The following is a 230,686-nucleotide window of genomic DNA, read 5'->3' on the forward strand; positions in this document are numbered from 1 at the left end:
ATTCTGGGTCATTTTCCAGTGCGTCCCATTTAGCATCGAGTTCTTCCATTGATAACTCAGGCTCTTCGGATGTGTTAGACGTTGAATGATTGTTTAAGTTAGTCATGATTAAAGGTTCCTCAAGTTCTTTGATTAAATCGTCTGATTCTACAGTTGAGTGAGGGTTTTGTGTGTCCATGATTGATAAGAAGTGATAGTTTACTTTTATTATAGCATTTTTGAGTTGGAGCGAGGTACGGAGATCATCGAGGGGAATTAACCACAGAGACACAAAGAACACAGAGATTATTCACCGATGTTATAATTTATACTGATGATGGCAAGAGAGCCGAATGTTTAACTGAAAGTTTGACATTATTTTATGTATAGACTATATTATAGTTATGGAATGGAATATTATATTTGATCCAGATTTTAGGTTCTGGTTTTATCAACAAGAACAGGGACTTCAAAATGAAGTATTTGCTGTTTTAACTGTATTGATGAAACTTGGACCAGCACTGGGGAGACCGCGAGTTGATACCATGGAAGGATCTTCTTTTAAGAATATGAAAGAGCTTCGTATTCAGTATAAAGGTGAACCTTGGCGTGTTTTATTTGCCTTTGATCCTCATCGATAAGCAATTTTACTTGTTGGGGGGAACAAGTCAGGTAACAAAAGATGGTACAAAGAAAATATTCCTATAGCAGATCAACGTTATCAAAAATATCTGGAAAAACTTAAGGAAGAAAAGTCATGAAAGAATATACTAACTTCTCGGAAGAATTTAATAAACTTGGTAAAGAACGACAAGCAAGTATTAAAGAAAGAGCTTCTCAAATTTATTTAGAGGAACTTACGCTTAAGTATTTGCAAGAAAAACTAGGTTTATCTTCATCAGAATTGGCAAAGTATCTTGAAGTACAGCAATCAATAGTACCTAAACTTAAACAAGAGCAAAATCTAGAGCTAAATACACTGCGCGAAGTAGTTAACGCCTTAGGTGGAACTGTCGAAATTATTGTCAAAATTCCCAACAAAGAACCTATAATTATTGGTGACTATTCAGAGTCTAAGAATGTATAGTTTATCCACTTAAGGCTTTAAAAATGCGTATTTTAGATGAAATCTTTACATTGAAAAAAACCAAACTAGGGTATATTCTCATGCAATCTTCCGCCAAAAATCACGAACAGACTGATCAAACTAAACACCCCGACATTGATAAAAAAATCATGCACCACGTCGTCCTATTTGGCAGGTAATTGTTGAAATAGGGGAAGAAATTCCTGATGAATAATGGGAAAAAGTTCCTCCTGATGCTTCAATAAATTATAAACAATATCTCTATGGAATTGACGGGAATGCTCCATGAGATTACTTTTCGATAAACCTGTTCTCTGGTTAACCAAGAATCATATAATCTAGACAAGAAAACGGGTTTTTTCAAAAAACCCGTTTTCTGAAATGTTTGAAAAAATTAAAGCCAAACCTCAATTGATTCTAGTTATGAATAAATTTCTCAAACTCTTTACCCCCATTTCCCTGATATTAATTACGGTAGGATTTCCGGTGGCGACTTTCAGTAACACTGTTGGAGTTAACACGATTTTTGAGGTAAAAGGGAAAGTTACTGTCAAGAAACCACAATGGAAAAAACCGCTTCCTGCTTCTGTCGGACTTACCCTCAGTTTTGAGGATAAGTTAGAAGTAGCAGCTAACGCTTCGGTTAAGGTTTATTGTAGTAATCTCAAGAAGTGGACGGTTAAACCTGGAAGGTATATTGTTTCTAGTGGCTGTCCTCGGGGAAATCCTGTGATTCCACTTCCCAATAGTAATAATACAACCCTCCGTCCAACGGGAAAAACAGAGAAAGCTTTAGCAAAATTACCTTATCTAATTACTCCTCGTCAAACGAATATTCTTACCAATCGTCCTCCCCTGCGGTGGAATGCTGTTCTGGGTGCAACTAATTATACTGTCAAAATAGATGGGGTTAATTGGGAAACGCAGACAAACAAAACTGAAATAGTCTATCCTGGTGAACCTCCTCTGGAAGCAGGAGAGCGATATCGAGTAACCATAGAAGCTGATAATGGTGCGTCTTCTAGAAGTGATGATGAAAAAGTCGGGTTTACAATATTAGATGAACAGACGAAAACAACGGTTTTAGATGCTGTTAAAACTGTTCAACAGCAGCAATTATCACCAGAGGAAGCAGGGTTAGTTTTAGCGCATCTTTATCGAGGTTATGGGTTGTATGGGGATACGGTTGAGGTATTGGAAGGATTGGTTAAGCAAGGTAGTCAGGTTGCTACGGTTTATCAACTATTGGGTGATACTTACCTTAAGATTGGTTTACCTCAGTTGGCAAAAAAACCTTATGAAAAAGCGTTAAAACTGGCAACAAATACCGAGAATTTGTCAGTGCAAGCGGAGATACAAGCGGGGTTAGGAATAGCTTATCGTCTCTTGGGGAATACAGATGAGGCGATACAGTGGTTAACTAAGGCGAAGGGGACTTATAATCAGTTGGGGGATACTTCCCAGGTTCAGAAATTAGATGAAACAATTAATGACATTTTAAGGAGGGAGTAAGGATGAAAGTTAAATTATGGATGATGGCGGCTGCGGTTGCGGGAGTGATGGGATTATCGGGAGTCATCTTAACCCCAACGGTGGGACAAAGAACTTTAGCACAGCAATCAGAGTCTAGTGTAGCTAATAGTTCCTCAATTGAAGGAAAGTTAGACAGCAATAGCCAAACCCTGAAAGATGGTAGTTATTTCAATGTCCATACTTTTCCAGGAAAAGCAGGAGAACCGTTAATTATTGATTTGACTAGCAAAGATTTTGATGCTTATCTGATTTTGCTTGACCCCAATAATAACAAGATTGCCGAGAATGATAATGGGGGAGATGAGAATAATGCCAGAATTGTCTTGACTCTACCTGTAACGGGAACTTACACCCTTATTGTCAATTCAGCTAAAGCAAAAGAATCCGGTAGTTACGTCTTGAGTTGGCGGGAAGCAACAGAAAATGATATTACTTTAGCAGAAGCAGAGAAGCTAACTCAGCAAGTTATTCAATTGTATCAGCAGGGGAAATATAACGAGGCGATTCCCCTAGCACAACAAGCTTTAGCTATCATCAAACAACAATTAGGAGACAACCATCCCCTAACTGCACAAAGTCTCAATAATTTGGCATTACTTTACTATTCTCAGGGAAGATACAGCGAAGCCGAACCCCTCTACAAAGAAGCCTTAGCTATCAGCAAACAACAATTAGGAGACAACCATCCCGATACCGCCATTAGTCTCAACAATTTGGCAGAACTTTACAGAGTTCAAGGAAGATACAGCGAAGCCGAACCCCTCTACAAACAAGCCTTGACTATCATTAAACAACAATTAGGAGACAACCATCCCGCCACCGCCATCAGTCTCAACAATTTGGCAGGACTTTACAAGTCTCAAGGAAGATACAGTGAAGCTGAACCCCTCTACAAAGAAGCCTTAGCTATCAGGAAACAACAATTAGGAGACAACCATCCCCTAACTGCACAAAGTCTCAACAATTTGGCAGAACTTTACAGAGTTCAAGGAAGACATAGCGAAGCTGAACTCCTCTACAAACAAACCTTGACTATCATCAAAAAACAATTAGGAGACAACCATCTCCTAACTGCCACCATTCTCAACAATTTAGCAGGACTTTATAGAGTTCAAGGAAGATACAGCGAAGCTGAACCCCTCTACAACAGGTCCTTAGCTATCATTAAACAACAATTAGGAGACAACCATCCCGATACCGCCACCAGTCTCAACAATTTGGCAGAACTTTATGGAGTTCAAGGAAAATACAGCGAAGCCGAACCCCTCTACACACAAGCCTTGACTATCATTAAACAACAATTAGGAGACGACCATCCCGCCACAGCCACCATTCTCAACAATTTGGCATTAATTTACCAGTCTCAAGGAAGATACAGCGAAGCCGAACCCCTTTTAAAACAAGCCTTAGCTATCAGGAAACAACAATTAGGAGACAACCATTCTGATACCGCTATCAGTCTCAACAATTTGGCATTACTTTATGGGGTTCAAGCAAGATATAGCGAAGCCGAACCCCTTTACAAACAAGCCTTGACTATCATTAAACAACAATTAGGAGACAACCATCCCCTAACCGCTTCCAGTCTCGATAATTTGGCATCACTTTACGATTCTCAAGGAAGATATAGCGAAGCCGAACTCCTCTACAACAGGTCCTTAGCTATCAGGAAACAACAATTAGGAGACAACCATCCCGATACCGCTGCTAGTCTCAACAATTTGGCATTACTTTACCAGTCTCAAGGAAGATATAGCAAAGCCGAACCCCTCTACCAACAAGCTTTAGCTATCTTCAAAAAACAATTAGGAGACAACCATCCCCTAACCGCTTCCAGTCTCGATAATTTGGCATCACTTTACGATTCTCAAGGAAGATATAGCGAAGCCGAACCCCTCTACAAACAGGCTTTAGCTATCAGGAAACAACAATTAGGAGACAACCATCCCGATACCGCCATCAGTCTCAACAATTTGGCAGGACTTTACACAGTTCAAGGAAGATACAGTGAAGCTGAACCCCTCTACAAAGAAGCCTTAGCTATCAGGAAACAACAATTAGGAGACAACCATCCCGATACCGCCATCAGTCTCAACAATTTGGCAGGACTTTACTGGTCTCAAGATGATATTCCTCAAGCAATTAATTATCTCAGCCAAGGACTTGCAGTAGAAGAAGACAACCTCTCAGAAAATCTAAAAATGGGGGATGACAAGCAAAAACAAGATTATATGGCAAAGGTTTTAGGGACGACTAATGGGGTGATTTCCCTCAATCTTCAAGCTGTACCCAATAACCCACAAGCAACCCGTCTCGCCTTGAAAACCATCTTAGAACGTAAAGGACGAATTTTAGATGTTTCAACCAATAGCTTACAAATTCTCCGACAACGTACTGATGACCTCGAAAGTCAACAATTATTAACTCAACTGATTGAAGTTCGGACGCAAGTATCTAACCTGACTTTTAAAAAGCCTGAAGATTTTCCCTCACCAGAAATTTACCGTCAACAACTTGACGAAGTTACCGCAAAAGCAAAAGAAATAGAAGATAAAATCGGTCGTCGTAGTGCCGAATTTCGTAGCCTATCCCAACCCATTACCCTCGAAGGCATTCAAAAGTTAATTCCTGCTGATGCTGCTTTAGTTGAAATAGTCCGCTATCAACCTTTTAATCCTAAAGCACCTGAAAATCAACGCTTTGGCAATCCTCGTTATGCTGTTTATATTCTCTATCCCAATGGTGACATCAAAGCCAAGGATTTAGGGGAGGCTAAACCGATTGACGACAAATTAATTTACTTCCGTGACAATCTTGCAGACGCAGAAACTCGTCTCCCCCAACTGCAAAAATCAGCGCGTCAACTTGATGAGACATTGATGCAGCCTATCCGTCAATTATTAGGCGATACTAAAACAATTCTGCTTTCTCCTGATGCTGGACTTAATTTAATTCCCTTTGAAGCATTAGTGGATGAAAATAATCAATACTTAGTGGAAAATTATCATATTACCTATCTCACTTCTGGACGAGATTTACTGCGTCTAAAAGATAAATTTGCCAGTCAACAATCTCCCCTCATTGTAGCTGATCCTTTCTACGGTAAAGCAGGGGAAAAAGTCGCTCTCACTCGTTCCATCGACCTGTCTGAGTTTACTTTTTCTGGTCTTCCGGGTACAGAACAAGAAGCTAAAGCGATTAAAAATATCTTACCTCAAGCCACTGTTTTAACTGGTTCTCAAGCCACAGAAAACGCCGTCAAACAAGCGAAAAAACCGAATATTCTCCACATCGCCACTCATGGTTTTTTTAAACCGGAACGCAATTTGAGTGAACGCAATCCGGGCGAACGCAATTCGCCCCTACAGGGTGAACGCAATGTGATTGAGAATCCTTTATTGCGTTCTGGGTTAGTTTTAGCCGGAGTAAAAATCGGTCAAAGTGCAGGAGATGATGGTGTTTTAACTGCTTGAGAAACTACCAATTTAAACTTAGTCGGAACCAAATTAGTTGTTCTTTCCGCTTGCGATACGGGGAAAGGAGATATTAATATCGGCCAGGGAGTTTATGGATTGCGCCGCGCTTTAGTTATTGCAGGTAGTGAAAGCCAATTAATTAGCCTTTGGAAAGTCTCTGATGATGCAACTAAAGATTTAATGGTCGCCTATTATGGACGCTTACAAAAAGGTGAAAGACGCAGTGAAGCTTTACGACAAATTCAATTAGGAATGCTCAAGGGTGAAAAGCAAAAACATCCTTTTTATTGGGCCAGTTTTATTCCTTCTGGTGATGCAACTTCGATGAAATTTGACTGATGAAGGGTTAGGAGTTAAACTTAGTGGTAAGATTATTGGTATCACAAACAATTACTAGCCATAGCTTCCACGAAAGAATAGGAGTTTCAGACTACGGTAGCATCAGGGTTTTAGCTTATCCCGAACTCAGGTTAGGTAGAGGAGGAACAAGAGAGAGAGCAATTGACGAATTAGAGAGATTATCCCCGAATGCTCCTCTAAAATCGGCTTCTTTAAACTTATTGTATAATCTGAGTAGAAATCTAGAAGCGTTATCGAAAAAAACACAGGAGGATAGGCAGTTTATTATGCGTTTAGCTCCACTTTACCAACAGGATAGAGAACAAGCGGTTCAAGAGGGGGTTCAGCAAGGTATTCAACAAGGTCTTGAACAGGGTAGAATTCAGGAAGCCAATCTTGTTATTAGACTTCTTCAACGACGTTTCGGTGAAATACCCCAGAATCTAGAAGAAACCATCCGTAACCTTCCTGTGGAGCGATTAGAAGACTTAGGACTCGCTTTATTAGACTTTGACACTTTGACGGATTTAGATAACTGGTTGCATCCGTGACTCGCTTTATTTGGGATAAATTTAGCAAAGACTTCTTAGAAACCCTTCTTTCTCCCTACGGTACAGTAGTTGTCAGCAAAGAAGTCACCTCAGAAATTAAAGAAATTGATGTGTATTTTAGTCCTAATACCGCGGAAATTCCCCCTCAGCTAGGATTATTAGGCAGATTATGCCAAACTCCCTGTTTATTGGAACCCTATCGCAATCCTATCACCCTTGATAGTCTTAATGATTGTCTGTCCAAGCGCTTTGCTATCCGTGAAATCTTTCAAAGAGAAGCAAAGAGAAATAAACAGAGAATATCAGAGGAGGAGATACCTAAGTTATGGATTCTCACTCCCACAGCTAGTGAGCGCATTTTATCCCTGTTTACGGCTCAATTACAACCCAATTGGCCAAAAGGGGTTTATTTTCTCCCAGAAGGTTTAGGTACAGCGATAATAGTGATTCATCAATTACCCGAAACCTCAGAGACATTATGGCTAAGATTATTGGGTAGAGGAGGAACAAGAGAGAGAGCTATCGATGAATTAGAGAGATTATCACCGAATAATCCCCTAAAATCGGCTTCCTTAAACTTATTGTATAATTTGAGTAGAAATTTAGAAGCGTTATCGAAAAAAACACAGGAGGATAGGCAGTTTATTATGCGTTTAGCTCCACTTTACCAACAGGATAGAGAACAAGCGGTTCAAGAGGGGGTACAGCAAGGAAGACAACAGGGAGAAGCGGATTTGCTCATTCGCCTTATTCAACGACGTTTCGGTGAAATACCGCAGAATCTAGAAGAAACCATCCGTAACCTTCCTGTGGAGCGATTAGAAGACTTAGGACTCGCTTTATTAGACTTTGACACTTTGACGGATTTAGACAACTGGTTGCACCCGTGACTCGCTTTATTTGGGATAAATTTAGCAAAGACTTCCTAGAAACCCTTCTTTCTCCCTACGGTACAGTAGTTGTCAGCAAAGAAGTCACCTCAGAAATTAAAGAAATTGATGTGTATTTTAATCCTAATACCGCTAAAATTCCCCCTCAGCTAGGATTATTAGGCAAATTATGCCAAAATCCCTGTTTATTGGAACCCTATCGCCATGGGATTACCCTTGACGGTATCAATGATTGTCTATCCAAGCGCTTTGCTATTCGTGAAATCTTTCAAAGAGAAGCAAAGAGAAATAAACAGAGAATATCAGAGGAGGAGATACCTAAGTTGTGGATTCTCACTCCTACAGCTAGTGAGCGCATTTTATCCCTGTTTACGGCTCAATTACAACCCAATTGGGGAGAGGGGGTTTATTTTCTCCCGCAAGGGTTAGGTACAGCGATAATAGTGATTCATCAATTACCCGAAACCTCAGAGACATTATGGTTAAGATTATTAGGTAGAGGAGGAACAAGAGAGAGAGCAATTGACGAATTAGAGAGATTATCCCCGAATGCTCCTCTAAAATCGGCTTCTTTAAACTTATTGTATAATCTGAGTAGAAATCTAGAAGCGTTATCGAAAAAAACACAGGAGGATAGGCAGTTTATTATGCGTTTAGCTCCACTTTACCAACAGGATAGAGAACAAGCGGTTCAAGAGGGGGTTCAGCAAGGTATTCAACAAGGAAGACAACAGGGAGAAGCGGATTTGCTCCTCCGTCAACTTCAACGACGTTTCGGCGAAATACCTCATAATCTTGAGGAAATCATCCGTAACCTTCCTGTGGAGCGGTTAGAAGACTTAGGACTCGCTTTATTAGACTTTGACAATCTGGCAGATTTAGGTAACTGGTTGCATCCGTGACTCGCTTTATTTGGGATAAATTTAGCAAAGACTTCTTAGAAACCCTTCTTTCTCCCTACGGTACAGTAGTTGTCAGCAAAGAAGTCACCTCATACTAAATCCGTTGAGTATAGGCTACTTATGAGGTTATGAGGACAGGCACTCATGCAAGAGGCACTCATGCAAAAGGGTGAATAAATAATCAGTTTTTAATAAACGGATTTAGTATCAGTTGGCAAAAAAACCTGATGAAAAGGCGTTAAAACTGGCAACAAATACCGAGAATTTGTCAGTACAAGCGGAGATACAAGCGGGGTTGGGAATAGCTTATCGTCTCTCCCCTGACTCCCACAAAGCTCCAAAAATAAGGTTTTAAAAAAACCAGAATTCAAAATAGGAAATAGCGTTGGGCCATGGGTAAAACCGTAGCCGGTTCACAGATTAATAATTCCCCGTCAGCGCGCACTTCGTAGGTTTCGGGATTAACTTCTATGCGCGGTAAAGCGTCATTCAGCTTCATACTAGCCTTACTGATATTGCGCGTGTTCGACACTGCCACGGCGGTTTTTTTCAGCTTTAACTTCTCAGGAATGCCCGCTTTCATAGCATATTTAGAAACAAATGTCAAGGAAGTTTTTGCGATCGCACCACCAAAAGAGGCAAACATGGGACGCATATAAACCGGTTGGGGTGTGGGAATACTGGCATTAGCATCGCCCATTTGCGCCCAGGCGATTAAACCGCCTTTCAGGACAATTTCCGGTTTTACGCCAAAAAATGCCGGTTTCCAGAGAACTAAATCGGCTAATTTGCCCACCTCGATGGAACCGACATAATCGGAGACACCATGGGTAATAGCAGGATTAATCGTATATTTAGCAATATATCGTCTTGCCCGCAGATTATCATTCTCTCCCGTTTCCCCGGTCAGTCTGCCCCGTTGTACCCGCATTTTGTGGGCAGTTTGCCAAGTGCGGATAATTACTTCTCCCACCCGTCCCATAGCTTGAGAATCGGAGGAAATTATACTAAAAGCCCCTAAATCGTGGAGAATATCCTCGGCGGCAATAGTCTCTCGGCGGATGCGGGATTCAGCAAAGGCCACATCTTCGGGAATACTCCGGTCTAGATGATGACAAACCATCAACATATCAAGGTGTTCCTCTAAGGTATTCGTCGTATAGGGACGGGTGGGATTGGTAGAGGAGGGTAAAACGTTCATTTCCCCGCAAACCCTGATAATATCGGGAGCATGACCACCGCCGGCCCCTTCCGTGTGGTAGGTGTGAATGACGCGATTTTTAAAAGCGGCGATAGTGGCCTCGACAAAACCGGCTTCATTGAGAGTATCGGTATGAATCGCCACCTGCACATCGTACTTATCGGCCACGCTTAAACAGGTATCAATGGCTGCCGGAGTGGTTCCCCAATCTTCATGGAGTTTTAAGCCAATTACCCCCGCTTTTACCTGTTCCGCTAGTCCTTCCGGCTGACTGCTATTGCCTTTGCCCAAAAAACCTAAATTCATCGGGAAAGCTTCGGCGGCCTCTAGCATTCGATAGATGTTCCATTCTCCCGGGGTGCAGGTGGTGGCATTAGTTCCCGTCGCCGGCCCGGTCCCGCCACCAATCATCGTGGTAATCCCCGACGCAATCGCGGTCTCAATTTGTTGGGGACAGATAAAATGAATATGGGCATCAATCCCCCCTGCTGTCAAAATCATCCCCTCCCCGGCTAATGCCTCGGTGGCAGGACCGATAATAATATCGACATTATCTTGAATGTGGGGATTGCCCGCTTTACCGATTTGATAAATTTTGCCGTCTTTAATGCCCACATCGGCTTTAACGATGCCCCACCAGTCGAGAATTAGGGCATTAGTAATCACCAAATCCACCGCCCCATCTTCCCTAGAAATGGGGGATTGGCCCATACCATCGCGAATTACTTTACCGCCGCCGAATTTTACCTCATCGCCGTAGGTGGTGAAATCTTTTTCGACTTCGATAAATAATTCCGTGTCTGCTAGGCGAACTTTATCTCCGACGGTGGGGCCGTAGGTTTCAGCATAGGTGCGGCGATCGATGCGATAATTCATAGGGGGAATTCTTGAAAATCGAGATTGATTATACGATCGATTTTCCGGCAATTATCGCTTTTTGGGGATTTTCTTCCATTTTTAATCCGGCTCGTTTTCGAGGATTTCTTTGGCTTTCAGTAAAGCTTGGCGATGTTCTTCGGTGACGGTGGGATATTTTAAACCAAGGGATTCTAGGGTGTGATAAATAACCGCCCCCACAGCTAAACGGGTAAACCATTTGCGATCAGCCGGGATAATATACCAAGGAGCCCATTCGGTACTGGTATGATTGAATACCTCCTCGTAGGCTTTCATGTAATCATCCCAAAAAGCTCTTTCTTTGACATCATTTTCGGAAAACTTCCAGTTTTTTTCGGGGCGATCAATTCTTTCTAAAAATCGTTTTTTCTGTTCTCCTTTAGAAACATTGAGAAAGAATTTCAGGACAATAACCCCATTATTAACCAGATATTTTTCAAAATTATTAATCTCTTCAAAACGCCGCTGCCAAACTTTCTTAGTTCTGTCTTCCAGGGGGAGTTTTTGCCGTTCCAATAAATCTTGATGGACGCGCACGACTAATAATTCTTCGTAGTAGGAACGATTAAAAATACCGATACGACCCCGCTCCGGTAAAGCTTTATAATATCGCCAGAGATAATCGTGATCTAGTTCTTCGGCCGAGGGAACTTTAAAGCTAAATACCTGACAGCCTTGGGGATTTAAACCCGACATAACGTGCCTAATCGTACCATCTTTACCCGCCGCATCCATGGCTTGCAGATTAATTAACAGAGCATAGGTATCCTGGGCATAAAGTTTATCTTGAAACTCGGCCATTTTTTCGATCCCCTGTTGCAGCAGCAGCGTGGCATCTTCTTTGGTAATGTAGTCTGGCTTAAACCCGGGATCGTAGTCTTTGTGCAGAGAAATTTCTTTACCCGGTGGCACGATTAAGGATTGTAAAAATGCTTGGCGATCAATTTTGCTGACCATGCTCTTCTCCTTGATTGTTTTGACCCCTAAGATTACATTGTAGCACTTTTGCTCGGAAAATATCTAACCCTTGAACCGGCGAGTCAAGGATGAAGTGGCAGAAATGACCTAGAAACAAGTATATTTAAATAATCGATTTTAGCGACTCCTCATCTGACGAGAAAACAATTGATAATTTTTTAGGCGATCGCAAATTCGGTAAACTGTCGCACTTCGGGAGGTTGAAAAGCTAAAACTATCTCACTGCTGGGAATTCCTAAGCGCATTAATTCCGTGGCGATACCTGCTTCTGTCCAATTCATAAATAGCTAAAGACATTTAAATGTATTTTTACTGTAAAAAAAGGTTGATTGCATCAATAAGCTGCTTGAGTTGTTTGATCTTTTCAACTAGATGCAAATACATAAACTCATAATTTAGGAGACTAGCTATTTCTTCCACAGTCCTTTCGCTTTTATCATAGCTTCGTTGTATTAATTGATAAATACTGTCCAACACTTGACTAGGATGTGGTATTTGTTCTACATCTAGGGCATTTAGATCGAAACCTAAGTTGTGTAGAATAAAATTTGATGTTAAACAACTATCTATTTTAGTTAAAAAACTGTATTCACCTAAAAACCAAGCTTCGATTTCCATAATCACTAAAATTATCGAAATGGGAATTCCCTTGTTCTGAAGTAAAGTTTTTAAAAATCCCTTAATGCCATTTTCTACCTTAGTTCTATTTTCTAGAGGTTCGGGATATAGATCCCGTAAACCCAAAATTTTTTCATAACCATTATTAGTTAAACTATTATGTTGTTTTTTTATATCGGAAAGTACATGAGAATCACATCCGCAATCGTACAAAAGAATAAAAAAAGGAGCAACTTCGATGAGATTTGATTTTAGCGGTTGAATTTTGCGATTAGCTTTATCTCCCCGCACTTGATAAACTTCCACAGAAACTTTTTTGTATCCTGCAATTTCTTGAAGTAACCTGGTTATCAATATCCTTTCGGTCTGTCCTTCCACAAAAATCGCTAGTTTTTTCTGTAACATCAATCTATCACTTCCTCTGAATTAGGTTCCTGCAAGTAGTATTCACTAGCAAAAAAATCAAAGTTATTCAGTCCAATATGTTTAAACTGTTCAAATTGTTCGGGAGAATTAGCATAGTTATGCAATTTAGCGACTCCCGGTTGTCGTTCGATAACTGACCAATACTCAAGAGGAACACCATTCATGATATTCTCATCGTTAGTGGTCATGATAAGTTGCACTAAGCCTGTTTTCGCCTTCTCAATTAAAAGTTTAATTATAGCTGAAGATCGTTGAAAATCCAAACCCTCCCCGATATCATCAATAAGTATACAACTAGGTTTGCTTGATAAGAGAGAATAATTAATCTGAATTAGAAGTGATAAAACTCTAAACATTCCCTGGGACATTTCTGATTGTTCTGTAATAGCTCTTAGTCCTTTCTCCTTAATACACAAAAAATGGCTTAAAGTATCTTGATTATCAAGTTCGACAAAATCAATAGAGGATGGAATTTGTGTTCCTATTGTCTCAATATAGTAATTAATTTTTTTCATATCTTCTATGATTTTATCTATAAATTTCTTTCCTATTTCTCGCTTTCCAAGCATAAATACAGTAATAACCGATTCATAATTTTTTAAATCTATATTACTTCTGTCTAATTTTGTTTTCTTGGGAATACGAGCGATAGTGTCTTTGCCCAATTGCGTGCCAAATTCATAAAATCGAAGCGAGCTTGCCCATTGATAGATAGATTCTAGAAAAGGATGCTGGATAGTATCTCTACGTTTCACTACTGCTAATTCTGTGGTAGGAGTTTGAAAGCGAATATCTTTATTTAGTTCTTTTGCATAAATTGTCCCTTCTCCTGTTTTATCTCTTTGTAAAAAAATTTTTTTTCCTATTTCTAACTTTTCTTGAGTAATATATCCATTTTTTATCGTTAGAAAATATCCTGTTTGATGCTCGGAGTCTTTATCGAACAACAGATGCCATTCATATTTTCTCGGTCGATTACCGAGCTTACCACCATCGCATAGTAGTTCTGATAAAAGGTAGATTACTCGTACAATCCTTGATTTTCCAGTAGCATTTTTACCAACAATTAAATTGATATTGCCTAGCTGACATCCATCAATTCGCCATTCATTAGGTTCGCCTCGATTATAAATATATTCAAATTGGTCTAATTTCATAATTTTAATCTACTTGGTTACAAAAATCGTCAATAAGGTGAGCTTTTCATAGCTCACCCTCAACTTCATACTAACTCAAAACCCCTGAAGGAATCCCTAAGATATCCTCAATCTTAGGTAAATCTTCCAAAGGAATCACCCGGCCTTCATCCTCAAAACCGGCGATTTCAATTAAGATTGAGAATATTAATACTAGACAGGATAAGAGTTTCATATATCTAGAATGTATCAAACTAATCGGTCATGACTATAAAAACAAATCAGGGGGTAGATAACCCCCTTGCGTACAAACGATCTGGTAAATACATAAGAACTAATTAGCTGATGGTCTGAGTTTTTGTTGTATTTTAGCCTTTATTCGAGCAATGAAGCTGGATTTGTTCTTTTTTTCGGGATCTTCGTAGATAAAAGTTTTGGCACTACCATCTTCTAATATTTCAATTAACTTTAAACTAGGTGCTTGTCTCTGTTGTTTTAGTGACTCAGACATAATAGTTTCCTCTGTGGTTTAGGTCTTACTCCTACTGTTATCATGAGTCAATTGCTTAACCTAGTCAATACCCTAGACATTATTCTTCATTCTCCAGAGTAATTTAACAACGTTATTGTATTGTGTCATCCAGTCTAAAATACTACTATGCAGATTTCTATCATTCATTGAGCTTAAATCTGCACTATCATCGGTATCAACAGCTAATAGTCCCAGAATAGAACTTTTTTGCAGTGCAGCTACAGCTAACACAATTTTTATATGAGGATTAATTAAGAGTTCATTGTCTCTTTGGAGAGGGACATAAGAAGACGGTAATTGCTGGGAATTAGAAATATCAATAAACTCCAACGCATACTTTCTTTTAGTCTTCAGGTATGTGTAACCAATTACCCCTTCATCTAATTCAAAAAGTGCCTCTAGTTCCCTATCAGATACATTGCTAGTTTTACATACCATTTGGAGATTCCAAGTAAATAACTTTTGTCTCACTGGTATCCACAAGGATACTCGGATATTGCCTTGTAGATTAAATTTTTGTTTTATATCAACAGATAATTCTTCTAAAGAACTACTGATTGCTGGCACAATGTTTAAGCGAATTGTTTCTAAAAGTTCAACAGTATCTTGTCCAGTCTGTGTTTGAGAGAGTAGAACAGGAATTGCTAAGATAATAATAGATATAATCGTAACTATTTGAGGGCTTTTTAATAATTTCCATTCCCTGGGTATAGGACTATTCTCTCCCGTAAAAAATGAACTTGCATCCCCTAAACCTGTCACAATCGCTACTATTAAGTATAACAAAAATATGAGTTTTTCCCAAGGCTTGAATTTTCTGAGAAAATAATCAAATTCATACTTAATAACTCTTGCAATAATTATTCGTTGTTGATCCTTCATCTAATTTCAAGTTTCTTTGACAATAAAAGGGACTGGATAAATCCTATCAATTCTAAATAAAACTGTTGTTTGACGATTTTCCCAAACTAATTTTTCAATGATAACATCTGCGTAGGCAACCCAATGTTCATTTACCAAAGGAATGGGAACATCAACAGGAATAATTCTATAATCTTCTTTGATCCCTTGATACTGTTTAGATAATTCCAAACTTTCTGGATAACCTTGAGATGGTTTTAACTTTAAAATACTATTCACGACACAGGGCATCCCCATAAATTTTACCTCTTTATTTTCTGAGCAGAGGGTGAGCTTTTTTATAGCCCACCCTAAACCTCACACTAACTCAAAACCCCTGAAGGAATCCCTAAGATATCCTCAATCTTAGGTAAATCTTCCAAAGGAATCACCCGGCCTTCATCCTCAAAACCAGCGATTTCATTAAAGTTCAAATAGCGGTATAAATCGCCAGCAAAAGGATTAATTTTCTCAGTGACAATTGCCAGGTATTCCTCAACGGTGGGAATGCGTCCCAGCAGCGCACAAACTGCCGCTAATTCGGCGGAACCGAGATAGACTCGCGCATCTTTTCCCATGCGATTATTGAAGTTACGAGTCGAGGTAGAAAATACCGTCGCTCTGTCTTCAACCCGCGCTTGATTACCCATACAAAGGGAACATCCCGGCATCTCGGTACGCGCCCCAGAAGCGGCAAAAATGCCATACATTCCCTCATCGCGCAATTGTTTTTCATCCATGCGGGTGGGGGGACAAATCCACAGTTTAGCCTTAGCAACTCCTGCTCCTTCTAATATCTTAGCAGCGGCGCGATAATGACCAATATTAGTCATACAAGAACCGATGAACACCTCATCAATTTTATCCCCAGCGCATTCCGACATTAACTTGATATTATCCGGGTCATTGGGTGCGGCGACAATGGGTTCTTTAATCTCGTTTAAGTTGACGGTGATAATATCCGCATATTCGGCATCCTTATCCGCCTCCATCAGCACAGGATTAGCTAACCATTGTTCCATTTTTGCGACCCGACGTAGGATAGTTTTGGCATCACTATAACCCCGGGCTGCCATATTTTTTAACAGAGCCACATTAGAGCGTAAATATTCCGCCACTGTTTCCGGACTTAACTTAATCGTACAACCAGCACAGGAACGTTCCGCCGTGGCATCGGTTAACTCAAAAGCCTGTTCTAATTTCAAATCCGGCAGCCCTTCCATCTCCATAATACGACCGTTAAAAACATTTTTTTTGTTCTGTTTTTCCACGGTTAATTTGCCTTCTTGCATGGCGACGTAGGGAATGGCATTAACAATATCCCGCAGAGTCACACCGGGTTGTAATTCCCCCGTAAAACGGACTAAAACCGATTCCGGCATATCCAAAGGCATTACTCCCAAAGCGGCGGCAAATGCCACTAAACCCGACCCCGCAGGAAAGGAAATTCCCAAAGGAAAACGAGTATGAGAATCGCCTCCAGTCCCCACCGTATCCGGCAATAACATCCGATTTAACCAAGAGTGAATAATGCCATCTCCCGGACGTAAAGCGACCCCACCCCGGGTAGAGAAAAAGTCGGGTAATTGGTGATGAGTTTGAATATCAACCGGTTTCGGATAGGCTGCCGTGTGACAGAAACTCTGCATGACTAAATCGGCGCTAAAACCTAAACAGGCTAACTCTTTTAACTCGTCCCTGGTCATCGGGCCAGTGGTATCCTGAGACCCTACCGTAGTCATAATCGGGTCACAGGAAGTACCCGGCCGCACCCCGGGTAAACCGCAAGCTTTGCCGACCATTTTTTGCGCTAGGGTGTAACCTTTGCCTGTGTCACTAGGCATAGTGGGACGGGTAAATAGGGTACTAGATTCAAGTCCCAAGGCGTGACGGGTTTTATCGGTGAGACTGCGACCGATTAATAGGGGAATACGACCGCCGGCCCGCACTTCATCCAGAATTGTGTCGGGTTTGAGGCTAAAAGTGCTAATAGTTGCGCCCGCTTCGTTGGTGATTTTGCCTTCGTAGGGATAAATTTTAATCACATCCCCCGTGTTCATTTGGCTAACATCGCATTCAATCGGTAAAGCGCCGGAATCCTCAGCAGTATTAAAGAAGATAGGGGCGATTTTACTGCCTAAAATATAGCCACCAGCACGTTTATTAGGCACAAAGGGAATATCATCGCCAATATGCCAGAGAACCGAGTTAATTGCCGATTTTCGGCTGGAACCAGTCCCAACCACATCCCCCACATAGGCGACCGGATGGCCTAATTTTTTCAATTCGGCAATGGTTTCTAAAGACCCCGGTTGACGGGTTTCTAACATTACCAAAGCATGGAGGGGAATATCGGGCCGGGTGGTGGCATGGGGAGCGGGAGATAGGTCATCTGTATTGGTTTCTCCTGGGACTTTGAAGACGGTGACGGTAATTTCTTTAGCAAGTTTCGGTTTAGCGATAAACCAAGCGCCATTGGCCCAAGCATCGATAACCTGTTTAGCATAGGGATTGGTGTCGGATAATTCCAAAACCTCGTTAAATGCGTCGAATACCAGCAGGGTTTTACTTAAAGCGCTGGCAGCAGCAGCGGCGATATTAATATCTCTGGATTTCAGCAGTTCAATCAGAGAATGAACGTTATAACCACCGACCATGGTTCCCAGTAAGCTAACCGCACCTTGGGGGGAGATAACGTTAGATTTTATTTCACCTTTAGCAATTCCTGTTAAAAATCCCGCTTTAACGTAGGCGGCTTCATCAACTCCGGGGGGAACACGGTCACGCAGCAGGGTCAGCAATTCTCCCCTGAGTTCTTCGGGCGTATTTTTGAGTATTTCGCATAATTCCGCCGTTTGTTGAGCGTTGAGGGGAAGGGGAGGGATACCTAATTTCGCTCGGTCGGCAACGTGCTGATGATACGCTTCTAACATAGGTCTATTTTCTCCTAGTCTTCACTTGTGACGGTTTCTTCCTAGGTTACTGGATTTTTGCTGGTCTCGGAATTTCTAGGTTAGCGAGACATGACTTTGCTGTGTGACTTCCATAAAATGAGAAAATAGCGATCGATTGACTATATTGAGGCGTAGATAATGGCTATCACCGATTCTGATCTAGATTTAGCACAATATATCGACCATTCTCTCCTCATCCCCACCGCCACCAGGGAACAATTAGAGGCTTACTGTCAACAGGCTGATCAATATCGGTTTCCCACCGTCTGCGTTTATCCCGCTGCCGTTAAGCAAGCTGTGCAGTTACTCCACGGCAAAAAAACTTTAGTTTCTACCGTGATTGCTTTTCCCGCAGGGGCCACTACCTCCGCAGTTAAACGTTATGAGGCTTTAGAAGCCGTAGATAATGGTGCTAAGGAGTTAGATGTGGTTATTAATCTCGGTTGGCTAAAAGATGGGAAATCCGAGGAATTATTCCAAGAAATTGCTAGTATTTGTCAGGAAACCGGCCAGACGGTAAAAGCGATTCTGGAAACCTCGCAACTGACGGACACCGAGAAACGTTTAGCAGCAGAAATTTGCATGGATGCAGGAGTGAGTTATCTAAAAACCAGTACCGGCTGGTTTGGAGGAGCAACGGTTAGCGATGTGAAGTTTCTCAAGGAAATTAGCAAAGGCCGGGTAGGAATTAAAGCATCCGGCGGAATTCGCACCCTAGAACAAGCGATCGCTTTTATCCATGCCGGGGCCACTCGTCTGGGAACTTCTCGCGGTGTCGATTTAGTCCGTCAGCAAAAAGCCGCCTTTGAGGAGTAATACTAAATCCTGTTTAAAAGGTATAGGAAAGTAGGGTGTGGGGTGTGGGGAAGTGGGGAAGTAGGGTGTGGGGTGTGGGGTAGTGGGGTGTGGGGTAGTGGGGTAGTGGGGTAGTGGGGAGAATAAATAAAAATAATCTCCTGTCTCCTGAATCCTGTCTCCTGTCTCCTGTCTCCTGTCTCCTGAATCCTGAATCCTGTCTCCTGTCTCCTGTCTCCTGAGAGCTAAAATGATGACTGACAATATAGATAAAAATAAGGAGGTTTATTTGCCGATAATTCGCTGTGGTAATCGAGAATTTAGAGATATTCAAGGGATTGTTTTTGATAAGGACGGTACGCTAGAGGATTCGCGGGCTTTCTGGTATGATCGAGCTATAGCCCGGGTAGAAGCCATTGAATCGCAAATCCCTGGTTTAGAGTCTTTATTAACCAAAACTTTCGGTATTGGGGCAAATAGTCTCAATCCTGCTGGTTTAATGGCAGTGGGCAGCCGCAGAGATAATCATATCGTCGCTGCCGGTTGTATTGCTTCCACCGGCCGGGATTGGTTAACGGCCATTGCGATCGCAAAAGCGGCCTTCCAAGCGGCCGATGAAAAGGTTCCCCCCCGCTTAAATCCCCTCTATCCCCAATGTTTAGAAGTAATTCGTTATCTGCACGCGGCCGGTTTACAATTGGCGATTCTTTCCTCCGATACCACAGCACGAGTTGAGCAATTTGTCAAGGAAAATGACCTATTAAATTATATTAAAATTGTTCGGGGCTGCGATCGAGGTTTAAGTAAACCCGATCCCTTATTATTACAAGAAACCTGTCAAGCTTTGGGGACCGCCGTGGACAAAACCCTGATGATAGGCGATACTAGGGCCGATTGGGAAATGGCTAAACAGGCAAAATCAGCAGCTGCGATCGCAATTAGTTGGCAACCGGAAAACCATCAAGATTTACAATTAGCTGATGTGGTCATTAGAGAACTGACTGCCATCTCAGTTATCAGAGGCGAATTTTCAGTTCACTGATTACTGTTTACTGTTCACTGTTCACTGTTCACTGAAAAACCCCACACCCCAATTCATAATTTCCTCTATGCTAACAATTGCCTTACCGAAGGGTGCTTTACTAAACGAAAGTATCCAAATATTTCAGAAAATTGGCTTAGATTTTAGTGACTTTCTTGACTCAAAAAATCGCCAATTACAGATTACCGACCCCACTAACCAAGCGAAAGCCTTATTAGTAAGAGCCACAGATGTCCCCGTTTATGTAGAATACGGTCAGGCACAATTAGGCATCGCCGGTTATGATATTTTATTGGAAAAATCTCCCGATGTGGCTAATTTAATTGACCTAAAATTTGGTTACTGTCGGATGTCGGTAGCTGTCCCTGCTGATAGTCCCTATCAAAGTCCTCTAGACATTCCCCATCACGGTAAAGTTGCCTCAAAATTTGTCAATTGTGCTAAGGATTATTTTCGTCGTTTAGATATTCCCGTCGAGATTATACCTCTCTATGGTTCCGTAGAATTAGGCCCGATTACGGGGATGTCAGAAGCAATAGTTGACCTAGTTTCCACCGGTCGAACTTTACGGGAAAATGGTTTAGTAGAAATTGCCGAATTATTTGCTAGTAGCGCTCGATTAATCGCTCATCCCCTCAGCTATAGACTAAATCGCGATCAGATTTATAACTGGGTAGAAAAGCTCAGAGAAGCAACTACATCAATGGCAAAAGTTTAAGAAAAATATAGGTTAGTTTGGGGCAGTATTTCCCCCTAACCTAATTGTTTTAAGAGCCAACCAATGAGCGCACCAGCCAGAATTAACCAAGTAGAATTAACCTGAAAACGTAGTAAAAGAATACCAGAGACAAGAGATAGAATGATAGCCAATAAATTAAAAGATAAATTACCGTAGGGTTGTAACCAAGTAGCTAGAGCTAAATTAAAAATTACTGCTACCATTAAAGCCACGGCACTAGCATTAATTGCGTCTAAAAAAGCACCCGCCCAAGCCGATTGTCTCAGTTTAGGAATGAGAGGATTAAGTAATAAAACAAAGATAAAAGAAGGAAAGAAAATCGCCAGAGTTGCCACAATTGCCCCCGATACTCCTAATATTTGATAACCGATAAAAGTGGCTGTGGATAACACTGGTCCGGGGGTAAATTGACCGATAGCAATAGCATCTAATAATTGTTGTCGGGTTAACCATCCTTTCCCCTGCACTAAATCCGCTTCTAAAAAGGCAACTAACACATAACCACTACCAAATAAAACACTACCCACCTTGAGAAAAAATAGCCCTAATCCTGTTAATGTCGGTGGAATGTTGCTAGGAGTAGCAACCGCCGTCGCACCGCCTATTCCTGCCACAATCAGGGGGAAAGTAGCGAATTTTTTTAGGATAAACATCCCGATAATTCCACCTAACAGTAAAGCGATAATTTCATTTAAACCTAAAATTAATAATCCGATAACTCCCAATCCGATGAACAGTAATTGACGGGTTTTTAGTGCCTTTTTGCCTAAGCGCCAGAGTGCCTGAAAAATCACCGCAATTACTACCGGTTTAATCCCAGCAAAAATCGGAGCTACATCCGGTAAAGTCCCGTAGGTAGTATAAATCCAAGCTAGAAAACCCGTAATTAACACCGCAGGAGTAATAAAACAAACCCCCGTGATTATTAAACCCGCTAAACCACCAAAAATATAACCAATATGAATGGCCATTTCCGTGGAATTAGGACCAGGAATCAGATTAGTTGCCCCCACCAAATCGAGAAATCCTTCCTTAGTCATCCAACCGCGACGCTTAACCACTTCTTCCTCCATTAAAGCGATATGGGCAGCCGGACCACCAAAACCGATAATGCCGATTTTGAGAAATAAAAGGGCAAGTTGCGAGAGATTGGGAGGCGATGAAGTCAGCATTTTCTGATTACCAATAGTTTTTCTAGAATCAAGTTTATATCCAAAAAGATAAGCTTAAGCTAAATTCTTGGCTAGAACTCGTCAATCCTAAAATCCCATAATTGCAAAAGTGTTTTACACAAACTAAATTATAAGTATTTAATACTACCGTTCAAGTAAATTTGATACAAAAAAAATTAAGAAAACTTTATAAATAATATTGATTAATTTGTTTATAATGAACCCCATTAATGCCAACTGAAACCATAAGTAGGTAGGTGGAATTAAATATAAGATGAACGTAGGTTGGGTTGAAGCATGAAACCCAACGCCCGCTCATGTTACGAAGTGCGCTAACCCATCCTACAAATAATTGTGCCTCCCCACTTAAACCATAAACAATAATCAATTATTAAAATCGATTCTAATCTATACCAGAGCAACTCTATGGACAGCTTGCCGCCTAACACTACCCAGTTTTCAGATACTCAAGAGCCAGCGGCGAGTCCATCTCAGCGCCAAGCAGTGCCAGTCAATTATGAGTACAGCCTCAACCTGCCGGAATTACTCAACCAGCTTGACCTCTCGGTGTTGATTTCCACCTACCAAGCGGGACGGGTGGCCAGCATTGGCACTTATCAAGGACAAATACGGGTGAGTTTCGCTCATTTTGACCAAGCGATGGGTTTAACCCGAACCGCTACCGGAATTGCTGTGGGCGCTCGTCAGGCAATTTGGAATTTACCCGCTAATCGAGAGATTGCCCCCCAGATTAAACCAGAAGGAGAACAGGACATTGCTTTTTTAGCTCGTTCTTCTCACCTCACCGGCCCGATTATGGGTCATGATTTGGCCTTTGGCAGTAATCGCCTTTGGGTGGTCAATACCCTATTTAACTGTCTGGCAACCATCGAAGGAAATTGGAGTTTTCTCCCCCAGTGGAAACCGCCCTTTATTACTGAATTAGCCCCGGGAGATAGATGTCACCTCAATGGCTTGGCTATGGCTGAAAATAGCGGCACTCCCGCCTATGTGACGGCATTGGGGGAAACCAACGAGGAAAGCCTCTGGCGAGAGAATAAAGCCCAGGGAGGGTGCTTAATTGATGTGCCGAGGGGAGAGGTGATTCTGCGGGGTTTAGCTATGCCCCATTCTCCCCGCCTTTACCAGGGTAATCTCTATTTCCTCAATTCCGGTTATGGAACCTTGAACCGTTGGCATCCCCAAACTGGCAGTACAGAAATCATCGCCGAATTGCCCGGTTTTACCCGGGGTTTGGACTGTTGGGAAGGTCACGCCTTTGTCGGGTTGTCCCAAATTCGGGAAACGGCGATTTTTGGCGGTTTACCCCTGGATGAGCGACGCAATCAATTGCGGTGCGGGTTGGCTATTGTTAATCTAGCTACCAGTCAACTGGTGGCAACTTTTTGGTTTAATAGCGGCGTGGAGGAGGTTTTCGCCGTCTCCGTGCTGCCGGGCTACCGCAACCCAGTGCTAATTGGACCGGATACCGACCTCGACGGCACTCAATCGGTGTGGATGGTGCCTTCTTTGCCAGCTTAATTGTTTAATTTTCACCCTTTATTCAGGAAAAAATCATGTCAACTCCTTTTTTAGTTAAGGATATCTTCCCCGGTTTAGGTAACTCCTCCCCCGGCAATCTGACGGCATTATATAGTTTGACCAATAAATGTTAGAACAAAGATGTAGATGTAGGTTGCTCTAATGGGAATTGTTGTGACGACAAGTAGCATTTCTGATATTTATGGGGAATAATAGATTTAGATGAGCACCTAACTTTCCAATTGGTAGCGACTTGCCATGAACCCAACAACCGCCAATTATGATGAACCCTGGAAAGAAGCATTAACCGAGTATTTTGAAGCATTTTTACATTTCTTCTTTCCCGAAGTTCACCAACTAATTGATTGGACAAAAATTCCCGAATCCCTAGAAAAAGAACTCAAACGGATTACCGCTTCAGCAAAGACAAAAAAACGTTTTGCTGACAAACTCTATAAAGTTTGGTTACTCAGGGGTGAAGAAGTCTGGATTTTGATTCATATTGAAATTCAAAGTCAATACGAAGAAAATTTCCCTCAGAGGATGTATATTTATAACTATCGGGCCTTTGATTTGTATCAGAAACCGGTTATCAGTCTCGCTATATTAGGAGATGAACGAGTAAATTGGCGACCAGACTCCTATAATTATACTATCGCCGGCTGTGAATTGACTCTGAAATTCCCAACAGTCAAATTACTGGAATATGAGGAAAAATGGTCAGAACTAGAAGCAAGTAGCAATCCCTTGGCTATAATCGTCATGGCACACCTGAAAACAAAAGCGACTACTGGGAAGCTGCCAGAACGGGAACAGTGGAAGTGGAGGTTAATCAGGGGATTATATGAAAAGGAGTTCGAGAGGGAACAGATAATTAAACTGTTTGAAATCATCGACAATATGATGACTTTATCCCCTGAATTACAGTCAAGTTTAGAGAGTAAAATCAAACAATTTGAGGAGGAAAGAATGATGCCTTTAGTAAGTAATATGGAGTTACGAGGGATAGAACAGGGTAAGGAAATTGGGAAGGAAATTGGGAAGGAAATTGGGAAGGAAATTGGAGCGTTAGAAAATGCTCGTAACTATGTTAAAACGGTGCTGAAAACGCGATTGGGTGACATTCCAATAGAAATTGAGCAAGCTGTTGATAAAATTTCTGTATTATCGATTTTAGACGAGTTACTGAAATCGGCATTAACCGTTAATTCTTTTGATGAGTTGCCTCAACTTTTAGAACAATAGTCTCATAGTCTCAGTAATTTTCTTCTCCAATGAACCCAACAACCGCCAATTATGATGAACCCTGGAAAGAAGCATTAACCGAGTATTTTTCACCTAGAAAACGGGTTTCTCGGAGAAACCCGTTTTCTGGAAAAAAACGTTTTGCTGACAAACTCTATTCAGTTATCAGTTACCAGTTATCAGTTATCAGTGACTAATTGGAAGCAAGTAGCAATCCCTTTGCTATAATCGTCATGGCACACCTGAAAACAAAAGCGACTACTGGGAAGCTGCCAGAACGGGAACAGTGGAAGTGGAGGTTAATCAGGGGATTATATGAAAAGGAGTTCGAGAGGGAACAGATAATTAAACTGTTTGAAATCATCGACAATATGATGACTTTATCCCCTGAATTACAGTCAAGTTTAGAGAGTAAAATCAAACAATTTGAGGAGGAAAAAACCATGCCTTTAGTAAGTAATATGGAGTTACGAGGAATCGAACGCGGTAAAGAAATTGGCAAGGAAATTGGGAAGGAAATTGGGAAGGAAATTGGGAAGGAAATTGGAGCGTTAGAAAATGCTCGTAACTATGTTAAAACGGTGCTGAAAACGCGATTGGGTGACATTCCAATAGAAATTGAGCAAGCTGTTGATAAAATTTCTGTATTATCGATTTTAGACGAGTTACTGAAATCGGCATTAACCGTTAATTCTTTTGATGAGTTGCCTCAACTTTTAGAACAATAGTCTCAGTAATTTTCTTCTCCAATGAAACAACCAACCGCCAATTATGATGAACCCTGGAAAGAAGCATTAACCGAGTATTTTGAAGCATTTTTACATTTCTTCTTTCCCGAAGTTCACCAATTGATTGATTGGAAAAAAATTCCCGAATCCCTAGAAAAAGAACTCAAACGGATTACCGCTTCAGCAAAGACAAAAAAACGTTTCGCTGACAAACTCTATAAAATTTGGTTACTCAGGGGTGAAGAAGTCTGGATTTTGATTCATATTGAAATTCAAAGTCAATACGAAGAAAATTTCCCTCAGAGGATGTATATTTATAACTATCGGGCCTTTGATTTATATCAGAAACCGGTTATCAGTCTCGCTATATTAGGAGATGAACGAGTAAATTGGCGACCAGATTCCTATAATTATACTATCGCTGGTTGTGAAGTCAGCCTCAAATTCCCAACAGTCAAATTACTGGAATATGAGGAAAAATGGTCAGAACTAGAAGCAAGTAGCAATCCCTTGGCTATAATCGTCATGGCACACCTGAAAACAAAAGCGACTACTGGGAAGCTGCCAGAACGGGAACAGTGGAAGTGGAGGTTAATCAGGGGATTATATGAAAAGGAGTTCGAGAGGGAACAGATAATTAAACTGTTTGAAATCATCGACAATATGATGACTTTATCCCCTGAATTACAGTCAAGTTTAGAGAGTAAAATCAAACAATTTGAGGAGGGAAAAACCATGCCTTTAATGAGTAATATGGAGTTACGAGGAATAGAACAGGGTAAGGAAATTGGTAAGGAAATTGGGAAGGAAATTGGCAAGGAAATTGGGAAGGAAATTGGGAAGGAAATTGGGGCGTTAGAAAATGCTCGTAACTATGTTAAAACGGTGCTGAAAACGCGATTGGGTGACATTCCAATAGAAATTGAGCAAGCTGTTGATAAAATTTCTGTATTATCGATTTTAGACGAGTTACTGAAATCGGCATTAACCGTTAATTCTTTTGATGAGTTGCCTCAACTTTTAGAACAATAGTCTCAGTAATTTTCTTCTCCAATGAACCCAACAACCGCCAATTATGATGAACCCTGGAAAGAAGCATTAACCGAGTATTTTTCACCTAGAAAACGGGTTTCTCCGAGAAACCCGTTTTCTGGAAAAAAACGTTTCGCTGACAAACTCTATTCAGTTATCAGTTACCAGTTATCAGTTATCAGTGACTAATTGGAAGCAAGTAGCAATCCCTTTGCTATAATCGTCATGGCACACCTGAAAACAAAAGCGACTACTGGGAAGCTGCCAGAACGGGAACAGTGGAAGTGGAGGTTAATCAGGGGATTATATGAAAAGGAGTTCGAGAGGGAACAGATAATTAAACTGTTTGAAATCATCGACAATATGATGACTTTATCCCCTGAATTACAGTCAAGTTTAGAGAGTAAAATCAAACAATTTGAGGAGGGAAGAACCATGCCTTTAATGAGTAATATGGAGTTACGAGGAATAGAACGCGGTAAAGAAATTGGCAAGGAAATTGGTAAGGAAATTGGCAAGGAAATTGGGAAGGAAATTGGGAAGGAAATTGGGGCGTTAGAAAATGCTCGTGATTTTGTCAAAACAGTTTTGCAAGCTCGCTTAGGTGAAGTTCCTTTAGATGTGGAACAATACCTGAATAAAGTTTCGGTACTATCTACATTACAAGAGATTGTTAAATTAGCAGCTACCGCTAATTCTCTCGCAGAATTTAAGCAGTCTTTGGCAAAAATCCAATCCTAGAACTTCTTTAGAAAACGGGTTTCTATTTAGAAAACGGGTTTCTATTTAGAAAACGGGTTTCTTTGAGAAACCCGTTTTCTTGCAATATTAATTTCTGTTACAGGGGTCTTGAAAAATTGGCGATTGTTTGCATAAAATAGCCCCAGTAAACCTTTGCGGTCAATATCATGAATCCTTCCCTGTTGCCGATTATTCCTGCTGTTGACGATGTTTTGTTTAATTTTGCTCAATCTGATGGTTTTTGGGCTAATTGGTCAACAGCTTTTGGCACAAGTTATGATGTGGTTAAGGCAACAGAATTACAACAGCAGTGTCTCAACTGAGAAAACGGGTTTCTCAAAGAAACCCGGTTTCTTGTCTTTGAGAAACCCGTTTTCTAGCAATATTAATTTCTGCTACAGGGATCTTGACAAATTCAGGATTCTTTGCATAAAATAGCCGCAGTAATCTTTCTAGGTCAGCGTCATGACTTCTGCCCTTTTGTCGATTTTTCCTACTATTGACGATATTACGAGGAAGTTGGGAGTTAGAGGTGAGTTTTCTGGCGATAAAGGGAGAGAATCAAACCTTTGTTGAAACCTTAGATTTGTCGGATTTGCAGACATCTGGGGTTTTTCAGCCAGATATACCCTTCTTTGCCAGCTTAAGTACCTAAGCAAAATTAATTACACAAATCTAACCCCCCCTTGCCTCTTGCCCCTTACCTCTTGCCTTTCTTCACTAGGAAATTTATTTTGCACGACTACTTAATTGTTTAATTTTCACCCTTTATTCAGGAAAAAATCATGTCAAGTCCTTTTTTAGTTAAGGATATCTTCCTCGGTTTCTCTAGCTCCCCTGGTGGGCTGACGGTGGTGGGCAACACCCTGTTCTTCTGGGCCAATGACGGCGTGAACGGTGTGGAATTGTGGAAGAGCGACGGCACGGCGGCGGGTACGGTTCTGGTCAAAGATATTGAACCAGGTTCCTCTGGCTCCAACCCCAGCTATATGGTACCTCATATTTTCAATAATTGCTATAATTAATTTGCAAGAGTTCTATTGATTTAATGTCCACTTTCTGGGGAGAGTTTTGCAAAGAATTTTTACAATTTGCATTTTAGACTTGATCCCCTAAAGGAGTTAATGTACCGTCGAATGTTAATGAGCCAAGTAGCAGCGCAAAATATCATTGGTTCTTCGTTACTTGGTATGGTTCGATCAGGGGGCAGAAATCGGCTAAATCCTTATCTGGCAAGGGACTTAATTGATTAGCTCGTTCTAGATTGAAAACAATTGGCAAAAATCGAAGCAATGTCTTTCTATATAAGGGTTTCACCCCTTATAACTCCCGTCCATTGCATAACACAAACCGAAGAACCATATCATTCTACCTTTTATAAACAAAAGCTAAGATTAGTTAGATTTTGTTGCAATCTAGTTTCTGCCTGAAGATTTAGGCTAGACTTTAAATATGGATCAGGTTATTGAATTCGCCCAATCGCGTCAGACAAAGAGGTGAAGGCCATGATGGAATCTGATGATAGACACGAACACAACGTCTTAGTCTTTCCCACTTTAGAGGCAGCCATTGCCCAGGCACAGGGGTTACTAGCGAATTTTGTCAGCGATATCAGTCTCAGTAGTAAGATTGACTTAGTGTTCGGTACTCAAGTAGATAGCAGCGCCGCGAAGTCCTTAATTACTGAGTTAGCGGCGGAGGATTCGACGGCGTTACCGAAGATTGAGGTTCGCTCTGCTTCGGAGATTAATGGAGCAAATGCTGCTTTTGCTGGGGCGAGTTATACCATTTATCTGTCCTGGGAGTTTCTGACAGAAAATGCTGGGAATGTATCGGCAATTACGGCTGTCTTGCTGGAGGAAATTGGCCATGTGATCGATTTTCGGTTGAATGCTTCTGATACCCTGGGGGATGAAGGGGAATTGTTTTCTGCTTTGGTGCGGGGAGTTGTTTTAAATGAGGGGGAATTGCAACGGATTAAGGGGGAGGATGATAGTGCTGTTGTTACGATTGATGGCGAAACAGTACAAATTGAACAAGCTACTACTAATCTAGGTTTGAGAGAAGGATATGGCTATCGAGATGACTCGATAGATATTTATGATTATTCGGATATCTGGATATTTGAAACTTCTGCAATAGGAGGAGTAGATGACTATGTCAAGGTGTATTCAAATTTTACTAACGTTGACTTGGTTTTAGGTCTTGTCGATTATAACAACAACTTAATTCGGAGTTCTGATGATAACGGTTCTAATTATAACTACGAAAAAGTATCACTGGCTAATTTACCGCAAGGAACATATAAAGCTGTTGTTGGTAACTATTATACAAACTCAATTCCTTATCCTTACTATGCTAACTACAGACTAGAAATTGATGCCCCTACTGCTCCCTTAATTCTTCAAGATAATTACGAACCTAATAACAGTTTAGCTCAAGCAGAACCTGTTAGCAGTGGCACTCCATACGACATTAATAATAATCAGATTTATATCTTTGATAATTTGTCTATTCACTCAGCAACAGATACTGATTTCTTTAAGTTTACCATCAATAACTATGCCACAGCAGACAATCGAATTGTAGCCCAAGTTAATATTACAACAGGGGACATTGATCTGAATTTGTATAATAGCTCAGGAAGTATTATTTATAGTACCTATTCGACAGCTAGTGGGGCTGGTTATAACTATATTTCTTTAGAGGGATTATCACCAGGTACATATTATCTGCAAGCAGTAAGTTTTGAGTATAATTTGACAGCTAACTATAGTTTAGGGTTTAGTCTTCCTAAGTCTCTAAGTCCAGATATTTATGAACCTAATGATACTTTTGCTACCTCCACAAATTTAGGAGCAATTAGTGGATTTCTACGAAAAGATAATTTATCAATTCACAATGGTACGGATCTTGATGGATTTAAATTTACCATTGCTGGACAAACTAATGCCCAAAATTATGTCAAAATTGATTTTGAAAATAATCGAGGTAATTTAGATTTATTGTTGGTAAATGATCAATATAAATTAATTGATTATTCTACGACTAATTCTGATGGTGAAGCTATTTCTTTACAAGGTTTACCCGCAGGAACTTATTATGTTGTAGTAGCCAGTCTCGCAAGAGAAACAAATCAATATAGTTTATCTATTAATGCACCAGGAAATACAACTAGCATCGGTAATGATGTCTTTGAAAGCAACAATAGTAAGTCAGCAGCTAAAAATTTACACGATCCCAATTATGGTTGGACAACAGAAACAGGATTTCATGCTTGGCAAAATTTATCTATTAGTCAAAGTGATGAAGATTGGTTTAAGTTTGACCTAAAACAACTAGGTAAATTAGGAAATTATGTTGCTATTGCCTTAGATAATAGTCAAGGTGATCTTGATTTAGAACTGTATAACTCTGCTGGAACTAAGCTTAAAGAAGCTAAAGGTTCTCGTGATGTTGAATTAATTAGTCTGGATAAAGATAGTAATGGAAATACTTTGGCTGTCGGCACTTATTATGTCCGGGTTTTAGGATATAACGGAGCAATTAATCCTAATTATACCTTGGCAATTAATACTCCCGGAGGAGATCAGTTTGAAGAAAACGACACCAAAGAACAGGCTAAAGTTTTAACCACATTCCGAACTACTTATCAAAAATCTTGGAAAAATCTTTCTATTGATTCTATTGATGATGAGGACTGGTTTAAGTTCAATTTACCTAGTAAGGGGATGGGGAATGATTACATCAGTATTAGTTTTGATGATTCTCTGGGAGATTTAGATTTAGAACTTTATAACAGTAGTGATACTACTAAAATTAAATCTTCGGCAGGAGTAAGTAATACAGAACAAATTTCCTTACAAGGTTTGGTAACGGGAGATTATTTTATCAAAGTTTTTGGTTATAGTGGGGATACAAATCCTAATTATACCTTAACTATTAACGCGCCAATTTCTAATCCTGCTGATAGCTTTGAATCTAATAATACTCAAGTGACTGCGTCTGATTTGAATAAACAATTACATCTGGGACAATCGGGACAGCAAACTATCACCATCGGGAATAATCCAGAAAAGCCCTTATCTATTCATAGTAAGGATGATGTTGACTGGTTTAAATTTACGATTGCTACTAAAGGTAAAGATGGAGATTATGCTGCGATCGCTCTTGATCACACTCTTGGGGATTTAGATTTTCAACTGTATAATTCATCTGGAGAATTATTAGACACTTCTGAGGGGGTTGCTAATGTTCATAAGATTGACTTAAAAGGTAAAGCAGCAGACACTTATTACGTCAAAGTATATGGATATAATGGAGCAACTAACCCTAGTTATATCCTGACAGTAAATGCGCCTTTTAATGCGGTTACGGGAGATTGGTCTGAGACGAATAGTTCTGAACCAGATACCTATCAACAAGCTAAAGATTTAGGCAAGATCAACCGCACTTTCAATCAAGGAAATCTGTCTATTACTCAAGGTGATATTGATTGGTTTAAGTTTGAAATTGATGCTGATGGTAGTAAAGATAATCAAGTTGGCATTAATTTTAATCATCAACAGGGAGACTTAGATATTGAACTCTATAAAGCTGATGGTACAACTCTTGTAGATTCATCACAAGGAGTCAGTAATGTTGAGTCAATTTCTCTAGCAGGACGTACTAAAGGGGTTTATTATCTCAAGGTTTATCGATATGATGAAGAAACAACTAATCCTAGTGGTGAAAAAACAACTAATCCTAGTTATGAACTCTTTATTAATGCTCCTCAAAATAGTACAGGTGATTGGGCTGAAGGAACAAATGGAAATAATAGCAATACCACCGCCCATAATTTACGCGATATAGAGGGATTACAAACTTGGGATCCTCTTTCATTACACAATAAAACTGATGTAGATTGGTTTAAATTCAACGTTTTGAATACTGCTGATGTTAATAATTATATTAGTATTCAGTTTGATAATACTCAAGGAGATTTAGATTTATATCTCTATGATGCAACAGGAAATACACTGTTAGGTAAATCTGAAACTGCCGATGGTCTTGAAAAAGTTAAATTGACTAATACTACTGGAAATTATCTAGGAGTAGGTACTTATCTTGTGAAAGTAGCAAGACACAGCCAAAACTCAGATGCAGTAGATTATCAATTATATATTGATGCGCCTAGCCGTGATCAAACAGACTGGGCTGAACCTAATAATAGTAAAACAGAGGCAAAAGATTTACAAGAAGTTCAAGGAACAAAGAGTTGGTCGGGGCTTTCTATTGATAAGGGAGGAGATCAAGACTGGTTTAAGTTTAAAACTATTGGTACTGGAGTAACAGGCCATTCTATTAGCATCGAGTTTGATAATGATAATGGCAAGGGAGATTTACAAATTGAACTCTATGACAACAATGGTAATTTAATTCAGAATCGTACCTCAAATTCTAATAGTAATCGGGAACGCATTTCTTTAGAAGGTTTGACTGCTAATACTTACTATGTCAAAGTTATTGGCAAGGATAATACTGTCACAAATCCGAATTATTCCCTGATTATTGATGCGCCACAAGTTGCGGAATCTGATTGGATTGATCAGCAACAGCAAAATCCTAATAATAGCCGAACCACTGCTTATGATTTGCGTAATGTTGACAATACATTGGCATTAAGTGGGTTATCAATTCATCCGAATACAGATCAAGATTGGTTTAAATTTACCTTAGATAAAGCTGCTGTATTGGGTCAGGTTGCAAGAATTGATTTTAATCATTTTGAAGGGAATCTACAACTAGAACTATTTGATAGTAATGGTATTTCTTTAGGACAGTCAAATACTGATCAAAACTTTGAGGAGATTTCCTTAGCGGGTAAAGGTGCAGGAACTTATTATGTTAAGGTTTCAGGAGTTAGTGGTGCCACTAATCCTGAGTATAGTTTAACGGTAATGGGGACACCAGAAGCGCAACCCGATCAGCTTGAACCGAATGATAGTCCTATTAGTGCTTATGAGTTGCGGGATTTAGAACAAACGACTTCCGATCGTGGTCTCGGTTCAAGTTCTGGTTTTAATTTCGGTCATAGCGGCTCAATTACAAGTTGGTATACAAACAATGTAGCTATTCCTCAACTTTTCCAACAGGCCAACCCGTTAAGTTATTTGGGCAATAATCTTGGTCTTGGTTCAAGTTCTGGGTTTAATTTCGGTTATAACGGAAACTCTCTTAGTTATAATCCCTTCAACTCCTCAACTTTGCAACAGGCCAACCAGTTAATTTCTTTTGGCAATAGTCTTGGTCTCGGTTCAAGTTCTGGGTTTAATTTCGGTTATAACGGAAACTCTCTTAGTTATAATCCCTTCAACTCCTCAACTTTGCAACAGGCCAACCAGTTAATTTCTTTTGGCAATAGTCTTGGTCTCGGTTCAAGTTCTGGGTTTAATTTCGGTTATAACGGAAACTCTCTTAATTATAATCCCTTCAACTCCTCAACTTTGCAACAGGCCAACCAGTTAATTTCTTTTGGCAATAGTCTTGGTCTTCTTTCATCCACTCAACAAGCTTCATTAAGCGCCGATTTAAGCTCGATTTATTCTAATTATTTATATAATCATTACACTAATAATAAAAATAGCAATAATTCTCAGCTTTTATCTTCACTCTCTAACCTCTCCATCCACAACGCCAACGACAAAGACTGGTTTAAATTTGACCTGAGTAAAGATGGAGAAATAGGACAATTTATTGCTATTAACTTCGACAACAACCAAGGTGATCTAAAATTAGAACTGTTTGAAGGGTTTGACCCTGCTACCAATACCACCGAAACCCAATATCAAACACACCTTGTCGAACTTGCTAACGGTACTGGTGACACCGAACAAATTAGCCTCGAAGGGTTAGCCAAAGGTAGTTATTATATCCGGGTTAGTGGAGTAAAAGGAGTTAGTGGAGTAAACGCAACTAACCCCAATTACAGCTTATCTCTCAGCGCGCCTCCTCCTATTAACGACACAGGAACAGGAGACTTTGCCGAACCCAACAACACCAGTGATAAAGCTTATGATCTGCGAGAAGTAGAAGGCAGTAAAGTCCTTACAGGTCTTTCAATTCACAATACAACTGATATCGACTGGTTCCAATTTACCACTAAAGCCACAGGTAAAGAAGGAAACATTGTCCGTATTGATTTTAGTGACTCTCAGGGTGATTTAGACCTAGTTCTTTATAATCAAAGTGGCACAGAAATCAAACGTTCACAAACCACAGAAAACTTTGAAGAAATTAGTCTGAAAGATTTAACAGCAGGAACTTATAAAGTTCAAGTCTTAGGTTACGACGGTGCAACCAATCCTAACTATAGTCTATCTATCGTTGCACCTGATACCACTGTTAACCCTGATAATCTTGAACCGAATAATGATTTTGCTAATGCTACCCTTTTAGGTCAAAACGGTAATGTAAGCAACCTATCGGGTTTAACCATTCATTCTGGTGATACCGATTTCTTTAAATTTACTACCAAAGCAACCGGAACCGCAGGAAATTCAGTCAGTATTCAATTTGAAAATGCTCAAGGTGACTTACAACTTGAACTGTACGACAAAGACAACCTCACAACTCCCCTTAAATTCTCCAGAGGAACCAGCAATAACGAAACCATTTCCCTTAGTGGTCTTCCGGTTGACACCTACTATGTCAAAGTCTTAGGTAATGGAACTAACGTCACCAACAATTATCAACTCTACCTTGATGCACCCATTCAAGCCACTTTACCTGGACAAGATGACTGGACAATTATGGTCTATATGACCGCCAGCACTCTTGCTGAGGCTGCTTTTGATGATATTAATGAGATGGAATGGGCCACTTCTCGGTTGCCAAGTACAGTTAACTTTGCTGTACTTTGGGATCAAAGTGCTGCCGGACAAACTTACCCTAGTGGTGGAAGTACCACTTGGGGAGATACGGGACGGGCAATCATCCAAGCTGACACCAATCAGAATACTGTTGCCACTAACTTTGAACGAATTGGTGAGAAGAATACTGGCGATCCTCAAACTCTCGTTGACTTTGTTGAATGGGCAAAAACGGCGGCGGCTGCCAAAAACTATGCTCTTGTTATGTGGGATCACGGTGGCGGTGATTTTGGATTTAACGTTGACGATTCGGATAATCAAACTGCTGACAGGATGTATAGCAATGAGCTAGTATCGGCTCTTAGGACTCTCAAAAATGATGGGGTTAACTTCAATTTAGTCGCCTTTGATGCTTGCGTCATGGCAATGGCTGAAGTTTGCTATGCAGTGCGGGACTATAGTGATGTTTTTGTTGCTTCTGAAGAAAATATAGCTGGTTCAGGCTATAACTATACCACTGCTTTCTCTAGCTTAGTGAACAATCCTAGCCAAGTTACGACTGAAGCTCTAGCTTCGGGGATTGTAGAGAGTTTCGGGCAGCAATATGTCGGGAAAGTTGAAAAAACTGATACCCTTTCAGCTTCCGATACAGATAAGTTTAATGGCTTAACTTCGGCACTCAAGGCTTTTACTGATGCTGTTAAAAATGCCACTACTTCTGATTGGAATGCAATTCTCGCTGCTCGACAAGGAGCAACACCTTTTAATAATATTCTGGGGAATCAAGGCACTTTCTATGCCAATCGAGATTTAGGTAAGTTTGTACAGGCAATTGCCAATGATAGCAGTGTCATCAATAGTATTCGTCAAGCTGCTTCTGGTGTCTCTACAGCACTACAAAACCTTGTCTTTGATCGAACAGCAGATCGGCGTAGTACAAAAGGACTGACTATTTTACTCCCTGATTCAATTTCAAGGCTTAAAAATACTACGTTGTGGACTGAATATTCCCAAAGAAATCAGGCTTTTTTAACCGCTTCTGGCTGGTCTAATTTCCTTGATACTTTTGCAACAAAAGAAGGAACAAATCGCAGTATTTCTTTACTGGATTGGGCAGAAGCTAACGACGTATCCGCACGCGCCTACAACTTCAACACTCTCATTGGTGACGGTCATCAATTTACAGGATTAAGCTTACATGATCTTTCCGATGAAGACTGGTATCGCTTCACCACCAACGGAACTGCCGTTACAGGCGATAAAGTTGCCATTACCTACGACAAAACCAAGAATTTATCCTTCCTGCTACGAGATGTCAACGGCAACGAACAAACAGCCACAAATACCAGTACAGGGCAAGAAATTAGTCTAGCAGGATTGCCTCAAGGGGAATATCGCATCCTCGTAAAAGCTAATGGTTCTATCATCCCTGAATATTCCCTCACCATCAACGCACCAGGAACACCTAGTGATGGTAAAGATTGGGTGCGAGGCAATAACCAATCTTACAAAGCCGAAGATTTAGGCGTAATTACAGCTAAAACCCAATTTGCGGGATTGCAGGTTGACACATTACAGCCAGATTGGTTTGAATTTGAATTGCCCAAAGTCAATACCGACCAAATTACTCCTGTTAAAGTTACCATTAACCTCATTGGTAATCAAACTATCAAAACCGAACTCTTCAATTTTGAGAATTTGACGACTTCTGTTGCTGTAAAAACTGGTACCGGTAAATTAGAATTAACCACTCCTAAGCCGCAACCAGGGCAAAAATATCAGCTAAAAATCAGTCAACCGAATGGTCAAAATGCAGTGGCTTATTCCCTTTTATTTGATCCTACTTTTGAACCTAATTACACCCCAATCGAAGCTTTCGGTAACACCAAATTAGTCAAAGACACCACCAATAACCTCTATGCTCAAATTGATAATAATAATCCCATCGCCATCAAAAATGGGGGGACTCAGATTACCACAAATATCTATTCAGGTTGGCAAACTCTAGCAGCAGAAACCGTCAATGGAGTCAATCAAGTTTTATGGAAATATAACGATGGTAATTATCTCCACCTGTGGACTTTAGATAGTAACTGGAATTGGCAATCTTCAACCGGATGGTGGGGATTAAACTCCCCGGAAGCTTTCACCCAAGAAACCAACTTCCAACAAGATTTTAACGGTGATAATCAGATTGGTAATCCCTACACCCCAATCGAAGCTTTCGGTAACACCAAATTAGTCAAAGACACCACCAACAAACTTTACGCTCAAATTGGCAATAATCATCCAATCGCCATCAAAAATGGGGGGACTCAGATTACCACAAATATCTATTCAGGTTGGCAAACTTTAGCCGCTGAAACCGTCAATGGAGTCAATCAAGTTTTATGGAAATATAACGACGGTAATTATCTCCACCTGTGGACTTTAGATAGTAACTGGAATTGGCAATCTTCCACTGGATGGTGGGGATTAAACTCCCCAGAAGCTTTCACCCAAGAAACCAATTTCCAACAAGATTTTAACGGTGATAATCAGATTGGTAATCCCTACACCCCAATCGAAGCTTTCGGTAACACCAAATTAGTCAAAGACACCACCAACAAACTTTACGCTCAAATTGGCAATAATCATCCAATCGCCATCAAAAATGGGGGGACTCAGATTACCACAAATATCTATTCAGGTTGGCAAACTTTAGCCGCTGAAACCGTCAATGGAGTCAATCAAGTTTTATGGAAATATAACGACGGTAATTATCTCCACCTGTGGACTTTAGATAGTAACTGGAATTGGCAATCTTCCACTGGATGGTGGGGATTAAACTCCCCAGAAGCTTTCACCCAAGAAACCAATTTCCAACAAGATTTTAACGGTGATAATCAGATTGGTAATCCCTACACCCCAATCGAAGCTTTCGGTAACACCAAATTAGTCAAAGACACCACCAACAAACTTTACGCTCAAATTGGCAATAACAATCCCATTGCCATCAAAAATGGGGGGACTCAGATTACCACAAATATCTATTCAGGTTGGCAAACCTTAGCAGCAGAAACCGTCAACGGAGTCAATCAAGTCCTCTGGAAATATAACGACGGTAATTATCTCCACCTGTGGACTTTAGATAGTAACTGGAATTGGCAATCTTCAACCGGATGGTGGGAATTAAACTCCCTGGAAGCATTCACCCAAGAAACCAACTTCCAACAAGATTTCAATGGTGATAATCAGATTGGTAATCTCTCCCTAGGTATTCTAGCGGTTTCTGCTAACGTCTCAGAACCCATTATCGGGTCATCAAACGATGATATTATCACCGGTACTGCGGACAATGATACCCTAATCGGTGGCGCTGGCAACGATACCCTCAATGGTGCTGCTGGAATCGATACTTTAACCGGTGGGGTGGGGACAGACATCTTCATCTTCCAATTTGGTCAGTCCACCTCGGCAGCCCTAGACCGAGTTACGGATTTTGCTATTGGTACTGATAAAATTGACCTGCTTAGTCAAGCTGGTGCGGCAATTAATGCTCCTGTCGCTTTTACCCGGGCGGCAAATAGCACTGTAACCAACATTAACACCATTGTTACTAACGTCTTCACCGATGCTAATGGGGCAACAGCCGGAAATCAAGCTCTCGGAATTAACAGTGCTGTTTTAGTGCGGGACAATACTGCTTCTACTTACCTAATTATCAACGACGGTACGGCGGGTTTCCAAAGTGCTAATGATTTGGTGATTAATCTCACCGGGTTAACGGGTACTTTACCGGCGCTCGGTGCTATTGCGGTCAATAGTTTCTTTGTCTAAATTGATGGGGGGATTAATTCTCCCCTTTTAATTGTCTTTGATGATGAAAGTGAGGTAATCGTGCAATGGATACCCGATTAAAATATCAAGGTATTATTAAGACTGTTCTCCAGAATCATGCTAACTATCGTGCTACTTTACCTGATGGCTACACTTCTCAGGTTATATAGTTATTTCAAATAAGAACGAGACACTAGGCGACACAATAAGTACGAATAATTTCATCAAGGGGTGTCCCCACAGGAGCATACATTCTGGCTCTCTTTAATGCACTAAAATCATGTTCGATATCATTTAAATCAGGAGAGTATTTTGGCAAAAACACTACCTGATGACCTGCTTCCTCTACCAGTTGTCTAATCACTGTCTTCCGATGAATTGGTGCATTATCCATAATTAATACTGATGTTATGGCTAGAGAGGGCAATAAATATAAAGATAACCACCCTTCAAAACCTTCGGCATTCAGGCTTCTTGTAAATACCATCGGGGCAATAAAGTCTTTTTTTCCCTTTCTTCTCCCGGCCACAAGGTTCTCTCTTTTTCCTCGTTTTCCTTGTCTATCTCCCAAGACTTTCTTACCTTTTTTTGACCAGGCATAAAGGCAGGCTTGAAATTCTTCAAACCCTGACTCATCAATGAATACAAGGCTTTCACTTCCATATGTTTTAATCAATTCTCTCAGCACTCTGTAGTATTTCATTCTTTCTTCTCGGTTTCTTTCTCTATAACGAAGTTCCTTCTTTTTTCTGGTAATTTTCATTTTTTTTAAGGCATAGCAAATGGCACTTGGTCTCACTCCAAACTTCTCGGCTCTGTCTCTTAATCTTGCCTCGGGATTTTCTTGGACATCTTTTGACAGTGCTTTCCAGTCCAGCTTTCTCTGACGGTGTTTTACCTTTGTTGCTTCCAGTTTTTCCCTACCTAGCCATCTATATATCGTCGCTCTTCCTATATTAAATAGAGCGGCGGCTTTGGTTATGCTTCCCCCATTCTCTACATAATCGATTACTTTTTTTCTCAAGTCTAGGCTATAAGACATTTTTCTATATGGGTTGCTCGTTTCTCTTTATTTTACCTTATTTTTCCCTCGTCTCACACTTATTTGAAATGACTATATTTGATGATGAACGAGGACATTATCTAGTTTTAGATTTCGGTTGGAGTGGTAATAAGTATCTCCATGCAACACCAATTCACCTTAGCTTGGTTGTCGATAAAGTCTGGATTCAATGTGATGAAACGGAGGAAGGTATAGCTACTGATTTGATGGAGGCAGGTATTCCCAAAGAAGATATAGTACTCGGCTTTCGTTATCCTAAAGTACGCAAATATACAGGATTTGCTGTAGCTTAGTCACCAGAAATGTTGAATCTGTACATAAAACTTTATGCACAAGCTGAAATTGCAAAAGTGTTTTAGACAAACTCAATTATAAACAAAGTAATGCAATGGAGAATTTAATTTAAATTGTCGTACTTTTAGCCCTGAAATATATGATAGCGATGATAGTTTAAAAAATCCCAATCCGGTGAGAAGCGAGCGGGAACATTTAAAGTTTTACCGCGATAGTTGATAAAATTTAGTTCTAACGTCTCAATACCTTGATCCTGAGCCTTTTTTATTTTAATCCATCTATTTGAAAAAATCTCTAACAAAGTCCAATAATTCTGATAGAGGACTAATAAAATCTTGCAATTCTTTATTAATGTTTTTTGCCAAAAATGCTTTATCAAAAAATTTTAACATTCCTCGTTGTTGAGGATTGTTAATTTCGTTGTAAAAATTAACTGTAACAAAACAGATAAGAGGAATTTCTGGAACATTATAGTTAATGCCGTATTTTTCCTTAATTTTAGAGCCATGGTCATTAGCTATTTCTAGCAAAAGTTTCCATTTATAGGTTTGTGCCGCTCTTTCTCGCAAAGAAGTTTTTAACGATAAAATTATACATTTAGGATAGGGTATTTCTTGATTATTACCATCACTTATCTTTGCAGAATTATTATAAGAATAAATAATCAAATCACAATCTGGTTTTTGTTGTTCTCCATCACCCAATTTAATAGTCGATATATTTTCAAATCCTCGAACAGCAGATTTTTTATTAGTTATATAAATATGTTGATCAATATTCTTGATTTCCTTATTTTTGAGAAAAATATAGATAACCGCATAGGGAAATATGTTTCCTACCACAGCTTTGGCAGTTTGTTTTTCATCTTTAATCAATCCCTGAAGCTTTCTTTGTTTAATAATTGTTTCTACTTCCTCTTGCGAACCTTGAATAACTTCATAGAGATAATTGAAAGCATTTTGATATATCTCCACATCTTGAATTTCTAAAATAGCATCTATTTTCGAGATGACAGGTTGCATATAATAAGCATTCTTAATTGTCTCGATCAATTTATTTTCCTGAGAATTAAAACTATAGATATCACTCATAAATCTTTAGGACTAAAAAACTAGGGCAAGTTCTAATTGTTTGATAATTGGATTTTTGCGGGATGAATCAAGGGAATTTTTCTGATCTAAAATAGGATTATTCAGACTTAGCAATATCTCCCTTCCTATTGCCTCCACCACAGGGGGTACAACCGCATTACCAAACTGTTTATAAGCTTGATTATCAGAGACAGGAATAATGAATTTTTCAGGAAATCCCATCAATCTTGCACATTCTCTTGGTGTTAAACGACGGGGATTTTTTCCCTGTTGAGGTATCAAAATTTCGGAACCATCTTTATAATATCTAGCACTCAAAGTTCTGGCAATCCCCTCTAAGTTAACTAATCCATAACCGAAACCATTCCCTTTTTCTTTATGTTTATCAGCATACTTCTGTAAGTAATCCCAGAGATGATCTGTTAAAGTATATTTACTATTAACTTCCCCTTCAAGAATATCTTTAATTTTAGGATGAATATCTGGTATTTCTGGAAACATAAATCGGCTAGGTTTCTCAAACCCAACAATAAAAATTCTTTTTCTGTTCTGGGGAACAAGAGAACGAGCATCTATTACCTGATAATAAATATGATAATTTAAATCCTCTGCTAGGGTATTTTTAATCACTTCAAATGTTTTACCCTTGTCATGACTCTGTAAATTTTTGACATTTTCCAAAATAAATGCTTTCGGTCTTTTTTCTCGAATAATTCTGACAACCTCGAAAAAAAGTGTTCCTTGAGTGGGATGATCAAACCCATGACGAGTACCTAACGCATTGTGTTTAGTTACTCCAGCTATGCTAAAAGGCTGACAGGGAAACCCAGCCGTCAATATATCATGATCTGGTATTGTTAAAGCGGGAATTAAAGTAATATCTCCGTCGGGACTATCGTTAAAATTAGCTTCGTAGGTTTTTCGAGAAAATTTATTCCACTCCGATGAAAAAACACACTGACAACCCAGATTTTCAAAAGCTATTCTAAAGCCCCCAATGCCAGCAAATAAATCAATAAATTTGACCATTTTACCTTAATATTTTCCTAGAAATGATCTTCCCTGATTATAACCAACAAGATAGCTAAAGTACAAGTGAATTAACCACCTTAATCCTGTTTTAATTGTTAAGAGAGATACGACTGATTTTCCTCGTAGATCAAAAGAATTCAGTCGCACCTTTTTGACATTCAAATCAAATCGGGAAAAACTTCGCGCACAGCAGGATGAATTAACCGATGATTGGCGACATTTAACCCCTTAGCGAGGGAAACATCTTGCTCCAAGGCTTTTACCCCATGGTCGGCTAATTTAATAACGTAGGGTAGGGTACTATTATTTAAAGCTTGAGTTGCCGTCCAGGGTACTGCCCCAGGCATATTAGGCACTCCATAATGTACTACTCCCGACTCCAGGTAAGTCGGTTGACTGTGGGAAGTGGCCCGCAGGGTTTCCACGCAGCCGCCTTGGTCCACTGCCACATCGACAATTACGGAACCAGGGCGCATTTTGGCGACTAACGAGCGAGAAACCAGAGTCGGCGCTCGTTTTCCTAAGACTAGCACTGCCCCAATCAATAAATCGGCCCTAGGAACCACATCTTCTACTTGTGCTAGGCTACTATAAAGCAATTCCACCCGGGAACCGAATAAAGTTTCTAAATAGGCCAAGCGCTCGACGTTAATATCTAAAATAGTTACTTTTGCCCCCATACCGACGGCAATTCTGGCCGCTTCCGTACCCACCACACCCCCACCAAGGATAACCACTTGTCCAGGACTCACCCCGGGGAAACCCCCCAGTAAAACTCCCCTACCTCCCTGTTGTTTTTCCAGATAGCGGGCCCCAAATTGTACCGAAAGACGACCAGCAATAACACTCATGGGAGTTAAGAGAGGCAAGCGACCATCGGCAAGCTCGACAGTTTCGTAGGCGATCGCAGTTGTTCCCGACTCAATTAATGCTTCCGTTAAAGAGCGCTCGGCCGCTAGGTGTAAATAGGTGAATAGGAGAGCTTCCTTATTTAAAAAGCCGTATTCTGCCTTAAGCGGCTCTTTTACCTTGACAACTAGCGGTTTATCCCAAACTTGCGCTGCTTTTTCCACAATTTTGGCCCCGGCTTTTTGGTAATCCTCATCGCTGAATCCGGCACCCAATCCGGCGGCCGTTTCCACAAATACCCTGTGACCGCGATCATTGAGTACACGCAAACTACTGGGACTCAAACCGACGCGAAACTCTTGATCTTTAATCTCTTTGGGAACACCTATTTCCATGGTTTGCTTCTGGGGGACTATTTCTCACTAGGGTATGCTGAAAAAGTTTTTCGGTGGGGGTAGGGTGTGGGGTGTGGGGTGTGGGGTGTAGGGTTTTAGCCATTTTCAGGGGAAAAGTCCCTGAATTTTCCCCCGGATCACTCCAAGGGCTAGTACTTATCGAACAATGTTTTTAGATTTATTCAGCCAACCCTATAGTTGCGAGTTATCAGGCATACTATTTGGGAATTTTAGCGACTTTTTTGGTATTCTTCGAGCAAATCGATTAAATCTATCTGACATTTGCTGGGTAACAAATCCGCTAGAGAAACTTGCAGATGACCACCTCCGAGGGTGACTTTTATCTCCCGCAGGATAGACATGACTGCATTCTCGCTTAAACTGTCGTTTTCGAGCAAAGGGAAGACTTTTTCGGCAACGACGCTGTGTAAATGTGCTTCCCGGAGATACAGATGCCATTTAGCCACGTCAATGTAGATATTGTCGCCGATTTGGGCCGCCAGATTTTCGATGTCCTGAGTTGTGTTAGCCATGGGATGTTACCGAGTAGTTAGCGATCGCCGCTAGATAAATCAAATGTCCCACCAATAGGATAGCCCAAATTCCCGTGAACAGATTCAACCAAGTCCAATCGGAAAATTTAATGATATGAAAAAACCACAACCCTGAATTAATCGCTAAAAAACCCGCCACATGAACAGCGAAATTCATGCGATCATCTAAACGTCGGAAAGCGGGATCGTTTTTGCGATCGGGTTGACGTGGCCAACGAGGAGGCATAAGCAGTTATTAGTTATCAACTATCAGTTATCAGTGTACCGGTTTTTTAGCTATCAGCTGATCGCTTTGACTGAAGCTATCTACTCGTAGCGATTTCCACTTCGGGTAAAATTTCTAAAGATAAACGGGTTCTGACAGTGCCAGAAAGACGTTTAAGCAGTTGTGGGCGTAAATCGCGCAGAATATAGATTAATTCGTCTCCGGTGCGCCATTCTTCCCTTTCTGTGACTACCTGTAGGGAATTATCGCGACGCAATAGTAGGGGGAGCAGTTCGCCATTTTCGATTAATTTAGTCAATCTGGTTTGTTGTTCGCTCAAATCATTGCCTTTAAAGATAGTTTTACCCAATTTAATCTGATTATCGTCTAAATACTGATTCCATTCCTTGACCGAAAAACTAGGCAGAAAAACCTGATTAACCTTATTTTTATCTGGGTTGGGGGTTCCCGCAAAGGCAGCCAACACCCGGGGAGGATGAAATTCCTCCCTAGCTCTTTGGGCTAAAACCAGATTAACCTCGCTATTATTAGTCAAAACCAGAAAAGTCCCCATGGATTCGATGCCGGCTTCTTGCAGTATTTTTGTATCAAGTGCGCTACTCTGCAGCACCGTCAAACCCTCTTCTTTTGCTTGCTGACAGGCTGCGGCATCCGTATCGATTAAAACCACGGTTTCCCCTTGTTCTTGGAATAAAGAACCGATTAAGCGACCTAGGGGATTACAACCGACGATTACTGCCCCTGTTGCCGCAGAAGAAGTGATTTTTAGTCCTTTTGCCACCCAACGCGCCGTTAATCCCTGAATAAAAACCGTCATTAAAATTGTTAAAAAGACTAAAGCTTTGATCGCTTCACCGCCATTAATACCGGCACGAGTCAGTAAAATGGCAAATAAAGAAGCTACAGAAGCGGAAACGATTCCCCTAGGGGCAACCCAAGCGATAAATAACTTATGTCGCCAATTTAGGTCACTTTTTAGGGTACACAGAGCCACACTCAGGGGACGCACCACCAGCATCAAGACTAACACCGTCAGGACACTACCCCAACCCAAAGCGATCACACTGGCGATCGAAAGATCCGCCGCTAGTAAAATAAACAGTACCGACACGCAAAGAGTCGTTAATTGACCCTTAAAACGCCTTAATAACCGCTCATCGGGAACTGCCGCCGCTTTTAGCACAATTCCCGCCATTACCACCGCCATTAACCCCGATTCACTGCGACTAAATTGTGATAAACCAAATAATCCCCAGACTCCCGCTAAAACCACGAGATTCTTTAACTCAAAAGTCAGAAAATTGCAAGTTTTTATAATAAAACTTAACAATCCGCCTCCAGCAATGCCGATCGCCGCCCCGATACCTAAACGCAGGGTTAAACCGGTGATAATTTCCATGGGGCGGGAATGACTATCAATAATCGTATTTAGCACCACTACGGCTAAAATTGCGCCCACAGGGTCGATTAATACCCCTTCCCCTTCCAAAAGCGTCGCCACCCGTCGATCTACGGCTACTTGCTTCAGCAAAGGCCCGATCACCGTCGGACCAGTTACCACCACTAAAGAAGCGTAAAGAAATGCGATCGGCCAGGGAAATTCCCCCAACCAGTGGGCTGCCATACCGCCACCCATAAGAGTGATGGAAGTACCGAGGGTGACAAGATTGCGTAAACTGCCAGAAACTCGCCCTAATTCCCGTCCGCTTAAGCTTAAACCGCCTTCAAATAGGATAATCGCCACGGAGAGGGCAACAAGGACTTCTAAGCCAATTCCCAGACTTTGGGGCTGTAAAATTTCCCAACCATCGGACCCTAAAGCAATCCCAAAAATGAGCAGGAAGACAATACTGGGAACTTTCAGGTATTCAGCGATGACTTGGGCTGTAATCCCCGCCACCACAGTGATGACAATTTGCAGGGTAAGGGCGAAAGATGGATCCATGTTTAGCGATCGGTTATCGGCTATCGGTAGTCGAGGCGGGTTTATGATCATCACCCTGCCTTAGTTGTTCCATTCCTAGCTCGATGTCACGTTTTAATACCTCCCGTTGGCGTTGAATTTCCTCAGAGGCTAGTGCTGGATGCTGGATTTTTTGTAGCAGAAACTGTTGTTCTTCGTCAGTTAAGGAAAGGATAATTTGAGCAAGGGAATCAATTAGTTTAGTATTGATTGCAGCAGCTTGACTCATATAGCGTTTACATTTTTTAATAGTCTATTTTTGAATTGGCGATTTATGAGCGGTTGTTTCGACTCTGGCGACTCAAGCTAAAGGAGAGTTTTAAACTCTGCCACTGTCAATCCCGCTTGACGAATGATAGCTCTCAGTGTTCCCTTAGCCACTTCTCGATGGTCAGGGATGGTGATGCGTCGATAGGGATAGGCTTTTTGTCTGAGTATGATATGACTTCCTCGCTGCCGATCTAATTCGTAGCCAATCTTGCCCAGTGCTTTAACCACTTGGCGACCAGCGATAGGAGGAAGTTCACTCATAATTCAACCTCTACCAGTTCCTCAGAAATTGGTGGTGGAATCGGTTCATTGTGCGCTTCTAGGCTTTCTAGATATAAAGCAATTGCTTCCTGAATGTTGGCGAGTAACTCTTCCCGGGTATTGCCTTGAGAAATACAGCCGGGTAGGGAGGGAACTTCAGCCACATAAATGCCATCTTCATCTTGCTCAATTAAGACGCGATATTTCATGGGTTTGTCCTTGCTTTGAATTGATTGGAAGTCAATTATCTTGATCTAGTTTAGCGCGAGTTAGCAATCCCTAGGGATCGCCTCTTATTCCAGAAAACGGGTTTCTTCAAGAAACCCTTTTTCTCTGGCAATTAAGCCTTATCACTGTCTGGCTTTGGCTTTAAGAACCAATGCACCCAAGCCTAACAGTCCCAATCCTAGAACGGCACTAGGATCGGGAACTTTCTGTCCTGTTACGGTTAAGGGAAGAGAAACCCCTTGAGCCGGATCACCAGTGCTGATGGTAATCCAAGCATTTGGGGCAGCCATGGTGTTAAACTGCCGTGCATTTCCAGTTAGAGTTACGGGATTGCCTCCTGAAGTTGTCATTAGATAAGGAGTAAAAGCAGTTGTACCGCCTGTCGGTGACAGCCCCGTTAGTTGGTAGTCTGCCCAGTAAGTTCCTGGCGCGAGAGTAAGACCAGAACCACTGAAATTGGCGGCAATGTTCATCACCGGGCGTTGGGCATTGTTTAACACGCCATTGAAAGTGCGGTAAACGCCAGTCCAGTTGGTAGAGAGCAAAGTGGTGGACGAACCCAGTATATTACTCCCAGCAAGACCGGGGGCATTGTCCCAAATATTAACTGAGATGCCAGTAAAAGGTGAAGTGGGGGGAAACCCATAAGTTGATGTCATGTAAGCCATCACCGATACCGTATCGATCGCCCACAGTCCTGCATTAGAAATGGTAAAGCTTTGTGCCAAGCGGAAACTACCGGTTGCAGTCTGCCCCGCTGTATCCACAGTAGCAGAGGCTTGACTGACATCTGAGCCGTTGAATCCTGCGCCGGGGTTGGTGACGATATCCGTCTGGCTAAATAGAGTGGTTGCCTGTGCGGGCAAGCTAATTACTGTCCCGAGAGTGACAGCAGTGGCCATGCCGATTGTTGTACCAAGAAAATCCGGAAAGGCTTTAAGGGACGGTAGCGGACGGGTAGAGCGGTAAGTCTGGCGATTGCGCCAACTGTACCAGCGAAGACAACACCGATACCAGAGAGGGATTTGAAGGTAGTTGTGGTATTCATTGACAATTTTGGACAAATTATAGCGAAAAGCCTATCACCCCCCCCGATTTTGTCAAGTATCGCTGTTTTCATCGATTTTATCGGGTTTTAAGTCTAGAAAACGGGTTTCTGGAAGAAACCCGTTTTCTAATGTAATCGCGGTGCTATATCATAGACTTATCAAACTTGACAAGTCTTGTCTATGCTTTCAATAGAATACCTAACTGACCAAAACGGACAAACCAAAGCCGTTGTTATTCCGATTGAACTATGGAGACAAGTATTTCCCCAAGAAGATATGTCTTGTGAAGAGTTCACTGAAGCAATAGAAGACTACTGCCTTAACCAAGCCATGGATGAGGCACTAAGGCTTCAGACTTAATCGGGAAACTCCTGAGTCTTGTCAGTAAATCGTCACGCTGCCCGCCCAGATCGGGAAACTAGGATAACAGGATGAGTGATGCACTGTTGAGATTACGGTTCTTCGGTACTTGTTATGCAATCACCAATACCTGACTTGACGCCTAAGGTTTTCAGGATAAGCAAAGAGTCCCCAGTATACTACCTACCGAAGAACCCTGGTTTACTTTAGTTGTGCGCGACTACATTGTCGACAATCTTAGCAATGCCTGTGCTGCTTAACCCACATGGATGAGTTTTTTTGTCAATGCCTAACTCCTATAATTTACGTTCCTCAATTATTGAAGTAATTACCTGACAAAAAAGAGCCGAACCACAGTACAACCAAGCATAAGCTGAGGTTTTAAAGATGAGTCTCTGGCAGAAGAAGCTAATATAAAGAAAAAACATCCCCCATCTTTTGCGGGTAAAGTGGCGAGCAACTGTCATTGATCGCCCCTAACTTGAATTTTCACTCGTTTAAGGGTTTGGTTTATCTGGATCAGAAAGTCGGTGTTTGTTGGCTTCTTCAATGGCTCTCCTTACTTTTTCTCCTCTTATTTCCGATTCTCTTATTCTTTGCCCTAGTTCCTCTGATCCTGGGTAGCTATTCTGAGAAATACTGATAACATTTCGACCTGCTTCTACGGCTAAAAATCCCAGTCCCAAAATCAAGGCAATTCGGACGATAATGCTGTCAATTTTTCGTTTTTCGTGGTCTTTCATAGTTTTAGACCAATTCTAAATTACTGACCAGAAATTTAATCAAGGCGAGCTTCTCTGGAGCGAGCAGTTGAGCAGCGATCGGAATAATATCCGCTGCTTTTGCCTTCTCTAATTCTAAAACCGATTCTACATCTTCTAATTGGGCGGTTAATTCTGCGAGGCTAATATGCAAAAATTTGGCAATTTTGCCAAGATTCTGGCGTTCTGGAGTCGGTAGAACCCTCCCTGTGGCTAATTCCCCCTAGGAAATTAATTTTGCACGACTACTTAGATGCAGAATTAGAAGAATTGCGATCGAAGTTAAAAGAACTGTAAAACTTTGAGATTGTCGAGACCTATTACAGCCTTTCTCATAAAGATGAAGTATAATCTAACTGGGTATCAACGAGCGAAGACTGACTAATGTTAACCGTTTCGGCATTCCATAAAACGAACAACTTGTACCTCATTACTAGGTAAAAATCCCCAAACAATGGCGCTCAAAACCCTTTAATTCTGAAGATAATCCTAAGATTTAGCCCGAAAAAGAGCCAGAAAGGTGAGGATAGCTAGGATGGAAGTGAAAAGCAATTTTGACTCGAAATTATCCCAAGGGATCGATCGCATTTAACGAAACCCTTACCCTAACAGCATAAGACAAGAGAAGGACTTATTAAGGAGAAACCCAGCCATGAAAATCGGCGTAATCAAAGAAAGTGACCAAGGCGAAGCGCGGGTGGCTCTAGTGCCAGATACCGTCGCCCGTTTAGTCAAGGCGGGATTTGAGGTAATTGTCCAAAATACGGCGGGAATTAGTGCCAACTTTGCCGATAGTGCCTATAGTGCCGTGGGAGCCGCCCTGAGCGAAAACAGCGAATATATCTATGAAACTGCCGATATTATGCTCAAAGTCGTCCCTCCTAGCGATAGCGAGATCGATCGCCTCAAAAATGGTGGTATCCTCATCGGCTTTCTCGATCCCCTGCGTCAACCCCGGCGCATTGCCAAATTAGCCGAGCGCGGGATTACAGCTTTGAGCATGGAATTAATTCCCCGCAGTAGTCGCGCCCAGAGCATGGATGCCCTCTCCTCTCAGGCTAACCTCGCCGGTTACAAAGCGGTACTCCTCGCCGCCGTGCAGCTGCCGAAAATGTTCCCGATGATGACTACCGCCGCCGGTACGATCGCCCCAGCCAAAGTGCTGGTATTGGGGGCAGGAGTTGCCGGATTGCAAGCTTGCGCCACCGCCCGCCGTTTGGGGGCAGTGGTGGAGGCTTTTGATATTCGTCCCCAAGTCAAAGAAGAAGTGCAGAGTGTCGGGGCGAAATTTATTGAAATGCCCCTAGAAGAAGATACCGTCGCCGATAACGGTTACGCCAAAGAGGTTTCTCTTAGCACACAGGAGCGCATTTGTCAAGCCCTAGCCGAACCCATTAAGCGGGCTGATGTGGTGATCACCACCGCCCAAGTACCGGGGAAACAGGCCCCGCTGCTAGTCACCAAAGAAATGATCGCCACCATGAAAGCGGGGTCGGTAATCGTTGATTTAGCGGCGGAACAGGGCGGAAATTGCGCCTACACCCAACCGGGACGAGAAATCATCGAAAATGGGGTAAAAATCGTCGGAGCCGTTAATCTTCCTGCCACAGTGGCCACCAATGCCAGCCAGATGTACGCCAAAAACCTGCAAATGCTGCTACAGCTTTTAGTCAGCAAAGACGGCAGTTTAAACCTCGATTTTGCCGATGACATCATTGATAGTGCCTGTGTCACCCACGCCGGCGAAATCCGCAACCAACGCATTAAATCCGCCCTCAGTGAACAGTTATCCGCTTTTTAGCTATCAGGAGTCGGTCGTCAGGAGGCAGAAGGCACTTTATTCTCCCCACACCCCACACCCCACACCCCACACCCCACACCCCACACCCCACACCCCACTTCCCCAATCCCCCATCCCCCCACTTCCCTATCCCCTATTTCTTTAACCAATGACTGCCCAACTTTTAACCGCTTTAGTGGTATTTGTCCTCGCTTCCTTTGTCGGTTTCGAGGTGATCAATAAAGTCCCTCCCACTCTCCATACACCCCTGATGTCGGGAGCGAATGCAATTTCCGGTATCGCCGTTGTCGGTGCGCTCCTCATCGCCGGAGGCACGGATTGGCACGAATTAACCGTAATTTTAGGGTTAATTGCCGTTATTTTGGCGATGGTTAACGTGGTCGGTGGTTTTGTCGTTACCGATCGAATGCTGCAAATGTTCAAGAAAAAAGAGGCTAAATCATGAATAATGCCCTGATCACAGGGATCGAGTTATCCTATCTACTCGCCGCCATTTTATTTATCATCGGTCTTAAACAATTATCTTCCCCCGCTACCGCCCGTCAAGGCAATTTTCTGGCTGCCATCGGGATGCTAATCGCCATTATTGCCACCTTAATCAATCAAGAAATCCTCAGCTATGGTTTAATCGCCGTGGCGTTGGTGATTGGCTCAATTATCGGCTTAGTTTCGGCGCAAAAAGTCCCGATGACAGCTATGCCCCAAATGGTGGGGATTTTTAACGGTTTAGGCGGTGCTGCCAGCGCTTTAATTGCCATTGGCGAATACTGGCGTTTACTGCAAAGTGGTGAAAATATTGCCTTTGACTCGATACTGATCGCTATTTTGGGTGTATTGATCGGTGGTGTCACTTTTACCGGCAGTGTCCTCGCTTTTGCCAAATTACAGGAATTAATCAGTGGCGCACCCGTAACTTTTCCTTTCCAGCAACCCTTTAACATTCTCTTGCTACTCACCTTTTTAGGGGGTAGTGTCTATCTCTTTTTCGATCCTACCTCGATCGATGTTTTCCTGACCTTGGTGGCACTTTCCCTAATTTTCGGGGCTTTATTCGTGCTTCCCATCGGCGGCGGCGATATGCCCGTGGTTATCTCCCTTTTAAACTCTTTTTCGGGACTTGCCGCCAGCGTAGTCGGTTTTATCCTGATGAATAGTATGTTGATCATCGCCGGTGCTTTGGTGGGTGCGTCGGGGATTATCCTGACTCAGATTATGTGTAAAGCCATGAATCGATCGCTGGCCAGTGTACTATTTGGGGCATTTGGTACGGGTGCTAGTGCCGGAGGCGAAGCGAGCGCCACTTCTAGCCTTGATAAATCGGTTCATGCGATCGATTCAGAAGAAGGGGCCATGATGCTCGGTTATGCGCGTTCTGTGGTGATTGTACCCGGTTACGGCATGGCAGTGGCCCAAGCACAACACGCAGTGCGAGAATTGGCTGAACAGTTGGAAAAAAATGGCGTTGAGGTGAAATATGCTATTCACCCCGTGGCGGGAAGAATGCCCGGCCACATGAATGTATTATTGGCCGAAGCTAATGTTCCCTATCCGCAACTCTACGATATGGATGATATTAATCCTGAGTTTGAGCGCGTCGATGTGGCGTTAATTATTGGGGCGAATGATGTGGTTAATCCCGCTGCCCGTCACGATAAGGCTAGTCCAATTTATGGAATGCCGATTCTCGACGTGGATAAGGCACAGCACACGATCGTGATTAAGCGGAGTATGCGATCGGGTTTTGCCGGGGTAGAAAACGAATTATTCTACAATCCCAAAACCTTTATGCTCTTTGGTAGCGCTCAAGATGTGGTAGCACAATTAGTATCACAAGTCAAGGATTTGTCATAATTCTTAACAAATAGGACGGGGTGAAAACCCCGTCTTTTTTTTGTGTGATTTTTCAGAGTGTGAATTTAATTTTGTACAACTAACTAGGGTATGCAGCAAAAAGTTTCTCGTGGGGGTAGGGTGTGGGGTGTGGGGTGTAGGGTGTAGGGTTTTACCAATTTTCATCTGGTCAATTACCTAATTTTCAGAGAAAAAGTCCCTGAATTTTCCCCCCGATCCCCGCAATGGCTGGCACTTTTTGAGGGTAAAAAAGTCTAAAAGTCCTATCCAACAAGGTTTTTAGATTTATTCAGCAGACCCTAACTAGGGTTTGCAGCAAAAAGTACGGGCGAAGCATTCGGTTAGAAAATCTACGATTTCACCGATAGGTTATTGCCCGAATGCTTCGCCCCTACAGGACGCGGGCCGATGAAGACGCAAGGGTTTGAACGACGATTGTCTCAAAATCTTGCACCTGTTTCGCGAGAAAAGACCCAAAACCCTTACCTTGCCTACATTTCACATTTATTCAGCCAGCCCTACCTACTTAAAGATAATCCAGAACTAATTCCCCTTTGGCGACTTTTTCGGTAATTAAAGTTCTGACTAACTCTAATTCTTCCAGGGTCACTTTACCATCAGACCTCATAGCTAGGGTGATTCTTTCCCTTTCCCCTTGAGTGATCACGCCATCAACACTAGCCTGTTCGATAATAGCTCGCAACTTTTCTAGTTCCTGTTGTTCTTCGGCGCTTAATTCTGCTTGATTAGGACGAGATATTTCCATAAAAATTTCTCCTTGAGTGATCAACACAAATTTTCGATAATTTTTTTCTAAAGTATTAGAACCCCTGGCAGTTATCCCCGGTCAGCATCAGCAATCAGGGACAATGATTTTAGCAAGAGCTAGAACTTGATTCTTGACAGGGAGCCACTAAACCTGAATAGATGATAACTGATAGAGCTTACAGTATAGTGATTAATAGAAGCAATTTGCAAAGAATTATCGAGATAAAGAATGGATATTCGATCGACTGACACCTCGCTCCTTACTTGGACAGGAGATACTTTAGCCCTAGGGTTACCAGAAGGAGCCATCGAGATTGCAGGAGAATTGGCAGAATTAAACGATAAATTGGGGGGAAACCTAGGGGATCTCATCTCCGAGACGGAATTCGAGGGAAAATTAGGCAGCAGTGCGGCGACTCGTCTAGGTGGTGGTGGTCCGATTCGCAAATTAATCCTGGTGGGATTAGGAAAAACTACTGATTTCGACCTGCAAACCCTGCGTCTAGCGGCCGCTGCCATCGCTCGTCTGGCCAAACAACAAAAAAGCCAAGCTCTGGCCATCAGTTTACCGGTAGTTGGCGATCGATCCGCTACTGCGGTCGCAATCACGGAAGGGCTGCTGCTGGCCACTCATCAGGATACCCGCTTCAAGTCCACTAAGGAGGAAAAAGGAGCCAAATTAGAAACCGTCGAGTTATTGGGTTTAGGAGAGCAAGCATCAGCGATCGCCAAAGCCGAGCAAATCTGTTCTGGAGTGATTCTGGCCAGAGAATTAGTCAATGCTCCCGCTAACACCGTCACCCCCCTAACCATGGCAGCAACTGCCGAGCAAATTGCCGCCGAATACGGATTAAGTCTCAAAATTCTAGAACAGGAAGAATGCGAAAGCTTGGGAATGGGAGCCTTCTTAGGAGTGGCCAAAGCCTCGGATATTCCCCCAAAATTCCTTCATTTAATCTATAAACCCCAAGGAACCCCGAAACGTAAACTAGCAATCGTCGGCAAAAGTTTAACCTTTGATTCCGGCGGTTTGAATATTAAAGGGGCCGGCAGCGGCATCGAAACCATGAAAATGGATATGGGAGGTGGTGCCGCCACCCTAGGCGCAGCCAAGGCGATCGCCCAATTACGTCCAGAAGTGGAAGTACATTTTATCTGTCCGGCTACAGAAAATATGATTAGTGGTCGCGCTATGCACCCCGGGGACATTTTAACCGCTTCTAATGGCAAAACTATTGAAGTCAATAACACCGATGCCGAGGGACGATTAACCCTAGCTGATGGCTTGGTTTTTGCGGAAAAATTAGAGGTGGATGCGATCGTGGATCTAGCCACTTTAACCGGGGCCTGTGTCGTCGCTTTGGGGGACGATATCGCCGGTTTATGGAGCAGCGATGAGAGTCTCGCTGATCAAATCCAAGAGGCCGCTAAATTGGCTGGCGAAAAATTCTGGCCAATGCCTCTAGAAGAAAAATATTTCGAGGGGATGAAGTCTCAAATTGCCGATATGAAAAACACCGGCCCGCGCCCCGGCGGTTCCATTACAGCCGCTTTATTTTTGAAGCAATTCATTAATAATACTCCCTGGCTCCACCTAGATATCGCAGGACCCGTCTGGTCAGATAAGGAAAATGGAGTGAATAATTCTGGGGCCACCGGTTTTCCCGTCCGCACTCTAGTTAATTGGGTAATGGCCAATAATTAGGGTTTGCGGCAAAAAGTTTTTCGGTGGGGGTAGGGTGTGGGGTGTGGGGTGTGGGGTGTGGGGTTTTACCAGTTTTGAGGTGGCCAATTACCTAATTTTCAGGGAAAAAGTGCCTAAATTTCCCCCCGATCACTGCCATATCCAGTACTTTTTAAGTTCCAAAAGGTCTAAAAGTCTTACCCAACAAGGTTTTTAGCTTTATTCAGCAAACCCTAATTAAGTTATCGGTGAGCGGTAAGCGGTATTAGATGAGGAGTATTTTCACTGATTACTGTTTACTGTTTACTGATCACTGAAAAAGCTCCCCAATCCCTGACCCCTATTCCCCGATAACTGATAACTGCTAGACTAATTGGGTGATGCTTGCAAGATTAATAAAACCAGTGTCGAGATTAGAATGCAGGGACTTTTAGGAAAACTTTGGCGCGCGATCAAAAACTTTTTTACCCGACTTTTGGGGGGACAAGGGGGGAAGGGGAGAGTACAAGCGATCGAATCTGTTCCCCTAACCGATACAGATTACGAGTTTCTCTATATGCAGTTACTCGATGGAGTGGCCCACGGTTGGCACGAAGGCAGAATTCTGAAATTTTTTGAGAAATTGGGCGATCGAGGTCGGCAAAAAGATTGGGTAGAATGGTTAGAGCGTTTTGGAACCCGTCTGCAATCCTCCCCTTCCCTTAATCAACTTCTCGCCACCAGAATGATTCGTTTAGGAGAATTAGCTCGCGCTTTCCCCGGGATTGAACGTATTGGTGAAGCTTCCTACGAGATCGGTTATCAACTCTACACCAAAGAAACTGTCACTTTAATCTGGGAATACGCCGGCGACGATGAGGCCCCGGGTAGTTATTCCCTGCCGCAACCCCCAGAAAATCTCTTATATTCGGGTGAAACTAGCGATTTTAACGGTAATGACCCGGAAAATCCCCAATTAGAAACCCTCACCCTCGAGGAATTATTTAACCGTCTGCAAAACGATCCTACCCTAGCGGGCCAAATGGCCGAACAATTCGGCATCGAAAATAAGGACGCAGAAAGCATTATTGATAGTCTCATCGCTCAATTTTCCTCACAGGAAGGCAAAATCCCTGAAACTGCCGAAGATTGGTTTAATCAGGGCTTAGAACAGGCAAATTTAGGCAATTGGTCAAATGCGATCGCTGATTGGGAACAGGCCTTGAAGATCGATCCCCAATTAGCCTCGGCCTGGCATAATCGGGGTAGTGCCTTAGCCATGGTCGGTAACTACGAAGAAGCTTTAAATAGTTATGATCGCGCCCTAGAAATCACCCCCAACGATCACCAAATCATTAACGCTAGAGGCAGCGCCCTATACGGACTGCAACGTTGGCAAGAGGCTTTAGAATGTTGGCAACAGGTGCTAGAAGCGGAAGATAATTTTTATCAAGCTTGGTACAATCGCGGCAGTACCCTAGAAAATTTAGGCGAAAAAGAAGAAGCGATCGCCTGTTATCAAAAAGCTTTAGGGATTGCGCCGGATTTTGAGCTTGCCCAAACCCGTCTAGAGGCTTTACTAGGGCAAAAACCGCCCGAAGACGACGGTAATCCCCCCGACTGATTCAATCTGAACTTGAGCAGTCAACAGCCTATAATGAGGGGAGGATAGAGAATAATTTTAATCAATCAGGCCCAGCAATGAGTATAAAAAGCAAACCTCCTTCACAATCTCGCCTGATCGGTAATGTTTTATTAGCCGTAGGCGGCTTATTTCTGATTGTTAACCTTCTTTTCCCGCAATTATTTGGTCCTAGCGTCCCCAAAGTTCCCTATAGTCTTTTTATCGACCAAGTGGAAGATGGTAACGTCGCTAGGGTATCCGTGGGACAGAATGAGATTCGTTATCAGCTTAAAAACGACCAAGAGGGCAACTACGGACGAATTTTCAGCACTACACCGATTTTTGACCTAGAATTGCCCAAACGTCTAGAAGCCAAGGGCGTAGAATTCGCCGCCGCACCACCGCCAAAAAATGGCTGGATTGGTAGTGTTCTTAGTTGGGTGATTCCTCCCCTGATTTTTGTTGGTATTTGGCAATTTTTCCTCGCTCGCAGCGGTGGCGGTGGTCCAGCCGGGGCTTTATCGATTACCAAAAGTCGCGCTAAAGTCTATGTGGAAGGAGATACCACCAAAACCACTTTTAAAGATGTGGCCGGTGTGGAAGAAGCGAAAACCGAATTGGCCGAAATCGTCGAATTTCTCAAATATCCCCAACGTTACATTCAAATCGGGGCGCGGATTCCCAAGGGTGTCCTCTTAGTCGGTCCGCCGGGGACAGGAAAAACCCTGCTGGCAAAAGCAGTAGCGGGAGAAGCGGGAGTTTCTTTTTTTAGTATCTCGGGTTCGGAATTCGTGGAACTCTTTGTCGGTGCAGGTGCAGCCCGAGTGCGAGATCTGTTTGAACAGGCCAAGAAAAAAGCCCCCTGTATTATTTTTATCGATGAATTAGACGCGATCGGTAAATCTCGCGCTAACGGTAATTTTATGGGGGGTAACGATGAACGGGAACAGACTTTAAACCAATTATTGACGGAAATGGACGGTTTTAACGCTGGCGATGCGACGGTGATCGTTCTAGCCGCTACTAATCGCCCCGAAACTCTTGATACCGCCCTTTTACGCCCCGGCCGTTTTGATCGTCAAGTGTTAGTTGATCGCCCCGATCTGGCTGGACGCTTAAAAATCCTCGAAATCTACGCAGGTAAGGTAAAATTAGGATCGGGTGTGGATTTAAAACAGATTGCTACCCGTACCCCCGGTTTTGCTGGTGCTGACTTAGCTAATCTAGTCAATGAGGCGGCTTTATTGGCAGCGCGCAATCAACGCAGCACCGTCGCCCAAGAGGACTTTAATGAGGCAATCGAGCGGGTAGTGGCCGGTTTAGAGAAGAAAAGCCGGGTTCTCTCGGAAAAAGAGAAGAAAATCGTCGCTTATCACGAAGTTGGTCACGCTCTCGTCGGTGCAGTTATGCCGGGGGGTGGTAAAGTTGCCAAGATTTCGATCGTGCCTCGCGGCATGGCAGCCCTCGGTTATACCCTGCAAATGCCCACGGAAGACCGTTTCCTTATGGATGATACGGAATTACGCGACCAAATTGCTACTCTTTTAGGTGGTCGGGCTGCCGAAGAAATTGTCTTTGGTAGTATTACTACTGGGGCCGCTAATGACCTGCAGCGGGCGACGGATTTGGCCGAACGCATGGTGACGACCTATGGTATGAGTAAGACCCTCGGTCCCCTGGCCTACGAAAAAGGTCAACAGAATAGTTTTCTGGGAGATGGCATGATCAATCCCCGGCGCTTGGTGAGCGATGATACGGCCAAGGCGATCGATAATGAAGTGAAAGAGATTGTCGAAAATGGTCATCAGCAGGCCCTGGATATTCTCGCTCAAAATCGCGATTTACTCGAAGAAATTGCCCAAGAAATCCTCAGTAAAGAGGTGATCGAAGGGGAACAATTGCAGGCCCTGCTCGATCGCGTTAAACCCCTTGATCGAGAACCTGTTACTGTTTAGATTGATTTGATTTTTACCTGACCCCATCTTTGTTGAAGATGGGGTTTCTCATCTAGAAATTTTGACCTTTAAGAGGGATTGGGGCTGAATATTGAGGAGATAATCCAGAAAAGTCTTGGCGATCACCGATAGTTTTTTATCCTTGGGATAAACCACATACCAATGGCGTTGGATGGGAAAATCTTGCACGTCAAGGATGGTAAATTCCCCATTGGGATGATCTAAATTTAAGACGTGCTGAGACAGAACTGAAATTCCTAAACCACCAGCGATCGCTTGTTTAATGGCTTCATTATTGCCGATTTCCAAACGCAGAGATACGGTGATGCCATGGTCGAGAAAAATTTGCTGTACTGCCCGTCTAATTCCCGATCCCATTTCCCGCATAATAAAAGGTTCCCCTTGCAGTCGTTTAATCGGAATTTTTTTCTGTCCTGCTAGGGGGTGATCTTTGCGGGCAATAACCACGAGGGGATTTTCCAGAAACGGTTGAATCTCCAGGTTTAGCTCTTGGGGGGGTTCGCTTAAAATATATAGGTCATCAACATTATTGATCATCCTTGTTTCTAGGTCTTGGTGATTGGTCAATTCTAGGGACACATCTACCCCTTGGTACTGTTGACAAAAAGGACCTAGGATCTGAGGGATTAAATATTGGGCTGTGGATACCGCCGCTAAACGCAGTTTACCCTGTTTAATGCCCTTGATATCGGCGATCGCCATCTCAAAGTTATCAAGATCCTTGAGGACTGCCTGACAGGTTACTAATAAACTGCGTCCGGCCTCGGTTAAATACAAACGTTTGCCTATCTGTTCAAATAAGGGTAAACCCACTGATTTAGTCAGTTGTTTCATCTGGGTGGAAACGGTGGGTTGGGTGATCGATAGTTCTTCAGCAGCCCTGGTGAAACTGCCATGACGAGCGGTTGCTTCAAAGACGATCAGTTGATGTAAAGTGGCGTGAATCAAGAGAGGCCTCTAGAGAGCTACACTTCTGTTACTGCCTTGAGGAGCTTTGCTAAACAGAAGCAGGAATGGAGGGGAACGAGTGAAAACCTCCCCACCCCGCTTATATCATAGGTTTAAATCAATACTTTTGTAAAGATATATCGATTTAAACTCAATTTACAAAAATTTGCTTGTCAAGATATCCGTTCTAGTATAGATTTATAACAATCGATCTTTAAAAACCATAAAGTTTTGTCTATCAAGGCTGGTCTGTCAACCGCCAGCTTTGTTATGGCCACAAATCCTTTGCTCAGTTGGATTATCATGGAAATAACCAATCGTATTCATTTTGACAATTTGCGGGGCGATATCTTCGGTGGTCTCACAGCTGCCGTCGTTTCTCTCCCTCTAGCTCTCGCTTTCGGGGTAGCTTCTGGGGCTGGGGCGATCGCTGGCTTGTACGGTGCTGTCTGCGTGGGTTTTTTTGCTGCCCTTTTTGGTGGCACCCCCACGTTAATTTCGGAACCAACGGGGCCGATGACGGTGGTAATGACGGCGGTTGTGGCCAGTTTAACCGCTAAAAATCCCGAATTAGGCCTACCCATGGCCTTTACGGTAGTCATGTTAGCGGGCATTTTCCAGATTCTGTTCGGTATCTTCAAAATGGGTAAATACATTACCCTGATGCCCTACAGCGTTATTTCTGGCTTTATGTCCGGGATCGGGGTAATCCTGATTATTCTGCAAATTCCGCCGTTTTTAGGGCAAGCCGCTCCCAAAGGAGGGGTTTTAGGCACAGTGCAGAAAATCCCGGAACTACTCTCTAATATCAATCCCCCTGAAGCCATTCTGGGGGCGATCACCTTGGCGATCATCTTCCTGATGCCCTCGAAATTCAAGCGTTTTGTCCCCCCTCAGTTATTAGCTTTGGTGATAGGAACTCTTATTTCGCTGTTTTTCTTCCAAGGTGCTGAAATTCGCCGGATTGGGGATATTCCCGTGGGTTTACCCACTCTGCAAATGCCCACCTTTAGTGCTGCCCAAATGATCACGATGTTGGTGGATGGGGCAGTTTTAGGGATGTTGGGTTGTATTGATACCCTATTAACGGCGGTAATTGCCGATAGTTTGACCCGTACCGAACACAAATCGAATAAAGAATTGATCGGTCAAGGTATTGGTAACTTAGTATCAGGAATCTGTGGCGGTTTACCCGGTGCAGGGGCCACGATGGGAACTGTCGTCAATATTCAAACCGGTGCGACCACTGCCCTTTCTGGCATTACTCGCGCTTTAATTTTATTAGTCGTCGTTCTCTGGGCTGCTGGTTTAACTAAGAGTATCCCCATGGCGGTATTAGCGGGGATTGCCCTAAAAGTGGGGATCGATATTCTCGACTGGAGTTTCCTGAAACGCTCCCACAAGATTTCTCTGAAAGGGACGCTAATCATGTACGGTGTACTGTTATTAACAGTATTCGTCGATCTGATCGTTGCTGTGGGTGTGGGGGTCTTTATTGCTAATATTCTCACCATTGATCGCCTCAGTGAACTGCAAGCGCAGGAAGTGAAAACGATCACCGATAACGATGACGAGATTCTCCTAAGTCCAGAAGAAAAACGGTTGCTCAACCAAGCTAACGGTCGCATCATCCTATTTTATCTCAGTGGTCCGATGATCTTTGGAGTCTCGAAAGCGATCGCCAGGGAACACACAGCCATGAAGGAAGCGGATGTTTTAATCGTGGACTTGAGTGATGTGCCTTTGTTAGGGGTGACAGCTTCTTTAGCGATCGAAAATGCTATTAAAGATGCGATCGATAAAGGTTTACAAGTCTTTATCGTTGGTGCCACCAGCAAAATCCAGCATCGTTTGGAACGTCTCGGCATTTTAGCCCAACTCCCCCCCGATCATGTGCTAATGGACAGAACCATCGCCCTACAACAAGCGGTAACTTTTGTCAAGACCCATCCTCACCAAGAACCAGAGGATTTTGAGGTTAATCAAGGGGTTTACCCGACATAAATTTAACCTCATTGGCAATACGCCTGCTGTTGGGGTGAAGCACCTGACCCTTATTTTCTTTAACTCTTGAAAGTTCATTTATATTCAATACTCCTCATCAGGGGAGGCCCAAGGAGGTATTCATGGATTTTTTCTCATTGTTTGTCATGGACTTTGTTAAGCAGTTGCAGTCCCCAACACTGGCCTTTTTGATTGGTGGGATGATCATTGCTGCTCTCGGAAGTGAATTGGTCATTCCCGAGTCGATTTGTACGATCATTGTCTTCATGCTGCTGACCAAAATCGGTCTGACTGGGGGAATTGCCATCCGCAATTCCAACCTGACGGAGATGGTGTTACCCATGATTTTTGCCGTAATAGTAGGGATTGTTGTGGTCTTCATCGCCCGCTATACCTTGGCCAATCTGCCCAAGGTGAAAGTCGTAGATGCGATCGCGACTGGGGGATTGTTTGGAGCCGTGAGTGGCTCAACTATGGCCGCCGGTCTGACGGTACTGGAAGAACAAAAGATCCCCTACGAGGCCTGGGCCGGCGCACTCTATCCCTTCATGGATATCCCGGCACTGGTAACGGCGATCGTGGTGGCTAACATTTATCTTAACAAGAAGAAGCAGAAAGAAGCAGCCTACGACCAGGAGTCTTTTAGCAAGCAGCCGGTGGCGGCCGGGAATTATTCCGATCAGCAGGATTATCCGGGCAGTCGGCAGGAATATCTCAGCCTACAGCAGCCTACGGATAATCGGGTCAAGATTTGGCCGATCATTGAGGAAAGCCTGCGGGGACCTGCCCTATCGGCCATGTTATTAGGTCTGGCTTTGGGCATATTCACCCAGCCGGAAACTGTCTATAAAAGCTTCTACGATCCCCTCTTTCGCGGCTTGCTTTCCATCTTGATGCTAGTCATGGGGATGGAGGCTTGGTCAAGGGTTGGTGAACTGCGTAAGGTGGCCCAGTGGTATGTGGTCTATAGCGTCCTAGCACCCTTTGTGCATGGGCTAATCGCCTTCGGTTTCGGCATGATTGCCCACTACGCCACCGGGTTCAGTTGGGGCGGTGTCGTGGTTCTGGCCGTCATCGCTTCCTCTAGTTCCGACATCTCTGGGCCGCCCACGTTGCGGGCCGGTATCCCCTCGGCTAATCCCTCCGCCTATATAGGCGCGTCCACGGCCATCGGTACGCCCGTAGCGATCGGCTTGTGTATCCCGTTCTTCCTTGGTCTGGCCCAGGCCCTCAGCGGCGGCTAGGATTGTGGTCGGTGGGCGCTCCCTTGACGGGGCCTACCAAACAAATAAATGTACATATTTAAGGAGATAATCAACATGGCCAAACCAGCCAAAAAGCTCGTCATCGTCACAGAAAAGATTTTGCTGAAAAAAGTCGCCAAGATCATCGAAGAAGCCGGGGCGAGTGGTTATACGGTGATGGATACTGGCGGTAAAGGCAGTCGCAACGTGCGCTCGTCGGGACAACCCCACGTTTCCGAAACCGACACGAATGTCAAGTTCGAGGTGCTTACCCCCGATCGAATTATGGCCCAGAATATTGCCAAGCAGGTTGCCGATCAGTTTTTCCTCAATTTTGCGGGCATGATCTATCTCTGTGATGCGGAGGTTCTGTACGGACAGAGTTTCTGTGGACCAGAGGGCTGTGACATCTAGATGACACAAGCAGCACAAGCCGGTTCATGACTCCGGCACTCTAGGGCCACCGCATCCCCAGCTTGACTGTCCCTGAGCGGTGGCCCTTTTTCATATCCCCCCAGTTTTTTGACTATCTGAAACCTTTAACCCTCATCCCTTTAAACTGATGATTTTGTCCCATATTCTGCCTCCTTTGATTGGGGAGATAGCGGCTCCCATGACTCCGATCCCCTTGCTCGCCACCGTTGTGGCCGAGGATTCACCGATTATTCTCTCGGGCGTATTGCTGACGCTGGTGGTGATTTATCTGGCCAGCAAGCTCGGCGCAGAGGCCGCCAGACGATTGGATTTTCCGCCCGTACTGGGAGAACTGGTCGCCGGTGTGATCGTCGGCGTTTCGGCACTGCATCTGCTCATCTTTCCCGAAGGGGGACTATCGGCCTCGGACTCGCTGATTATGACGGTACTGCAAGGTTTGAATCAATTGGCCCCGGCTGCCGTGGAGCGAATCTTTGAGTCCCAAAGTGAAGTGATTTCGGTTCTAGCTGAAATCGGTGTGATTATTCTGCTGTTTGAAATTGGCCTAGAATCCGACCTGCGACAACTCAAGGAAGTGGGAATTCAAGCCACGGTTGTGGCCTGTGTGGGGGTAGCTGTCCCCTTCGCGGCGGGTACGGCCGGGTTAATGCTCGTTTTTCATGTGGCGGCCATCCCGGCGATTTTTGCGGGGGCTGCCTTGACGGCAACCAGTATCGGTATTACCTCGAAAGTTTTATCAGAGTTAGGTCAACTCAAATCCAAAGAAGGGCAAATTATTGTCGGTGCGGCGGTGATCGATGATGTCCTTGGTATTATTGTTCTGGCTGTGGTCGCTAGTTTAGCCAAAACTGGTGAGATTGATGTGACCAATGTTATTTATCTGATTGTCAGCGCTACGGCCTTTTTGATCGGATCAATTTTGTTGGGAGGTATTTTTAACAAAAGTTTTGTGGCGATCGTGGAGCGGCTGAAAACCAGGGGAAATATTGTTATTCCCGCATTTGTCTTCGCTTTCTTTATGGCATTTTTGGGCAATGCTATTCATCTTGAAGCGATTTTAGGGGCCTTTGCCGCCGGTTTGGTGCTTGATGAAACCGATACCCGCAACGAGTTGGATGAGTTAATTAAACCGATCGCCGATTTGCTTGTGCCGATTTTCTTTGTGACGGTGGGAGCGCGTGCCGATCTCGGTGTTTTAAACCCAACCGTACCGGAGAATCGGGCTGGACTTTTGATCGCTGTCTTTTTGATGGTTGTGGCGATTATCGGTAAACTGGTGACGGGCTGGGCAGTTTTTGGCATATCCGGCATCAATCGTCTCGCCATCGGTGTGGGTATGATTCCCCGGGGTGAGGTGGGTCTAGTTTTTGCCGGGATTGGTTCGGCCAGCGGAATTTTGGATAAGCCTTTAGAGGTGTCGATTATTATTATGGTAATCTTGACGACTTTCCTGGCCCCTCCCTTCCTGCGAATCGCTTTTGGTAAGACGGAAGCTGTTCCCGAAACCCTGGAAGGCAAGGAGCCGGCTAATCCTATTCCTTAATTTTGATGGTAAAATCTGATTTTTTAGACGAGGCTGAAGCATTTTCAGCCTTTTTACAAATCTATGCTCAGGATAAGGGAGCGATCGAGTTAATCTTTGAGAGTATCTAGGGCTGGCTGAATAAATCTAAAAACCTTGTTGGGTAAGACTTTTAGACTTTTTTTCCTCAAAAAGTGCCAACCATTGGAGTGATCGGGGGGAAATTTAGGCACTTTTTCCCTGAAAATTAGGTAATTGGCCACCTCAAAACTGGTAAAACCCCACACCCCACACCCTGCCACCACCGAAAAACTTTTTGCCGCAAACCCTATCTAATCTTTTTCCTATGTTCGAGCAGACATTTAAGAATATCGACGATATTCTCCGAAAAGAGGCGGGATGCGCGACGGAGTTGGATTACGAGGAACAGATCTCCTGGATTCTCTTTTTGAAATATCTCGACGCTCTGGAGGTCGATCGCCAGAATCGGGCGTTATTGACAGGAGAAGACTACGATCCGTTACTAGACGAACCCTATCGCTGGTCGAATTGGGCCTACCCCAAGGACGGAAGGGGTGAACTGCTGAAAACCGCCCGGGTGGGGGACGATCTGATCGAGTTCGTCAATACCGAGTTATTTCCCTACTTTCAGGGATTCAAGGAATACGCAGAACCGGGGACGTTCGGGGCCAAGATCGGGGAAATTTTTGCGGGAGTGCGGAATATTTCAGAGCGGGTACAACCTGCGGGAAGTTCTCGAAAGTATCGACCGGCTTCAGTTTCGCACGCAACAGCAGAAACACGAGCTTTCGGATCTCTACGAAACCTGGATCAAAAATATGGGCAACGCAGGGCGAAACGGGGGCGAGTACTACACCCCGCGGCCCCTGATCCGGGCGATGATTCAAGTGATTAAACCGCAATTAGGGGAGACGATTTACGACGGGGCCTGCGGTTCGGCGGGGTTTCTCTGCGAGGCCTACGAGTATTTACGCCACAGTAAGGCCGATCTGAGTACGAAAGAGCTAGAAACGCTACAGACGAGGACTTTTTTCGGCAAGGAGAAAAAGGCTTTAGCCTATATTATCGGGGTGATGAATATGATCCTGCACGGGATCGAGGCTCCCAATATTATTCAGACCAACACCCTGGCCGAAGCTCTTCAAGCGATTCAAGAGAAGAATCGTTATGACATCGTTTTAGCTAATCCCCCCTTCGGAGGCAGCGAACGCAAGGAGATCCGCGGCAATTTCACGATCAATACCGGAGAGACAGCCTTTCTTTTTCTCCAGCATTTTATCAAGAGTTTGAAAACCGGGGGACGGGGAGCGATCGTTATTAAGAATACCTTTCTGTCGAACGCGGACAACGCCTCTAGAGAGTTACGGAGGGAGTTAACCTCCTCCTGTAATCTCCATACGGTTTTGGATTGTCCCGCTAAGACGTTTTTAGGTGCGGGGGTGAAGACGGTGGTTTTATTTTTCACCAAAGGTTCGCCGACGCAGAAAATCTGGTTTGATCAACTCGATCCGGGGCGAAGTCTCGGAAAAACAAACGCGCTGAATGATGATGATTTGCAAGAGTTCATCGAGTTTCAATCGACTTTTAAGCTATCGGAGCGCTCTTGGTTTTTAGACTTAGAGGAGGTCGATCCGGGTTCCTTCGATCTGTCGGTGAAAAATCCCAACGCGCCGGAGGGCGATCCTTTACGGGAGCCGGAGGAAATTTTAGGGGAGATTGCGGAATTAGACCGGGAAAGTGGGTCGATTTTAGGGGCGATTTCCGATTTATTGGGGTCTTCTCCTAGCTGACGGGAAGGGATAATCAGGGCGATTTTAGTGATCTGCCAGATAAAATAGATAAAGGTAATGGAGAGAAATGAATATAGCGTTTTTCAGTCTGCTGAGGTACAAAAGTTATGGGTTTTAGGCAAAAGGCAAAAGGGAAGAAAAATAGGTGTACCTCACTAGCTTAGGAAACGCTATATTCAAGAACAGTTAATCCAAGAAATCGATCGAATCCCCGAAGCTTTGTTATCGGAAGTATTAGACTTTACCTAAAATGTCGGATGAATGCCCCCGCTAGATTTTTCGACAAGATACTCACCACATTGCTGTTAGAAATTCCTTGTTCAACGAGACAGCTTTTGACATCCTCACCGCCGTAAACGGACGGTGATTCCCAAACCTCACGATTTAGGTTTCTGCTTCTTTCCCTTGCGGGGTTCCGCACCTGCCTTAACAGATTTACTCTGTTCTGGTCTTATGGTCGCGAACCGGACTGACACCGCAAGTCCTGCGGCCAAAATGTTTTTACTAGCGTTAATATCTCGGTCATGGTGAGTCCCGCAGTCTGGACAGTCCCATTCTCGAATATTTAACGGCATCTTCTCAGCAATATACCCGCAATTACTACACCTTTTAGAGCTAGGAAACCATCTATCTACTTCGAGGTAATTTCTCCCATACCAACGGCATTTATAAGCTAATTGTCGGGTAATTTCTCCCCAACTAACGTCAGATATTGCCTGAGATAATTTCGGGTTTTTGACCAGATTCTTGACGGCTAAATTCTCAACCACAATCGTTTGGTTTTCACGAACTAATTGAGTGGTTAGCTTGTGTAAATGGTCTTTTCTACTATCGGTGATTTGAGCGTGAATCCTGGCTACTTTGATTCTCGCTTTTTCTCGATTCTTTGACCCTTTCTGTTTTCTAGAAAGATTTTTTGGGTCCTTTCGCAGTCTCTGATAATGCTTTTTAAAATGCTTAGGATTAGATACTTTATCACCATTGCTGGTAATCACAAGGCTACTAATTCCTAAGTCAATTCCGATGGCTTTATCTGTTACTGGTAATGGCTTAATCGTTGGGTCATCAAATCTTATTGAGATATGCCAACGTCCTGAGGGATGTAATCTGACTGTTACTGTGCTTGGTTCACAGCTTTCTGGTATTTGTCTTGACCATCGAATAGGTAAAGGTTCTGTGCATTTGGCTAAATAGATTTGTCTGTCTTTAAATTTAAAAGCTGACTTAGTAAATTCGGCACTTCCTCCCTGATGTTTTTTCTTAAAGTTAGGATACTTAGTACGACCAGCAAAGAAGTTAGTGAAAGCTGTTTGTAGGTGTCTTAACCCTTGTGGTAAAGGTACACAACTAACTTCGTTTAAAAAGTCTAATTCTTCTTGCTTTTTCCAATCGGTTAGCATTGAAGAAGTTTGAGCGTAGCCTACTCTTTCTTGCTTTTCGTACCAAGCTTGTGTTCTGAGATGGAGAGCTTTATTGTAAACTAATCTTACACAGCCCAAAGTGCGCCGCAATAGCGACTCTTGTTCTGGTGTGGGGTAAAATCGAAACGAATAGGCTTTTTCCATGCCTCACATTTTAGCATATATTTCGTAAATGTGTTAATATTTAACAGTAAAGCCGTCGTAGAACGACGGGGTTTCAGACCCAAATTTTCGATGATCAACAGATTAAGAAATTGTTAAAAACCCGTAGGGGATACGGGTCAAGGATTTTAGGGGATTTTAGGGGTTAGAGGTTAGGTGTTAGGGGTTGATCGAGTTGCGAGCAAACCGACCGAGGATCGCACCCAATACCAAAAAAGCGATCGAGCGCCAGTTTTTCAGTTCTCCTACTTTTTCGGCAAGATCGGCCGTTTTGTCGATCGAGGGTTTCCATGCTTCTAGACGGGCTTCGATCGAGGTGAGTCGCTTGTCGATATTTTCCGTCTTTGCATTCAGGGACTTTATATCTGACTTGATTTCTGATTGTCCATTTTCTAGGCTAGTTAATCGGGACTCGATCACCCTCATACTACTAATGATTAAATCTTCTAGCCTTTTTAGATCATTTTCGGTAACTGCTGTCATGAGGTAATCTCCTAGCTAATCTGTTTCAATGCCTGACTTAGTGCATTAGGTGATCGATCTAATCTTCTCTCTGGGCGATCGCATATAAGGGAGCTAATTCAGTCCGAAGCGAAGCGATCGCCGCTTCTATCTTTTTATCTACCGTCTCCATATCGTCTAGGGTTGCCCGCCCTAGTGCTGATTCAATAAATCGGATAAGCTCACCGCTCGCACTATTGCCGCGCTTTTCAGCCCACTGCTTAAAGGCTTCCCAATCATCTTCATCGACTCTAAAAGTTGCCAGAATTTTGTTTTTAGCCATATTTTATACTGCTGTCTATACTGTATAGATTATAGACTTTAATCTATTGTCCTGTATATAAAAAAAACTGTTGATAGCGGTTCTCGTAGCTGTGCGGCACAGTTAAAGCTTTACTGATTAAGCTTTTTAAGGTCGAGAATGTACCTTTTGTGAATGGGAAACGCTATAATAAAGTCACTATTTATGAGGATATGTATAGGATTCGTGTGGGCAGCTATCGCGTAATTTATCTCTACCGGTCAGACGTGGCCTAATCTCCCCTTCCACCCCATAGGGGATACAGCACAGGTTATGGTCTTTTGTCAACGGGAAAGTCCAGTAAAGAGCGAGTGAAATCTAAAATTTTTTGTTGTTTTTCCTTGGGTAATTTATCAATTAAAGCTGTTAGCTTTTCTGTTAAAGATAACCACGTTTTGCTGTTAGCTTTCCAGATGATAATAAATTGCTGTATTTGGAGAGGACAAAGGGCTATAGTTTCCCCTCGATCATTACTAAATTCAATTTCGTAACAACCATCATTGTAGTCTTCAACGATTATCCCTTGTTCTCCCATTCTTAAGTTATATTCAGGCAAGTCAACTAATAATTCAACAAGGTCAAATAATTCGGGTTTAATCATGGTCTTTTTCTCACATATAAAGTTACTAATCTAGCGGTATCACTATCAGGCTCAACAATCCATCCAGTCCTGACTATTTCTTTTTGTCCCGGTTCAATTCCTGTAATTTCTAGATCGACTTGATAACGTTGTCCATGGGTATCTGTACTTTGATAAACAGCGTTTGCTTCAAGGGCTTTATTGGCAATTTGTACTAGGAGTGGCTCATAATTATCTTGAGTATATCCTAAGTGGCGTTGAAACATGAGGGCTTTATTTAATCCTTTTGGATTGTCTAAATTAAGAGCATATTGAGTTAATTTCCTAGAATCTATTTTGACTTTGTTGACAATATCTTTTAATTTCATTTATAATCACTGCTACCGCTATTAAAGCTTAAAATTCCTTTCCTTGTCATTCAATTGCTGCCATTTTTAATCTGCTCTTAAATCGGGGTTAAGCTGTTGACTATCTAAATTACTCGTTAAGATTGCAGGGGAGCGCCAGAGTTGGGAGCAGGGAGAAGCAGTTCGAGCATTTGTACTAAAATTTCCCCTAACCAGTTTAAATTCAGTATAGCTTATCAGGTTTCAAGGATTGTCTTTGTCAATAAGGCTCCCTTGTTGCGGTGAATAATTACGAGAGATATTGTACAGTATTGAAAAATACCCTAGAGAATATCAATGCTTAAAAAATCTAAGATTACAATTGTTATTTTGTTAACCCTTACCTTTTTAGCTTTGAGAGTTACATCAGCAATGGCGATGCAAATTTTTGTCAAAACGATAACTGGCAAAACCATAACTTTAGACGTTGAGCAATCTGATACAATTGAGAATGGAAAAGATAAGATTCAAGACAAAGAAGGTATTCTCCCAGAGCAGCAAACTTTGATATTTGCTGGTAAGGTTTTAGAAGAGGGGCGAACTTTAGCTGATTATAATATCCAAAAAGAAAGCACATTACATCTAATCCAAAATTCACCTGTAACTGTTTTTGAAACTTCGGTAACAACCGCTCTAATTTTTCTAGGCTTAGGGGCTATAATAGTAAAATCGACGAATCTTGATCAACAGCGGAAAAAAACAGACCAAAATGCTTTAAAATCGGGTAAAATAGTTCATAAATGAACTTTCGCTAAATATGGTGGCTGGGGCGATAAGTAGTTGAGTATTAGTGAAAACTTGGAATGGTCATGATGATGATGAAATTATTAGGATGTCTAGTCATTTTTGCAAGTTTAGTCAATGTTACACCAGGGATAGCAAATCATACCCCCCGACAAGTTGCTCAAGCGTCTAGTGCTTCTTCGATTCAAGGTTATTGTTTTTCGGTCGCTACTAATGATGGTCTGGATGCTACCGCGAGGATTTATATTCAGGGAAATCAAGTCACGGGTCGGGTACAAGCTACGATTCAGAATGAACAAGAATCCTATTATACTTCCTATACTCAAACCTTAGGAGGAACAAGAAAGGGGAATCAGTTAAACTTAAATATCACGACAAAAATTGAGTTAGACACCCAAAAAACTCAAGAAATCTGGACATTAACCGCAGATTCTTTGAATACGGGACGAGAAGTTTATCAAAGACAACCTTGTTTAGTGTCTCAAATCCGGTTTGCACCAGGAACTAATAGCGCCACCGTTAATCAATCGGTTGTGCGAGGGAGTCGAAATATTTATCTCTTAAGAGCAAATCGAGGACAGAGAATGGATGTTAAAATTACATCGTTAGAAAATAATGCCGTATTTGATGTGATTGCACCGAATGGGGAAATATTGACAGGAGAAGCTACCCAATCTAGTCTAAAATTACCTGCTACTGGAAATTATGAAATAATTGTAGGGGGAACTCGCGGCAATGCCACCTATAAATTAAATGTTAAAATTCAATAAATAGGGTTGGCTAAAAAAGTTTGTTGGTGGGGTTAGGCTTCGGCAGATTATTTTACTTATTCTCCCTTTTCCCCACTTCATAATTCATAATTCATAATTGATAATTCCCCCAACCCCAATGAATAACCCCCCCGATAGTCCATTCAATTACACAGAGGCTTTTATTGCCCTAGGCACGAGTAATTTCGAGCGCTCGGTGCAGTTTTATCGTCAATTGTTGCAACAGGAACCAAAACGCTACCTTGCCGCCGTTTATGCGGAATTTAGGCTGATTAACCTTAAATTAGGTCTTTTTTGCCCTAAAGAGTCCCACAGAGAGGAATTTAGCGATTCTAGGGGCAGTGGCATGAGCATTTGTTTCGAGGTGGAGAGTCTCGAAAAAGCCCTTGAGCATTGGAGCGAAATCGGCTATGGTGCTAGGGGAGAAATTAGCCAGGCTTCCCACGGTCCGGAAATCTACATCTATGATCCGGATGGTAATCGTTTAATTTTCCATCAATCCACCGCTAAAACCAATCCTTTCAGGTAGGAACCTTCCGAGTGATAGATACTGGTGGGATGGTCGGCCGGTTGGTTTAAACGTGCTAAAATTCGCACTGGGCGAGCCGATTCAATGGCTGCCGCCATGACAGCCCCCTGAAAATGTTCTTCGTTAACCACTTGGGAACAGGAAAAGGTGAAAATAAGACCTTGGGGGCGAATTTTCTGGAAAGCTTGGTAATTTAATCTTTTATAAGCCATAACCGCCTGATGACGGGATTGGATACTTTTGGCAAAAGCGGGGGGATCGAGAACAATCAGATCGTAATCCTCCTGACAGTCGCGCAGGAAGTTAAAAACATCGGTGCTGTAGGATTGATGGGGAACTTCACCGAGATTATTCAGGGCGATATTTTTTTCGGTAAGATCGATCGCACCGTGGGAACTATCAACGGAATGGACTAGGGCAGCCCCCGCTTGCATAGCATAGACGGAAAAGCCGCCAGAATAAGAAAAAGTGTTTAAAACCCGTTTATTCTGGCAATATTGAGCTAATAAAGCTCTATTTTCCCTTTGATCGAGGAAAAATCCCGTTTTTTGTCCCTTTTCCCAATCAATAATAAAGCGATGGCCGGATTCTAACACCTCATCGCCGGTTTTTTGACCAAATAAGTATTTATTCTCGGAGATATGGGTGCTTTTAGCTAAAACAGTGGCACTTTTATCATAGACTGCCCGTAAATTGTCGCCGTAGATAGTTTTCAGGCAATCGACAATCAGATCAAGACGTTGGTATAAAGCTAAGGAATAAGCTTGAATAACCGCCGTGCCATTGTACCAATCGACGATTAAACTGGGTAAACCGTCTCCTTCAGCGTTAATTAAACGATAACAGTTAGTTTTCGGGTTATCCACTAAACCGATTTGTTGCCGCAGCTGATAGGCATTCTGGAATTTTTCGCGAAATAATTGAGCAATATCGCTGACTTTTGGGAAAGAAAGAATTTTAACGGCAATATTGCTAGGATTATACAGTCCAGTGGCTAGATATTCGCCTCGATCGCTATAAACCTCCACGATAGCACCCTCTTTGACTTCCCCCTCCATCTCTTTAATCGCCCCGGAAAATATCCAAGGATGGAATCGTTTAACAGCATCAATTTTATGGTTTCTCAGGATAATTTTCGCTAAATCTGGCATGGATAAAGAATCAGGGTTGATAGCTGACGGCTACTAGATAATTCTATTATCCCCTGCCAACAGTGCAAAACCATAGTTTCTTATCCCTCGATCGAGTGGCATCAAACCAAGTCCCAACAATCGAGGGATAATCAGAGGGAATTCTCGCCTATAATAAGTTAGATTTTAGCGATAGTCCCTCGACAAATGCCAAGAAAAAGTGATGCTGCCGGTGGTTTAAGTTTATGGTTCCAACGTTTGGGGGCTGCCGGTTTATTAGCGGGACAAACTTTTTTACATATTCTTAATGGCAAAATCCACCGGCGTAATACTCTTGAACAAATGAGTATTGTTGGGCCAGAATCCTTGACAATTGCCCTAATTACGGCTGCTTTTGTGGGTATGGTTTTCACTATTCAGGTAGCCAGAGAATTTATTTTTTTTGGGGCGGGTAGTTTTGTTGGGGGAGTCCTTTCCTTGGCTCTAACCAGGGAATTAGCCCCGGTTTTAACGGCGGTGGTGGTGGCGGGGAGAGTTGGCTCGGCTTTTGCCGCCGAAATTGGTACAATGCGAGTAACAGAACAAATTGACGCTTTATATATTTTAAAAACCGATCCGATCGATTATTTGGTCATTCCCCGGGTGATTGCCTGTAGTTTAATGTTACCCCTGCTCACTATTATCTCTTTAGTCACGGGGCTACTCGGTGGTTTATTTATTTCCGATAGTCTTTACGGTATTTCCTATTCCCTATTTTTACAATCAGCCCAAAATTTTCTGGAGACATGGGATTTAATTAGTTCTATGTTAAAGTCCCTAATTTTTGGGATTTTAATTGCCATTATCGGCTGCAGTTGGGGTTTAACCACCACTGGCGGTGCTAAAGGAGTTGGTCAATCTACTACCACGGCTGTGGTAACTTCTTTATTAGCGATTTTTGTGGCTAATTTTTTCCTCTCTTGGCTGATGTTTCAAGGTACAGGCAATGCGGACATCGGCTAAGACAGTAAACAGTAAGGCGCAATAATATTATTGTAGGGGCGAATTGCATTCGCCCTCTTTTAATAACTTTTACTGCTCACCTATAGGTGAGAGAAAGTCACAGATAGGAGATGCACCCCATCTGATCACCGATAATTGTCTATACTTAGGGTCTGCTGAAAAAGTTTTTCCTAGGGGCAGGGTGTAGGGTGTAGGGTGTAGGGTGTGGGGTTTTACCGATTTTGAGGGGGTCAATTACCTAATTTTCAGGGAAAAAGTACCTGAATTTCCCCCTGATCACTCCCATATCTGGTACTTTTGGATTTCAAAAAAGTCTAAAAGTCTTATCCAGCAAGGTTTTTAGATTTATTCAGCCAGCCCTACTTAAGAGTAGGATTTGTTTAAGGGATTGAGAGTAAGACAAGTTTTAATTAATTCCTCCACTCCTAGGACTGAATAAATAGGGACTCCTAACTGATTAATAACAGTTTCTAGGGTGAGATCATCTAAAAATACCGCTTCCCCATGCTTGAGCATGAGGGAGGGTAATAAAACCCCATCCCCAAGATTTTTACCTTGTAATCCTTTGAGAAGATCTTGCCCGGTTAATAAACCCGTAACCGTGATTTCCTGTCCCCAATAATCACTATTTAAAGCCACTAATTCCACAGTTAAACCCCGCACCTTATTTAACTGTTTAACTAGGGGTTGAAAAGCTTGTTCTACCGCATTGCCCACTACCCATATCAACCGTCTAGAGGGAGTAATTTGAGCAGGTAATAACTTCTTAGCTGTCTTCTGGAAATCCCTAATAAATTGACGAATCGAGCCAACTCCGTTACCGATTTGGGGATAGTCTTCGTAGTGAGATTGAGGGGGTAAATCGACTCGGGCAATTAAAAACCATTCATCGGCTAACCACACCACATTACTGCCAAATTCTTGACGAAATTGTTTCTGTAAAGTTTGGATTTGTTCAATAACTTCTCGCGCTTTTTCTTGGCTAACGGGAATTAATTCATCTTCTTGGGGACGAAAGCGGGTTAATCCCACGGGAACTACGGCAATCGACTCCACACAGGGAATATCACCCCGATGAAAAGAAACCAGATCTAACAGGGTTCTTTCGAGATGAATTCCATCATTAATATTGGGACAAACTACCACTTGGGCATGAATTTGTAATTGTCTGGCTTGTAGCCATTTTAAATGGTCTAAAATTTGACCAGCGCGGGGATTTTTTAAGAGACGAATTCTCAGATCGGGTTCCGTGGCATGAACGGACACAAAAAGCGGTGAGATGTGCATCTTTTCGATCCGCTGCCATTCTTTTGAGGTGAGATTAGTTAAGGTTAAATAACTGCCATAGAGAAAACTTAAGCGATAGTCATCATCTTTATCGTATAAAGTTTCTCTTTTGCCCTCTGGTTGTTGATCGATAAAGCAAAAAGGACATTTATTATTACACTGAATTAGTCCATCAAAAAGGGCAGTTTCAAACTCTAAACCTAAGTCTTCATGATAATCTTTTTCGATTTTTACTTGGTGAGTTTTGCCCTGACTATCAAGCACTTCTAGGGTTAAAAATTCATCGGCACATAAAAATTGATAATCGATTAAGTCCCGGGGACGATTACCATTGATAGAGACGAGCGCATCCCCGATTTCAAAACCCACCTCGGCGGCGATCGAATCCGGGATGACACCACTAATTTTAGCTGGACGAATAGTTAATTCACTCATATTTTTAGGTCGCCATCCAATTATTTAACTGCATTTCCCAGAGAGTCTTTGGCTGCGTTTTAATATTTGTTAAGTTAATTCTACAGCAGCTTAGGGCGATCGCTGTTAGGGATTGGGAAAAAAACCAAAAAGTTTAGCAGCCCCCCTAAAATGGCCACAACCAGAGCGATTAGAATCCCCCGATTGGTAAATTCCTGATAAGCGACTCTTGCAGTTAACCCTTTAATTTCTGTGGTTAGTCGCTCATCTAAGACTTTAATGTCCCCTTTGAGTTCGGCCTGTCCTATTTCTACTTTGGTCAACCGGTCTTCTATCTTGTCAAATCTTTCATCTACCTTGTCAAATCTCTCATCGATCCGTTTTTCAAGGGAGTCGATTTTCCCCTCGATTCTTGTCAGAACAGCTTCTGGGGAATAAGTGACGGTTTCGTTAGCCATTTTCTATCTCCTTTATCTCTTCTGGATTCACCATCTTGATCTCAATATCAGTATCGCTGATTGTTGCCTCCAAGTTTCAATCCCTCATCGGGAATTCAATCGATTGGAAGCTTCGTTCACTGTTGCCTCTTCAAAAATTAAAATTTAATAACTCTATTGGATAAACTCCTTCTATTATCAAATCCCCCTTTGAAACGCCTAAATACTCTAATTCTTTTAAGGCAAAATAGAAATCTTGTCCGGCGGCATTTAATCCGAGAGCCTGTTTACCAGGAGTAATATAGCGGTATTCGCTTGAGTGAGATACAGACCATCGTCTTGCCTAGACTGACTTATAGCTTGTTGCAGTATACCTCATTCGACTGCATACCGCTATAGGTGTCGATAGCCTTGAATAGAGATTCCTTTTTGGGTATTAGATCAAATCTTAACTCTATTGTCTATCTTTTGATATTGAACCGTTTGTGGCTCAAGTCGCTCCCTGTATGAATTTCAGCCACTTTTAGGTTTATGATCTCTCATCGAATTTTATTTTAAATTAATTATTCGCATAACAAGTCCCGAAGAGCCATATTTAATTCCAACCACCTACTTATTACTTAGTGCTATAGTTCTACCTCCTCTGGGTTTATTGATGAAATTTTGCCTTTTTCTTGACAAATTAGTGAGATTGTGGTATGAGAGAGGTGTAAACTCGATCACCTGATCAAGGGAAAAACAAAAACTATCTTAAGGTCGCCAGAGGCTCCCGTTAAACCGCACAGGGGTCAGCGGCAGATCAATTGCCACCAAAAGCGAACCAGACCGTAGATAGTCAACTTATCTCGATCGAAGATACTGGAAAGGGTAAGTGTGGGGAGAATAGGGAAAAACCACTAGGAAAAACCTGAGTAAAATCTTAAGATACAGAGTGCCTAGTAGCCATAACGATTGCGCTCACTGTCTTTGTAAATTCTATGGCAGAGATTAACCCAGAGATCAACCTGATGCAGATAGCGACCATACTCAACCAATATCGATTTGAAATGAGAGGATATAAAGCGCAAGAATTAATCGAGCGCTGGTTGCCCACCTATTCGCTAAATTGGATTCGCATGGCGATTTTAGAGGCGCTCTATCAGGGACGTTACAAAGTCATTTCGGTGGAGGAAATTCTCAAAATTTGGCACCGTCGCGGCCATCCTACCTTTCATTTTACGGGGGAATTCGAGCGCTTGGTTTGTAAAAACTGGCTAGATTCCCAGTTAAATGACAAAAAACCAGCAGTTATCCCTAAACAGGAAAAGGTCAATATCCTTTCTCCCACCCTTGAGCAGCCTTGTCCAGAGCCACAAGCGGGAAAAACCGATAATAATCGCACAGTAGCCACGAGTAAAGATTCTTTACTCGACTTAGAAACTTCTCTTTTTGATGATCCTCGCAAAGGGATGAGCAATGTGGAGGAATTATTCTCACAGTTAACCACGGAAACGCCTAAATTCCCCGAATTAGAATCAGTGCCTAAATCGCCCAACGGTCATGGAACCAGGGAGAATTTTCCAGCTAATTTTAAACCAGTAATCGATGAGTTTATCCCTTTGTTAGACCCTTCAGAATTGTATCCCAAATTAAAAGCTGTGGCTCGCTCGCAGTATAAGTAGTTGGACAAAATTAAATTCACACTCTCAAAAGAGGGAACTCCGGAAGGGAAAATTATCGGTTCTTCGGGACTTGTTATGCGGATAATTAATTAAGAGGCTGCCTCCCACATTTGCAGAAATACCGACAATCAGCAATTATCAGTTCTTAAATTGGTACAAAAATCTGAACAATCGCCTGTAAGCATCTCGCGCTCTGGGTTTGGGGGTGGCACTTCCACACATTTCGACAGGCTCAATGTAAAAGCTCAGTGGCCGCGCCACGACCCCAAAGGGGGGTTTGGGGGGTAGAACCCCCCAAAAGCTGGGATTGAGTGATAAAATCGAAAGTAACGCCCGATTTTAGCCGAGAGTTTTCCTTTTAAAAATCCCAACTTAGTAGATTTACAAAAATGAGATGCACCCGTTTAATTTTACCCCCAAAACAATTAGAGTTTGGAGAGTTTGGCAGTAATAAAATTACCGCCTTGCCAGAATTAATTAAAGACTTAGCCTTAAAAGGAGTAGTTTTTGCCTTTGATTCTATGAATACCCCAAAAAAAACGATTGAGACAATTGTCGCTACAGGGAATCACTACCTAGCAGCAGTCCCGGGCAATCAACCAACTCTTGACGATAAGATTCAAGCTCAATTTTTAGCAATTGAAACTTTCACACAGGTGAATAAAGGACAGGTAAGAACTGAAAAGCGAAGAGTAGAAATTGCCAAAATTTTGCCGTCAATTGCTGTTGATTGGACAAATATCAGGACAATTATTAGAGTTCAAAGAGGAAGAAAACTGCGCCATAAAATAGAAAAAGAAACTTGTTATTATATTTCAGATTTAAGTGGGTGGGTGGAATTAAATATAAGATGAACGTAGGTTGGGTTGAAGCATGAAACCCAACGCCAGCATGGGTTACGAAGTGCGCCAACCCATCCTACAAATAATTGTGCCTCCCTGTGGTTATTTAGCGTGAAATAGCCCTGTAACTGATAACTGGTAACTGATAACTGAAATGACTATCTTACAAGACGAAAAACTCCTCTTTACTCCCGCAATACCCCACAGTGATGCCCTGAGAACTATTTTGGCTTTTCCTAATCAGTATTCTGTGGGTATAACCAGTTTAGGTTATCAAATTGTTTGGGCAACTTTAGCTCTGCGATCAGATATACAAGTTAGTCGTTTATTTACGGATTTTCAAGAATCTTTACCCCGTGATCCCGAATTAGTCGGCTTTTCCTTTTCCTGGGAATTGGACTATGTTAATATCCTCTCACTGTTAGAATCTTTAGAAATTCCCTGTCACAGTCATCAACGGCAAGATCGGCAAGCGATAATTTTCGGAGGTGGTCCGGTTTTAACCGCTAATCCCGAACCTTTTGCCGCTTTTTTTGATGTAATTTTATTGGGAGATGGTGAAAATTTAATTGCCGATTTTATTAATGCCTATCAAGAAGTGAGAAACGCCGATCGCCCTACAAAACTCCGTCATTTGGCCCAGGTTCCGGGGGTGTATGTTCCTAGTTTATATACCGTTAATTATGATAGTCATGAGGGCGAAATTACGGCAATTCTACCCATAGATAATAATGTTCCCGCCTTTGTTAGTAAACAAACCTATCGCAGTAATACCCTTTCAGCTTCTACGGTGGTAACAAAACAAGCGGCATGGGAGAATATTTATATGGTAGAGGTGGTGCGAAGTTGTCCAGAAATGTGCCGTTTTTGTTTGGCTAGTTATCTAACTTTACCCTTTCGTACCGCTAGTTTAGAATCTTTAATTCCTGCCATTGAAAAAGGTTTAAAAGTGACCGATCGCCTCGGTTTATTAGGTGCTTCCGTCAGTCAACATCCTGAATTTGAAACCTTACTTGATTATCTTTTTCAACCACAATTTGAGGGAGTTAGACTCTCGATCGCTTCAGTTAGAACTAATACTGTCACGGAAAAATTAGCCAGAATTTTATCCCTAAGAGACAGCAAATCAATTACTATTGCCGTAGAAAGTGGTTCCGATCGCTTGCGGGAAATTATCAACAAAAAGTTAGCCAATGATGAAATTATCCAAGCTGCCATTAATGCCAAAGCCGGCGGTTTAAAAGGTATAAAACTCTATGGTATGGTGGGAATACCGGGAGAAGAAACCGAAGATATAGCGGCGACTATGGAAATGTTAATAGCATTAAAAAAAGCTGCCTCTGGACTGCGAATTTCTTTCGGTTGCAGCACCTTTGTGCCTAAATCCCATACTCCTTTTCAGTGGTTTGGCGTTAATAAAATGGCCGAAAAAAGATTAAAATCTCTAGAGAAACAATTGGGTAAACAGGGTATAGAATTTCGACCAGAGAGTTATAATTGGTCAGTGATTCAAGCCCTATTATCTAGAGGCGATCGCCGCTTAACGTCCCTGTTAGAATTAACCCGTGGCTACGGTGATTCTTTAGGCAGTTATAAACGCGCTTTTAAGGAACTAAAAGGACAAATTCCCCCTCTAGATTATTACGTTCATCAACAATGGCGTTTAGAACAGGTTTTACCCTGGAGTCATTTACACGGTCCGTTATCCTCAAATGTTTTAATAAAACATTTAGAACAATCCCAAACAAAAAGGTAAAATATTGCTAATAAGCTAAGACGCATTTAAACTGGGTATTGTTAAGTTAGCTAAAAAAGCAGATAACCCTTACCGTTCTGGCGTTCTGGCTATTAAAAACAAATGTTACTTTTATTAAGTATAAATCTCGATTGAACCCTTAATTTAATCTTAGTTGGTCAGCCCATGAGCCAGAAAAATGAGACCGTTACCCTGCTTTTAGCCCTGCTGATTACCCTAATATTTTTTGGGGCTGGTGGTTGGTGGTTATATAATCGTTTTCAAGGAAAAAATAACCCAACCAATCTTTCTGAAATCGAGAAAATATCACCGAAGCAAAAATCGGTATCGGCACAAGCAAAATTTAGTCAAGGGAAAAACTTATTAATAGTTGAAGGGGCTTCTTCTGACAAACAAGCTGCTATACAGGCACTCGGAAAAGGAGACTTTCAGCAAGCAGTTTACCTTCTAGAAAAATCCCTGCGAGCTAATCAAAATGATCCGGAAGCTCTCATCTACTTAAATAACGCCCGTATTGGTCAAGCTAAGTCCTATACTATCGCCGTTTCCGTGCCAATTGGTAGCAATGTCAACACCGCCCTAGAAGTTTTACGAGGAGTTGCCCAATCTCAAAATCAAATCAATCAAACCGGAGGAATTAATGGCACTCCTTTAAAAGTTCTCATTGCTGATGATGCTGATCATCCCGAAATTGCCGCTCAAATTGCCCAAAAATTAGCGGCTGACAACAGCATTTTAGGAGTAGTAGGACATACTAGCAGTGATACCTCTTTAGCGGCGGCTGCTATCTATCAAAAAGCGGGATTAGTAATGATTTCCCCCATCAGTACCTCAGTTAAACTCTCCAATTTTGGTGACTATATCTTTCGTTCTGTTCCCAGTGATTTTGTGGCGGCACGAGCATTAGCTGAATCTAGCTTGCAAAAAATTCCTAACGTCAAGGCAGTGGTATTTTTTAACTCCCAAAGTAATTATAGTCAATCCCTAAAATCTGAATTTACCACCGCTTTAGGATTAGGAGGAGGTCAAGTGGTGAGTGAATTTGATCTATCTTCCCTCACTTTTACCCCTTCTAAAAGCCTCCAACAAGCTCAACAAGAGGGAGCAAATCTAATCGCCCTTCTTGGGGATAGTGGTACCCTAGATAAGGCTTTGCAGGTGGTTCAAATCAACGGTCAAAAATTACCGATTGTGGCGGGTGATGACGTTTATAGCCCCAAAACTCTGGATGTAGGCGGAAAAAATGCCCTGGGCATGATTGTCGCTGTCGCTTGGCATTTGGGTGCTAATCGGAACAGTCCTTTTGTGAATAATTCCCGCCAATTGTGGCAAGCAGACGTAAATTGGCGCACTGCTACCGCCTATGACGCTACCCAGGCTTTAATCGCTGGAATTAAGGCAGAATCTAGCCGAGAGGGAGTTCAACAGGCGTTAAGAAGTAGTAATTTTTCTGTGCCTGGGGCGACTCATCCAGTGCGATTTTTACCCTCTGGCGATCGCAATCAATCCGTGCAATTAGTGGTAGTTCAACCCGGTTCTCGTTCTAGTTTTGGGGTAGATTTTGTGCCAATTTCTCGATAAAATGACAACTAAATCAAGATGAATTATATGTTAGAAACTCCCCCTAAATATTCAGTTCTCGGTTTACCGGTTCATCTCCTCGATAACTACAGTCGTTGGTTAATTGATCGCGCCTATCAAGGTTTTGGTTCCCACGTTGTCACTCTCAATGCAGAAATGGCAATGTTAGGGGAAAATGATGCTAAAGTAGCCCAAGTTATTCGGGAAGCAGATTTAGTTATTCCCGACGGCGCCGGGATTGTTATTTACTTAAAATTAAGGGGCAAAAAACAAACCCGCTGCCCCGGTATTGAATTATCAGAATCCTTAATTACTGAGTTAGGAATGCAGGGAGAGAATTTTCCTATTGCTTTTTTTGGTGGTAAACCGGGGATTACAGAAAAAGCGGCAAGTAATTGGCAAAAAAAGATACCTAATATCCGTATTCTGGCTAACCATGGTTATCTATCCTCCGAGGAAATGTCCGATTGGATTGAGGTGTTAAAAGATCAACAGCCGCGGTTAATTTTAGTTGGTTTGGGAGTACCCCGACAAGAATATTGGATTAGGGAACATCGCAATCTCTGTCCCCAAGCTATCTGGGTAGGTGTGGGGGGTAGTTTTGATATCTGGTCCGGGACAAAAATCCGCGCCCCTCGCTTTTTCTGTGACAATAATTTAGAGTGGTTATACCGACTTTATCAGGAACCTTGGCGCTGGAAAAGAATGTTAGCTTTACCTAAATTTTTCTGGCGATCGCTTTTTTATTCCTAGTAATAGTTAGTATAAATTCTTTTCGATAAAGGCAATCACTTGCTCTAATCCTTCCCGTGTTTTCAAGTTGGTGAAGATAAAGGGTTTATCCCCGCGCATCTTTTTTGCATCTCTATCCATCACCCCTAAATCTGCCCCCACCATCGTGGCTAAATCTATTTTATTAATTACCAATAGATCCGATTTGGTGATACCCGGTCCACCTTTGCGAGGGATTTTATCTCCGGCTGCCACGTCAATCACATAGATGGTTAAATCTACTAATTCCGGGCTAAAAGTTGCCGCTAAATTGTCACCACCACTTTCCAGAAAAATTAGCTTTAAGTTAGCAAATTTTCTCTCTAACTGTTCAATGGCAACTAAGTTAATTGAGGCATCCTCGCGAATAGCTGTATGGGGACATCCTCCCGTTTCTACTCCTAAAATTCTTTCCGGAGCTAAAGCTTGTGATCGCACTAAAAATTGGGCATCTTCTTGAGTATAAATGTCATTGGTGACTACGGCGATCGGATATTGATCCCGCAAATTTTTACACAGGGCATCGAGCAGGGCTGTTTTTCCTGAACCCACCGGACCGGCAATTCCCACGCGCAAGCAAGACATAGTTTTTTCGGGAAAAAGTGAAAAGGAAAGGGTTAAAAATTTTTGGGGCTATCGGATAGAAAAAAGAGGGGTTCGCAGGGCGACACGGATTCCCATTATAATAAAATAATAACGCAAATCTGAGAATTTGTCAAGCCCTTTTGCCAATAAATTTGGGGAAATTATCGGCAAAAAGATCACCAAAAGTCAGTGATTTGGTAGCCAAAATCCGTTAACATCTGCCTAAATAGGGGCAAACTTAAACCGATAACATTACTGTGACATCCCTCTAATCTTTCCACGAATAAACCCCCCTTTCCTTCTAGGGCAAAACAGCCGGCACATTTGAGGGGTTCTTCGGTGTCAACGTAGGCAATAATTGTTTCATTGCTGATATTGGCAAAGTGAACTTTAGTAATCCCACAACGAGTCAAGGTTTGATTATTAACTCGATCGATTAAAGCATGACCTGTATAGAGTGTACCCACCTGACCGCGCATTTTTTGCCAACGATCGATCGCTTCTGATTTATCCTTGGGTTTGCCATAGACTTCCCCCGCTACTTCTAAGACGGAATCACAACCAAGAATTAATCCTGTATCAAATTGGGGGGCGATCGTTTGCGCTTTACATTGGGCTAAAGTTTGGACAAGATGAAGAGTATCATCAGCATTAATTGTCGATTCATCAAAGTTACTCACCCGCACAATCGGAGCGATTCCCACCATTTGTAATAGTTTTTTACGCGCGGGAGAAGCGGAAGCAAGAATCAAGGGAATGGACATAAGTTTTAAAGGAAAAAGTAAAAAAGTTAGGTAGGGGGGGTTAGGCAATGACAAATTATTAGACTTAATTATCAATTTATCTATTTGCCGTAACCCACCATCAGTTATCAGGTTTTTAGCTATTTCTGCTAAGAATTGGCAGGATTTTCGGGGGGTAAATAACGCTCTAAAATCTCAACCATGCGGGATTGTCTTTCTTCATTGTCAAATCGATTGTAAAAATCCGACTGAACCTCATAAAAATCTGACCTCGATCGAGTTAATTGTCCTAGCAGTTGATCAAGTCCCCGTCTGTCTTTTTCCCATTCTTTTTTAGACTCAGCAAGACTATTAGTTAACGCTTCGATCGATTTAGCGTTAGAATTAGCGCTCGCTCTAGTTTCTTTTAATCCCTGATTGGTTTCCTGTAGTCCTAATTTAATCTCCTGTAGTCCTAATTTAATCTCCTGTAGTTCTGTTAGGGTAGTTTCAGCAAGAGATTCGAGTCTATCTAGACTATTTTCTTCCGAGTTACTCATATTCATTTACCAGTTATCAGTTACCAGTTACCACTTTCTTACTGTTTACTGATTCAGTAAGTAATCTCAATTAATTGTTAGATAGTGGGACAGGCTTCTGGTTCTTTGTATGTTATCTTTAATTGTAACCGGCTGCCTAGTTGATGATAGGTGGTGCGTTACGACGGATTGTTACCTTTAAGTCAAAACAGGAATTTTTGCCGTCTAACGCACCCTACATTTTACTATTGCCTATTGCCAGTTTCCCTAACTAACCGAGAAAGAATCAACGATAGTTTCAAAGAGTTCTTGAATTTGCGTCCAACGTTTTTGGGAAGTGGAAAGATTAAAAGAATAGAGTTTATTATTATTAACCGTGACGCTGGCCAGATTATGACGTTCTTGGCCGTTGGGTAATTTAACTTGATATTCGAGGATATAATAGTCTTGACCGTCGATTTGATGGGATTCTGAGCGAATTAATTCTACTTCCTTATCGAGATTGGGGTTAAGACTGTTATTTTTCAGGAGACGATAGCCAACTTCCGAGGGAGTACCTAAATCTGTTAAGGTTTTATTGTCGGGGACGGGGTTGATAATAACGCTTAAATTTTCGCTCGTTTCGATCAGGTCATGAAAAACCACATCTACTCCCGCAACTTTTTTCACATCCACCTGCGTCCAACCCTTAGGATATAAGAATTGATAGCCTTGGCTGCCACTGGTGTATCCTTGCAGTCCAGCGATGGGAGTTGTACAACTGGTTAAGAGGAGGGTGGTAATTAGGAGGAAAGTCGCCAAAAGAGATTTAATCATGATATTTTGACCTGTGAGTAGGGCTGTTTAATTTTACCTTGAATTGTTTAGGTGAACGGATTATGAAAATTAAGAAAAAATTGACAATTATTATCGCTATAGCGACTTTTTTACTGACTATCTCTCCCCTAAGCGCTCAAACTACCCCTAACCCCGTGAAAGCTGTAGAATTTTATAATCGAGGGGTGGATCGTTTAACCGCAGGGGATTATTCAGGTGCGATCACCGATTTTACTCAAGCTCTACAATTAGAACCGAAGGATGCCGATGCTTACTATAATCGCGGCTATGCGGAATTAGTTCTCGGCCAGTACGAGCAAGCGATCGCAGATTATACCCAGGCCTTGACAATCAACCCCAATTATGTTAATGCTCTCGGTAATCGTTGTTATGTGCATTATCTGACGAAAAAATACGAGGCAGCCGTGGAAGATTGCACAAAAGCGATCGCTTTAAACGGAAATTTTGCTGATTTCTTCATTTATCGCGGTAATGCTAAGGATGACTTAGGTAAACACCTAGAAGCGATCGAGGATTACACAAAAGCTTTGAGTTTACAGGGAACTAGAGGACAGGATCGCATTTTCTATAATCGCGCCTTGGCCTATAACCGAGCCGGACAGCAGGAAATGGCTTTAAGGGACTATGATCAGAGTCTGAAAATCAATGCTAATTTTGCCGAAGCGTACCACAATCGGGGTTTGACCCATTATAAATTGGGAAACAGGGAAAAAGCGATCGCTGATTTAGAGGCAGCAGCTCGTCTAGCGTTATCTCAGGGTAAACAGGGGACTGCGGCTAAGTCTCAGTCAGCAGTGGCATTAATTCAGGGTCAAAAGCCCTAAAATAGGGAGTAGTTGTGATGTTAGCGCTAAAGAGGAGTGAAAGGGGCTAAATCGCAACTACGAGGGACTAAATTTTAGCCAGCTTGAGATGCGTAAAAAGCGACGGCTAACAGTCCACCGACAAGTGTGATCGCAGCAACACCCCAGAAAATATAATTACGTTGTTGCGATTTAGTGGGTGGAGCCGCTTGATAAACTTTCGGTTCAGCGGCGAAATTATTTAAGCGTCCACCTTCTTCGTTTGTATAAGGCATAATCAAAACCTCAAATATGACAATTTTTCAGGAAAAAAATCCTTCTGTTACAATAGTACAACATATTAGTAACCAAGTCGGGGATGTTGGAAATTCTCACGGGGATAACAATTCTTAGTCTTGGGATAACTGCTGGACTCTGCTATTTTTATTGGCGATCGCATTTCCAATGATTGAAACTGCGAAAACAAGTTTAAAAAGGCTAATCATACCAAATCCGTTTTTAATACTATGATTAACTCCCAAGTTATCGATTGTTTTTCCCTGCTCCCTGCTCCGGCGCTCCCCACTCTCCTATACCTTTTAAACAGAATTTAGTATTAGGTGTTGGGATAGGGGTAGGTGGTTGCGTTAATATTAGTTGCTGTATTTAATAACACTGGAAAAAAACTATAGATGAATTCTCCCTATGCAGATGTCTCTCCTAGTAATTGGTTATCTATCACCCAAGGACTTGTGGAAAGACATCCCCTATCTACGGATGCAATTGTTGATGTTGTTTTAACATCTTGGCAATCAATTTTTAATTCTCAGTTAGGTACAAAAGGTTTTAGAATTGGTAGGGATATCTTCCCTAAACCTCAAATTATGGGTTTTCTACTTCATGAGTTAATTCCTTTAGAACTAAAAGCAAAATATCCCGATCTCTGGAGAGGAGATATCAGTAGATCTGATAAAGATATTGTCTATATACCTGATGACTTTTTTTCAATTGAAGTCAAAACCTCCTCTGATCCTAGACATATATAGGGCAATAGAAGCTATGCTCAAAATTCTAATAACAGCAAAAAAGGTAAGTCTGGATACTATTTAGCAGTTAACTTTGAGAAATTTTCTAATACTACTAATCCTCAGATTAAACTAATTCGTTTCGGTTGGATTGATTCTGGGGATTGGATTGGGCAAAAGGCAGCTACAGGTCAACAATCGCGTCTTTCCTCTGACGTAGAAAATTATAAATTACTCCAATTGCATCGAAAAATCTAGAATAATGATTCTTGAATATAAGTATTGCTTCTTTCTTTTTTAAATCTTTTAAATCTCTCTGCAGCTATCTCGCAATAGTCTTGTCGAATTTCAAACCCCACAAAAATTCTTCCTAATCCCAAGGCCGCTATTCCCGTGGAACAAGACCCAGCAAAGGGATCAAGAATTATTTCTACGGGATTAGATGAAGCTTGTATAATTCTCTCGACAATTGCTAAAGGAAATTGTGCGGGATGTCCGGTTCTTTCCTTAGAACTACGCTTTTCTCCTGTAGTGACTTTAGGAACTTCCCACACATCAGAAGGATTTTTACCGAGGGGATTACAACGATATTTACCATTTTTCTTTTGATTGGGATACTTAACGTTAGGGTCACGAATATTATCTAAGTTAAAAGTATATTCTTGGCAATTTTTGAGATAAAAAAGCCATTTTTCATTGCGAGGACTAAGACGATTTTTTGTAGAAACACCTGCCCCATATTTCCAGACAATTTCTTGTAAAAGATAAAAGGGAGACTTATCCCAAAGAAGATAGGGAATCGGAACACATAATCCCTTTTCTGGTACTTCTAAATAACCAACATTTAGCCAAAAAGCACCGTTATCTTGAGTAATCTGATAAATTTGACGCAGCCAATTAGCACACCAATCAACATAGTCATTGATTGAAAGAACTCGTTCATATTCTTTGCCAATATTATAAGGTGGTGATGTAACAGTGAGGTCAATTTTTATGTCACTATGAGATAGTTTAGACAAAAAGTCTGTGGCATCTCCTTGATAAAGAATAAAGCCGTTGTCCGAGTAAAAAGGTTGACCAAGATGACTAACCAGAATTTCTTTAAGAGAATTAAATTTGTTGGCTCTATCTTTTTCTAACTCTGGAGAAAATGGCTGTAGTAAGGAGGAAGGAGCAATCTGAGTTGATTGATGATCAACAATTCCCTCTGCTAGATAAGAGTTTTGTTCCTTGCTGGCAATTGGACGAGACTCATCTTCCCTAGACGATAGTTTTTTTTGTTTCCCCTGGGACTCTACAACCATAATTTCAAAGGACAGGTAAGTATTTTGATAGTTTCAATTATGCCCTTATTTTACCAATATATCACTGGAGTTGTGCTTAATTTAATAACTTTTGTAATCATTCTCCTTCCCTTACCCTGGATGGGGAGGTAGAACCCCACCAAGAGTTAAAGATTGACTGATAAAGCAGCGAGTTTTCCTTGAAAAATCTCAACTGAGTAGATTGATAATTAGGAGATGCACACGAAAATTATCCCTAAAATGGTGGTAAATAACCCAGGGCATTTTTGACTCGATCGAGAGTTTGATTGGCTACCGCTGCTGCTTTGAGACGACCTAGCCGCAAAACCGTGGCTAAATAATCTTTATCCTCTCTAATTTGGGCGTATTTTTCCTGAATAGGTTTCAGTGCTATCGCTGATCTTGTAGCTACGAGTTCCCCGTTAGAGTCTAACAGATCCGTTAATCAGGGATTGCTTAGAATGGTCTAGGCGCTGGTTGGTCAACATAGGTATTGTGGGAATAGCCCTATGAGTGTTAACGGTGATTATAATCCTAGAGAGGATTCTTTTTTTCCTATCACTGCATAGAAGGGATCAGCGACCATAATTCCTAACATTTGTAGGAAACTGGGGGTAGTAGCAGGACGAACGATCGCCTGTACTTCCCTAAATCCCGCCACCGATTTAAAATAGGATTTCACTAACGCCACCCGGCCTAAATCGCTATTATCGCGCCAAGCAGCGATCGCTTTTTGATAAAACATTCGATTGGAAAAACTGACCACCACCAGACCATTAGGCCTTAAAATGCGATACAGTTCCGCAAAAATCGCCTCTGGATACTGCAAATACTGCACCGACACCGTGATTAACACCGCGTCAAAAGAACTGTCCTCTAGGGGCAATTTTGGCTGGGCATTGAGGTCTTGGACAAAATAACTATGCAAGCGGGGATTTTTGGCTAACTCCTCCCCATTCATCCCGTGACCTTCGATCTGCTCAAATTCCATCTCCTCCGGTAAATGGGACACCCAGCTGCTCATTAGGTCTAAAATGCGCGTATTCGGCGATAATATCTCTCGGTAGAGAGCGGTTAATCGATCGATAAAACCCTGATCCACGTGGGTGACAAAGCGGGGAAAAGCATAAAAATCGCTGTCTTTGGTCGGATCGAGTTTAGTTCTTTCTTCGGGTCGGAGCATTTTTGTCAAGTTAATTTTACTATTCTTAACAGAGCATCGCAGACAGAAAAAAGGGTTAACCGAACTGGTCAACCCCTAGGCTTGGGAACGCGCTGTAAATCTTAGCTTTGAACGACTAGCTTAACGTTAGCGTTTTGCAGACCGCGCTGTTTCACTTCGGATAGGGTTTTGTTCACAGCGTATTTTTGGTTGATCGAGTTGATCAATTCGGTTTGATTGTGTTTTTTGGCTACACCCCAGAGGTCAGCGATTAAATCGAAACTGCCGTCGGTATTGCGGGACCAACCGAGATCATATTCGCCATCGAGAACAGCAACGATGTCGGAGCGAACCCGTTGACCGTTGTAACCACGAACATCAGCTTCGGTTTTAACGCTAATGCCGAGGTCGCGGAGAGAAGCTTTGAGGATTTCGGCATCGGTGATTTTGGTCCGGAGAGTGCTGAAATGAGACATTGGAATTTCCTCTTTGTAGATTAAGAATTAACAACAACAGATTGAGAGTTAAAGAGTGCCGCCAAGCGGCTTTTCGAGGCATTGCTAGTCCCTGAGAACTAGCCTTTCATCCCGTTGGGACCGGGCGAAAGTCTGTTAGAACTCCAATCGCTGGTACTCAGCGACGGAGGCCGAAGCAGGTCGGGCGCGTTGTCTGGCCCAATCACGCAGGGCAGTTACCTGTTCGGTCATGGTGCGAGATAGGGGCAGAGTCGCCTTAATCGCCGCAATAATGTCTAATTGCGTGAATTCGCGTTCTTGGGCGAAGGCCTCATACATGGCGGCAATCAGCGCCTGTTCTATTTCCGCACCGGAAAACCCATCGGATACCTTGGCTAACTGCTCCAAATCGAAGCGAGAAATGTCGGAGCGTCGTTTAGTCAGGTGAATATTAAAGATATCTTGTCTTTCTTCGGAATTGGGCAAATCGACAAAGAAGATTTCATCGAAGCGCCCCTTGCGGAGAAATTCCCCCGGTAGCCGTTCAATCCGGTTAGCTGTGGCCATGACGAAGACGGGCGAGGTTTTTTCCTGCATCCAAGTCAGGAAGGAGCCGAAGATGCGGCTAGAGGTTCCCCCATCGGAATCGGCGGATCCTGTGCCACCGGCAAAAGCTTTATCTAATTCATCGATGAAAAGAATGGCCGGAGAGATGGATTCGGCAGTTTTTAGGGCATTACGCAGGTTGGCCTCGGACCGTCCCACCATGGAACCATCATAAACCCGTCCCATATCTAAGCGCAGGAGCGGTAAACCCCAGAGGCGCGAGGTGGTTTTAGCGATTAAGGACTTACCACAGCCCGGTACTCCTAAGATTAGCATCCCTTTCGGTTGGGGGAGTCCGTAACCTCTGGCTCTTTCTGTAAAGGCGTTTGAGCGCTGTTTTAACCATTTTTTTAGTTCTTCCAGACCGCCGACGGCATTGATGGTCTCGTCTTCTTCAACGTATTCTAAAATTCCGTTGCGGCGAATTAGTTGTTTTTTCTCGGAAAGGACGATTTCTACCTCATCTTCCGTCAATTTGTTCGCTTTGACGTAGGCTTTGCGGTAAACTTTTTCGGCTTCATCTTTGGTTAAGCCCAAGGCCGCTTTCAGGAGTTTTTCCCGGACCTCTGTGGTGGTACGACGATTTTTATTTTTGCTCAGGTGTTGGGAAAGAACTTCGTCTAATTCTCCCATGTCCGGCAGGGGAAAATCTAGAACTACCACGTCTTTCTCTAGTTCTATGGGGACTTCTTGCAGGGGAGACATTAAAATAATGATTTTCTCAGTTCCTTTAAAGCTGGCGATCGCATCTCTTAACCAGCGAGTGACAGGAGCAGAAGTGATGAACGGATGCAGGTCTTTGAAGATGTAGATGCCCGCTTCCCGTTGACGCACTACCCATTCGATCGCCGCTTCTGGCGACACGGTATTATGTTGACTGGTTTGGCGCGGTTGACCCTGTTCGATCATGCCGTGGGTGACAGTCCAGACAAACACCCGTCGATGTTGTGTATTTAGTTGGGCTATTTTGCTGATGGCTTCTTCCGCCCTTTCCTCCTCGGAGGTGACGAGGTAAATCAGGGGGTACTGAGCCTTGACGAGAATTTCTAGCTCTTCTTTCATAACATCGACCCTATTTGTGGTAACGGTTTTGACCTTGGGCGGCTGATGGCTGTAGATGCCTTGTTCGGCTACTGAGAGTTTAGCAGGGAACTAAGGCTGCTTCTCCCTCCGCGGTTGCTTGGACCCCAACGGTTTCGGGAACTTCGAGCGGGAACTCATCGCCGACTATTGCGGGCTGGCGTTTGATCGACCTTAGCCGATCTTCTTTCATTACTAATGCGGCATCACACTCGGGACAGACATGAACCTGATAGGTTTTGCCGTAGGCGGCGGCTTCGATTTCTTCTACCTTTTCGGGGTATTTCAGGTAAAAAGCGATCGCTTTCTCCACCAGCCCTGACATCGATTCTTCATCGATTGCGGCTCTTATTTTTAGTTGACGATGGACTCCAGGGGGAAGGTACAGTGTGACTTTTTGCTTGTCTTGCATATCACTAAATTGGTTTACCCGGGTATGTGTCTCTACTATAACCACTGTCTTTCCCTACTGTCAAGATGGTAAGCTGTTATAACGGCATAATTGTAATATTTCTTTACAATTGTTGGGGGAGTGGGGGAGAAGGAGAGAGGGGAGAAGGGAGCTTACAGGTGTAGGTTTATTACAAAGAGGTGAGTAGTCACACACTCTTGGTGAGAAAATCAAGCTAGAGATTTAGAGGAGCATAGCGAAAGACAATGCTAAACAACAAATATCTCAAGCAGTGGTCGTGCATAGCTTCAGAGCATCTACCTCATTTGTCAATACCGCAAGCTATCGGATTGGCGGCGTTGCTGAATCAAGGTATGAATGCCAACTGTGCAGGTTCCCGTGCAAAAGTTAGTTTGGCTCTAGGTTTTAAAAATACCAGAAAAGAAGATTCATATCTCAAATCAGCAAATCAGCAACGCCTAATTTATAATTCTCACTGATAACTGTTTACTGTTTACTGATCACTGAAAAGTCCCCCCTAATTTGCAGAAATAAACAATGGCCCGGGCAACGGAATTAGATCGCAAAATGATGCAAAGATGTCTAACCCTTGCTAGGCAAGGCTTGGGGCGGACTTCTCCTAATCCTTTGGTTGGTTCTGTGATCGTTCAAGAGGGTATAATTATCGGCGAAGGGTTTCACCCGGGGGCCGGACAACCCCATGCAGAAGTTTTCGCCCTGAGACAGGCAGCAGAAAAAGCGCGTGGTGCCACTTTATACGTCAATCTTGAACCCTGTAACCACTATGGACGTACTCCCCCCTGTAGCGAGGCAATTGTGCAAGCAGGCATTAAAAAAGTGGTGGTAGGGATGATCGATCCTAATCCATTGGTGGCGGGGAAAGGCATTGAAAGATTAGAATCGGCAGGCATCGAGACGCTGGTGGGAGTGGAGGAGTCCGAATGTCGTCAACTCAATCAGGGTTTTATCCATCGCATCACCGCTAAAAAACCCTTCGGTATCCTCAAATATGCCATGACTCTCGATGGCAAAATTGCCGCTACTAGCGGTCATAGCACTTGGATTACTAGCCCCGCTTCTCGCCAAATAGTCCATCAACTGCGATCAGCCTGTGATGCGATTATCGTCGGCGGTAGCACCGTCCGTCAAGATAATCCCCACCTAACCACTCACGGCCTCTCCGATCATAATCCCCTGCGCGTAGTCATGACTCGATCGCTCGATTTACCCCCCTCCGCCCATCTTTGGGATACCAGTCAATTTCCCACGCTTGTCTATACACAAATTGATTCTAATGTCAAGCTTAAGCAACAATTATTAACAAAAGGCGTGGAAGTGATCGAACTAACCGCGGTGACACCCACTTTAGTGATGGAAAATCTTTATCAGAGGGGATTTTGTCAGGTTTTGTGGGAGTGCGGCGGCGGTTTAAGTGCAGCAGCGATCGCTGAGGGCATGGTACAAAAAATTATCGCTTTTATTGCGCCCAAAATCATCGGGGGAATTAATGCACCTACTGCCGTGGGTGATTTAGGTTTCCAGTTAATGAGCCAAGCTTTACAGTTAGAAAATATCACGGTTAATTATCTCAATCCCGATATTTTGATTGAGGGATATCTGCAAAGTGAAAACTAGAGCTACTGCAATTCTGGCTCAATCGCCTTGCAAAAGTCAAAAAGTGCTAAATAACCCCGATAATCTGGCAATTACCCCTGATTTTTGCGATCGAGTTCTAGAAATCGCCCCGCTGCCGTCAACTCCGTTTATCGGTACGGTTATCCCCCTAGAAGAAGTCGGGCAATCGCTCTGTGATCAATAGTGCCATCATCGAGCAGAATAAAAAAGTTAGAATAGTCAAGCCCTTAGTGATTGAACGTATGACGGTACTAGAAAAAGGTAATATCACGATTCATACCGAGAATATCTTCCCTATTATCAAAAAATCTCTCTACACTGACCATGAAATTTTTCTGCGGGAATTGATATCTAATAGTGTGGATGCTATCTCGAAATTAAAAATGGCTTCCTTAGCAGGAGAAGCGAGAGGAGAAGTCCCCGAACCAGAAATTAATCTCGCCATCGATAAAGAAAATCGTACCCTATCAATTACCGATAATGGTATCGGGATGACGGGGGAAGAAATCAAGAAATATATTAACCAAGTTGCCTTTTCCAGTGCGGAAGAATTTATCACTAAATACCAAAAATCAGCCAAGGATTTAATCGGTCATTTTGGCCTAGGTTTTTATTCGGCATTTATGGTGGCTAAAAAGGTAGAAATTGATACTCTTTCTTATCAGGAAGGTGCTACCCCTGTCCATTGGTGCTGTGATGGTTCTCCCGAGTTTGAATTAACCGATTCTTCCCGCAGCCAAATCGGCACGACTATCACCCTAACTTTAATGGATGAGGAAGGGGAATATTTAGAACCTGCCCGCATTCGCCAGTTAGTCAAAACCTACTCAGATTTTATGCCCGTTCCCATTAAAATTGATGGGGAAGTGATTAATCAACAACGGGCTTTATGGAAAGAATCTTCTCAAAATCTGACTAAAGAAGACTACCTAGAATTCTATCGTTATCTTTACCCTTTCCAAGAAGAACCTTTACTCTGGGTACATCTGAATACCGATTATCCTTTCTTGCTCAATGGCATTCTTTATTTTCCCAAACTCAGACCGGATGTAGATGTCTCAAAAGGACAATTAAAGTTATTCTGTAATCAGGTTTTTGTCAGCGATCACTGTGAGGAGATTATCCCCGATTTCCTGATCCCCTTGCGAGGAGTTATCGATAGTCCAGATATTCCTTTAAATGTGTCTCGAAGTGCTTTAACCAAAGATCGCACCGTTCGCCGTATTGCCGATTTTATTGCCAAAAAAATTGCTGATCGCCTCAAATCTCTCTACAACGAAGACGCAAAAGAATATATTCGTTGTTGGGAAGATGTGGGAACTTTTATTAAATTTGGTTCCTTAAAAGAGGATAAATTTAAACAGCAGGTAGAAGATATTTTAATCTATCGCACTACCTACAAAACCCCAGAAACTTCGGTACAAGTGGAAGTGCAAACCGCCGAAGGTGACACATGGCAAGAAACAACGGCAAAAACTCCCCTAGAAGCGATCGAACAGGAAGGTTATACTACTCTCAAAGCCTACCTAGAACGCCATAAAGAACGCCACGAAAATCGAGTTTTTTACTGTACCGATCCTCGTAGCCAATCCACCTACGTTGAACTCTACAAAAATCAAGGGCTAGAAATCCTTTTCTTTGATTCTTTCATCGATACTAATTACTTTATTCCTTTCCTAGAAAGAGAATACTCCGATGTGAAATTCACCCGGGTTGATTCTGAATTAGACTCGACGCTGCTCGAACAGGATCAAGCTAGTGAAATTATCGATCCCGGTAGTAATAAAACCCGGGCTGAATTAATCAAAGAAATCTTCGCCAAAGCTCTCGATAATTCCCGCATCAATATCAAAACTGAAGCCTTGAAATCTGATGATCCCCAAGGTACTCCCCCGGCAATTGTCTTACTTCCAGAAGCGATGCGACGCTTACAGGAAATGACGGCAATGATGCAACAAAAAGCCATGGCTTTCCCCGAAGAACATATTCTGATGATTAATACTAATCATCCCTTAATTCAACAGATTGTCCAGATTAGTCAGGGAAGTATTGTTACCGGTAGTGGCGAATCTCCATCGGCGCAATTAGCGAAAATGCTCTGTCAGCACGTTTATGATTTAGCTTTAATCGCTCAAAAAGGATTTGATGCCGAGGGAATGCAAGCTTTTGTGGAACGTTCCAATCGCGTTCTGACTAAGCTAACCGAAAAGATTTAATCTATTGCCAAACTTTAGCTGTTCCGATATGCTGAGAGTGTGTTAATTCACACTCTATTTTTTTAACCTGATCAATATGATCTAGCGATAAGCTATCTTGCCGCCGTCAGCCTTGAATAAGTTATCAGTTATCAGATGTAAGTTTTCAGTTCACTTATACTGTTTACTGTTTACTGTTTACTGTTTACTGTTTACTGATAACTGAAAAATGCGCTTACCCACCCTCAAATATGAGCGAGGAACCTTAATTCTCCATCCACCACCAAAAGGGAAAAAATGGCTAGATTTTGCCACTTGGGATGATCGTATAGAAAGATTTCGCATTTTGGCCATTCATTATCGTCCTCTCGTGGAAACCCTACAGGAGGAGGGCATTAACTTCCAAGATGAAGCAAAAGCTTTCAACAATTTAGAATTAATTGCCAGTTTTGAACGGGAACCCTACCCCCACCAAACTGAAGCGTTAATCGCTTGGAAAAAATCCCAGAGAAGAGGTGTCATCGTCCTTCCCACCGCTGCCGGTAAAACCTATCTTGCCCAATTAGCTCTACAATCGACTCCCCGCAGCACCTTAATTATCGTGCCGACTATTGATTTAATGCACCAGTGGTATGCCCAGATGTTGGCGGCTTTTCCCGATGCCGAGGTGGGATTATTAGGGGGAGGTTCTAAGGATAATAGTGCTATTTTAATCGCCACCTATCAAAGTGCGGCAATTTATTCAGAAACTCTTGGCAATCGTTACGCTTTTTTGATTTTTGATGAATGTCATCATTTACCATCGGATTTCTTTCGGAAAATAGCGGAAGATTCGATCGCACCCTATCGTTTAGGCTTAACAGCAACACCGGATCGCGGTGATGGTAGTCATCAAGATTTAGATTATCTTATCGGTGCAATTGTTTATCAAAAAAGTCCCCAAGACTTGTCAGGAAAAGCCCTAGCGGATCATGAAATAATTCAAATTAAAGTGAAACTATCTGCCAAAGAACAGGAAAAATATCAAGAAGCAATTAAAATTCGCAATGATTTTTTAAGAAAAAATAATCTCAGTTTGTCTGGTTTAGATGGTTGGCAAAATTTTGTCATGATTAGTGCCAGAAGTAGCGAAGGGCGCCGGGCGATGTTAGCGCACCGGGAGTCGAAGGAAATATCCTCCGGAACTCAGGGAAAATTGCGGGTTTTAGCCGAGTTAATCTGTGAACACTATCCGGAAGCAATTTTAATTTTTACCAACGATAATGCCACAGTTTACCGCATTTCCGAGAGCTTTTTAATACCTGCCATAACCCATCAAACTCCCGTGAAAGAACGCCATGAAATCCTGACCCATTTTCGTCAGGGAGAATACAAAATTCTGGTGACTTCCCATGTTCTTAATGAAGGGGTTGATGTGCCGGAAGCACGCATCGCGATTATTTTATCGGGAACCGGTTCCACTAGGGAATATATTCAGCGTTTGGGACGGGTTTTAAGAAAAGGCCAACAAGAGGATAAACGGGCGATTTTGTATGAAGTGATAGCCGAAAATACGACGGAGGAAAAAACCTCCCAACGACGACGGGGAGAGCAGAAAAATAAAACTAGCTATAAAACCGGTAATCGACAATTGGAATTATTGCCTTCTCCTCCGAAAAAATCTTTTTCTTTCCCGAAAGCTGCCGAATCTTCTACCCCTTGGGTGAGTTCTCCAGAGTCAGAGGAAGAATAAAAAATTTCTCTGGGGGATTTTCATCTATAATAAAGATAAAAAATCTAGATTGATACCCCTATGACCGAACTTGCCCAACAAAAATGTCAACCTTGTCAATCGGGTTCTTCTCCTATCACTGCCGAGGAAATTACCGCTTTACAGGCTAAAATTACCGATTGGAATCTCTTAGAATACGAGGGTATTCCCCGTCTGCAAAAACTCTATAAATTTGCCAATTTTCAAGGGGCAATCGCCTTTACTAATGCCGTGGGAGAAGCAGCGGAAAAAGAAGGCCATCACCCCGCTTTATTGACAGAATGGGGCAAAGTTACCGTTTCTTGGTGGACCCATGACGTGGGCGGATTACATCAAAATGACTTTATCATGGCTGCCCGTACCGATGATATTTATCGAAAATTTGGGTCTAAAACCCCGTCCTTTAGCGTAGCGGAGGACGGCTTGACATTTCTAGCTAAATAGCTTACCATAGTAAATCTAGTTTGGTAAGTAAGATGTTAAAAGCATTCAAGTACAGAATCTATCCGACCAGTGAGCAATCAGTTTTGCTTGCCAAGTCGTTTGGCTGTGCTAGATGGTTTTACAATTACGCTCTAAGGGACTTGCGCTTTGATAATGTACCTTTTGGGCGAACGCAGTTCGCCCCTACATTGTGGACAAAATCCGTTACTGTAGGGGCGCAAAGCTTGCGCCCTCCGCGCGGAGGGGGTTTGCTGATCACCCCAAGTAGGGGGAGAGCCTTCGAGAACCCCTGCAGCTAAGGGACTTGCGCTTTGATAATGTGCCATCTGGCTGGTCTGATTCTTCTACAGAGCGATTTTCAAAGCTGGGATATTATTCCCACGCAAGTCCCTAAACTTAACATCTGAAACTTACAAGCAAACTGGAAAAGGATTAAGCAGAGACGAAATAATTAAGCTGCTGCCTTCCCTAAAAAAAGAGTATGAGTGGTTAAGCGAAGTACCATCGCAGGTATTACAACAAGCAGCTTTAAATCTTTCTAGTGCTTTCCTTAACTTTTTTGAAGGTAGAGCTAAATATCCTAACTTCAAGAAAAAGCAAAATAGGCAGTCGATTAGATTTCCTCAGCACTGTAAGTTAAAAAATGATGTTTTGGTATTGCCTAAAATTGGTGCAGTCTATTGCCAAGTTTCACGGCAACCAGAGGGAGACTTAAAGTCTGTTACGGTTTCAGTTAATCCATCAGGAGAATATTTCGCATCTTGTCTCTATGATGATGGCAAGGATTTACCCCAAAAATCATCAGAAGGAAAAGCTATCGGGATAGATGTTGGACTAACCCATTTTGCTATTACATCAGATGGGACTAAACACGGGAATCCTAAATACTATCGTAAGTACGAACAAAGATTAGCGAGGAGACAAAAGAAACTTAGTCGCCAGCAAAAAGGGTCTAACAACCGAAATAAAGCTAGAGTTAAAGTGGCTAAAGTTCACTCTAAAATCGTTCGTTGTCGTGAAGATTTTCTGCACAAACTAAGTCGTAAATTAGTTGACAAAAACCAAGTCATAGTGGTAGAAAATCTGGCAGTCAGAAACATGGTCAAAAACCCTAAACTAGCCAAATCAATTAGTGATGTTGGTTGGGGTCAATTCTGTACCATGTTAAAATACAAAGCTGAATGGGAAGGAAAAATCTATATGGAAGTAGATAGATTCTTTCCTAGCTCTAAGACTTGTAGTAACTGCTTAAATTGTGTTGATAGTTTAAGCTTAGATATTCGTAGTTGGCAATGTCCTAAGTGTAGAGAAACCCACGATAGAGACATCAATGCCGCTAAGAATATTCGAGATGAAGGTTTACGAATTTTGGCGGTAGGGCATACCGCTACTGCTTCTGGAGGGAGAGTAAGACCAAGTAAAGGCACTGCTTTTGCCAGGCATCTCCCTGTGAATGAAGAATCCCCACGCCTTTAGACAACGGGAGTGTCAACGCCAACAAAAGGCTTAATCGTAGGCACGAATCATCGCTTGGGTTCCCTGTTTAATTCCCTTGCCTTCGTCCAATTCCGCTACTACTTTAAATAGAGTTGCTGCTAAATCTGTCCCAGGCAGAATTTCCCCGGCTGTCTGGGCAGTTTCTTTGACTAATCGCAAATCTTTTAAGATATGTTCAATCATAAAACCGGGCTGTAAATCTTGGGCGAGGATTTTTGGTCCCAAATTTTCCAACGCCCAAGAAGCCGCCGCTCCTGTTTTACAGACTTCTATGACTAAATGGGGGTCTAATCCTTGAATTTTTGCCATTTTGAGAGCCTCACACAGCGCCACCATGTGAACCGCCCCCAAGACTTGATTACAGAGTTTTACCGCTTGTCCATTGCCGATTTCGCCACACCAGCGAATAGTTTTGCCCATGGCGTGAAAACAGGGTAAACAAGTCTGAAAATCCGTTTCTTTCCCCCCCCACCATAATAGTTAAAGTGCCGTTTTTAGCCCCAATATCGCCCCCAGAGACGGGAGCATCGAGAAAACGGAGATTATTTTCCTCTAGCTTTTTACCAATCATCCTAGCGGCTTGAGAGCCAATGGTACTCATATCCACCACCAGAGTTCCCACCGCTGCCGATTCCATCACACCCCCCGGTCCTAAAATTACCGCTTCCACGTCAGGCACATCCCCGACGCAGGTAAAGACAATCTCGGCATCCCTGACGGCGGCGGCAATATTAGAACAAATGTTCGCACCCGCTGCCCCAGCAATGGTTATCCCCGGCGCCTCTGGGGTACGATTCCAAGCATTGACAGCAAAACCTTGACGGACAAGATTAGCCGTCATCGGCGCTCCCATCACTCCTAATCCTAAAAAGGCAATTTTTTGACTCATGATTTTCGTAATCAAGGTAAAGGGAATTATGAATTATGAAGTGGGAATTATGAATTATGACGTGGGGTGTATTTTCAGTGAACAGTAAACAGTGAACTCAAATCTGATAACTGATAACTGATAACTGATTACTGATAACTGTTTTAGGATTCTACCATTTGCAGAAATTGGGCTTCTGAAAGGGTTTTAATGCCTAATTTTTGAGCCTTTTTGAGTTTTTCGCCGGGAGCTTTACCGAGGAGAATATAATCAGTGTTCGCACTGGGGGAACCGGTAACAGTACCACCGACATTAATAATCAATGATTTCGCTTTCTCGCGACTGATTTTGCTGAAGGTTCCTAGTATAACTACGCTTTTTCCCCTTAGGGTATTTTCTGCGGATTTTTGACTCGTCTGGACTATCTTTGCTGCGGGTTGCACTTCTAAACTTGTATCGGCAACCGTGATTTTTTCTGCTGTCACCACAGGAGTCTCCTCGGCAACCACTGGGGGAGTTTCCGGTTCTTCTACTATAGGAGTCTCCTCGGCAACCACTGGGGGAGTTTCCGGTTCTTCTACTACGGGAGTTTCACTAATAATTGCTTCCGGTTCATTGGTGGTAATAGGGGCAGTTTGTGGAAAGAAATCGTCTCTTTCTTGTTGTAGGTTTTGAATTTGAACCTCTAAAGTGGCGATTTCTTGTTGCTTAGTTGTTAACTCACTCTCAAACTTAATTTTTTCCTTTTCTAAAGCTTTAGCTGCCGTTTTTTGGACTTCTAAACCTTGAGTTAGTTGGCGATTTTGTTGGCTTAATTCATCGATATGACGGGAAGTTGTGGTTTCTAATTGGTCTTTTTCGGCACTTAACTGGTGTAGTTGAATCTCTAAATTAGAAATATTTTCCCGATAGGTTTCTAACTGTTGGGGTAACTGGGTTAATTCCTGTAATTGCCCTTCTAAATCAGCAATTTTTTCGGCAGCAGTGGTTAATTGTGGCGGTAATTGGGTTAATTCCTGTAATTGCCCTTCTAAATCAGCAATTTTTTCGGCAGCAGTGGTTAATTGTGCCGATAATTCCCCTTTCTGGACTTCTAAAGCTTGTAACTCCAGTTTAGCTGCTTCGAGATGAGCGCCGAGACTGTCCTTTTCGGCGGTTATAGCTGTCACTTGAGCGAAGGTTTCTTGCAGTTTTATAGTTAAATTGTCGCATTCTTGCCCTAAAGAGAGCGATCGAGTTTGACTTGCGGCTAAATCTTCGCTGAGAGACTTTTTTTCCTGTTCTAACCAGGTAATTTGACCCTGTAAGCTGGCTATTTCTTGCTGTCCTCGCTCATACTGTTCTGTTTGGTGAGCTAGATTCTGTTCTAAGGTTTGAATTTGACCTTGCAAGCTGGGAATTTGGGCGGCTAAATCGCTTAATTCCAGATTTTTATGCTCTAAATCGGCCACTTTGACCTTGAATTCCTCGGCTTTTTCTAGATCTTGCTGTAAGAAAGTTTTATCCTCTTCTAGGGTCTGAATTTGACTATAGAGAGAGGTGGTCTGTTTTTTGGTCAAATCAAATTGACGGTTAATTTCGCCTTTTTGCTGCTCTAAAGTTTGAATCTGTGCCTCTAGGCTAGTAATTTGGGCTTTTTCTGCCTCTAACTGCTCCATCAAACCAGCTTTCTCCGCTTCTATTTCCTTAGCGGTGGTTTTCAGGTGTTCGATTTCACCCTCACCTATCTGCACAGCTTGCTGGAGGGACTGGAGAGAATTTTCTAAATCCGTAGCTTTGTGCTGTAATTGGGCGGAATGTTGTTCTATGTGAATTATTTTGGCGTGCAGCTGCTGATTTTCGTCTTTTAAATCTGATTGCGCCACGTCTAAACCCTTGACTTGAGCCAACAAATCTGAGTTACTTTGCTGTAATTGCGCTTGTGCGGCTAAAAGGGCGGTATTTTTGCTGACGAGACTAGAGCGCGACCAGAGGAATAGTCCTCCGAAAACAACACTTAAACCTAATCCTTCATAAATTAATTCGTTGAGCATATCTACCCTCCTAGACAAGCGAAAAACAGTCACCTAACCGAACTGATGCGGCAATTTTGGTTATAGACCTACATCTCTACTTATATCAGTTACGGGGTGCATTCGGGGGAAGGGCGGGGAAAAAGTCACTTCTTTCATCTTGGGGTAAAAAGGTAATTTAGCTATTCGCGTCATATTAACCTGTACCTGATCCCATTCTTGGGTGATTTCCTGGTCGATTTCTTCCTGATGATTAAAATAGTAGCCCATGGCCGCATGAGCTTCGGCTGGCTTTAAATTAAGGGTGCTGTCGGCATATTTCTTCTACAGACCAACCGTAGGTAAGATAATCCATAACAATCTGTGCGACTCGAATAGGTGGTAATCGCTGTAATCGTGCGGGTTGATCGTCTTGCTTCTCAATATGTGGGTAACTCAATGCTCACATACTACTTTGTTGTTGTTAATGGGACTACATAGGGTCTGCTGAAAAAGTTTTCCCTGGGGGCAGGGTGTGGGGTGTGGGGTGTGGGGTGTAGGGTTTTACCGATTTTCAGGTGGTCAACTACCTAATTTTCAGGGAAAAAGTACCTGAATTTTCCCCCCGATCACCCCTAGCCAAGGCACTTTTTGATGGGAAAAAAGTCTAAAAGTATTATCCAACAAGGTTTTTAGATTTATTCAGCAGACCCTACATAGGACAAACTACAAAGAGCCTTATCCCGTTCCTCCTCCCTCCACAAGGAGAATCCGTTGATTCTTCGGCGCGTTAGCGAAGCTAGGGGGGAAACTATGCCTTTTTGTCAGCTAAAACGCATCTTAGATGCGTTTTAGCAAGGCAGGAGGCAGAAGGCATCAGGAATAAGCGGTTGAGAGTTTTTTGAATTATCAAGATATGTAACTTAAGTGCGTCTAAGCTTATATTCTGAGCGTTAGCGAATGCGGTGATCGCTCTTCAAAATTAGTGGTTTTAGAATACATCATCTCTAATACTATTTTTCAAAAGTAATGACAGAGATGGTTATGCCTGCTGCATCTCAATTTTGTCGAAATATCTAGATGGCATTTTGGGCGCACGCAGTTCGCTCAACTCACTGACCACGGTGCGCCCCTACCATTGGCGCAATCATATTAGAGTAACGAAGAGCCGAAATTATTATAGGCGTTCTCATGTTTTGATAATCCCACAGGGTCGTCAACACAAAATTAGGTTACGCTTCATCTTTATGAGAAAGGATGCAATACCAGGAGCGAATTTTGGGGAGATTTACTACCATACTTAATTTCATTTGTCAAGAAATTCGCTCATTTTTAGGTGCGATCGCTTTTTACACGATTATTCCCGTTCCGATTGCTTGGCCTGATTTTGGCAGAATTGCCCGATGGATTCCCCTAGTGGGCTTATTTTTGGGTTTAATTCTGGTTTGGCTCGATATAACTCTAGCCGGTCTGGGAATGCCCCCCTTAACTCGTGCGGTTGTCCTTGTGGGAGTTTGGGTTTATCTAACGGGAGGACTACACCTTGATGGAGTTAGTGACACGACCGATGGTTTAGCTGTCACCGACCCCCAGCGTCGTTTAGCGGTCATGGCCGATAGTGTTACCGGGGCCTTTGGAGTCATGGCCGTGACTATGGTTTTGCTGTTAAAAATCGCCGCTTTGACTGATTTAAGCGATAATCGAGCTTTAGCTCTAATTTTAGCACCAATTTGGGGACGTTGGGGGCAAGTAATGGCGATCGCTCTTTATCCCTACCTCAAACCCACCGGCAAGGGAGCCTTTCATAAAGTGGCTTTTTGTCTGCCCTGGGACTGTGGGGGAGTAATTTGGGGATTAATCGCCCTATTTGGCGGTCTAAGATGGGGAATAATCGCCATTAGCACCGGAATCGCCCTCGCTCTGCTTACTGGTTACTGGTTATATCGTCGTCTTTGGGGTCACACTGGCGATACCTACGGTGCGGTAGTGGAGTGGACAGAGGCTCTATTCTTGGTTTTGTTGACAATAATTACCTAATAGACCTCTTGCATAATTAATTTTTGGGGATTCAAAAACGTCAAAAATAAGGATTAAATTGGCTAAAATCTGTAAATAGAGCATTTAAGTGATTATTATTCATTCTTAATTCTCCTGACTACTGACTACTGGCTACTGACTCCTAACCAACCGGGACAATTTTTGATTTTTACCAGAGGTTTAATTTTTGCCCTCCACGGCCCGTAAACGGGTTAATTTCAGGGTAAATTTTCCCCCACCGGTTTCTCCGAAAGCTCTCACCCGAATAATATACTTACCCGACTCGGTAATGCGCGCAAAAAGGAGGGCATTAGTGCCACCATCGGGACCATCATCATTTTCCGCTACAGTGGAACCATCGGCGGCCAGGAGAATTAACACCCCATCAAAATTTTCCGATTTGAGATCGATGGCTACCTGATCGTCCTTGTCCAAATCTACGGTATAATCCCTAGCAAACCCCCCTTCACCCGTGGGAATATCTTTGTCGGTGAGAGTATCGTTAATTTCTTTATTGAGGATTAAGGGGACGGGATTATAGATTTTTTCTGCTCGCATCGGTAAAGATTGACCGCTTAACCAGAATAAAGTGAGTAAGACGCATAAACCAGAATAGCGACCAGTCAAAGGAAATCTTGTCATAGGGGCAGATGTTCGTTTTCTCAATCTCCCTATTCTACAAAAAACTGATAAACCCCAACTAAGTTCAGACCCGTAGTTTTTCCTCCTCTGTTTTAAGATGAGTTTTGACCCATCAGCGATCAGCCAAAACGAGAGGAAAAGCCTTAATTGCTTGCTCAAAAGCAGAAACCAAGGCTCCGAAGCTCCGCTTCGCTGTTATGGCAGCTGTGATAATTGACATCTTCGCGCAACCATTGCCAGAGATGGGCAAATTCAAGTCTGAATTGCATCACTGTCTGTGTAGATTTGAAGCCCTTGCCGTTAAATTTATCAAATCTTAAAAAGACTCTAAGTTACGCGATGTGCAACTAAAAACGACAGAATCAGGGTTCCAGAGGATACTTTATCTCTGCTGATTTCTGAGAGCCTTGTAAATCAAGACTAAAAATATAGTTGCACACGGGGTCTAAGTTAGGGTCTGCTGAAAAAGTTTTTCGTGGGGACGGGGTGTGGGGTGTGGACTTCGGCCGTGAGATCAGGCTTCGACGGTGAGCTTTTGCCGAACCGCCGAACGGGTGTGGGGTGTAGGGTTTTAGCGATTTTGAGGGGGTCAATTACCTAATTTTCAGGGAAAAAGTCCCTGAATTTTCCCCCCGATCACTCCCAGATCTGGTACTTTTTGATTTCCCAAAAGTCTAAAAGTCTTACCCAACAAGGTTTTTAGATTTATTCAGCCAGCCCTAAGTTACTTTTAAAAATAAAGGTATGTTAGCGACAGCGTAACACGCCCTACTTATACAACTTTTGCCAGAGGTCTAAGGCAAAGTCGTCCTAAAAGGACAGGGTTTCAAACCGAGGATTTGCGATGATACAATAAGGTTAGGCCAAAATGCGATCGCAAGAGATAAAGCATGGTTCAAGCACCCATCGAACCCCAACTTTTCTATCCTGACTCCGACGGTAAACCCATGGCCGACAACACAGTTCAATATCGCTGGATTGTTCGCTTGGTTGCCAATCTCAGGTATTTATTTAAGGAGCAAACCGTCTTTGTCGCCGGGGATTTGCTCTGGTATCCCCAGCAGGTAACTGTACCACCCGCTCCTCGTCAAGCTCCCGATGCCATGGTGGTTTTCGGCCGGCCACCGGGTGAGCGGGGCAGCTATAAACAATGGGAAGAAGACAATATTGCTCCCCAAGTAGTGTTTGAAATCCTCTCTCCGAGCAATAGTGCCAGGGAAATGCTCAAAAAGCAGTCTTTCTATCGGGAGCATGGGGTATTAGAAATGTTTTTCTATGACCCAGACTCCCATGATTTCTGGGGATTGGTGCGGGCTAATCAGCAAGAGGATTTTTTCCCGGTGACGGCTTTGAATTTTCCTTGGACTTCCCCAATCCTAGGGATTCGCTTTGAGATGTTTGAAGAGGGTTTAGAGGTCTTTTATCCCGATGGGGAACGATTTAAAGACCCTGAAACCCTCTTTGAGGAACGCAACCAAGCACAACAAGAACGCAACCAAGCACAACAAGAACGCGACCAAGCGCAACAAGAACGCAACCAAGCGCAACAAGAACGCAACCAAGCACAACAGGAACGTGATCGCGCTTTTGCCCGATTACGGGAATTGGGCATTGACCCGACCGAGTTGTGATAATAGTTAATTAGGGTTTGCAGCAAAAAGTACGGGCGAAGCATTCGGATAGAAAATCTACGGGTTCACCGATAGGTTATTGCCCGAATGCTTCGCCCCTACAGGACGCGGGCCGATGAAGATGCAAGGTTTTGAACCACGATTCTCTCAAAATCTTGCACCTGTTTCGCTCGTAAAGCCCCAAAACCCTTACTTTGCATACATTTCACATTTATTCAGCCAGCCCTAATTAATCTTCAGCTTAAGGGGGATTAAGGGGGGATCAATTGTTGAAATAAATCCCAAAGTTATTAACTCAATCCTCCTGTTTTGACTTCTTCCCTTGAGATAGTTGGCGATTGAAGAAAGCGCCAAATCCCAATAAACCTAAGCCCAGAATTGTGCTAGGTTCAGGGACGGATTGGGATAGGGATATTGGTTGGGCAGTACCCGAAATTTCTCCAATCCGAAATCCTGCAATCATACCAATATCTCGAACAACAAAATCAAGAGTGTTGATGCCTGCTTGAAACCCACTGTTAACGTTGAAACCCATAAAAGAGGTAAAATTAAAACCACCAAGATTGTTAGGAATTGTCCCAATGCTAACTCCGTTAATTAAGATTTGATCGAGAAAATTGTCCGCAGCCCATGTACCCACGATCGAAGCTGTACTTGGGTTGAGTCCAGTTAGGTCGAAAGTTGTCCTGAAGGTTCGGGTGACATTTGCGGGTTGACCATCAGCTTGTTGCCAAATCCAGCGAGAGGTTGAAGTATTAGCAACGTAACTACTAGGTATATTAGCCTGATTAATGACAATTCCAGCACCTGAAGGACTCACAATACTGTAATGAGGATCAGATGCACCATCACTAAGGGATGCACCAAGACTATCCACACCAGTTGCAAAAAGACCTGGAATAGAAGCTGCCTGTGCAGCACTTCCTACGGCGAGAATGATAAGTATTACCCCCCCCCGACGGAGTTTTTGATAAGTTTCGCTAATAACATAAGCACATACCTCTTAAAAAATGTGGTTCTGCCTGATTTATAATGTTTAATTCTGTAGATTTGAAACTCTTGCCGTTAAATTTATCAAATCTTGAAAATACTCTAATAAATTTATCAAATCTTAACAATACTCTAAGTTACTTATAAAAATAAAGGTATGTTAGCGACAGCGTAACACGCCCTACTTAGGGACTTGCGTGGGAATAATATCCCAGCTTTGAAAATCACTCTGTAGAAGAATCAGACCAGCCAGATGGCATATTATCAAAGCGCAAGTCCCTTATTGGAAGGGGTTCTCGAAGGCTCTCCCCCTACTTAGGGTGATCGGCAAACCCCCTCCGCGCGGAGGGCGCAAGCTTTGCGCCCCTACAGTAACGGATTTTGTCCACAATGTAGGGGCGCACTGCGTTCGCCCAAAAGGTACATTATCAAAGCGCAAGTCCCTTATCTCTCTTCTGTCAAAGGTAGAAGCACTATCTTCTTCATGAATCGGCAAAATTCACTAAAATAGCAATAGACCAAATCAGAGAGAAAAAATTAGCTATGGCAACTACATCCGAAGACGTATGGCGACTCTTAGCCGAATTAGCGACTGCTCAAAAAGAAACTGACAAACAACTGAAGGAGACTGACCTACTATTGAAGGAAGTTAGTCAGCAACAGAAGAAAACTGACAAACAACTCAAAGAATTAGGTCAGCAAATTGGGGGACTCGGTGCCAAATTCGGCAGCTTTACCGAAGGACTTGCCCTTCCTTCAATGGAAACGATTCTCAGACAACGCTTTGGTATGGAAGTTGTTAGTCCTAGTGTGCGAGTCAGTAAAAATGGACAACACCTAGAAATTGATGTTCTTGCCTATACTAATGGTGAGCTAAATACTGCTTATATCGTCGAGGTTAAAAGTCATGCTAGAGAGGAGTCTATTTCACAATTAAAAAGTATTTTGCTACGGTTTCGCCGCTTTTTCCCTGAACACAAAGATAAAAAACTCTATGGCATATTAGCGGCGGTTCATTTATCATCAGAATTACGGGAAAAAATTCTGCAAGAAGGGTTTTATGTGGCTCGGATTCATGACCAAGTATTTGAATTGGATATTCCCGATAATTTTCAACCTCGACTTTATTAAAAATTTAGATGTAATCCTAAATCCTGTTATTAAATGATTATTTATTCCCCTTTTTGCCTTTTAGATGAGCAGAAAACGGGTTTCTCCGAGAAACCCGTTTTCTGTGCGTTACTCAACGGATTTAGTATAAAAGGACAGGGTTTCAAACCGAGGATTTGCGATGATACAATAAAGTTAGGCCAAAATGCGATCGCAAGAGATAAAGCATGGTTCAAGCACCCATCGAACCCCAACTTTTCTATCCTGACTCCGACGGTAAACCCATGGCCGACAACACAGTTCAATATCGCTGGATTGTTCGCTTGGTTGCCAATCTCAAGTATTTATTCAAAGAGCAAACCGTCTTTGTCGCCGGAGATTTGCTCTGGTATCCCCAGCAGGTAACTGTACCACCCGCTCCTCGTCAAGCTCCCGATGCCATGGTGGTTTTCGGTCGTCCACCGGGTGAGCGCGGCAGCTATAAACAATGGGAAGAAGACAATATTGCTCCCCAGGTGGTGTTTGAAATCCTCTCTCCGAGCAATAGTGCCAGGGAAATGCTCAAAAAGCAGTCTTTCTATCGGGAGCATGGGGTACTAGAGATGTTTTTCTATGACCCAGACTCCCATGATTTCTGGGGATTGGTGCGGGCCAATCAGCAAGAGGATTTTTTCCCGGTGACGGCTTTGAATTTTCCTTGGACTTCCCCAATACTAGGGATTCGCTTTGAGATGTTTGAAGAGGGTTTAGAGGTCTTTTATCCCAATGGGGAACGATTTAAAGACCCTGAAACCCTCTTTGAGGAACGCAACCAAGCACAACAAGAACGCGACCAAGCACAACAAGAACGCGATCGCGCTTTTGCCCGATTACGGGAATTGGGCATTGACCCGACCGAGTTGTGACTATAATTAATCTTCAGCGGAGATACCGTCATCTTCCACCACCGCTTCGGTGATAGGAGAGGGCGGAATTTCCGTTAAGGGAGATAAATCGGCAGGGGGGGCTACCACGCGATCGAGTTTTAGGGTTAAATAACGAATAACCTCATCACTTAAACGCATGGTGCGTTCCATGGGGGCGACTTGTTTGCCGGTTGCCTGATAATTCATCTGCACATAGACACCATCATTGAGTTTTTTGATGGGATAGGCCAGACGTTTTTTACCCCACACCTTAACTTGAATGTCTGTGGCGCTGTGTTCGCTAATCAGAGTCCGATAACGTTCCACTTGTTGCTGAACGACTTCTTCCCCTAAATCGGGACGGAGAATGTAAAGAGTTTCGTAGTTATTGCTCATCTCAGAATCCTTATGGACTAGAAGGCTTCTTTGTCAAGACCGGAGGTTAATTGATTTTCATAACTCTCTAGCTTTTAATAAAGAAGCAAGGATATATGATCATACTACTATCCGAGAGTCGATCGCTAGTCATTCCCAGAAAAATATGGCGCAACGCTATGTACGAGTGAAACATCGTCAAGGACAAATCTTCTACGGACTGTTACAGCTAAACCGTAGCGTTGCTGTCTTTGATGCCCCTCCCTGGCAAGGAGGGCAACTAACCAAGCTAGAATTAGAATCTGATAGCTACCAACTATTAGCCCCCTGTTTCCCGTCGAAAATTATTGCCGTGGGCAAAAACTACCGCGCCCACGCCGCCGAGATGGGAACACCTGTACCAGAAGAACCGCTTTTATTTCTCAAGCCACCGACAACAATTATCGCCGATGGTGAAACGATTTTTTATCCGCCCCAATCCCAAAGAGTGGATTATGAGGGAGAATTGGCATTAATTATCGGAGAAACGGCCAAAAACTGCACCACAGCCCAGGCCAGAAGCAAAATCTGGGGTTATACCATTGCTAACGATGTCACCGCTAGGGATTTACAGAAAAAAGATAGCCAATGGACGCGGGCGAAAGGATTTGACAGTTTTTGTCCCCTCGGCCCTTGGATTGTCCGGGAATTGAGTATCGGGGCCCAATTAACCACTTTTCTCAATGATGGCAGCGAACCCAAACAAAGCAGTTATCTCAGTGATATGGTTTTTCCCCCCGATGTCTTGGTGGCTTATATCTCCCAAGTGATGACCCTGCTGCCGGGGGATGTGATTTTAACGGGAACTCCCGAAGGAATCGGACCGCTGCAGGTGGGGGATAAGGTTCGGGTGGAAATAGAAGGCATCGGGGTTTTGGAAAATAGCGTCATGGCAGCAGCATCAATTAGCGATAATTAACAATGCGGGCGAATACGGCGGGGTCTAGACTCGCCCCACCGACTAAAGCCCCGTTTATCTGCGATTGAGCCATAATTTCATCGATATTATCGGGTTTTACCGAACCACCGTACTGAATGGTGACTTCGGGATTGTCTAATTGTTGCCGAATCAAACCGATAACGCGGTTCGCTTCCTCGCTTTCGCAGGTTTCCCCCGTGCCAATCGCCCAGATGGGTTCGTAGGCGATAACGAGGTTTTTTTGGTCAACATTGACTAAACCTGCTTGAATTTGCTTGATAATTACCTTTTCCGTTTCTCCGGCATCTCTTTGGGCTTTACTTTCTCCCACACAGATAATCGGGGTTAAACCCTGTTTTTGGGCAGATATAACCCTTAAATTGACGGTTTCATCGGTTTCGCCAAAATATTGCCGGCGTTCACTGTGACCGATAACCACATAGTGAACCCCGATTTCGGTTAACATATCCGCCGAGATTTCGCCCGTATAAGCCCCCGATTTTTCCCAGTGGACATTTTGCGCCCCCAAGCGAATACGACCGCCGTGGAGGGTTTTAGAGAGGACAGCTAAAGCTGTGAAAGGCGCGCAAAGAACTACTTCTCGGTCGTCGGGGGTTTCCTCTAGATGGGATTTAAAATCTTGCACAAACTCCAAAGCTTCTCTTTGGGTTTTGTACATTTTCCAGTTACCTGCAATAACAACTTTCGGCACAGCTTAATTAATTTAGTAGATTTGATAATTTATGGTACATTTTACTGTAAGCCTTTTTGTTACCCTAAGCAATACTAAATCCTGTTTAAAAGGTATAGGAGAGTGGGGCGCGCTGGAGCAGTGAGCATTTGTACTAAATTACCATACGCAGTTTAAATGCAGTACAGCTTATCTAAGGGAGGACTTATGCCCTAGGCCTCTGCCAAGCACACTAGGCGTGATGTAGGGATGCCAAGGCCTAGCTCCAAAATGTAACGTGGTCAAGATTAACCCGACCACAAAATTAAGTGGGTGGGTGGAATTAAATATAAGATGAACGGAGGTTGGGCTTCGGCCGTGAGCTTTTGCCGAACGGTTGAAGCATGAAACCCAACGCCCACATGGGTTACGAAGTGCGCTAACCCATCCTACAAATAATTGTGCCTCCCTACTTAATTAGGGTCTGCAGCAAAAAGTTTTCCCTGGGGGCAGGGTGTGGGGTGTGGGGTGTGGGGTGTAGGGTTTTACCGATTTTCAGGTGGTCAACTACCTAATTTTCAGGGAAAAAGTACCTGAATTTTCCCCCCGATCACCCCTAGCCAAGGCACTTTTTGATGGGAAAAAAGTCTAAAAGTATTATCCAACAAGGTTTTTAGATTTATTCAGCAGACCCTAATTAGGGCTGGCTGAATAAATGTGAAATGTATGCAAAGTAAGGGTTTTGGGGCTTTACGAGCGAAACAGGTGCAAGATTTTGAGAGAATCGTGGTTCAAAACCTTGCATCTTCATCGGCCCGCGTCCTGTAGGGGCGAAGCATTCGGGCAATAACCTATCGGTGAAACCGGAGATTTTCTATCCGAATGCTTCGCCCGTACTTTTTGCTGCAAACCCTAATTAGGGCTGGCTGAATAAATCTAAAAACCTTGTTGGATAATATTTTTAGGCTTTTTTGAAATCAAAAAGTACCAGCCTTTGGAGTGATCGGGGGGGAAATTTAGGCAGTTTTTCCCTGAAAATTAGGTAATTGACCGCCTGAAAATCGGTAAAACCCTACACCCTACACCCTACACCCCACACCCACGAAAAACTTTTTGCCGCAAACCCTAATTATGCTCGCATTTTACCGACCGGGCAAGATGTCTGTTAAGATTTGTTCATGGCAACTTTAACTCTCACACTTAAACTTCCTTTTTATCGGTTAAACCAGTGCAAAGCACAAGAGTTTGAGCGACTGACTAAACAGCTTATCGATTACTCGACTCGATTAAAGCGCTAGTCAACCCTTCTAGGGTGTATTCTCGCGCCTCGATATCAACACGACCAAATAACTCTTGACAGGTTTTTGAAGTTTGCGGACCGATAGAAGCAAGACAAACTTTTTCTAATAGAGAATTAACCGATAATTCTCCCGTTTCTTGCAGCAATAACTGATAAAAATTCTGGACGGTTTTGGAACTAGCAAAGGTGACTATATCGACTTTTCCATCTCGAAACGCTTCCCAGATGCGACTATCCATGTGCGCGGGACATCCGGAATAATATGCGGCCACTTCCGTCACCTGACCTGCTTTGGCCGTTAATTCCTTAACCAAGACCTCTCTCCCTCCCGTTTCCACGCGAGGAAAGAGGAATTTTTGCCCCCTAATCGGGTCGGGAAACTCGTTTACCAAGGCATCAGCGACAAAATCCCCCGGGATAAAATCCGCCTTTAATCCGCGTGAGTGTAAAACTTGGCTGGTTTTTTTGCCCACCACGGCGATTTTTACGGTCGCTAAAGCCCTAGCATCTTTTCCCCAAAATGTCAAGCGATCAAAGAAAAAATTAACAGCATTGGCAGAAGTTAAAATCAGCCAATCAAACTCTTTTAACTGACCGATGGCATCGTCTAAACCTTGCCAACGGTTGGGGGGACGAATCTCTAAAGCGGGCATTTCTAGGACTTCTGCGCCTTGATTTTGCAAAATTTCGCTAAATTGACTCGTTTGCTCGGCGGCACGGGTAATAACAATTGTTTTACCGCCTAGGGGTGGGGGAGAGGACATAATCGCCAGATCCACAACTTGACCAATGACCATAATAGAGGGTGAGAGGGACACCCCAGCAGTTTGAGCGAGAATATTTTCTAAAGTGCCGCGCCAAATTTGTTGATCCTTGCGCCCCGCTTGGCGGATAATAGCGATCAAGTCGTGAATATTTCGCCCATTTTGGCATAATTTCTCGATAATTTGCCCTAAAGACTGACCGGCCATCAATAGCACCAGTGTATCAATTTTAGCTAAAGCTGACCAATCGAGAGACTCGGGATCGTGAGCGCTCAAGACAGCAAAACAGCGACTAATATCCTTTTCGGTCAGGGGAATTCCAGCCAATAAAGGAGCGGCTAAAGCGGAGGAAATACCGGTTATCAGTTCAAAATCACAGCCAGCCTGCTTTAAGGCTAACATTTCAGGATATACTCGCCCAAAAACACCCGGATCACCACTTTTGAGCCGAATAACTCGTTTTCCCTCTTGACAATAATTAACCAATATCCGATTAATCTGATTTTGCTCGGCCCCGGGTTGTCCCCCCCGTTTGCCAACATCGACTAAAACACAGGTTTTCGGCACGAGGGAGAAGATTTGACTATCCACTAGGGCATCATACAGCAAAACCTCGGCCGTGGCTAAAATTGCTCGCGCTTGCAGGGTGAGAAAACTGCTCTGGCCGATTCCCGCACCGAGAAGATAAACTTTACCCCGGGGATGGACGACTGCTGACATAATCGCAAATTTGGGTTTAATCTTTAAATCTAGCACTTGGAGAAGAAACAAATTACTAGCGCAACAAGGGCAGCAGTAAAGTGACGAAATAATATACTAGGGGAGCGGTGAACACATAACTATCAGTGCGATCGAGTATACCACCGTGACCGGGGATTAACTGCCCGGAATCCTTGACCCCGGCATCGCGTTTCATCATCGATTCCGTCAAATCGCCCAATAAACTGACAATACCAATTAATAAGCCCAAAAATAAGCCCGTCAGCTGCCAATAGGGCCAATCTAAATACCAAGCACCCAACTCGGCCACCGCTATACTGCCTAAAATGCCAAAAAAGGAACCTTCCACGGTTTTTTTGGGACTAATCAGCGATAAACTGGTTTTCCCTAACCATTTTCCCATGACATAAGCTCCGATATCGGCAGCCCAAATGCAACCGAAAGCTAGAAAAGTCACCGTCAAAGCGGCCGGGAATAATTTCGGTTCCATCCACGATTCTGGCCAATATCCCATCAAGGGTAAGTTACTGGCAATGGCCACAGGATTACTTTCAGGAGAAAAACCGACCCGTAAACGAATCCAATAACTAGGTAAGTAACCACCGTAAAACAGACCGAGAATTGAGGTGGAAATGTCGGCAATTGTCGCCATTTTTGGCTGAAAGAGCAGATAAAAACAAATTAACGCCCCAGCCAGGGGAAACATGGCATCGGTGAGGGGGTCCGCCATAGTTGCCGTCAGTAGTAATAATTGCGAAACTACGAGAGTGGTTTTAGCGGCCGGTTCAATCCCTTTAGCGCGAACTAAGCGAAAATACTCTAATTGTCCCAAAAAGACGATAACACCGATGCCGAGGGTGAAATACCAACCCCCAACGATGATAATTCCCAGTGCGAAGGCAATAGCAAAAATAGCGCTGACAATGCGTGGCCAAGGCATGGTTAATCCAGAGAAATTAGGCGGCATTGTCATAATTATATAGATTAAGAAAACTTTATGGAAGGTTATCCCCAATTAAAGTTTATCGCCACTCAGGATAAACATGGGATCAACGGCGGCAAAAACTTGGTGAATACCCCTAGTTTCTAGGCGATTTACTGCCGCTTGGACAATCTCGATATTACGCGCCTGTAAATTAGAAAAGCCTTCGGAAAATTGATAGAGGGTTTCTAAATTATTGGCCGTAGCCACGATGCGGCCGTTGGGTTTCAGGTATTGCCACACTTCTTGCAGGACTGATTTAATCGGTTTGCCGCCCTCGATACAGACGCGATCGGGTGCTAGGGATATATTGGCTAGACAATCGGGAGCGCTGCCTTCAAAAACCGTAACATTTTTTACCCCGAAGCGATCGCAATTACGGCGGATTAAACTGGCCACTTCTTCATCCCTTTCAATGGCAATAATCGGACTATTGGGACATAATAAGCCAATTTCAACGGGAATAGTGCCAGTTCCTGCCCCGATATCCCAGAAAACCCCCCCATCGCCTAACCTCAAAGCGGAAATCATCAATAATCTCACCTCGCGTTTACTCAGGGGAATCCCGGGCAAACGTTCAAACAATTCATCGGGAATACCGGGGGTTTTATATAACCAAGTCATGGGGAATCAATTATTGAGAAGCTTCACTACTAAGCATTATTATACAAATTTGTCAAGTTTTCTTTATCAGTTAAACGGGGACTTTTCTCAGGATAAAACCCTGATTATAGCTCTAAAAAGCTATTGTTTGTCATTAGACCTCCTACAGAAATCGGAACTTAATTAGGGGCTGCTGAAAAAGTTTGTTGGTGGGGTTAGGAGTCAGGAGTTAGGAGTCAGTAGCCGGTCGTCAGGAGCCAGGAGCCAGTCGTTTCAGGCTTTGTTGTCCTCTTTTTTTTGTACCAGTTTGTGTACTTAAAGAAGGATAATACAAGGTTTTTGAAGGTCTTAATCCTATTTTCGCAGCATGAACATCGGATTTTAGCAGGTCAAAAGCCTTATTTTAAAAGGGTTTTACCATTATTCAGCAAGACTTAATTATCTAAAAATAAAGTAAAACAGTCAGAAAAACAATGACTTACGACGGGAAAATGGGGAAATGGGGCAATTCAACTAAAACCCCAAAACCCTAAAACCCCAACACCCAACACCCCGGAATCCCTTGATGTTGTTTATGTTAAAAGAGAACGCTTTTGTGGAGTATATCCTGAAACATTTAAGGATATGGTCAAAGTTCTGGCCGCCGAAAAAGTTCTGCCCAAAAAATCTGGAAGACCAAGTAAATTGAGTCTAGAAGACCAAATCTTGATGACATTTTATTGCCCACATAAGTAGGGTCTGCTGAATAAATCTAAAAACCTTGTTGGATAATACTTTTAGACTTTTTTCCCATCAAAAAGTGCCTTAGCTAGGGGTGATCGGGGGGAAAATTCAGGTACTTTGTCCCTGAAAATTAGGTAGTTGACCACCTGAAAATCGGTAAAACCCTACACCCCACACCCCACACCCCACACCCTGCCCCCAGGGAAAACTTTTTCAGCAAGCCCTAAGTAGGGAGGCACAATTATTTGTAGGATGGGTTAGCGCACTTCGTAACATAATCGGGCATTGGGTTTCATGCTTCAACCCAACCTACGTTCATCTTATATTTAATTCCACCCACCCACTTAACCTTGAGTACTACTACCGACATAAAAACCGATGAACCAATTAAACTTAGAAGTTGCGGGAAAAAAAGAACGTTTAGACGCTTGGATGGGGTCACAATTGCCCGATTTATCGAGATCGAGGCTGCAAAAACTGATAGAACAGGGATATATACAGTTAAATGGTCAAATTTGCACCAATAAAAATACTAAAGTTGGTCAAGGCGATCGCTTAAAGATTACCATTCCCGACAGTCAACCCCTGCAATTAACCGCCGAGGCGATCGATCTTGATATTCTTTACGAAGACGACTATCTGATTATTATCAATAAACCTGCCGATTTAGTGGTTCATCCGGCCCCCGGCCACGAATCGGGAACCTTGGTCAACGCTTTACTGCATCACTGCCCGAATTTAGCCGGAATTGGTGGAATTCAACGCCCCGGTATAGTTCACCGTTTAGATAAGGATACCACGGGTGCGATCGTTATTGCCAAAACCGACCAGGCCCATCAACACCTACAGGCACAATTAAAAACCAAAACTGCCCGCCGGGAATATATTGCCCTTGTCCATGGTGTCCCCAAAAGCGAAACAGGTACAATTGCTCTGCCCATCGGTCGTCACCGCAGCGATCGCCAAAAAATGGCGATTATTGCCGTGGAAAAAGGCGGTAGAAATGCTGTTACTCACTGGCAAGTCAAGGAAAGACTAGGCAACTACACCTTAATGGAATTTCGCCTAGAAACTGGCAGAACTCATCAAATTCGCGTTCATAGCAGCCACATCGGTCATCCCATTCTTGGGGATCCCCTCTATAGTTCCGGTCGTTCCATGGGGATTAATCTACCAGGGCAATTACTCCACGCTCATCGTTTAATCTTAATACATCCGGTCACGGGAGAGAGCCTAGAAGCGATCGCCCCCTTACCCGCTATTTTCCCGAAAGTTTTAGCTATTTTACGGCAGAGAAACCCCTAGCGCACAAATTGGGGCATAATCTCCGCTGCTGTCCATAATCCGTAGATACCGCGACGATGTAGGGAAACCCCCGCTTTCAGATAACCGAAAGCTGGTCCGCAGACATTAGCCGCCATACTGGTTTCATCACCTAAAGTGAAGGTATGGGTGGAAATTTTGCCTTCAAAAGTCCGCCCCGTGACTTTAACATTGGTACTCAAGGGCTTTTTCGGGTTGCGCGTATCCACCACACCCCCGACGGAAACCCGATCGCGTCCACAAATTCCGGCCAATTCCAGCATAATATCGTCCGCGTGTTCCATATTTTCGAGGCTGAGAATGCCATTGGTTTTATTTAACAGCATTTCCACTTCCGCATCACTCATCTGGCGGGCCGTTTCTGGGTCGTAACCGGGTAAATGGGCGATATCTTCGCGAATAGTGGCACGATAAGCCTCCCAGTTGGCAATTCCCACGCCAAAGGTAATTTTAACGCTATGAATCTCTGCATAACTCTGAGCAGCTAGGGCGGCAGCCGCAGTTAACAGTCCGGGGGTAGCACCGCAGCCTGTCATGTAGGTGATGCCGGCGGCTTGTAGGTCTGCTTGTAGTGCTAAGATTTGTTCCATGGCGCTGGTGCGTTTGAGGGCATCGACTAAAACTCCGCGCCAACCTAAGCGAATGAAAGTTTTAGCGATATCGGCCATGAAATTGTTAGGCAAATTCGGTAAGGCGAGAAAATAGCCGTCCACATCGGCAGTTTTGATTAATTCCTCGATACTGTTCTCGCTGAGACTGCCGTAATTTTCCAGATAACCGATCGAACCCTGGTCATGATAAATTTTGTTACAGGTATTGACATCTAGACCGTCTTTATGGTATGCAAAACCAGCTTTATCGGCGGCGGCAGTCCAGAGCATTTCCTGTTTGGGGGCGAGAATTCTAGCGGCAGCCTGTCCTAAACCACCAAAACCTAAAACACCGATCCGAAGGCGATCGCTGGCTATTTGTTTATTCATATTTGTTCTGATTCCTATAGACAAAATTCTATGATCTCGGCGGTCGTGGTTCGCCGTTGCATCTCCTTTATTTTCAATTTATCGCTTCAGGTCGTCTTTTTTGTGTAGTTTTGTTAAATTATGCCTACTAGGTTAAGGTTCGCCCTTGACGATGAAGAAAAGTTACGGGAAACTTACAAAAAATGAAAGTGGTTGGCTGAGATAATATAAAGTTTTGCTAAAATTTTAACCAGATTGCTACGATTAGCAAACTATCGTAAATTAAAACGATAGGGAGCTTTGCCAACCCCAGATCACGCCGAGAAGAGCTATGAGCATGGAAAGCCTAGAGTTTATCATCTATCCCGATGGTCGCGTCATGGAAAAGGTGACAGGCATAGTCGGTTCATCTTGTCAAGAGGTGACGGCGGCGATCGAGGCACAACTCGGGCAGCTGATGTCTCAAGAGAAAACCTCGGATTATTACCATCAAACCGTCAGCCAGTCAGAGAAAGTCAGCAACGCAGCCACTTTTAGCGACTGGTAATTTTTCATTTTTCCCAATCCCTTTATTTAAGCCACTGAAAAGCCATGTCACACTTTAGCAATATCAAAACCAAAATCCGCAATCTATCCTACCTAAAAGCCGCCCTGAGCGATATGGGGATGGAATGGAAAGAGGGTTCCCACCCCGTCAAAGGTTATCAAGGTCAAACTTTAAGCGCAGAGGTGGTAATTGAGCAAGATAACAATTACGATATCGGTTTTCGCTGGAATGGTAACGAGTACGAGTTAGTTGCCGATTTGCAATACTGGCAACAACCTCTAACCGTAGAAGGATTTTTAAGAAAAGTAAATCAAGGTTATGCCTACCACACCATTCTGGCAGAAACTGCTAAACAGGGTTTTCAGGTGGCAGCACAGGAAAAAAATACTGATGGTTCCATTCGTCTAGTGGTACAACGTTGGAGTGCCTAATGGCTGATTTTTCTCCCGAACGCTCTGGTTTTGAACCAGAGTTAGGGGGATTCCTAAGAGATTCCCCCGATCGCACTGGTTTTGAACCGGAATTGGGCGGTTTACTGCGCCAGAAAGCGGTTTACGTCGATGAGGTCACTTGTATCGGTTGTAAACACTGCGCCCACGTTGCCCCCAATACCTTTTTTATTGAAGGTGAATACGGTCGCTCTCGGGTCTATAATCAGGACGGTGACGAAGAAGAAATTATTCAAGAAGCGATCGAGACTTGTCCGGTTAACTGTATTCACTGGGTTAATTATCATCAGTTGTCATCCCTTGAGGAAGAACGCAAACATCAAGTGATTAAACAGTTAGGTTTTCCTCAGATTCACAAGAAATTTAGCCCCGCAGATTTAGACATTTAGGGTGGATAGGTGCAGCCTGATCCATCCATTATTTCCTAGCAGTCATGGCAGCGGTTCTCGATCGAATCTGCTACAGTTCTTAAATGAACACCCAACTGGTTGATTCTCTCGCACGAATTATTCTCTCTCTCTCCGAGGAAGAAAGAGAGTTACTGAATCGAAAAATTCAGAGCGAACAACGAGAAAATTTGCAGATTCACGCTCAAATTTTGGATTTAGAAAACCGTGTCAAGCAATACGAAAATCAATATCCCATGAGTTCGGAAGAATTCTATCCTAGATTTCGTTCTGGTGAGCTAGGGGACGATATGGATTATTTCGAGTGGAATGTTTATTATGAAATGCTATTGGCAGCTAGAAAAGAGATAGGTTTACGATCGAATTAGATGGAGATAGCCGATTATATTCGCGAGGTTTGGATCGTTACGATAAGCTATCGCTATCAATGGATGGACGCAAGCAAACAGAAGTTAAGAAAACGCTGGGATAACGTAGAACATTTTCCCGATCTACCCAATTTTCCCGATCATGTTCATGTAGGAGACGAGTTAAACGTTCAACCAAGCGAATCTAGAAATATTTTACAAATTATCACTGTAATCGAGCGCGAGATCGAGATTTTGTAAACAGAACGCATTCTAGAGCGAACCCACGTCCTAAAAATCGCCAAATTTCGAGCGAGTCGCCAGAATTATCCGCCAGTTCGCGGGGTGGGAGCGATCGGACCTCGCGGTTACGGTGGCGTAACGGTTGGCGATGGAGTGGTTGCGATCGCTAGAGAAATCCGTATAATATCCCTAGTAGCGTGTTGTACGGTAAATTTTCAACTATCATCCCCGTCGAGGAGGAAATAATGTCTGATCTTAAGATACTGGAATTGTTTAATACTAAAGCCGAAAAGATTCATAGATCGAAATTTTCAGAATATCTTAACCGAGAACGAGAGGTTACTTGTAGAATTACTAACGATCAGGTAGAAGTAAGGGACTGGCGTGGGAATAATATCCCAGCTTTGAAAATCGCTCTGTAGAAGAATCAGACTAGCCAGATGGCACATTATCAAAGCGCAAGTCCCTTATTGGAAGGGGTTCTCGAAGGCTCTCCCCCTACTTAGGGTGATCAGCAAACCCCCTCCGCGCGGAGGGCGCAAGCTTTGCGCCCCTACAGTAACGGATTTTGTCCACAATGTAGGGGCGAACTGCGTTCGCCCAAAAGGTACATTATCAAAGCGCAAGTCCCTAACAGAAATCGGGCCAGATGAAGATTCTATATCAGCCGCTATGCTGACACTAAGAATGTTCATCCAAAAAAGTGAGGTCATTTCTTTCAAAAACATGGAAGACTTATACTCTAGACTCAATATTTCTAAAAATCTAAAAGATGAGTTCAAGAGCCTTATATCTGAACTCAACGATTATCTTGATCGCTATTCTCCACTCACAATAAACAGCCATGAAATGCGTTTTGAAAAGTTGTCAACTTCAGAACCAAACCCAGACCAGCTTACTAATAGAAAATTAATGGATATATATTTGTATGGAGACTATGCACACTTGGATTCAAGCAAAAGGGTTCTGTTCGAGAGAATAGCGCAAAATACTCTGTTTGCGCCAATGGGGAATCATGTATTTGTCACTATAGTTAACAAACTTGTGGAGATGGCTCTTCTCGACTTTGTGTGATAATCAGTGCTGATTATTCCTAGTAGTCTTGCTAGGCAAGGCTTTGAAGACTATATTTCTGGAAAATTATCCCTATTCTTCTTCCTGCCACACAGAAACGAGAAGAGCCTGGAGATTATTGATCGTGCAGTTGAAATGAATAAACAGGCTATTGAGCAATTAAAAGATCAGATCTAGTTCGAGCGCCGATCAACCAGAGCGCGTGTTCCGTAAGGAAACCCGACAACTTCGCATAAAATTAACGAGATGGGTGTTAGGTTTTGTGCCTCTACATTTATTAATAGTGCGATTGCGGCTCTGGTAACTATTGTAGAGTACGAAGCGAAGCATGAAAAGTAACGCTCCGACTTATCGAATTTTCTTTCGCTATAATAAACCTATCCCTCTCAAATAACCACAAGGATACAAATGCCAGCCATATCCATGTTTTACGGAATTATTATTTATATGTACTTCATGGACAATAAACAACACCATAAACCTCACATTCATGCTAGATATCAAAATTCGGAAGTCATTGTCGCCATTCCAGATGGAGAAATTCTTGAAGGCTCTATTCCTAATGCTAAAATGAAATTACTTTCCGCTTGGATCGAGATTCATCAAGATGAATTGATGGCTAACTGGGAACTCGCTATTTCAGGACAACAACCGTATAAAATTGAACCACTGAGATAAATGATGAATCCTAGAGTTAAAGAAGTTATCCCTTTGCCCAACTATCAATTACAACTCATCTTTACTAATGAAGAAAAGAAAATTTATGATTGTTCACCACTGCTCGATTTTGGCATCTTTCAAGAACTTAAAAACCAACATTATTTTAATCAAGTAAAAGTTCTAGATGGTACGGTAACTTGGCCGAACGAACAAGATATCTGTCCGGATACTCTCTATCTTGACTCCATTTCCCAAGCCTAGAACAGTTCGATCGAGGAAACCCGACAACAAAAGTAACGCTCCCACTGATCGGATTTTCTTTCGCTACAGCCTTTCTCAGAAAGATGAGGTTATACTAAATCCGTTGAGTAACGCACAGAAAACGGGTTTCTCGGAGAAACCCGTTTTCTACTCATGCACTCATGCAAAACGGAGAATAAATAATCAGTTTTTAATAACTGGATTTAGTATTAGTTATTGTCGCTAAAATACTTGATGAGTAAGGATTACTCTGTACTTCATCTCTAGGAGAAAGAATGAGAAATTTTCTATTTACCCGGTGATTGCTGTGGGGAGGGAAAAGTTAGACGCAATCGGGGCAAAATGATAAGTATTTTATATGCAAATACCTTCAATACTTAAAAATATTTAAATTTACAATTGGTAATATTTATTTTTACTCAAGATTTTATTGAGAATAATTTTTATTTATTTACGAGATAGCAATACTTCCAGCGATTCTGGTATAATTTTGCATTATGCTATGGTGGGTTTTTCTGTGCTTTTTTGGACTTTTCAAGGTCTAGCTTGCCTTGAAACCATTGCTAAATCTAGACTTTCCCTTTTAGCCAAACCAAACACTTTCGCCAATTATCCCTTTTTTCCCTAACAACGTTGATCTAATTTTTGTGTAGTTTTGTTGCAAAGTCAAAATTTTTTTGACAAAATGCCTAAATTGTGATATGGACGAAGTGTGACGGGATTGAGCAGAGACTTCGTACCTCACCCTTAAGATAACTGCTAGAGTTGTTTTTTCTTCTATTTGAATTGATAAAAATAGATTTATTTGATGTTGTCTGTGGAGATTTTTTGGGTAATATAAACCGCTCTCTTGTTTATTACCAGGTTTGATCTTGATCGGGAGTAGCAGATGAAGCGCTCCATGACCGTTGGGATTAGTAGTGTATTTTTTCTGGCGATCTCCTCTTTTCCTGCTCAGGCGGAATTAGTAAGAATTGGTGAGAGTTATCGGGACGGAATTATTATGTATATGTACTTCATGAACAATAAACAACACCATAAACCTCACATTCATGCTAAATATCAAAATTCGTAAGTCATTGTCACCATAAAATCAATGACAACTCATATTTACTAATGAAGAAAAGAAAATTTATGATTGTTCACCACAAAAGCGAGGTTCTTCACCCCGACATTTGAGATAAAAACTAAGAACTAGCCACCCAGAGTAAAGAGACTTCATCGAAAATTTGGGTCTGAAACCCCGTCGTTCTACGACGGCTTTACCGTTAAATATTAACACATTTACGAAATATATGCTAAAATGTGAGACATGGAAAAAGCCTATTCGTTTCGATTTTACCCCACACCCGAACAAGAGTCCCTATTGCGGCGCACTTTGGGCTGTGTAAGATTGGTTTACAATAAAGCTCTCCATGTCAGAACACAAGCTTGGTATGAAAGACAAGAAAGAGTAGGATATACTGAAACTTCTTCAATGTTGACCGATTGGAAAAAGCAAGAAGAATTAGACTTTCTCAATGAAGTAAGCTGTGTACCTTTACAACAAGGGTTAAGACACCTACAAACAGCTTTCACTAACTTCTTTGCTGGTCGTACTAAGTATCCTAACTTTAAGAAAAAACATCAGGGAGGAAGTGCCGACAAGTAACCACTCAATTAGTTCGTGAAAACCAAACGATTGTGGTTGAGAATTTAGCCGTCAAGAATCTGGTCAAAAACCCGAAATTATCTCAGGCAATATCTGATGTAAGCTGGGGAGAAATCACCCGACAATTAGCCTATAAATGCCGTTGGTATGGGAGAAATTACATCGAAGTAGATAGATGGTTTCCCAGTTCTAAGCGGTGTAGTAATTGCGGGTATATTGCTGAGAAAATGCCGTTAAATATTCGAGAATGGGACTGTCCAGACTGCGGGACTCACCATGACCGAGATATTAACGCTAGTAAAAACATTTTGGCCGCAGGGCTTGCGGTGTCAGTCCGGTTCGCGACCATAAGACCAGAACAGAGTAAATCTGTTAAGGCAGGTGCGGAACCCCGCAAGGGAAAGAAGCAGAAACCTAAATCGTGAGGTTTGGGAATCACCGTCCGTTTTACGGCGGCGAGGATGTCAAGCGAGTAGAGATATAATCATCTATTGGTTCTGGTAGTGGCAACTTAGGGACTTGCGTAGGAATAATATCCCAGCTTTGAAAATCGCTCTGTAGAAGAACCAGACCAGCCAGATGGCACATGATCAAAGCGCAAGTCCCTAACATCTCGAAGGCTCTCCCCCTACTTAGGGTGATCAGCAAACCTGAGCGATCGGAGGGCGCAAGCATTGCGCCCCTACAGTAACGGATTTTGTCCACAATGTAGGGGCGAACTGCGTTCGCCCAAAAGGTACATTATCAAAGCGCAAGTCCCTTACCGATCGAAACCTTAATTCCCATCTCCCAAACACTGGCAACCGAGAACCATATTTCATTAGTTTCATCTGCGATCTGTTCAATTACGCTCTCGTTTAACTTTTCTGGTTGAGAAAACCACCATAACCAGCATTGAGTATCTAATAAAAGCCTCACTCCGCACCACCCTCAAAGGCAACCAAAATATCTTCCGGTAGAGGAGCGTTAAAATCATCAGGTACAATAAATTTTCCCCGATCTTGTCCTAAGCTAGACCGACGACCCAAGGATGTCCGAATTGGAACAAGCCTGGCAATGGGAACACCCCGGTTGGCAATGATAATTTCTTCCCCAAGCTCCACGCGGGATAAGAGCAGAGAAAGGTTTGTTTTAGCCTGATGGATATTTACAGTTTCCACGATCTGAAAAAACTAAGTCTATAAACTAAGTTTAGTCTAGCAGGTCCAAATTAGGGCGATGGCGAAGGCACTAGGTAGCGGCAGGGTGGCGAATTTAGTATTAACTAAAATTCTCCAAAGCTTCAAATTGACGTAAGGCAAGACTAGAACCTTGATTCCAGCCTAATTCTACATAATAGGGGAAAAGTTTCTTGATATTTATATCGGGAAAGAGACGACTATTTTCCCTTTCTTGATAACTGTCTTCTCTGAACAGATAAATTTTTAATTCTTCCCGACGATAAACCCACAATTCAGGTATTTTCAACAATTGATAAGCACCTACATCAGTCAGGGAAGTAAAATCCACTTCTATAGCTAAATCGGGAGGAGGATCGACAGTTAAATCAATTCTCTCTTTGCCTAAAATTGCCTGTCTATTATCAATATAAAAACAAGTATCTGGTTCTACTCCTGCTTCCCCCAGAATTTTCAAGGTAATTGGATCAAAACATTGCCAGTCTTTACCTTGACGACGAAGGATAATTTTTACTAAATCCCTTAATGTATCAACACGATTGCCATGACTTGGTAAAGGAGACATAAGCCTAATTTCTTGAGTTTTGCGATTAAAATAGAGTTTGGGATAGGTTTTTTGGAGACGTAAACTCAGCAATCTTTCGTAATCTTCCCAAGTCTGATCAGGGAAAATAACTTGACTTCCGGGAGATAAAGATAAAGTATTTTCGTTGAGAGTAATTAGTAGCATTTTGGTAATTATTTTTGATTTTTTGCTGTTATCTCTTATTTTTTTTCGGCGGAGGAGACTTCTAACACCGCTTTCGGGTAGGCAATGCGTTGATGGTGGAATTGTTGCCAAACTTGCACAAAAATCTCGGCAATAATTGGTAATTCCTCCTGACGAATACCACTATCTACTAATTGTTGATCGCGCCATCGGGCCTGAAAAATCTTTTTGATCATATCCATAGCTTGTTCTGGGGATGCCTCCTTCAGCGATCGCAAAGCGGCCTCGCTACTATCGGCCAACATCACGATCGCCGTTTCTCGCGATTGGGGAATCGGACCATCGTAGCGAAAGGCCGCCTCATCGACGATTTCTTGACCATTTTGGGCGGATTTTTGCAAAGCTTGCTGATAAAAATAGGAAATTAAGAGATTGCCTTGGTGTTCAGGAATAAAATCGCGAACCACTCGCGGTAAACCGTGTCTGCGGGCCATGACTAACCCTTCGCTAACGTGCTTTTTAATAATCTCGGCGCTGACGTAGGGATCATTAATTTCATCGTGTTTATTCGGGCCACCCATTTGATTTTCAATAAAACCGAGGGGATCGTGCATTTTCCCGATATCGTGATAAAGAGTTCCCGTGCGAATTAATTCCACATTACAGTGCAGTTTTCGGGCGGCCGCTTCCGCTAAACAGGCGACAAAAAGGGTATGTTGAAAAGTACCAGGCGCTTCCGTGGCCAAACGTTTGAGCAAACTACAATTAGGATTGGACAACTCCACCAGACGAATGGGAGTGACCACATCGAAACAGCGTTCCAAATAGGGGGATAATCCTAGAGCGATTACCGTCCAAGCTATTCCCGATAGACCATAGACGAGCGCCGTGGGTAGTAGAGTATAGATGATCGTGCTGGCCGTGGCGCTAACGATTAGGTAGGTGAGCAGATAAACACCCCCTTGACTGACTCCGATGCCCATCCCTAGCAGCGATAATTCATCCCGGGAGCGCAATTTTGCCGCTATTATGGCCGCTAATAGTCCCCCGATCGTCCCGGCGATTAAATCGGCGCTGATGCCTTGGATGCTGAATAGGGAAAGACCGGCAGTTAAGAGGACTTGGGTGACGGCCAGAGTCGGGCCATAGAAACTGCTGACTAATAAACCCACGGCTGCCAGATTGGTAAAGGGAATATTGGCGATCGCTAGAATCGGTGTGGTAAAACTTAGTAAACCCAAGAGAATAAAATCCCGGTGACGCAGGGGCCGATGGAGACGCTGGGCCACCAGGCAAAAAGTCCCGATCGCGCTGGTGACAAGGATTGCTGTTGCACCTAAACCCATCCAGTTAATGCCCCGTTCGCTTAAACCAAAGCCATCGATGAGAATAAACTGAGCTTGAGTAATTTTTTCACCTGCTTTAACGATAATTTGACCGGTTTGAGCGGTAAACATGACCATATCTACCGCTTCCACCGCTTTAGTGGCTTGTTCTTTGGTGGCCTGTCGATCTTCTATCAGGTTCGTTTGTCCCTCTAGGACAGCTAGAAGGATATTTTCGGCTAAAAGCTGCTGGCGACGGTTTAGGCGATCGCTGCTAATCTGCACGGCGATGGTATCCTGTAGGTGACTGGTGGAAATCCCCGGGGGAATGCCTTGCACCAAAATCCGGCGACCCGCTTGCAGGACGGCTGTTTCTAGGTTTTGCCACTCTCGATCGCCCATTTGAGCTACTGCGATCAGATCGGCATATTTGAGTTTATTTAAGCTGGAATGCCGATAATTTTGGCTGGTTTGCTCCTGTATTTGCCGTAATTGCCCTAATCGATCGATAAATTGCTCAAATTTCCCCTTCGTCACGCGCTGACGATAGGCTTGGATTTCGTACCTAGCATATTCCTGCTCTTTTGTCAAGGGTTTTGCAAAAGATTCTTCATAGTTGAGGCCGCTTTGTAGAGTTGACCATTGAGCGGCAGAAAAGGTGAGCAGCGTTCCCAGTGTGGCGTTAGAAATAGTCCTGCTCAGTAAAATCGAATTTTTTCGCAGAATTGGGCTAATTTGACTTAATTGCCCTAAAGTGTCCCGTAGCGATCGCTCAATCTCGGCAGTGGTTTGGGGGTCTCTTTTCAGCCGGGGGAGCAGTCCAGCCCGAATTTTTTGGCGTTTGAGGTCGGTGGTTTCTTGGTCTTGAAAACTGGCATCTTCGGGGGCGATAATTGTGACCGGAGAAATAGTCCCGACGGCCAATTTCGGCTGATTATAGAAACGATAACCGACTACGCTAGTCAGACAACCGACGGTAAACAGGAAGATTAAGGGTCGTCGCAGTTTACCTAGGGAGTAAGACCGAGATTTTCGGGCAGAATCAGGAAAAACAGTGAAAGAATGCAGAAAATGATTCATAAATTCCAGCTAAATTCTACAAACTGCGCCACCATGCCCAGAGGAAAAAAACCAGCAATTTGGTTGTGTGTTCCCTTTTCTATTGTAAGGATTCCCTGTACAGAAAAAATTTTTTCTCGAAAGGCATCTAGATTAACTTGATGCGGGGGTTTTTGCCTTCTGGTGCGCCCAAATAACCCCAAAACCCGTAGGGGCGCATCGCGGGGACCCAAATAACCCCAAAACCCGTAGGGGCGCATCGCGGGGGCCCAAATAACCCCAAAACCCGTAGGGGCGCATCGCGGGGGCCCAAATAACCCCAAAACCCGTAGGGGCGCATCGCGTGCGCCCAAATAACCCCAAAACCCGTAGGGGCGCATTGCGTGCGCCCAAATAACCCCAAAACCCGTAGGGGCGCATCGCGTGCGCCCAAATAACCCCAAAACCCGTAGGGGCGCATTGCGTGGGCCCAAATAACCCCAAAACCCGTAGGGGCGCATCGCGGGGACCCAAATAACCCCAAAACCCGTAGGGGCGCATCGCGGGGGCCCAAATAACCCCAAAACCCGTAGGGGCGCATCGCGGGGGCCCAAATAACCCCAAAATCGCCCCAAAACCCCAAAAAACGGGCGGGCCGATAATTGCCGGTGGGCGAACGCAGTTCGCCCCTACAAAATCGACCCGCCTTTGGGCGGAAAAGAAAGGAAAAGAGAAAAAATAGGGAATGAAGGTAAAAAGAGAAAAGAAGGTGAAAAGGGTTACAGAGTCCTCCCGACACCGCACACCACGGGAAAGTTAGACAAGGAGAGATTATTTTGATTGATTTTCCTTAATAGTGTTGAAAGCTTGCTCACTTTTAGTAAGTGTCATTTTTGGCTTTTATTGTTTAAAGAGGGATGGCGGTTTCTAGGGAAATTTTCAGATTCCTGTTCTCAGAAATCCTATAGTTAAGTTTTTCAAAACCAATAACTTCGCCTTTTTGATTTTTCATTAAAATAACTTCGTCGCCAGTTTCTTCGCAGAGATATTCCGAGGAGCGATCGCCAAACCACACGGTTAAGGTATTGCCCATCGGATCATAATAAACGTTTACTTCTGCCATAAAATTTCCCCTTCTTTAATTGCATCGGTGGGATAAGTGGTAATTAGGAAACCATCACCATTGAGTTTTCGGATAATGGCACAGAGCCAACGTTTTGGTCGTTGAAGTTGATAAAAAAGATAAACATTGGGATCACTGCGGCTACGTCGAATTTCATCAGGTTGGCTAAGGGTTTCTTGGACTAATTTTTCTTGTCCTTTCATTATAGGATGTTTTATCTGGGTGATAATTTCCCAATAGGCAACAGTGACGCAGATCGTACAATTAAGAGGGGTTGAAATCTCAAAAAATAGATCATTTTTGCTCATGTTTTGTCCTCATCAGCAAATTCTTAGTCAAGATGAAAACGGGCATCTTCGGGGGCAATAATTGTGACCGGAGAAATAGTCCCGACGGCCAATTTCGGCTGATTATAGAAACGATAACCGACTACGCTAGTCAGACAACCGACGGTAAACAGGAAGATTAAGGGTCGTCGCAGTTTACCTAGGGAGTAAGACCGAGATTTTCGGGCAGAATCAGGAAAAACAGTGAAAGAATGCAGAAAATGATTCATAAATTCCAGCTAAATTCTACAAACTGCGCCACCATGCCCAGAGGAAAAAAACCAGCAATTTGGTTGTGTGTTCCCTTTTCTATTGTAAGGATTCCCTGTACAGAAAACGGGTTTCTCCGAGAAACCCGTTTTCTACTCATGCAGACGCCCCCCTTCTAGGGGCAGGGGGGGATCGAACCCAAATAACCAGATTTAGTATAACCCCTAAACTAATACGCTTGTACTATAGTTACCCCAAAAAATCGCCGGAAAAGGGAAAAAGAGAAAAGAATAAAGGGAAATCAAGTCCTGGGGACGCGGCAGACAACTCGAAAACCGTTGAAGATGTTGATGCGGTTGTCGGGGTCGTTCCCGTTACGATTCGCACTGCGACAGTTCCTCGGACGGCTGTCCCAAGAACCGCCGCGTAGTACTCTAGTTCTTTTATCACTTAATAGTTGTATAACATTATTTTTATCAAGTAAATATTGCTCCTCGCTTTGTTCTTCATCCCAAACTTCGCTATCAGTCCGCGTTTTATCCTGATAGCTTTTGTGCCAAGGATCTAAACACCATTCCCAAACATTGCCATGCATATCATACAGCCCAAAGGCATTGGGGGGAAACTGTCCCACGGGGGTCGTTTGTCCTCGATATTCTCCCTTTGGTTCGTCAGCGTAGGTATGGCCAGCATTGTAGTTGGCTAATTCTCCGGTAATGGTTTCCCCAAAGTAAAATGGGGTGGTTGTCCCGGCACGACAAGCATATTCCCATTCTGCTTCGCTCGGTAGCCGGTATTCCCTTCCCCTTAGTTTCGATAGTTTCGATAATCTCGCGCAGAACTCGATCGCATCATACCAACTAACTTGTTCCACGGGACGGCGATCGCTATCGGGACGGTCTTTAAAATAGGCTGGGTTAGATTCAAGGTCTTGTTTAACTTTTAAATCCGTGCGGGACGCGATCGCTCTCCACTGCGCTTGGGTGATGGGATATTTACCCATGAAAAAGGGGGGAACAGTGACCTGATGTTGGGGTTTCTCATCATTATCTCGTTCTCCGGCTGGTGAACCCATCGTGAATGTCCCCCCCCGGTATGGCAACCATTTCTAGGGTGATGTCGTTGCCCAAATCTTGGCTGAAATATTGGGACTGTTTCCACTCTTTTTTGATTTGCTCACCCTTCGCATTTACTTCCACGATTTCAAAGTTAAATACCTTGAGTCCATTTTCTTGAGAAGGCTTAGGGGTGGATGACCTATTTCCCTCAGACTGCCTGACGGGTTCAGGAGCAGTAGGAATCGAAGACGACTGTGACTGTCTTCGAGCGATACGCTTGATAGCTTCGATCGCCTCTAAATCCCCACGGGATGCTCCCAAGACACGAATCCATAACTGTTCAGCTAAGTCAAGATCGCTCCTATTTTCTGCTAAGGAAGCCTGATACTTTAGGGGTTGCACGTCCTTGAGCGTGGCAACTTGTTCTAGCAAAATAAAATAGAGCTTGTGGGGCGGTTCTGCTTTCAGATAGGGATTCTGTCTCGGTTTCCCATATCTAGCGTTAATTTTCTCGACTTGACGGCGCAGGTATTCGTCTAGACGCTCTACCGTAGCGCAATTGGCTTCTCCTTGCCGCCGCAATCCTTCCAGCAGCGTATGGGTAAATGAGCCTTGTTGCAACTCGTCGATCTCCCATGACTGCTGATTGGCCGTACAGGAATAGAAGGTTATGACTCCCTGATGCTCCTCCTCTCCAATGCCCAGACCGCCTCGGCTGTCCTCATCTCGACAGGCATCTAACAATAGTACGACGTTATCCGCACCAGACCTCCGCAGCCGCTCGGTGACATAATCCACCGATACAGCCGTTTCTCTTACATTGCCCGGATCACTGTCGGGCAACATTAGATAGTCTTTGTCTTGATAGCGCCTGCCGTGGCCAGCAAAGAAAAACCAGAGGTTGTCTCCAGACTTAAGCAGGGGAGTCTGGAACTGCCTCTGAAGAAACCGCTTGAGACGACCGTGGGTTAGTTGCGTGGCAATGGGGGGACTAGCAGGAATGGGTGGAGAATCTTCGGTAAAGAGAAATATCCCACTGCGATCGAATCCTCCCTCCCCTTCACACCAAGCTTTGATCGCTTCTGCATCTTTCTTGGCGTATTTCAGCGGCTTGAGGTTGTCATATTCATTGATGCCGATCGCTATCACCCAGTTTTTAGCCATCTTTCCTCTTGAACTTAAACGTCATCGCTCCTTTACCTCCCGCTTTGCCCCCGACCCCAAACAGGCTAACTTGCCCTTCCCCATTAATTTCTACAGACAGTTCCACTTCATCGAGTCGGATTTTAGCACTTGGAGGGTCGGCTTCATCGAGCATTTCCCGCATCGCTTTGAGAAAGCCCTGCATTTCTAGCTTCAGTTTGGACACATCCACTTGACTTCTTTCGGTGGCCGCAACTGGCGAGCTTTTCTGCTCACCGAGCCTTCCCCCGATATCACTGCTACTTCTAGCGCCAGTGGGCGTTTCTCGAATCTCAGATTCACCCGTAATAATCCATATTTTACTGGGAGTTGCGATATCTTCGGTCATTGTCTTGATTTCCCCTAAATGTTATCTCGCTTGCCTTTAGCCAAACTTTCTCACCCTATCGTACAGAGATTTGTGGTTTGCCCATAACAATTACATTTTTAGTCGATTTCTCGGAATAAATAGGGTTTGCTGAAAAAGTACGGGCGAAGCATTCGGATAGAAAATCTACGGTTTCACCGATAGGTTATTGCCCGAATGCTTCGCCCCTACAGGACGCGGGCCGATGAAGATGCAAGGTTTTGAACCACGATTCTCTCAAAATCTTGCACCTGTTTCGCTCGTAAAGCCCCAAAACCCTTACTTTGCATACATTTCACATTTATTCACCAAGCCCTAAATAGCTGAAAATTTGTCAAAACGTGCTGCTTTGCCTACCGCATAAGCGACTAAACGTAGCAAAAATAAAAAATTAGATTGGGAGAATGAATCAACCTACCTGCTCCAGTTATAGTAGGTTGATTCATGAATCAACCTACCTGCTCCCTAGTAGGGAGATTTAGCGATCAACTGACCCCATAATAATATCAATACTGCCTAAAATCGCCATAATATCGGCAACTTTTACCCCTTTGAGGATATGAGGCAGAATTTGAAGATTATTAAAATCGGCGGCCCGAATTTTCCAACGCCAAGGGAAAACATCATCATTACCGACGATAAAGATACCTAATTCCCCTTTACCGCTTTCCAAACGCACATAATGTTCACCTTTAGGGATTTTGAAAGTGGGGGCGACTTTTTTGGCGATATATTGATAGTCAAAATCATTCCAAGCTGATTTTTTCCCTTCTGCCATCCGTTTCGCTTCCAGATTTTCGTAGGGACCACCGGGTAAACCTTTCAGTGCTTGCCGGATAATTTTCACCGATTCGCGCATTTCCCGAATCCGCACCAGATAACGAGCAAAACAATCGCCGGCGGTTTCCCAATGCACTTCCCAGTCAAAATCGTCGTAACACTCGTAATGGTCAACTTTTCTTAAATCCCATTTCACCCCAGAAGCGCGTAACATCGGACCAGATAAACCCCAGTTAATCGCTTCGTCTCTGGTAATGCAGCCTACCCCTTCAATACGACGGCGGAAAATCGGGTTATTAGTGATTAATTTCTCGTATTCGTCCACTTTTGGGTCAAAATAGTCACAGAAATCCACGCACTTATCCACCCATCCGTAGGGTAAATCTACCGCCACGCCACCAATACGGAAATAATTATTATTAATTAATCGCATTCCCGTCGCAGCTTCCCAGAGGTCATAAATCATCTCCCGTTCCCGGAAAATGTAGAAAAAGGGAGTTTGTGCGCCTACATCCGCCATAAAGGGGCCTAACCAGAGTAAATGGTTAGCGATGCGGTTGAGTTCCAACATAATCACCCGGATATATTGCGCTCGTTTGGGAACGGCGATATCGGCTAATTTTTCGGGAGCATTGACCGTAATCGCCTCATTAAACATCCCTGCGGCGTAATCCCAACGACTAACGTAGGGAACGTACATGACATTGGTGCGATTTTCGGCAATTTTTTCCATGCCCCGATGAAGATAACCGATCACGGGTTCGCAGTCAATCACGTCTTCCCCGTCAAGGGTGACGATTAAGCGCAAAACTCCGTGCATCGAAGGGTGATGGGGTCCCATGTTTAAAACCATGGGTTCTGTTCTCGTTTCAATTTTTGCCATAGGGCTACCGATGATCCCGAAAATCTTTTTAAAGTTATTATAGGTAAACGCCTTGACAATACACAAGGACTATCGGGTATCAGTAATCAGTGATCAGTGATCAGTAATCAGTGATCAGTAATTAGTAATCAGTGATCAGTGATCAGTAATCAGTGATCAGTAATCAGTAATCAGTAGTCAGTCCCGATGAAAAAATTTTCACCCCCACAGATGAAAGAGGTTTCCTTCCCTACACCCCACACCCTACACCCCACACCCTACACCCCACACCCTACACCCCACACCCTACACCCCACACCCTACACCCCACACCCTACACCCCACACCCCACACCCCACACCCCACACCCTACACCCCACTTCCCCACTTCCCCACTTCCCCACACCCCACACCCTACACCCCACACCCTACACCCCACTTGCCCACTCGATCGAGTACAATAGAGTGTTCAGCAAAAACGATCAGCTATTAGCTTTGATTAGTCCTTCGGTGAGAGTTATAGACCAGAGAAAAGAGCTATTAAGAGCGGCAATAAGCTAAAAAAGCTCAAAAACTGAATTTTAGGCTGAAGGCTGACGGTAGCTTGCTGAAAGCTGAATCCATTGATAATTTTTTACTTGAATCACCGTGGTTATCCAAATCGACTCAACTCAAAACTACGAAACCAAAACCCAAGAGATCGCTAGACAACTTTTAGCCGAAACTCGCGAAAAAAAAGGTCTTTGGTCTGCTTTACAGGATCAAATGCGTTGGGATGATAAATTACTCGATTGGGCAATGTCTAACCCCAATTTACGAGTACAATTATTCCGTTTTATTGACTGTTTACCCGCTTTACGCAGTAATGCTGAGATCGCTAATCATCTGCAACAATACCTCGGTGATGCTTCCGTAGAACTGCCCAGTGCGCTGAAAAATATCCTCAACTTTAGTGATCCTAACTCCCTACCGGCTCAAACGGCCGCCAGTCTGATCGCTAAATCTGTAGAAACCTTAGCTCGTAAGTATATCGCTGGGGAAGACCTAGAGCAAATTACTCGCACTGTCACCCGTCTGCGGAAGGAAAAAATGGCTTTTACCATAGATCTCCTCGGTGAAGCGGTAATTACTGAAGCGGAAACCCAAGTTTATCTACAAAGTTATCTCGATTTAATCACCCATTTGGCTCAAGAAGCGACCAAATGGAATAAAGTTAGCCAAATTGATGAAGCGGACGGCGAATTACTACCACAAGTGCAGGTTTCTGTCAAGCTAACTGCCTTTTATTCTCAGTTTGATCCCATAGATCCGATTGGCAGTAAAGAGAAAGTTTGCGATCGCATTCGCCTACTATTGCGACGCGCTCAGGAGTTAGGGGTGGCAGTCCATTTTGATATGGAACAGTACGTTTATAAAAACCTCACCCTGGCTATCCTGAAAGAATTACTCCTAGAAGAAGAATTTCGCAGTCGTACCGATATTGGCATCACCCTACAGGCATATTTAAGAGATTCTGCCCAAGATTTACAAGATTTAATTAATTGGGCGAAAAAGCGCGGTTATCCCGTTACTGTCCGGCTAGTCAAAGGCGCTTACTGGGATCAGGAAACGATTAAATCTCGCCAAAATCATTGGCCACAGCCGGTATATAACGAAAAATCAGCCACCGATGCCAATTATGAGCGGATGACACGGTTATTATTGGAAAATCATCAATATTTATCCGCTGCTATCGGTAGTCATAACGTGCGATCGCAAGCTTTGGCCTGTGCGATCGCAGAAAGTTTAGAAATTCCCCGTCGTCGCTTTGAAATGCAGGTATTGTACGGCATGGGCGACCAATTAGCCAAAGCCTTAGTGAAGCGAGGTCATCGGGTGCGGGTTTATTCCCCCTACGGACAACTTTTACCCGGTATGGCCTACCTAATCCGCCGTTTATTAGAAAATACCGCTAATAGTTCCTTCCTACGGCAAAATTTGGAGGATCGTCCCGTGGAAGATTTAATCGCAGCCCCCCGGGTTTTAGGCAATGATAACCCGATTATCCCCGGTTTTCCTAATGCCCCCGATACAGATTATGCCAACGAGCAATTGCGAAATAAAGCGAGTCAAGCCCTTACTTTTGTCAAAAATTCCCTCGGTAAGACCTATTTACCCCTAATTAACGGTGAATACGTCACCACCAATGTTCAAATCAATTCCGTTAATCCCTGTAACCCGCAGGAAATAGTGGGAAAAGTAGGCTTAATTGAGGTGGAACAGGCAGAAAAAGCGATCATAGCGGCTAAACAGGCTTTTACCGCTTGGAAACGCACCCCAGTGGCTAAAAGAGCCGAAATACTGCGAAAAGCGGCAGATTTGATGGAAGCGCGACGACACGAGTTATCGGCCTGGATTTGTTTAGAAGTGGGCAAAGTTATCCAACAGGCGGATCCGGAAGTGTCAGAAGCGATCGATTTTTGCCGTTATTACGCCTCCGAGATGGAAAGACTGGATTTAGGGCATAATTTCGACGTAGCAGGCGAGAATAATCGTTATTCCTACCAACCCCGGGGTATTGCTTTAGTGATTTCTCCCTGGAATTTCCCCCTAGCGATCGCAGTGGGGATGACAGTAGCAGCTTTAGTAGCAGGTAACTGCACGCTATTGAAACCTGCCGAGACTTCTTCGGTGATTACGGCGAAATTTGCCGAGATTCTCCTAGAAGCGGGTATTCCTGCCGGAGTCTTCCAATATATCCCGGGTAAAGGTTCGCAAGTGGGGGCGCATTTAGTCAGCCATCCCGATGTTCACCTAATCGCCTTCACCGGTTCACGAGAAGTGGGCTGTCGCATCTATACAGATGCCTCTATCGTGCAAAAGGGTCAAAAACACCTAAAACGAGTTATCGCCGAAATGGGCGGCAAAAATGCCCTAATTGTCGATGAGAGTGCCGATTTAGATCAGGCCGTTGTCGGTGCGGTTAAGTCCGCTTTTGGCTACACCGGCCAGAAATGTTCCGCCTGTTCGCGGATAATCGTTCTGGAAAGCGTCTATGATAGCTTTGTTGATCGCTTTGTCGAGGCTACCAAGTCCCTCAATATCGGGCCGACAGATTTACCCAGTACGGAAGTAGGACCGGTTATCGACGAGAAAGCTCAAGCAAGAATTCGGGAATATATCGAAACTGGCAAAAAAGAGGCAGAATTGGCTCTAGAGATGCCAATTCCAGAGGTGGGTTATTTCGTCAGTCCCACCGTCTTTAAAAATGTTCCCCCCGATGCGGTAATAGCGATGGAGGAAATTTTCGGTCCCGTGGTGGCGATTATCAAAGTGAGTAATTTTGAGGAAGCTTTAGCTGTAGCTAACGGAACTGACTATGCTTTAACTGGTGGCTTATATTCTCGCACTCCTGCCCATATTAACCGAGCTATGCAGGAATTTGAAGTGGGAAACCTCTATATTAACCGGGGAATCACCGGTGCGATTGTCTCCCGTCAACCCTTCGGGGGTTTCAAGATGTCGGGGGTGGGTTCCAAAGCAGGGGGTCCAGATTATCTGCTGCAATTCCTCGAACCTCGTCACATCAGCGAGAATATTCAACGTCAGGGATTTGCACCGATTGAAGGGGCCGATTAAGCCATTCACAGCTAAAATTAGCTATTATTGGGGGTTTATACCCCCAAATCTGGTTCATTTATCGGCTAATACTAAATCCGGTTATTAAAGACTGATTATTTATTCCCCCTTTTGCCTTCTGCATGAGTAGAAAACGGGTTTCTCCGAGAAACCCGTTTTCTGTTTCTCCGAGAAACCCGTTTTCTGTGCATTTTCCCTTCCCCCCACTCCCCTATCTCCACCCCCCATCACCCCCATCTCCCCCATCTCCCCCATCTCCCCACTCTCCTAGACTTTTTAAACAGGATTTAGTATGACAGGGGACTCCCCAACTGTTGTCTTTCTTGCCCGATTTCTTGGCTGTCAACCTACTGCTATATACTTAAGTTGAGAATTGCGTCGGCCTATCAAGAAAAGACTATGACGATTGAAACCGTTGCCACAAAACCCTTTAGTGACCAAAAACCGGGGACTTCCGGACTGCGAAAATCCGTTCCCGTTTTTCAACAACCCCATTATCTGGAAAATTTTATTCAAGCTATCTTCAATACTTTAGACGGTATCGAGGGTCAAACCCTAGTTGTGGGTGGAGATGGTCGTTATTATAACCGTCAAGCTATTCAAACTATCCTGAAAATCGCCGCTGCTAACGGTATCGGTAGAATCCTCGTGGGAACCGATGGTATTGTCTCCACTCCCGCTATTTCTGGGTTAATTCGTGAAAATAACGCTTTTGGCGGTATTGTTCTCTCCGCTAGTCATAACCCCGGCGGTCCAGAGGGGGATTTTGGCATTAAGTACAATGTTACTAACGGCGGACCGGCCCCGGAAAATATCACCGATGCAATTTATGCCGAGACTAAGGTGATTAGCAGTTATAAAATCCTCTCAGGGGCCGATATTAACCTCGATCGCCCCGGTTCCTTTAAACTGGGAACTATGGATGTAGAAGTGATCGATGCGGTTACTCCCTACGTCAAAATGATGGAAAAGATTTTTGATTTCGATCGCATTCAGGCCCTACTCACTTCTGGTAAGTTTAAAATGTGCATGGATTCTCTCCATGCGGTGACGGGTCCCTACGCTTATGCCATCTTTGAACAGCGTTTAGGTGCGCCCAAGGGTACAGTATTAAATGGTATTCCCTTAGAGGATTTTGGTGGTGGTCATCCCGACCCTAACCTAGTCTATGCCCATGATCTGGTAGAAATTCTCTTTGGTCAAGATGCCCCCGATTTTGGGGCTGCTTCCGATGGAGATGGCGATCGCAATATGATCCTCGGTCGGAATTTTTTTGTCACCCCCAGTGATAGTTTGGCGGTACTAACTGCCAACGCTCATCTAGTACCAGGCTATCAAAATGGTATCACGGGAGTGGCGCGATCGATGCCCACCAGTGCGGCGGCCGATCGCGTAGCGGCTAAACTAGGAATTGACTGTTATGAAACTCCCACCGGTTGGAAATTCTTCGGTAATTTGTTAGATGCGGAGAAAGCAACCCTTTGCGGTGAGGAAAGTTTCGGCACGGGTTCCAATCATATTCGCGAAAAAGATGGTTTATGGGCGGTTCTTTTCTGGTTAAATATTTTGGCAGTTAAAGGGGAATCTGTAGAGGAAATTGTTCGCAGTCATTGGCAAGAGTTCGGTCGTAATTTCTATTCTCGTCATGATTATGAAGAAGTCGCCTTAGAACCGGCCAAAGAGATGATGGCACGTCTCCAGAAGCTGGTTTTAGACCTTAAGGGTCAACAATTTGGTAACTATGAAGTGGAATATGCCGATGATTTTAGCTACACGGATCCCGTGGATGGTAGTGTGAGTAAAAATCAAGGTATTCGCATTGGTTTTACTGATGGTTCTCGGATTATTTTCCGTCTCTCGGGTACGGGAACTAAAGGAGCAACTCTCCGGGTTTATCTAGAAAGTTATGAACCGGACGCGAGTAAACACGATATCGACACCCAAAAGGCCCTACAACCCTTAATTGATTTAGCTGAAGAAATCGGTCAAATTCGTCAATCTACTGGACGGGAACAACCCACAGTTATTACCTAAAATCTAGGGAGCAGCTATCAGTTTTTATCGGGGAATTTTTTGACCTGCTGACCACTGATAGCCTCTCCTTAATTACTTTCAGTAATTGCTTTCTGGTACAATTTCTGAATTCCCGTCACTAATTTATCTAACATCGAGCGATGACTATCGTGAGTCGGATCAAAACTCTGCACTTTGGTTAATAATTTCGCTTCCTGTACGTCCACGTCGTCATCGCTATAGATTAAAGTGCTAATCGATGCTAGTAGATCTTGATAGGTTTCTGGACTAGGATTATCGCCTAAATAGGACTCTAACCATCGATAACATTCACTGGTTTTAACCGGTTTTAGTTCCGATAATAGTGGTTTAATCTCTGGATCATCATCAAGTTTTTCCCTCATAGCTACCTGTCGTAAATAACTTCTTTCTGATGGTTGAATCACACCATCAATCCAAGCAACACCGATGAGAATTTTCAGTAATTGTTTATTTTTCATCTCACACTTCCTTGACTAACTTAGCCATAAAAAAACCGTCTTGATTATGTCGATGGGGTAACACTTCGATCGCTCCCGTTTCTGTATAGTATTCTGAGAAAGATGAATTAGAGTCGGGAGGGGCCATTTTCCAATCGGGATGAGCGGCCAAAAACTGCTCGATCACTCCTTCATTTTCTAACGGATTTAAAGTACAGGTGGCATAAACTAAGATTCCCTTCGGTTTTACCCAAGTGGCAGCCGAGGCTAAAAGTTCCCCCTGTCGTTTAGCTAGTACAGGTAAATTTTCGGGTGTTTGTCGCCAACGTATATCAGGACGCTTGTGCAGAGTTCCCAATCCTGAACAGGGAGCATCGATTAGTACACGATCAGCGATGCCGCACCACTGGGGACGATCGCGACTATCCCCTAGATGTATTTCGATCGCTTTTAAGTCTAATCTTTTAATATTGGCTTCTAACTGTCGTAAACGGGATGCCGTTTGATCACAGGCTAATATTCTCCCCCGATCGCCCATTAATTCGGCAATATGAGTGGTTTTTCCCCCCGGTGCCGCGCAAGCGTCGATAATTGTCTCTCCGGGCTGGGGATCGAGTAGATAAGTGACTAATTGGGCGCTAATATCCTGTAGGGTGTAATTTCCGGCTCGAAATCCCTCTAAACGCTCAATATTGCCTAAACCAGAGGTTAAACGGCAAGCTAGAGGTAACTTAAGATGATTAAAAGTTATATTGGCTGATTCTAACTCATTTTCTAGGGCTTCTCGGCTAGTTTTCAGGGGATTAATCCGAATATCAAGGTCGGGAGAGCGATTAAACCATTGACACAGTTGTTCCGTTTCCCTAACACTAAAGCGATCTAACCACAATTGCACCAACCAATCGGGGAAACTGTGGAGAATCCCCAATCTAGAAGCGGTATTTTCTGGCAAAATTAAAGGATCGTCGCCATTAGCAGTTAAACGGAGATATTGCCGCAGCATTCCGTTAACCACCGCCGCTAATTTGCCTAAATGACTGATTTTAGTTAATTCTACCGCCGTATTCACCGCCGCTGATGGGGGAATCTGGGATAGATAACGCAGTTGATAAAGACCAATATGGAGAATTCGCCGTAAATCCGGGGGTTGCTGGGCCGCGGTTTTTTTCCCCAAGCGATCGAGCAGTGCATCCAAAGTTCTTTGTCGGCGCATTATACCATAAACAATCTCCGTTGTCAAGGCTTTGTCAAGACAATTTAAGGAACTAGCGGACAAATGGCGATCAAGAGCGCGATCGGGATAGGCGGAGGAGCGATCAATATCCCGTAAAATCAGCAAAGCCAGCTGACGAGCATTATTCATGCAGTTTCTAGACGATTGCGGAGGAATTGGCGTAAAATAGTCAGTGCCGGAATCGGGATTTCGTGGCCCATATTTAACTCGTGATATTCGACGTTAACCCCCAAACCAAGCAGTAAATCCCTAGCTTGACGAGCGGCAGCGATAGGAACGACCGGATCCTGCTTACCATGAACAATTAAGACATTTTGTGGACCCTGGGGATGGGGTTCACTGTGCAGATAACCACTCAAGGAACCCAATCCCGCTAAGGGTAAGGATAAACCCACATCCAGCGTCATCGCTCCCCCTTGGGAAAAACCGGTCAAAAAAGTCCGCTCTAGGGGAATGCCAGTAGTTGCTTCTAGGGAAATAATCCAATCGTGCAACTGTTGACGACTAGCGACTAAACCTTGATAATCGGAGGTTTCCAGCGCATACCAGGCGCGTCCCCCCGGCACTTGGGGATGATCAAAGGGAGCATTGGGAAACAGAAATTGACAATCAGCCAGATCCAGCATCGATGCAAGGGGGGCCAGATCCATGGCATCTGCACCCCAACCGTGCAGCATGATCACTAGATAGCGAGCGGGATTTTCCGGGGAAGGGGGAATGACAATCGGGTTAAAAGACAGAATTTTTTCCTCGCAATTCTCTTTTTTCTCTATTCTATAGCGGTTTTCCCTGGGGTGAGATGGCTGTTGGGGAGTCTTTTCAGTGATCAGTGAGGCGCAATGATATGATTGTAGGGGCGAATCACCGTCAAGCGGAAACTAGACAGAATGATCTGGCTATTATTGCCCAACCCAGCCTTGAGCCAGTGAAAATGCGGGCTAATTGGCAGTTTTTGGGCAAAAAAGTTATCTAGACCTGTTAACAGGCAATTTATCCCTCGAATGAGCTACAATTATCGGTTAAACGTGGTTAATAGCGAGCAGATGCGTCGCATTGAAGGGGCGATTTTTGCCTCTGGTATGCCTGTGGCCGCTTTGATGGAAAAGGCGGCCCTGTTAACGGCACAACAGCTTAAAAAGTCCTATTCTTTGGCTGATTTCCCCAAAATCGGCGTTATCGTCGGCCCCGGTCACAATGGCGGCGATGCTCTCGTGATTGCTAGAGAATTACATCTCGCAGGTTATCAAGTATCTCTTTTTTGTCCGATCGCCAAACTCAAGGATTTAACAGCACAACAGGCTAATTATGTCAAGCATTTAGGCTTAATTTTTCAGAAAACTTTAGAATCTTTGGAGGATTGTCAGTTAATTATCGATGGTCTTTTCGGTTTTGGTTTAGAAAGGACTTTATCGGGAGATATTGCCGAATTAGTCGATAAAATTAATAGTTGGCAAAAACCGATAATTAGTATCGATATTGCTTCGGGAATTCACACCGACACTGGAGAGGTTTTAGGCACGGCAATTAAAGCCACTCATACCTTTTGTTTGGGACTCTGGAAACGCGCTTTTTTACAAGATTTGGCCTTACCCTATCTAGGCAAAGTGGAGTTAATTGACATAGGAATTAGCCGCGTTGACCTAGAAACAATTCTACAAGATTCACCGCCAATTCTGAGGGTTAATCCCGATCTAATTCGCCCTTATTTACCTTTACCCCGTCCTCTAGTTACCCATAAATATCAGCAGGGACATTTATTAATTATCTGTGGTTCTCGTCGTTATGCAGGGGGGGCAATTCTCGCCGGATTAGGAGCGCGAGGTAGTGGTGTGGGAATGCTTTCCATAGCTGTTCCTGCTGCCCTCAAATCTTTATTAATTAGTCATTTACCAGAAGCATTAATTATCGATTGTCCCGAAACTGCCACGGGAGCTATTGCCGAACTTCCCCTCGAATTAAATAATTATCATGTCCTCGCCTGTGGTCCTGGATTAACCACAGAAAATCCTGCTATTATCGAACAGGTTTTAGATAGTGATAAACCGATTATACTTGATGCCGATGCTTTAAATATTTTGGCTCAATTGGGTATAGAAAAATTATCATCTCGTCAGAATAAGACAATTTTAACGCCTCATTGGGGAGAATTTAAACGCTTATTTCCTAATTTATTAGGTTCTCAAGATAGGATTAATATCACTCAAGAAGCATCTCAACAAAGTGGTGCAATTGTCTTATTAAAAGGAGCCAGAACTATAATCGCCTCCCCGGGCGGTAAAATGTATATAATCCCCGAAAGTAGCTCCGCTCTAGCGCGAGGTGGTAGTGGTGATGTCTTAACGGGATTAATCGGCGGATTCTTAACCCAAATGCCAGATAAACCCTCGGAAGCAACCGCATTAGCGGCTTTTTTACACGCTCAAGCCGGCATTTTAGCGGCCAAAGAAAGGACAGAATTAGGAGTAGATGGAGTGACTTTAGCTAATTATTTATTTGCTGCCCTTAAAGGTTTAAATTAAACTCTGGAGGGAAACACACGCGACCCGAAAACCGAGTAAAATCTATAAATTATTAAGTAGGTAGGTGTTAAAAATTGTCAGACACCCTCCTTATCAAGGGTAGGGTTGATTCATGAATCAACCCTACTATGAATCAGCCTAGGATTAAGGGGGGATCAGAATTGATAATTGTTACTGTATCTAACATGAAAATATCTTTCATACAACGATTTTCATATTAGTGAGATACAAAATTTTAGACAACCATTAAAGCTTAATTTTTTCTGGTTCAATAACCAAACGATAGCCCAAGTTTTCTAGGAGAGTTTTAAGATTGGCTAATCCTAAATTATGGATTTCTGGAAGTATCTGATCGATATTATCAACATTAGCTTCTGAGAGTTGCATCTTGTTAATTTTAGCATTAAGCACATCTTGTAATGCCAGGATGAATACTTGAGCATTGCCATCTTCTAGAGCGGCATTTAAATAGGCTCTAGCTTCTTCAGGATCTTGCAATGCCTTGAATAAATCATCTTGATAGCTTCTACTGTTAGCCATCAGTACGCATCTGATAATCTTGCCAATATTATTTGGCTGATGAGCTTCCATCTTGAATGCCAATCGAAGATTTGATCGTAATTGTACCTGAAATCGGGACAACCATCAATTGGGGAACCCCCACGAGGGATTGCCCCTACTGCTGTTACATAAAACGGTTAAAAAACTGTATCAAAAGTGACAGACATGAGAAAAAAAAATAAGATGTTCCCCGTTTATTTAACCTTATTTCAGGAGATTTCAGGATGAAACTCGCTGTCAAGCCTCTTGTTGTATCCACAGCCGCCCTGGGCTTAATATTTGGTGTGGCACAAAACGCCCAAGCCGCACTGATTACAGGAATTACTGCTTCAACGGATATGGGTAGTAATGGTACTGATATAATCAATACCGTGAATGGGCAAGGGTTGCCAGGTAATACACCAAGTCTGACGGGGACTCATGCTCTGGCTGCTTTTAATGCTTGGGCGGGAAGTCAGTCCACTGGTAACATCACTTTTAATCTCAATGGCAGCTATAGTCTGACTGGTTTTAGCTTCTGGAACTTGAACAATCCTGATAATACTGCTGGAATTAAGGACGTGACTGTTCAATCCTCCACCAATGGTACGACTTGGACTACTATAGCCGGCGCTCCTACTCAGTTTGCTATCGCAGCTAACGCTCCTCAATCTCCAGCGCAGTTCAGTTTTTCTCGGTTACTGCGTCCTTTGTCGGTTTGTTGTTGCTAGTAACTGGGGATTCTCTGGTGCTACTGGCTTCTCAGAGGTTCAATTTGATGGAACCCCCGTCCCCGAACCATCTGCCTTACTTGCGCTCTTAGCCTTTGGTTTAGGGGGTGTCAGTTTAAGAAAAAGACTTTAAGGAAGCGAGTGCAATTAATCCCTAGATAGCTGTAGTGGGAGCGTCTCGCTCCCCAGCAAGATACCGAAGCTTGTAGGAATGTTAACCAAAACCACTTATAGTTAAGGAATTTTGATAAGTTGGAGATTGAACAAAGTATAGAAAGTCTCTAGCGCTGACAACTATGGCTGTAATTGTCCAAAAATACGGTGGTACATCGGTAGGTTCCGTGGAACGCATTCAATCCGTCGCTCAACGGGTCAAAAATACGGTAATAGCAGGAAATACCGTGGTGGTGGTCGTTTCTGCCATGGGTAAAACCACCGATGGATTGGTCAATTTAGCCAAACAAATCGCCGCCGAACCCTCGCGCCGGGAGATGGATATGTTATTATCCACGGGGGAACAGGTGACGATCGCCTTGATGAGTATGGCCCTAGAGGAAATCGGACAACCGGCCATCTCCCTAACTGGCGCTCAGGTGGGAATTGTCACGGAATCCGAACATAGTCGCGCCCGTATTTTAGAAATTAAAACCGATCGCCTCTCCCGTCATCTATCGGAGGGTAAAGTAGTTGTTGTCGCCGGTTTTCAAGGTGTCAGCGATAGTGATCAATTAGAGATTACCACCCTGGGGCGCGGTGGTTCCGATACCTCGGCCGTGGCCCTAGCAGCCGCCTTAAAAGCCGATTTTTGCGAAATTTACACCGATGTACCCGGTATTCTCACCACTGACCCCCGTTTAGTCCCCGAAGCGCGTCTTTTAGACCAAATTACCTGCGATGAGATGCTCGAATTAGCCAGTTTAGGGGCGAAAGTTCTCCACCCGCGAGCGGTGGAAATCGCTAAAAATTTCGGGGTTCCCTTGGTTGTCCGTTCCAGTTGGACAGATGAGCCTGGTACTTGGGTGACATCCCCGGCACCGAAACCGCGCACCCTGCAAGGATTGGAATTGACAAAAGCAGTGGATGCGGTGGAATTTGACGGTAATCAGGCGAAAATCTCCCTTTTACGGGTTCCTGATCGTCCCGGTATCGCTGCCCGTTTATTCGGGGAAATCGCTCATCAACAGGTGGACGTGGATTTAATTATTCAATCGATTCACGAGGGGGACAGCAACGATATCGCCTTTACGGTGATGGGAAATGCCTTGAAAAAAGCCGAATCCGTGGCCGAAGCGATCGCACCGGTTTTACGTTCCCATCCCACTAATACAGAGGAAGCGGAAGTGATCATCGAATCTGGGGCTGCTAAAATCGCCATTACCGGCGCTGGAATGATTGGCCGGCCGGGAATTGCTGCCCAAATATTTAGCACTTTGGCCGCAGCGGCAATTAATATCGAAATGATCTCCACTTCCGAAGTAAAAGTCAGTTGTGTCATCGATGAAGCGGACGGAGAAAAAGCAATTAAAGTCCTTTGTGATGCTTTTCAACTGGAGTATTCTGCTAAAGTTGCTCATCGCGAAATCCCTCACAATTTAGTCCCGGTACGGGGAGTGGCCCTAGATAATAATCAGGCACAAATGGCCATTCGTCACGTCCCCGATCGCCCCGGGATGGCAGCGAGAATTTTCTCGGTTTTAGCGGCAAAAAATGTCAGTGTCGATATGATTATTCAATCCCAACGCTGCCGCATTGTCGATGGTATTCCCCGACGGGATATCGCTTTTACTTTGCCCCAAGCTGATGCTAATTTAGCCCAAAAAATCCTCTTAGAACTATCGGAAAGTTTGGGGTTACAGGAAGTGGTGGTTAATAATGATGTGGCCAAAGTTAGTATTGTTGGTTCGGGAATGGAAGGACAACCTGGGGTAGCAGCACGCTTTTTTGAAGCTTTAGCAAAGGAGAAAATTAATATTTTAATGATTGCTACTTCTGATATAAAAATCAGTTGTGTGGTGAATCAAGAAGATGGAGTCAGGGCCCTACAAGTGGTTCACGCCGCTTTTGGATTAGCCGGACAGGGTAAAATTGAAGTACCCGCCTAATTGACATCCTCACCGCCGTAAACGGACGGTGATTCCCAAACCTCACGATTTGGGTTTCTGCTTCTTTCCCTTGCGGGGTTCCGCACCTGCCTTAACAGATTTACTCTGTTCTGGTCTTATGGTCGCTCTACAGACTGACACCGCAAGTCCTGCGGCCAAAATGTTTTTACTGGCGTTAATATCTCGGTCATGGTGAGTCCCGCAGTCTGGACAATCCCATTCTCGAATATTTAACGGCATTTTCTCAGCAATATACCCGCAATTACTACACCTTTTAGAACTGGGAAACCATCTATCTATTTCGATGTAATTTCTCCCATACCAACGGCATTTATAGGCTAATTGTCGAGTTATTTCTCCCCAACTAACGTCAGATATTGCCTGAGATAATTTCGGGTTTTTGACCAGATTCTTGACGGCTAAATTCTCAACCACAATCGTTTGGTTTTCACGAACTAATTGAGTGGTTAGCTTGTGTAAATGGTCTTTTCTACTATCAGTAATTTGGGCGTGAATCTTGGCTACTTTGATTCTCGCTTTTTCCCGATTTTTTGACCCTTTCTGTTTTCTAGAAAGGCTTTTTGGGTCCTTTCGCAGTCTCCGATAATGCTTTTTAAAATGCTTGGGATTAGATACCTTGTCTCCATCGCTGGTAATCACAAGGCTACTAATTCCTAAGTCAATTCCGATGGCTTTATCGGTTGGGGGTAAGGGTTTAATTGTTGGGTCATCAAATCTTATTGAGATATGCCAACGTCCAGAAGGATGTAATCTGACTGTTACTGTGCTTGGTTCACAAGCTTCTGGTATTTGTCTTGACCATCGAATAGGTAAAGGTTCTGTGCATTTAGCTAAATAGATTTGTTTGTCTTTGAACTTAAAAGCAGATTTGGTAAATTCGGCACTTCCTCCTTGATGTTTTTTCTTAAAGTTAGGATACTTAGTACGACCAGCAAAGAAATTGGTAAAAGCTGTTTGTAGGTGTCTTAACCCTTGTTGCAAAGGTACACAGCTTACTTCGTTGAGAAAGTCTAATTCTTCTTGCTTTTTCCACTCGGTTAGCATTGAAGAGGTTTCAGTATATCCTACTCTTTCTTGCTTTTCGTACCATGCTTGTGTTCTGAGATGGAGAGCTTTATTGTAAACCAATCTTACACAGCCCAAAGTGCGCCGCAATAGCGACTCTTGTTCGGGTGTGGGGTAAAATCGAAACGAATAGGCTTTTTCCATGTCTCACATTTTAGCATATATTTGGTAAATGCGCTATAGCAAATAATGGGTTATTTAGGACGCTTTCAATTTTCAAACTCTTATCTGAACAGGGTTTCAGCGATGGATTGTCCTAAGCACCTTGGTCTTTGCTATAGTATTTAACGGTAAAGCCGTCGTAGAACGACGGGGTTTCAGACCCAAAATTTTCGATGAAATTAAAAGTTCTATGATAGAACGTAGGTTGGGTTGAAGCATGAAACCCAACGCTCGCATAGTTTACGCTACCGCTAACCCATCCTACAAATAATTGTGCCTATCTACTTAAATGAAATTAAAAGTTCTATGATAGGGGTAAGAGTTGTCAAATTGCTGGCAACTTAACCCCCAAAAATCCGATCAATAAGTTAACCCTCATTACCCCGATTTTATCTATGGAACCGATAACAGTGGCGACAATTGTTGCTTTGGTATTTCAGACTACTGTAGAAAAATTTACTGAAGCTGCTCTAGAAAAAATTAATACTTTGCGGCAAATTATCTGGAATAAACTTAAAGCTAATCCTAATGCTGAAAAAGCTTTACAAGCTGCTGAAAAAGGGTCAAAAACTGATCTAGAAAAAGTGGCAGATTATTTAAAGGTTGCCATGAATGATGAAGCAGATTTTGCCGAAAAAGTCAAGGGTTTAGCAACAGAAATTCAATCCTTGAAAATTCAGGATAATAGTAGTATGAACCAGGCTAATTCTGGAGGTCAAAATTTCCAGAATCAGGGGGAGGTTGGTGAAGTTTATCAAGCAGCAACTATAAACATCAATAAAACCTGACTGGAGCCGCCTGTTAAGGAACAGGTTAAACAACATCCTCACAATTTATCTAATAGTAATATCCCTAAATTTGTTGGTAGGGATAAGGAATTAATTGACTTAAAAAATAAATTACAACAATCCCAAAAGCTTGCTATATCTACCTTAACGGGAATGGGAGGCATAGGTAAAACCGAACTAGCCAGACAATTTGGCTGGCAACAATGGCGAGAAAAAGCCTATCCAGGGGGTATATGTTGGTTAAATGTGGCAGAGAGTGATGGCGGTTTTATCGGTACTTCTATTTTAGATTTTGCCCGAGTACATTTCAAATTAACTTTACCGGATGAGGGAGAATTAGACATAAAAATTCGTTATTGTTGGCAAAATTGGTTAGCGGGAAATGTCTTAATTATTTTTGATGATGTACGGGATTATCAGCAAATTAAGTATTATTTACCACCGCAAGAGGAGAAACGCTTTCAGGTTTTAATTACCACTCGCAAGGAATATTTATCAGCGACAATTGCGACTTTTCGGGTAGAAGTTTTAAAAGAAGAAGATGCACTTGATTTATTGCGTTCCTACCTCGGAGATAACAGAATTGACACACAAATCGAAGAAGCTAAATTATTGTGTCAGGATTTGGGTTATTTGCCCTTAGGGTTAGAATTGGTGGCAAGGTTGCTGGTACGACGACAGGATTGGAAAATTAGCAAAATACGGCAGAAGTTAGCAGAAAACGGCTTAGAGGAGCAAATTTTAGAGAAAAATCCCAAGTTTCATGGGGAAATGACAGCAGAAAGAGGGTTGAAAGCTGCCTTTAATCTCAGTTGGGAGGAGTTGAATAGCGAACCAGATGCCCAAATTTTGGCACTTTACCTCAGTTTATTCGCTCTTGCGCCCTTTTTCAAGGAGATGATTCTGGATTTATTTCCCGATGAGGATGGGGATACAGTAGAGGAATGGTTAACCGATAGCTTAGTTCACCTGAGCTTAGTTCAGGATAAGGGTGAGGGTTGGTATGAAATTCATCCCCTGTTGCGTCGCTATTTTCGGGATAAGTTAGAAGCATCACCCCACGCAGAACCAGCAAAGCGCCGCTATTGCGGTATTATGGCCAAAAAATCGGCAGAAATGCCACAGGATGTGACTGTAGAAATCGTTGAAGATTTTAAACCTTTCCTTCTCCATCTGCAAGCATCTGTCGGGGAATATCCAGAATATATCGCTGATGAGGATTTAGCTCGGTCCTATACGGGTTTAGCTCGTTATTATGAAGGACAAGGATTGTATGCTATTGCTGAACCTTACTATCAAAATTGTTTAACCGCAACTCGAACCCGTTTAGGAGACAATCATCCCGATGTGGCAAGTTCCCTCAACAATTTAGCACTATTGTACGAATCCCAAGGCAGATACACAGAAGCGGAACCTCTCTATCTAGAAGCATTAGATTTGTATAAACGACTCTTAGGAGACAATCATCCCGATGTGGCAACTTCCCTCAACAATTTAGCAGGATTGTACGATTCCCAAGGCAGATACACAGAAGCGGAACCTCTCTATCTAGAAGCATTAGATTTGTATAAACGACTCTTAGGAGACAATCATCCCGATGTGGCAACTTCCCTCAACAATTTAGCAGGATTGTACGATTCCCAAGGCAGATACCCAGAAGCAGAGCCTCTCCTTCTAGAAGCATTAGATTTGAGAAAACGACTCTTAGGAGACAATCATCCCGATGTGGCAACTTCCCTCAACAATTTAGCAGGATTGTACGATTCCCAAGGCAGATACACAGAAGCGGAACCTCTCTATCTAGAAGCATTAGATTTGAGAAAACGACTCTTAGGAGACAATCATCCCGATGTGGCAACTTCCCTCAACAATTTAGCAGGATTGTACGATTCCCAAGGCAGATACCCAGAAGCAGAGCCTCTCCTTCTAGAAGCATTAGATTTGAGAAAACGACTCTTAGGAGACAATCATCCCGATGTGGCAACTTCCCTCAACAATTTAGCAGGATTGTACGATTCCCAAGGCAGATACACAGAAGCGGAACCTCTCTATCTAGAAGCATTAGATTTGATAAAACGACTCTTAGGAGACAATCATCCCGATGTGGCAACTTCCCTCAACAATTTAGCAGGATTGTACGATTCCCAAGGCAGATACCCAGAAGCAGAGCCTCTCCTTCTAGAAGCATTAGATTTGAGAAAACGACTCTTAGGAGACAATCATCCCGATGTCGCACTTTCCCTCAACAATTTAGCAGGATTGTACAAATCCCAAGGCAGATACACAGAAGCGGAACCTCTCTATCTAGAAGCATTAGATTTGATAAAACGACTCTTAGGAGACAATCATCCCCTTGTGGCAACTTCCCTCAACAATTTAGCAGGATTGTACGATTCCCAAGGCAGATACACAGAAGCGGAACCTCTCTATCTAGAAGCATTAGATTTGAGAAAACGACTCTTAGGAGACAATCATCCCGATGTCGCACTTTCCCTCAACAATTTAGCAGTATTGTACCGTTCCCAAGGCAGATACACAGAAGCGGAACCTCTCTATCTAGAAGCATTAGATTTGAGAAAACGACTCTTAGGAGACAATCATCCCGATGTGGCACTTTCCCTCAACAATTTAGCATATTTGTACCAATACCAAGGCAGATACACAGAAGCGGAACCTCTCTATCTAGAAGCATTAGATTTGAGAAAACGACTCTTAGGAGACAATCATCCCGATGTGGCAACTTCCCTCAACAATTTAGCAGGATTGTACGATTCCCAAGGCAGATACCCAGAAGCGGAACCTCTCTATCTAGAAGCTTTAGCAATTGCCGAGCAAGCTTTAGGGGAGAATCATCCTAATACAATAATATTTCGGGAAAATTATGCTATCTGTCTTCGTCGTGGGGGATAATTAAACATAAAACTAGCTATGAAAATCTACTTAGATACTAGCGCACTCCATCGTATTTTTGATGATCGCTCTCAGGTACGCATTGCTCTTGAAGCTTTAGCAGTACAATCTATTCTATTGCTAATTCAAGAACGTACAGTCGAACTAATTATATCAGACGCACTTGCCTATGAAATCTCTCGCAATCCTTATCCAGAAAATAAAATGACTGCTTTTAGCATTTTACGACTTGCCAACTCTTATCAAGTATTGACAACTGAAACGTTAAATCGTGGACAACAACTAGAAACAAATGATAACATCGGTAAACTAGATGCTTTACATCTAGCCTGTGCCGAATCTCAACAGGTTGATTTCTTTATTACTTGCGATGATCGCCTCATCAAACGCTATAAAGGTATAATGCGTATATGTAATCCTGTCGAATTTATTTTACTAATGACTGAATCAGGAGATAAATCATGAAAATTGACTTCCCTAGTTTACCTCGTAACACTGAATTGCATCGTGAAGCTATTGAAATTCTAAACGAACGAATGGGTATCGCCAAAGCTGCCATCTTTATGAGTGATGCCTTTTGGAAACCAACTGACTATCTAGAAATTAAACATAATCTGTTTGCTGATGAAACTGTTGCTAGTCTTTATGAAAAAGTGGTACTTTGGCGTGAGCAAACTCAAAAACCCTAATATTACAGTAATATGTAGCAACTTTCCTCAACAATTTAGCAGAATTATACTCATCTCAAGGAAGGTACATATAGCGGAAGTCATAAGTCAGAACCCCTCTATTTACAAGCTTTAGAATTGTATAAACGACTCTTAGGAGACAATCATCCCCTTGTGGCACAATCTCTCAACAATTTAGCATACTTGTACCAATCCCAAGGCAGATACCCAGAAGCAGAACCTCTCTATCTAGAAGCATTAGATTTGATAAAACGACTCTTAGGAGACAATCATCCCTCTGTGGCACAATCCCTCAACAATTTAGCAGAATTGTACAAATCCCAAGGCAGATACACAGAAGCAGAACCTCTCTATCTAGAAGCTTTAGCAATTGCCGAGCAAGCTTTAGGGGAGAATCATCCTAATACAATAATATTTCGGGAAAATTATGCTATCTGTCTTCGTCGTGGGGGATAGCGTCTTAGCTGTGATTGGTGTGATTATGTCAAGTTTTTAGGAAATTAAACCAGTTTATTCTTAATCAAACTTAAACGGAGAAAATTAATGACAACCAACTTATTAAATAATGCTATTACCATAGATAACGAAATTCAACATGGTAAACCAATATTAACAGGAACCCGAATCCCGATCGCCATTGTTATTGGTTCCCTGGCAGGAGGAATGAGCTATGAAGAAGTCATGGAGGAATATGGAGTTACTCAAGAGCAAATTCTTGCTTCTTTAGCATATTTTTCTGAACTTTTAAATAATGAAATCATTTATCCAATGGAGAAAACCAGTTGAAAATTCGCTTTTTAATTGATCAAGACTGCCCCTTAAGTTTAAGCAACTTGCTAAATTCTAAAGGTTATGACGCTATTCATGTAAAAACCTCTGGACTAAGTGGCACAAAAGACCCTGAGCTATTTCGATTTGCTCAACGAGAACAGCGAATTATTATTAGCCGTGATTTGGGATGGGCTAATATCAAAAATTATCCTCCCAATACCCATTGTGGTCTGATTATTTTACGATTTCCTTTTGAGGCGATAGCGGTAGAAATTAGACAGGTTTTAGAAAATTTTATCAATACCGTAGATATAGAAGAAATTATTGGCTCAACGGTAATTGTGGATAAAAATAAGTTTAGGATCAGAAAATCTGGTTGACAAATTAATAGTGTTCCTAATATAAATTAAACAGCGATCGCCACTTTTAAACCTGATAGAAAAACAGCAATTCTTTTACAGTTCATTAAATTGTAATTGCTTTTTTCCTACCCAATAAACCCAACAGAATAAACCCATGAATACAGCAACTAAAACCATCAAAGTCTATAACGAAATTATTGAACTAATCGCAGGGGGAACCACTCCCCAATCGGTGATTAACTTTCATCTTTCCGATACCGCTCAAAATCGCCTAGAAGACCTAATTTATAACGCTAAAAATAATGAACTTACCCAAGAGGAAAAACAGGAACTCGATGCTTATTTAATGCTAGAACATATTATGACCCTAGCAAAAGCAAAAGCTCACCAATATCTCAATGGAGCTAACTAAAATGGCTCGACCTTACATTAGTGCAGAATTGCGAAAATTAGTTGCTGAACGTGCCGATTTTCTCTGTGAATATTGCTTAATTTCTGCTTCTGATAGGGTATCTGGCTATCAGGTGGATTATATCATTAGTGTTAAACATGGGGGAGCAACTTCGGCTGATAATTTGTGCTACGCCTGTATTTTTTGCAATTTACAAAAAGGTACAGATTTAGGCTCAATTAATTGGGAAACTGGAGAACTTGTCCGTTTTTTTACCCGCGTCGAGACTTGTGGAAAGAACATTTTCAACTTAAAGAAGCTTTTATCCAACCCATTACTGATATTGGGAACGTGACAGCTAGGATTTTAGATTTCAATAATAAAGAACGCTTACAAGAGCGACAATTATTAATAGAAATTGCTAAATATCCACCTGTTTCTGCAAAACAAGGACTTCTTTAAATTTATTTCATAACCTCTTTCTCTACAAGCATTAGAATTGAAAAAACAACTCTTAGGAGACAATCATCCCGATGTGGCAGCTTCCCTCAACAATTTAGCATACTTGTACTACTCCCAAGGCAGATACCCAGAAGCAGAACCTCTCTATCTAGAAGCGATTAATATTGCTACCCAAGTATTAGGGGAAAATCATCCCCATACCCAAACCTTTTATCAGAATTATCTGAGGATGTTATCGCAATTACCCGAAGCAGAATTAAGACAACGGTTTCCTCTTCCTCATCCGTTGAACCCAAAACCCCCTCATCCCCGAAAACAGCTATTAGGAAGATTGATACAAGGGTTTCTGATATTGTTAATTTTACCCTTTTATAGCCTCTGGTTAGTCTTGCGGTGGTTGCTGAGGAGACTGGGTTTCTAAGGAAACTTCAATGGGGAGTATTTGATGCTTGAAAAGAGGGTCTGCATACGCACGGATTTTCCATTATGAATATAATATCATGTCAAGGGGCCTTTGTCAAGAGAAAATTTTTTCAAATCAGGATTTAGTAAAACCTAGTAACCCACCACCATCGACTGTGGTTGGTGTGATGAACTGTGATTAGGAACCTAGTTAAGAGTGGATTAGAGATGAAGATTGATTGAATGAACCAATCATAGTCAATCACATAATCACATCAATCATAGTTAAGACCATGGGAAAATAGCGTCTGCATACGCACGGATTTTCCATTATGAATATAATGTCATGTCAAGAGGCTTTTGTCAAGAGAAAATTTTTTCAAATCAGGATTTAGTAAAACCTAGTAACCCACCACCATCGACTGTGGTTGATGTAATCATCTGATGGACTGTGATTAGGTATCTAGTTGAGAGTTTCTGAAAAGTAAATGACTAACCCTAGTGGATTAGAGATGAAGATTGATTGAATGAACCAATCATAGTCAATCACATAATCACATCAATCATAGTTAAGACCGTTGGAAAATAGCGTCTGCATACGCACGGATTTTCCATTATGAATATAATGTCATGTCAAGAGGCTTTTGTCAAGAGAAAATTTTTTCAAATCAGGATTTAGTAAAACCTAGTAACCCACCACCATCGACTGTGGTTGGTGTGATGGACTGTGATTAGGAAGCTAGTTAAGAGTGGATTAGAGATGAAGATTGATTGAATGAACCAATCATAGTCAATCACATAATCACATCAATCATAGTTAAGACCGTTGGAAAATAGCGTCTGCATACGCACGGATTTTCCATTATGAATATAATGTCATGTCAAGAGGCTTTTGTCAAGAGAAAATTTTTTCAAATCAGGATTTAGTAAAACCTAGTAACCCACCACCATCGACTGTGGTTGATGTAATCATCTGATGGACTGTGATTAGGTATCTAGTTGAGAGTTTCTGAAAAGTAAATGACTAACCCTAGTGGATTAGAGATGAAGATTGATTGAATGAACCAATCATAGTCAATCACATAATCACATCAATCATAGTTAAGACCGTTGGAAAATAGCGTCTGCATACGCACGGATTTTCCATTATGAATATAATGTCATGTCAAGAGGCTTTTGTCAAGAGAAAATTTAACAACATTCAGAAAAACGTAGGGTGCGTTAGACGGCCAAAATTTCTGCTTTAACTTCAAGCTAACAATCCGTCCTAACGCACCACCATCGACAGTGGTTGATGTAATCATCTGATGGACTGTGATAAGTAAAACCTAGGGTGCGGAATGTGGGTTCAAGCTAACAATCCCTCGTAACCCACCACCATCGACAGTGATTGGAATGATTGAATGATGAACTGTGATTAGGAACCTAGTTAAGAGTGGATTAGAGATGAAGATTGATTGAATGAACCAATCATAGTCAATCACATAATCACATCAATCATAGTTAAGACCATGGGAAAATAGCGTCTGCATACGCACGGATTTTCCATTATGAATATAATGTCATGTCAAGGGGCTTTTGTCAAGAGAAAATTTTTTCAAATCAGGATTTAGTAAAACGTAGTAACGCAGCACCTATCATCGACTGTGGTTGATGTAATCATCTGATGGACTGTGATTAGGTATCTAGTTGAGAGTTTCTGAAAAGTAAATGACTAACCCTAGTGGATTAGAGATGAAGATTGATTGAATGAACCAATCATAGTCAATCACATAATCACATCAATCATAGTTAAGACCATGGGAAAATAGCGTCTGCATACGCACGGATTTTCCATTATGAATATAATGTCATGTCAAGAGGCTTTTGTCAAGAGAAAATTTTTTCAAATCAGGATTTAGTAAAACCTAGTAACCCACCACCATCGACTGTGGTTGGTGTGATGGACTGTGATTAGGAAGCTAGTTAAGAGTGGATTAGAGATGAAGATTGATTGAATGAACCAATCATAGTCAATCCAATAATCACATCAATCATAGTTAAGACCATGGGAAAATAGCGTCTGCATACGCACGGATTTTCCATTATGAATATAATGTCATGTCAAGAGGCTTTTGTCAAGAGAAAATTTTTTCAAATCAGGATTTAGTAAAACCTAGTAACCCACCACCATCGACTGTGGTTGATGTAATCATCTGATGGACTGTGATTAGGTATCTAGTTGAGAGTTTCTGAAAAGTAAATGACTAACCCTAGTGGATTAGAGATGAAGATTGATTGAATGAACCAATCATAGTCAATCCAATAATCACATCAATCATAGTTAAGACCATGGGAAAATAGCGTCTGCATACGCACGGATTTTCCATTATGAATATAATGTCATGTCAAGAGGCTTTTGTCAAGAGAAAATTTTTTCAAATCAGGATTTAGTAAAACCTAGTAACCCACCACCATCGACAGTGATTGGAATGATTGAATGATGAACTGTGATTAGGAACCTAGTTAAGAGTGGATTAGAGATGAAGATTGATTGAATGAACCAATCATAGTCAATCACATAATCACATCAATCATAGTTAAGACCATGGGAAAATAGCGTCTGCATACGCACGGATTTTCCATTATGAATATAATATCATGTCAAGCCGCCTTTGTCAAGTAGGTTTCTAGTCAAAAGGGACTAAGTTGGAATTACAGCAGACGAATAAATTCTTCTTGTGTCAGTTCAGCATCGCGTAAAATTTTTAAGAGTAATCCTTTCCCGACAGTTTTCCCCCGATGAACAGGTACGGTGACAACTCTTCCATCTTCATGTTTTAAGCGCAGATGACTTCCTTTTTGTCGGATAGATTGAAACCCTATTCTCGTTAAAGCTTTGATAACTTCATCACCTGTTAATATCGGTAATTTTGGCATCAGATAGACACCTTTTCAATTCCAACAAACTCCGACACATCTTCAGGATTGTCATCTTGCAAGCAAAGTTCAATCACTTCCCTGATATTCTTCATCAATTCATCAATCGTTTCCCCTTGACTGTAACAACCCCGAAGTTGAGGAACTTCCCCAACATAATATCCATCCTCATCTCGTTCAATGACAACATAAAACTCTCTTTGATGGTTCATGGTTCTCAATCCTTAAAAAAATTATCGTTATCTAAGCTTTTATTGGCGATTATTGAGACTTGAAGAAAGAGGTCGTAGGCGCACGGATTTTCCATTGTGAATATAATATCATGTCAAGTCGCCTTTGTCAAGAGAAAATTTGACAACATCCAGAAAAACGTAGGGTGCGTTAGACGGCCAAAATTTCCGCTTTAACTTCAAGCTAACAATCCGTCGTAACGCACCACCTATTATCGACTATGATTGAATTAATCACTGATAACTCGATCGAATCTAAAAGCTAATTTGGGTGCATCTCCCGTTGGTTACTTTCTCTCACTTATGCTGAGCAGCAGAAGTTGTTCAAAGAGGGCGAATGCAATTCGCCCCGACAATAATATGATTGCGCCAATGGTAGGGGCGCACCGTGGTCAGTGAGTTGAGCGAACTGCGTGCGCCCAAAATGTCATCTAGATATTTCGACAAAATTGAGATGCACCAGGCATAACCATCTCTGTCATTACTTTTTAAAAATGGTATCAGGAGTCAGGAGATAGGAGATAGGAGATAGGAGATTATTTTTATTTATTCTCCCCGTTCCCAACTCTGGTGCAGTCTTAAGGAGTAATTTGGATAATAAAATTAGCATCCATCTCGCAGGGGTATTACCCTTGTTAATACCCCCTATTTTTGCTCCAGTATAGTGTTAAGCTTCTCCTGTGATTGATAAACCCTCTACCCAAACGTAGGGACAAACACCACTGGGAGTAATAACTGCTTCTGGTTCCAGATAAACAATCGATTTCAGCAGTGTTAAAATATCTCCGGCTACGGTAGCGGAATCGATGCTAATGCGCTCATTTTTGTTAACTAACCAACCGTCAAACGGCAAAGAGAAGGAACCTTGCAGAGAATTAACTCCTGCGTGAAGTGCCTGTAAACTATCAATTAAAACCACATTTTCTGCTGTTTCCAAAGAATAGCTTTTTGGTGGATTGGCACTAGCAAAAACGTGATAAAAATGGGGAGTAACCATTACTTTTGCGCCAATGTTACCATTGCCAGTCGGTTCTGTATTCATCCGTTTAGCGGTAATCGTGCTATGGAGAAAATTACTCAAAATCCCCTCTTTAATTAATTCCACACGACGGGTGGGAGTGCCTTCACTATCAAAAGTTTCCGCGGAAACATTAGCGGGATGGAGGGCATCATCGCACAAATTTAAGGCAGTAGCGGCGATTTGTGTTCCCAGGGATTCAGGAGTAGAAAGACTCTGTTTATCAAGGACATTTTGGGCATTAAACAGATTAGAAAATGCTCCGATTAGACTCAAAAAGGCGCGGGGAGCAAAAACCACCAAATATTTACCGGTGGTAATCGGTTGATAGTCCAGATGGCTAACAGTTTTGCTAATCGCTTCCTTGATGCAACCATCGATATCTAATTTTTCCAGCCCCGGACTCACCCGAAAAGCACCGGCGCTGCGGGGTTTTTTGCCTTCCTGTTCGGTTTTGGTGTATAAATACACGCTGGCATAACTACGCGCTTCCTGACGCATTGCCCCGTCGCTATTGAGATAAAAACGTCTGACCTGCTGTTGTCCCAAACCGTTATAGGGAACACTGGCAATAGCCGGATGGGCCGCTAGTAAGGATTTTTCAGCGGCCAATAACTTATCGATGAGAGTGGATACAGGTGCTTGATTAGACATTTCGCTGGCCACTTCTGTGGTAGGTGCGGTGGCAGCGGGACTAAAATCGGGGACATTTTCCTTAACGCCAAAAAAGCTGGCTTCCTGGGCGGTTTTCAGGGCTAATTGCAGTCCCACCGGGTCCACATCGGTGGTCGAGGTGACACCGACTTGATTATCCCGATTCCAGACGCGAACGATAACGCTGGAACGATTGGAAGCTTGTACCTGTTTCGGTTCCCCTTGAAACACATCCACATCGGTTTCATCGACAGAAGAACCATAGATGTCGTATTTAGCAATTCCTAAAGCTTGGGCGCTAGAATTAGCGATTTGGGCGATATCTTCAACTTTTGGCATAGATTTATGGGGGGGGTTAGGTGTTGGAGGATTTTTCAGTTATCAGTAAACAGTAATCAGTAATCAGTGAAAAGAAAGCTCAGAACTTGCCACTTAACAGTGTCCACTGAAAACTCAAATCTGATAACTGATAGCGGTCAGCCGTAAGCTGGATAAGTAGGGAGGCACAATTATTTGTAGGATGGGTTAGCGCACTTCGTAAACCATGCGGGCGTTGGGTTTCATGCTTCAACCCAACCTACGTTCTGAAAACTCAAATCTGATAACTGATAACTGATAACTGATAACTGATAACTGAAGAGAGATGCGGCCAGGTGGTGACAATAAAGACGATAACGGCAGCCGTGGCCAGCATAGCTTTGGCAACGTGACCGATAACTGTACCGACGACGATACCGACACAGACTTTTAGGGATTGTTGCAAACGGGGGGTTAATTCCAAATCGCGACGATAGGCGTATTCTCCCAAAAAAGCCCCGACCACAGGACCGACAAATAGGCCGATAATTGGGCCGCCAATGGGTAAAGCTGGTAAAAGCCCGAATATTCCCGCTAATAAGCCCACTACTAGCCCGATTTGACTCCAATTGCTCGCCCCAACTTTTTGGGCGCCGAGATAACTAGCGAGGAATTCCACCCCCAGACTGAGGAGAAGGATAACAAAGGCCACGGTTAAAGCGACCCCCATCCCTGCGAATTTGGTGACGAAACCCCATACCAGCATGGCGATTAAAATCAAACTCATGCCGGGGATAGCGGGCAGCAGTTCGCCAATTATCCCCACTATCATGATGGCGATGAGGAAATAGTAGAGAATTACTAAAGTCATGATTAGCGACCGCCAACGGTAATAGAATCGACTTTTAAATGGGGTTGACCAACGGTGACATAAACGCTACCACTGACAGAACCGCAAAAACCCGCCGCTAGACCTAAATCTTGGGAACACATAGAGATTTTATTCATAATCTCCTTAGCTGAACCAATTAAAGTCGCGCCTTTCAGGGGTTTAGTCAGGTTGCCGTTTTCGATAAGATAGGCCTCCTCGACGGCGAAATTAAATTCACCGGTAGCCCCCACACTACCACCGCCCATTTTTTTGCAATAAATGCCTTTATCGATGGAATTAAAGAGATTATCGAGGTTATATTCCCCGGGGGCGATGTAGGTATTCCGCATCCGACTAGCGGCGGCATAGGTGTAGTTTTGACGGCGACCGCTACCTGTGCGCGGATGGCCGGTTTTCATTGAACCGGTGCGATCGGCAATGAAGTTTTTTAGGATACCATTTTCAATTAGGAGAGTACGCTGGGCCGGCATTCCCTCATCGTCCATATCGATAGTACCGAAAGCTTTATCGGATAATCCTTCGTCCCAAGCCGTCAGATTTTCGTGGGCGATTTTTTCGCCTTTTTTATCGAGAAAGGGTGTGGTTTTTTGTTCAATTTGGGTAGTTTCTAACAAATGGCCACAAGCTTCGTGGAAGATAACGCCGCCAAATTCATTGGCCATGACGATGGGATAACTGCCGGATTCTACATAGTCAGCGTAAAGCATTTTACCCGCCGATTCGGCCACTTCTGCCGCCGATTCCTCGGCATTCCAAGTCCGCAGAAAATCGGGATTACTGGTACTACCCACCCGTTTACCAATGCTAGAACGATTAGTTCCATCGGCACAGAGGAGATTATAGCCCACCGATTGGGTGAGGCGAATATCCCGGGCAAAAGTGCCATCACTAGCGGCAACTAAAATTTCTTGCCAATCGCGAAAATAAGCGGCGCGACGAGATTGAACGTGAGAGGCTTTCTGATTGAGGTGAACGTTAGCATTTAGCAGAATATCACCCATTTCTCGCAAAGAACTGCAATTATTCAGCCAAATGTCTTTATTTTTTACCGTGGCATAATCCCGGAACATTTCCAGATTGATTTCGGGAATATATGCGTTAGGACCGGGTAGGTTTAAACCGAGAATCGATAAACCTTTTTCTAGGGCATTTTTTAAGCCTTGGAAGCTTAAATCGTTGGTACTGACGTAACAATCGGCTTTACCGCGAAAAAGACGGATTCCTGCCCCTGTAGATAGTTTCGGTGAGAGACTGGTGATGGTGTCATCTTCGGCTAAACAACTGATATAGTTAACTCTTTCGAGGAAAAATTCGATAAAAGTTGCCCCGGCAGCCCGTCCCAGTCCCAAAAGAGTGGACAAAGGGGCCGCCCAAGAGCTATCAAAGCGCTCCAGACTAGGATTATATTTCAGGGTGGGGAGTTCTTTGGAGATGAGTAGAGTGGGTGACATAAAGCTCGTTTATCAGTTAATCTGCTGGTTTCTAGTCTAACAGCTATCAGTTTTTTCCGTATTGGGGTGCGTTAGCGCGGCCCAACCCAGCTAAATTTTTCTCCTTCATATCTCTTAATAAAAACCTTGATTCGATCGCTCATCGCCCGCAAGATTAGATAAAGAGCGACTCAGGATAAAAATAATGGCCACAGCGACACAATTCTTAAACATTTCTGACTTGACAAAAGATGATTATTGTGTATTCGGTTTAGCGATTTGTTTTCTCAAACAGGAGGGAGAATTAGAAAAAGTGGCGGTGTTAGAACCGATTCCCTCGGCAGCCCTAGAGGCAATTGTCAAAGGAATTCCCACTTCCTACGAATTTGCCCGCGCTATGAGTTTAGGAGAGGTTTTTCAGGAAGATAATCCTCAAATACCCAGTAATTTCCCCGATAATACCCAATTATGTGAGAATTTTGTTGAAAGGGCGATTGCGGCAACTCGCACCTATAAAAATCAACCCCACCTGCAAGGGTTAATCCCCTTGGGCAGCCAAAAAGACGATTTAAACTTTTCCCTAGAGAAAAAACGCATCTTGAATGCTGTTCATGTGGTGCGGACGGAGGATAACGTCAAACAACATTCTCACACCCATAAGGTTTTGTAATCAAGGTTAGTTCGGGTTAGGGAATTTTTGCAGTTTTCCCTGATTCCGAACTCAGATGAACCAGTTATCTTAAGGGTGAGGTGTGGGGTGTGGGGTGTGGGGTGTGGGGTGTGGGGTGTGGGGTTTTACCCATTTTCAGGGGGTCAATTACCTAATTTTCAGGGAAAAAGTGCCTAAATTTCCCCCCCGAACACTCCAATGGCTGGCACTTTTTGATTTCAAAAAAGCCTAAAAATATTATCCAACAAGGTTTTTAGATTTATTCAGCAAACCCTACTTATAAGGACAGGCAAAAGGGTGAATAAATAATCAGTTTTTAATAACCGGATTTAGTATCAGACTATAGCAGTTATCTTAAGGGTGAGGTGTAAAGTTGGGATTTTGAGGAGTCGGTCGTCAGGAGATTATTTTTATTTATTCTCCACACTTCATAATTCATAATTAGCAGAAATTATTAAGGCAATGCTACACATAAATTTTTGCTGACTGAATAAATATATTCAAACAAATAATCCCATTGATTTTCTAAATGTTTAGCCATGTGGTAAGCAAGTAAAGGTGGCACAGCATTACCAATTAGTTTGTAACCATCCGTAGCCGAAAGTGAATATTTTTCATCTCCCTTGTTTTGTTGACGCACAAATTGAAAATCATCGGGAAAAGTCTGTATTCTCGCACATTCCCGCACAGTTAAACGTCTCATTTTTAATCCTGCTTCTAACTCATTAATTATCTTTCCCCCTAATTCTAAAGATAATCTCCTAAATTCAATATTGCCGTGATGTTCCGAGCGAATAGTCGGACCTAAACCCTGTAAATTAACCTCGATTTGTCCCTGAGTTTTACCATAATATTTAGCTTTTGAGTAGCTTTTTTGTGAGAGGTCAAATAACTCATCTTCCGGTTCTGCTAAACCTGATAATATCTGACCCACTGTACTGTAAGTTTTAACTTCATGGGTTGGACGGGGAAAAATATCATTATTTTCTAGATGTCCTATCGCTGTCGCTTTTAAATAGGTTTTATTTAAACCGATAAAGATAATTCTTTCCCTAGTTTGGGGAATTCCGTAATCGGGAGCAAAGAGAAGTTTAGGGATAACTATATATCCATCTTTACCAATGGCACTAAAATCATCTTCAATTATATCTTTAACATTAGCCAAAGAGATTAAACCTTTGACATTTTCAGCAATAAAAACTTTAGGTAAGGTTAATTCAATAACTCTTTTCATCCAATAATAGAGTTTCCCGCGATTATCCTGAAAACTATCTTCACTCTCGTCTAGTAGTTTACCTGTGTGACTTTTGTGAGAATTAAACCCCTTTCTTTTTCCTGAAACACTAAAATCTTGACAGGGAAAACCTCCCGTTACTACATCGATATTACTGGGAAACTGAAACTCTCCTTTTTCTGCTTGTTTGACTAAATCTACAATACTACCCAAGTGAAATACATTTGTTTTATCCCTTTTTTCAAAGTAGGGAATCCAAGCATTGTGAGCAGCTTTAGTTATATCATTAGCAAAGACAGTTTCAAAAGAAGTACGCGGTAGTTTTAGCCATGGTTCCCGTCTTTCTACTATCCAATCTTGATGAATATTTTCATTAACACAGTCTTGGTGTACCCAAAAACCTCCCTCTAATCCTAAGTCCATTCCCCCGCAGCCAGAAAATAGGGATAAAACTCGCTTTTGTTGCCTATTCATCACTATTGATTAAATGAGTAATTTAATAATATCATACTGATAATCAACTCGATCAAAAGGGATTAATTTAAAGTTAGTTGATTGGATATTATTAATCGATCCTGCATATCTTCAGAGTCAAGAATATTAGCATCGGTTGCTAAGGCACTAGCGACAATTAAACTATCCCAAAAAGAAAAACTGTAATGATTGCGGAGTTCAGAGGCTCTTAAAATAATATTGCGATCAAGTTGAATAACAAGACATCCATCGTAAAATTCTTGGATAATTTGTCTAATTTTAATTTCACTTATTTTAGCTTTTTTGGATAAAACAGAGCAAACTTTATTAATAATTTGCCTAGTGATTAAGATATTTTCCCTGCTAGTTAAAGCAGCCGCTAGATTGTGTTTTCGTATTTCTTCAGCCTCGTTACACTCTGGGTCTATTAAAAGACGGTATAGCCAGATATTAGAATCACAAAAATAAAGAGAATTGGTCATAATTATAGCTGATGAATTTCTTCCCGATTTAATTGACGAATACCTTGAACAGCAACGGGTTTTTGAGTTAATTCGGCAATGATTCCAGTGGTTGATATTTTTTTATTTTGTTTGATCACAATAACTTGAACTTCGCTGTCTTCCCTCAAGTCCTGTTGATATTCTTCGGGAATTTCGATGATACCTTGTTTAATTTTAGCTTTAAATTCCACGGCATTTAACCTATTGTTTCTCTCGAGCGACTGTCTATAAGCTCAATTATAACCAATCTTGGTTAATTCCAACAGTTCTGTGCTGTTATAATTTTCGTTATTGAGCTTAGATAGTTTTTGGTTATCATATAAGTAGGGAGGCACAATTATTTGTAGGATGGGTTAGCGCACTTCGTAACCCGTGCAGGCGTTGGGTTTTATGCTTAAACCCAACCTACGTTCATCTTATATTTAATTCCACCCACCCACTTAGGAAAAGATTAAAATGCAATGAGAAGTGGCACTAAAGCTGATGGTACTGACATTCCAGATAGTAGTATTCATTCTGTATTAAGCAAACTTATCGAAGAAGGAAAAGTCAAGCAAATAAAATCTGATAAGTCCTCTGATCCCGATCAGTATCAAGTTGTAACTAATGTATGGGATTAATTCTAAGGTTTCCTGATCTCCCCCACTGCGATCGCTGCATTTTGTCCTCCGAAACCGAAACTAAGACAGAGACAATTGTGCAGGGAAAAATTAACAGCCGATCTAGTTAAATTTAATTGGAAAGGCGACTCGCTCATCCCGACACAAGGGGGAATTAGCTGATTTTTGAGAGCCATTAAACAAAAAGCCACGCCTAATACCCCCGAAGCCCCTAGAGTGTGTCCCGTTGCTCCTTTTGTCGAGCTTACAGGTACTTGCGAGCCAAAAATGCTGGCGATCAGGTTTGCTTCCCGTTCATCGTTTAAACGCGTGCTAGTGCCGTGGGCGTGAATGTAATTAATTTCATTTTTTCTTAATTGACTTCTGTGCAAACACAGTTCTATGGCTTTGGTAGCACTACGATTATCCACCGCCGGGGCGCTCAGATGATCGGCATCGCAGGTAAAACCATAGCCCAAAATCTGCCCGTAGATGGGGGCATTTCTGCTGAGAGCCAGTTCCTCCGATTCAAGGACTAAAATCGCCCCACCTTCGCCCAAAACCAAACCCTCTCTAGCTCTATCAAAAGGATAACAGCCCGTTTTCGCCAAAGCTCCAATCTGTTCAAATCCCACCAAAGTTAAGGGAGTGATCGGGGTTTCGATCGCCCCGGCTAAAACTCGATCGCATTCTCCCAGGCTAATTAATTCTACACCCCTAGCAATCGACCAGATACCCGTGGCACAGGCTGCCATCGGTGCTAAAACTGGGGCGCTGGTTTCTATCAATCTAGCGGTCAATACCGAGGCGCGATCGGGTAAACTATCTAACCAGTTTTCTACTATTCCCGTCGCTGCCATCCGTTCCCACAACCCCTGACAACTGCGACTAGAACCGATAGTGACACCACAATCCTTTAAGGGAGGCGTTAATTTTGCGTCTTCAAGGGCAGCGATCAGAGCAATTTTCGTTAAATCCTCTAAAAATGCGGGTTTGTGACCGATTAAACCCAGGGGTAGTGCGGGTAAATCAGAAAAGGGTTGTTGCCTAGTTATACCAATTTTGCCCTCTAGTAATCCTTGCCAACTCTGACTTAAATCTCCTAGAGAACTGATCAACCCAATTCCCGTCACTACAACATTCACTTATCAGCTACCGAAGGACGCTACGCGCCCTCAAAAGAAAAAGAGAAACTAGGGGTAAACCCTGATATTCTAAACCTAGAAGGCTCCTGAACTCACCCCGGAGTAACAATTGAAAGGCCACAACCGTTGCCTTTCAAAAGTCAGTGACAAGGATTTTTCTGTCATGAAACCTTAAATTTAGAATTGCTGCGGGACTGAAAAAGCTCTCTTTTGCCGATCCTATCTCTAGCTAAATCGAGGTTTCTTCCTCCGTCCAAATTTCTGGCTGTTGATTTAATAAAAGCTGGGCTGCCTCTAACATATCAGCGACAATATCGCGCAAATCTGTCTTATTATCGATATAAGCTTTTAACGCTTCCATCGGGTCTAATTGATTACCCACCCCTAATTCTGGTAAACGGGGACGGGTTAATTGACTAATTAATTCCGCCCGAATACTATAACTATGGGCAGGTTTTAATGCCTCATCAAGCTGATTGGTGTTGATTAGTTCTAATTGTTCACTGCGAATTTTATAAACTAAGCGGATAACTGCTTCCTGAATATCGTATTTTTTGAGAGCTTTCAGCAATTCTTTTTGGGGGTTTTCTGCCTCGGAAACATCCACTTCGATGGAACGGAAAGGACGCACGGGTAAAGGACAAAATTCCCATTTAACCTCTCCTTTAGCCACTTCTATTAAAACATAGCCCTTATCTTCTTTTTCCTCGCTAAAATCCACTCGATCGATGCTCCCCGGATAGACAATAGGGGGATCATTACTAGGATTAAGATTTTGGTGTTTGTGAACATGACCGAGGGCAACGTACTCGAATTGTGGACGATTTAGCAACGATAAAGGTACAGTAAAACCTTTACCAACCGCTAAAAATCTTTCTGCTCCTAAACTAGCTCGATCGGCCATTAAATGGGCTAATAAAACTGTTGGTACACTTGTATCTAATTGGCGAATTTCTCCTTCTAAAACCGGTTCCAAACGGTTAATTAACAATTCATTTACCCCACTCAAGGATAAACCCTCGGTTTCGGGACGGGTTAAGAGAGTGGCGCGGGTTAACCAGGGTAAAGTAATTACTTGGATATCGCCGTTGCGGGTGGTGATGCGATGGGTGGTCAGGCGATCGCCAACAATAAACCCCGGCACCGCTAAGGTACGATAGATGGAGAGACTGACACCGCCATTACCATGAGAATGTTGATCGTGATTACCCACTAATAACACCGTCGGGATATTAGCATCGGCAAGACGACGGAATTGACTGGCAAAAGCTTCGTGAACAAAAGGAGGAGGAGTGGCATCGGGAAAGGCATCTCCCCCAAAAAGCACTAGATCCACAGGGTTGGCAATAGCCCGATCGATACAGAGGCTCAAACTGCCCATAAAATCCTCTAAACGCGTGTTTAATCCCGTTTTTGGGTTTAAACGCCCATGGGAAAAACCACTCCCCATGTGAATATCCGATAAGTGCAGTATTTTAATCATGGTAAAGAAAAAACAGGCGCAATTAAGTACACCTGTTCAGGATTATTTTCCTAATTTTTTATCGCCATCTTGACGACGGCGATCGCGCCATTCCGTAGTCGTCAGGTAGAGAATGCCACCACTGACGACAACGAGGAGAATTAAGGCGACAAGAAAGAGAGTGTTGAGAATCAGAGATGTTTCCATGGTATCTATAGATTACCTAGAAACCGTTACGACCCCAAACCACCATGGCGATCGACCAAGTGAACAGGGCGAGAATGCTAACCCAACCAAGTGTCAAAATATCCATAATTGCCTTTGTTAAACGAATTACTTGCAAGATAACTACTCAACTTTTGACACTCTCCGCCCTAAAAGTGCGGAGATTCTTGGGCTGAATCTTGCCGCTACTAGCAAAGCTAATTTTGGTCTTACAGTTTCATGTCTAGTCCGACTACACCTACAAGGTAAGCACTCTTAAAGACTACTCCCCAAGCGTAAATTTCTGTGTGTCCCACAGTATTTAATTGTTTTTCGCTCTTACCATGTGGACTTACGATGAAAGCTTTTGTACCAGTGATGGTTAGAGATTTAGGGATTACGGAGTGTCGCTTGTTTCCTGCGTTCCCAAAGTCAACGACTCAATTTAATGCTAACATAAAGTCGCCCTAAAGGGCGAGGTTTTCAACCCAAATTTTCGATAATACTTCATCAGTGACTCCGTTTTAGAGAGGCGATCGTGCAAATTACGCTCAAGGAAAGAATCGAATCCATACAGGTGGGGAGTATCTCGGCGCTGGCTTTCCTGGTTCCCTATCTGCTATTTTTGACTGTTGATCGACTATTTTTAGGGGAATCGATCACATTAATTGGCGCTTTTGTCAAGATATCCGGGGCGATAATTAGCGGGTTTCTCTTTGGTGTCACCTATCGTTATGTCGTCCGTAACGATGATAATCCCCATCTCAAAGATGGTACAGTGGCAGCTTTTGCCCTAGTCCGCGGCCTAGTTCCCCTACAATTATCCACAGACTTGCTCGCTGACGCTTGGCGCTTAAGTCTCTTTCTGGGAGAGAGCTTTATCTGTTTTTTATGCTGTCGTCTGCTCTTAGAGTTGACTAAGCTGCGCCAATAACCGATCATCTTTTTGTCCTGGAGATAGGAGTCAGGAGTCGGTCGTCAGGAAATAGGGTGATAGGGTTTTGGGGTGATAGGGTGATGAGACAGCTTCCCCACTTCCCCACTTCCCCACTTCCCCACTTCCCCACTTCCCCACACCCCACTTCCCCACTTCCCCACTTCCCCACACCCCACACCCCACACCCCACACCCCACTTCCCCACTTCCCCATTCCCCACACCCCACTTCCCCACTTCCCCACTTCCCCACTTCCCCACTTCCCCACACCCTATGGCTATTTGTATTCCCGTTAATTTACCCGATCGCTCCTATAATATTCTGATCGAGAAGGGCAGTTTAGCCAATCTCGGTGCAGAAATGAGCCAGTTAAGCTTAGGTAAAAAGGTTTTATTGGTTTCTAATCCCGAAATTTTTGAGTACTACGGGCAAATAGCGGTTAATTCCTTAGAAAAAGCGGGATTTACCGTTTCTACTCATCTGATCCCCGCTGGCGAAAATTATAAAACCCTCGATTCGATCGCCCAAGTTTATGATAGCGCCCTCGCTCACCGGTTGGAACGTTCCTCGACTATGGTTGCCCTCGGTGGTGGGGTGATCGGGGATATGACGGGATTTGCGGCAGCCACATGGTTACGGGGTGTTAATTTTGTCCAAGTTCCCACCACCCTCTTAGCGATGGTAGATGCTTCCATCGGGGGTAAAACTGGTGTCAATCATCCCCAGGGCAAAAATCTGATCGGGGCGTTTTATCAACCGAAATTAGTTCTGATCGATCCTAACGTCCTTAAAACCCTACCCGTGCGAGAATTTCGCGCAGGAATGGCAGAAGTGATTAAATATGGTGTAATTTGGGATGCCCAGTTATTTCAACAGTTAGAAGACTCGGACAATTTAGCTAGTTTTTCTCAGATCGATGGCGAGCTATTGCAAACAATTATTACAAAATCTTGCCAAGCTAAAGCAGATGTGGTAAGTAAAGACGAAAAAGAAGCGGGTTTGCGGGCGATCTTAAACTATGGTCACACGATCGCCCACGGCATTGAAAGTTTAACCGGATATACTAAGATTAACCACGGGGAAGCGGTGGCCATGGGGATGGTGGCAGCAGGAGCGATCGCTGTTAAACTGGGAATGTGGACGGAAGCGGAAAATCAACGACAAACGGCGTTAATTGCCAAAGCTGGCTTAGAAACACAAATTCCGCCCTTAAACCCCGACCAGATGATCGAGATGCTTACTGCCGATAAAAAGGTCAAAGATGGCAAGGTTAGATTTATTTTACCAACAGCAATCGGCCAAGTCACCATTAGCGATCGAGTCACCCCCACCCTGGTGCGCGAGGTGTTATCCCCAACCAAATCCGAGCAATAGACGTTTTGGTGGTGATTCGGTAGTAGTGATGGCGGCTTAATCCTTTGCTTTGCTGTGCATTGTAGTCATGGATAAAATACCAAAGAGCTCCCCAACGTGATTCTCCATTTTTTTAGAGAAAGATAGACTCTCTCTCACCAGCCGAGAAATCCTTTGTCGAAAGGTATTATTTAATCTTTCAATAGGATTAGTTTGACCAGTTTCTTTCCCGACCGGTCGATGACGTTTACTGGGAATTACTGTCTTATAGTACTCCCAAAAGTCTGTGTAAGCAACCGCACATTGTCGGTAAACGCCTGGTAAACTGGCCCCAAAGTTTTTTGGCTGATTGACGACTCCTATCTCCGCGCATAGCAACCAATAATTTCTCTTTTCTTTCTATCAATTAACCGCCAAATATAAACTTTTATCGTCTTAGAAAAAACAAAAGACCACATCTCATCACATTCTCTAACCAATTTACCTTTTGGTTTGTCCGAAACCTTTATTTGACGGGGGACAGCCGCCAGTTTATTGTTGACATAATTTTGTAACCATGACCAACTTACTCCTGTTACTCTAGCAATTCCTCGTCAGGAAATTCGTTCGAGCAAGAGTTGATCAATTAATTGTTTTGTTTCGTCAGAGACGGTTTTATTAGTGGGATTGATCACAAACGGTTGACCACATTCTTTACATTGATGTTTGGGTTTTCCCTTATGAATAGAACCATTCTTGATCCTATGGTGAGAACCACAACGCTTGACAGGGGAATAGAGGTGAACTAGGGGGGGTATTTTGTTCGGTGCTAGACTGATATTTGAGTAAGCCAGACAGGAGCCAGAAAAAGATATTTATCAGAAAAGTCATGAGCAAGCTAGAGGTTTAAAGACTGAGCGGGTTCCAATTATTTTTATTAATAAATATTTTACACAATTCATACCAGGTAAGCAAGAGAGCTACGCCACTACTACCGAATCATTACCATGAAAGATTTCAGATGAATAAAAATTTCCAAGGTTCATCTGCAAACTTGCTTGTTCTTGTTCAGTATTGTTATATTTTTTCAATACTTCTAAAGCTTCCGGCTCTTCTGGTTTTTGTGTGAAAGGAAGAAGAATAGGGATAATTTGGGTGCATCTCAATTTTGTCGAAATATCTAGAGGACATTTTGGGCGCACGCGGTGCGCCCCTACCATTGGCGCAATCATATTATTGTAGGGGCGAATTGCATTCGCCCTCTTTGAATAACTGCTGCTGCTCACCATAGGTGAGGGAAAGTCTCAAAATTGAGATGCAGCCGATAATTTTCGGGAAATATAGTCTTTAAAGCCTTGTCTGGCAAGACTCCTACGAATGATAAGCACCGATTATCACACAAAGTCGAGGAGAGCCGATGTTCTTTCAGGATAACTTCTAGTTGTTGTTTTTGCTCGTCCTTTAAGTCCTCTTTATTCTTCCATAATAAATGAGGTAATCCTTTTTCATGCACCCCCATTAACTTTCTCAATTTATTAAGCTCGTCATTGATGATAGCCATTACATGAAAACGGTCATAGATGATTTTAGCATTGGGAAATAATTCCTTGATCACTGCTGTAAATCCTGACCACATATCGACGCTCACCTCCTTCACCTTCTCTCGAACCGCCTGGAGGCTATGCTTTTAAGGCTTCCATTAATTCTTCTTGCTTATGTCCTTTAATCACATCTAGTAAAATTTTCTTGTCCAGATCTACGACCGTTGTTATGAAATCTTTCTGTCCTTTTAAGTTACTAAATTCATCTAAGCTTATTCGTTCTGGTGCTTCCCACTCTTCCTTTTCTAGTTCTTTAGCAGAGTGATTAAATATTAACTCAACTTCTTCCCATCCCAACCCTTCTTCTCGACTTATTTCTTCGATACTACAATTTTTTACTCTCTCATAAATCATCGATTCATAGCGAACTGTATGATGCTGTCTTAATCTCATAAAACTCAGTCTTTCGCTGATATACTTTTGGCACTTTTGACAATGAAACTGGCGGCGTGGTACTTCTAAATATACTCGATTGCCTAATCTTGACAAATCTCTGACTAGATTGTACTCTGTCTGATTGATTCTGTCCAAGGTTTGATGGCAATTCGGACATTCAATTGTTTCATTTAAAAGAGCGAGCTTTAGGAAAATTGTCTGCTCAATTTTTTGATAATTGACCACTGTTACATTTGGTAAATCGAGGAGTTGCTCAAAATTTATCCACATAACCCACCTCCTGTTCTGTGTTACTATTATACCATGCTCACACAGAACCTAGAAGAGCCAGCAGTTTTTATGTGGGTCAACATCTCTATCATTGGCTCCAGCTACATCAAATGTTCCCAAAAAATATAGAAGAGCTAATGCAAATTAGCCGCTATCGGTTGAAGGATTACATCAAAGGACAAAGAGCTATATCGCTTGCCCTATCTACCTTCTAGCTCGCTTGTCCCCCTCTCAGGGGATATTGACCAAACCAAACAGACTTTGAGCATTATCTCGTCCACAACGACTATTCAGTTGACGCTGATATTCTAGAAATGATTCATTCTGGCGAAAAAAGGCGGCAAATGCCCCTAATATTGCGTCTTTCAGACTGTAGCGGGTAGCATTGCTGGCACTTCGAGGGTCAGTTATCCCAGCGATAACTACCTGGAAATAGCTCAGCATCCCCATAAAACCCAGTTGTTTGACTTCCATTCCCCCGAAACCCACTGTTCAAACCCTTCACTCCATTTTGAGAGGCAAGAGTAAGACTGGTTCTGTATTCTGTGCTACCGTTTGCCTTGGGAATTGCTGGGTGTTGGCAGGAGATGTTGAATAAATTCTGAGATTCTGTTAACCTTGTAACAGAATCTCAGAATGAAACCTTATGGCAGGCATCAGGGCCACTTTTACGTCTACAGATTGTGCCTTTCATATTGAAGGCTACGAAAAGATTGATTTCAGTTTGCTCTATGTAAACGGTGCTTTCAAAATTGGGAATCCCGAAATTGCTGAAAGTTATGCACCATTCGGACGCTGCTTGATGGTGATTGATCAAACTGTTTACGGTTTGTATCGCCAGCAGATCGATCAGTACTTCGCTCACTATCAAATCGATTTGACTGTTTTTCAAGTCAGTATCAAAGAGCCTGAAAAGACTCTGAGAACTTTCGAGAAGATTGTCGATGCGTTTGCCGACTTTGGACTGGTGCGTAAGGAGCCTGTTTTGGTTGTGGGTGGCGGACTCACGACCGATGTTGCTGGGTTCGCTTGTTCTGCCTATCGTCGCAAAACCAACTACATTCGCGTACCCACAAGCTTGATTGGCTTGATTGATGCTAGCGTGGCGATTAAGGTTGCTGTCAATCACGGCAAACTAAAGAATCGTCTTGGTGCGTATCATGCCTCTCAAAAGGTGATTCTTGATTTCTCATTTTTGAGAACTTTGCCGATCGCTCAAATTCGCAATGGAATGGCAGAGTTAATCAAGATTGCAGTTGTGGGCAATCTTGAAATCTTTGAGCTGCTAGAAGAACATGGTGCGGCATTGCTGCACAGCCATTTTGGCTATCTGAATGGCACCCCTGAGTTGCAAGCTGTGGGGCATCGTCTGACTTACAAGGCAATTCAAATCATGTTAGAGCTAGAGGTGCCCAACCTGCATGAGCTAGATTTAGATCGAGTGATTGCTTACGGTCATACCTGGAGTCCGACGCTAGAATTAACGCCAGAACCACCGATGTTGCACGGTCATAGCGTCAACATTGATATGGCATTTACGGCGACGATCGCCCAGTTGCGCGGCTATATTTCGGTTGAAGACCGCAATCGCATTTTAGGCTTAATGAGCCGATTGGGGCTGGCGATCGATAGCCTCTATCTCACCCCAGAACTCCTGTGGAAAGCGACCGAAGCAATTACGCGGACTCGCGATGGTTGGCAGCGAGCAGCGGCTCCCCGCCCGATTGGGCAATGCGTGTTTATGAACGACCTAACGCGATCTGAGTTGGACAAGGCCTTAGCGGTTCACCGAGCGATCGCTCAAAACTATCCTCGTCAGGGCAATGGTGAGGATATGTACGTGCGCCTCGAGCCAGCCTTAGAGGGAGCAGGCGTATGAGACCCGTTACGCCCGTTGGAATTATCTCAGCGAAGTTAGCAGCCTTGGTCGGTCGCGCCGAGTCGATCGATGGGCTTGATCCGGTTTTCAAAGCTGAATTGCAGCAAGTCTGTGCCCTAGCTTGCGGACTCGACCCGTATTTGGATGTTTGTACGACACCCGAATCGCCTGACTTGGCTGCATTGGTGCAACGGACTCAAGCGGAGGACTGGAGCAAGCGATTTACGGATGGTGAAACAGTGCGCCAGCTAGAGCAGGAAATGCTCTCTGGGCATGTGGAAGGTCAAATGCTCAAATTTCTGGTGCATTTGACGCAAGCGCAACGGGTGCTAGAGATTGGTATGTTTACGGGCTATTCCGCTCTAGCGATGGCAGAGGCATTGCCCAGCGATGGACAGGTGGTGGCTTGTGAAGTTGATGCTTATGTGGCTGAATTTGCGCGGCAGTGTTTTAACGAGTCGACGGCCGGACACAAAATCGTAGTCAAGGTGGCGCCTGCTCTTGAAACCCTGAAGCAGCTTGCAGAGGCAGCAGAGGTGTTCGATCTAGTCTTTATTGATGCCGATAAAGCGGGTTACATCGACTACCTCAATCTGCTCCTGACTACCTCGCTGTTAGCTCCAAACGGGTTAATCTGTGCGGACAATACTTTGATGCAGGGGCAGCCCTATCTCTCGGAAACGCCTACGCCCAATGGCAAGGCGATCGCACAGTTCAACCAAACCCTGAGCCACGATCCACGAGTTGAGCAAGTCCTGCTACCTCTGCGAGACGGCTTGACCTTGATTCGGCGTATGTAGTCCATTAATCCGCCCACTTAAACCTATGATAAAAACCGCTCCCAAGGTTAAGCTTCTCTCTGAGCCAGCGGTCAGTGCGGGCAGCAGCGGGGTGAGATCGCGCTTAAAAACCCTTGCCACTCTTACTTTGCTGCTGCTGGCATTGCCGTTCAACCTTACCCTCGTGTCGATTGCTTTGCTGAGATCGCTAGTTCTTCGCCAGGCGCGATCAACCACAGTAAATCCGCAAACGGTTCTCATTAGCGGCGGCAAGATGACTAAAGCCTTGCAGCTTGCGCGATCATTTCACAAAGCAGGGCACCGAGTCATCCTAGTGGAGATGCACAAGTACTGGTTAACCGGACACCGCTTTTCTTGGTGCGTTGATCGGTTCTACACCATACCCAAACCGCAATCGTCGCAGTATGCTCAGGCATTACTGGAGATTGTGCAAAAAGAAAACGTTACTGTTTACGTTCCCGTTTGTAGCCCCGTTGCCAGTTATTATGATGCGCTGATTGCAGAAATGCTTGCGCCCCATTGCACCGTCATGCATGTGGATGTAGAGAGGCTCAAGCAACTGGATGATAAGTACGCCTTTGCGATCGCCGCAGGGACCCTAGGATTAAGCGTGCCGAAATCCCATCGCATCACCCATCCTCAGCAGGTGATTGACTTTGATTTTAGTAAGGCAAAGCGTCCCTATATCCTCAAAAGCATTCCTTACGATTCAGTGCGGCGATTGGAGCTGACGCAGTTGCCCCTACGAGATGCTGAGGAAACGGCGACTTTTGTGCGCTCGCTGCCCATTTCTGAAGCAAATCCCTGGATTATGCAGGAGTATATTCCAGGGCAAGAATATTGTACCCATAGTACTGTTCGTCAAGGACATGTGCAGCTTCACTGCTGCTGCAAGTCTTCAGCGTTTCAGGTCAACTACGAACACGTTGATCATTCTGAGATTGAACGGTGGATTCTCGCCTTTGTCAAGGGGCTGAACCTTACGGGACAAGTGTCTTTCGACTTCATTCAGGCAGCAGATGATGGACAGGTTTATGCGATCGAATGCAATCCGCGCACACACTCTGCCATCACGATGTTCTACAACCATCCTGATGTAGCACAGGCTTATCTAAATCTACATCCACTCCCCCACATGGCTCAGCCACTTGCCTCTAGCCGCCCAACCTATTGGACTTATCACGAAGTTTGGAGATTGCTAACCCAGCTACTTTCTCCAAAGATGCTCAGGCAACGATTACAGATTCTCGTCAACGGCAAAGATGCCATCTTTGAGTGGGACGATCCCCTCCCTTTTTTAATGGTGCATCATTGGCAGATTCCGCTATTACTGCTGGGAAGTTTTCGGCGCGGCAGTGAATGGATTCGGATTGACTTTAACATTGGCAAGCTTGTTGAACTGGGAGGAGACTAGAGCATGGAAAAATTGCAGATTTTGCATCTAGTTGGCTCTGCTGTGAGCGACTTTTACTGTGAGTTGTCGCGACTCTATGCCCAAGATTGTCTACAAAATACGGCCAATCCAGACCTCTATGAGTTCCACATTGCCTACGTGTCGCCAGATTTGAGGTGGCGGTTTCCCAAATCTTTAGACAATGCCGAGATCGCCCAGACTCCCTCAGTTTCAGTCCCTGAAGCAGTCGCGGTTTTGATGCAACGACCGATCGATGTGATGGTACCCCAAATGTTCTGCCTGCCCGGAATGACTCAGTACCGTGCGCTATTCGATCTGCTCAAAATTCCGTATGTGGGAAATTCGGCTGAGCTAATGGCGTTAGCCGCAGATAAGGCAAAGGCGAAAGCGGTTGTCTCCGCAGCTGGGGTGACCGTGCCCGCTGGCAAGGTTCTGCATCGAGGCGATTGCTTATCTGTATCCCGTCCGTCGATTATTAAGCCGAACCATTCCGATAATTCATTGGGTTTGAGTTTAGTTACAACAGACACCGATGGAGATGCTGCTTTAGCAACTGCCTTTGAGTATGCAGATGAAGTCTTAGTTGAGGAGTTTATCGAACTGGGTCGAGAAGTTCGCTGTGGGGTGATTGTGCAAGCGGGCGAGTTAGTTTGCTTGCCGCTAGAAGAGTACGCCGTGAATCCCGAAACTCATCCGATTCGGACTTATGCAGATAAACTCAAGCAAAATGAAGATGGTAGTTTGGATTGTGCTGCTAAAGAGAAAACCAAGGCGTGGATTGTTGATCCTAGGGATCCAGTGACTCAGCGAGTTTGGGCGATCGCAAAACAATGTCACGTTGCTTTGGGCTGTCGGCATTACAGTTTGTTTGATTTTCGGATCGATCCACACGGACAGCCGTGGTTTTTAGAAGCAGGTTTGTATTGTTCGTTTGCTCAGAAAAGCGTCATTTCAATGATGGCTCAGGCTGCTGGAATTTCATTGACAGACCTGTTTCAAAATATGGTGCAGATGGCAGTGGCGGGAGAGGCTGCCTCTTTGGGCGATCGCTCCACGATCGCGCAGATTGACACAAAAGCCGAAACTTATTCTTAGCCGGACATTCGGGTGGCCGAAATAGCCATCAAATTCTCAAAGCATTGCCAAGCAAGCGTTTCAAACTTCTTTTAGCTGAACTTTCCCCATATGTACTACAAGAGCCGAAAACCCTTATCCATCAATGGATACACCCATTAACTTTTCTTAATGTACCCATGTAATTTGTAACATTTCTTAATGGACAAGAATTCTCTCTATTTGCTGGAATGGTAGTCATGTATACAGAAAAAGTTCCTAACCGTAATTCCCCCCCCGCCGTTCTTCGACCAGATTCCTATCGAGAAGGAGATCAAGTCAAAAAAAGAACCCTGGCTAAGGGACTGGCGTGGGAATAATATCCCAGCTTTGAAAATCGCTCTGTAGAAGAATCAGACCAGCCAGATGGCATATTATCAAAGCGCAAGTCCCTTATTGGAAGGGAGCTCTCGAAGGCTCTCCCCCTACTTAGGGTGATCAGCAAACCCCCTCCGCGCGGAGGGCGCAGGTTCCAGGCGCCCCGACAGTAACGGATTTTGTCCACAATGTAGGGGCGAACTGCGTTCGCCCAAAAGGTACATTATCAAAGCGCAAGTCCCTAACCGCTCAAAATTACCCGATTATATTATCGACAATCTGAAACTGGCTCTTAAAGGAGCAACACTGTCCATGACTGAAGGCATTCCCAATCATTTTCGGTGGTGATAGGTTATCTTTCCCTGTTTTGAGGTGCGGCTTGAGCAACAAGGACAACTAATTTTCTCTGATTCATAGTACTGAGTCCCATCTAGGGTGACGAGTAAGTTGCCCTCCAAGGCTGCAAACAGCCTCAAATAGCCTTGGTCTCCCAGACCTTGATCAATCCATTTGAACAGGGGAAAAAGATGCTTTGCGGCTATTCCATCGAGGATGTTCCGCATCTGTTCTACTGTCGGGATATTGACCAAACCAAACAGACTTTGAGCATTATCTCGTCCACAACGACTATTCAGTTGACGCTGATATTCTAGAAATGATTCATTCTGGCGAAAAAAGGCGGCAAATGCCCCTAATATTGCGTCTTTCAGACTGTAGCGGGTAGCATTGCTGGCACTTCGAGGGTCAGTTATCCCAGCGATAACTACCTGGAAATAGCTCAGCATCCCCATAAAACCCAGTTGTTTGACTTCCATTCCCCCGAAACCCACTGTTCAAACCCTTCACTCCATTTTGAGAGGCAAGAGTAAGACTGGTTCTGTATTCTGTGCTACCGTTTGCCTTGGGAATTGCTGGGTGTTGGCAGGCTTTTTGGCTGTGATCGGTAAACAGTAAACTGAAAACTCAAATCTGATCACTGAATCTCCCCTCTTGCCTCTGAGAAAAAAAAATGCTATGATGAAAACAAATCGGGCTTCTACGTTGGTGACTGCCTTTCAAGTTTTTTGATCTATGCTTGATTGTGATAAGGGAGCAAATAACCAATTCGTGTGGTAGTAAACCGAGCTTGTACTCGGAAACAGAAACGCGTAATATAAGTTCCCACCTGGTTAACCCAGGTCATAAACTTAGGTAAAACGGCGTAGCGGTCTTTTCAAGTTTTTCGAGCATATATAGGCCAAATTCTGGTGAGATTCCCTGTACTTCCTTAGTTTTGCCCTCTTGGTTGGTCAAAAAAGCCAGTATCTGTATTTTTTTCTAGATTAAAGACTGCGGTTTTCGGTAACGCTTGTCACCGCTAAATTGTGACAATCCGGACTACACTAGGGAAAAATTTATGAATTATTGTTAAGCAATGACTGAAAAACAGCCAAGAGTTGTTATCATCGGCGGCGGATTTGCGGGTTTATACACGGCCAAAGCCCTAAAAAACGCCCGCGTTCATGTTACCCTCATCGATAAGCGAAATTTCCATCTTTTTCAGCCCCTCCTCTATCAAGTCGCTACTGGGGCGCTGTCTCCGGCCGATATCTCCTCACCTTTGCGCTTAATCCTACGGGGTCATGACAATACAGATATTCTCCTCGATCAGGCCATAGATATAGATCCAGTTAAGGGAGAAGTGATCTTGAAAGATCACCCGCCGATCGCCTACGATCAGTTAGTCATTGCCACGGGAGTCAGTCATCACTATTTTGGCAATGATCAATGGCAGCCCTACGCTCCCGGGTTAAAAACCATTGAAGACGCAGTAGAAATGCGTCGTCGCATCTATCTCGCTTTCGAGAAGGCCGAGAAAGAAATCGATGCCGAAAAGCGGCAAGCTTTATTAACTTTTGTTATTGTCGGTGGCGGACCGACGGGGGTAGAATTAGCAGGAGCGATCGCAGAAATTGCCCACGGTGCGCTTAGGTCTGATTTCCACCAGATTAACCCCACAGAAGCGAAAATTTTGCTCTTAGAAGGGATGGATCGAGTATTACCCCCATATTCACCCGATTTATCCGCTAAAGCTGCCGCTTCTCTCATAAAATTAGGGGTGACAGTGCAAACTAACAGCATCGTTACCAATATTGTTGAAGGTTGTGTCACCGTCCGTCAGGGAGAAAAGACGACAGAAATCGCTGCCGAGACAATTTTATGGGCAGCAGGGGTAAAAGCATCGAGAATGGGGCGAATTTTGGCCGAAAGAACCGGGGTAAATCTCGATCGCGTCGGCCGGGTAATCGTCGAACCTGATTTAAGTATCGCTGGTTATGCCAATATTTTTGTGATCGGGGATCTGGCTAATTTTGCCCATCAGGGAGATAAACCTTTACCCGGAGTTGCTCCCGTGGCCATGCAGGAGGGCGAATATCTAGCGAATTTATTAATTTCTCGCCTAAAAGGGCAAACTATTCAACCTTTTCATTATATCGATCGAGGTAGTCTGGCAGTGATCGGCCAAAATGCGGCCGTGGTTGATTTGGGATTTGTTAAGTTTTCTGGGTTCATCGCTTGGTTAGTCTGGGTTTGGGCCCATATTTACTATCTGATCGAATTTGATAATAAATTAGTGGTGATGGTGCAATGGGGTTGGAATTATTTTACCCGCGGTCGTGGCGCTCGTTTGATTACGGGAGAGGGGCAAAATTTAGCCTCTGGACAATTGCCGCAAAATAACAGCCAAAATAATAATAATCTCGCCGTTTCTAACCAGACGGAAACTCTCTCTCCACCGATTGTGAAAGTGTGAAAAAAATAGCCGTGATTATCTAGTTATCAGTTAGCAGGTAAGAACAATCAATCATGAAAATAGAACATCCTAACAGTCTAGAAATTACCCCCGAGGAAAGCCAAGAATTAGAATATTTACGAGTTACAATTGAACGAGCGATCAAAGATGGTGTGATCACAAGAATAGAATTTGAATCGATTAAAATGATCATGTTTTCTAACAAGAAAAACAATCCCGACCAAATCCTCCGGCAAGTGACACTCTATCGCCATTTAGTCGTTGAAAAAATGAATAATGGCGAACTAATTTTTGAATCTCCCCAATAGGGCGAAATACCCTTTTGAGCTATTTAGTACAAATGCTCAAACTTTCTCTCCCTTCTTCCCACTCCCCACTATCCTATACCTTTTAAACAGGATTTAGTAAGTAGCTAGACACAATTAATTAGACATATCTAACCACCTCTTGCCTTTTGCCTTCTGCCTTTTGCCTTCATTAGCTTATTCTTTTTTGTCGCTACTGGGAAAAGCTCGACCTTGAATATTTTCTAAAGCTGAAACTGCCGCTCGGGAACCGGCGATAATATCTCGTTCTTCTCCCCCTAAATATAAGCGGCCAAAACTGCCCACGGAAGTAACGTGTAGGATATTAATTAAAGCGGCTTTTTCGGCTTGATTAGCGGCTAGGGAAGCGTAGGCGGCCGGTTGTACTTCTAAAACGTATAAAGTCTGTCCTGCCATTAACATCATACCCCGAGAACTACGGTTAATTAATTGGGCTTGGTAAGCGTCAATGTTGCGAATAATTTGGCTAGAGACAATTTGCGGTTTCAGACAATCGCGCTGAGTAACGCCTAAATACTGCAAAATTGCCTGACCGGCCGCCCTGACCTCTCCCTGACTGCTAGAATGGAGTTCTAAGAGTCCGTAGAGTCGTTCTACGAATAGAACCCCCGGACGAACCACGGCGGATTTGAGGGCAATATCGGTGATGCGATTAATCTCGATGCCGGGGGAAATTTCAATCCAGAGGGAAGCATCCCCGGGTAAGGGTAAAAATCCTTGGGCGACTGTACCGATGTAAGCGGCGTGTTGAAGCTGTAAATTGTCAAGATAAACGTAACTGCGAAGTTCTACACCCAAGCTAATTTCTCCCTCTCTGGTCTATCTTAAAAGTTATGAGGACAGTGATAGCTTCTGCCGCCCTATCGATCGCCTTGAGGCTACAGTTAGACCTAAAATGTCTTTAAGTCCTGTTTCTGTCCTCTGGCAAATCCCCATTCCAACCCCGGAGCGACGATTAATCAATCCTTAATTAGGGCTTAGGCATTACCATCTTTCACTATATTATAGAATTGGCGGCCTTTAAATTTGCCAGGGAGAAAGGGGAAAAAAACTATAATTATGGGGACAAACTCAGGGAAAAACCAGCATGACGATTCTTTTAGGGGGAGATATCGGGGGAACCAAAACAATCCTGCGTTTAGTGGATTGCCAAAACTCAGCGGATAGTCCCCAACCCCTGCTAATTACTCTCGATCAAGAAATTTATCCTAGTAAACAATACCCCGATCTGGTGCCGATTGTCCAGCAGTTTTTAGCCCGACAAGTCACTGTTCTCCCAGTGGAAAAAGCTTGTTTCGGTATTGCCGGTCCTGTGGTTAACAATAGTTCCGAATTGACTAATTTAAGTTGGTTCCTCACTGGCGATCGCCTAAGCCAGGAGCTGCAGATTGAGCGAGTAAAATTAATTAATGATTTTGCGGCGATCGGTTATGGGGTGTTAGAATTAGCCCCAGAGGAGCTGCACAATCTACAGTCGGCCCCGGCAGTACCAGAGGCCCCGATTGCGGTTATTGGTGCAGGAACTGGGTTAGGAGAGGGTTTTTTGATTCCTGTCTCGAAGGGTAAATATCGGGTGTTTGCTAGTGAAGGTTCCCACGCCGATTTTGCTCCTCGATCGAGTTTAGAATATCAATTATTAAATTATCTCTTGGAACTCTATAATATCGAGCGCCTTTCGGTGGAGCGAGTGGTTTCCGGCCCTGGAATCACTTCTATCTATCGATTTCTCCACGATAGTAACTATAGTCAGTCATCGCCAGCCATGGCGGAAATTTACCGCACTTGGTTAGAAGAAATGGATAAAACGCAAAAAACCGTCGATTTAGCGGCTAAAATCGCCACTTTTGCCCAAGATGACTCGGATTATCTTTGTTATCAAACCATGAAAATCTTTGTCGAGGCCTACGGTGCGGAAGCGGGCAATTTAGCCCTCAAGTTGCTTCCCTACGGAGGATTATACATAGCGGGAGGGATTGCGGCCAAAAATCTTCCCCTAATGACCGAGGGTAGCTTTATGAAGGCTTTTCGGGCTAAAGGTCGGATGAGGGAGCTATTAAGCAATATTCCCGTGCATATCGTTCTTAATACCCAAGTGGGACTAATGGGGGCAGTTTCCTGCGCTAGTCAGCTTTGACATCCTCACCGCCGTAAACGGACGGCGATTCCCAAACCTCACGATTTGGGTTTCTGCTTCTTTCCCGAAGGATTTTTCGCACCTGCCTTAACAGATTTACTCTGTTCTGGTCTTATGGTCGCTCTACAGACTGACACCGCAAGCCCTGCGGCCAAAATATTTTTACTGGCGTTAATATCTCGGTCATGGTGCGTCCCACAGTCTGGACAATCCCATTCTCGAATATTTAACGGCATTTTCTCAGCAATATACCCACAATTACTACACCGCTTAGAACTAGGAAACCATCTATCTATTTCGAGGTAATTTCTCCCATACCAACGGCATTTATAAGCTAATTGTCGGGTAATTTCTCCCCAACTAACGTCAGATATTGCCTGAGATAATTTCGGGTTTTTGACCAGATTCTTGATAGCTAAATTCTCAACCACAATCGTTTGGTTTTCACGGACTAATTGAGTGGTTAGCTTGTGTAAATGGTCTTTTCTACTATCGGTGATTTGAGCGTGAATCCTGGCTACTTTGATTCTCGCTTTTTCTCGATTCTTTGACCCTTTCTGTTTTCTAGAAAGGCTTTTTTGTGCTTTTCGCAGTCTCTGATAATGCTTTTTAAAATGCTTGGGATTAGATACTTTGTCACCATCGCTGGTAATCACAAGGCTACTAATTCCTAAGTCAATTCCGATGGCTTTATCGGTTGGGGGTAAGGGTTTAATTGTTGGGTCATCAAATCTAATTGAGATATGCCAACGCCCAGAAGGATGTAATCTGACTGTTACTGTGCTTGGTTCACATCCGTCTGGTATTTGTCTTGACCATCGAATAGGTAAAGGTTCTGTGCATTTGGCTAAATAGATTTGTTTGTCTTTAAATTTAAAGGCTGACTTGGTAAATTCGGCACTTACTCCCTGATGTTTTTTCTTAAAGTTAGGATACTTAGTACGACCAGCAAAGAAATTAGTGAAAGCTGTTTGTAAATGTCTTAACCCTTGTTGTAAAGGTACACAACTAACTTCGTTTAAAAAGTCTAATTCTTCTTGCTTTTTCCAATCGGTTAGCATTGAAGAAGTTTCAGTATATCCTACTCTTTCTTGCTTTTCGTACCATGCTTGTGTTCTGAGATGGAGAGCTTTATTGTAAACCAATCTTACACAGCCCAAAGTGCGCCGCAATAGCGACTCTTGTTCGGGTGTGGGGTAAAATCGAAACGAATAGGCTTTTTCCATGCCTCACATTTTAGCATATATTTCGTAAACGATGCTCATATTTAACGGTAAAGCCGTCGTAGAACGACGGGGTTTCAGATCCAAAATTTTCGATGAGCGAGGGTTGACTGGATTTTACCAACGGCAGCAGCGATCGAGGTAAGCGATCAAAAAAATGTTCTCCATCACGGTTTTCCTGCCCTTGGCTGTGCTTGGGGGGGCTTAGATGTTATTTTTGGGGTTTATCGACAAAAGCCGCTATAAAGCCGAAAAAATGCCGAGCAACAACTAGAAAAAGCCCTACTGTCTTGTCAGGAAAAAATCTTAAATTGCGACCGGGCCAGTTTTGCCGACAAACTGCACTGGTGCGGTGATGGAAAACAGCCTAGGGCAGTTGCTCTGGCTGGGGGGTCAATGCTATGATTAGGAGTGGTTTTGCGGGTATAGTTCAGTGGTAGAACGTCACCTTCCCAAGGTGAATGTCGCGCGTTCGAGTCGCGTTACCCGCTTCTGAGGACAATTGTTACGATAACTAATTAGGCTGCGGGAAGTGGGAAGTGTGGGAATTATGAATTATGAATTATGAATTATGAAGTGGGAAGTGGGAGGTGTGGGAATTATGAATTATGAATTGGGAAGTGGATAGTGGGAAGTGGGAAGTTGGGGGTCAGTCGTGATGATTTGTTACATTACATGATTTACATTTGTTTAGGAGGCGGATAATTTTGGGGCTTTATTACGTCCAAAAATGTCTAGAGAACAAATATCTAATTTACAAGATTATTTGGTTGATTTATGGGCGAAGAATCCTAATCCTTCTTGGTTTGAACATAAGACTCATGAGAAGGTGTTAGATGTGTTAAATATGGCTGATTTTTTAAGTCCTAAGTATCACCTTGTTGTGGCGAATCCCCCTTATATGGGTAACAAGGGGATAAATAATCGGTTAAAGGCTTTTTTACAGGATAATTATAGTGATGTCAAATCTGATTTATTTTCGGCGTTTATGGTGCGGATTGTAGAAATGACTTTACACAAAGGTGAAATAGGTTTTGTTGCTCCCTATGTTTGGATGTTTATTTCTTCTTATGAAAACTTAAGAAAGTTTATTTTAGAGAAAACGATAATAACTAGCTTAGTTCAATTAGAATATAATGCTTTTGCTCCTGCTTGTATTCCAGTTGCTAAGTAGGTAGGCACAATTATTTGGTTTTCATGCTTCAACCGTTCGGCAAAAGCTCACGGCCGAAGCCCAACCTACGTTCATCTTATATTTAATTCCACCCACCCACTTACCTTTACCCTTTCTAATCAAAATTTACCTAATTTTAGAGGTGGATATATTAAATTGTCTGATTTTAGAGCAGATAATCAAGCACCCAAGGCATTAGAAGCAATAAAAATCCTAATTGTGGTTAGTTTTATCGCGCTTCTGCAAGTGATTTTAAGAAGATTCCAGTAAGTGCGATCGCTTATTGGGTGAGTGATAGAGTATTAGAAATTTTTGCCACTTCAGAAAAGTTAGTAAATATAGCTGAAATTAGAGTGGGATTAGATACAGGTAATAATGACTTATTTATAAAATATCGGAGAGAAGTTAATATAAATAATATTGGTTTTAATAAGAAAAATATAAATAATTTTATCGAGTTAAACAAGTTATAGGTTCCTCATACAAAGGGAGGAGAATATAGAAAATGACATGGAAATTTTGATGACATATCAAAATTCAATCAAAAGTATTATTCTCAATTAGAAAATTCAGGAAATCATTTACCCTCTAGACAATTTTATTTTAGAGAAGGTGCTAGTTATACAAGAATAAGTTCCTCGTTATTTTCTATTAGATATAGTCCACAGGGATTTGTTTTTAATTCAGCTTTTCCGACAATTTTTTGTCAAAAATATGATAAATTAGTCTTATTTTCAGCCTTATTATCAAGTAAGATAATAAATCTTTTTATGTCAGCAATGAGTCCAAATTTAAATTTTCAAGCTGGTTAAATTAGACAGATTCCCATTATCAACAATACAAGTAATGAAATTATAAACAATGCCGAAAATATCATGAGCTTAAGTCGCCAAGACTGTAACTCATAGAAAACCTCATGGGATTTTACCGACCTTACGCTTTTAACAGTAGATAGTGAAAACGCCGAACAAGCTCCCCACTTACCACTTCCCTGAAATAAACCTATCAAAACCTCCGCCAGAAATGGCAAGAAATGACCTTATAAATGCAAAAAATAGAGGAAGAAAATAACAGTATATTTATCGAAGCTTATGGACTACAAGACGCATTAACCCCCGAAGTTCCCTTAAAAGAAATCACCTTAACCTGTAACCCTCATTATCGTTATAACAGCGATAAACCCGAAGAAGAACTAGAAAACTTACTCTTAGCAGATACTATCAAAGAATTTATCTCCTACTCGGTGGGTTGTATGTTTGGGCGTTATTCTCTTGATAAAGAAGGCTTAATTTTAGCCAACCAAGGGGAAACCTTACAAGACTACCTTAAACAAATCCCAAAACCCACCTTTACCCCAACAGAAACCAATGTTATTCCTATCCTTGAGGAAGACTGGTTTAGTGATGTGATGATATAACCGAACAATTCCAGCAATTACTGCGGGTTACATTTGGGGAGTTAAACTATCAGCAAAACCTCAACTTTATCGAAGAAAAGCTCGGAAAATCCCTAGAAAAATACTTTATCAAAGACTTTTATGATGACCACGTTAAACGCTATAAAAAACGACCCATATATTGGTTATTTAGTAGCCCGAAAGGAACATTTAACCCCCTAATTTATCTCCATCGTTATCGCTCTGATACCGTCAGTATCGTCCTTAATAGCTATCTGCGGGAATTTCGGCTTAAACTAGAAGTAAAACTAGACACCTTCAAACAAATATAAATTAGTACAAGTGGGAATAAAACCGAAAAAACCAAAGCCTTACGAGAAAGCGAACAAATCAAGAAAATGATCGGAGAATTAGAAAACTACGAACAAGAAACCCTCTATCCTTTAGCTATCGCTCAGAAAGAAATAGACCTTGATGATGGGGTAAAAGTTAACTATACTAAATTAGGTAAAGCCCTTAAAAATATAACAGGATTAAGTTAAAGTAAACGGGTGTATCTCAATTTTGTAGAAAAATATAAGTAGGGAGGCACAATTATTTGTAGGATGGGTTAGCGCACTTCGTAACATAATTGGGCGTTGGGTTTCATGCTTCAACCGTTCGGCAAAAGCTCACGGCCGAAGCCCAACCTACGTTCATCTTATATTTAATTCCACCCACCTACTTATATTACATTTGGGCGCACGTGATATTAGATTTGGGCGCACGCGATGCGCCCCTACCATTGGCGCGATAATATTATCGTAGGGGCGAATTGCATTCGCCCTCTTTTAATAACTGCCGCTGCTCACCATTCACTTACCTTATTCCCGAAAATAAGATATATTAGGGATTGAGAAAATATTTGTCATTCCTGATTTAAGTATATTTGGCTGCCCAGAATAGTTATGCCTGCCCGTGATTATTACCATGATATTGTCAAAAAAGCCCTTCAAAAAGATGGGTGGACAATTACTCATGATCCTTATCGTATCAGGCTGGCGAGAAGAAAAAACCTATCTGTTGATTTAGGCGCAGAACGTCTAATTGCCGCCGAAAAAGGTTTAGAAAAAATTGCTATTGAAATTAAAAGTTTTCACAGTTCTTCAGAAATGAAAGATTTAGAAGAAGCCATTGGACAGTTGGTTTTATATGAACATTTATTAACTCGCTACGAACCCGAACGAAAGCTATATTTAGCCGTTCCTGAAGACGTGCGACAATCTATTTTTGAAGAAGAAGCAGGACAAGTTTTAATCGAAGATAAAATTATTCGTCTTTTTACTTTTAATGTCAATCAAGCGGAGGTTATGGTATGGATTACTTAACTAAAATTCAGCTGAAACAAGCCATTATTAAAGTTTTATAAGATTATCGCAATTTTTTAGGTTCGCATCCTGAAAGTGAAATTGAATTAGTGATTAATGAAACCAGAGATCACTACCTTTTAATTGAAACCGGCTGGCATCGTAACCAAAGAATCTACGGCACTCTAATTCATCGGAATATTATTGATAATAAAATCTGGATTCAACAAGATGTAACAGAAGAAGGTATTGCTAACGAATTAGTCAATCTTGGTATTTCTCCTCAGCAAATTGTCCTCGCTTTTAAAACTATTGAACGCCGTAAAATTACCAGTTTTGCTGTTTCTTAATCCCACTGTCACATCTAGCCTATTTTGAAGGTTAACCCCTTGAATTAGCCGATTAAACAAGCTTTAACTAGGGTTTGCGGCAAAAAGTTTTTCGTGGGTGTAGGGTGTAGGGTTTTACCCATTTTCATCTGGTAAATTACCTAATTTTTACGTCGTTCCTTTACCGGTGATTTTGATTTTTAAGTACCCACTCCCCACTTCCCAAGAGTTGTCTCAGGTGAGTTGGAAACTTCTTCACCTGACTAAGATTCGGTTTGACTCTCAGAAATGCTTTGTTTAATCCTTGTCGGGGAGAGAAAAATCCAGTCTCTTGCTCCTATTCCTACCCAACCCGATTTTGGAGTCGATTTTTTTCTCTCTTATCTTCCCTTAAAAACCCTATATATATGGGCGCACGGATTCCCATTGTACATAAACAATAAAGCAAGTCTCGCCATTTGTCAAGGGTTTTTAGAAAATCTCCCCTGCTCCCTTCACCCTTCTCTCCTCTCCCCATGCGAGCATTTTGGGCAATTAATCCGGTTCCTCTAGCCATTTTTGCCAGAGATCTGGACGACGTTCCTTAGTGCGATCGAGTTGTTGTTGATAGCGCCAATCAGCGATATCCTGATGATTACCCGATCGCAAAACCGGCGGCACTTGCCAACCGCGAAAGACCGGGGGCCGGGTATATTGGGGATAATCCAATAAACCTGCCTCAAAACTCTCCAATTTCAACGATTCTGCCTTACCTACCGTCCCGGGTAACAAGCGCGTCACCCCGTTAATAATCGCTAAAGCAGGGATTTCTCCACAAGTTAGGACAAAATCCCCTAAAGATACCTCTCTAGTCACCAAATGCTCACAAACCCGCTCATCTACCCCTTCATAATGCCCACAGATGAGAATTAACTGCTGATAACTACCGGCCCAAGTTTTCAGTAAAGCTTGATTGAGAGGTTCCCCCTGGGGAGTCATCAGCAGGATCTCCCGGGGTGGTAAAATTGCTAAAGACTCGATCGCCTCAAAAATTGGCTCTGGTTTTAATAACATTCCCACACCACCACCGTAGGGTTCATCATCGACGCGACGGTGTTTATCGTGGGCAAAATCCCGGAGATTGACCAAATTTACCCTAGCGATGTCGCGTTCGAGAGCTTTTGCCAACAACCCCGACTGCAGCGGTGAAGTAAAAAAATCGGGAAAGAGAGTAATAATGTCAAACTGCACGGGAAAAATTAAGGCCTAGACTGGGATAGTGTTTAATGTATCATTTTGTCACGGCTCGATCGGTTAAAATCTTGCTAATTTTGCGCTAGTCTATCTCGATAACATGATAGACTATGCTGTACTGTCTAGGGGTTTTTCTGGAGCTAGCTTGAGTGATCGAAGTCTAGCCTAGACTTAAAGTTAACTAACAGTCCGTCATTGCCAATCGAAGAAAATTGCTAAAATCGCCTCTACTATTGCTTGATGTCCCGAAAAATATTCCTAAACCGCATTTTTTTCCGTCAACCGTTCAGGGAAAATAACATTAAGATATTTGTCCATCTTCCCGAAAAACCTTCCATCCCTAAAAATGTCTATTCGTTCAGTGACATGATCATCGAGCTAGAAACCCAACATTCCCAAAATCCTACCCCCATATCTCTCAAAACGGCGATTTTAGTCATTGGTGGTGCCGAGGATAAAGTCCACGGTAAAGAGATACTGCACACCTTTTGGAATCGCGCCGGGGGTAGCGAAGCAGTGATCGCTATTGTTCCCTCCGCTTCCAGAGAACCGGTTTTAATCGGCGATCGCTATCAGAAGATTTTCGAGGAAATGGGGGCAAAATACGTCAAAGTTATCGATATTCGCGATCGTGTGCAGGGAGAAGACCCCCAATTCCAGGCCTACATCGAAGAGTGTACAGGTGTATTTATGACCGGAGGCGACCAGCTGCGTTTATGCGGTTTGCTCTCCGATACTCCCCTGATGGAAAGAATCAGACAAAGAGTGCAACGGGGAGAACTGACCCTAGCCGGAACTAGCGCCGGGGCCGCCGTTATGGGTCATCACATGATTGCTGGGGGCAGCAGCGGGGAAGCACCCAATCGCGCTCTAGTGGATATGGCCATGGGATTAGGTCTCATTCCTGAAGTCATTGTCGATCAACACTTCCACAATCGCAACCGCATGGCCCGGTTAATGAGCGCTATCTCTGGTTATCCCGAACGTTTAGGAATTGGCATCGATGAGGATACCTGCGCTATGTTTGAACGGGATGGCACGATGACAGTAATCGGCTGCGGTACAGTGACGGTAATTGATGCCAGGGAAATGTCCCACACCAACCACCATCACGTCACCGCGAACGAACCCCTGAGTCTGCATAATCTGCGGGTGCATATTCTTTCCTACGGTGATGGCTATCATCTCAAAAAACAGCAAGTGATCCCTAAATTGGGGGAAAAAAACTCCTGAAAAACTGTTCATAGTGAACAGTTTACCGATCTCGGAAACCCAGACAATAAACAACGGCTTCTTTGTGCTTCTCAACAGCGAACATCAGCTATATCATGAAAATTCTCAGAACCCAAACCCTGCGCGGTCCCAACTACTGGAGTATTCGTCGCGACAAGCTCATTGTTATGCGTCTAGATCTCGAAGATCTCGCCGAGAAGCCATCGAATGAAATCCCAGGCTTTTACGAGGGATTAATCGACGTTCTCCCCAGTTTAGTCGAACATTACTGCTCCCCCGGTTATCGCGGCGGTTTCTTTGAACGAGTCCGCACTGGCACTTATATGGGCCATATTATCGAACACATCGCCCTAGAATTGCAGGAATTGGCAGGAACTCCCGTCGGGTTTGGTCGCACTAGAGCCACCTCCACCCCCGGAGTCTATAACGTGGTATTTGAGTACGTTGACGAGCAAGCGGGACGTTATGCGGGTCGGGCTGCCGTGCGTTTGTGTCAATCCCTTGTGGATACGGGAACCTATTCTAAGGAAGAATTGGCCCAGGATTTAGCCGATTTACGCGATTTATGCAATAATGCCGCCCTTGGTCCGAGTACCGAAACCATCGTCAAAGAAGCACAAGCTAGAAATATCCCCTGGTTACTCCTGAGCGCTCGTTCCATGGTGCAATTGGGCTATGGAGTTCACCAAAAGCGCATTCAAGCCACTTTAAGCAGTTTTTCGGGGATTTTAGCCGTTGAGTTGGCCTGTGACAAGGAAGGCACAAAAACTATCCTCAAGGATGGTGGGATTCCAGTCCCCCGGGGTACGGTGATTCAATACTTGGATGAATTGCCAGCGGCAATCGAGGAAGTGGGAGGATTTCCCATCGTGATTAAACCCCTCGATGGCAACCACGGCCGCGGCATCAGCATCGATGTTAAAAATCAACAGGAAGCAGAAGAAGCCTATGATCTAGCCAGTGCCGCCTCGAAAACCCGCAGCGTGATCGTAGAAAGGTACTATAAAGGCAGTGATCACCGAATTTTAGTCATAAATGGCAAAGTTGCCGCCGTGGCCGAACGGATTCCCGCTCACGTCGTCGGTGATGGGCGCTCAACTGTAGAAGAATTAATCGAAATTACTAATCAAGATCCCAACCGGGGTGACGGTCACGCCAACGTTTTAACTAAAATAACCATTGACAAAACCGCCCTTAATGTGCTAGGAAAACAGGGCTATGAATTAACCAGCATTTTACCCCAAGGAGCGATCGCCTATCTGCGGGCCACCGCTAATTTAAGCACCGGCGGCATCGCTGTGGATCGTACGGACGAAATTCACCCCGAAAACGTCTGGATCGCCCAAAGAGTGGCAAAATTAATCGGTTTGGACATTGCCGGGATCGATGTGGTGACAGAGGATATCCGCAAACCCCTGAAAGAAGTGGACGGGGTAATCGTAGAAGTCAACGCCGCCCCCGGTTTTCGGATGCACGTCGCCCCTAGTCGCGGTTTACCCCGCAATATCGCCGCCCCAGTTATCGATATGTTATTCCCCCCCGGGACTCCCAGTCGCGTGCCAATTCTGGCAATTACGGGAACTAACGGCAAAACCACCACTAGCCGCTTAATTTCTCATATTTGCCGACAAACGGGGAAAGTAGTCGGATTTACCACGACGGACGGCGTATATATCGATGATTATCTGGTAGAAAAGGGCGATAACACTGGTCCCTACAGCGCCGGTATGATTTTGAAGGATCCCACAGTGGAGATTGCCGTGTTAGAAACGGCCCGGGGTGGTATCCTGCGATCGGGTTTAGCCTTTAATCAATGCGATGTGGGGGTGGTGTTAAATGTGGCCGCCGACCATTTGGGTATCGGTGATATCGACACCATCGAACAAATGGCGAAAGTAAAAAGCGTTATTGCCGAGGTGGTTAGCGCCGAGGGTTACGCGGTTTTAAATGCCGATGATCCCTTGACCGTTAGTATGGCCGAAAAAGTGAAGGGAAGAGTCGCTTATTTTTCCATGAGTCCCGATAACCCGATTATTCACGACCATATCCGTCGCGGTGGCATGGCCGCCATCTATGAGAATGGCTATCTGTCGATTCTAGAGGGAGAATGGACGCTGAGAATCGAGGAAGCGGTTAATATTCCCGTGACTATGCAGGGAATGGCTCCTTTTATGATTGCTAACGCCCTGGCCGCCTGTTTAGCCACTTTTGTGCAGGGTATCGATATCGAGTTAATTCGCCAAGGGGTGCGGACTTTTAAACCTTCCGTGGCCCAGACTCCCGGTAGGATGAACCTGTTTGACTTGGGACACCATCACGCTTTAATCGATTATGCCCATAATCCCGCCGGATACGAAGCCGTCGGCGGTTTTGTCGGCAATTGGCCCGGGGAAAAAGTCGGCGTGGTTGGGGGGCCGGGCGATCGACGTGATGATGATTTAATTTTATTAGGGAAATTATCGGCGCTTATGTTCGATCGAATTATTGTTAAGGAAGATAACGATACTCGCGGTCGCCGCCGGGGGGAAGTAGCCGATTTAATTCTCAGGGGAATTAGCCAAGAAAATGCCAGTATGCGGCCGGAAGTGATTCTCGATGAAACGGAGGCTTTAGAGAAGGCTTTAAGTACGGTTTCTGAGGGGGGTTTAGTGGTAATTTTCCCGGAAAGTGTCACCCAGGCGATCGATTTGATCGAGAAACATCGACTCCTGACCGATAATCAGGGTTAGAAGTTGGGAAAAAGGTGTGCATTGTAGTTATGGATAAAATGCCAAACAGCTTTCAATAGGATTAGTTTGACCAGTTTCTTTCCCGACTGGTCGATGACGTTTACTGGGAATTACTGTCTTATAGGACTCCCAAAAGTCTGTGTAAGCAACAGCACATTGTCGGTAAACACCAGATAAACTAACCCCAAAGTTTTTTGGCTGATTGACGACTCCTAGATTGTCGCCGTCTAACGCGCCCTAAATTCTGCCAAATGCAGATAGGAAAAACTCAGGCGATAGCTTTAACTTCAACGTTCAATTTCTCTAGCAGTGGCGGGACTTAATTCGCTCATTTTTTTTGATACTAAGCAAGACAATTTAAGGAATTCTTTAACTATAGCGTTTCTCACACCTGTGTGGCACATTTAAACCTTTGCTGATTGAACTTTTCAAGATCGATAATGTACCTCTTGCGAACAGGAAACGCTATATAGCAGTTCTAGGTGTTGGGGGTGGGGGTTTAGTTTTGGGGTATTAGTTGAAATTTCTCCATTTCCCTATCCTTGTCAATTGTGTATCAAAGCAGCGGCTCTTCTCGACTTTGTGTGATAATTTTTGCTTATGGAATCGTCAAATGCTTATCGGGTAACACTTTTAGGACTATTTTGTCGAAGAAACTATCATATAGACCTCGTTTCCACACAGAAACCAGAAGAGCCAAGCAGCTTGACATCCATATCTTGATAAAGTTATCAAAGTTACTCTGGTTTGAGACTATCTAAAATTAATTGTATATCTAAATCAAGAGCTTGAGCAATTTGTTCGATCGTTAATCCTAATCCTATTAGTTTGGGAACAGTTTCTAGTTTTGCTTTAATAACATTGTTTTCAGTTTTATAAATATTATAATTTTCCATTTCTCGATTATTAGAAGGGTTATGACAAAAAGTAACCTGATCAATTTTTACAGAATTTACTATGTTATTTGTACTACTCGTGGTAATAAATCTTTCAATTGCTGATCGAACAGTTGATTTATTTAATTCTTCCCCTAACACTTCCGAAAGAATGCGCCAAAGTTCATAGGCTTTATCTCTGGCATGACCTTCAGAACAATTATATTCTTCTGCTATTTTTGCATATTTCTGACCATCAAAAACGTTCTTTAAAATCCCTAATTGCAATGTATCGAGATGCTTTCCCGTGTGGTCAAAAACCAGATTATCAATAAGTGAGAAGACTTCTTGGGTATCCATGGGAGTAATGTTAAGATTTGGGGACATAATACCGTCATTATCCGTTATTTTCCGATATTTGCAAACATAGTTAACAAAACTTCCGACAATATCCGTTTTTTTCCGTCTTGAAATAATTTTAACTGGTTGATACATTGTCGGTAGTGTGGCTTGTTAGTTGTGTCAAATTTTCAGGAAATAAAATTATGCTCTATCCAACAAAAAAATCAATCAGTGTGTTGACTTTAGCAGGGTGTTTTTCAATCCTCCAGTTTACAGTAGGGGTAACTAATTCTAACGCACAAAGTAGTGAAGTTCAGCAATTGTTGAGAGAATTAAACCCTATAGAGGGGGAAGCTGAACAGCTAATACAGCGAATGATAGCTGAAGACTGGCAAAGAATTTATAGGCTTTCTTGTCAAGGATTAATTCAAGAGGCCAATCAACTCACGAAAAATGGAGATTATTGGGCGGCTCAAGTTAATATACCACATTATGCAGCTAGGGCATCGGGAAATTATGCCGCCTCTGAACGGAGATATCAAGAATATAATAGAAGATGTCGGTAATGCCAGTCCATTAATCGGGTGTATCTCAAAATGTTTTTAACCTCAAAGTCAAATCAAACTTATCGCTCAATTTGGTAAAAATCACATGAAAAGTATTCTCGTAACAGCTTCAGCATTTTTATTGGTCATGTCTCCTGTTAACCAAGCAAAAGCTTCTACTCCTGATAATGTACAAACTAAAAACATATTGTGTTTAGACGTTTCAACAAATCAAACTTTTGCTAATACCGAAACTATTTTGTTGGTACAGCAACCTGTAGACCCGGTGTATATTGCTCCATCAACAGGACCAGAGAGCAAATGTACTTATTATATAGTGCGTGGTAAAGATGGAAAAATTTATGACTGCCGAAAATGTACATATGGCGGGCCTTATTGTTTTAGAAGGGAGTAGTGCGACTGTTATTTAAGACTCTAGACATCTGGTCAACAGAACTTCTCGCAATACTTCACTTTTCATGTCTCTGGGGATGCAAGAGAAAACCCTATCCCCATTAGACGATTTAGCTTTAAGGGAAAAATGAAAAATAAACTACTATTGATCTTGAATGTCTTAAACTTATGTTTTTGCATAGCTTTAGCTACCTTGTTGGCTATTATGGGTGAGCCAATACCCGCATTGTTGATCGGATTTATTGTGTTTATCTTCCTAGGGATAGTTCTTGGAATAATCTTCCCAAGTCGGTAGCCTTAATATCTTAGCCCAGACTCTTGAAAAATGGCTTAAATTCATTTTAAATAGGTTGTTATAAACTTACTACTGTTGCTGTTCCTTTTGTTACTGTTGCCAAAACTTCTAAAACTTTAGGAACCAAAGGCTTTAAATCAGCCAAACGATTTGATTGTGATTGTAAAATAATAATAGCTAGATTAAACTGCGGTAAATTTTGCTCAAACGGCAAATTCTTATCCACTGTAATAAAAATATCAAATTCTTGTGAAGCTAAACCTAACAGTTGACCATTCTTGATCCCAGTCCATCCCATTTGCGGAACAGTTTTGATATTATAACCTGTAAACTCCCTCATTAATCTTCGGTCAATACATTCATCTAAAAGAAGCCTCATTTCACGCTACCCTATCAATAAGCTCTTTTTCAAATTCTTCAAGTAAGCTAATAACTCGTTCTCTTGTTACCGTTGGAAAACCCTCTAAAAAATCATCAATTGATTCTCCTGCTTTAAGATAATCAAAAAGTGTTTGTATCGGAACTCTAGTACCTGAAAAAACAGGAACACCACTCATAGTTTCAGGAGATACATGGATAAGAGGAGAATATTTAGCCATTTTGATTACCTTCTTAGCTTCTACAGAGTAGATTAACCCAGAGTAATGCGTCTTGTCTTCATATTCTAGCCTAGATCCTTGAAAAATGGGTTAAACTGATGCTAAATAGGTTAGGGAAGTGACTTTCAGTTAATGATGCTAAAAATGAACAATAATCTAAAATCAAGCCGATAATGACTAAATGCAACCGACGGAAGCCCAACTTAGACAACTCTATCACCTAATTTCAATAAAGTCCAAAAACTATGGACGGGTAGGTTCTCTATGGGAGGGGATGGGGGTGATTCCATTCTCGACCCCTAACTATCAGCTAACGATTTTTAAAAGCTTCGATCGCCGCCGGCAAAGTATAGTAAATTCTCTCCTCGCTAATTTTATCTAACAAGCGAGAACGTTGCAATTGTAAGTACAGATCGTGTTTAACCCTAGCGAGGGCGAAAACTATACCCTGTCTTGATAATTCCGCTGCTAATTCCTCGAGAACCTCCACGGCTGTACTATCCAATTCCCCAAGGGCCTCCGTATTCAAAACAAACCATTCTACCGGTTTTGTCTCCCGGGCAATGGCGTTGAGGGCGCGACGTTTAAAGTCGGCCGCATTAGCAAAAAATAAGGGGGCATCATAACGATAGATAACTAACCCCGGTATTGTTTGCGCTTCCGGCCAATCCTGGAGCGCGTGTAAACCCATCACCCCCGGGACTGTACCCAAGACCGCATCATCAGGCCGAGTAATGCGGGCCAATAAATCGATAACCGAGAGACCGATGGCGATGGCAACCCCGCTTAAAATCCCCGTGGTTAGCACCCCCACCATTGTCAGGACAGCGAGATTAAACTCACTATTGCGAAAGCTTTTTAGTCGTTTAGCGCCCGTAATATCCACCAGTTTACAGGCCGCATAAATCACCAGCGCACCCAAAGCGGCCTTGGGAAAGAGTGCCAGTAGTGGACCGAGGGAGAAAATGACCGCCACCACCACCACTGCCACCACCAGGGAGTAAATCTGACTTTTACTGCCCACCGAATCGCCCACCGCGGTGCGACTGGCGCTGCTGCTGATGGGAAATCCCTGACAAAAACCCGCCGCCAGATTCCCCAGTCCCAGGGCTAAAAATTCTTGATTGGCATCGATTTCTTGGTTATGACGTGCGGCGAAGGCTCTAGCGGTCAAGACGTTATCGGAATAGCCCACCAGAGCAATGCCGACGGCTGCGGTCACTAGGGGTAGTAATTGGGAAAAATCTAGGGTTGGTAAGCCAAAATTGGGCAAAGTCTTGCTAATTTTCCCCACTACTGCCACCCCTTCTCCATCGAGATGGAAGGTGGCGACGGCGAGGGTTCCCAGTAAAACCGCCAGCAAGGGACCCGGTGCTTTGGGAAAATATTTTTGGATGACAAATAGAAATAGTAGCAGCAATAGAGCGAGGCTAAGGGTTGGCCAGTGCCATTGGTTTATTCCCCAGAAAAAAGCTAAAATTTCTTTAAAAACCGTATTTTCACGGATTGACAAACCACTAATTTTACCCAGTTGTCCCGCAATCATGATCACCGCCACTCCCGCCATATAACCGATCAGGATCGGTTTGGAGAGTAAATTAGCTAAAAATCCCAAGCGGGCGACATAAGCGACCAAACAGATTAAACCGACCATTAGGGCTAAAAAAGCCGCTAAACTGCCGTAATTTTCCCCTTGAAGGCTCACCATCGGTGCGATCGCTGCCGCCGTCATCACTGCCGTGGTCGATTCTGGTCCGAGGGATAGTTGCGATGAGGAGCCGAAAAGGGCGTACACTAGGGCAGCCGGCACGAGAGTCCACAATCCCACCACCGGCTCGACCCCGGCCAGGTCGCCGTAGGCCATACACTGGGGAATAGCGTAGGCCGCCACGGTGACACCGGCGAGGAGATCTCGGCCCAGCCACTGCCATTGATAGGAGCGCAGGTTTTTTAGCCCGGGTAAATCAGGAAAATCGACTCGTCGGGAGTTTTTACTCATATTTTCTCTGTCAACGGCGACTTAACCTAATTTTAACGGAAGAATTAGCTAGGGTCTGCTGAAAAAGTTTGTTGGTGGGGGCAGGGTGTGGGGTGTGGGGTGTGGGGTGTAGGGTTTTACCGATTTTGAGGTAGTCAGTTACCTAATTTTCAGGGAAAAAGTCCCAGAATTTTACCCCCGATCACTCCAATGGTCAGCACTTTTTGAGGGGAAAAAAGTCTAAAAGCCTTATCCAACAAGGTTTTTAGATTTATTCAGCCAGCCCTGGCTAGGAAAGGCCTTGAGGCTGAGATATTTTCTGTCAGCAGGATATTTATACCATTTTAGTCGCAATTTTGGTTAAATTGGCTAAATATACTCGGAAATATCCTCTTGACAATCATCAGCCAAGTATGATAATGCGCGGAAGCGTAAACCGACTAATTGCTCGTAGAGAGGATTTAACTTGCACAGGGGCGGAATATGGACTAATTTATGACCAAACAGCACGATATCGCGTTCAAAAGGACATTGAGGCGGCACCATTTTGCAGATAAACCGGGCCAGACGCGGATCGTGCATTTCTACCCCATCCAACCAGTCTTTGAGGGGATGAAGCAGATCCGGGTGGGGATGTTCGGCACTGATAAACTCGGATTTCTTTGCTTCCGTGGTAATTTCGGGAATTTCACAGACAGTATGTTCTAAAGCTGACAGGGCCTCGATTTCTAACCCGAAAGCATCCCGATAAGTATGGAGTAATTGCGCTTCTGCGGGGGAATAAATGCCATCGGCGATCGCTACCATAACCGCCGTGCGGAGGAAGTTTTCTGATATTTTGGGGTCATGACCGAAACTTGCGGCCAATTCTTCGGGACTAATCGATTGATAGAGAACGTGGTCGTCATCTAATTCTAATTCGTGAGCGAAACGGGCGATCGATTCCTGTTCGCTGGTGCTATAATCCCCATCACACCAGGCAATTGTCAGTAATCCCCGTAACCAGTCCCTAACTTGTTCGTTAGTGTAGCGGTATTGAACAGAGCTAACCATAGGTATTGCTAAAACTGATTTCTAGTTTCTCAACTTAATTCTACCCATCGCCCCCGGATTCTAGTGGACCCCGTTCACATCATGTAACCATTGCAACTATCCTTATGGTCAGCTCGGAATTTTTTGTTTTTCAGCCGGCATAATCGGGCAATTTTCGTCCCTAGGAGCAGGGGTAAGGGTTGGTGCTTTTTGCTCCTTCCCCACCCGCGTCAGTCCTGGTGAAAAGGTGGATTTCTGGGATTAACGTCCAATCCCGAGGTAACGGAAACCGGCTGCTGTCACCACAGCAGGATCGAGGAAATTGCGACCATCAATCAACACGGGTTCGCGCATGGTTTTAGCCATTTTGCCGTAGTCAAGACGGAGGAATTCTTGCCATTCCGTCACCACCACCAAAGCGTCACAACCATCGGCCAATCTTTCCGGATCCGATTCGATAATCACACCACTGAGACCGTGACTTAAACCACTTTGGGAAACGATCGGATCATAAGCTTTTACCTTAGCACCTAAACGATTTAACTGTTCAATCATGGTTAAAGCTGGAGCATCGCGCATATCATCGGTATCGGGTTTAAAAGTTAATCCCAACAAACCGACGGTTTTACCCTTGAGGATTTTTAATTCCTGTTGCAGTTTTTCGATGGCGATTGTCCGTTGACGTTTGTTAACATTGATGGCGGCGTTAAGTAATTCCGTTTCGTAACCGTAGTCTTCTGCGGTATGTACCAAAGCTGACACATCTTTAGGGAAACAGGAACCTCCCCAACCGATTCCGGCCGAGAGGAACTTGCTGCCGATACGGGAATCTAAACCGATACCTTTAGCCACTTGGGTGACATCGGCCCCCACGCGATCGCAGATGTTAGCTACTTCGTTAATAAAGCTAATTTTGGTGGCTAGGAAGGCATTAGCGGCGTATTTAATCATTTCCGCCGAACTGAGATCCGTAACCACCACGGGAACGGGAGGCAAGGAGGGATCGTCAGCGAATTGGCGTTCAACCAAAGGCGCGTACAATTCCTTCATCATTTCAATGGCTTTCGGGTTATTACTGCCTAAAACAATGCGATCGGGGTTAAAAGTATCATAAACTGCCGAACCTTCCCGTAAAAATTCGGGATTGCTGACCACATCGAATTCCGCTTCAATACGTTCTAATGTACTAATGCCACCAGCGGCCACGAGATTTTTCTGTCTCTCGGCCACGCCATCGAGGACGATCATCCGTACCCAATCCCCAGAACCGATGGGAACAGTAGACTTATTGACGATTACTTTATAACCACCGTTGAGATGGGCCCCAATACCCCGGGCCACCGCTTCCACATAACGGGTGTCACTTTCCCCCGTGGGTAGTGCGGGTGTACCAACAGCGATAAAGAGGATTTCGCCGTGTTTAACTCCCGCTTCTAGATCCGTGGAAAATTCCAGATTGCCGGAGGCTGCCGAAGACTGCATTAATTCTGATAACCCCGGTTCATAGATGGGGGATTGTCCCGATTTCATCAATTTGACTTTTTCTTCATTGTTGTCAATACAGATGACATGATGGCCGATATGTGCTAGGCAAACCCCAGTGACTAAACCCACATAACCGGTTCCGATAACACAAACACGCATGATAATTACTCCAGTGACAATTCAGTTAAAATTCATTGATTAGGGATTAGCTGAGACGAGAACGGAAATCCTCGATCGTCATTTTTAAACCCTGAGTTAGAGGAATAGTGGGACTCCAATCCAGATAGGTTTTAGCACGAGTGATATCCGGTTGTCGTTGCTTGGGATCATCTTCCGGCAGCGGTTTATAGACCAATTCGGCCTCGGGATTAATCATGCCTTGGATCACTTGCGCTAATTCCAGAATTGTGTATTCGTCGGGATTGCCTAAATTAACTGGCCCGATAAAATCCCCATTCATCAAACGCATTAACCCTTCCACCAGGTCAGAAACATAGCAAAAACTGCGGGTTTGCGAACCTTGACCATAAACCGTCAGAGGTTCACCGCGCAAAGCTTGCACCACTAAATTACTCACCACTCGACCATCGTTTTCCAGCATTCGCGGGCCGTAGGTGTTGAAAATCCGGGCCACCCGGATATCGACCTTATGCTCCCGATAATACTCAAAAGCCAGGGTTTCCGCCACCCGTTTACCTTCGTCATAACAGGAACGTGGTCCGATGCAGTTGACATTGCCTCGATATTCTTCCGTTTGCGGATGCACATCGGGATCGCCATAGACTTCTGAGGTAGAAGCGAGCAAAAATCGCGCTTTTACCCTTTTAGCTAGGCCCAGCATATACATAGTCCCTAAAACATTGGTTTTAATCGTTTTTACGGGGTTGTATTGATAGTGGATTGGGGAAGCAGGACAGGCCAGGTGATAAATCTGATCGACTTCTAAACGGATCGGCTCGGTGATATCGTGACGAATTAGCTCAAAATAAGGATTTCCTAGCCATTTAACGATATTTCGGCGCGTCCCCGTGTAGAAGTTATCCAGACAGATCACTTCTTGACCCTGTTCCATCAAGCGATCGATTAGATGGGAACCGATAAAACCCGCACCACCTGTAACTAGGATTCTCATGTAATCGCAAAGTACACATATAAAATTATTCTTAAAATACCCTTACGCTGGTTTTTTGGCAAATATTTTTTTTGACGGGGTGTTAAGTATCAGTGATCAGTGATCAGTTATCAGTTATCAGCGATCGCCGATTCAAGGCTAATAGCTGAATAATGGCTCGGCAATCCTTAAAATGGAAATAACACGCAAATTTGAGACTAGATTATGAACAGTGGCGAGCAAAATAAGCTATTTATCCTGATCGATGGGCATTCTTTGGCTTTTCGTGCCTATTATGCCTTTGCTAAGTCTCGTTCTGGCCCTCTGCGTACTTCTACTGGCATTCCCACCAGTGTTTGTTTTGGGTTTTTAAACTCTCTGATGCAGTTACTTGAAACTCAAAAACCCACTTATTTGGCAGTCGCTTTTGATTTAGCAGTCCCTTCTTTTCGCCACGAAGCTGATGTCAATTATAAGGCTAATCGGCAAGAAACTCCCGAAGAATTTCGCCCCGATTTAACTAATCTGCAAAGTCTCTTGGCAGCGATGAATATTCCTATTGTTACTTCTCCGGGTTACGAAGCAGATGATGTTTTAGGAACTTTGGCAAAACAAGCTGGTGATAATGGTTATACAGTCAAGATTTTAACAGGCGATCGAGATTTATTTCAATTGGTAGATGAGGAGAAAAAAACCACGGTTCTCTATCTGGATATTAATGCAGTCAAAAGTACATCGGGACAGGGTTATACAGAATTTAATTCCCAAGCTGTCACGGAAAAGTTAGGGGTGACACCAAAACAGGTAGTAGATTTTAAAGCTCTTTGCGGTGACAAGTCTGATAATATACCGGGAGTGCGCGGAATTGGCGAAAAAACAGCGATAGATTTATTAAAAAAATACGATAACTTAGAGGATATCTATACCAATCTGGAATCGATCAAGGGAATGGTAAAAACTAAATTATTAGAGGGCAAAACCGCCGCCGAAAGTTCTCGCTATTTAGCTAAAATTGCCCTTGATGCCCCCGTTAGCCTCGAAGAGGATAAATTTCGTCTCCGAGGTTTTGATCGGCGTTTAGTTAAACCTTTATTGGCAAGATTGGAGTTAAAGAAAATTCTCCAGAAACTCGATCAAATTCAACAGCATCTAGGTGGCACTCCTACCCTAGAATTAACTAGCGATGCTGATTCTAATCAATTGTCTCTGTTTGATTTACCCCCTATTTCTCCATCGGTTCTAATTACTCCCGACATTATTGATACTATTCCTAAGTTAGATGCTTTACTGGCCAAATTAACAACCTTCACTAATCCACATTTTCCCGTCGCTTGGGACACTGAAACCACAGATTTAAATCCTCGTGTAGCCAAATTAGTCGGCATCGGTTGCTGTTGGGGAAAAGAATTAAATGCTCTGGCCTATATTCCTATCGGTCACAGTACAGGCGATAATTTAAATCTAGAAATAGTCCTAGAAAAATTACGCCCAATTTTAGCGGGTGATAATTATCCGAAAGTCTTCCAGAATGCGAAATTTGATATTGATGTTTTTTATCATCAAGGAATTACCGTTAAAGGTCTAGTTTTTGATACTATGGTGGCTAGTTATGTCCTCCATCCCGAACTAACTCATAATCTCGAAGATTTATGCGATCGCTATTTAGACGGTATCACTTCCCTTAGTTATAAAAGTCTCGGTATTCCTGGGGGAAAAACCATCGCTGATTTAGATATTCCCTCCACTGCCAACTACTGCGGATTAGATGCCTACGCTACCTATTTACTTCGAGAAAAATTACAGGCAGAATTAACTAAAATTCCCTCTTTATATCAATTATTCTCAGAGGTGGAATCTCCCTTAGTCATGGTGCTGTGGCAGATGGAAAATTATGGTATAAAAATTAATGTCAATTATCTAAAAAACTTGTCCCAGCAACTAGAAAGAGACTTAGCAGACATAGAAAAAAATGCTTATGAATCTATCGGAGAAACTTTTAATCTTAGCTCTCCTAAACAGTTAAGTGAAATCCTCTTTGAGCGATTAGCACTCAATCGCAAAAAATCCAGAAAAACTAAAACAGGTTACTCTACCGATCAAAGTGTTTTAGAGAAACTACAAGGCGATCATCCCTTAGTTGATTATATCCTTGAACATCGCACCTTATCCAAATTAAAATCCACCTATGTGGATGCTTTACCGAAATTAGCCGAACCAAAAACCGCACGAGTGCATACAGATTTTAATCAAACCATCACCAGCACTGGACGCTTATCATCCTCCAATCCTAACCTACAAAATATCCCCATTCGCAGTGAATTTTCCCGACGAATTCGTCAAGCTTTTATTCCCGAAGATGGTTACTTATTAGTGTCAGCGGACTACTCACAAATCGAGTTAAGAATTCTTGCTCATCTCAGTCAAGAACCAGTTTTATTAGAAGCGTATCGTAGTAATCAAGATGTTCATAAAGTCACCGCTCAATTGCTCTTTGATAAAAGAGAAATTACGCCAGAAGAACGCAGTTTAGGAAAAACCATTAACTTCGGGGTTATTTATGGCATGGGAGCGCAAAAATTCGCCCGTGAATCGAAACTAACCGTAGAACAAGGCAGAAAATTTATTGAAAAATATCATCAACGTTATGCCCAAGTATTTGAGTATTTAGAGAATAGCAAAAAACAAGCGATCGCTCAGGGATATGTAGAAACAATTTTGGGTAGAAGACGTTATTTTAACTTTGATAATCCCCTCTTAAAAAGACTGCGGGGACTGTCCTTACATGACATCGATTTAGATAGCCTCAAACTCAACAACGAGGAGGCACAATTATTAAGATCGGCTGCTAATGCGCCCATTCAGGGTTCCAGTGCTGATATTATTAAAGTAGCGATGGTAAAATTGGCCGAGGTACTGCAAAATTATCGAGCGAGATTACTGCTGCAAGTCCATGATGAATTAGTCTTGGAAGTACCGAGAGAAGAATGGCCATCCCTAGAGTCAAAAATCAAGACGACTATGGAAGAAGCTGTCTCCTTGACAATCCCTCTCTTGGTAGAAATAAAAGCTGGTGACAATTGGATGGAAACCAAATAAAACTATGATCGAAAACAGACAATTTTTAACCCCAGAAGAATCCGCAGATGTAGACGCTGCCCTGTTGACTTCTCCCGAAAAATTCCTGACTCGTTTAACGATTTCTTCCCTACGCTTACTAAAAATAATCGCCGAAGATACGGGAGTAACCCTAGAAGAACTAACCCATAAACAGGTCATCCAATGGCTAGAAAAAGATAGTAAACTGCGTCGGGAACAGGGGATCGAAGCGGCAGTGCTGAAATGGTAAATAAACTCTTAAAAAATCAGCTACCCCTGACAATTTATGCTAGTTTTTAGCTATAAAGTTACTGGAGTGACAACAATGACAATTACCCTAAAAGTGCCTAGTATTGCCTGTGAAGGTTGCGCTAATACCATTACTAAAGCGATTAACAATCAGCAACCAGCAGCCCAAATATCGGTGGATGTAGCCAATAAAATCGTCACGGTAGAAACCACCGCATCCCCCGCAGAAATTGCCCAATGGATCAGCGAAGTCGGCCATACGGTTGAGTCTGGAAGTGAGAGTTGACATCCTCCCCCGTTAAAAATAGACCTCTGGTAAAAATCCAGGGTAGTTCTATGTTTGTGTTGATCAGATTAGTTTGACTCCCAAGCTTTCTAGTTGTTGGTTTATCCAAGCGGTTGCCGTTTCTTCATCGGTTTCTATTTCTAATAGTTGTTTGGATTTTTGCTTTAAAAGCACTCTTAGAGCAAAGGTGCGATCGCTTTTAAAAGTTCTGTTAATTGATTTTTCCATCAGTATAGCGCAAAATACGCCTGATAGAATTTACAATGAGGCATAGATAATCTGTGCTGATTCCAAAATGTTTTTAGATCTTAGCCAGTTATCACTCCGTTTGAGCGCTGCTTTCACAATTAAATCTACTTTTCGATTGAAAATTGCTTGCAGTTCATCGCGCATTTGTAGGGTTTCGGTTAAACCTCGTTTAGCAGTTGGGGAAAAGGTAATTAAAATATCAATATCACTATCTGGACGGAAATCTTCGCGTAAAACTGAACCAAATAATGCCAATTCGGTGACTTGCCACTTTTTACAAAATGCTTTAATTTGCTCCATTGGTAGATTTATTTTTGTGTTCATCAAATTAGTTTGACTTGCAAGCTTTCTAGTTGTTGGTTTATCCAAGCAGTTGCAGTTTCTTCATCGGTTTCTATTGCTTTTTCTACTCCTATTTTAGCAATTTCTAATAGTTGACTTAAAAGGGAGATTGATGATTTGAATGAGTCAGAATCAGTGAGAATTAGCAGGTTATGATGCTGAGGATGCGTTTTTATGGGTCAATCGTCTAGGTTTCTCCTTAGTTCGGTTTTGGGGTGATGAGATTCATGAGCGCTTAATGGAGAATTTGAATGAATTTTTATGACGAGGTATCGTCATTGTTATCAGTTTTTTTACTTCGTAAATCTACCCATAGATGTCTTAAATTAAATGGACTAGGTGGCACCTCAGGACGTTCTAGTTGATGGTCAAGACGACTCACATCATTTTGCCATCCTTCCGGCGATAAAGTTAAATCTATAATGGTTAGTTGTGAACAATGCTTATTAACTTCATTTAAAATTTCTTTTAATTCCATATTTTGAATATAACCAATCATTGCTCCCGAACTGACAGATTTTCCATAACCCCATTCAGCTAAAATAAATCTTTGTATGCCTTTTAAAACATAATCTTTTTGAAATTTTGACGAAGGAGAACCTAATCGTTTAGCTTCTAAAGTATAGTACCTAGACATCCTCTCAGGATTTATCTCATGTGAATCCCGCATTTCCCACTGAAAATCAGGTTTTTTGTCTTCTCGTCTAGATCGACTTGCATCATCACTAACAGGCTGATTTTGACCTTGATATATGGGAGAACAGGAAAGCCCTTGTTTATCATTCTGACAATTTAGCCTACGAACTAACATAAAAAGCTGACGACTTAAATCATCTTCTTTATCCGGCAAATCTGTGCTTTCTTGAAGTAATTTTAAAGCACGACTAAAAAGCTCCAAAACTCTCTTTTCATGATTACCCCATATATCTTTTTTTAATAAACTTGGTTTTGTCATAAGTTTAGCTCATTTCTTGAGATTCTTGTAAGTTAATAATTTGAAGCATTGTTGCCTCCGCATCCTCACGCGCCATGCTACGAGTCCAGAATCTTCGTTCATTGCGCTTAATAATAATGATTTCTGTATCAGAAACCGAACGAACTAAACCATCAAGATAAATTTGATGGCTATTATAGGGAACTAATAAACCGTTTTCTTGTCTTGCTAATTGATCAATAATTTCTATCCATTGTTTTTGATCTGATTGGGAGACAGGTTGAGGTTTTTCTCCATACTCTTGTGTAGAGAAAATAACGGCTAACATAGGATTTTCTAACCCCTGAAATTGAGGACGAATAATCTGCCAACTGAATTCACCATCAGGTTCTAATTCTCGATTCCAAATATCTAAAAAGGCTTGTAAATAACCTTCTAATCCTTTTTGAGTTTGACGGTTTTTATTAATATCGTTGAGAAGTCCTTGATTTTGTTGAGGATAGCTTTCAACAGGTTTTACTGCTTTACTGTTGATATGATTATAGTAAAACTCTATCCCTACATCACACATATCACGAATGAGATCCCGTTCAGCAATGGTGAGATCATAGACATCAAATATTGCCTCATCTAATTGATATTCTAATTCAGTGAGTTCTGCTTTTATTTGTTCTGGAGTTTTTCCTTCAGGATGTTTCACACTATACTTTATAGGATTCCAATTCTGTAATTGCTCAACAATATTGATAACTTTTTCCCGAATACCTTGATCCTTTGGAAAAATAATCGGCAAACTTAAATATTCATCCTTATAAATTCCATCATGCCATATTCCCCATTTGCTAGAAGTCAGAAAAAAGTAATAACGAGATAATGAAGACCATAAAGTTCCTAATATAATTTTATATTTCCATTCTTCAGCATCATGTAACTTGATACAATTTACTGAATTTGTAAAACTGAAGTTTTCTGATTCTAATCGAGCAATAATTTCTCCTTTTTTTCTAGATGCTTGACTAATGCCATGTTTAATCAATAATCTTTCACCATAGAATAAAGATTCATTCGCTATACGATGCACTTTTTTGGGAGATGATGTAAACCAGTCTTTTTGAATAGAAGAATAACGTTGAAATTTGGGAATCGGTAGATTTTGATATTTAGATAGCCATTGTGGTGCTGAATAAGCACTTCCAGTTGTAAACCCTTGACCACTATTGTTAGGATCATGTAATTCTTTTAATGCTGGAGCTAAAGTTATACCTTGAATTAAACCAGCATCTTGATGATTTCCCCAATAATAAATTTTCCATAAAGAATCATTATAAAATAGTTCACTTTGTCTGATACCACGACGATCCATAACACTCAAAATAACAGCTTGCACATTTTTAATCATAGCTGTTTTTTTAGCAGACCAATAAGTGACAACTTGATCTTTTAAGGTTAACTCTGTCTGATTGACTTTCTGAAAAATAATTGAAGCAAAAGGAGAAATTGAAGCACTAGATTGGTTTTTATTACCAGATTTAAAGAAAATATCACGAACATGAGCAAAATTGACAACTTCTTTTAATAAGACACTGTTTAACCATTTTTGTCTAAATTCTTTGCTTTTATCATGGGTCTTAAAGAAAATACCTGTTGATACCACTAATGCTGACCATCCATTATCTTTTAAAAAATCAAATACTCTCCAGATAAACGCTTGAGAACGTTCTTTATCTCCAACTGGATAATCACGTTCTTGACACCATTGTAAAGCGATATTTAATTCCTGTGTGCTTTTTCTATCGGTCGTTTTAGGAGATCCCCAAGGAGGATTACCGACAACAACATCAGCACATTGACTGCTAAAATTTCTAGATAATATCACATCTTCTGAGTTAGAAAATTCTTGAAAAGCATTATCGCAGACTAAATTATTAAAGTGATTATCCTCAGATAACCCATTCGGTTGATAAATTAAAAAGGGTAATTTTTGACCTTGTTTAATTTGTAATAAAATGTCTGGAGGCTCTTGATAATTTAATAAAGCAAGATATAGACTAAATGCAGTAATTCTGATAGCTTCTGAATTAATTTCTATGCCAGCTATCTGATTTTTTAAGATTTCTCTTAACTCTTGCCAACTTAATCGCTGTCGCTGATTTTGATAGACTCGATGTCTCACAATTCTCCGAAATGCTTCCACTAAAAAGATTCCTGAACCACAACAAGGATCAAGAATACGGGGATGAGTTGTCAAACAATCTGACGTTAAAACTTTAGACAAGACAAATTCTACTAATGAACTCGGTGTATAATGCGTCCCATTATCAATATTTTCTGTATTTGACTCATGATAAAATTCTTCATAAATACTACTAATTAAAGAAATAGGAATTATATCAAATTTATAAGCCCAGAAAAATAATTTTTTTTGTTGATCAATATTTCCCTGTAAAAATTCTTGTAAGAGAGATAAATGCTGTTGCTCAACAGATTCCGCTTCTTGTTCATCAGAAGGGAACATATCTCCGTTAAAATCTTGACTCAACCGATTAAATAAAGCATAGGTAAAACTTTTATCACTTAATATTTTGATATAATGTTGTTTAGCTTCAGTTTCCATATTTAACTGATCATCAGGAGCATTAAGTAAGGCTTTCCATGTTGCATTGTTTTGTGCTATTGCTTCAAAATACTCTTGAGTTAAAATTCCTCTATCTTCCAAATAGCGAATAAAAATTGATCTACCAATTAAAGCATGAGCATATTTACGTTTATTTTCGCTTAATCCTCCACGAATTAAGGCTAAACGAACTGTTTTTAAATCTTTGATCAGTGATTGATCAGCACGTTGATTAGATGTTTCAAAACGCTCATCCTCAAAAAGCTTCCCTGATTCAATTTGTTCCCGTCTGTATTGATAAAGTTTTGAAGTTACTTCAAGTATGTTTTGGGCAACTTCTAACGGTCTATTATTTTTCTTCCAATCTTCTATATTTCTGGCAGGTGGTTTGGTTAGATCGTAAATAGCTAGTTCACCTTCTTTCGCTAAAAATAGGTAACTTGGTCTAGCCATACACCATATTTTATTAAAGATTTGCCGTACTTTTTCATCTTCTTGAGTATCGCATTTAGCAAAAATAATCACAGGATTATTATTAACAAAAAAAACTTTTTCTGCTTCAACTTGCTTGGCTAATTCCAACCAATCTCCTTTTTCTATCCACTCTTCTAAAGTTATTTCTGACAATGACACTTTTGAACTCACTAAGTCGCCTTGACTAAAATCGAGTTCATTATAAGCAGATTCTAACAATTCATAAGCAGAAGTAGCTGTCATCATCTTGAGTAAATCACCGGTAATAGTTGATTGTGTTGGTTAGAGTCACACAACCTAATCTTTGGTTTTTTTGAACTATTTTTAATAGTATGACTGATAGGAAGCGTAACTGTCAAGTAAATAGACAAGCCGCCATTATGTCAATTTTTTAATAATTTGCCTCTAGCACTGAAAGCGAGAAAACAGCGTTCGCCTTTGGCGCGGCTTTGCCGTTCGCCTTTGGCGCGGCTTTGCCGTTCGCCTTTGGCGCAGCTTTGCCGTGGCAATTGTCCGTGACTCAATATCTGTAATAATCTAATACAGCCCTTGTAAACCTTCTTTAAGCTCTGGGTTTTCGTCTTGATCGAGATGCACAAAATCGCCCTTAGATGAGAATTAGTTTACAAAAATTTACATTTGGAGATAAGGAGCAATGAGTCAAGTTTCCGGTACAGATGTTCCCGATTTGGGTCGTCGTCAATTTATGAACCTGTTGACCTTTGGTACAATTACCGGAGTAGCAGCGGGGGCTTTGTATCCGATTGTTAAGTATTTTATTCCCCCCTCGGCCGGTGGTACGGGTGGCGGTGTCACCGCTAAAGATGCTCTCGGCAATGATGTGATTGTCAGTCAATTTCTGGCCGGCCATAACGCTGGCGATCGCACCTTAGCCCAAGGTTTAAAAGGCGACCCCACCTATTTAGTCGTCCAGGAAGACAAAACCCTAGCCAACTACGGAATTAACGCCGTCTGTACCCACTTAGGTTGTGTGGTGCCTTGGAACGCCAGCGAAGAAAAATTCATGTGTCCTTGCCACGGTTCCCAGTACAATGCCGAAGGAAAAGTAGTTCGCGGTCCAGCGCCTCTATCCTTAGCCCTCGCCCATGCCAACGTCACCGATAATGATAAAGTCGTCTTCTCCACTTGGACGGAAACCGACTTCCGCACCGGTGAAGAACCCTGGTGGTCCTAGATTATTCAATGTGACGAGATTTTGGAATTTTCAACCGATAGAGATGAGAACATTCAACTTTTTAAGCTTCCCGCAAGTCCACAGACAGGCCCTAGTGAAAGCTGTCCTCGTGGCGATCGCTACCGTTTCCCTACTCCTAACCAGCGATGTCATTAACCCCCAATCTGCCCAAGCATATCCTTTTTGGGCGCAACAAACCGCCCCGGAAACCCCCAGAGAAGCGACCGGTCGGATTGTCTGCGCGAACTGCCATTTAGCCCAAAAACCCGCCGAAATTGAAATCCCCCACTCGGTACTACCCGATAGCGTCTTTGAAGCAGTGGTAAAAATCCCCTACGATCCCGCTAGTCAACAGGTGTTAGGAGACGGATCGAAAGGGGGTTTAAACGTGGGTGCAGTCTTAATGCTACCAGATGGTTTTAAAATCGCGCCCCCCGATCGCATTCCCGAAGAAATGCAGGAAAAACTCGGTGGAGTCTATTTCCAATCCTACAAAGAAGGTCAAGATAACGTGGTTATCGTCGGTCCCTTACCCGGGGATCAATACAAAGAAATCGTTTTCCCCGTCCTGGCCCCCGATCCTAGCCAAGATAAGAGTATTCACTTCGGTAAATATGCTGTACATTTAGGGGCCAATCGCGGTCGCGGTCAACTGTACCCCACCGGTGAACCCAGCAATAATAACGCCTTCAAAGCTTCTACCGCAGGTACAATTAGCCAGATCAGCAAAACCGAAGCCGGTGGTTATGAAGTGACCATCACTTCCGAAGCGGGCCCCGTGGTGGAAAATATTCCCCCAGGGCCTGAGTTAATCGTCTCGGAAGGTCAAGCGATCGAAGTGGGACAATTTTTAACCAGTAACCCCAATGTCGGCGGTTTTGGTCAAAAAGAGACGGAAGTTGTCCTGCAAAATCCCGGCCGGATCAAAGGATTAGTTTTATTCCTCGGTGGTATTATGCTATGTCAAATCCTCTTAGTTATTAAGAAAAAACAAGTGGAACGAGTACAAGCGGCCGAAATGAATTTCTAATCGCATATTTCGGTTATTTTTGCTAAAAAGCGGGTTATTTGCCCGCTTTTTAGCTTTGGGTCAGGAAAACGCTCACCGCTCGCAGCCGTCTGATACAATCGGTTCAACTTAACCGATAAGTGTCAATTTTTATGAATCAGTCGCTTGTTCCAGTCATTCTCGCCGGTGGTAAAGGGGAACGTTTTTGGCCCCTCAGTCGTCTAGCGCGTCCGAAACAGTTTCTCTGTCTTGATGGTAGTGGTCGCAGTCTTTTACAAGCAACGGCCGATCGTCTGTTATCTTTAGGGGCCGGTTGGGAAAATCTCTGGGTAATTACCGCTAGTGCGATCGCTGATGGTGTCCGCGAACAACTGCCTGATTTACCGGAGAGTAACCTATTAGTGGAACCAGTGGGCAAGGATACGGCCCCGGCTGTGACTTGGGCCACCTTAGAAGTGGCAAAACGTTATGGTAAAGAAGTGGCGATCGGTTTTTTTCCTGCCGATCATTATATTGGTGATCAAGAGGCTTATATTAACACTTTAAAAGCGGCCGTAGAAGTGGCCGTCAGCCAAAAAGCGATCGTTACTTTGGGGATTAAACCCGATTATCCCTCCACTGGTTACGGTTATATCGAACAGGGAGAAAATCAAGGCGAATTTAATGGTTTACCCGTCTATAAAGTGAGTCGTTTTACGGAAAAACCCGATCGCACCACGGCTGAAAAATTCCTAGAAACGGGACTTTTTAGCTGGAATAGCGGAATGTTTATCTTTCAGGGACAAGTGGTTTTAGAGGAGCTAAAAACCCACGCTAATAATATTTTACAACCTCTGAGCGATCGGGGCATCGCTGCCTATGAGGATTTAGAGAAAAAAAGTATTGATTATGCTTTGATGGAAAAAACCCAACTCGCTTACGTTTTACCCGCTAATTTCGGTTGGGATGATCTGGGAGATTGGAATTCTCTGGAAAGATTATTAGAAGCAAAGGGCAAAAATATTGAACTGGCCAATCATGTCGGTTTGGATACGGAAGGCTCTATTATCTATGCTAGTGATCAGGAGGAAGTGATCGTTACTATTGGTTTAAAAGATCTGGTAATTGTTCGCGACGGGAAAGCGACTCTCGTTGTCCACAAAGATCGTACCCAAGATATTAAACAAGTTCTCAAGCAATTACAAACCGATCCTAAATTAGAGAAATTGTTATAGGATCGATATTAGTTGCTAGCTTTTTCAGTAACCAGTCATCAGTGAAAAGACAGTAGGAAACTTTGATTTAATACTGCTCACTTAAAACTCAAATCTGATAACTTACCCACTGATAACTGATAACTTACCCACTGATAACTGATAACTGATCACTGATAACTGATAATACCGTGTTCTCACTCCCGCAAACCAGTCAAAGACAAAAAGAAATCCTTGAGATAGTTCTCGGCAACGGTTGGGACTATATGCGCGGGGTTTTAACCCTAGGAAAAGCAGAAAATCCCCAGATTCCCACCCCAGAAGTTCTCAAAAAAATCCTCGTGGAATTGGGGCCTTTTTATGTCAAATTGGGACAGTTACTTAGTACCCGTCCCGATCTGCTACCTGCTAATTATATCGAGGCTTTAACTGCCCTACAAGCGCAAGTTCCTCCCGTTGCTTGGAAGGATATAGAAATAGTCATCACCGAACAGTTAGCCAAACCGATCAAACAGGTATTTAAGTATATTAATACCCAACCGATCGCCGCAGGATCGATCGGGCAAATTCATCGGGCAACTTTATTATCTGGGGAGGAAGTAGCGATTAAAGTCTTGCGTCCGGGGATTGAAAAAATTGTCGCCCAAGATAGTGCTTTAATTAAGGGAATTGCTGATTTAATTGCCCTGACAGAATTTGGTCAAAGTTATGACGTTGTTAACTTAGCAGAGGAGTTTATTAAAGCAGTCAATGCGGAATTAGATTTCACCCAAGAAGGTCATTATACTGACCAATTACGCTATAATTTAACCCAGAGTCGTTGGTCAGAACCCAAACAGTTAGTTATTCCTAAAATTTATTGGCACTTAACTAATTCCAGGCTATTAGTGTTAGAATGGTTAGAAGGAAAACAAATTTTAGAGGCCGATGTTTCTAGACCAGCAACCGAGCAAACAATTTCCCAAAGAAAAAGCGAAATAACTAGGATTTTGTTTCGGTCATTTTTTCAACAAATTTATATTGATGGCTTCTTTCATGCCGATCCTCACCCGGGTAATATCTTCTATCTTGACGATGGTAGAGTAGCTTTAATTGACTGTGGTATGGTGGGCAGATTAGACCCGCAAACTCAACAAATTTTAACAGAATTGTTATTAGCAATTGTTGACTTAGATGCGAAAAGATGCAGTCAACTAACTATTAAACTGTCCGAGTCAGTAGTCCCGATTACTTTAGTACAATTAGAGGTGGATTATGAGCGGATGCTGCGAAAATATTATAACCTCAATTTAAATCAAATTAACTTTAGTGAGGTGGTTTATGAACTTTTGCAAATTGCCCGTCGCAATAGAATTAAACTGCCGGGTAATTTAGGTTTATTCGCCAAAAGTCTCGCTAATCTAGAAGGAACTGCCCGAAAATTTAATCCTGATATTAATATCCTAGAAGAAGTCAAACCGCTATTAACTAATATTCTTGAACAACAGTTAATCGGTAGCACTCCCCTACAAACTGCCCTAAGAACAGTTTTAGACTTGAAATCTTTTTCCCTGAAATCTCCCCGTCAAATCGAAGTTTTACTAGATAGTTTAACCTCAGAAACTTTAAATGTTAATCTGAAAATTCGTGAATTAGATAATCTCCGTCGCAGTTTAGATAATTCCGCCAATCGACTAGCTTTTAGTGTGATTATTGGTTCCTTAATTATCGGGGCTGCTATTGTTACGGCCAGCACCCAATCTCGGCAATTAACTATTATTAGTACCGTATTATTTGCTGCAGCTAGTTTAATCGGTTTATGGTTAGTTGTCGGTATCCTGCGATCAGGAAGATTGCGCTAGAAATTATCGCAATTAAATTAAAATTTGTTGTTGTAAAAATTTCGCCCACTGACTAGCCAATTCAACTTCAGTAAAGGGAATTTTTTCAGGTGATCGCTCCTTAAAAATAAATTCCAGGAAAGGGGAACCTTGCGGGGGAAGAGTATCTAAATCCACCACTTGATTATTAACCAACAGACGGATTTCTTTGACCTCCTCTAGGGAAAAAGTTTGTAAATTAATTACTCCCTTACGAGTTGGCTTTCCCCAAGTGATAATTTTATCTTTTTGACCTAAGACAGAATATATATCATACTTAGCTCGCTCGAAGTTTTCCGCCCATTCTCGATAGATTTCCACTTTTTGGTATTCATTCCAACCACTCCAAGCCAACCAAATAAATAGAATTAATAAAGGTGTCCACAATAACCCGCGTTCCATAAACTATCGCCCCAAAATTTTGGTCAATTAAGTTAATCCTATTTTAGGCTAATTTGCAGCAAGGAATTATCAGCCGTCGGCTTTTTTTCCCTCTCCCCTCTCCCTTCTCCCCAACCCGCAACGGTTAAACCCCTTGCTACTTTTTGACTTTAGACCTCTTGCATAATTAATTTTTGAGGATTCAAAAACGGCAAAAATAAGGATTAAATTGCCTAGAATCTGTGAATTATTCATTCTTAATTCTCCTGACTACTGACTACTGACTACTGACTCCTCACCTAACCGAAGATTTTTGATTTTTACAAGAGGTGTTTTTTACTTGCTATAATCGATCGTCGAATTTAAGTAGGAGACGGGAGAAAATGGCCGATTGGCAGGAAATAGAGGGGGGAATCACCGCCCCAAAAGGATTTAAATCCGCAGGGATGGCTGCGTTGCTCAAACCGTCCGGTTTGCCCGATTTAGCCCTAATTGTCTCGGAAACAGAAGCGATCGCCGCCGGAGTCTTTACCACCAGTCAAGTGCGCGCCGCTTGCGTCGATTATTGCCGTCAACGCCTACAAACTAAAGCCAGCGCCCGGGCGATTTTGTGTAATGCTGGCCAAGCAAACGCCGCCACGGGGGAAGCCGGATGGCAAGACGCTCTCGATAGTGCCGCCGCCTTGAGCCAAGTTTTAGGGATTCCCGCCGATGCAATTTTGCTGGCTTCTACGGGAGTGATCGGACAGCGGATTCGCATGGATGCGTTAACCGCCGCTTTACCGACCTTAGCGGGTTTATTGTCGGAAAATGGCGGCGAAAGCACGGCCCGGGCGATTATGACCACGGATCTAGTCCCCAAATCGATCGCCTTGCAAACCACCATCGATGGTCGTCCGGTCACAATTGGGGGAATTGCCAAGGGATCGGGGATGATTCACCCGAATATGGCGACGATGCTCTCTTTTATTACCTGTGATGCCGCAGTATCGACGGTTCTCTGGCAAAATATGTTAAGTCGGGCGGCCAATAAAAGTTTTAATCAGATCACGGTGGATGGGGACACCAGTACCAATGACAGTCTGATCGCCTTGGCTAACGGTCAATCGCGCACCACGGCGATCACCGAAATGGGCCGGGATGCCCAAAAGTTAGAGGCCATGTTAACGGAAGTTTGTCAATACTTGGCCAAAGCGATCGCCCGGGATGGGGAAGGAGCCACCTGTTTAATAGAAGTGCGGGTTTCGGGGGCGGCTGATGATCAGTCCGCTCGTCAGATTGCTCGCACCATTGCCGGTTCTTCCCTAGTAAAATCGGCGGTTTTCGGTCGAGATCCCAACTGGGGACGAATTGCGGCGGCCGCGGGCCGGTCCGGGGTTGTCTTCCATCAAGAAGACCTACAAATCAAGTTAGGCGACTTCGTGATGATGGAAAATGGTCAACCTCTGGCGTTCGATCGAGCTAGTGCCAGTAATTACCTGAAAGCGGCAGCAAACGGGGCTTATTTACGAGAAGATACCGTTTTAATGTCTATCTGTATCGGTAACGGTTCGGGAACAGGTACGGCCTGGGGTTGCGATCTTAGTTACGATTACGTCAAAATTAACGCTGAGTACACCACTTAAAGCGATCGATCGGTTCTGTAAACAGGCTCTCTTGTCCTTGCTGGATTGTAGCCCAACAGCTTGATCAACGGTTGACGTTAGGATCTAGTCTATGCCGACAACCTCGATGATCGATCCTGTTGATCACACAGCAGCCAAGAGAGCCGATTACCCGATTAACAGACAAACTTTAATGGTTGGATTTTACTTCTTTTCAACCAACCTCGAAAACAGTTTTGTCAGTTCCTCAGTCCCTTGGCAAAATCCATCTATTGGCGGGGAAAACGCTGCATGGTTCCGAAAAAATCACCACGAATTCCTTTAGAATTGCACCAGATCAAGGCTTACGAGTTTTATCAAAAACGGCTGGCATCGGGTAAAGAAGGCAATGAGATAGATGACTGGCAGCAAGCGAAAGAATATTTTAGCCAACATCCCAGAGCGATTCTTGCTTGGAATCTAAAGATGCCCTATCGCCGGGGAAAAAGGCTAATTAAAAGATTGTTGCTATCGCTCCAGTCTCTTGTCAGAGTTGCTTGGAAACTGCTAATCTTTCCCTTCTGGCTATTTCAGCAAATACCTGGACTTTTTGCCCGTGAAGACAAAGACAGCCGCACCTTTGCCATTGATGTGGTCAAAACGATTATTTCTGCCCTGGGATTAATTGCTACCCTTTTGGCAGGAATTGGGCTTATTGTCAATTATTTCAATTCTCAAGCGGAAATGCAACTGACTCAGCAACGTCTTATTACCGAGCGCTTCTCGAAAGCTGTCGAACAAATCGGTAATAATAAAGAGGAAGTGGTAATTGGCGGCATTTATTCCCTAGAGCGAATTGCTAAAGATTCTCCCAAGGATCAATGGACAATTATGGAAGTGCTGACTTCCTACATTCGTAAAAATTCCCCCATTCCCTCGAATATTGAACAACTGAAGCCAGAGGAAAGACAGAAGGCCCTAGAAAAGCTCCCTTCCGTGAGTATTCCAGTTCAGGCCGCTTTAACGGTAATCGGGCGGCGTAAAGTTGAGAATGACCAAGCCGGGGATAATTTGGCTGAAACAACTGACCCTAATAAAATTAAAATTCTTGATTTAAGTGGGACAAATTTGAGGAAAGCCTACCTCAACGGAGCCAACCTCAACCGAGCCAACCTCATCGGAGCCAACCTCATCGGAGCCAACCTCATCGGAGCCAACCTCCGACTAGCCGACCTCGAAGGAGCCAACCTCAACGGAGCCGACCTCAACGAAGCCAACCTCATCGGAGCCAACCTCAACGAAGCCAACCTCATCGGAGCCAACCTCAACCGAGCCGACCTCAACGAAGCCTACCTCAACGAAGCCTACCTCAACCGAGCCTACCTCAACCGAGCCAACCTCAACGGAGCCATCCTCCACAGAGCCGACCTCATCGGAGCCAACCTCAACGGAGCCTACCTCAACCGAGCCAACCTCAACGGAGCCATCCTCGACAGAGCCGACCTCATCGGAGCCAACCTCAACGGAGCCGACCTCAACCGAGCCAACCTCAACGGAGCCTACCTCGGGGGAGCTAACCTCGGAGCAGCCTACCTCAACGGAGCCAACCTCGACGGAGCCAACCTCGACGGAGCCGTGGGTCTTAATCCAGAACAAATTAAATCGGCCTGCTTTTGGGAAAGAGCAATACACACGGAATCCAAGTGGGATGAAGATAAACAATTATGGGTGGCTGCGGACCGGGAAGCCAATCAACGAGAAATCGACAAACTCAAAAGGGACAAAAACTCAGATCCGCCAAATCCGATCGATTGTACTACTAAATAGGGTCTGCGGCAAAAAGTACGGGCGAAGCATTCGGATAGAAAATCTCCGGTTTCACCGATAGGTTATTGCCCGAATGCTTCGCCCCTACAGGACGCAGGCCGATGAAAACGCAAGGTTTGGAAGCACGATTCTCTCAAAATCTTGCACCTGTTTGGCGAGAAAAGCCACAAAACCCTTACCTTACCTACATTTCACATTTATTCAGCCAGCCCTAAATACTTTAACTTTTGGCGATTGAGGATCAGGTGACGAAACTAGCATTTTCCCCTAATTGAAGCGAAAAAAACCCCGCATGACTTCAAGAAATCACCGGGGTTTTTAGGAAAAATAGGGATAGGGAAGGAATTTAACCCTCGGTTTCCTCTCTGGTTTGGATAAACAGAATCAAGAGGAAAACGGTGGGGACTAGGACGAATAGGATACTAGCGATAAAGCCGAGATTATTTACCTGCATGAGTTAACCCCCTTAAGTGACAACGGATTTAGATTAAAGATTAACTCCTAGAATATCATCCCAGAGGGCGTTGCTGATTTGAGAGGGGAAGTGGGAAGTGGGGAAGTGGGGAAGTGGGGAAGTGGGGGAGTTGGGAAGTGGGGACGTGGGGAAGTGGGGAAGTGGGGGAGTGGGGACGTGGGGAAGTGGGGACGTGGGGAAGTGGGGGAGTGGGGGAGTGGGGGAGTTGGGAATTATGAATTGGGAGGTGGGGAAGTGGGGAAGTGGGGAAGTGGGGAAGTGGGGAAGTGGGGGCCTTGGTGGTTATCTTTTCGTCCCCTTGGCCAGCGCGTTTTTAATTGGTACTTTTGGATCGGTGGCGATGATGTGAAGATCGATATTTTTCTGCCAGATCAGGCGCATGAGTTTTTGGGTGAAAGAACCTTTGATTAAATGCTTCCAGCGCGATTGAAGGCTCTCCCCGATCACGATCTGGGTGATCCGTTCCCGCTCGGCCACTTCAGCGATCGCTTCGGCCACCTGATAGCTTTTAACCCGTAAGAATTTCCCCTCGAATTCCCGACATAAACGTTCGCAGGTTTCGATATGTAACGCCTCCTCTTTGGTGAGAAAGCGATCGGGGTTATCGACGAAAATCACAAAAAATTCCGCGTTCATATACCCCGCTATCCGCGCTCCTCGACGCAATAATCGTAAAGAGTTGGGATAGGTGGAAATACAGACTAATACCCGTTCGTGAACGGGACAGGATTGACCGATAAATGTTGAATTACTCGCTTCTTCTTCTACCGTATCGGCCACTTCGCGCAAGGCCAGTTCCCGGAGGGCGATTAAATTACGCCGTTGAAAGAAATTATTTAAAGATGGTTGGATCTTTTCGGGAGCGTAGATTTTTCCCGCTAATAATCTTTCCTCTAGGGTTTCAGCGGTAACATCTACCACAATCACTTCATCAGCTTCCTCCAAAATTCGATCGGGTATTCGCTCCCGCACCACCACCCCAGTGATTCGGGCGACCAGATCGTTTAAACTCTCGATATGCTGGATATTCACGGTCGAGTAAACATCGATTCCCCGGGATAAAATTATCTCCACGTCCTGAAAGCGTTTCTCTCGCTCCGAACCGGGTGCGTTCGTGTGAGCCAATTCATCGATCAGACACAGCTGCGGTGAGCGAGCGATAATCGCTTCCGTATCCATTTCCGAGAGAGTGAATCCCTCTTTCTCTAGGATTTTTCTCGGTACGATTTCCAATCCCTCGGCTTTTTCGGCGGTCTCTTTTCTGCCGTGGGTTTCGAGCAGTCCAATCACCACGTCGGTTCCCTGCTTTCTGAGACTATGCCCCTCCTCCAGCATCTTGTAGGTTTTCCCGACTCCCGGAGCCATCCCGATAAAAATTTTATGTCTTCCCCGTCGCACAATCGTCTCCTTTTTGGCAACTTCCCTTACAGATTAAGATGATTCAATCGTAGCCGGGGGGATTGAGTATCATCAATCCTTCACCCCTGTGACTTGAAAGAGGGTGTAGGGTCTGGGCTTCGGCCGTGAGATCAGCGTTCGACCGAGCGTTCGACAAAAGCTCACGCCGAAGTCTCACGCCGAGGTCCGAACGGGTGTGGGGTGTGGGGAAGGAAACCTCTTTCATCTGTGGTGGTGAAAATTTTTTCATCGGGACTGAGAAAGAAACGTCGAGTAGGACATAAGCTGTTACTGAGATTGAGAGATTATGCCCAAGATGTCTTACGCTTTCTGGATTGTCAGGATGTTCCTTTTACTAATAATCAAGCCGAACAGCTTAAGTAGGGAGGCACAATTATTTGTAGGATGGGTTAGCGCACTTCGTAACATAATCGGGCGTTGGGTTTCATGCTTCAACCGTTCGGCAAAAGCTCACGGCCGAAGCCCAACCTACGTTCATCTTATATTTAATTCCACCCACCTACTTATAGCGGTATGCGATTGCATGAGGTACAATAGATGAGAACAATAAATTATAGACCTACGCAGGAGCCACAACCTTATGAAGCCCTATTCTGTAGACTTACGAAAAAAGATCATCGAGACCTACGAGGAGAATAATCTCTCACAACGGGAATTAGCCAAAAGATTTAGAGTAGCTTTAAGCTTTATCCAAAAACTAATCAAGCAGTGGCGTGAAACCGGCGATCTAAATCCTCGACCACATGGTGGAGGACAAAAACTTAAGCTTACTGGCGACCAAATTATCTTGCTAGGCGATTTAGTCCAAGAAAAGAACGATGCCACCTTAGACGAGTTAAGAAAACAACTCGAGGAAAAAACACAGGCGGTAGTCAGTAACTCAACGATTAGTCGAATTTTAAAACGGCTAAACCTAACCCGAAAAAAAAGCCTACACCCTAGGGAACGAGACACGGAAAGAGTGCGAAAATTAAGAGAGTAGTATTGGGAGAGAATCCGAGATGTTAAAGCGGAAGACCTGGTTTTCGTTGACGAGTCCGGCTCTAATCTAGGGATGACAAGACTTTATGGGAGAGCGGAAGAAGGACGGAGAGTGTATGGTTCGGTTCCGTTAAACCGAGGGAAAAACGTGACGATAATCGGAGCGATAGCACTCAGAGGCTTGGTCGCTTTTCTTAATGTACTTGGAGCGGCAAATGGTTTAATATTTGAAGCATTTATAGCTACCTTATTGATTCCGAACTTATGGGAAGGAGCCTGTGTATTAATGGATAATGCTTCGATTCATCGAAAAGAAACGCTCGAACCAATGCTCAAAGAAGTCGGAGCTAGACTAGAGTTTTTACCTCCCTATTCTCCCGATTTTTCTCCGATTGAAAATTGTTGGTCGAAGGTAAAAACACTGATTCGTTCAATCTCACCTCGTACCTATGCCGATCTAGAAAAAGCGATCATTCAAGCCTTTAGTCAGATTACGTTGAAAGACATTCATCATTGGTTTACCCATTGTTGTTATTGCGATACCCCTTTTAAAGAGCCTAATCAAGAGCCTGCCTAGTCATCCCTTTGTACCTCATTCAACTGAAACCCGCTATAGTCCAATTATTTTTATTAATAAATAGGGGCTGCTGAAAAAGTTTGTTGGTGGGGTTAGGAGTCAGTAGCCGGTCGTCGGTCGTCGGTCGTCAGGAGTTTCAGGCTTTGTTGTCCTCTTTTTTTTGTACCAGTTTGTGTACTTAAAGAAGGATAATACAAGGTTTTTGAAGGTCTTAATCCTATTTTCGCAGCATGAACATCGGATTTTAGCAGGTCAAAAGCCTTATTTTAAAAGGGTTTTACCATTATTCAGCAAGACCTAAATAGGGGCTGCTGAAAAAGTTTCTCGTGGGGGTAGGGTGTGGGGTGTGGGGTGTAGGGTGTAGGGTTTTACCAATTTTCATCTGGTCAATTACCTAATTTTCAGAGAAAAAGTCCCTGAATTTTCCCCCCGATCCCCGCAATGGCTGGCACTTTTTGAGGGTAAAAAAGTCTAAAAGTCCTATCCAACAAGGTTTTTAGATTTATTCAGCAAGACCTAAATATTTTACACACTTCATACTGGATAAGCAACAGGGCTACGGCACTACTACCAAATCATTACCAGAGGGGAGAGGGGAGAGGGGGGGGAGAGGGGAGTATTTTCAGTGATCAGTAAACAGTAAACAGTGAACTGAAAACTCACATCTGATAACTGATAACTGATAACTGATAACTGATAACTGATAACCTCTTTACTATTGTTATTTTAAAATCAAATGTATCAGAGGATACAGAAATCTCAAATCAAAAAAACAAAGATCGAAAAACATTGACTACTCACAGATCAAGATAAATCCCTAGGTGTTTGGTCTTCTGAAATGATTGACCCCTGTTCCTAGGATTTAGCGGTTGAACGGACATAATTGCTCGGTGATTATTTTCAAAAGTAATGAATCGACCTACTAACTCAACAAAGTAAACGAATTGACGATGAAACGAATTGCTCGAAAATCTGGGGAACTTGTCGGTTTGTTACCGAAAATTAACCCTGTCTGGTTAGCCTGTGTTCCTTTGTCCGCGATTATTTTTGTGGTTGGGAACAGGGCTGTACAGGCCCAAGATGCGAAACCCTTAACCCCCGAAGATGTCCAAAACGCCCTCAATACAATCTGGGTTTTAATTGCCGCCATACTCGTGATCTTTATGAACGCGGGTTTTGCGATGCTAGAAACGGGATTCTGTCGCCAGAAAAACGCCGTTAACGTTCTCGCCAAAAACCTGATCGTTTTCGCCCTCTCCACCATATCATTTTGGGCGATCGGTTTCTCCCTGATGTTTGGGTCTGTCAGTAACGAATTTTTCGGTACAGGAGGTTGGTTCCTCAGCAGTAGCGATCCTGCCACCTACGTTATGCCCGCATATTTGCCCACCTCGGTGTTTTTCCTGTTCCAAGTGGCTTTCGCAGGAACGGCAGCAACCATTGTATCTGGGGCTGTGGCAGAACGGATTAAATTCGTCGATTTCCTCGTTTTTAGCTTAATTATCGTCGGTATCATGTACCCGATCACCGGTCACTGGGTTTGGGGTGGCGGTTGGTTAGCTGACCTTGGTTTTAAAGACTTCGCTGGTTCGACGGTGGTTCACTCGGTCGGTGGTTGGTCTGCTTTAACGGGGGCGGCAATTCTCGGTCCGAGAATGGGAAAATACATTAACGGTCGCACCAGTGCCTTACCCGGCCATAACATGAGTATTGCGACCCTGGGTTGTTTAATTCTCTGGATTGGCTGGTTCGGTTTTAACCCCGGTTCTGCTTTAGCGGTCAATGAAACTGTACCCTATATCGCTGTCACCACTAACCTCGCCGGGGCCGCGGGGGGCATTGCCGCTACCTTTACCGCTTGGGCGAAAGATGGTAAACCCGACCTTTCGATGATTATTAACGGTATTCTCGCCGGTTTAGTAGCCGTTACTGCCAGTTGTGATGGTGTATCCTATTGGTCGGCGGCAATCATCGGTTTAATTGCTGGTGTGGTCGTGGTTTACTCGGTGGCTTTCTTCGATAACCTGAAAATTGATGACCCGGTGGGTGCAACTTCCGTTCACCTTGTCTGTGGTGTGTTTGGAACCTTAGCCGTCGGTATCTTCAACAAAGATGCAGGTTTAATCACCGGTCAATTGCAACTGTTGATTAACCAAATTATCGGGATTGTGGCAGTGGGGGCATTTACCGTGATTGTTAGTGGTATTGTTTGGACAATCCTCAAGGCTACCCTCGGTATTCGTGTTACTCCCGAAGAAGAATTGGAAGGTTTGGATGTGGGTGAACACGGCATGGAAGCCTATAGCGGTTTCGTCAAGGAGTCCGATATCGTCGCCGGTAGCTATTATGCTTCCAGTGTTGACATGGAAACGCCTAGCGCTCGTTAAGGTGAACCTTGTCAAGATAGATTAATTGATCCCCGACAAAGTTAAAGAGAAAAGGAAGAAGGCCTCGCCCCGATGCGATCGGTGGCTATAATTACCTTCTAAACCTTTTCTCTTTCGGTTTTTGTCTCTTTCCAGACAGAAAAAAATAATCTTGCTACTAACCACCAACCGTCAATGAAAAAGATCGTAGGAATAATCGTACTTTTGCTGGGACTGGGATTCAATTGCGGAGTTGCCCCGGTTTTTGCGGAAACCATCACCGCCGCTCCCCCCAATCCGATTAGTTCTGGGGATACCGCTTGGATGCTGATCTCCTCAGCTTTAGTTTTATTAATGACCCCCGGACTGGCTTTTTTTTATGGGGGTTTAGTCCGTTCCCGTAACGTCCTCAACACCATGATGATGAGTTTGGTGGCCATGGGTGTCATCGGTGTAACTTGGGTGCTTTGGGGTTATAGTCTCGCTTTTGATGTTACCCCGGGTAAAAGTGGCTTTGGTGAAGGGATCGAAGCTTTTATCGGTGGTCTGGATTGGCTGTTTCTCAACGGAGTCACCGCCACCGCACCCGATAGCACCGGCTATGCTCCCACGGTTCCCCATCAAGTGTTTATGGTCTATCAGATGATGTTTGCCATCATCACCCCAGCTTTAATTTCGGGTGCGATCGTGGAAAGGGTCAACTTTAAAGCCTATTTTTGGTTTTTACTGCTTTGGTCTACCTTTATCTATTCTCCCCTAGCTCACTGGGTTTGGGGTAAGGGTTGGTTGGCAGCTACTGGAGCGCTGGATTTCGCTGGTGGAACCGTTGTTCACATTAGTTCTGGGATTTCCGCACTGGTGGCCGCTTGGGTAATCGGTCCGCGTCGCAGTTTTGGTACCCAAACCTATGCACCCCATAATGTGCCGTTTGTTCTCCTAGGTATCGGTTTACTCTGGTTTGGTTGGTTTGGTTTTAACGGTGGTAGCGCGCTTTCCTCTAGTTCCCTAGCCACGACAGCTTTTGTTAATACCAGTATCGCCGCTTCGGCTGGTGGTTTGACATGGATGCTTATAGAATGGATTTTACGGGGTAAACCGACAGCGATCGGTATTGCTAGTGGATTTTTAGGGGGATTAGTGGGTATTACTCCCGCTGCCGGTTTTGTTCTACCCATCGGTGCGATTCTCATTGGTTCGATCACTGCCCTTAGCTGTTTTTTTGCGGTTAGTCTCCGGGCAAAATTGCGCTTTGATGATTCTTTGGATACCTATCCTGTCCATGGTGTGGGTGGGACGGTAGGGGCAATCCTTACGGGGGTTTTTGCGACTAAATCGGTTAATTCCTTCGGTAATGACGGTTTACTATTTGGCAACCCCGGCTTAGTTTGGACGCAATTTGTTGGCGTTGCTGCTACTTATATCTTTGCTGCCGTGGGTACTTTCGTCATCCTGAAAGTTCTCAGTTTATTCATGGATTTGCGGGTCAAACCGAATACGGAAGCGGAAGGTTTGGATGTTCCTCAACACGGAGAGGAAGCCTACGGACAGGAATTCGAGTTTGGTAACAGCCTTTCCTACCAAGAAAATCTGCCCCCCACAAATCCTCGAGAAAATTATTAGCGATTCCAATCAGCTATCTATCTGGCTAACAGAGACGAAATTTCGTCTCTATCAATGTCTTCTCAGAAGAATTGGACTAGGTCTAATTGTTTTTCCATTGCATCATCTTGAATCTAGACTAAAAGCCCATTGATATTGATCACTGCGGCTTTGATCTCTTATCACTTCTGCCTTGCTAGTCTTATGTTAGGCTGCCAATTGACCTAACCCTGTGCTGGCCATTTGACGATGATGGATTTAGCCCTACCAACCCCCCAGACTTCTAGTTTAGCGATGAATACCAATGATTATCCTACTAATTCTCGACTGGAATATCTGAATCCGATCATCAGTTTTAATGCCGTGAAACAAGCGAGTCTTTTCCAAAAAATTAAAGATCGAGAATTCAATGGTCGCCTGTTCTTGAGGGATTATAAGGGTTTAGAATCGGTTTTTTATTTCTATTTTGGTCGTCTTGTCTATGCCACAGGGGGTTGTCATCCCGTCCGTCGCTGGCAAAGAATGCTCGCTCG

At 43.1% G+C, this 230,686-nt stretch carries 221 protein-coding genes, 1 tRNA gene, 1 other RNA gene and 21 pseudogenes (2 of these 244 only partly in view); 128 read left to right on the forward strand and 116 right to left on the reverse strand.

The window, feature by feature from the left end; translation table 11 throughout:
• On the reverse strand, window positions 1-106 hold the start of the coding sequence (locus GQR42_RS06800; RefSeq protein ID WP_106908647.1) for a hypothetical protein. Its footprint begins 146 nt before the window's first position; only the first 106 of its 252 coding nucleotides appear in the window; its start codon is at window positions 104-106; its stop codon lies off the left edge, out of view.
• Between the two features lie 277 nt (window positions 107-383).
• Between GQR42_RS06800 and GQR42_RS06805 the strand changes: the two genes are divergently transcribed.
• Entirely contained in the window at window positions 384-620 is a 237-nt protein-coding gene (locus tag GQR42_RS06805) for a type II toxin-antitoxin system RelE/ParE family toxin (protein ID WP_233271299.1), read from the forward strand.
• Window positions 621-736: 116 nt separating this feature from the next.
• Window positions 737-1,066, forward strand: coding sequence for an XRE family transcriptional regulator (locus GQR42_RS06810; protein WP_158199386.1), 330 nt, complete (start codon window positions 737-739; stop codon window positions 1,064-1,066).
• A gap of 164 nt (window positions 1,067-1,230) precedes the next feature.
• Here GQR42_RS06810 and GQR42_RS06815 read toward each other — a convergent pair whose 3' ends face one another.
• Entirely contained in the window at window positions 1,231-1,392 is a 162-nt protein-coding gene (locus tag GQR42_RS06815) for a hypothetical protein (protein WP_158199387.1), read from the reverse strand.
• A gap of 97 nt (window positions 1,393-1,489) precedes the next feature.
• On the opposite strand from GQR42_RS06815, the gene GQR42_RS06820 reads away from it, so the two are divergent.
• The 7 genes and pseudogenes from GQR42_RS06820 to GQR42_RS30280 form a co-directional block, all read left to right on the forward strand.
• Window positions 1,490-2,578: a tetratricopeptide repeat protein gene (locus GQR42_RS06820; protein WP_158199388.1), complete on the forward strand. Its 1,089-nt coding sequence runs from the start codon at window positions 1,490-1,492 to the stop codon at window positions 2,576-2,578.
• 47 nt (window positions 2,579-2,625) lie between these two features.
• Window positions 2,626-4,794: pseudogene (locus GQR42_RS28420) on the forward strand (tetratricopeptide repeat protein); the annotation flags it as partial.
• 663 nt (window positions 4,795-5,457) lie between these two features.
• Window positions 5,458-6,414, forward strand: a pseudogene (locus GQR42_RS28425) (CHAT domain-containing protein); the annotation flags it as partial.
• A gap of 131 nt (window positions 6,415-6,545) precedes the next feature.
• Window positions 6,546-6,965: pseudogene (locus GQR42_RS06835) on the forward strand (DUF4351 domain-containing protein); the annotation flags it as partial.
• Entirely contained in the window at window positions 6,962-7,855 is an 894-nt protein-coding gene (locus GQR42_RS06840; RefSeq protein WP_158199389.1) for a DUF4351 domain-containing protein, read from the forward strand. The pseudogene GQR42_RS06835 and the gene GQR42_RS06840, both read left to right, overlap by 4 nt.
• Window positions 7,852-8,757 carry a DUF4351 domain-containing protein gene (locus tag GQR42_RS06845; protein ID WP_158199390.1) on the forward strand — a complete coding sequence of 302 codons (906 nt, stop codon included), beginning with the start codon at window positions 7,852-7,854 and terminating at the stop codon, window positions 8,755-8,757. The genes GQR42_RS06840 and GQR42_RS06845 overlap by 4 nt, the downstream gene beginning before the upstream one ends.
• Window positions 8,758-8,965: 208 nt before the next feature.
• A pseudogene (locus tag GQR42_RS30280) lies at window positions 8,966-9,094 on the forward strand (tetratricopeptide repeat protein); the annotation flags it as partial.
• A gap of 30 nt (window positions 9,095-9,124) precedes the next feature.
• Here the strand turns inward: GQR42_RS30280 and ureC are convergent.
• The 10 genes from ureC to acnB all read right to left on the reverse strand — a co-directional run bounded on the left by ureC (window position 9,125) and on the right by acnB (window position 18,378).
• Complete coding sequence (gene ureC, locus GQR42_RS06850) at window positions 9,125-10,834, reverse strand: urease subunit alpha (protein ID WP_158199391.1); 1,710 nt, start codon at window positions 10,832-10,834, stop codon at window positions 9,125-9,127.
• 81 nt (window positions 10,835-10,915) lie between these two features.
• On the reverse strand, window positions 10,916-11,812 hold the full coding sequence (locus GQR42_RS06855; protein ID WP_158199392.1) for a polyphosphate kinase 2 family protein: 897 nt from the start codon (window positions 11,810-11,812) through the stop codon (window positions 10,916-10,918).
• Window positions 11,813-11,991: 179 nt separating this feature from the next.
• Window positions 11,992-12,114: an element excision factor XisI family protein gene (locus GQR42_RS06860; protein WP_371731310.1), complete on the reverse strand. Its 123-nt coding sequence runs from the start codon at window positions 12,112-12,114 to the stop codon at window positions 11,992-11,994.
• A 28-nt stretch (window positions 12,115-12,142) separates the two neighbouring features.
• Window positions 12,143-12,856, reverse strand: coding sequence for a hypothetical protein (locus tag GQR42_RS06865; protein ID WP_158199393.1), 714 nt, complete (start codon window positions 12,854-12,856; stop codon window positions 12,143-12,145).
• Window positions 12,856-14,034 carry an AAA family ATPase gene (locus tag GQR42_RS06870; protein ID WP_158199394.1) on the reverse strand — a complete coding sequence of 393 codons (1,179 nt, stop codon included), beginning with the start codon at window positions 14,032-14,034 and terminating at the stop codon, window positions 12,856-12,858. Before GQR42_RS06870 ends, GQR42_RS06865 begins: the two co-directional genes overlap by 1 nt.
• A gap of 70 nt (window positions 14,035-14,104) precedes the next feature.
• The gene (locus tag GQR42_RS27500; RefSeq protein ID WP_002761373.1) at window positions 14,105-14,248 is read right to left on the reverse strand and encodes a hypothetical protein; all 144 of its coding nucleotides are present in this window, start codon (window positions 14,246-14,248) and stop codon (window positions 14,105-14,107) included.
• A gap of 99 nt (window positions 14,249-14,347) precedes the next feature.
• Window positions 14,348-14,524: a hypothetical protein gene (locus tag GQR42_RS27505; RefSeq protein WP_002785471.1), complete on the reverse strand. Its 177-nt coding sequence runs from the start codon at window positions 14,522-14,524 to the stop codon at window positions 14,348-14,350.
• Between the two features lie 72 nt (window positions 14,525-14,596).
• Window positions 14,597-15,427, reverse strand: a complete 831-nt coding sequence (locus tag GQR42_RS06875) for a hypothetical protein (protein WP_158199395.1) — start codon at window positions 15,425-15,427, stop codon at window positions 14,597-14,599.
• A 6-nt stretch (window positions 15,428-15,433) separates the two neighbouring features.
• Window positions 15,434-15,703: a DUF2584 family protein gene (locus tag GQR42_RS06880; RefSeq protein WP_158199396.1), complete on the reverse strand. Its 270-nt coding sequence runs from the start codon at window positions 15,701-15,703 to the stop codon at window positions 15,434-15,436.
• A gap of 65 nt (window positions 15,704-15,768) precedes the next feature.
• On the reverse strand, window positions 15,769-18,378 hold the full coding sequence (gene acnB / locus GQR42_RS06885) for a bifunctional aconitate hydratase 2/2-methylisocitrate dehydratase (protein WP_158199397.1): 2,610 nt from the start codon (window positions 18,376-18,378) through the stop codon (window positions 15,769-15,771).
• 159 nt (window positions 18,379-18,537) lie between these two features.
• On the opposite strand from acnB, the gene deoC reads away from it, so the two are divergent.
• A complete protein-coding gene (deoC, locus tag GQR42_RS06890; protein WP_158199398.1) occupies window positions 18,538-19,215 on the forward strand; it encodes a deoxyribose-phosphate aldolase in 678 nt (225 codons plus the stop codon).
• On the opposite strand, the gene GQR42_RS06895 is transcribed toward deoC, so the two are convergent.
• Window positions 19,180-19,458 (reverse strand): hypothetical protein, encoded by a 279-nt coding sequence (locus GQR42_RS06895; RefSeq protein ID WP_158199399.1) that lies wholly within the window; start codon window positions 19,456-19,458, stop codon window positions 19,180-19,182. The two genes, deoC and GQR42_RS06895, sit on opposite strands and share 36 nt — an antisense overlap.
• On the opposite strand from GQR42_RS06895, the gene GQR42_RS06900 reads away from it, so the two are divergent.
• Window positions 19,445-20,236 (forward strand): HAD family hydrolase, encoded by a 792-nt coding sequence (locus tag GQR42_RS06900; protein WP_158199400.1) that lies wholly within the window; start codon window positions 19,445-19,447, stop codon window positions 20,234-20,236. The genes GQR42_RS06895 and GQR42_RS06900 overlap by 14 nt on opposite strands.
• Window positions 20,237-20,303: 67 nt before the next feature.
• Complete coding sequence (gene hisG, locus GQR42_RS06905) at window positions 20,304-20,954, forward strand: ATP phosphoribosyltransferase (protein ID WP_158199401.1); 651 nt, start codon at window positions 20,304-20,306, stop codon at window positions 20,952-20,954.
• A 35-nt stretch (window positions 20,955-20,989) separates the two neighbouring features.
• On the opposite strand, the gene chrA is transcribed toward hisG, so the two are convergent.
• Window positions 20,990-22,147 carry a chromate efflux transporter gene (gene chrA / locus GQR42_RS06910; RefSeq protein WP_158199402.1) on the reverse strand — a complete coding sequence of 386 codons (1,158 nt, stop codon included), beginning with the start codon at window positions 22,145-22,147 and terminating at the stop codon, window positions 20,990-20,992.
• 426 nt (window positions 22,148-22,573) lie between these two features.
• Here chrA and GQR42_RS06915 point away from each other — a divergent pair, with 426 nt between their 5' ends.
• From GQR42_RS06915 to GQR42_RS28430, 8 genes and pseudogenes are all read left to right on the forward strand, one after another.
• Entirely contained in the window at window positions 22,574-23,689 is a 1,116-nt protein-coding gene (locus GQR42_RS06915; protein WP_158199403.1) for a TIGR03032 family protein, read from the forward strand.
• A gap of 258 nt (window positions 23,690-23,947) precedes the next feature.
• Window positions 23,948-24,934, forward strand: a complete 987-nt coding sequence (locus GQR42_RS06920) for an Rpn family recombination-promoting nuclease/putative transposase (RefSeq protein ID WP_158199404.1) — start codon at window positions 23,948-23,950, stop codon at window positions 24,932-24,934.
• 29 nt (window positions 24,935-24,963) lie between these two features.
• Window positions 24,964-25,662 (forward strand): annotated as a pseudogene (locus GQR42_RS06925) (hypothetical protein).
• A gap of 21 nt (window positions 25,663-25,683) precedes the next feature.
• Window positions 25,684-26,694 (forward strand): Rpn family recombination-promoting nuclease/putative transposase, encoded by a 1,011-nt coding sequence (locus GQR42_RS06930; RefSeq protein WP_158199405.1) that lies wholly within the window; start codon window positions 25,684-25,686, stop codon window positions 26,692-26,694.
• A gap of 21 nt (window positions 26,695-26,715) precedes the next feature.
• Window positions 26,716-27,435: pseudogene (locus tag GQR42_RS06935) on the forward strand (hypothetical protein).
• 167 nt (window positions 27,436-27,602) lie between these two features.
• Window positions 27,603-27,758 carry a hypothetical protein gene (locus GQR42_RS06940; protein WP_233271301.1) on the forward strand — a complete coding sequence of 52 codons (156 nt, stop codon included), beginning with the start codon at window positions 27,603-27,605 and terminating at the stop codon, window positions 27,756-27,758.
• Window positions 27,759-28,220: 462 nt separating this feature from the next.
• Window positions 28,221-28,418, forward strand: a pseudogene (locus tag GQR42_RS06945) (ELWxxDGT repeat protein); the annotation flags it as partial.
• Between the two features lie 522 nt (window positions 28,419-28,940).
• Window positions 28,941-39,107 carry a pre-peptidase C-terminal domain-containing protein gene (locus tag GQR42_RS28430; protein ID WP_158199407.1) on the forward strand — a complete coding sequence of 3,389 codons (10,167 nt, stop codon included), beginning with the start codon at window positions 28,941-28,943 and terminating at the stop codon, window positions 39,105-39,107.
• 193 nt (window positions 39,108-39,300) lie between these two features.
• Here the strand turns inward: GQR42_RS28430 and GQR42_RS06960 are convergent, their stop codons facing one another.
• A complete protein-coding gene (locus tag GQR42_RS06960; RefSeq protein ID WP_158199409.1) occupies window positions 39,301-40,149 on the reverse strand; it encodes an IS630 family transposase in 849 nt (282 codons plus the stop codon).
• 68 nt (window positions 40,150-40,217) lie between these two features.
• On the opposite strand from GQR42_RS06960, the gene GQR42_RS06965 reads away from it, so the two are divergent.
• Entirely contained in the window at window positions 40,218-40,463 is a 246-nt protein-coding gene (locus tag GQR42_RS06965) for a XisI protein (protein ID WP_233271302.1), read from the forward strand.
• Between the two features lie 279 nt (window positions 40,464-40,742).
• On the opposite strand, the gene GQR42_RS06975 is transcribed toward GQR42_RS06965, so the two are convergent.
• The 12 genes from GQR42_RS06975 to GQR42_RS28440 form a co-directional block, all read right to left on the reverse strand.
• Window positions 40,743-41,555 carry a BsaWI family type II restriction enzyme gene (locus GQR42_RS06975; RefSeq protein ID WP_158199410.1) on the reverse strand — a complete coding sequence of 271 codons (813 nt, stop codon included), beginning with the start codon at window positions 41,553-41,555 and terminating at the stop codon, window positions 40,743-40,745.
• A 12-nt stretch (window positions 41,556-41,567) separates the two neighbouring features.
• The gene (dcm, locus tag GQR42_RS06980; RefSeq protein ID WP_158199411.1) at window positions 41,568-42,584 is read right to left on the reverse strand and encodes a DNA (cytosine-5-)-methyltransferase; all 1,017 of its coding nucleotides are present in this window, start codon (window positions 42,582-42,584) and stop codon (window positions 41,568-41,570) included.
• Between the two features lie 161 nt (window positions 42,585-42,745).
• Window positions 42,746-43,831 carry an alanine dehydrogenase gene (ald, locus tag GQR42_RS06985; protein ID WP_158199412.1) on the reverse strand — a complete coding sequence of 362 codons (1,086 nt, stop codon included), beginning with the start codon at window positions 43,829-43,831 and terminating at the stop codon, window positions 42,746-42,748.
• Window positions 43,803-43,934, reverse strand: coding sequence for a hypothetical protein (locus GQR42_RS29445; RefSeq protein WP_257792621.1), 132 nt, complete (start codon window positions 43,932-43,934; stop codon window positions 43,803-43,805). The genes ald and GQR42_RS29445 overlap by 29 nt, the downstream gene beginning before the upstream one ends.
• A 127-nt stretch (window positions 43,935-44,061) precedes the next feature.
• On the reverse strand, window positions 44,062-44,364 hold the full coding sequence (locus tag GQR42_RS06990) for a DUF3181 family protein (protein WP_002761852.1): 303 nt from the start codon (window positions 44,362-44,364) through the stop codon (window positions 44,062-44,064).
• Complete coding sequence (locus GQR42_RS06995; protein WP_158199413.1) at window positions 44,357-44,611, reverse strand: hypothetical protein; 255 nt, start codon at window positions 44,609-44,611, stop codon at window positions 44,357-44,359. The genes GQR42_RS06990 and GQR42_RS06995 overlap by 8 nt, the downstream gene beginning before the upstream one ends.
• Window positions 44,612-44,687: 76 nt before the next feature.
• Window positions 44,688-46,556, reverse strand: coding sequence for a cation:proton antiporter (locus GQR42_RS07000; protein WP_158199414.1), 1,869 nt, complete (start codon window positions 46,554-46,556; stop codon window positions 44,688-44,690).
• A 13-nt stretch (window positions 46,557-46,569) separates the two neighbouring features.
• Window positions 46,570-46,803, reverse strand: a complete 234-nt coding sequence (locus tag GQR42_RS07005; protein ID WP_158199415.1) for a hypothetical protein — start codon at window positions 46,801-46,803, stop codon at window positions 46,570-46,572.
• 77 nt (window positions 46,804-46,880) lie between these two features.
• Complete coding sequence (locus tag GQR42_RS07010; protein WP_158199416.1) at window positions 46,881-47,105, reverse strand: type II toxin-antitoxin system HicA family toxin; 225 nt, start codon at window positions 47,103-47,105, stop codon at window positions 46,881-46,883.
• Window positions 47,102-47,314 (reverse strand): type II toxin-antitoxin system HicB family antitoxin, encoded by a 213-nt coding sequence (locus GQR42_RS07015; protein WP_149973724.1) that lies wholly within the window; start codon window positions 47,312-47,314, stop codon window positions 47,102-47,104. Before GQR42_RS07015 ends, GQR42_RS07010 begins: the two co-directional genes overlap by 4 nt.
• Window positions 47,315-47,455: 141 nt before the next feature.
• Window positions 47,456-48,235 carry a PEP-CTERM sorting domain-containing protein gene (locus GQR42_RS07020; RefSeq protein WP_233271303.1) on the reverse strand — a complete coding sequence of 260 codons (780 nt, stop codon included), beginning with the start codon at window positions 48,233-48,235 and terminating at the stop codon, window positions 47,456-47,458.
• Window positions 48,205-48,381, reverse strand: a complete 177-nt coding sequence (locus GQR42_RS28440) for a hypothetical protein (protein ID WP_233271304.1) — start codon at window positions 48,379-48,381, stop codon at window positions 48,205-48,207. The genes GQR42_RS07020 and GQR42_RS28440 overlap by 31 nt, the downstream gene beginning before the upstream one ends.
• Window positions 48,382-48,562: 181 nt before the next feature.
• Here GQR42_RS28440 and GQR42_RS07030 point away from each other — a divergent pair, with 181 nt between their 5' ends.
• A complete protein-coding gene (locus GQR42_RS07030; protein ID WP_158199417.1) occupies window positions 48,563-48,742 on the forward strand; it encodes a hypothetical protein in 180 nt (59 codons plus the stop codon).
• Window positions 48,743-49,239: 497 nt separating this feature from the next.
• On the opposite strand, the gene GQR42_RS07035 is transcribed toward GQR42_RS07030, so the two are convergent.
• Window positions 49,240-49,485: a hypothetical protein gene (locus GQR42_RS07035; protein ID WP_158199418.1), complete on the reverse strand. Its 246-nt coding sequence runs from the start codon at window positions 49,483-49,485 to the stop codon at window positions 49,240-49,242.
• A gap of 4 nt (window positions 49,486-49,489) precedes the next feature.
• Complete coding sequence (locus GQR42_RS07040) at window positions 49,490-49,657, reverse strand: hypothetical protein (RefSeq protein WP_158199419.1); 168 nt, start codon at window positions 49,655-49,657, stop codon at window positions 49,490-49,492.
• A 498-nt stretch (window positions 49,658-50,155) separates the two neighbouring features.
• On the opposite strand from GQR42_RS07040, the gene GQR42_RS07045 reads away from it, so the two are divergent.
• The 4 genes from GQR42_RS07045 to GQR42_RS07060 are packed head-to-tail and all read left to right on the forward strand — an operon-like array spanning window position 50,156 to window position 53,155.
• Window positions 50,156-51,304, forward strand: a complete 1,149-nt coding sequence (locus tag GQR42_RS07045) for a Re/Si-specific NAD(P)(+) transhydrogenase subunit alpha (protein ID WP_158199420.1) — start codon at window positions 50,156-50,158, stop codon at window positions 51,302-51,304.
• Window positions 51,282-51,449 (forward strand): hypothetical protein, encoded by a 168-nt coding sequence (locus tag GQR42_RS07050; protein WP_158199421.1) that lies wholly within the window; start codon window positions 51,282-51,284, stop codon window positions 51,447-51,449. The genes GQR42_RS07045 and GQR42_RS07050 overlap by 23 nt, the downstream gene beginning before the upstream one ends.
• 3 nt (window positions 51,450-51,452) lie before the next feature.
• On the forward strand, window positions 51,453-51,749 hold the full coding sequence (locus GQR42_RS07055; protein ID WP_002733247.1) for an NAD(P) transhydrogenase subunit alpha: 297 nt from the start codon (window positions 51,453-51,455) through the stop codon (window positions 51,747-51,749).
• The gene (locus GQR42_RS07060) at window positions 51,746-53,155 is read left to right on the forward strand and encodes an NAD(P)(+) transhydrogenase (Re/Si-specific) subunit beta (protein WP_061431468.1); all 1,410 of its coding nucleotides are present in this window, start codon (window positions 51,746-51,748) and stop codon (window positions 53,153-53,155) included. The genes GQR42_RS07055 and GQR42_RS07060 overlap by 4 nt, the downstream gene beginning before the upstream one ends.
• 526 nt (window positions 53,156-53,681) lie before the next feature.
• Here the strand turns inward: GQR42_RS07060 and GQR42_RS07065 are convergent.
• The gene (locus GQR42_RS07065) at window positions 53,682-53,921 is read right to left on the reverse strand and encodes a hypothetical protein (RefSeq protein ID WP_158199422.1); all 240 of its coding nucleotides are present in this window, start codon (window positions 53,919-53,921) and stop codon (window positions 53,682-53,684) included.
• A 231-nt stretch (window positions 53,922-54,152) separates the two neighbouring features.
• Between GQR42_RS07065 and GQR42_RS07070 the strand changes: the two genes are divergently transcribed.
• The 3 genes from GQR42_RS07070 to ftsH4 all read left to right on the forward strand — a co-directional run bounded on the left by GQR42_RS07070 (window position 54,153) and on the right by ftsH4 (window position 59,165).
• Window positions 54,153-55,628 carry a leucyl aminopeptidase gene (locus tag GQR42_RS07070; protein WP_158199423.1) on the forward strand — a complete coding sequence of 492 codons (1,476 nt, stop codon included), beginning with the start codon at window positions 54,153-54,155 and terminating at the stop codon, window positions 55,626-55,628.
• A 397-nt stretch (window positions 55,629-56,025) separates the two neighbouring features.
• Window positions 56,026-57,210: a tetratricopeptide repeat protein gene (locus tag GQR42_RS07075; protein ID WP_158199424.1), complete on the forward strand. Its 1,185-nt coding sequence runs from the start codon at window positions 56,026-56,028 to the stop codon at window positions 57,208-57,210.
• A gap of 77 nt (window positions 57,211-57,287) precedes the next feature.
• Entirely contained in the window at window positions 57,288-59,165 is a 1,878-nt protein-coding gene (gene ftsH4 / locus GQR42_RS07080; protein ID WP_158199425.1) for an ATP-dependent zinc metalloprotease FtsH4, read from the forward strand.
• A gap of 48 nt (window positions 59,166-59,213) precedes the next feature.
• Here the strand turns inward: ftsH4 and GQR42_RS07085 are convergent, their stop codons facing one another.
• Window positions 59,214-60,134 (reverse strand): LysR family transcriptional regulator, encoded by a 921-nt coding sequence (locus tag GQR42_RS07085; protein ID WP_158199426.1) that lies wholly within the window; start codon window positions 60,132-60,134, stop codon window positions 59,214-59,216.
• Window positions 60,135-60,437: 303 nt separating this feature from the next.
• On the opposite strand from GQR42_RS07085, the gene bicA reads away from it, so the two are divergent.
• The 6 genes from bicA (at window position 60,438) to GQR42_RS07110 (ending at window position 67,150) form a co-directional block, all read left to right on the forward strand.
• The gene (gene bicA / locus GQR42_RS07090) at window positions 60,438-62,138 is read left to right on the forward strand and encodes a bicarbonate transporter BicA (protein WP_158202416.1); all 1,701 of its coding nucleotides are present in this window, start codon (window positions 60,438-60,440) and stop codon (window positions 62,136-62,138) included.
• Window positions 62,139-62,260: 122 nt separating this feature from the next.
• Entirely contained in the window at window positions 62,261-63,382 is a 1,122-nt protein-coding gene (locus GQR42_RS07095; protein WP_158199427.1) for a sodium-dependent bicarbonate transport family permease, read from the forward strand.
• A gap of 75 nt (window positions 63,383-63,457) precedes the next feature.
• On the forward strand, window positions 63,458-63,796 hold the full coding sequence (locus GQR42_RS07100) for a P-II family nitrogen regulator (protein ID WP_158202417.1): 339 nt from the start codon (window positions 63,458-63,460) through the stop codon (window positions 63,794-63,796).
• A 148-nt stretch (window positions 63,797-63,944) separates the two neighbouring features.
• Window positions 63,945-65,360: a cation:proton antiporter gene (locus GQR42_RS07105; protein WP_158199428.1), complete on the forward strand. Its 1,416-nt coding sequence runs from the start codon at window positions 63,945-63,947 to the stop codon at window positions 65,358-65,360.
• 325 nt (window positions 65,361-65,685) lie between these two features.
• Entirely contained in the window at window positions 65,686-66,255 is a 570-nt protein-coding gene (locus tag GQR42_RS27560; RefSeq protein WP_233271305.1) for a type I restriction-modification system subunit M N-terminal domain-containing protein, read from the forward strand.
• The gene (locus GQR42_RS07110) at window positions 66,179-67,150 is read left to right on the forward strand and encodes an HsdM family class I SAM-dependent methyltransferase (RefSeq protein ID WP_199273336.1); all 972 of its coding nucleotides are present in this window, start codon (window positions 66,179-66,181) and stop codon (window positions 67,148-67,150) included. The genes GQR42_RS27560 and GQR42_RS07110 overlap by 77 nt, the downstream gene beginning before the upstream one ends.
• A 377-nt stretch (window positions 67,151-67,527) precedes the next feature.
• Here GQR42_RS07110 and GQR42_RS07115 read toward each other — a convergent pair whose 3' ends face one another.
• From GQR42_RS07115 to GQR42_RS07135, 5 genes are all read right to left on the reverse strand, one after another.
• Window positions 67,528-68,715, reverse strand: a complete 1,188-nt coding sequence (locus GQR42_RS07115; protein ID WP_158199429.1) for an RNA-guided endonuclease InsQ/TnpB family protein — start codon at window positions 68,713-68,715, stop codon at window positions 67,528-67,530.
• Between the two features lie 177 nt (window positions 68,716-68,892).
• Window positions 68,893-69,216: a hypothetical protein gene (locus GQR42_RS07120; protein ID WP_158199430.1), complete on the reverse strand. Its 324-nt coding sequence runs from the start codon at window positions 69,214-69,216 to the stop codon at window positions 68,893-68,895.
• Window positions 69,217-69,274: 58 nt separating this feature from the next.
• On the reverse strand, window positions 69,275-69,517 hold the full coding sequence (locus GQR42_RS07125; protein ID WP_158199431.1) for a hypothetical protein: 243 nt from the start codon (window positions 69,515-69,517) through the stop codon (window positions 69,275-69,277).
• Between the two features lie 289 nt (window positions 69,518-69,806).
• Window positions 69,807-70,136: a DUF4926 domain-containing protein gene (locus tag GQR42_RS07130; protein ID WP_158199432.1), complete on the reverse strand. Its 330-nt coding sequence runs from the start codon at window positions 70,134-70,136 to the stop codon at window positions 69,807-69,809.
• Window positions 70,133-70,483, reverse strand: coding sequence for a DUF6883 domain-containing protein (locus tag GQR42_RS07135; protein WP_158199433.1), 351 nt, complete (start codon window positions 70,481-70,483; stop codon window positions 70,133-70,135). The genes GQR42_RS07130 and GQR42_RS07135 overlap by 4 nt, the downstream gene beginning before the upstream one ends.
• A gap of 315 nt (window positions 70,484-70,798) precedes the next feature.
• Here GQR42_RS07135 and GQR42_RS07140 point away from each other — a divergent pair, with 315 nt between their 5' ends.
• From GQR42_RS07140 to GQR42_RS07150, 3 genes are all read left to right on the forward strand, one after another.
• Entirely contained in the window at window positions 70,799-71,245 is a 447-nt protein-coding gene (locus GQR42_RS07140) for a ubiquitin-like protein (RefSeq protein ID WP_158199434.1), read from the forward strand.
• Window positions 71,246-71,304: 59 nt separating this feature from the next.
• Window positions 71,305-72,015 (forward strand): hypothetical protein, encoded by a 711-nt coding sequence (locus tag GQR42_RS07145; RefSeq protein WP_158199435.1) that lies wholly within the window; start codon window positions 71,305-71,307, stop codon window positions 72,013-72,015.
• A gap of 118 nt (window positions 72,016-72,133) precedes the next feature.
• Window positions 72,134-72,544 (forward strand): VOC family protein, encoded by a 411-nt coding sequence (locus GQR42_RS07150; protein WP_158199436.1) that lies wholly within the window; start codon window positions 72,134-72,136, stop codon window positions 72,542-72,544.
• Here the strand turns inward: GQR42_RS07150 and GQR42_RS07155 are convergent.
• Window positions 72,511-73,695: a class I SAM-dependent rRNA methyltransferase gene (locus tag GQR42_RS07155; protein WP_158199437.1), complete on the reverse strand. Its 1,185-nt coding sequence runs from the start codon at window positions 73,693-73,695 to the stop codon at window positions 72,511-72,513. The genes GQR42_RS07150 and GQR42_RS07155 overlap by 34 nt on opposite strands.
• A gap of 186 nt (window positions 73,696-73,881) precedes the next feature.
• Between GQR42_RS07155 and GQR42_RS07160 the strand changes: the two genes are divergently transcribed.
• A complete protein-coding gene (locus tag GQR42_RS07160) occupies window positions 73,882-74,676 on the forward strand; it encodes an MlaE family lipid ABC transporter permease subunit (protein WP_158199438.1) in 795 nt (264 codons plus the stop codon).
• A 363-nt stretch (window positions 74,677-75,039) separates the two neighbouring features.
• Here GQR42_RS07160 and GQR42_RS07165 read toward each other — a convergent pair whose 3' ends face one another.
• Both GQR42_RS07165 and GQR42_RS07170 read right to left on the reverse strand, forming a co-directional pair.
• Window positions 75,040-76,398 carry a TIGR03279 family radical SAM protein gene (locus GQR42_RS07165; protein ID WP_158199439.1) on the reverse strand — a complete coding sequence of 453 codons (1,359 nt, stop codon included), beginning with the start codon at window positions 76,396-76,398 and terminating at the stop codon, window positions 75,040-75,042.
• Between the two features lie 105 nt (window positions 76,399-76,503).
• Window positions 76,504-76,835, reverse strand: a pseudogene (locus GQR42_RS07170) (DUF4164 domain-containing protein).
• 956 nt (window positions 76,836-77,791) lie between these two features.
• On the opposite strand from GQR42_RS07170, the gene GQR42_RS07175 reads away from it, so the two are divergent.
• The 5 genes from GQR42_RS07175 (at window position 77,792) to GQR42_RS07195 (ending at window position 83,407) form a co-directional block, all read left to right on the forward strand.
• Window positions 77,792-78,475, forward strand: a complete 684-nt coding sequence (locus GQR42_RS07175; RefSeq protein ID WP_158199441.1) for a hypothetical protein — start codon at window positions 77,792-77,794, stop codon at window positions 78,473-78,475.
• 464 nt (window positions 78,476-78,939) lie between these two features.
• Entirely contained in the window at window positions 78,940-79,329 is a 390-nt protein-coding gene (locus GQR42_RS07180; protein ID WP_233271306.1) for an ISAs1 family transposase, read from the forward strand.
• A 142-nt stretch (window positions 79,330-79,471) separates the two neighbouring features.
• On the forward strand, window positions 79,472-81,073 hold the full coding sequence (locus GQR42_RS07185) for a B12-binding domain-containing radical SAM protein (RefSeq protein ID WP_158199442.1): 1,602 nt from the start codon (window positions 79,472-79,474) through the stop codon (window positions 81,071-81,073).
• Window positions 81,074-81,238: 165 nt separating this feature from the next.
• Entirely contained in the window at window positions 81,239-82,654 is a 1,416-nt protein-coding gene (locus GQR42_RS07190; protein ID WP_158199443.1) for an ABC transporter substrate-binding protein, read from the forward strand.
• A gap of 27 nt (window positions 82,655-82,681) precedes the next feature.
• Window positions 82,682-83,407: a WecB/TagA/CpsF family glycosyltransferase gene (locus GQR42_RS07195; RefSeq protein WP_158199444.1), complete on the forward strand. Its 726-nt coding sequence runs from the start codon at window positions 82,682-82,684 to the stop codon at window positions 83,405-83,407.
• Between the two features lie 6 nt (window positions 83,408-83,413).
• On the opposite strand, the gene ureG is transcribed toward GQR42_RS07195, so the two are convergent.
• The 4 genes from ureG to psbP form a co-directional block, all read right to left on the reverse strand.
• Complete coding sequence (gene ureG / locus GQR42_RS07200; protein ID WP_158199445.1) at window positions 83,414-84,010, reverse strand: urease accessory protein UreG; 597 nt, start codon at window positions 84,008-84,010, stop codon at window positions 83,414-83,416.
• 176 nt (window positions 84,011-84,186) lie between these two features.
• A complete protein-coding gene (locus GQR42_RS07205; RefSeq protein WP_158199446.1) occupies window positions 84,187-84,774 on the reverse strand; it encodes a Maf family protein in 588 nt (195 codons plus the stop codon).
• Between the two features lie 128 nt (window positions 84,775-84,902).
• Complete coding sequence (locus GQR42_RS07210; RefSeq protein ID WP_158199447.1) at window positions 84,903-85,292, reverse strand: hypothetical protein; 390 nt, start codon at window positions 85,290-85,292, stop codon at window positions 84,903-84,905.
• 246 nt (window positions 85,293-85,538) lie between these two features.
• Window positions 85,539-86,087, reverse strand: a complete 549-nt coding sequence (gene psbP, locus GQR42_RS07215) for a photosystem II reaction center PsbP (RefSeq protein WP_158199448.1) — start codon at window positions 86,085-86,087, stop codon at window positions 85,539-85,541.
• Window positions 86,088-86,149: 62 nt separating this feature from the next.
• Between psbP and GQR42_RS07220 the strand changes: the two genes are divergently transcribed.
• Entirely contained in the window at window positions 86,150-86,932 is a 783-nt protein-coding gene (locus GQR42_RS07220) for a tetratricopeptide repeat protein (RefSeq protein WP_158199449.1), read from the forward strand.
• 74 nt (window positions 86,933-87,006) lie between these two features.
• Here the strand turns inward: GQR42_RS07220 and psb34 are convergent, their stop codons facing one another.
• On the reverse strand, window positions 87,007-87,186 hold the full coding sequence (gene psb34 / locus GQR42_RS07225; RefSeq protein WP_158199450.1) for a photosystem II assembly protein Psb34: 180 nt from the start codon (window positions 87,184-87,186) through the stop codon (window positions 87,007-87,009).
• Window positions 87,187-87,582: 396 nt separating this feature from the next.
• On the opposite strand from psb34, the pseudogene GQR42_RS07230 reads away from it, so the two are divergent.
• A pseudogene (locus tag GQR42_RS07230) lies at window positions 87,583-88,173 on the forward strand (ScaI family restriction endonuclease).
• Here GQR42_RS07230 and GQR42_RS07235 read toward each other — a convergent pair.
• From GQR42_RS07235 to GQR42_RS07260, 6 genes and pseudogenes are all read right to left on the reverse strand, one after another.
• Window positions 88,170-89,219 carry a DNA-methyltransferase gene (locus GQR42_RS07235; RefSeq protein ID WP_158199451.1) on the reverse strand — a complete coding sequence of 350 codons (1,050 nt, stop codon included), beginning with the start codon at window positions 89,217-89,219 and terminating at the stop codon, window positions 88,170-88,172. The pseudogene GQR42_RS07230 and the gene GQR42_RS07235 overlap by 4 nt on opposite strands.
• 235 nt (window positions 89,220-89,454) lie before the next feature.
• A pseudogene (locus GQR42_RS28445) lies at window positions 89,455-89,610 on the reverse strand (tryptophan--tRNA ligase); the annotation flags it as partial.
• Between the two features lie 135 nt (window positions 89,611-89,745).
• Window positions 89,746-90,402 carry a class I SAM-dependent methyltransferase gene (locus GQR42_RS07245; protein WP_158199452.1) on the reverse strand — a complete coding sequence of 219 codons (657 nt, stop codon included), beginning with the start codon at window positions 90,400-90,402 and terminating at the stop codon, window positions 89,746-89,748.
• Window positions 90,403-90,503: 101 nt separating this feature from the next.
• Window positions 90,504-90,857, reverse strand: coding sequence for a DUF1257 domain-containing protein (locus GQR42_RS07250; protein WP_002731874.1), 354 nt, complete (start codon window positions 90,855-90,857; stop codon window positions 90,504-90,506).
• A 135-nt stretch (window positions 90,858-90,992) separates the two neighbouring features.
• Window positions 90,993-92,504 carry a stress-responsive protein Ycf46 gene (gene ycf46, locus GQR42_RS07255; RefSeq protein ID WP_158199453.1) on the reverse strand — a complete coding sequence of 504 codons (1,512 nt, stop codon included), beginning with the start codon at window positions 92,502-92,504 and terminating at the stop codon, window positions 90,993-90,995.
• A gap of 79 nt (window positions 92,505-92,583) precedes the next feature.
• A complete protein-coding gene (locus GQR42_RS07260; RefSeq protein WP_158202418.1) occupies window positions 92,584-92,934 on the reverse strand; it encodes a hypothetical protein in 351 nt (116 codons plus the stop codon).
• Window positions 92,935-93,471: 537 nt separating this feature from the next.
• Between GQR42_RS07260 and ribD the strand changes: the two genes are divergently transcribed.
• From ribD to GQR42_RS07295, 7 genes and pseudogenes are all read left to right on the forward strand, one after another.
• Entirely contained in the window at window positions 93,472-94,569 is a 1,098-nt protein-coding gene (ribD, locus tag GQR42_RS07265) for a bifunctional diaminohydroxyphosphoribosylaminopyrimidine deaminase/5-amino-6-(5-phosphoribosylamino)uracil reductase RibD (RefSeq protein ID WP_158199454.1), read from the forward strand.
• Entirely contained in the window at window positions 94,559-94,753 is a 195-nt protein-coding gene (locus tag GQR42_RS07270; RefSeq protein WP_158199455.1) for a hypothetical protein, read from the forward strand. The genes ribD and GQR42_RS07270 overlap by 11 nt, the downstream gene beginning before the upstream one ends.
• 58 nt (window positions 94,754-94,811) lie before the next feature.
• Complete coding sequence (gene htpG / locus GQR42_RS07275) at window positions 94,812-96,785, forward strand: molecular chaperone HtpG (protein ID WP_158202419.1); 1,974 nt, start codon at window positions 94,812-94,814, stop codon at window positions 96,783-96,785.
• 208 nt (window positions 96,786-96,993) lie between these two features.
• On the forward strand, window positions 96,994-98,496 hold the full coding sequence (locus GQR42_RS07280; protein ID WP_158199456.1) for a DEAD/DEAH box helicase: 1,503 nt from the start codon (window positions 96,994-96,996) through the stop codon (window positions 98,494-98,496).
• 60 nt (window positions 98,497-98,556) lie between these two features.
• A complete protein-coding gene (locus GQR42_RS07285; RefSeq protein ID WP_158199457.1) occupies window positions 98,557-98,958 on the forward strand; it encodes a 4a-hydroxytetrahydrobiopterin dehydratase in 402 nt (133 codons plus the stop codon).
• 32 nt (window positions 98,959-98,990) lie between these two features.
• Window positions 98,991-99,257: a helix-turn-helix domain-containing protein gene (locus GQR42_RS29875; protein ID WP_158199458.1), complete on the forward strand. Its 267-nt coding sequence runs from the start codon at window positions 98,991-98,993 to the stop codon at window positions 99,255-99,257.
• A 76-nt stretch (window positions 99,258-99,333) separates the two neighbouring features.
• Window positions 99,334-100,434, forward strand: a pseudogene (locus tag GQR42_RS07295) (RNA-guided endonuclease InsQ/TnpB family protein); the annotation flags it as partial.
• A 30-nt stretch (window positions 100,435-100,464) separates the two neighbouring features.
• Here GQR42_RS07295 and GQR42_RS07300 read toward each other — a convergent pair.
• The 4 genes and pseudogenes from GQR42_RS07300 to GQR42_RS27570 all read right to left on the reverse strand — a co-directional run bounded on the left by GQR42_RS07300 (window position 100,465) and on the right by GQR42_RS27570 (window position 103,774).
• Window positions 100,465-101,344, reverse strand: a pseudogene (locus GQR42_RS07300) (NAD(P)-dependent oxidoreductase).
• A gap of 143 nt (window positions 101,345-101,487) precedes the next feature.
• A complete protein-coding gene (locus tag GQR42_RS07305) occupies window positions 101,488-103,356 on the reverse strand; it encodes a BRCT domain-containing protein (protein WP_158199459.1) in 1,869 nt (622 codons plus the stop codon).
• Between the two features lie 60 nt (window positions 103,357-103,416).
• Window positions 103,417-103,605, reverse strand: coding sequence for a hypothetical protein (locus tag GQR42_RS27565; RefSeq protein ID WP_199273287.1), 189 nt, complete (start codon window positions 103,603-103,605; stop codon window positions 103,417-103,419).
• 28 nt (window positions 103,606-103,633) lie between these two features.
• A complete protein-coding gene (locus tag GQR42_RS27570; protein WP_199273288.1) occupies window positions 103,634-103,774 on the reverse strand; it encodes a hypothetical protein in 141 nt (46 codons plus the stop codon).
• A gap of 818 nt (window positions 103,775-104,592) precedes the next feature.
• On the opposite strand from GQR42_RS27570, the gene cobS reads away from it, so the two are divergent.
• The gene (gene cobS, locus GQR42_RS07315) at window positions 104,593-105,351 is read left to right on the forward strand and encodes an adenosylcobinamide-GDP ribazoletransferase (protein ID WP_158199460.1); all 759 of its coding nucleotides are present in this window, start codon (window positions 104,593-104,595) and stop codon (window positions 105,349-105,351) included.
• Window positions 105,352-105,531: 180 nt separating this feature from the next.
• Here cobS and GQR42_RS07320 read toward each other — a convergent pair whose 3' ends face one another.
• The gene (locus tag GQR42_RS07320; protein ID WP_158199461.1) at window positions 105,532-105,993 is read right to left on the reverse strand and encodes a PPC domain-containing protein; all 462 of its coding nucleotides are present in this window, start codon (window positions 105,991-105,993) and stop codon (window positions 105,532-105,534) included.
• Window positions 105,994-106,883: 890 nt separating this feature from the next.
• Between GQR42_RS07320 and GQR42_RS07325 the strand changes: the two genes are divergently transcribed.
• On the forward strand, window positions 106,884-107,624 hold the full coding sequence (locus GQR42_RS07325) for a Uma2 family endonuclease (protein WP_158199462.1): 741 nt from the start codon (window positions 106,884-106,886) through the stop codon (window positions 107,622-107,624).
• 295 nt (window positions 107,625-107,919) lie between these two features.
• Here GQR42_RS07325 and GQR42_RS28450 read toward each other — a convergent pair whose 3' ends face one another.
• A complete protein-coding gene (locus GQR42_RS28450; RefSeq protein ID WP_233271307.1) occupies window positions 107,920-108,501 on the reverse strand; it encodes a PEP-CTERM sorting domain-containing protein in 582 nt (193 codons plus the stop codon).
• A 656-nt stretch (window positions 108,502-109,157) separates the two neighbouring features.
• Between GQR42_RS28450 and GQR42_RS07335 the strand changes: the two genes are divergently transcribed.
• A complete protein-coding gene (locus GQR42_RS07335) occupies window positions 109,158-109,745 on the forward strand; it encodes a DUF3782 domain-containing protein (protein ID WP_158199463.1) in 588 nt (195 codons plus the stop codon).
• Window positions 109,746-109,951: 206 nt separating this feature from the next.
• Window positions 109,952-110,629, forward strand: a complete 678-nt coding sequence (locus tag GQR42_RS07340; protein WP_158199464.1) for a Uma2 family endonuclease — start codon at window positions 109,952-109,954, stop codon at window positions 110,627-110,629.
• 6 nt (window positions 110,630-110,635) lie between these two features.
• Here the strand turns inward: GQR42_RS07340 and rpsF are convergent, their stop codons facing one another.
• Window positions 110,636-111,025 (reverse strand): 30S ribosomal protein S6, encoded by a 390-nt coding sequence (rpsF, locus tag GQR42_RS07345; RefSeq protein WP_158199465.1) that lies wholly within the window; start codon window positions 111,023-111,025, stop codon window positions 110,636-110,638.
• Window positions 111,026-111,170: 145 nt separating this feature from the next.
• Here rpsF and GQR42_RS07350 point away from each other — a divergent pair, with 145 nt between their 5' ends.
• Window positions 111,171-111,962, forward strand: a complete 792-nt coding sequence (locus GQR42_RS07350; protein ID WP_158202420.1) for a fumarylacetoacetate hydrolase family protein — start codon at window positions 111,171-111,173, stop codon at window positions 111,960-111,962.
• On the opposite strand, the gene tpiA is transcribed toward GQR42_RS07350, so the two are convergent.
• The 4 genes from tpiA to cbiT all read right to left on the reverse strand — a co-directional run bounded on the left by tpiA (window position 111,949) and on the right by cbiT (window position 117,022).
• Entirely contained in the window at window positions 111,949-112,674 is a 726-nt protein-coding gene (gene tpiA / locus GQR42_RS07355; protein WP_158199466.1) for a triose-phosphate isomerase, read from the reverse strand. The genes GQR42_RS07350 and tpiA overlap by 14 nt on opposite strands.
• Before the next feature lie 1,224 nt (window positions 112,675-113,898).
• Window positions 113,899-115,416 (reverse strand): uroporphyrinogen-III C-methyltransferase, encoded by a 1,518-nt coding sequence (gene cobA / locus GQR42_RS07360; RefSeq protein ID WP_158199467.1) that lies wholly within the window; start codon window positions 115,414-115,416, stop codon window positions 113,899-113,901.
• Between the two features lie 55 nt (window positions 115,417-115,471).
• Window positions 115,472-116,389 (reverse strand): phosphatidate cytidylyltransferase, encoded by a 918-nt coding sequence (locus GQR42_RS07365; protein WP_158199468.1) that lies wholly within the window; start codon window positions 116,387-116,389, stop codon window positions 115,472-115,474.
• Window positions 116,390-116,431: 42 nt separating this feature from the next.
• A complete protein-coding gene (cbiT, locus tag GQR42_RS07370) occupies window positions 116,432-117,022 on the reverse strand; it encodes a precorrin-6Y C5,15-methyltransferase subunit CbiT (protein ID WP_149988633.1) in 591 nt (196 codons plus the stop codon).
• A gap of 1,080 nt (window positions 117,023-118,102) precedes the next feature.
• On the opposite strand from cbiT, the gene GQR42_RS07375 reads away from it, so the two are divergent.
• Entirely contained in the window at window positions 118,103-119,029 is a 927-nt protein-coding gene (locus GQR42_RS07375; protein WP_158199469.1) for an RluA family pseudouridine synthase, read from the forward strand.
• On the opposite strand, the gene bioU is transcribed toward GQR42_RS07375, so the two are convergent.
• The gene (bioU, locus tag GQR42_RS07380) at window positions 119,026-120,027 is read right to left on the reverse strand and encodes a (S)-8-amino-7-oxononanoate synthase BioU (protein WP_158199470.1); all 1,002 of its coding nucleotides are present in this window, start codon (window positions 120,025-120,027) and stop codon (window positions 119,026-119,028) included. The genes GQR42_RS07375 and bioU overlap by 4 nt on opposite strands.
• 310 nt (window positions 120,028-120,337) lie before the next feature.
• Here bioU and GQR42_RS07385 point away from each other — a divergent pair, with 310 nt between their 5' ends.
• From GQR42_RS07385 to GQR42_RS07435, 12 genes and pseudogenes are all read left to right on the forward strand, one after another.
• Window positions 120,338-120,553: a DUF2997 domain-containing protein gene (locus GQR42_RS07385; protein ID WP_002752708.1), complete on the forward strand. Its 216-nt coding sequence runs from the start codon at window positions 120,338-120,340 to the stop codon at window positions 120,551-120,553.
• Window positions 120,554-120,597: 44 nt separating this feature from the next.
• Entirely contained in the window at window positions 120,598-120,984 is a 387-nt protein-coding gene (locus GQR42_RS07390) for a DUF1257 domain-containing protein (protein WP_158199471.1), read from the forward strand.
• On the forward strand, window positions 120,984-121,391 hold the full coding sequence (locus tag GQR42_RS07395) for a ferredoxin (protein WP_158199472.1): 408 nt from the start codon (window positions 120,984-120,986) through the stop codon (window positions 121,389-121,391). The genes GQR42_RS07390 and GQR42_RS07395 overlap by 1 nt, the downstream gene beginning before the upstream one ends.
• Before the next feature lie 83 nt (window positions 121,392-121,474).
• Window positions 121,475-121,777 carry a hypothetical protein gene (locus GQR42_RS07400; protein ID WP_158199473.1) on the forward strand — a complete coding sequence of 101 codons (303 nt, stop codon included), beginning with the start codon at window positions 121,475-121,477 and terminating at the stop codon, window positions 121,775-121,777.
• Window positions 121,778-122,017, forward strand: coding sequence for a toxin-antitoxin system TumE family protein (locus GQR42_RS07405; RefSeq protein ID WP_233271308.1), 240 nt, complete (start codon window positions 121,778-121,780; stop codon window positions 122,015-122,017).
• Window positions 122,018-122,244: 227 nt separating this feature from the next.
• Window positions 122,245-122,421 carry a hypothetical protein gene (locus GQR42_RS28455; RefSeq protein ID WP_233271309.1) on the forward strand — a complete coding sequence of 59 codons (177 nt, stop codon included), beginning with the start codon at window positions 122,245-122,247 and terminating at the stop codon, window positions 122,419-122,421.
• An 85-nt stretch (window positions 122,422-122,506) separates the two neighbouring features.
• Window positions 122,507-123,073: a hypothetical protein gene (locus tag GQR42_RS07410; RefSeq protein ID WP_158199474.1), complete on the forward strand. Its 567-nt coding sequence runs from the start codon at window positions 122,507-122,509 to the stop codon at window positions 123,071-123,073.
• Between the two features lie 6 nt (window positions 123,074-123,079).
• On the forward strand, window positions 123,080-123,250 hold the full coding sequence (locus GQR42_RS07415; RefSeq protein WP_158199475.1) for a hypothetical protein: 171 nt from the start codon (window positions 123,080-123,082) through the stop codon (window positions 123,248-123,250).
• 231 nt (window positions 123,251-123,481) lie between these two features.
• Window positions 123,482-123,751: a type II toxin-antitoxin system toxin DhiT gene (gene dhiT, locus GQR42_RS07420; protein ID WP_158199476.1), complete on the forward strand. Its 270-nt coding sequence runs from the start codon at window positions 123,482-123,484 to the stop codon at window positions 123,749-123,751.
• Window positions 123,752-123,994: a DUF2442 domain-containing protein gene (locus tag GQR42_RS07425; protein WP_233271311.1), complete on the forward strand. Its 243-nt coding sequence runs from the start codon at window positions 123,752-123,754 to the stop codon at window positions 123,992-123,994.
• 889 nt (window positions 123,995-124,883) lie between these two features.
• The gene (locus tag GQR42_RS28460) at window positions 124,884-125,069 is read left to right on the forward strand and encodes a DUF4160 domain-containing protein (protein WP_233271312.1); all 186 of its coding nucleotides are present in this window, start codon (window positions 124,884-124,886) and stop codon (window positions 125,067-125,069) included.
• A gap of 237 nt (window positions 125,070-125,306) precedes the next feature.
• Window positions 125,307-126,070, forward strand: a pseudogene (locus tag GQR42_RS07435) (RNA-guided endonuclease TnpB family protein).
• A 319-nt stretch (window positions 126,071-126,389) separates the two neighbouring features.
• Here the strand turns inward: GQR42_RS07435 and GQR42_RS29880 are convergent.
• The 11 genes and pseudogenes from GQR42_RS29880 to GQR42_RS07485 form a co-directional block, all read right to left on the reverse strand.
• Complete coding sequence (locus GQR42_RS29880; protein ID WP_334310607.1) at window positions 126,390-126,563, reverse strand: type II toxin-antitoxin system VapC family toxin; 174 nt, start codon at window positions 126,561-126,563, stop codon at window positions 126,390-126,392.
• Entirely contained in the window at window positions 126,560-126,805 is a 246-nt protein-coding gene (locus GQR42_RS07445; RefSeq protein ID WP_158199477.1) for a type II toxin-antitoxin system Phd/YefM family antitoxin, read from the reverse strand. The genes GQR42_RS29880 and GQR42_RS07445 overlap by 4 nt, the downstream gene beginning before the upstream one ends.
• 100 nt (window positions 126,806-126,905) lie before the next feature.
• On the reverse strand, window positions 126,906-127,553 hold the full coding sequence (locus GQR42_RS07450; protein WP_158199478.1) for a Uma2 family endonuclease: 648 nt from the start codon (window positions 127,551-127,553) through the stop codon (window positions 126,906-126,908).
• 35 nt (window positions 127,554-127,588) lie between these two features.
• The gene (locus GQR42_RS07455; RefSeq protein WP_158199479.1) at window positions 127,589-129,937 is read right to left on the reverse strand and encodes an HD family phosphohydrolase; all 2,349 of its coding nucleotides are present in this window, start codon (window positions 129,935-129,937) and stop codon (window positions 127,589-127,591) included.
• An 865-nt stretch (window positions 129,938-130,802) separates the two neighbouring features.
• The gene (locus GQR42_RS07460; protein ID WP_002800147.1) at window positions 130,803-131,018 is read right to left on the reverse strand and encodes a DUF2283 domain-containing protein; all 216 of its coding nucleotides are present in this window, start codon (window positions 131,016-131,018) and stop codon (window positions 130,803-130,805) included.
• On the reverse strand, window positions 131,006-131,326 hold the full coding sequence (locus GQR42_RS07465; protein WP_158199480.1) for a DUF4258 domain-containing protein: 321 nt from the start codon (window positions 131,324-131,326) through the stop codon (window positions 131,006-131,008). Before GQR42_RS07465 ends, GQR42_RS07460 begins: the two co-directional genes overlap by 13 nt.
• A gap of 35 nt (window positions 131,327-131,361) precedes the next feature.
• Window positions 131,362-131,574: pseudogene (locus GQR42_RS07470) on the reverse strand (hypothetical protein); the annotation flags it as partial.
• Window positions 131,575-131,855: 281 nt separating this feature from the next.
• Window positions 131,856-132,777 (reverse strand): annotated as a pseudogene (locus tag GQR42_RS28465) (formylglycine-generating enzyme family protein); the annotation flags it as partial.
• Between the two features lie 336 nt (window positions 132,778-133,113).
• Window positions 133,114-133,776: pseudogene (locus GQR42_RS28470) on the reverse strand (caspase family protein); the annotation flags it as partial.
• Window positions 133,769-134,143, reverse strand: a complete 375-nt coding sequence (locus GQR42_RS07480; RefSeq protein WP_158199481.1) for a Pepco domain-containing protein — start codon at window positions 134,141-134,143, stop codon at window positions 133,769-133,771. The gene GQR42_RS07480 and the pseudogene GQR42_RS28470, both read right to left, overlap by 8 nt.
• 496 nt (window positions 134,144-134,639) lie before the next feature.
• Complete coding sequence (locus GQR42_RS07485; protein WP_002767386.1) at window positions 134,640-135,824, reverse strand: NAD(P)H-quinone oxidoreductase subunit H; 1,185 nt, start codon at window positions 135,822-135,824, stop codon at window positions 134,640-134,642.
• A 186-nt stretch (window positions 135,825-136,010) separates the two neighbouring features.
• Between GQR42_RS07485 and GQR42_RS07490 the strand changes: the two genes are divergently transcribed.
• From GQR42_RS07490 to GQR42_RS07500, 3 genes are all read left to right on the forward strand, one after another.
• A complete protein-coding gene (locus GQR42_RS07490; protein WP_158199482.1) occupies window positions 136,011-136,364 on the forward strand; it encodes a hypothetical protein in 354 nt (117 codons plus the stop codon).
• Window positions 136,365-136,451: 87 nt separating this feature from the next.
• Complete coding sequence (pruA, locus tag GQR42_RS07495) at window positions 136,452-139,421, forward strand: L-glutamate gamma-semialdehyde dehydrogenase (RefSeq protein ID WP_158199483.1); 2,970 nt, start codon at window positions 136,452-136,454, stop codon at window positions 139,419-139,421.
• Window positions 139,422-139,820: 399 nt separating this feature from the next.
• Complete coding sequence (locus GQR42_RS07500) at window positions 139,821-141,455, forward strand: alpha-D-glucose phosphate-specific phosphoglucomutase (RefSeq protein WP_158199484.1); 1,635 nt, start codon at window positions 139,821-139,823, stop codon at window positions 141,453-141,455.
• A gap of 68 nt (window positions 141,456-141,523) precedes the next feature.
• Here GQR42_RS07500 and GQR42_RS07505 read toward each other — a convergent pair whose 3' ends face one another.
• The 3 genes from GQR42_RS07505 to GQR42_RS07515 are packed head-to-tail and all read right to left on the reverse strand — an operon-like array spanning window position 141,524 to window position 143,866.
• Window positions 141,524-141,934, reverse strand: a complete 411-nt coding sequence (locus GQR42_RS07505) for a TerB family tellurite resistance protein (RefSeq protein WP_158199485.1) — start codon at window positions 141,932-141,934, stop codon at window positions 141,524-141,526.
• Window position 141,935: 1 nt separating this feature from the next.
• Complete coding sequence (locus GQR42_RS07510) at window positions 141,936-143,276, reverse strand: 16S rRNA (cytosine(967)-C(5))-methyltransferase (RefSeq protein WP_158199486.1); 1,341 nt, start codon at window positions 143,274-143,276, stop codon at window positions 141,936-141,938.
• Complete coding sequence (locus GQR42_RS07515) at window positions 143,273-143,866, reverse strand: alpha/beta hydrolase (RefSeq protein WP_307719611.1); 594 nt, start codon at window positions 143,864-143,866, stop codon at window positions 143,273-143,275. The genes GQR42_RS07510 and GQR42_RS07515 overlap by 4 nt, the downstream gene beginning before the upstream one ends.
• Before the next feature lie 125 nt (window positions 143,867-143,991).
• On the opposite strand from GQR42_RS07515, the gene GQR42_RS29450 reads away from it, so the two are divergent.
• Window positions 143,992-144,120, forward strand: a complete 129-nt coding sequence (locus GQR42_RS29450; protein ID WP_257792622.1) for a hypothetical protein — start codon at window positions 143,992-143,994, stop codon at window positions 144,118-144,120.
• A gap of 28 nt (window positions 144,121-144,148) precedes the next feature.
• On the forward strand, window positions 144,149-145,666 hold the full coding sequence (locus GQR42_RS07520; RefSeq protein ID WP_158199487.1) for an NAD(P)H-hydrate dehydratase: 1,518 nt from the start codon (window positions 144,149-144,151) through the stop codon (window positions 145,664-145,666).
• A gap of 246 nt (window positions 145,667-145,912) precedes the next feature.
• Here the strand turns inward: GQR42_RS07520 and GQR42_RS07525 are convergent, their stop codons facing one another.
• Entirely contained in the window at window positions 145,913-146,206 is a 294-nt protein-coding gene (locus GQR42_RS07525; RefSeq protein WP_158199488.1) for a helix-turn-helix domain-containing transcriptional regulator, read from the reverse strand.
• 245 nt (window positions 146,207-146,451) lie between these two features.
• On the opposite strand from GQR42_RS07525, the gene GQR42_RS07530 reads away from it, so the two are divergent.
• From GQR42_RS07530 to GQR42_RS07535, 3 genes are all read left to right on the forward strand, one after another.
• Window positions 146,452-146,937 (forward strand): discoidin domain-containing protein, encoded by a 486-nt coding sequence (locus tag GQR42_RS07530; protein WP_371731312.1) that lies wholly within the window; start codon window positions 146,452-146,454, stop codon window positions 146,935-146,937.
• On the forward strand, window positions 146,852-147,070 hold the full coding sequence (locus GQR42_RS29885) for a PEP-CTERM sorting domain-containing protein (RefSeq protein WP_371731313.1): 219 nt from the start codon (window positions 146,852-146,854) through the stop codon (window positions 147,068-147,070). Before GQR42_RS07530 ends, GQR42_RS29885 begins: the two co-directional genes overlap by 86 nt.
• 163 nt (window positions 147,071-147,233) lie before the next feature.
• The gene (locus tag GQR42_RS07535; protein WP_158199489.1) at window positions 147,234-149,039 is read left to right on the forward strand and encodes an aspartate kinase; all 1,806 of its coding nucleotides are present in this window, start codon (window positions 147,234-147,236) and stop codon (window positions 149,037-149,039) included.
• 42 nt (window positions 149,040-149,081) lie between these two features.
• On the opposite strand, the gene GQR42_RS07540 is transcribed toward GQR42_RS07535, so the two are convergent.
• Window positions 149,082-150,269 (reverse strand): RNA-guided endonuclease InsQ/TnpB family protein, encoded by a 1,188-nt coding sequence (locus GQR42_RS07540; protein WP_158199490.1) that lies wholly within the window; start codon window positions 150,267-150,269, stop codon window positions 149,082-149,084.
• A 413-nt stretch (window positions 150,270-150,682) separates the two neighbouring features.
• Here GQR42_RS07540 and GQR42_RS07545 point away from each other — a divergent pair, with 413 nt between their 5' ends.
• The 10 genes and pseudogenes from GQR42_RS07545 (at window position 150,683) to GQR42_RS07590 (ending at window position 157,081) form a co-directional block, all read left to right on the forward strand.
• Window positions 150,683-151,075 carry a hypothetical protein gene (locus GQR42_RS07545; RefSeq protein ID WP_158199491.1) on the forward strand — a complete coding sequence of 131 codons (393 nt, stop codon included), beginning with the start codon at window positions 150,683-150,685 and terminating at the stop codon, window positions 151,073-151,075.
• Between the two features lie 135 nt (window positions 151,076-151,210).
• Window positions 151,211-153,985 (forward strand): tetratricopeptide repeat protein, encoded by a 2,775-nt coding sequence (locus GQR42_RS07550; RefSeq protein ID WP_233271448.1) that lies wholly within the window; start codon window positions 151,211-151,213, stop codon window positions 153,983-153,985.
• A gap of 18 nt (window positions 153,986-154,003) precedes the next feature.
• Window positions 154,004-154,450, forward strand: coding sequence for a type II toxin-antitoxin system VapC family toxin (locus GQR42_RS07555; RefSeq protein ID WP_158199492.1), 447 nt, complete (start codon window positions 154,004-154,006; stop codon window positions 154,448-154,450).
• Window positions 154,447-154,674, forward strand: coding sequence for a hypothetical protein (locus GQR42_RS07560; RefSeq protein WP_158199493.1), 228 nt, complete (start codon window positions 154,447-154,449; stop codon window positions 154,672-154,674). The genes GQR42_RS07555 and GQR42_RS07560 overlap by 4 nt, the downstream gene beginning before the upstream one ends.
• 14 nt (window positions 154,675-154,688) lie before the next feature.
• Window positions 154,689-155,130 (forward strand): annotated as a pseudogene (locus GQR42_RS07565) (tetratricopeptide repeat protein); the annotation flags it as partial.
• An 87-nt stretch (window positions 155,131-155,217) separates the two neighbouring features.
• Window positions 155,218-155,460, forward strand: a complete 243-nt coding sequence (locus GQR42_RS07570) for a DUF433 domain-containing protein (RefSeq protein WP_002744173.1) — start codon at window positions 155,218-155,220, stop codon at window positions 155,458-155,460.
• The gene (locus GQR42_RS07575; RefSeq protein WP_158199494.1) at window positions 155,457-155,825 is read left to right on the forward strand and encodes a DUF5615 family PIN-like protein; all 369 of its coding nucleotides are present in this window, start codon (window positions 155,457-155,459) and stop codon (window positions 155,823-155,825) included. The genes GQR42_RS07570 and GQR42_RS07575 overlap by 4 nt, the downstream gene beginning before the upstream one ends.
• A gap of 136 nt (window positions 155,826-155,961) precedes the next feature.
• Complete coding sequence (locus tag GQR42_RS07580; protein WP_158199495.1) at window positions 155,962-156,219, forward strand: hypothetical protein; 258 nt, start codon at window positions 155,962-155,964, stop codon at window positions 156,217-156,219.
• 1 nt (window position 156,220) lies between these two features.
• On the forward strand, window positions 156,221-156,553 hold the full coding sequence (locus tag GQR42_RS07585; protein ID WP_233271313.1) for an HNH endonuclease: 333 nt from the start codon (window positions 156,221-156,223) through the stop codon (window positions 156,551-156,553).
• 144 nt (window positions 156,554-156,697) lie between these two features.
• On the forward strand, window positions 156,698-157,081 hold the full coding sequence (locus GQR42_RS07590; protein WP_158199496.1) for a tetratricopeptide repeat protein: 384 nt from the start codon (window positions 156,698-156,700) through the stop codon (window positions 157,079-157,081).
• 1,141 nt (window positions 157,082-158,222) lie between these two features.
• On the opposite strand, the gene GQR42_RS28475 is transcribed toward GQR42_RS07590, so the two are convergent.
• From GQR42_RS28475 to GQR42_RS07615, 6 genes are all read right to left on the reverse strand, one after another.
• Entirely contained in the window at window positions 158,223-158,366 is a 144-nt protein-coding gene (locus tag GQR42_RS28475) for a hypothetical protein (RefSeq protein ID WP_233271314.1), read from the reverse strand.
• 1,390 nt (window positions 158,367-159,756) lie between these two features.
• A complete protein-coding gene (locus tag GQR42_RS07595; RefSeq protein WP_002739026.1) occupies window positions 159,757-159,981 on the reverse strand; it encodes a type II toxin-antitoxin system HicA family toxin in 225 nt (74 codons plus the stop codon).
• Window positions 159,981-160,193 carry a type II toxin-antitoxin system HicB family antitoxin gene (locus GQR42_RS07600; protein ID WP_158199497.1) on the reverse strand — a complete coding sequence of 71 codons (213 nt, stop codon included), beginning with the start codon at window positions 160,191-160,193 and terminating at the stop codon, window positions 159,981-159,983. Before GQR42_RS07600 ends, GQR42_RS07595 begins: the two co-directional genes overlap by 1 nt.
• A 685-nt stretch (window positions 160,194-160,878) precedes the next feature.
• Window positions 160,879-162,222: a TldD/PmbA family protein gene (locus tag GQR42_RS07605; protein WP_158199498.1), complete on the reverse strand. Its 1,344-nt coding sequence runs from the start codon at window positions 162,220-162,222 to the stop codon at window positions 160,879-160,881.
• Window positions 162,223-162,475: 253 nt separating this feature from the next.
• Window positions 162,476-163,051: a DUF456 domain-containing protein gene (locus GQR42_RS07610; protein ID WP_158199499.1), complete on the reverse strand. Its 576-nt coding sequence runs from the start codon at window positions 163,049-163,051 to the stop codon at window positions 162,476-162,478.
• Between the two features lie 2 nt (window positions 163,052-163,053).
• Window positions 163,054-164,523, reverse strand: coding sequence for a TldD/PmbA family protein (locus GQR42_RS07615; protein ID WP_158199500.1), 1,470 nt, complete (start codon window positions 164,521-164,523; stop codon window positions 163,054-163,056).
• Between the two features lie 184 nt (window positions 164,524-164,707).
• Between GQR42_RS07615 and GQR42_RS07620 the strand changes: the two genes are divergently transcribed.
• The gene (locus GQR42_RS07620) at window positions 164,708-165,172 is read left to right on the forward strand and encodes a hypothetical protein (RefSeq protein WP_158199501.1); all 465 of its coding nucleotides are present in this window, start codon (window positions 164,708-164,710) and stop codon (window positions 165,170-165,172) included.
• Window positions 165,173-165,626: 454 nt separating this feature from the next.
• Here GQR42_RS07620 and GQR42_RS07625 read toward each other — a convergent pair whose 3' ends face one another.
• From GQR42_RS07625 to GQR42_RS07635, 3 genes are all read right to left on the reverse strand, one after another.
• Window positions 165,627-166,880, reverse strand: coding sequence for a DNA cytosine methyltransferase (locus tag GQR42_RS07625; protein ID WP_158199502.1), 1,254 nt, complete (start codon window positions 166,878-166,880; stop codon window positions 165,627-165,629).
• Window positions 166,881-166,942: 62 nt separating this feature from the next.
• Window positions 166,943-167,362 carry a PIN domain-containing protein gene (locus tag GQR42_RS07630; protein WP_158199503.1) on the reverse strand — a complete coding sequence of 140 codons (420 nt, stop codon included), beginning with the start codon at window positions 167,360-167,362 and terminating at the stop codon, window positions 166,943-166,945.
• Window positions 167,363-167,364: 2 nt separating this feature from the next.
• Window positions 167,365-167,574: a hypothetical protein gene (locus GQR42_RS07635; protein ID WP_158199504.1), complete on the reverse strand. Its 210-nt coding sequence runs from the start codon at window positions 167,572-167,574 to the stop codon at window positions 167,365-167,367.
• Between the two features lie 270 nt (window positions 167,575-167,844).
• On the opposite strand from GQR42_RS07635, the gene GQR42_RS07640 reads away from it, so the two are divergent.
• A complete protein-coding gene (locus tag GQR42_RS07640) occupies window positions 167,845-168,003 on the forward strand; it encodes a hypothetical protein (protein ID WP_158199505.1) in 159 nt (52 codons plus the stop codon).
• Window positions 168,004-168,005: 2 nt separating this feature from the next.
• Here the strand turns inward: GQR42_RS07640 and GQR42_RS07645 are convergent, their stop codons facing one another.
• The 4 genes from GQR42_RS07645 to petN form a co-directional block, all read right to left on the reverse strand.
• A complete protein-coding gene (locus tag GQR42_RS07645; protein ID WP_158199506.1) occupies window positions 168,006-169,127 on the reverse strand; it encodes a beta-ketoacyl-ACP synthase in 1,122 nt (373 codons plus the stop codon).
• 229 nt (window positions 169,128-169,356) lie between these two features.
• Window positions 169,357-170,610 carry an exonuclease subunit SbcD gene (gene sbcD, locus GQR42_RS07650; protein ID WP_158199507.1) on the reverse strand — a complete coding sequence of 418 codons (1,254 nt, stop codon included), beginning with the start codon at window positions 170,608-170,610 and terminating at the stop codon, window positions 169,357-169,359.
• A 42-nt stretch (window positions 170,611-170,652) separates the two neighbouring features.
• Complete coding sequence (locus GQR42_RS27580; RefSeq protein ID WP_002768280.1) at window positions 170,653-170,796, reverse strand: hypothetical protein; 144 nt, start codon at window positions 170,794-170,796, stop codon at window positions 170,653-170,655.
• Window positions 170,797-170,812: 16 nt separating this feature from the next.
• On the reverse strand, window positions 170,813-170,902 hold the full coding sequence (petN, locus tag GQR42_RS07655) for a cytochrome b6-f complex subunit PetN (RefSeq protein WP_012265708.1): 90 nt from the start codon (window positions 170,900-170,902) through the stop codon (window positions 170,813-170,815).
• A gap of 429 nt (window positions 170,903-171,331) precedes the next feature.
• Here petN and GQR42_RS07660 point away from each other — a divergent pair, with 429 nt between their 5' ends.
• On the forward strand, window positions 171,332-171,727 hold the full coding sequence (locus tag GQR42_RS07660; protein WP_158199508.1) for a hypothetical protein: 396 nt from the start codon (window positions 171,332-171,334) through the stop codon (window positions 171,725-171,727).
• A 30-nt stretch (window positions 171,728-171,757) separates the two neighbouring features.
• On the opposite strand, the gene GQR42_RS07665 is transcribed toward GQR42_RS07660, so the two are convergent.
• Window positions 171,758-171,997: a hypothetical protein gene (locus GQR42_RS07665; RefSeq protein WP_199273381.1), complete on the reverse strand. Its 240-nt coding sequence runs from the start codon at window positions 171,995-171,997 to the stop codon at window positions 171,758-171,760.
• A 5-nt stretch (window positions 171,998-172,002) separates the two neighbouring features.
• Here GQR42_RS07665 and aroB point away from each other — a divergent pair, with 5 nt between their 5' ends.
• Window positions 172,003-173,103: a 3-dehydroquinate synthase gene (aroB, locus tag GQR42_RS07670; RefSeq protein ID WP_158199509.1), complete on the forward strand. Its 1,101-nt coding sequence runs from the start codon at window positions 172,003-172,005 to the stop codon at window positions 173,101-173,103.
• A 55-nt stretch (window positions 173,104-173,158) separates the two neighbouring features.
• Here the strand turns inward: aroB and GQR42_RS07675 are convergent.
• The 4 genes and pseudogenes from GQR42_RS07675 to GQR42_RS07690 all read right to left on the reverse strand — a co-directional run.
• A pseudogene (locus GQR42_RS07675) lies at window positions 173,159-173,879 on the reverse strand (IS1 family transposase); the annotation flags it as partial.
• Window positions 173,880-174,041: 162 nt separating this feature from the next.
• Window positions 174,042-174,350 (reverse strand): hypothetical protein, encoded by a 309-nt coding sequence (locus GQR42_RS07680; RefSeq protein WP_158199510.1) that lies wholly within the window; start codon window positions 174,348-174,350, stop codon window positions 174,042-174,044.
• A 128-nt stretch (window positions 174,351-174,478) separates the two neighbouring features.
• Window positions 174,479-175,328 (reverse strand): annotated as a pseudogene (locus GQR42_RS07685) (ISL3 family transposase); the annotation flags it as partial.
• Between the two features lie 231 nt (window positions 175,329-175,559).
• Window positions 175,560-175,802 (reverse strand): hypothetical protein, encoded by a 243-nt coding sequence (locus tag GQR42_RS07690; protein ID WP_233271315.1) that lies wholly within the window; start codon window positions 175,800-175,802, stop codon window positions 175,560-175,562.
• Window positions 175,803-175,974: 172 nt separating this feature from the next.
• Here GQR42_RS07690 and GQR42_RS07695 point away from each other — a divergent pair, with 172 nt between their 5' ends.
• The 4 genes from GQR42_RS07695 to GQR42_RS07710 are packed head-to-tail and all read left to right on the forward strand — an operon-like array spanning window position 175,975 to window position 180,516.
• A complete protein-coding gene (locus GQR42_RS07695; protein WP_158199511.1) occupies window positions 175,975-177,207 on the forward strand; it encodes a sedoheptulose 7-phosphate cyclase in 1,233 nt (410 codons plus the stop codon).
• Window positions 177,204-178,007, forward strand: a complete 804-nt coding sequence (locus GQR42_RS07700) for an O-methyltransferase (RefSeq protein ID WP_158199512.1) — start codon at window positions 177,204-177,206, stop codon at window positions 178,005-178,007. Before GQR42_RS07695 ends, GQR42_RS07700 begins: the two co-directional genes overlap by 4 nt.
• A 25-nt stretch (window positions 178,008-178,032) precedes the next feature.
• Window positions 178,033-179,421, forward strand: coding sequence for an ATP-grasp domain-containing protein (locus tag GQR42_RS07705; RefSeq protein WP_158199513.1), 1,389 nt, complete (start codon window positions 178,033-178,035; stop codon window positions 179,419-179,421).
• Window positions 179,422-179,424: 3 nt separating this feature from the next.
• Window positions 179,425-180,516, forward strand: a complete 1,092-nt coding sequence (locus GQR42_RS07710) for a D-alanine--D-alanine ligase family protein (protein WP_158199514.1) — start codon at window positions 179,425-179,427, stop codon at window positions 180,514-180,516.
• A gap of 668 nt (window positions 180,517-181,184) precedes the next feature.
• Here the strand turns inward: GQR42_RS07710 and GQR42_RS07715 are convergent.
• Entirely contained in the window at window positions 181,185-181,667 is a 483-nt protein-coding gene (locus GQR42_RS07715) for a hypothetical protein (protein ID WP_233271316.1), read from the reverse strand.
• 212 nt (window positions 181,668-181,879) lie between these two features.
• Here GQR42_RS07715 and ssrS point away from each other — a divergent pair.
• From ssrS to GQR42_RS07730, 3 genes are all read left to right on the forward strand, one after another.
• Window positions 181,880-182,067, forward strand: a non-coding RNA gene (gene ssrS, locus GQR42_RS07720) — 6S RNA.
• Window positions 182,068-182,266: 199 nt separating this feature from the next.
• Window positions 182,267-183,646 carry an NAD(P)/FAD-dependent oxidoreductase gene (locus tag GQR42_RS07725; protein WP_158199515.1) on the forward strand — a complete coding sequence of 460 codons (1,380 nt, stop codon included), beginning with the start codon at window positions 182,267-182,269 and terminating at the stop codon, window positions 183,644-183,646.
• A gap of 53 nt (window positions 183,647-183,699) precedes the next feature.
• On the forward strand, window positions 183,700-183,954 hold the full coding sequence (locus GQR42_RS07730; RefSeq protein ID WP_079208353.1) for a hypothetical protein: 255 nt from the start codon (window positions 183,700-183,702) through the stop codon (window positions 183,952-183,954).
• 174 nt (window positions 183,955-184,128) lie between these two features.
• Here the strand turns inward: GQR42_RS07730 and GQR42_RS07735 are convergent, their stop codons facing one another.
• The gene (locus GQR42_RS07735; protein WP_158199516.1) at window positions 184,129-184,770 is read right to left on the reverse strand and encodes a hypothetical protein; all 642 of its coding nucleotides are present in this window, start codon (window positions 184,768-184,770) and stop codon (window positions 184,129-184,131) included.
• 289 nt (window positions 184,771-185,059) lie between these two features.
• On the opposite strand from GQR42_RS07735, the gene GQR42_RS07740 reads away from it, so the two are divergent.
• Window positions 185,060-186,106, forward strand: a complete 1,047-nt coding sequence (locus GQR42_RS07740) for a glucokinase (protein ID WP_158199517.1) — start codon at window positions 185,060-185,062, stop codon at window positions 186,104-186,106.
• Window positions 186,107-186,144: 38 nt separating this feature from the next.
• On the opposite strand, the gene GQR42_RS07745 is transcribed toward GQR42_RS07740, so the two are convergent.
• Window positions 186,145-187,332 carry an RNA-guided endonuclease InsQ/TnpB family protein gene (locus GQR42_RS07745; RefSeq protein WP_158199518.1) on the reverse strand — a complete coding sequence of 396 codons (1,188 nt, stop codon included), beginning with the start codon at window positions 187,330-187,332 and terminating at the stop codon, window positions 186,145-186,147.
• A gap of 416 nt (window positions 187,333-187,748) precedes the next feature.
• Between GQR42_RS07745 and GQR42_RS07750 the strand changes: the two genes are divergently transcribed.
• The 7 genes and pseudogenes from GQR42_RS07750 (at window position 187,749) to GQR42_RS07775 (ending at window position 191,595) form a co-directional block, all read left to right on the forward strand.
• Window positions 187,749-187,820: transfer RNA gene (locus GQR42_RS07750), tRNA-Gly, on the forward strand.
• A gap of 239 nt (window positions 187,821-188,059) precedes the next feature.
• On the forward strand, window positions 188,060-188,503 hold the full coding sequence (locus tag GQR42_RS07755; RefSeq protein WP_158199519.1) for an Eco57I restriction-modification methylase domain-containing protein: 444 nt from the start codon (window positions 188,060-188,062) through the stop codon (window positions 188,501-188,503).
• A gap of 287 nt (window positions 188,504-188,790) precedes the next feature.
• Window positions 188,791-188,976, forward strand: coding sequence for a hypothetical protein (locus GQR42_RS07760; RefSeq protein ID WP_158199520.1), 186 nt, complete (start codon window positions 188,791-188,793; stop codon window positions 188,974-188,976).
• A gap of 572 nt (window positions 188,977-189,548) precedes the next feature.
• Window positions 189,549-189,920 carry a BREX-1 system adenine-specific DNA-methyltransferase PglX gene (locus tag GQR42_RS28480; protein WP_233271317.1) on the forward strand — a complete coding sequence of 124 codons (372 nt, stop codon included), beginning with the start codon at window positions 189,549-189,551 and terminating at the stop codon, window positions 189,918-189,920.
• A 377-nt stretch (window positions 189,921-190,297) separates the two neighbouring features.
• A complete protein-coding gene (locus tag GQR42_RS28485; protein WP_233271318.1) occupies window positions 190,298-190,441 on the forward strand; it encodes a BREX-1 system adenine-specific DNA-methyltransferase PglX in 144 nt (47 codons plus the stop codon).
• Between the two features lie 405 nt (window positions 190,442-190,846).
• On the forward strand, window positions 190,847-191,266 hold the full coding sequence (locus GQR42_RS07770) for a XisH family protein (protein ID WP_158199521.1): 420 nt from the start codon (window positions 190,847-190,849) through the stop codon (window positions 191,264-191,266).
• Window positions 191,254-191,595 (forward strand): annotated as a pseudogene (locus tag GQR42_RS07775) (XisI protein). Before GQR42_RS07770 ends, GQR42_RS07775 begins: the two are co-directional and overlap by 13 nt.
• 513 nt (window positions 191,596-192,108) lie before the next feature.
• Here GQR42_RS07775 and trmD read toward each other — a convergent pair.
• Window positions 192,109-192,804 carry a tRNA (guanosine(37)-N1)-methyltransferase TrmD gene (gene trmD, locus GQR42_RS07780; RefSeq protein ID WP_158199522.1) on the reverse strand — a complete coding sequence of 232 codons (696 nt, stop codon included), beginning with the start codon at window positions 192,802-192,804 and terminating at the stop codon, window positions 192,109-192,111.
• Between the two features lie 369 nt (window positions 192,805-193,173).
• Between trmD and GQR42_RS07785 the strand changes: the two genes are divergently transcribed.
• Together GQR42_RS07785 and cphA are read left to right on the forward strand one after the other, a co-directional pair.
• On the forward strand, window positions 193,174-194,040 hold the full coding sequence (locus GQR42_RS07785; RefSeq protein ID WP_158202425.1) for a cyanophycinase: 867 nt from the start codon (window positions 193,174-193,176) through the stop codon (window positions 194,038-194,040).
• Between the two features lie 95 nt (window positions 194,041-194,135).
• A complete protein-coding gene (gene cphA / locus GQR42_RS07790) occupies window positions 194,136-196,769 on the forward strand; it encodes a cyanophycin synthetase (protein WP_158199523.1) in 2,634 nt (877 codons plus the stop codon).
• A gap of 61 nt (window positions 196,770-196,830) precedes the next feature.
• Here cphA and GQR42_RS07795 read toward each other — a convergent pair.
• Window positions 196,831-196,983: pseudogene (locus tag GQR42_RS07795) on the reverse strand (ISNCY family transposase); the annotation flags it as partial.
• A gap of 523 nt (window positions 196,984-197,506) precedes the next feature.
• The gene (locus tag GQR42_RS07800; RefSeq protein ID WP_158199524.1) at window positions 197,507-198,004 is read right to left on the reverse strand and encodes a hypothetical protein; all 498 of its coding nucleotides are present in this window, start codon (window positions 198,002-198,004) and stop codon (window positions 197,507-197,509) included.
• A 185-nt stretch (window positions 198,005-198,189) separates the two neighbouring features.
• On the opposite strand from GQR42_RS07800, the gene GQR42_RS07805 reads away from it, so the two are divergent.
• Entirely contained in the window at window positions 198,190-198,552 is a 363-nt protein-coding gene (locus GQR42_RS07805) for a hypothetical protein (protein WP_158199525.1), read from the forward strand.
• Between the two features lie 85 nt (window positions 198,553-198,637).
• Complete coding sequence (locus GQR42_RS07810) at window positions 198,638-198,946, forward strand: hypothetical protein (protein ID WP_002746172.1); 309 nt, start codon at window positions 198,638-198,640, stop codon at window positions 198,944-198,946.
• Window positions 198,947-199,298: 352 nt separating this feature from the next.
• Here GQR42_RS07810 and GQR42_RS07815 read toward each other — a convergent pair whose 3' ends face one another.
• The 6 genes from GQR42_RS07815 to GQR42_RS07840 form a co-directional block, all read right to left on the reverse strand.
• The gene (locus tag GQR42_RS07815) at window positions 199,299-199,619 is read right to left on the reverse strand and encodes a DUF5615 family PIN-like protein (protein ID WP_002781446.1); all 321 of its coding nucleotides are present in this window, start codon (window positions 199,617-199,619) and stop codon (window positions 199,299-199,301) included.
• A gap of 1 nt (window position 199,620) precedes the next feature.
• Window positions 199,621-199,839: a DUF433 domain-containing protein gene (locus GQR42_RS07820; protein WP_158199526.1), complete on the reverse strand. Its 219-nt coding sequence runs from the start codon at window positions 199,837-199,839 to the stop codon at window positions 199,621-199,623.
• A 310-nt stretch (window positions 199,840-200,149) separates the two neighbouring features.
• On the reverse strand, window positions 200,150-201,838 hold the full coding sequence (locus GQR42_RS07825; protein WP_158199527.1) for a SulP family inorganic anion transporter: 1,689 nt from the start codon (window positions 201,836-201,838) through the stop codon (window positions 200,150-200,152).
• Window positions 201,839-202,186: 348 nt separating this feature from the next.
• Entirely contained in the window at window positions 202,187-202,870 is a 684-nt protein-coding gene (locus GQR42_RS07830; protein WP_158199528.1) for a Mo-dependent nitrogenase C-terminal domain-containing protein, read from the reverse strand.
• Window positions 202,871-203,110: 240 nt separating this feature from the next.
• A complete protein-coding gene (locus GQR42_RS07835; RefSeq protein ID WP_158199529.1) occupies window positions 203,111-204,493 on the reverse strand; it encodes a UDP-glucose dehydrogenase family protein in 1,383 nt (460 codons plus the stop codon).
• A gap of 46 nt (window positions 204,494-204,539) precedes the next feature.
• Window positions 204,540-205,466: a UDP-glucuronic acid decarboxylase family protein gene (locus GQR42_RS07840; protein ID WP_158199530.1), complete on the reverse strand. Its 927-nt coding sequence runs from the start codon at window positions 205,464-205,466 to the stop codon at window positions 204,540-204,542.
• A 204-nt stretch (window positions 205,467-205,670) separates the two neighbouring features.
• Here GQR42_RS07840 and polA point away from each other — a divergent pair, with 204 nt between their 5' ends.
• Genes polA through GQR42_RS07855 form a run of 3 tightly spaced genes read left to right on the forward strand, consistent with a single transcriptional unit; the run spans window position 205,671 to window position 209,076 of the window.
• Window positions 205,671-208,541 (forward strand): DNA polymerase I, encoded by a 2,871-nt coding sequence (polA, locus tag GQR42_RS07845; protein WP_158199531.1) that lies wholly within the window; start codon window positions 205,671-205,673, stop codon window positions 208,539-208,541.
• Between the two features lie 4 nt (window positions 208,542-208,545).
• Entirely contained in the window at window positions 208,546-208,791 is a 246-nt protein-coding gene (locus tag GQR42_RS07850) for a hypothetical protein (RefSeq protein WP_002736270.1), read from the forward strand.
• A gap of 36 nt (window positions 208,792-208,827) precedes the next feature.
• Window positions 208,828-209,076, forward strand: coding sequence for a heavy-metal-associated domain-containing protein (locus GQR42_RS07855; RefSeq protein WP_158199532.1), 249 nt, complete (start codon window positions 208,828-208,830; stop codon window positions 209,074-209,076).
• A 63-nt stretch (window positions 209,077-209,139) separates the two neighbouring features.
• On the opposite strand, the gene GQR42_RS07860 is transcribed toward GQR42_RS07855, so the two are convergent.
• The 5 genes from GQR42_RS07860 to GQR42_RS07880 form a co-directional block, all read right to left on the reverse strand.
• The gene (locus GQR42_RS07860; protein WP_158199533.1) at window positions 209,140-209,304 is read right to left on the reverse strand and encodes a hypothetical protein; all 165 of its coding nucleotides are present in this window, start codon (window positions 209,302-209,304) and stop codon (window positions 209,140-209,142) included.
• 30 nt (window positions 209,305-209,334) lie between these two features.
• A complete protein-coding gene (locus GQR42_RS07865; RefSeq protein WP_158202426.1) occupies window positions 209,335-209,625 on the reverse strand; it encodes a nucleotidyltransferase family protein in 291 nt (96 codons plus the stop codon).
• A 301-nt stretch (window positions 209,626-209,926) separates the two neighbouring features.
• On the reverse strand, window positions 209,927-210,622 hold the full coding sequence (locus tag GQR42_RS07870; protein ID WP_158199534.1) for a hypothetical protein: 696 nt from the start codon (window positions 210,620-210,622) through the stop codon (window positions 209,927-209,929).
• A gap of 4 nt (window positions 210,623-210,626) precedes the next feature.
• Window positions 210,627-213,935 carry an HsdM family class I SAM-dependent methyltransferase gene (locus GQR42_RS07875; RefSeq protein ID WP_158199535.1) on the reverse strand — a complete coding sequence of 1,103 codons (3,309 nt, stop codon included), beginning with the start codon at window positions 213,933-213,935 and terminating at the stop codon, window positions 210,627-210,629.
• Between the two features lie 137 nt (window positions 213,936-214,072).
• On the reverse strand, window positions 214,073-214,213 hold the full coding sequence (locus GQR42_RS07880; protein WP_158199536.1) for a hypothetical protein: 141 nt from the start codon (window positions 214,211-214,213) through the stop codon (window positions 214,073-214,075).
• Window positions 214,214-214,344: 131 nt separating this feature from the next.
• Between GQR42_RS07880 and petC the strand changes: the two genes are divergently transcribed.
• From petC to GQR42_RS07900, 4 genes are all read left to right on the forward strand, one after another.
• Window positions 214,345-214,884 (forward strand): cytochrome b6-f complex iron-sulfur subunit, encoded by a 540-nt coding sequence (gene petC, locus GQR42_RS07885; protein ID WP_002754686.1) that lies wholly within the window; start codon window positions 214,345-214,347, stop codon window positions 214,882-214,884.
• A gap of 43 nt (window positions 214,885-214,927) precedes the next feature.
• Complete coding sequence (gene petA, locus GQR42_RS07890; RefSeq protein WP_158199537.1) at window positions 214,928-215,914, forward strand: cytochrome f; 987 nt, start codon at window positions 214,928-214,930, stop codon at window positions 215,912-215,914.
• Between the two features lie 131 nt (window positions 215,915-216,045).
• On the forward strand, window positions 216,046-217,107 hold the full coding sequence (locus GQR42_RS07895) for a mannose-1-phosphate guanylyltransferase (protein WP_158199538.1): 1,062 nt from the start codon (window positions 216,046-216,048) through the stop codon (window positions 217,105-217,107).
• 170 nt (window positions 217,108-217,277) lie between these two features.
• Window positions 217,278-218,927, forward strand: coding sequence for an ABC1 kinase family protein (locus GQR42_RS07900; RefSeq protein WP_158199539.1), 1,650 nt, complete (start codon window positions 217,278-217,280; stop codon window positions 218,925-218,927).
• 12 nt (window positions 218,928-218,939) lie between these two features.
• On the opposite strand, the gene GQR42_RS07905 is transcribed toward GQR42_RS07900, so the two are convergent.
• Window positions 218,940-219,347 carry a hypothetical protein gene (locus GQR42_RS07905; RefSeq protein WP_158199540.1) on the reverse strand — a complete coding sequence of 136 codons (408 nt, stop codon included), beginning with the start codon at window positions 219,345-219,347 and terminating at the stop codon, window positions 218,940-218,942.
• Between the two features lie 362 nt (window positions 219,348-219,709).
• On the opposite strand from GQR42_RS07905, the gene argJ reads away from it, so the two are divergent.
• Entirely contained in the window at window positions 219,710-220,951 is a 1,242-nt protein-coding gene (argJ, locus tag GQR42_RS07910; protein WP_158199541.1) for a bifunctional ornithine acetyltransferase/N-acetylglutamate synthase, read from the forward strand.
• A 270-nt stretch (window positions 220,952-221,221) separates the two neighbouring features.
• Window positions 221,222-222,736, forward strand: a complete 1,515-nt coding sequence (locus GQR42_RS07915; RefSeq protein ID WP_158199542.1) for a pentapeptide repeat-containing protein — start codon at window positions 221,222-221,224, stop codon at window positions 222,734-222,736.
• 346 nt (window positions 222,737-223,082) lie between these two features.
• On the opposite strand, the gene psbM is transcribed toward GQR42_RS07915, so the two are convergent.
• Window positions 223,083-223,190: a photosystem II reaction center protein PsbM gene (psbM, locus tag GQR42_RS07920; protein WP_002745897.1), complete on the reverse strand. Its 108-nt coding sequence runs from the start codon at window positions 223,188-223,190 to the stop codon at window positions 223,083-223,085.
• 97 nt (window positions 223,191-223,287) lie between these two features.
• Between psbM and GQR42_RS07925 the strand changes: the two genes are divergently transcribed.
• A complete protein-coding gene (locus tag GQR42_RS07925) occupies window positions 223,288-223,560 on the forward strand; it encodes an isopentenyl pyrophosphate isomerase (protein WP_158199543.1) in 273 nt (90 codons plus the stop codon).
• On the opposite strand, the gene GQR42_RS07930 is transcribed toward GQR42_RS07925, so the two are convergent.
• A complete protein-coding gene (locus tag GQR42_RS07930; protein ID WP_158199544.1) occupies window positions 223,494-224,609 on the reverse strand; it encodes a universal stress protein in 1,116 nt (371 codons plus the stop codon). The two genes, GQR42_RS07925 and GQR42_RS07930, sit on opposite strands and share 67 nt — an antisense overlap.
• Before the next feature lie 234 nt (window positions 224,610-224,843).
• Between GQR42_RS07930 and GQR42_RS07935 the strand changes: the two genes are divergently transcribed.
• The 6 genes from GQR42_RS07935 to GQR42_RS07955 all read left to right on the forward strand — a co-directional run.
• Window positions 224,844-224,993 (forward strand): hypothetical protein, encoded by a 150-nt coding sequence (locus tag GQR42_RS07935; RefSeq protein ID WP_233271450.1) that lies wholly within the window; start codon window positions 224,844-224,846, stop codon window positions 224,991-224,993.
• 217 nt (window positions 224,994-225,210) lie between these two features.
• Complete coding sequence (locus tag GQR42_RS27585) at window positions 225,211-225,612, forward strand: helix-turn-helix domain-containing protein (protein ID WP_199273289.1); 402 nt, start codon at window positions 225,211-225,213, stop codon at window positions 225,610-225,612.
• 12 nt (window positions 225,613-225,624) lie between these two features.
• On the forward strand, window positions 225,625-226,188 hold the full coding sequence (locus tag GQR42_RS27590) for an IS630 family transposase (RefSeq protein WP_199273338.1): 564 nt from the start codon (window positions 225,625-225,627) through the stop codon (window positions 226,186-226,188).
• A 950-nt stretch (window positions 226,189-227,138) separates the two neighbouring features.
• Window positions 227,139-228,575, forward strand: a complete 1,437-nt coding sequence (locus GQR42_RS07945; protein WP_158199546.1) for an ammonium transporter — start codon at window positions 227,139-227,141, stop codon at window positions 228,573-228,575.
• Window positions 228,576-228,749: 174 nt separating this feature from the next.
• Window positions 228,750-230,174: an ammonium transporter gene (locus GQR42_RS07950; RefSeq protein WP_158199547.1), complete on the forward strand. Its 1,425-nt coding sequence runs from the start codon at window positions 228,750-228,752 to the stop codon at window positions 230,172-230,174.
• A gap of 228 nt (window positions 230,175-230,402) precedes the next feature.
• Window positions 230,403-230,686, forward strand: partial view of a response regulator gene (locus tag GQR42_RS07955; protein ID WP_158199548.1) — the 5' end (the start) only. The gene runs 952 nt beyond the window's last position; the window shows 284 of its 1,236 coding nt (coding positions 1-284); it begins with the start codon at window positions 230,403-230,405; the stop codon falls past the right edge of the window.

Source organism: Microcystis aeruginosa FD4, from assembly GCF_009792235.1.
Lineage (GTDB): Bacteria > Cyanobacteriota > Cyanobacteriia > Cyanobacteriales > Microcystaceae > Microcystis > Microcystis viridis.

Bases quoted from the DNA above. Each gene is read 5' to 3' on its own strand.
- GQR42_RS07000 (WP_158199414.1), bottom strand. From the start codon at position 46,556: ATGGATCCATCTTTCGCCCTTACCCTGCAAATTGTCATCACTGTGGTG.
- GQR42_RS07800 (WP_158199524.1), bottom strand. From the start codon at position 198,004: ATGGATACCCAAGAAGTCTTCTCACTTATTGATAATCTGGTTTTTGAC.
- GQR42_RS27560 (WP_233271305.1), top strand. From the start codon at position 65,686: ATGTTCGAGCAGACATTTAAGAATATCGACGATATTCTCCGAAAAGAG.
- GQR42_RS07460 (WP_002800147.1), bottom strand. From the start codon at position 131,018: ATGGCAGAAGTAAACGTTTATTATGATCCGATGGGCAATACCTTAACC.
- GQR42_RS07385 (WP_002752708.1), top strand. From the start codon at position 120,338: ATGAGCATGGAAAGCCTAGAGTTTATCATCTATCCCGATGGTCGCGTC.
- GQR42_RS06990 (WP_002761852.1), bottom strand. From the start codon at position 44,364: ATGGCTAACACAACTCAGGACATCGAAAATCTGGCGGCCCAAATCGGC.
- petA (WP_158199537.1), top strand. From the start codon at position 214,928: ATGAGAACATTCAACTTTTTAAGCTTCCCGCAAGTCCACAGACAGGCC.
- ftsH4 (WP_158199425.1), top strand. From the start codon at position 57,288: ATGAGTATAAAAAGCAAACCTCCTTCACAATCTCGCCTGATCGGTAAT.
- GQR42_RS07280 (WP_158199456.1), top strand. From the start codon at position 96,994: ATGCGCTTACCCACCCTCAAATATGAGCGAGGAACCTTAATTCTCCAT.
- GQR42_RS07015 (WP_149973724.1), bottom strand. From the start codon at position 47,314: ATGAAATATCGCGTCTTAATTGAGCAAGATGAAGATGGCATTTATGTG.
- GQR42_RS07680 (WP_158199510.1), bottom strand. From the start codon at position 174,350: ATGGTGAGCAGCAGCAGTTATTCAAAGAGGGCGAATGCAATTCGCCCC.
- GQR42_RS07165 (WP_158199439.1), bottom strand. From the start codon at position 76,398: ATGAGTGAATTAACTATTCGTCCAGCTAAAATTAGTGGTGTCATCCCG.
- GQR42_RS07510 (WP_158199486.1), bottom strand. From the start codon at position 143,276: ATGAATAATGCTCGTCAGCTGGCTTTGCTGATTTTACGGGATATTGAT.
- polA (WP_158199531.1), top strand. From the start codon at position 205,671: ATGAACAGTGGCGAGCAAAATAAGCTATTTATCCTGATCGATGGGCAT.
- GQR42_RS07745 (WP_158199518.1), bottom strand. From the start codon at position 187,332: ATGGAAAAAGCCTATTCGTTTCGATTTTACCCCACACCCGAACAAGAG.
- GQR42_RS07620 (WP_158199501.1), top strand. From the start codon at position 164,708: ATGGCCACAGCGACACAATTCTTAAACATTTCTGACTTGACAAAAGAT.
- GQR42_RS28485 (WP_233271318.1), top strand. From the start codon at position 190,298: ATGATCGGAGAATTAGAAAACTACGAACAAGAAACCCTCTATCCTTTA.
- psbP (WP_158199448.1), bottom strand. From the start codon at position 86,087: ATGATTAAATCTCTTTTGGCGACTTTCCTCCTAATTACCACCCTCCTC.
- GQR42_RS07130 (WP_158199432.1), bottom strand. From the start codon at position 70,136: ATGATTAAACCCGAATTATTTGACCTTGTTGAATTATTAGTTGACTTG.
- GQR42_RS07490 (WP_158199482.1), top strand. From the start codon at position 136,011: ATGAAAAAATTTTCACCCCCACAGATGAAAGAGGTTTCCTTCCCTACA.
- GQR42_RS07840 (WP_158199530.1), bottom strand. From the start codon at position 205,466: ATGAGAATCCTAGTTACAGGTGGTGCGGGTTTTATCGGTTCCCATCTA.
- GQR42_RS07125 (WP_158199431.1), bottom strand. From the start codon at position 69,517: ATGGCTAAAAACAAAATTCTGGCAACTTTTAGAGTCGATGAAGATGAT.
- GQR42_RS07185 (WP_158199442.1), top strand. From the start codon at position 79,472: ATGACTATCTTACAAGACGAAAAACTCCTCTTTACTCCCGCAATACCC.
- GQR42_RS07915 (WP_158199542.1), top strand. From the start codon at position 221,222: ATGGTTCCGAAAAAATCACCACGAATTCCTTTAGAATTGCACCAGATC.
- GQR42_RS07585 (WP_233271313.1), top strand. From the start codon at position 156,221: ATGGCTCGACCTTACATTAGTGCAGAATTGCGAAAATTAGTTGCTGAA.
- GQR42_RS07150 (WP_158199436.1), top strand. From the start codon at position 72,134: ATGAATAACCCCCCCGATAGTCCATTCAATTACACAGAGGCTTTTATT.
- GQR42_RS07395 (WP_158199472.1), top strand. From the start codon at position 120,984: ATGGCTGATTTTTCTCCCGAACGCTCTGGTTTTGAACCAGAGTTAGGG.
- GQR42_RS07030 (WP_158199417.1), top strand. From the start codon at position 48,563: ATGCTTTCAATAGAATACCTAACTGACCAAAACGGACAAACCAAAGCC.
- GQR42_RS07945 (WP_158199546.1), top strand. From the start codon at position 227,139: ATGAAACGAATTGCTCGAAAATCTGGGGAACTTGTCGGTTTGTTACCG.
- GQR42_RS07835 (WP_158199529.1), bottom strand. From the start codon at position 204,493: ATGCGTGTTTGTGTTATCGGAACCGGTTATGTGGGTTTAGTCACTGGG.
- GQR42_RS06820 (WP_158199388.1), top strand. From the start codon at position 1,490: ATGAATAAATTTCTCAAACTCTTTACCCCCATTTCCCTGATATTAATT.
- GQR42_RS07870 (WP_158199534.1), bottom strand. From the start codon at position 210,622: ATGACAAAACCAAGTTTATTAAAAAAAGATATATGGGGTAATCATGAA.
- GQR42_RS07005 (WP_158199415.1), bottom strand. From the start codon at position 46,803: ATGAGTCAAGCTGCTGCAATCAATACTAAACTAATTGATTCCCTTGCT.
- GQR42_RS07905 (WP_158199540.1), bottom strand. From the start codon at position 219,347: ATGGAACGCGGGTTATTGTGGACACCTTTATTAATTCTATTTATTTGG.
- GQR42_RS06965 (WP_233271302.1), top strand. From the start codon at position 40,218: ATGACTATATTTGATGATGAACGAGGACATTATCTAGTTTTAGATTTC.
- GQR42_RS07785 (WP_158202425.1), top strand. From the start codon at position 193,174: ATGATCATCGAGCTAGAAACCCAACATTCCCAAAATCCTACCCCCATA.
- GQR42_RS07865 (WP_158202426.1), bottom strand. From the start codon at position 209,625: ATGGAGCAAATTAAAGCATTTTGTAAAAAGTGGCAAGTCACCGAATTG.
- GQR42_RS07570 (WP_002744173.1), top strand. From the start codon at position 155,218: ATGACAACCAACTTATTAAATAATGCTATTACCATAGATAACGAAATT.
- bicA (WP_158202416.1), top strand. From the start codon at position 60,438: ATGGAAATAACCAATCGTATTCATTTTGACAATTTGCGGGGCGATATC.
- GQR42_RS06855 (WP_158199392.1), bottom strand. From the start codon at position 11,812: ATGGTCAGCAAAATTGATCGCCAAGCATTTTTACAATCCTTAATCGTG.
- GQR42_RS07320 (WP_158199461.1), bottom strand. From the start codon at position 105,993: ATGACAAGATTTCCTTTGACTGGTCGCTATTCTGGTTTATGCGTCTTA.
- GQR42_RS07020 (WP_233271303.1), bottom strand. From the start codon at position 48,235: ATGGCCACTGCTGTCACTCTCGGGACAGTAATTAGCTTGCCCGCACAG.
- GQR42_RS07235 (WP_158199451.1), bottom strand. From the start codon at position 89,219: ATGGTTGTAGAGTCCCAGGGGAAACAAAAAAAACTATCGTCTAGGGAA.
- GQR42_RS28440 (WP_233271304.1), bottom strand. From the start codon at position 48,381: ATGAATACCACAACTACCTTCAAATCCCTCTCTGGTATCGGTGTTGTC.
- GQR42_RS07830 (WP_158199528.1), bottom strand. From the start codon at position 202,870: ATGGTTAGCTCTGTTCAATACCGCTACACTAACGAACAAGTTAGGGAC.
- argJ (WP_158199541.1), top strand. From the start codon at position 219,710: ATGGCCGATTGGCAGGAAATAGAGGGGGGAATCACCGCCCCAAAAGGA.
- GQR42_RS29450 (WP_257792622.1), top strand. From the start codon at position 143,992: ATGATTGTAGGGGCGAATCACCGTCAAGCGGAAACTAGACAGAATGAT.
- GQR42_RS07730 (WP_079208353.1), top strand. From the start codon at position 183,700: ATGAAAATAGAACATCCTAACAGTCTAGAAATTACCCCCGAGGAAAGC.
- GQR42_RS07705 (WP_158199513.1), top strand. From the start codon at position 178,033: ATGATAAAAACCGCTCCCAAGGTTAAGCTTCTCTCTGAGCCAGCGGTC.
- GQR42_RS06975 (WP_158199410.1), bottom strand. From the start codon at position 41,555: ATGAGTGATATCTATAGTTTTAATTCTCAGGAAAATAAATTGATCGAG.
- GQR42_RS07065 (WP_158199422.1), bottom strand. From the start codon at position 53,921: ATGGAAATATCTCGTCCTAATCAAGCAGAATTAAGCGCCGAAGAACAA.
- GQR42_RS07155 (WP_158199437.1), bottom strand. From the start codon at position 73,695: ATGCCAGATTTAGCGAAAATTATCCTGAGAAACCATAAAATTGATGCT.
- GQR42_RS07545 (WP_158199491.1), top strand. From the start codon at position 150,683: ATGGAACCGATAACAGTGGCGACAATTGTTGCTTTGGTATTTCAGACT.
- GQR42_RS07210 (WP_158199447.1), bottom strand. From the start codon at position 85,292: ATGAGTAACTCGGAAGAAAATAGTCTAGATAGACTCGAATCTCTTGCT.
- ureC (WP_158199391.1), bottom strand. From the start codon at position 10,834: ATGAATTATCGCATCGATCGCCGCACCTATGCTGAAACCTACGGCCCC.
- GQR42_RS06865 (WP_158199393.1), bottom strand. From the start codon at position 12,856: ATGTTACAGAAAAAACTAGCGATTTTTGTGGAAGGACAGACCGAAAGG.
- GQR42_RS07610 (WP_158199499.1), bottom strand. From the start codon at position 163,051: ATGACTTTAGTAATTCTCTACTATTTCCTCATCGCCATCATGATAGTG.
- GQR42_RS28480 (WP_233271317.1), top strand. From the start codon at position 189,549: ATGCAAAAAATAGAGGAAGAAAATAACAGTATATTTATCGAAGCTTAT.
- GQR42_RS07700 (WP_158199512.1), top strand. From the start codon at position 177,204: ATGAGACCCGTTACGCCCGTTGGAATTATCTCAGCGAAGTTAGCAGCC.
- GQR42_RS07895 (WP_158199538.1), top strand. From the start codon at position 216,046: ATGAATCAGTCGCTTGTTCCAGTCATTCTCGCCGGTGGTAAAGGGGAA.
- GQR42_RS07120 (WP_158199430.1), bottom strand. From the start codon at position 69,216: ATGACAGCAGTTACCGAAAATGATCTAAAAAGGCTAGAAGATTTAATC.
- GQR42_RS07465 (WP_158199480.1), bottom strand. From the start codon at position 131,326: ATGAGCAAAAATGATCTATTTTTTGAGATTTCAACCCCTCTTAATTGT.
- GQR42_RS07525 (WP_158199488.1), bottom strand. From the start codon at position 146,206: ATGGCTAACAGTAGAAGCTATCAAGATGATTTATTCAAGGCATTGCAA.
- GQR42_RS06880 (WP_158199396.1), bottom strand. From the start codon at position 15,703: ATGGGGATGCCCTGTGTCGTGAATAGTATTTTAAAGTTAAAACCATCT.
- GQR42_RS07815 (WP_002781446.1), bottom strand. From the start codon at position 199,619: ATGAGGCTTCTTTTAGATGAATGTATTGACCGAAGATTAATGAGGGAG.
- GQR42_RS07615 (WP_158199500.1), bottom strand. From the start codon at position 164,523: ATGTCACCCACTCTACTCATCTCCAAAGAACTCCCCACCCTGAAATAT.
- GQR42_RS07530 (WP_371731312.1), top strand. From the start codon at position 146,452: ATGAAACTCGCTGTCAAGCCTCTTGTTGTATCCACAGCCGCCCTGGGC.
- GQR42_RS07405 (WP_233271308.1), top strand. From the start codon at position 121,778: ATGGAGATAGCCGATTATATTCGCGAGGTTTGGATCGTTACGATAAGC.
- GQR42_RS07725 (WP_158199515.1), top strand. From the start codon at position 182,267: ATGACTGAAAAACAGCCAAGAGTTGTTATCATCGGCGGCGGATTTGCG.
- GQR42_RS07245 (WP_158199452.1), bottom strand. From the start codon at position 90,402: ATGCTCCGACCCGAAGAAAGAACTAAACTCGATCCGACCAAAGACAGC.
- GQR42_RS07580 (WP_158199495.1), top strand. From the start codon at position 155,962: ATGAATACAGCAACTAAAACCATCAAAGTCTATAACGAAATTATTGAA.
- GQR42_RS07070 (WP_158199423.1), top strand. From the start codon at position 54,153: ATGGATATTCGATCGACTGACACCTCGCTCCTTACTTGGACAGGAGAT.
- GQR42_RS07135 (WP_158199433.1), bottom strand. From the start codon at position 70,483: ATGAAATTAAAAGATATTGTCAACAAAGTCAAAATAGATTCTAGGAAA.
- GQR42_RS07340 (WP_158199464.1), top strand. From the start codon at position 109,952: ATGGTTCAAGCACCCATCGAACCCCAACTTTTCTATCCTGACTCCGAC.
- petC (WP_002754686.1), top strand. From the start codon at position 214,345: ATGAGTCAAGTTTCCGGTACAGATGTTCCCGATTTGGGTCGTCGTCAA.
- GQR42_RS07220 (WP_158199449.1), top strand. From the start codon at position 86,150: ATGAAAATTAAGAAAAAATTGACAATTATTATCGCTATAGCGACTTTT.
- GQR42_RS06860 (WP_371731310.1), bottom strand. From the start codon at position 12,114: ATGAATTGGACAGAAGCAGGTATCGCCACGGAATTAATGCGCTTAGGA.
- deoC (WP_158199398.1), top strand. From the start codon at position 18,538: ATGGCTATCACCGATTCTGATCTAGATTTAGCACAATATATCGACCAT.
- GQR42_RS29445 (WP_257792621.1), bottom strand. From the start codon at position 43,934: ATGGCTAAAACCCTACACCCCACACCCCACACCCCACACCCTACCCCC.
- GQR42_RS07425 (WP_233271311.1), top strand. From the start codon at position 123,752: ATGATGAATCCTAGAGTTAAAGAAGTTATCCCTTTGCCCAACTATCAA.
- GQR42_RS07045 (WP_158199420.1), top strand. From the start codon at position 50,156: ATGAAAATCGGCGTAATCAAAGAAAGTGACCAAGGCGAAGCGCGGGTG.
- GQR42_RS06960 (WP_158199409.1), bottom strand. From the start codon at position 40,149: ATGTCTTATAGCCTAGACTTGAGAAAAAAAGTAATCGATTATGTAGAG.
- GQR42_RS07335 (WP_158199463.1), top strand. From the start codon at position 109,158: ATGGCAACTACATCCGAAGACGTATGGCGACTCTTAGCCGAATTAGCG.
- ureG (WP_158199445.1), bottom strand. From the start codon at position 84,010: ATGTCTTGCTTGCGCGTGGGAATTGCCGGTCCGGTGGGTTCAGGAAAA.
- GQR42_RS07710 (WP_158199514.1), top strand. From the start codon at position 179,425: ATGGAAAAATTGCAGATTTTGCATCTAGTTGGCTCTGCTGTGAGCGAC.
- dcm (WP_158199411.1), bottom strand. From the start codon at position 42,584: ATGGTCAAATTTATTGATTTATTTGCTGGCATTGGGGGCTTTAGAATA.
- GQR42_RS07805 (WP_158199525.1), top strand. From the start codon at position 198,190: ATGCTCTATCCAACAAAAAAATCAATCAGTGTGTTGACTTTAGCAGGG.
- GQR42_RS06875 (WP_158199395.1), bottom strand. From the start codon at position 15,427: ATGAAGGATCAACAACGAATAATTATTGCAAGAGTTATTAAGTATGAA.
- GQR42_RS07630 (WP_158199503.1), bottom strand. From the start codon at position 167,362: ATGACCAATTCTCTTTATTTTTGTGATTCTAATATCTGGCTATACCGT.
- GQR42_RS07485 (WP_002767386.1), bottom strand. From the start codon at position 135,824: ATGGCAAAAATTGAAACGAGAACAGAACCCATGGTTTTAAACATGGGA.
- GQR42_RS06810 (WP_158199386.1), top strand. From the start codon at position 737: ATGAAAGAATATACTAACTTCTCGGAAGAATTTAATAAACTTGGTAAA.
- GQR42_RS07095 (WP_158199427.1), top strand. From the start codon at position 62,261: ATGGATTTTTTCTCATTGTTTGTCATGGACTTTGTTAAGCAGTTGCAG.
- ycf46 (WP_158199453.1), bottom strand. From the start codon at position 92,504: ATGAAAGAAGAGCTAGAAATTCTCGTCAAGGCTCAGTACCCCCTGATT.
- GQR42_RS07365 (WP_158199468.1), bottom strand. From the start codon at position 116,389: ATGACAATGCCGCCTAATTTCTCTGGATTAACCATGCCTTGGCCACGC.
- GQR42_RS07105 (WP_158199428.1), top strand. From the start codon at position 63,945: ATGATTTTGTCCCATATTCTGCCTCCTTTGATTGGGGAGATAGCGGCT.
- acnB (WP_158199397.1), bottom strand. From the start codon at position 18,378: ATGTTAGAAGCGTATCATCAGCACGTTGCCGACCGAGCGAAATTAGGT.
- GQR42_RS07505 (WP_158199485.1), bottom strand. From the start codon at position 141,934: ATGAAAAATAAACAATTACTGAAAATTCTCATCGGTGTTGCTTGGATT.
- GQR42_RS07850 (WP_002736270.1), top strand. From the start codon at position 208,546: ATGATCGAAAACAGACAATTTTTAACCCCAGAAGAATCCGCAGATGTA.
- GQR42_RS07480 (WP_158199481.1), bottom strand. From the start codon at position 134,143: ATGACCGAAGATATCGCAACTCCCAGTAAAATATGGATTATTACGGGT.
- GQR42_RS07715 (WP_233271316.1), bottom strand. From the start codon at position 181,667: ATGGAAGTCAAACAACTGGGTTTTATGGGGATGCTGAGCTATTTCCAG.
- GQR42_RS07825 (WP_158199527.1), bottom strand. From the start codon at position 201,838: ATGAGTAAAAACTCCCGACGAGTCGATTTTCCTGATTTACCCGGGCTA.
- dhiT (WP_158199476.1), top strand. From the start codon at position 123,482: ATGCCAGCCATATCCATGTTTTACGGAATTATTATTTATATGTACTTC.
- GQR42_RS07770 (WP_158199521.1), top strand. From the start codon at position 190,847: ATGCCTGCCCGTGATTATTACCATGATATTGTCAAAAAAGCCCTTCAA.
- GQR42_RS29875 (WP_158199458.1), top strand. From the start codon at position 98,991: ATGTTAAAAGCATTCAAGTACAGAATCTATCCGACCAGTGAGCAATCA.
- GQR42_RS07035 (WP_158199418.1), bottom strand. From the start codon at position 49,485: ATGAAAGACCACGAAAAACGAAAAATTGACAGCATTATCGTCCGAATT.
- GQR42_RS28455 (WP_233271309.1), top strand. From the start codon at position 122,245: ATGTCTGATCTTAAGATACTGGAATTGTTTAATACTAAAGCCGAAAAG.
- GQR42_RS06915 (WP_158199403.1), top strand. From the start codon at position 22,574: ATGGACAGCTTGCCGCCTAACACTACCCAGTTTTCAGATACTCAAGAG.
- GQR42_RS07350 (WP_158202420.1), top strand. From the start codon at position 111,171: ATGGCGCAACGCTATGTACGAGTGAAACATCGTCAAGGACAAATCTTC.
- GQR42_RS07060 (WP_061431468.1), top strand. From the start codon at position 51,746: ATGAATAATGCCCTGATCACAGGGATCGAGTTATCCTATCTACTCGCC.
- ald (WP_158199412.1), bottom strand. From the start codon at position 43,831: ATGGAAATAGGTGTTCCCAAAGAGATTAAAGATCAAGAGTTTCGCGTC.
- GQR42_RS07115 (WP_158199429.1), bottom strand. From the start codon at position 68,715: ATGGAAAAAGCCTATTCGTTTCGATTTTACCCCACACCAGAACAAGAG.
- GQR42_RS28430 (WP_158199407.1), top strand. From the start codon at position 28,941: ATGATGGAATCTGATGATAGACACGAACACAACGTCTTAGTCTTTCCC.
- GQR42_RS07595 (WP_002739026.1), bottom strand. From the start codon at position 159,981: ATGCCAAAATTACCGATATTAACAGGTGATGAAGTTATCAAAGCTTTA.
- GQR42_RS07285 (WP_158199457.1), top strand. From the start codon at position 98,557: ATGACCGAACTTGCCCAACAAAAATGTCAACCTTGTCAATCGGGTTCT.
- GQR42_RS06930 (WP_158199405.1), top strand. From the start codon at position 25,684: ATGAAACAACCAACCGCCAATTATGATGAACCCTGGAAAGAAGCATTA.
- GQR42_RS07695 (WP_158199511.1), top strand. From the start codon at position 175,975: ATGGCAGGCATCAGGGCCACTTTTACGTCTACAGATTGTGCCTTTCAT.
- GQR42_RS28460 (WP_233271312.1), top strand. From the start codon at position 124,884: ATGAAGCGCTCCATGACCGTTGGGATTAGTAGTGTATTTTTTCTGGCG.
- GQR42_RS27500 (WP_002761373.1), bottom strand. From the start codon at position 14,248: ATGAAACTCTTATCCTGTCTAGTATTAATATTCTCAATCTTAATTGAA.
- GQR42_RS06805 (WP_233271299.1), top strand. From the start codon at position 384: ATGGAATGGAATATTATATTTGATCCAGATTTTAGGTTCTGGTTTTAT.
- htpG (WP_158202419.1), top strand. From the start codon at position 94,812: ATGACGGTACTAGAAAAAGGTAATATCACGATTCATACCGAGAATATC.
- psb34 (WP_158199450.1), bottom strand. From the start codon at position 87,186: ATGCCTTATACAAACGAAGAAGGTGGACGCTTAAATAATTTCGCCGCT.
- GQR42_RS07600 (WP_158199497.1), bottom strand. From the start codon at position 160,193: ATGAACCATCAAAGAGAGTTTTATGTTGTCATTGAACGAGATGAGGAT.
- GQR42_RS27505 (WP_002785471.1), bottom strand. From the start codon at position 14,524: ATGTCTGAGTCACTAAAACAACAGAGACAAGCACCTAGTTTAAAGTTA.
- GQR42_RS07140 (WP_158199434.1), top strand. From the start codon at position 70,799: ATGCTTAAAAAATCTAAGATTACAATTGTTATTTTGTTAACCCTTACC.
- GQR42_RS07455 (WP_158199479.1), bottom strand. From the start codon at position 129,937: ATGAATCATTTTCTGCATTCTTTCACTGTTTTTCCTGATTCTGCCCGA.
- GQR42_RS07160 (WP_158199438.1), top strand. From the start codon at position 73,882: ATGCCAAGAAAAAGTGATGCTGCCGGTGGTTTAAGTTTATGGTTCCAA.
- GQR42_RS07260 (WP_158202418.1), bottom strand. From the start codon at position 92,934: ATGCAAGACAAGCAAAAAGTCACACTGTACCTTCCCCCTGGAGTCCAT.
- GQR42_RS07195 (WP_158199444.1), top strand. From the start codon at position 82,682: ATGTTAGAAACTCCCCCTAAATATTCAGTTCTCGGTTTACCGGTTCAT.
- GQR42_RS07625 (WP_158199502.1), bottom strand. From the start codon at position 166,880: ATGAATAGGCAACAAAAGCGAGTTTTATCCCTATTTTCTGGCTGCGGG.
- rpsF (WP_158199465.1), bottom strand. From the start codon at position 111,025: ATGAGCAATAACTACGAAACTCTTTACATTCTCCGTCCCGATTTAGGG.
- GQR42_RS07740 (WP_158199517.1), top strand. From the start codon at position 185,060: ATGACGATTCTTTTAGGGGGAGATATCGGGGGAACCAAAACAATCCTG.
- cobA (WP_158199467.1), bottom strand. From the start codon at position 115,416: ATGTCAGCAGTCGTCCATCCCCGGGGTAAAGTTTATCTTCTCGGTGCG.
- GQR42_RS06940 (WP_233271301.1), top strand. From the start codon at position 27,603: ATGAATCCTTCCCTGTTGCCGATTATTCCTGCTGTTGACGATGTTTTG.
- GQR42_RS07175 (WP_158199441.1), top strand. From the start codon at position 77,792: ATGGCAGAGATTAACCCAGAGATCAACCTGATGCAGATAGCGACCATA.
- GQR42_RS07325 (WP_158199462.1), top strand. From the start codon at position 106,884: ATGGTTCAAGCACCCATCGAACCCCAACTTTTCTATCCTGACTCCGAC.
- GQR42_RS07110 (WP_199273336.1), top strand. From the start codon at position 66,179: ATGGGCAACGCAGGGCGAAACGGGGGCGAGTACTACACCCCGCGGCCC.
- GQR42_RS06870 (WP_158199394.1), bottom strand. From the start codon at position 14,034: ATGAAATTAGACCAATTTGAATATATTTATAATCGAGGCGAACCTAAT.
- psbM (WP_002745897.1), bottom strand. From the start codon at position 223,190: ATGCAGGTAAATAATCTCGGCTTTATCGCTAGTATCCTATTCGTCCTA.
- GQR42_RS27585 (WP_199273289.1), top strand. From the start codon at position 225,211: ATGAAGCCCTATTCTGTAGACTTACGAAAAAAGATCATCGAGACCTAC.
- GQR42_RS07250 (WP_002731874.1), bottom strand. From the start codon at position 90,857: ATGTCTCATTTCAGCACTCTCCGGACCAAAATCACCGATGCCGAAATC.
- GQR42_RS07390 (WP_158199471.1), top strand. From the start codon at position 120,598: ATGTCACACTTTAGCAATATCAAAACCAAAATCCGCAATCTATCCTAC.
- GQR42_RS07860 (WP_158199533.1), bottom strand. From the start codon at position 209,304: ATGGAAAAATCAATTAACAGAACTTTTAAAAGCGATCGCACCTTTGCT.
- GQR42_RS07690 (WP_233271315.1), bottom strand. From the start codon at position 175,802: ATGGAAGTCAAACAACTGGGTTTTATGGGGATGCTGAGCTATTTCCAG.
- hisG (WP_158199401.1), top strand. From the start codon at position 20,304: ATGCTAACAATTGCCTTACCGAAGGGTGCTTTACTAAACGAAAGTATC.
- GQR42_RS07810 (WP_002746172.1), top strand. From the start codon at position 198,638: ATGAAAAGTATTCTCGTAACAGCTTCAGCATTTTTATTGGTCATGTCT.
- GQR42_RS27580 (WP_002768280.1), bottom strand. From the start codon at position 170,796: ATGGAAACATCTCTGATTCTCAACACTCTCTTTCTTGTCGCCTTAATT.
- sbcD (WP_158199507.1), bottom strand. From the start codon at position 170,610: ATGATTAAAATACTGCACTTATCGGATATTCACATGGGGAGTGGTTTT.
- GQR42_RS06900 (WP_158199400.1), top strand. From the start codon at position 19,445: ATGATGACTGACAATATAGATAAAAATAAGGAGGTTTATTTGCCGATA.
- GQR42_RS07535 (WP_158199489.1), top strand. From the start codon at position 147,234: ATGGCTGTAATTGTCCAAAAATACGGTGGTACATCGGTAGGTTCCGTG.
- GQR42_RS07500 (WP_158199484.1), top strand. From the start codon at position 139,821: ATGACGATTGAAACCGTTGCCACAAAACCCTTTAGTGACCAAAAACCG.
- GQR42_RS07205 (WP_158199446.1), bottom strand. From the start codon at position 84,774: ATGTCCATTCCCTTGATTCTTGCTTCCGCTTCTCCCGCGCGTAAAAAA.
- GQR42_RS07055 (WP_002733247.1), top strand. From the start codon at position 51,453: ATGACTGCCCAACTTTTAACCGCTTTAGTGGTATTTGTCCTCGCTTCC.
- GQR42_RS06920 (WP_158199404.1), top strand. From the start codon at position 23,948: ATGAACCCAACAACCGCCAATTATGATGAACCCTGGAAAGAAGCATTA.
- GQR42_RS07875 (WP_158199535.1), bottom strand. From the start codon at position 213,935: ATGATGACAGCTACTTCTGCTTATGAATTGTTAGAATCTGCTTATAAT.
- GQR42_RS07145 (WP_158199435.1), top strand. From the start codon at position 71,305: ATGGTCATGATGATGATGAAATTATTAGGATGTCTAGTCATTTTTGCA.
- GQR42_RS07560 (WP_158199493.1), top strand. From the start codon at position 154,447: ATGAAAATTGACTTCCCTAGTTTACCTCGTAACACTGAATTGCATCGT.
- aroB (WP_158199509.1), top strand. From the start codon at position 172,003: ATGGCTATTTGTATTCCCGTTAATTTACCCGATCGCTCCTATAATATT.
- ribD (WP_158199454.1), top strand. From the start codon at position 93,472: ATGGCCCGGGCAACGGAATTAGATCGCAAAATGATGCAAAGATGTCTA.
- GQR42_RS07400 (WP_158199473.1), top strand. From the start codon at position 121,475: ATGAACACCCAACTGGTTGATTCTCTCGCACGAATTATTCTCTCTCTC.
- GQR42_RS07640 (WP_158199505.1), top strand. From the start codon at position 167,845: ATGAGAAGTGGCACTAAAGCTGATGGTACTGACATTCCAGATAGTAGT.
- GQR42_RS07010 (WP_158199416.1), bottom strand. From the start codon at position 47,105: ATGAGTGAACTTCCTCCTATCGCTGGTCGCCAAGTGGTTAAAGCACTG.
- GQR42_RS07605 (WP_158199498.1), bottom strand. From the start codon at position 162,222: ATGCCAAAAGTTGAAGATATCGCCCAAATCGCTAATTCTAGCGCCCAA.
- GQR42_RS07755 (WP_158199519.1), top strand. From the start codon at position 188,060: ATGTCTAGAGAACAAATATCTAATTTACAAGATTATTTGGTTGATTTA.
- GQR42_RS07450 (WP_158199478.1), bottom strand. From the start codon at position 127,553: ATGCTACTAATTACTCTCAACGAAAATACTTTATCTTTATCTCCCGGA.
- GQR42_RS27565 (WP_199273287.1), bottom strand. From the start codon at position 103,605: ATGGGCTACTATTTTAATCATCAGGAAGAAATCGACCAGGAAATCACC.
- GQR42_RS07520 (WP_158199487.1), top strand. From the start codon at position 144,149: ATGAGCTACAATTATCGGTTAAACGTGGTTAATAGCGAGCAGATGCGT.
- GQR42_RS07190 (WP_158199443.1), top strand. From the start codon at position 81,239: ATGAGCCAGAAAAATGAGACCGTTACCCTGCTTTTAGCCCTGCTGATT.
- cphA (WP_158199523.1), top strand. From the start codon at position 194,136: ATGAAAATTCTCAGAACCCAAACCCTGCGCGGTCCCAACTACTGGAGT.
- bioU (WP_158199470.1), bottom strand. From the start codon at position 120,027: ATGAATAAACAAATAGCCAGCGATCGCCTTCGGATCGGTGTTTTAGGT.
- GQR42_RS07950 (WP_158199547.1), top strand. From the start codon at position 228,750: ATGAAAAAGATCGTAGGAATAATCGTACTTTTGCTGGGACTGGGATTC.
- GQR42_RS07855 (WP_158199532.1), top strand. From the start codon at position 208,828: ATGCTAGTTTTTAGCTATAAAGTTACTGGAGTGACAACAATGACAATT.
- GQR42_RS06995 (WP_158199413.1), bottom strand. From the start codon at position 44,611: ATGCCTCCTCGTTGGCCACGTCAACCCGATCGCAAAAACGATCCCGCT.
- cbiT (WP_149988633.1), bottom strand. From the start codon at position 117,022: ATGACTTGGTTATATAAAACCCCCGGTATTCCCGATGAATTGTTTGAA.
- GQR42_RS07555 (WP_158199492.1), top strand. From the start codon at position 154,004: ATGAAAATCTACTTAGATACTAGCGCACTCCATCGTATTTTTGATGAT.
- GQR42_RS07375 (WP_158199469.1), top strand. From the start codon at position 118,103: ATGAACCAATTAAACTTAGAAGTTGCGGGAAAAAAAGAACGTTTAGAC.
- petN (WP_012265708.1), bottom strand. From the start codon at position 170,902: ATGGATATTTTGACACTTGGTTGGGTTAGCATTCTCGCCCTGTTCACT.
- GQR42_RS07820 (WP_158199526.1), bottom strand. From the start codon at position 199,839: ATGGCTAAATATTCTCCTCTTATCCATGTATCTCCTGAAACTATGAGT.
- chrA (WP_158199402.1), bottom strand. From the start codon at position 22,147: ATGCTGACTTCATCGCCTCCCAATCTCTCGCAACTTGCCCTTTTATTT.
- GQR42_RS07075 (WP_158199424.1), top strand. From the start codon at position 56,026: ATGCAGGGACTTTTAGGAAAACTTTGGCGCGCGATCAAAAACTTTTTT.
- GQR42_RS07305 (WP_158199459.1), bottom strand. From the start codon at position 103,356: ATGCTCAACGAATTAATTTATGAAGGATTAGGTTTAAGTGTTGTTTTC.
- GQR42_RS07540 (WP_158199490.1), bottom strand. From the start codon at position 150,269: ATGGAAAAAGCCTATTCGTTTCGATTTTACCCCACACCCGAACAAGAG.
- GQR42_RS28475 (WP_233271314.1), bottom strand. From the start codon at position 158,366: ATGATTACATCAACCACTGTCGATGGTGGTGCGTTAGGACGGATTGTT.
- GQR42_RS07100 (WP_158202417.1), top strand. From the start codon at position 63,458: ATGGCCAAACCAGCCAAAAAGCTCGTCATCGTCACAGAAAAGATTTTG.